Origin of the sequence: Planctopirus limnophila DSM 3776 (assembly GCF_000092105.1) — a bacterium.
Taxonomy (GTDB): Bacteria; Planctomycetota; Planctomycetia; order Planctomycetales; family Planctomycetaceae; genus Planctopirus; species Planctopirus limnophila.
Genome location: NC_014148.1, coordinates 57,672 through 288,357, shown reverse-complemented (window position 1 = coordinate 288,357; position 230,686 = coordinate 57,672). Strand labels below are relative to the sequence as shown.

Below are 230,686 nucleotides of genomic sequence, written 5' to 3'. Positions count from 1 at the left end.
GATCTATCGGGAGTTGAGTTCGAATATCCTGAAGCTGTCCGACAAAGACCACTGGTTGAAAACTACTTCAGCCCGCCTGATCCCACAGGAAGCCGATGGGCAATTCTTTCAGCCAGTGTGAATGACTTTTTGACGATTTTGAATCAGCGTCAGGTAGCGGCTCGTGTGGGGCTCGTGACTTATGCTGGCGACTACACATTCGGTAAGTACAGCTCCGTCAAACTGACTGTGGAAAGTGATCTTACTTCCACCTTCTCAACGATTACATCGAAATTGACAGCTATCGGGCAGGTACCACTCATTGGCGGGACAGATATTGGTGCCGGGATTACAGCCGCTCAGACGATGCTGACGACATCCAGCCAGGCTCGCCTCAAGACGGGCCAGCCGATCATCATTGTCTTCAGCGATGGGATGTTTAATCAGGGGACAGAACCTGTCAGTCTGGCAGCGAGTGCCTATTCGCAATCATCCACAATTATTCATAGCGTGACTTTTGGAGCTACGGCTCAAGGTCGTGCCACGATGAACTCTGTGACGGCCACTGCCGGCAAAGGCTTGAGCCTGCATGCCAATACTGCTGCCGAACTGGCGGAAAGTTTCCGATCGATTGCCAACGCGATTCCTATTGTGGTGACTGAATGAACGCCAACCGAAATAGACAACGCTTTCATCATCATGCCCGTCGAGGTGCCTTGATGGTCGAGTTCTCGCTGGTTTTTCCTGTCTTCATGCTCGTCATGCTTTTCTTCTTCGAAGCCTGGCGTGTGGTGCAGTGCCAGCAGACGGTCGATCAGGCAGCGTTCGAAGCAGCCCGTGTGGCGATTGTGCCTGGCAAAACCGTTGCAGATGCTCGTGCTCGCGCAAATGTCATTCTCGCCAGCACCAATTCCACACAGGCCAGCGTGACCATCTCGCCTGACCCGATCACCGAGAGTACCGAACAGGTTACGGTGCGTGTCACATTACCTTTGAGTGATGTCGGCCTGTTCTTTCAGTACTTTTCACCGAACTACACGATTGAGTCGGTGATGACACTCGATCATGAGAACGCGCGTATTGGCCGCCTGTAGTGTTCTTTGCATGTCTAAGATATCTGGCAGATGGTTGGTCATGACCAGAAGCTGAATCACTTGGCGTGATCACGCAGATCGACAGCCACCAGCTCTTTGTCGTTCCTGGCGTAGATATGGCCGTTGGCAAACGCCGGATGCGACCAGACGACAGGTCTTCCGAAGGCTTCACCCGTGGGTTCGAGAATCCGGGTTCTGCTGATCTCGTCATACTTCTGGGCTGAGAGCTGAGCAATGATCAGTTCACCCGTCTCGCTCATCAGAAAGTAACGGTCCCCATTCTGTACAAGAAACGCTGTGCCGTGCCGCGCACGGCGTTCATTCGTCGTGGGAGCGAACGTCTCCCACAGCCTTTTGCCAGTCGATAGTTCTACGGCTCGAAACTGGCTGGTATTGCAATCGCAGCCGTAAATCACTCCATCGACAATGAGTGGAGTCGCGTTGGCGGCATAGAGGGCGGTCTTATTGGTGCCTCGCCACAAAAGTTTGGCACCTGGTCTGGTGCGGTCAAGTTCATAGACAGCCCCCACATTGCCAATGCCACTGGCGAACAAAAAATCACCCGATTTCTGCGGAGCCATGATCGACATGGCGTAGTCGGGCTGCAGTGGTTCCTTCCAGTAGACATTCCCATTGGAAGGATTGACGGCAGCAATCTCTACGGGTGTCCATATGAGGAGTTGCCGGACACCGCCTGCTTCAATGATGACGGGCGAACCGTAACCTGGCTCAGAAGCGCTGAGTGATCTCCACTTTTCTGTTCCTGTCTTTTTATCGAACGAGATCAGGAGTCCGTCTTTCGCACCGACCACACAGATCAGTTGATCGCCATCGACGAGTGGGTGTCCTGAGAATCCCCAGATGGGGGTTTCGACTCCGAAATCTTTCTTGAAGTTCTTGCTCCAGAGGACTTTGCCATCTTGAACCTGCAAACAGGTGAGTTCTCCTTCTGCACCCAGGGCGTACACCAGATCTCGATCGACTGTGGGGGTACAACGCGGGCCTGATGGATAAGAAATCGAATACGGCGCATCGTAGGCATGCTCCCAGAGCAGCTTTCCGTCGGCCTCATTGAAGCAGCGAATCCGCTCCTGCCCATCGAGGACATTGCGGGCACCGGGGTCGTTTTTGATTTCGCCGGTTTTTTTCACATAGTCTGTCAGAAAGACTTTACCGCCAGCGACAGCCGGGCCGCTGTAGCCCATGCCCACGGGAACCCGCCAGGCGAACTTGGCCCCGTCAGCCGGAAACTCGCGGAGGAGCCCTGTTTCGTGCCAGCGTCCATCCCGATTGAGCCCCATCCATTGCGGCCAGTCTTCAGCGTTAGTCATGCCAGGAAGTGTGAGAAGGAGAGCGGTCGCGAAAACCACGAGCCCACGGAGAAATACTTGCTGCTTCACGATCAATCCTTGCAAAACAAGAGAGCCAGCGTCCGAGCAACCCAAGCGAGAGTACTCAAAACTCGACGGGCATCAATCTTTACATCTTGCACAGGATTTTCTTACAGAACGAGCCGAATCCGATGAATTGATCGCAGGGAGATCTCCCTTTGGGACACCTGTACAAAACAAAAGTTTCCCAGCCAGGGGTCCCACGAGAAACTATTCAAATTCACAGAAATTTGCTGACACAATGATCTTCAGAGTTTGCTCACTCAAGACGCGATTCCCATCGCAGCCGATTGAGTGGCGTCGATCTCGCAACGAATCACGCGTAAACCAGCCTTAGCCAGAGTGATGTGGGCACTTCGAATGGCTTCCTCCAAGGTTTCTGCTTCCCGATGAACCGAAACGTAAGCCTCGCCACAATGCACTCCCGGCGACATATCGTCTCCACCCGCTTCAAAAACCGAGTTCGACCATTCCAGCAGTTCTTGCTCACCAGCATCAATCCACAATGTGAATTCTTTAGTCATCTGTCTCTCCGGAATGCGGACACTTTTCAACAAATCGAATGATATCGCGAGCATGAGCTTCCGGGTCACGGGGAGTTGACCAGACACTTTTCTGGCAACCACTGCGATTATTCTTTGGACAAAAAATTATACAGAAGGCATGACCGCCACCAGAACGGGCTGCCCAGCCGCAACTGAGAGCAAACTCAATCGCAGCCCGGATGTGTTTGTTTGGGTGTCTCATTTCACTTTTTAATTCTCGCGTCGACTGCGTTAAGAATATGCTCTTCGAGTTATGAACTACAACGACGATCACTCATCAAACAAGGTTATTGCCTGTTCATTTTATCTTCATCATTTCAAATTTCCCTTACTACAACGCCGGATTACGTGCAGTTTCTGCCAGACGACTAATGAACCAGCGAAAATACAAAGACTGAAACGGTTCGACTTTTTGCATCTTTATCCGGAGTTCAGGAAATGTGCGAAAGGGGGTGTTCAGAACCGATCTTGAGCAATCAGCCGGTTATCCACAAACTCATGAGGTTCTGACGAAACATGCAGGTGATGGTTTATCCATCAACAGCCATGGATGTGTGCTGATTCGACGGGTCATGTTGATCAATGACCTGGTCGTTCGATAAGGAGAGATCTACTTTGAATCTGCCAGTTGCTCCATCTGAACCATTACCTGGTCAGGAGCCTCCTGCCAACGACATGCCTGTTGCTTCGAATTCTGAAACTCCTCCCAAAAGAAGTGGAAGATATCTGGGCGTGCTGGTCGTCCTGCTACTCACAGCCGGTTGGCTGGCACCCACCATTGTTGGCCAGACATCACTGCGTCAGAAAATTCCGGGCCTGCTCTTTCCGCACTTCACAGGCACCATGACGATTGGCGAAGCCAGTCTGGGCTGGTTGAATGCCATCGAACTTCGCAATGTGCTCGTTAAGGATGCTCAGGGCGAAATCATCGCCACAATTCCCAGGCTGACATCGGATGCGACGTTAGTTTCGATCATTCGACAGCCGGCAGCACCCGGTACAATGACCCTGCATCAACCGGTGATTGAACTCAAGCTGGATGAAGCCAGTTCAAATGTCGAACGCCTGCTGAGTGAATTGCTGACTGGTGAATCCAGTGGCGGGCCTTACTCGTATACCTTCAAAATCGACCAGGGAAAGGTCAACTGGAAGGAAACCACATCGCCCCGCGCGTTCGTGATCGATGGGCTCAACGTGAGTTTCACCACCCTGGGGGATGCGCACTCGAACCGCCTGGCTGCTCAAGTCAAAAGCGAAATCAAAGGTGATCGTTTTCAGACACCATTGTCGATCGATTTTGATTCACTCAGCACCGGGGGCGACACCCCGAATTCTCAAGGCAAACTTGATATTCAGTGCGATGCCCTGCCTCTGGAGATCGGCGAAGTCCTGGCAAAACGGTCGTATCCCGAAGCACGACTGGCTGGCATACTCTCTGCTTCGGGGAAGGCCAACTGGAAATTTCCACCCGAGATCGAAAAGGCCGAGTGGACATGGAATGGACAGATCGGCCTGACAGATCTGGCCATCGCGGGCTTTCCTCAAATGGGAAACGACCTGCCACAATTCAAGGCCATTGTTCTCGCCGGTGAAGCCAGCCAGTCTGGCCCAGTGGCCACGTTTCGCAAACTGCGGCTCTCGACCGATGTGGGCGGAATCGATCTCGATGGGCCCGTGCCAACGGCTGCCCTACTTTCGGCCATGACCGGTGACAGTAACGCGACCACGGCACTCGCTGAACTGGGCGATTTCCGGTTATCGGCGGCTGTTGATCTGGCTCGACTCGCCAAGCTCTTGCCCGCCACCTTGCGCATTCGTGAAGGGATCTCGATTGAAGCGGGCCGACTGGAAGCGATGGCCGTTTCTTCGCGTCCGGCCCAAGGTCAGCAGCAGTGGGTTGTTTCCAGCAAGCTGGAAGGGCTTGAAGCGCGGGAACAGGGTCGAAAACTTTCGTGGCCAGAACCTGTCAGCGCACGACTGGTGATGTTGATTGAACAAGGTGTCGCCGAAGTCGAAAGCCTGAATGTGCAATCGCCGTTCATGGTGGCTACGGGCCGTGGAACAATCGATGCCGGTGAAGTTCGACTGCAGGCCAACCTCGCCAAACTGGCTGAAGAAATGGGTCGCTTTCTCGATCTGGGAGGATTGACTCTTGCCGGTGAATTGAACGGGAATATGGCTCTTGAACGCACCACGACCGAACGAGTGAAGGTGACGGGAGAGTTTCAGGCCAGCCAGTTTGTCCTCAGTCTCCCGACGGCAGAGCAGCCTGCCAAAGAGTTTGTCTGGGCCGAACCCGACCTGCGAATTGGTGGCGAAGCCATACTGTATGCTCCCGCTGGTAAGGCACCTTCACAGGCTTTGAGTGGCACTTTCGTGGTTGCTTCCGCCAGTGACAAACTGACTGCAAACATCCTGCAACCTGTGTTATTCGATGGTTCTACGGGAGGTCTTGATCTGACACTTCAAGGTGGAGCTGGTCGCTGGCTGACGCGGGCGCGGTCATTAAATCTTGTCGGTGCCTACGAAGCCAACGGCCTGGTCGAGCAGTCTGCGACGGTGCTCTGGGACAAATCGACATTGAATCTTCAAGGGGGCAAACTTCGCTGGAGTGATGCTCAATTGCTGGGAAGTGGGATTCAACTGGTCGATCGTGAAATTCGTGTGGATCTCTCTTCCTCCATGGATCGCCAGAGTGGGCAGGTCAAACTCCCGGAACTCCTCGTGCGCAGTTCGGCCATTATTCTTGATGGCAAGAACATTGTGTATGCGGGAAATGCCAATGGTATTCAGGCACTCGCTGGGGATGTCGGGCTTAAAGCTGATCTCGCAACTTTGGCCCGCTGGACGAATTCTTCGGCTGTCCCCATGACGACCGTTCCTGTGGGAATTGTCACGGGGACCGTCAAAGTCGAAGCACAAGGGAGTTCGGTACAGTTGGATACCCAACTCCAATCCGACCGCATCGAAATTCAATCGTTGACCAGTCGGCCGGGAGAGCCTGGAGTCTGGCAGCCCTTATTTTCTGAGACCAACATCACCTCTCAACTCCTGGTGAAAGGAACTCTCGGCCAGAACAACTGGGAACTGGCCAGTTTTTCTCTACAAGGAAGTGGTTTGGGTATGACTTCCCGTGGCCGCTTAAATCTCGATGAGACTCAACCTCGCGTCGAACTCACAGGTGAACTGGCTTACGACTGGGATCGATTAACTCCTCGACTTGCGACCAATACCAGCAATGGAAGTCCCTCTCGCACATTAAGAATCACCGGCAAAGGGCAGCGTAAGTTTCAACTGATCGGGAACCTGCCTTCCAGCGGGATGGCCATGACGACGCCATCCGTCAATGTTTCGACCAGTGGAGTTCCAGCCAGTGATCTCGCCTGGATCAAGTCGTTTACGGGTGAAGCCGGGATTGGCTGGGATGATGCGAGTTATATGAATCTGGAGATTGGTGCCGTCGAACTGGGTGGCCGATTGGAAGATGGCTGGCTGCGAATGACACCGATCAATACGACAGTGAACCAGGGTCGGGTCATGCTCGCACCAGCCGTACATCTGGCAGCACCGGTGCCGGTCATCATTCTCCCCAAAGGTGAAGTCGCTCAGAACGTACAGTTCTCGCAGGAGTTGTGCGAGACATGGCTGAAGTATGCTGTTCCACTTCTGGCCGATGCCACCAGAGTGAGTGGTTCGACCAGCCTCGAATTGGCGGGGGGGCAAATTCCGCTGTCGAACATGAATGGTGCGGATGTGGGTGGTGTGCTCAAGATCCATGGGGCAGAAGTTGCAGCCGGGCCATTAGCCATGCAGATTACGGGGGTCATTCAACAGATTCGTGCGGTCATTGACCGTGGAGCCGGGACTGGGAATGGTGGGACTTTGATGCGTATGCCCGAGCAGCAGACGGAATTCCGGCTGGTCAACGGGCGGCTGCATCATCGCCAGTTGATCTTCGAAACGAGTCTCGCCACGATCCGCACAACAGGTTCGGTAGGCCTCGATGAATCACTTCAGATGGTCGTACAGATTCCTCTGCTGGATGACTGGATTGGTGATCGACCGGTACTGCAGGCTTTGAAAGGGCAGACGATCAATATCCCTGTGGGTGGTACGCTTTCCAGGCCTCAGGTCGATGGTCGAGCGATTGGTGATCTGGCGAAGCGAGTGGCGGGCTCAGCCGTCGAATCACTGATTGACGGGAAGCTCCCTGGTGGCCTTGATCGACTGCTGCGACCTCGATGATCTGCGTATCTTAATATCTGCACCGGTCTCAACTCAGGCTTGAGGGCCAGGGAAGAGATGATAGAGCATGAAGTAGATCAGCACGCCGGTCACACTCACGTAGAGCCAGATGGGGAACGTAATGACCGCCAGTTGGCGATGGCGTTCCCACTGGCCGCGTAAGGCACGGCTGATGGTAATAATCGCCAGTACGGGGACAAGTGCTGCCAACGCCACATGGGTTACGAGTATGGCAAAGTAGACCGGGCGGATGATCCCTGTTCCTTCAAATTTCTTGCCACTGGAACCGGTGTAGGCGTGTAAAGCCCAATGATAGACCAGATAGCAGACTAAAAATACGACAGATGTCATGAAGGTGGAAAGCATCAGCTGGCGATGCATTTCACGCTGACCTCGCCGGATACAGATGTAACCTGTAATTAATAGCAAAGTCGCCAGGCCATTGAGAGCGGCATTGATGGCGGGCAGCGTTTTGACCCAGCGGGGGAGCAGATCCTCAGGTGGAATGGGTCGCACATTACCCGCAAGGACAATCATTTTCTCCTCAGGCAATGGCTCCGGTTCGACACCCGTGGCCAGAGTGATGAGGTGCCTGCGTAAGACCGCCATTTCAGCGGGATTGGTGGAGTTAAACTTCCCGCGAACGACCCCTAGCGCATCAACCAGCATGACGTTGGTGGTATGTTCAAATTCTTTGCCCAGTTCACGCTGCGGCGAAGTATCTTCTCCGACCGGCATCAGAAAGTTGGTGGCAATGAGTTTGTGCACCTCATTTTGCGGCCCGGTAAGAAACTGCCAGCGACTGGTATCTGCGCCATACGTTTTGGCATACTCCTTCAACACTTCGGGAGTATCTCTCGCTGGATCAATGCTCAAAGTGACCAGATTGACATCGTATTTTTGAGTACGATCAGCAAGTTCCCGCATGGCGCCTGTCACCATGGGGCAGGGTCCCCGGCACTGGGTGAACACGAACGAGATGGCGTAGGGCTTACCCTTCAGTGACTCGTTACTGATCTTCTCACCGTCCTGATTGGTGAACTCAAAAGGTTCGACTCCTTCCGCAGGCCAGATCGCATTTTGACCCGTCAGTGGATCCTTCGGGATCAGCTTCCCGTGCTGATCAACGAGCCCCTGGCTGGGTGCTGTTGTGAGTTGAGATGAGTCAATGATGCTCCCTTCACCCGGCTGAACCTTGATCATCGTGCCGGATGATTCCTGAGCCAGTGCCATGGGAGCACCAACTGGCAGGAGAGTCAGGCAACCAATCATCAGAGCCGTCATGCTTCCATACGCCATTAATGTCTTCGAGAGGCGTGACTCAGACTTGATCAGCGATCGGTGCGGATGGGAAATCATCATTTGCATAAGTTCAACCTGTCATCTTCCCAGCAGAATCATCTGTATTGCAGGTTCACCTCGAGACCCCTCGAGGCCAGTGATCATCAGCGAACATTTCTGATCGATCTCTGACTGGTTTGCCAGCAGGCCACAGTCACACAGAAAACAGCAAATAAAACAGTCACGAGCAGGCAGGTATTCCAGGATGGTAAATTGATGGCCGACTCGGGGCGCAACAATAGCCTTAAACCAGCGACTCCATAGGTGAGTGGGTTCACAGCGAGAACCCATTTGAGCCAACCTTCCTGAGCGGGAAAAAAAGCACCACTTAACAACCACATGGGCATGAGAAAGACACTCATAATGGCGTGAAATCCATGCGTGGATGTCATCTGCCAGGCAATCATGTAACCCAGCCCGGTCAGTGCGAAGGCAAGGAGCGTGAGAAAGCCAATCACTGGCAGAATGTTCGAGATGGTCAGGCCCAGCGGGACGGATTCCGTCAGCCCGATGAAAGAGAGTAAAGGCCCAATCAAGAGAAACAACAGAGCCTGAGAGACAGCCAGTATCGAACCACCCAGCAATTTACCAATCACGATGGCCAGACGAGAAACCGGGGCTGCCAGAACTCCCTGCAGAAACCCTTCACGCCGATCTTCGATGATCGAGATGGTCGAGAAAATGGCTGTGAACAGCACAATCATGACCGCCACACCCGGCAGGAAATAGGCCTGAAATGAAGCGCCGTCGTTCGACTGAAACGAACCTCGCAGACCTGCCCCAAAGAGAATCCAGAACAGGATGGGCTGGGCCAGTGCACCAATCAGCCGCGAACGCTGCCTCAAGAAACGAATGACTTCGCGCTGTGCCAGTGTGAAGACAGCCGGCCAGAAAATCGTGCGAGATTGCGGAAGATCCAATGAGGTTGCCATGCCGAAATTGTAGCAACTGGGCGCCGTGTTGACTTTCCTGCAAGGCTTCCAAGATTTGAGAGATTTCCCGACAGGGACTGATTACTCGTAAAGTGGGAAATCACGCCCAGCGAAAAGCTCAGGCCACAGAAGGGATCACTTCTGCGGCCTGAGTATCATCGGAAAATACGTTCAACAGGCTGAAATCGACTCGCTATTTGGCGACGGCAATCATCAGGCCATCGAGGAAACCCTTTAGTTGTTTGCTGCGCACCGGGTGCTGCAATTTGCGAACAGCCTTGGCTTCAATCTGGCGGACACGTTCACGAGTGACTTTGAAAATGCGGCCGACTTCTTCAAGAGTGTAGGTGTAGCCGTCACCAAGACCGTATCGCAGCTTGATAATTTCCCGCTCACGGTAAGTGAGCGTCTTGAGGACGTTATCAATCTTGTCCTTGAGCATCTCCTGTGTGGCGGCCATCACAGGGCTTTCGGTGTTGTCGTCTTCGATGAAATCACCAAAGTAGCTGTCTTCGCTTTCGCCCACCGGACGATCCAGCGAAATCGGATGACGCGAAATCTTCATAACGCGGCGAGTCTCTTCGAGAGAAACACCAGCGGCTTCAGCGGTTTCTTCGAGGGTTGGTTCGCGGCCCATCTCCTGAAGCAGCTTTTTGGCCACTTTACGGAGCTTGGACATCGTTTCGATCATGTGGACAGGAATACGAATCGTGCGGGCCTGATCGGCAATCGCACGGGTAATCGCCTGCCGGATCCACCATGTCGCGTAAGTACTGAATTTGTAGCCCCGGCGATACTCGTACTTATCGACGGCACGCATCAGGCCGGTGTTCCCTTCCTGAATGAGATCGAGGAAGGAGAGACCACGATTGCGGTACTTCTTGGCAATCGAAACAACCAGTCGCAGGTTACCACCCGAGAGATCACGCATTGCCTGTTCGTATTTGGCAAAGCGTTCGCGAACTCGTTCGACACGCTGACGAAGTCCTTCGGGCGTTTCGAGCGTCATCATCATCAGATCGTGCAATTCCTTGTGGATATTGGCACGTTCGTCGCGAGCACTTTTCAGGTGCTTGAGGCTGTCAATCTGACGCTGCAGGTCGCACATCCGGCGGGAGATCTGCTCCAGCCGCTTCATGGTGGGTTGTAGACGCTGAGTTCGCAGGCTGAGTTCTTCAATCAGCTTGACCATCTTGCGGCGACGCTTGAGGTGCTGCTTTTCAGCTTCTTTACGCTCATCGGAAGAGGCATTGGCATCAATCGATTTCTCGAAGTCGCCAATCGCCTGCTTACGGAGGTTTTCAATCGTCTTCAGGTTGTGAGGCATGCGCCCCAGAATCTGGTTCTTCTCTTTGGATTCGGTCACACTGACTTTAATGGTGCGATCGAAAGGCAATTCTCCGCTGTTGACCTTCGAGAGCGTATCGAATGCCATCTTCAGTGCGTAATCGCATTCCAGAAGCTCTTCGCGAAACTGATTGCGAGTCACTTCGATGGTTTTGGCGAGAGAGATTTCCTTCTCACGAGTCAGCAGGGGAATCTCACCCATCTGAGTGAGATACATTCTCACGGGGTCGTCGATCTTCTTCGACTTTTCTTCGACGACAACTTCCTTGCCGTTCTTGGCACGAGTCCGCGGCTTCTTCTTCTCCTCGACAATCATCCCCACCTGGTCATCGGTAACGATCTTGAGACCTTCTTCCCAGATCGATCCCAGCAACTCGTCGAGCTTCTCCGGATTCATCGCTTCATCCGGAAGATAGTCGTTGATCTGTGAATACGTCAGAAAGCCCTGCTTTTTCCCACGAACAATTAACTCATGCAGGCCTTGATCAAGTCGATGCACAGAATTCTCCTCAACTGGTCATGATTCGGGACAAACCCGAATGTTATTTCCAACTTGTGATGCTGAACGACAAACTCTGGAGGTTTTGCCTCCCTCCAGAGAGTTCTCAATTCCACATCATGTGTCATGGATGCCCGACAACCCGTAACCAACACGCTGCATCAACTTGTCCACTGATTTTTGGAACAAGAGCCACATGCCTGCTGCTCAATGTTTGTTTTGCCGAACATCCCCCTCAGACATGACCCATCCCTGGAAAATCGCACCGTGCGTTCATCACACGGTCAAATCAAACGAACTCTCTAAGTAGCAACAGGTTCGATCAACACAAAACACCAGCTTTCGTTATGTTTATATCAGTGAGGATCGAAGCCTGTCCTTAGTGGACTGACAGAATATCTTTGGCGATGCCAACCCGTTCTCTCTATCTATTGCTTGAGAGAGACAGATCGTTTCATGTCAGCGAATTATGAATCCTCCCTTTCGCACTGTCGGATCGAGTTGAATTGAACTTCTGAATTATGATCTTCACTTTTCCGTCTGTTCGGAAGTTGCAAGCAGTTCTGATGTTGCAAGTTCTGCAAATTGGTAATTCCTGTTGCAAAACGGGTTCAAGTGCGGCACTTCCTGATCTCTGATTTTCTTCAAAAAATCTCACGTCTCAAAAATTCTACGCCCCGGAAGGTGATTCGTGGGGATTGTTCTGCATGCCCCCGGCTCGTTTTCGATGAATAAGCATGGCTTGTGCCAAAACATCTTTCGCTGACGGATTCAATTTCGCCCCGGCCTCTCCACGTTCCATACGGCGTGCTTTATGCAAGTTCAGTTCTCTGCGGAGCACCAATCGGTCTGTCAACTGGCTGAGTAAGTGCCGTCGAACTCCTGGGTCGGCTACAGAACCCGCTGAACCTGGCTGACCTGCCCAGTTTTCCAGCTCGCTGGTGGACGCTATCACTCCGGCCGATTCCTGGAGGCTCAGCAGTTCAGCCGCACTCAGGTGGCTTTCTCCCAGCCACGCCAGAAGTCCTTTGAGGGCGGGTGATTCGGTTTGTGCCAACAAAAGTTCAAACGACGGCAACAGTCCATGTTCGACCACATCGAGGCACACACACCACAGGTGCCGGAATGCAGGGTGATGGAAGTCGTCGGAACCAACTCGCTGGCTTACCCATAGAAAATCATCCGGTGATTGGAGCAACAGGCGGAAGAACTCGCTTTCCAGCAGATCGTCTCCGGCGGTCGATCTCTGAAGCGAATTGACCTGCTCCTGAAGCGGTCTTTCGTCGTCAATGATCGATGATTCGGCTGGATCAACTTTTCGGGGAGGCTGAGAAACATTCTTGAAGCGCTGTTCGACGCGCAGGTCGCGTAATCGCTTTTGCAGGAGCGATTCACTCAATCCCAGCCGGGAAGTGAGCCTGGAAAGCAGATTTCTCTCACGGACAGAACCCGCAAGTCCTGGCGAAAGAGCCATGGTTTCCAGCAGTTCATCCGTCACACGCTGACGGGCATCCACACTTCCGGTGCCAAACCTTTCAATTGATCGGCGGAGCTTGAACTCCAATGCCTCGGGAGCTTCCTGAATCGCCTGTTCGAGAGCCGCCAACCCCTTCGCTTCGAGAAATTCGTCAGGGTCGAGACCTTCCGGAAGCGTCAAGATTCGTAAATCGACGTCTTGAGCCAGAAATCGCGGCAACGAACGTTCGGCAGCATTCAATCCGGCAGTATCACCGTCATAAATCAACACAAATTTTCGGGCTAAACGCTTCAATACCTGGACATGGTTTTCAGTGAGTGCTGTGCCTAATGTCGCCACGGCATTTTTCAGCCCATGTTGATGGGCTTTGATGCAATCCATATAGCCTTCTGTCACCACGACAGTCTCCGTGCGGCGAATCGCCTCCCGTGCCTGATCGAGGCCATAACAGAGACGGCTTTTGGAAAACAGCGGGCTCTCCGGGCTGTTCCAATATTTGGGAGCATCTTCCTTTGCGGGCCGACCGGGAATAATCCGGCCGCCGAACGCGACTGGTCGGCTGCGTTCATCACAAATCGGGAAGAGCAGCCTGTCGACAAAAAAGTCATAATGGCCAGGGCCGTTATCTCGAGCCCCCACGAGGCGCACAACGGCGAGAGAATCAACGGAGAAACGGCCACGAGCCCGCTCCTGCAGCCAGTGCCAGTCGTCCGGGTGATAGCCGAGCGCAAACTGCTCGACAATTTCGGGTTTGAGCTGCCTCGAAGCCAGATATTCTCTGGCCGGTGCCCCGAGCGCAGAACTCTTCAAACATTGCTGGAACTCGCGAGAAGCCCACACGAGAACATCAAACAGATCGCTCTTTTTCGGACCTGAGGATTCCCCAAAGCCGGCTTCGTTTCGACTGCGGCGTGGCAGCTCAATCCCTGCTTTTTCAGCCAGTAAAGTCAACGCTTCCGGAAAACTGAGATTGTCGTGCTTCATCACATACGAGAAGCAGTCTCCCCCTTCATTGCACACCCAGCAGCGATAGGTCTGCCGCTCCGGATTCACCTGCATGGAAGGATTGTGGTCATCGTGAAAAGGACAAAGACACTGAAATGTGCGACCACCTCGGGCAGGTTGGAGAGAAACCGTTTCGCCGATGAGCTGGACAATATCTGTCCGAGCACGCACCTGCTCTTTGATTTCATCCCAGGATACTGTTGGCTGGCCCGCAGAACTCACTCAAATCCATCCCGTAAATTTCAAGCAACCTGGCTGCGGAAAAACCTCAACACACGCCACTGACCGCTTGAAGAACCATTCAAAAAACGAAGAGATCCAAGTCATCGTGGGAAATCTCCCAGTGATCAGTTGGAATCTTGTTAAGGCCAAACCACTGAACCAGAGCGTGCAACTCCATCCGGGCGGCGGGTAGGGACTGGATTTTCTTTCGTGCGGATCGGGATAGGGATCATTTGCGGAAACAACTTCCGCCAGAGGTCTGCCAACCAGTCAGAGGTCAGGTGCCTCCAATCGTCTGCGGGACGTTTTCCGATCTGAGGCTGCTGCCGAGAAGCTGTCGAGAAATCAGCACAGCAATTCTGAATCCGTCGGAAGTTGGCCATGCGTTGATGATCCGCTGGAGTCGAGCTTGGTACAAAGATCGACTGAGTTTCATGGCTGACAACCCATCATTCCAGTTTCTGAAATTCTAAATCCAGTTTCAGAACCTGGCAGTCTGGGCATCGTCTTTTCACACTCTTCGCGAGAACTCCATTTCTCTCAAAAATACCTTGGGCCAGATTTCAGGAGATGATCCCTTTTCTTGAGTTCACAAGCACTCATTCAGAATTGAAGAGGAAACAAGTCGCTCAAGCTAAGAAATATTGTCTCAGAACCTGCCCAACCAACTATCATGGATCGGCATCACCTCATGTTCAGCCGGTCCATTTCCAGAACTCTCTTCGAATCGATAATCCTCCATCGAGAGACTGGAATCCCAATACAGGGATCATCGTCGGAAAAACCGTCACGTCAAGTGGACTGCAGTCCATGTTCTTTGCTGATTCTTCGCGTCGCAAGCTCCGTAACAATAACCTCAGGAATGATGTTCATCCCCATAGCAATCCCCCGCAAGCCCTGATATGCAAGACATAAGCTATTTCAAAACAATTACTTGTGACGTTCTTATTGCCTCCGAATAATACGAATAAGCCCATCCCCTTGAGAAGAGGTATGAGCTTCTACTCTCAGGATGTCAAAGCCCCAACCAGACTGGACACCTGGTTTTCAGGAATGCGTTCGGACTGGTGAACTGCTACGAAGTCACTCTTGCTGATTCACTCCTGAGAATACGTTTTTGTTGCTGAAACCGCTGGTTGCCTGTCAGGCGTGGAGCCGTATGATCAGAGTTCAGAGATATAACGGTGCAATACCGCGACCTTGACATGACATCACAGATCGACAGGCTCGTCGTATCAGCAGCTTTGCACCAAGTAAATTTCTAAAGAGGCGACGAATGGCTGCACCACCTTTTCAACATTTGAAAGACAGTGGGTGGTGCCCTGTTGTCCTGAAATGGCTGACAGTTGGCTGCTTTCTCATCACCTCCTTCCCTCAGGCGAATTCAGCCGATGACAAACCGTCCGCCAAGCTGACGGTTCAATCTCGCGAAGTTCAGACAGCGATCAAGCGAGCCAGAACGTTCCTTCAGACAAGTGCTGACGATCAGGCCTCTCTGGCTTTAACGGGCTATGCACTGCTGAAATCAGGTTCGGATCTGAGTGACAAGAAGGTCGCCGACGCCTTGGCCGATGTGCGTAAACGATGCGGAGGTAATCGCTATCTGCCTGCCTCGCACCACATTTATTCGGCTGCAGTCGATGCGATGCTGCTCGAAGCGGCTGGCGATCTCAGCGATAAACCGAGCTTAAACCTGATTGCTGACTATCTGATTGCTCAGCAGAAAGCCCACGGAGGATGGTATTACCCTTCGCAGACTGACATTTATGGCGACACCAGTATTTCGCAATATGGCGTACTAGGACTTTGGGCTGCCTATCGAGCCGGAGTGACGATTCCGACAGACGCCTGGGAAGGCGCCGCCAGATGGCACCAGCAGACACAAAATGCCGATGGCGGCTCGGGTTATCATCCCACAGCCACAGGTGCGACGGAAACCAAGGCCACCATGACAGCAGCGGCTGGCGGGAGCTTGCAGGTTGTTCGACTGATTCTCTTCGGAAAAACTGCCGCTGGTAAAACTCGTCGCCTCGATGCCTCGATTGGCAAGCGTTTTGGAGTTCTCGAACCTGTCAGACCCGAAGCTCCTCCCGAAGAAAATCAGGCTGTGGTGGTCGTAAGGCCGACCCGTCTCGAATTGTCAGTTCTCGATGCCAGCATTGACAAAAACTTTCGCGCACTCGAACGCCTGGCTCAGCGTGGGATGCCGGCTGACTTTCCCTGTTATTACCTCTACGCGATTGAGCGGTACGCAGCTTTGTCTGCGAAAGAAGAAATTGCCGGTGTTGACTGGTACGACGCCGGTGCCCGCTGGCTGATTCAGAATCAGGCGACCGATGGCTCTTGGCGTGATTCTTCCGGACTTTCGCCAGCCACCAGCCTCTCGCTGCTATTTCTGGGCAAGGCGACCGAATCACTCTTCAAACGAGAAGGCGCTGCACCCGGTGTCGGCGGTGGTATTCTGGTTGGTGGACGCGATTTGGCCGCACAACTGGTTGATAAACCCAAAGATCCCAAAACATCAGCCGAGCTGGCAGATCAAGCCCTGAAAAGCCTTTCCAAATCACTTTCTGATCAGGATGTGGCCAAGGCTCAGGCCGCGATTGTGGCGCAGTTTCAACTCGGCAATCGCGACGATCTTGTCGGAAAACTTGACCTGCTGCAGCGACTCGTCAAGGACCCTCGTGATGAGATTCGCCGAACAGCCTGCTGGGCGCTGGGAAAAACAGGGGAACTGGAACCTGTCCCGCTCCTGATCGAGCGACTCTCCGATGAGAACTCGGATGTGGCATTCGAAGCGAGCCGGGCACTTTGTACCATTGCCAGCGAGCCTGCCGGTATTGCAGGACTGGCCATTGATCCCACCCGGCATACTCTCCGAAGGGCGGAGCGTTCGAACGGGACTCGCTATCGCAGCCCCCGGGAAGAATGGCAGGAGCTCTCCACGAAAGCCTGGCTCGATTGGTACTTAACTCATCGCCCCGCGAGCATGCGGAATGATCGGCTCGAAGTCGGGCCACGAGACAGGCTGGTCGTCCCTCCGAACTGAGCAACCCATTTATGCCAGATCAAGTTGACCGAGTTTGATCAAGTCGCCAGTGTTTTGATCAACCCGTGAGGCATCCATCTCAGTTTTCGACGTCGCTCACTTCGGGCTTGCCGAGAAATCGACCGCCACTGATGAACATGCCGTTTTCCACGGGGGTACACCATTCAATGGCCACGCTATAGGTGTATTCGCGTGTTTCACTGGCCATTTTGAGACGGACATCACCGGGATTGAGTGACCCCTTATGCAATAATCCCACGCCATAACGACTGATTTCACGAGTCATGGCGGGAATGAGATTTCCACGCCGGGTGGTAATCTCGGCTGGCACTGCCAGTTCGATCCGCTCAGTGTTGCGAGAGTTCGCACCATCGAGTTTTTCGAAACTCTCAATGACTGTTTTCAAATCGTGCAAGGTCGGTCGACCCCACGGATCCGTGGCCATCTCTTTCACTCCCTGTATTCATCGAGCCACAATCTGATGTCTCGTTACAAGGAACCTAGCCCACAATTCCCGATGAGGCGTTGACGAAAAGAGGCTGGTCTCTGAAAAAGGAATGACATTTCCGCCAGCGGGCCAAAGGACGCAGTCGGCCTCGCCAGATTCATGGCCGGCCGATCATTGGTTTTGTGACCGAACTGATGGCACGGTAATGATTACCGTTCGCTCGGAGCCGACTCACGGGAGGCAGATCCCGAAGTTTCGCTTGATGAGATATGACCGGCAGAGGCGGAATGGCTCGAAACCACCACTTCGACAGATCGGCCTGTGCTGCGTGCCAGACCCCACCCTGCGCCCAGCGCTACGAGAATTCCCAAGACCCAGGGAACCCAGGTCATCAGTTGGTTGCTTCGACTCTGACTCGATGCCAATTCGGCACTGTCGGACTTCACCACCAACTGCTCGAATTCACCAATGGCATCGACATTCAGTTTTGAACGCGCTGGTTGCTTATCATCGTGGCCCCGTACTTCGGGCAGAGTTTCTGTTTTCGAAGCGGCAACAGACTGAACATGTTCACCCCGAGTCCGAATTTCAGTTCCAAGCTGCTCGACTCCCGGAAGATAAAGCGGCTGCAATGTCGCTTCCGGAACATCATGTTGCACCACATGAGCCGTCACGACAGCGTCGCTCGGTATAGACGCTTCTGCCACGAAATCGGATGGACTGTCTTTTGGTATTGCACGTAATGCACGATTGGCACTCACACTTCCCTGCAGTGCAGGAGGCACAGCGGCCATTTCCTCGGAAATGTCACCACTCTTCTCGCTTTCGAGAGCTGCACCTGTTGATGGTTGTGTTGAACTGGTGATCGCATCTGGTGCCGACTCGGCAGTCTTTTGATCTGTCGCCATGTCATTGAGTTTGAGTTCGCCGGCTTCGGGCCTCGAGAGTGCGATCAAATCTTCAATCCGATGCAGCAGATCTTGAGGTCGCTCTTCTGTCGGCGAATATTCCAGACCAGCCCCTTCACTGAGTTCATTGGCCAGGCGGGCAAATCGCTGCGCTGTCTTCAGCTCACCGGCTTCAATCTGACGTCGGGCATGACTGAGTAACGATTCAATCCGTAAGCGGAACTCGTTCAGTTCTGACAAGGATCGTTTGGTGACCGCCTGAGCATCTTCTTCGAGAGTCTCGCGGAGTTGACCGATACGGGAAACTTCCTGTGAGGTGGCCTCTTTGGCTTTTTCGAGCCCGTTGGCGAGCTCAAAAGCCTTCGTCCAATCTCCTGGAGTCGCCGAAAGAGGATCAGGAAGAGCATCCTTGAGTTTTGCTCCCGTGGTTTTGGCGACGGCAGGAGCTTCTGAATCTGATGTTGTTGATGAATCCGTACTGCCAGAACCAGTTGTCATACTTGTCTGGTGAATCGCAGAGTGCTGGCCTTCCGGCAAACCACTACCTGAACCAACCTTGTCGACCGACTTCGTGGATTGACCGGGAGTGATGGCGACTTCGAAGGGGTCTTCGACCGGAGCATCCGCAGCTTGTGCGTCGCGTGCTGAAAGGGTCGCCGCTGAGTTCGCAGCAACTGTCGGCTGCTCTTGTTCAATCTTCCGTTCTGCCGATTTGCCGGCAGTCCAGGGAGCACTGGGAACATGATCCCAGAGTTTGGCGATACTGTCGCGCGGGTTCTTCGCACAACCACTCATCAAGACCACACACAGAATTAATCCCGAGGCGATCAATCGTCCAGAAATCAAACGACCACAGCCCAGCTTGGAAACGATCTGCTCGACGGCGGATTTTCTGTTGAACTGTAAACGGATTGTCTGAATGCGCTCTGTTGCCGCATAGCTCCGATTTGAGCGGTGTGGGAGAATCTGCGGTGTCACACAAGATCCTTCTTGGGACAAGCACTCGGACTTATCGACGTCAGCGAAATCAGCTTAAATCAACGCCTCGATCCGTTTCGATGGAAACCTCAAAAGACATTCAGGCCTCTTTCACCAGCAATTCCGGAATTCAACAGATTGCATCGTCTCTGCAGAAAGAGGTGCTGCATCTTTCCCGCAGCAGTGAACGCGAAAGCATCCAGTTGTTCTGACTTCTCAGCCACAGACCGGCAGACTTTGCCCCTTGAGCACCCATCCTGCATGCATTCCCGTTTCAGGCAGATTCAGCCGAACAAACATTTCTTGACGGTTTGCGGGTTAGAAACGATACCGCTCACTCCCGCTACTTCCTCCTGCCCCTGATTTTCCATCACTCATTTTTCCACCACTCTGGCCATCTTTCCCTCATCTTCAACTGAGAGACAGGAGCCAGTGCTTCGTCTGTGATGTCTATCGATAGACGGCACTGCTCTACCAGCCTGTCCTCAAAACTTCAGGTTCGAATCATGAATAATCTTCACGGATCATCACGGAGTCGCACAGGCTGGCGGGCCGGTCATGCCCTGCTCCTGGGCTGCACATTGCTTGGGTTGACTCTTGTGGGCTGCACGATGACCGAGATGAAGCGAGCACTCTACTACGATCCGGAAGCGAAAGATGAAAACGCGATGAACGGCGTCGAATCTGACAAATGGGGCTTCGTCGGCCAGCAGGGGCGAGGCAGCAAAGCCCTCGAAGATGAGCGTGATCCTCTCAAGAATCTGCTCATGTCCAAAGAAGCCCGCGATATCGAACGCAATCTTGGCTACAAGTAAGCTGGTCGTCCCTAAGTTCAATCAACTCGTGATCCACCAGTGAAGATACCAGTCGAGCAGATCGCCATAGATCGGGCAGAGCCATATCTGCACCTGCAGTGGCACATAAGCACCCAGCCACCAGGCGGATCGCAACTCGAAAATTGCCCCATACCACGACCAGAAAAACGGGCCGAGTGACAGCGCGTAAGGGATGAACGCCCAGACGAGAAAACCTTCCCACGAGCAGAACCATTTCGCCGCTCGACGGAGCTTGTCTGATTCGAATACAGCGTTCATCAGGCAATCTTCCGCTGAGGTGGTTCCACGAAAGTTTCAGCAGGTGCACCACAAAGATCAGCCACGGCGGCTGGCATCGCCTGTTGAAAATCGATCACAGGCTGGTAACCAAGTTCCATCTGAAGACGATGTGAGCTGAAGTCGAGATTCAATCCCAGAAATTTGATTCGCGCGCTCGAGAGCAGCGGAGCTTCCTGCTTACCAAGCAGCTTCCAGATACGCTCCAGCACTTTGGCCAGAACTTTTGCAACAGGCAAAGGAACCACCTTTTTCGGCAAAGGCAGTTTCGCACATCGGGCCACGGTCTCGACAAACTCACGCTTGGTGACGAGCCGACCATCAGTCACATGATAGATTCTTCCCGCGGGTGTCGTGTGTTTCAGCACAGTCGCGACTGCCTGCACCAGATTGTGCACCGAAGTGTTATTCATCAGTTTTTCGGGCGAACCCAGATAAGCGAACTGCTTTGTCTTAAGCCTCTCAATGAGCCTTGGCAGAACTGAGCGATCGCCCGGGCCATAGATAAATCCAGGGCGCAGGATCACTGCCGGAAACTTTTCTTTCTGCGAGTAATCGCTGACGAGCTGTTCAGACTCCCGCTTGGTCAATGTGTAGCCGTCGATCCCGGAAGTGCTGACCGGGACATCCTCATCGGTTCCGTAATGATCTTTTGCCGGGAAGACACCCAAAGAGCTGATGTGCACGAACTTCTCAAACGCCGGCTGTTTCCGTGCCGCTTCGATCAGCAGTCGTGTCCCTTCGACATTCACCTGGCGATACTCTTCCGTCGGGCCCCAGTCGCCCACTTTGGCCGCACAATGGACAATGAAGTTGACATTCTGAACGGCCTTTTCCAGGCTGACGCCGTCCTCCAGATCTCCTTCCACCAATTCAATCACCGGCATCAACTCTTCCGGAAAGAAACCGGCACACGACGACGGCTTACGAACCAGTCCCCGTACGCGATAGCCATTTTTAGCGGCCCACAACACCACATGCCGACCGACCAGTCCAGTTGTCCCTGTCACCAGCAGGAGTGGCAAATCCCGTTGATCCATTACGTCGCTTCCTTGAGATGATTTTTGTCGAGTTGAGCGAGTTCCAGCACTTCAGCAGCGATCCGCCGGGCGGCATCCAGCCGGGCCCAGCTCTTCGCTTCTCGCGACATTGCTTCACGATGACGGTAGTCCGTAACCAGAGCGTTCAGAGCGGCTTCAAGCTGCTTTGATGTTTCCAGAACATCAGCCGCCTGCTCGACAACGAGTGAGGCCTGCCGCTTGGCAAAACTTTCGGCATTGCGCAATTGATGTCCATCCGACGATTCAGGGTAGGGCACTAGAATTGACGGAATCCCTGCACAGGCCAGCTCTGAAAGTGTCGTGGCTCCTGAGCGGGCAATCGCAATCCCGGCTCGGCGATAAACACTCTGCATGTCCTTGATAAACGCGTGCACTTCACAAGGCAACGACCTGCGAGCGTACCGGGCTTTCAGGGCAACTTCCTGCCTCGGCCCCGATTGATGAATCACATCCCAGCCCTCAAGCATTTTGCCATTCTGCTCGAGCATGAGTGCGACCGCTTCATTGAGTCGATCTGCCCCCTGGCTACCACCGAGAATCACCAGTGTCTTCCGTTCGGGTGTATACGCCGTCTCGGCCAGTTGGCAAATTTCGGTGCGGAGTGGATTGCCGGTCACAAGAACTTTGCACGAACGTGGCAGATAAGCTCTGGTTTCATCGAACGTCACGCAGATGCAATGGGCTTTTGTCGCCATGCAGCGAGTCGCACGCCCTGGAATCGTGTTCTGTTCCAGCAGAATATAAGGAATCTTGCGGCGCCGGGCTGCCAGCAGCATCGGCACACTCGCATAACCACCCAACCCCACGACCGTGGTGGGCTTGAATTGATCGACAATTTTCAGGGCTGCCCGCCAGGCTGTAAAACTTCGGCTGAGAAACCGCAGTGGCGATTGCCACAGATTGCGTAATGGCTCGGCTGGTAACGTTGTCTGCTCGTAAGGGCTCGTCGCCAGAATCTCACGTTCCAGCGGTCGCTCTGTCCCGGCAAATAAAAACTTCGCCTTCGGGCAGATCTCTTCGATGGCCGCAGCCGTTGCCAGACCGGGAAACAGGTGCCCGCCGGTACCACCACCTGCAAACAGGATCTTAGGTGTACGGCGGGAAGACTTCATCGGCTGCCCTCAATCCGCAACACATCCGGGCGAGACACCTTCTGCCAGAATCTGCAGACACACCCGGAGCATAGCCTCTCCTCGGCTGCTGATCTCCTGGGAGACGAAACCCATTCGATTTCTCGAATCGTCGTCAATCCGCGATCGAATGTTCGCGAAAACTGGTGCATGGCAAAACCCACTCCTTGAGTGTCATCGTTGTACACCTATCGCGGGAATTCGGCAATCAAACCGCCGGTTATGGCTAGATTCGCTTGTGAACCATAATCAGAGTTCACGTCCTTTCCCGCTGAGAATTGAACTTCCTGGTGATGGCCAGATTTCGGGCGAAAAAGAGTCCATTTGCAGTAGAATGCATGTTCTTCGTGACTAGTCTGACACCCCGCGCCTCAAGGCAAGGAATGATGCATGCTCTTCCATTCGATCGCCCGGAACATGATTTTCATCGGCCTGTGGCTGGCCTGGCCGGCTCTGCTGGCTGCCGGTGAATTCAACACTGTCCTCAGCATTGGCGACAAGGCTCCCGCCTGGAGCAAACTGCCCGGTGCCGATGGTAAGGAGCATTCGCTCGCGGATTTGGCGGAGTGTAAAGCCGTGGTCCTCGTCTTTACCTGCCTCTCCTGTCCGACGGCTGTGGACTACGAAGAACGTATTGAAAAGCTGCGAAAAGATTACGCACCACGGGGAGTCGAGGTGGTCGCTGTCTGTGTGAATCAGGTTCCGCAGGATCGTCTGGAAGCAATTACTCAGCGCGTTCAAAAGAAAGGTTACTCGTTCCCTTACCTGTATGATGAGACGCAGAAAATCGCCAAGGATTACGGGGCGATTTTTACTCCCGAGTTTTATGTGCTCGATGGAGAACGGAAGATTGCTTACATGGGTGCCATGGACGATAAGACCGAAGCCGAAAGTGTCGAAGTCAAGTATGTCTCGGCAGCTCTGGATGCCATCCTGTCAGGTCAACCCGTCCCCAAAGCCGAAGTGATCGCCCGAGGTTGCCGCATTCGCTACGCCCGCGAACGCCGCGAATCGAAGTAATCTTTGATGGCGACAGTGCGGGGTGCACCTTTCACCCACTCAACGGGTGGCACTTTGAAGGGTGGCACGACGCTGGAGGCCCAGAAATGGAAACAGTGCGAAAGGGCGTGGCCTGTCCGGCAAACACCCATAAGAACCAACGGCGACGAATTGATGTCGATGCAAAAACCTTCTGGCAAGACATCCCACCCCGCTTCAGCTAGACTCCAGCCACATTTCTGCACATGATTCTCATCCATCTCTCAAAATCTTGCCCGACGACTTCATCAGGAAATGCCTCATGACTACGGCTCTTTCCAACCAGCCACTGCTGAAAGACAGAGCCTTCTGGGGACTCAACGCCACGCAATTCCTGGGTGCGTTTAACGATAATCTTTTCAAAGAACTCGTGTTGCTCATTTGTGTGGCAGCCCCGCCGATCTTCGGGCCAAATACCCCGGATAACAAAGGGCTGAATCAAGGGTTAGCCACAGTGGCTTTCTCGGTGCCGTTCATCTTTCTTTCAGGCTTCGCTGGTTTTCTTTCTGATCGTTTCAGCAAGCGAACCATTGCCTTCTGGTGCAAGATTGCCGAGATCGGCCTGGTACTCGCGGGTCTCATCGGCTTCTATCTGGGGTCACTTCCGCTCCTGATTCTGATTCTCGGATTGATGGGGGCACACAGTGCGATGTTCGGCCCCCCCAAGTATGGCATCCTGCCCGAACTCTTCCACAAATCCGAGCTGCCCAAAGCCAACGGCCTGCTCCTGATGACCACCTTTCTGGCCATCATTTTCGGCCTGGCACTCGCCGGTTTTCTGGCCGATCTGTTTCATGGACGACTCTGGATTGCCAGTATCGCCTGTTTGTTTGTCGCCATCACAGGCACGATCACCGTGCTACTGCTCCGCGAGCCCGGCGTCGCTGATCCTCATTTGAAATTTACACTGGGATCAATGTTCATTTCTCGCTCGACGTGGCAACTGATTACCAGCAAAAAAGGTTTGCTGCCAGTTCTCATCGCTTCGTCGGTCTTCTGGATGGTCGCCGGGATGGTCTACCCCAATTCGATCAACGCTCTCGGGAAAACCATCCATGGATTTTCGGATACCCAGACAGGCCTGATGGCAGCCACAACGGGCCTGGGAATTGCCGTCGGCTGTGTCTTCGCCGGGATCTGGTGCCGCGATAAAGTTCGCGGGCGACTGGTTACGGTCGGCCTTGTCGGACTGACTGGCTGTCTTATTCTGCTGGGCATGCCCGGTGCTGAAGGCTTCAAGGGCAAACCGTGGTTGAGCCCCATTGGTGCCAGCATCGCTCTTGTTGGTGTGGGGCTGTTTGCCGGGATGTACAGTGTCCCTTTGCAGACATTCCTACAGGCCATGGCCAGTGATGGGCAGAAGGGCCGCATTATTGGTGTGATGAATCTGGTCAACTGGATCGGCATTGCTCTGGCAGGGGTCATCTACATCGTCTCTGTCAAAATTCTGGGGAGTTTTGGACTCTCGGAGCAATTTACGTTCTGGGTGGGTGCGGGCCTGCTCGTGCCACTGCTGATCTTCTTCAGGCCACCCACTGTCAATCTGAGCGAACTGGAAGCCGCTACGACTCCCCTTGATGCTGTGACCACAACTCCACCAGTGATCATTCCGGGAGAGACCGCATGACGATTGATCGTGGCAATCCGGGAGATCAATTGCGGCGGGCACTCAGGCAGGAACTGGAAATCGTGGCTCGCAGTGGCGTGAGCCATTGGAGCCCCGAGATTCTGCAACTGCTGCCTCTATTGACCACTCCCGCAACAGCACCACTCGAACCGTCTCGCGTGCGGGGTGCATCGCATTCAGCAGAAGCGAACACAGCAGCAGCCCGTTTGACAGATTCATCACGACTAATCGCCCCTGAGGAACTTGAAATGGCCAAGCGCAGTGCGCGTTCGCAAATGGCGCCGCCCGCCCCAACGGCAAGCGGAATCGCTCCACAGCCACCCAAGTTGTTGAATCTTCCTCTGGCAGAACGTGTCCATGAGCTTGAGAAACTGAAAAAGTGCGTGGCGAACTGTACCCGCTGCCCGGAATTAGCGAGTACCCGCAAACAGACGGTCTTCGGCGTGGGAAATCCGCAGGCAAAAATCATGTTTCTGGGCGAAGCACCGGGAGCAGACGAGGATGCGACAGGAGTTCCGTTTGTCGGTCGTGCGGGCCAGCTTCTGGATGGCATTATTGCCGCCTGTAAACTCAAGAGAGAGGAAATCTACATCTGCAATATTTTGAGATGCCGGCCGCCAGGCAATCGCCTGCCCTCACCAGAAGAAGCTGGAAATTGCCGCGAATGGCTCGATGGACAGATCTCGATTGTAAATCCCGAATACATCATCTGCTGGGGTTCAACGGCGGCGAAGAATCTTCTGGGAACGACCGAGGCCATTGGCAAACTTCGCGGCAAACTCTTTGAGTATGGCAGAGCGAAAGTCTGCTGCACCTATCACCCCTCGTACCTGCTGCGTAACCCACCTGCAAAAAAAGATGTCTGGCAGGATATGAAATGGTTCTTTGGAACGATGGGCGTCGAGCTAACGTAACGCGATCTTCAGGAGTCCTAGGGAATACGCCGTTTCGCTCCACGCGATGGCGAACCAACTCCAGCAAAAAAACAAGCCCCTGCAATACGATTTGCAGAGGCTTTAACTGGTTCTGGCAATACAGAAGAAGTGCCCCCAGTAGGACTCGAACCTACAACAAACAGATTAAGAGTCTGCTGCTCTACCAATTGAGCTATAGGGGCTTGTGCAAGAAGTTTAGGAACTCATACGACTGCTTTCAAGCGGGCAAGGCCAAGACGATCAAACCACCCAGGCCGATTGTCGTAACCAATTGAAGCATATACTGTTGTGCCTTCTTGATGTTACCAGAGTTCGTTCGGCCCATTTGGGACTTTCAACAGGGCTGTCGGAATACGAGGCGGTTCCTCGCCATGACGTTCACGGATTTCAGCCACAATTTCCTCGAATTCTGAAAGAGACTCGACCCGGCGAAGTCGATCCTCCAGGTCTTGAGGAATTCCTAACCGGGCGCCGTACCACCCGGCGAACTTGCGAAAGAGTCGCGTCGCCTGCTCTCCAAAGAGATCAACCATCTCGCGAAAGTGAGTGACGAGAAACTGGATCTGCTCTTCCGGGCCGGGCTCAGCATATTGACCCGTCATTTCAAAGTCATGAAGTTTGCGAAAGATCCACGGATCGAGCATGGCTCCCCGGCCAATCGCCACAGCCGCACACCCGGTTTCTCGCCGCATGGAAATGGCGTCTTCTACAGTTCGGACATCCCCATTCCCAATAACCGGAATCGATTGCACGGCAGCGACTGTGGCAGCAATCCCTTCACGGCTGACCTTGCCAGAAAATCCCTGAGCTCTCGTCCGACCATGAATTGTGATCGCAGCCGCCCCGACCTCTTCAAACTGCCTGGCCAGAAGTGGGGCACTCAATGATTGAGCATCCCAGCCGAGCCGCATTTTCACCGTGACAGGAATTGAAACAGAGGCCACGACCAGAGCAACCAGCCTGGTTGCCCCCGTTGGGTCACACATCAGCCGTGCCCCGCCACCCTGGCTGTTGACCTTTGCCATCGGGCAACCCATGTTGAGATCAACTCCTTCATAGCCCAGGTCTTCCAGCCAGCGGGCAGCCGTCGCCACATGCGTGGGATCGGCTCCAAAAAGTTGAACGCTGAGCGGTTGATCCAGCAGACTTGTCGCAATGAGTTGTTGAGAAAACGCGTTGTTCGACAGCAGTTTGACCGCATGAACCAGATCGGTCGTGGCCAGCCCCATGCCTCCCAGCTCCCTTAATGCCACGCGGAAAGGCCGCTGGGTGTAACCCGCCAAAGGCGCCAATCCATAACGAGAAGGGATCTGCCGGCGACCAATCCACCACGATAAATCCTGGGATGGCTGAGGATGTTGTCGCCCAAGTGACGACGCCGTTTCGGGCAATTGGTTAGCCGAATTGTTCCCCACAAAACCCGCAGCATCTGGTAATGGTAACGACATCGCGTTGTCGGAGACTTCCTGAAAAAGCTGGGCTTGAACTGTTAACGCTTGCGGAAAGCTTACCGGCGGCAGGCTGTCCATTCGGCAAGCAGTTCGAGCGGCAACCCGATGACATTGCTGAGACTGCCTTCGATCTTGTCCACAAAGATACTTCCCGCACCTTGAATCGCGTAGCCACCAGCCCTCCCGGCAGATTCGTTGAGCGAAAGATACCAGTCGAGCCATTGTTCGACATCGGAGCGGAAAGTGACATTCGTCACAATTGAACCTTGCCGTAATTCGCCGGAAGCCAATCTCAGCACACAAGAGCTGAGAACGCGATGAGTCCGGTTGGCGAGGAATTGCCCCAACCATTTTCGAAGCACCTGATGCTGCGGGTCATCCACCGGTGGTTGTCCGATTGCCAACCAGGAACCCGGCTCTGTTTCGCACAGTACGGTCGTGTCGCCACAAAGAATCAGTGTGTTTTCCAGATTCTCCCGCGCCACCTGTTCCCAGACATCTTCATATTTGGTTTGAGCGATCAAAAGTGAACGCTCAACAATCTCATCCCAGCGATGAAGTCCTTCGAATTCCATCTCATCTGGAGATCGCGGAGGAACTGCACGGATGTCACCTCGAGGGTCAAAAGCCTTCAACAGTTCGAGACGTCTGGGCGACCTGCTTCCGAGAATCCAACGCACCACACAGCCCCCACAAAGATTGGCCCGAAGAAGATTGGCCAGATGATCTGGCATTTCTTATGAAAAGGGCTGAGCCAGAGAAATCAAAAAACGAAAAAGCCCCTGGAGACAGTTCTCACAAGTCCGCGTGGTGTGTTCAAGAAAGATAGCTGAAAAACTTGTGGGTTGGGTCGCTTTTCAGTGGATCGGGAACGCACGGATCTTGTTGAGACTGACAATTCTCCAGGGGCGGCTGGGGTAAAGGAAGTCGACTTTTCGTCGATAGCATAAAGTCATGCAACCACCGTGCCGCAATCTATCGACTTCAGCAAACACGTGTTCTGAAACAAATAACTTCAAAACTTATTTCATTACTATGAATGGCTTTGTGTCTGTTCTGATAAATTTGCAAAAGTCAACATCGGCGCCGATTTATGCTGATGACTTATTGATTGCACTGGCTAATTTGTCATTTCGGCGCTCAGCGGGTCGGTTTCAATTGCAATCGGCGCCGCTGAGGATAGATTGATTTCTACGAATCGGCGCTGAGTTCTTTGACTCTGCCATCTGTTACTTGATCCAGGAGAGGGCAAAATGAGTGCTGCCAGGCGATGGGTGCGGCCGGTGCTGGCAGCTTTGGGAGGTTGCTCTCTTGTCTACTGCATGATCGCTCTCGTCTATGTGGCCACAGCACCTGATGTGAGACTGCGCTGCCTGCTGGTCGACAAACCCCTGCAACCCGGCAAGTTGACGTCGATTATCATCCGCAAGACCCCTGGAATTGAATTCAAGGGGCCCAGGCCGCAACCTGGCGATGAACTTCTCCGCATTGGTGAGCAGAGACTTGGCACGTCACTCGATTTCTTCCGCTACATGGACTGGCTACGGACAGCCCCCACACCACCAGGTGGGCGAATGCTGGCGGGTGGGGATCCTTTAGAGCAGCAATTACCCAAGCTGGTTCAGGAAGAAGGGGGGCCTCGCTGGGTCGAAATCGAGTTTTATCGCCCTGAAGATGACAAAGTCTACGTTGCCTCACTGGCTGTTCAGGGTGTCCCGCTGGATGAGATTGGGCTCACTCTCGTCTGGTTTCTCTTCCAGCTCGCGATTTTTTCTGTGAGCGCCATCGCCTTCTGGCGGCGTCCTTTTGACCACCCCGCTCAACTCTTTTTCTCCATGTGTCTGGTCACGATCTCTGCATTCGTGGGCGGTTTTCACTGGTGGGTGATTGCAGGAAACCCCTGGCTCAATCTGCCATTTGCGATCACAGCCATCATGGTGCCTGTGGTGACGTTTCACTTCTTCCTGATATATCCACGACCGAAACCACCCATTGACCGCTATTCGTTTGAGACGCTGGTCGGCATCTATGCGATCCCCATCGCAGCTCTGGTGCTGTTTCTGCTGGCCGAATGGTCGATCTGGTGGTTGATGGCGACCACGGGAATTTCTGTGGAAGCCCGTGCCTTACAGATGTTTGGCTGGCTCGTGGCCCTGAAAAACGGGGTCTACATCTATGTTTCGATTGCTGCGTTTTACTTCGCCGGGATTATTGCTGCGTTGGTGCACGGTTTCTGGACAACGCGCAATCCGGTTGAACGAAATCAGGTCAAATGGATTCTCTGGGCCGGTCTGATTGCGACACTTTTGATTGGCTACACACTGCTGCTGGCGGGTGTCTCGCGGGCGGATTTTGCCCTGGGTGGCGGCCGCTGGCCAATGTTCTTTGCCAGTCTGGTTTTCATGCTGGCGTATGCCGTTGGCATCAGTCGTTTCAAACTGATGCTGGTTGATCAGGTCGTCAGTCGTGGGATGCTCTATTATGTCTTGAGCTTTGGCACCACTCTGGTGGTCTCAATTGCCATTGCGATGACGGCTGTGGCAGCAGTCTCCTGGCGAGAGCAGTTAACGTCCCCTCAACTTGTGGTCGTCGCGGCAATTCTCGTCGTGACTGTCGGCATGTTTCTCTGGGCACGGGATGTCTGGCAAAGGCTGGTTGATCGAAGATTTTTCCGCGAGAAGTATCAGCTCGATAAAGTGCTGCAACGGATGAATCGAGCCGTCGGACAACTGGCGGATGCCGAATCGTTAGCACAGCGCATGGCAGGTTCTTGTCAGGATGTGATACAGGCCGAACGCGCTGCGATCTATCTGCGGGAAGGCCGCAGCACAAACTTCCGTTTGATTGCCGCCGAAGGCGTGTGGCCCAACGTCTCAATGCAGATTTCGACATCGGCTGATTTTGTGATGACATTGGCGGCAGCGACCACACTCCAGGCTGTCCCGGCGGCTTCACGCGACAGTATGAATCCGGTGCAGTCGTTTTTGCGAGATCTCCAGGCCGAACTGATTCATGCCCTCGAAGTTGAAGGAGAACTTTCGGGCTTCGTGGTGCTGGGGCCGCGGCAAACCAATGGCGTCTACTCCGCAGAAGATATCACATTTCTGACCGCGATGGGGCAGATCACCGGCGTGGCACTCCATTGTGCCAAGGTGCATAAAGATCTCAGTCGACTCAACGAAGAGCTTCGTTTGAAGGTTGATCGAATCGAACAGCAGAAGCAGCAGATCCTTATGTTGCAGGCCGAAATCAACGAATCTCAGGAACCAGAAAGCCCGGCACCAGTCACTGAGTTTAATCGCGGCATGATTCGCGGTTCCAGCCAGGCACTGATGGAAGTGCTGGAAGTCGTTCGCAAAGCCGCTGCCAGCGATTCTTCAGTCCTGATTACTGGTGAGAGTGGCACTGGCAAAGAACTATTGGCACAGGCGATCCATGCCAACAGTCCGCGTCGCGATGGACCTCTGGTCATTGTCCATTGCGCTGCACTTTCGACAGGACTTTTAGAGAGTGAATTGTTTGGCCATGTGAAAGGCTCATTTACTGGCGCTTATGCGGATAAGCCCGGTCGATTTGAACTGGCCAATGGAGGCACACTCTTCCTGGATGAAATTGGGGAAATCCCTCTCGAAACGCAGGTCAAATTGCTTCGCGTTTTGCAGCAGCGAACCTTTGAACGAGTGGGGAGCAGTGAGACCTTACGCTGTGATGTTCGTGTAGTAGCAGCAACCCACAAAAATCTTGAACAGGCGATTCGAGACAGCCGCTTCCGGGAGGATTTATATTATCGCTTGAATGTCGTCCATATTGCCTTGCCTGCCCTGCGCGAACGCAAAGACGATCTGTACGAACTCTTCCGGCATTTTCTCAAACAAGCCGCCAACAAGACGGGGAAGCGCGTCTTTCGCATCGACGAAAGTGCACTCGCAGCCTTGCTGGCCTACCAATGGCCAGGCAACATTCGCGAGCTTGAGAACGTGATTGAACGGGCTGTCGTTCTTTCGGAGTCGAACACGGTCACTCTGGCGGATTTACCTCCGGCACTCCGTCGTCTGGAAACATCCGCGATTCGCCGCATGGAGAGCGCCATGCAACCTCTGGTGGTCGAAAGTGTCAGCGGTACAGAAGTTGTCGCTGCATCCGAGGAGCGGGGGGCTATGCACCATGTGGCCCCATTGGACTCATCGCCCGTTTCTGTACCAGATTCTTCCTCAGGAAAATCTTTCACCAACTCCACAAAAACGATAACAGATCGCACCGAATCCAAACCTCGTGCGACGACCGGTCATGAGAAGAGTTCCGCAAGTCGTTCGAAAGGGCGGGGCCGCAAACCACTTCCCCAGTCACTTTCTGTGAACGAAAGCGTCTGGGAAACTGCATCGAACGAAACTGGACGTTTTGCCAGTGACATGACCGAATCGGAAGAACGACAGTTACTGATAAAGGCCCTCGAACAGTGCCAGGGGAATAAGGCCGAGGCGGCTCGAATGTTGGGCTTGCCACGAAGTACATATTTCAGCAAGTTGAAGAAGTATCGACTGGCCAATTAGAAGTTGATGTGCTCCTGCCCCACCAGAATCTGCTCGGGCCTTCCAGGTTCCGCAGGAATGCCAAGTGAGTGACGAATCATGTTCAAACGTTTTTTGAATACACCGAGTGTCGTAGAGTATGGCCCCCTGTTGATGGGCGGCCTTTTTGCGAGCGTCATGGCTTTGAGCTTCTGGGCCTTCGCAGGATCGCAAACAGTGCATGCACAAGCCGATTCTGGTTCACGCAAGGGCTCTATAGAGAACATTGTGCGGGCCGATGTGTATCTGGAGTACGACCAGTTGCCTGCAGGCCGTACCTGCCGCTTTGCCGTCATTTTTGATGTCCAGGAAGGCTGGCATGTGAATGCCAATCCTCCTCAGCCCGAAAATCTGATTCCCATCAAAGTGACCTTTAAATCCAAAGCCGGTTTACGGATGTTGCCCATCGATTACCCGGAAGGAGAAGAGACCCGTGTCGATTTTTCTCCAGAGCCAGCGATGTGTCATTCCGGACGATTTGCCGTGCGAGGAGTTCTGGAAGTTCCCTGTGATGCAGGAGGCGAAGTTGATGATCTGGAAATTCAAATTCGCTATCAGACCTGTAACGACAAAATCTGCATTGCCCCAAAAACCGTCAAACTGAAAGCCGCACCCAAAATTGCTCTGGCAGGAGCTGCGGTTCGTCCCGTCAATCCCAAGCTGTTCACTCCCCGTGAAGACGAGCAGGTCGAATAGCTTCTGCGGCATTTCTCTTCTAAACACGCGAGCATGGTCAAACGGTCAATTTCAAACGCTCTTGACGCCCCTCACGTTGTGAGTCTGCAAGCAATCCCTTTGAATTTCTCAACGATCTAACGCCACACTGACCTGCCGCGAGGTCTTTTTTCTGGTCATAAGTTTGATGTCTGCTTCTTCATCCGGGTCAGCTTCTGAAAGTTCATCTGCCCGGAATACTCCGCAGACGCCATCAGCCTCGAACGTTCGTGTGAATGAGTTGGCTGCGGAAACAAACCTCGACACCCAGACGATTTCTGCTCATCGGGTTCAGGGAGCTCAGGAGTCCATGGGGAGTTGGCGTCTTGTCAGTCTTTGCACACTCTTGAGCCGGATCTTTGGCTTGATTCGTGATGCAGCCATGGCGGCACTCTTTGGCAGCGGGCCACTTCTCGATGCGTTTACAATAGCCTTTCGATTACCAAATCTGGCACGAGTGCTCTTAGGCGAAGGCGTTCTGGCCACGGCTTTTTTGCCGCAATTGTTAGAGGTCGAGCGCGAGGAGGGGCAGCGATCGGCTTTCCGCTTAGCGACGGCGCTGTGCATCTTACTGTTTGGTGGTTTGAGTCTGGCCGTACTTTTCACTCAGTTGATACTTCTGCTGGGTGTCCTTCCCTGGCTTTCCAATCCCGATAACCAGTTACTCTGCTGGCTGACCATTTATCTCTTGCCTTATGTCGTTTTTGTCTGTGCCGCTGCTCAGCTTTCGACCATCCTGCATGCCTTTCATCGGTTTATGGCCGCAGCACTGATCCCGGTGGTTCTTAACCTGGGTTGGCTCCTGGCTCTGGCACTTGTGGCCTGGCTCATCGAATCTCCACAGATTCAAATCCAGATCCTGGCGCTGCTGATTGTGGTGCTGGGGTTCATTCAATGTCTGGCCTTGGTTCCCTCCCTCTGGCAGGTCGGGTTCCGTTATCAGTCCGACTGGTGGCAGGCTCGATCAAAAATCTTGGCCACGATCAGCCGGATGGGTCCGATTCTGGGAGCATTGCTCGTGCTGCAGTTCAGTGCCGTCTGGGAAAGCGCCATCAGCTGGCTCCTGTCGGCCGATGGAACATCGAGCGGACAAGGTGTTGCCTGGCTCGGAGGGATCGAGGCACCCCTGCCTTCCGGAGCGGCGACATTTCTGTATCTGGGACAAAGGCTCTACCAGTTTCCTTTGGGAATCTTCGGCGTTGCTCTGGGAACAGTGCTCTATCCATTACTCTCTCGTCATGCACAGGCACACGATTGGCAGGCGTTTCGCAGTTCGATCTCTCTGGCAGCAAGGCTGGTCTTAGCGATCGGTGTCCCTGCCAGTGTGGGGTTATTTTCTCTGGCTCTGCCAGTTACAGATCTGCTCTTTGGTCGAGGCGCCTTTAATTGGCCGGCCATTGAACAGACTGCCCGCGTGATTCAGACTTATAGCCTCGGGATCTGGGCCATGTGCGGGCTGGTGATTGCCCAGCGGGCTTTTTACGCACTGGATGATCGCTGGACGCCTTTGAATATCGCATTCATCGGCACAGCCACCGGGATGCTGACAGGACTCTGCTCGTTGTGGTGGCTGGGAACCTCGGGGCTGGCCTGGGGAACAACAGTCTCCGCCATCATGCAGGTTCTCTGGAACTACCGTCGTCTCTATCAGAAAATTCCTGTCATCAACTCCCCCACCGATGGGAATCCCGGTTCATCGCTGGCGGTTTTGTTTATGAAAATCGCGTTCTGTAATGGAGCCATGGCTCTGGTTTGCCAGAGTTTACTCTGGGTGGCCAGCCAGTACTTTGTTTTGCATGGATCGACGTTCGATCGACTCATGCTGGTGATGATCCCGATGACAGGATCGATCCTGGCCTTCGCGCTCACAAGTCGGCTCGTTCGTTACAAAGACCCATGGATCGTACTCCAGCGAAGAGTCTCTATTGAGCCGTGAACTGATTAGCGGATCGCTATTTCTTCAGTGCCGCACCCCAGTCAAGAGCCAGATCCAGCTGTGGGGCACTATGGGTCAATGCACCAATGCTGATGCGATCCACGCCTGTGGCAGCAATGGCCGCCACTGTCGTCAGGTTCACACCTCCCGAAGCTTCCAGCAGGATTTCGGCAGCATGCTGGTCGCGATACGCTACCGCCTCGGTCAATTCGCGAGTGGTCATATTGTCCAGCAGAATGATCTGCGGCTTCGCCCGCATGGCATCGACCATTTGCTCCAACGTATCGACTTCCACCTCGATATCGATGTTTGCTCCCATTTGAGCCCGCACATGCTCAATGGCTTCTGCAATAGAGCCGCTCGATTTCCAGGCCGCAAGATGGTTGTCTTTAATCAGAATGCCATCATAAAGCCCCATGCGGTGGTTGTGCCCACCCCCACAACGCACGGCATATTTCGCTAAACTGCGATACCCGGGCAATGTCTTGCGAGTGTCCAGGATTTTTGCCTTTGTCCCCTGGGCCAACTCCACAAACTGATGTGTGAGCGTAGCAATACCGCTCAAATGTGTCACGAAATTCAGGACGGTTCGCTCGCCGGTCAATAATGTCGAGACGGGGCCTGTCACTTCAGCCACCACCTGGCCAGCCGTCAGTTCATCACCATCGACAGCGAATGCCTCCCACTGGATCGATGCATCCATCTGTTGATAGATCATCTGGGCAATTGGCAGGCCTGCCAGAATTCCCGGCTGACGTGAGACGATTTTCACTGTGGCAACCAAAGTCGGGTCGATCATCCCCTGACAGGTCAAATCCCCTCGCTCGCCAAGATCTTCCTGAAAGGCCCACAGAATCAGTCGCTCGGCGGCTGCCTTTTCGATCGATCCAAAAAAGCTGTGAGCCATACTCTTTCCCTTGATCAGCCATTATCACATGTATCATCCCAGAGCCTGAGATTGTAATCTCAAGCGAACTTTCTCGCTGCCCAATCGACCCGGCCAATGAGCCGCGTCAGAAGCCGGGCCAGAAGTCGAGTCTCCTCACTCCAGAGAACAGAGCACTCCATAGACAAAGGGCATCTCATGGAAACCACACGCGAGTTAACAGCTGAGGAAGTCGGGAATTTGGCGAATCAATTGCAAAATGCTTACGATTCCATCCAAGACTCTTACGAGTATCCCCTTGATGATCTGATTGACTATCTGCAGCAGTCGCAAAGTGAGCCCATTCATGAGGTCGAAGAATCTGACGGTGTCGCTGCCAGATACTTTCTTTATTTCAGCAGTCCCCCCGAGACTTGGGAGGCACTCTGCGGCCGCGAAGGGATTTACACAGTCGATGCCAAAACTCTGCGGGCTAACAATTTTGACATCTCTGTCATGAACTGATGCAGAACCCTGAGGACAAACGTTCGAGCAACATCGTCACGACGAACGAGGCAAAGTCCATTGAACAGCCAGCTTCCAGCGAAAGCCGAGTTCCCCTTGAAATCGACATTGAGTCCTTCATTCCCTCGCCAGCCAGGTCGATTTCTACTTTTTTCGTGGCTATGGGGATTGTTGATTCTCCAACCATTGACAGTGTTGGGCAGTGACGAAATGACTGCCGACCTGCCACCAGTTCTCCCCTGGAGCGGTGCCAGCGAAAAACTCATTGTGGCAACCGACGAGGCGTGGATCACTCCCACCGAAGCTTCTGGATTTGTTGAAACACCCGGCTATCAGGTCACCATGCAATGGCTGGAAAACCTCGCCAAAGCTTCCCCGATGATCAAGCTGGTTCCGTTTGGTTTAACGGCAGAAGGACGCGAACTCCGGGCGGTCATCGCGACCCGAGAAGGGATCGACAATCTTGAACAACTTGGCCAGAGTCCCAAGCCGACTGTCCTGGCGCAGGCCGGCATTCACGCCGGTGAAATCGATGGGAAAGATGCGGGTATGATGCTGCTTCGCGATATCGCTCTTCGAGGCAAAGCTCATCTGCTCGATCACGCAAATCTGCTCTTCATCCCGATACTCAATGCCGATGGTCACGAACGAACATCCCGCTGGAATCGCCCGAACCAGCGCGGCCCACTTCACCAAGGCTGGCGCACCACCGCACAAAACCTGAATCTCAATCGAGACTACATGAAGGCCCAGGCCCCCGAAATGCAGGCTCTCCTGAGGCTCATCACCGTTTCCAAACCTGCGCTCTACCTCGATATACACGTCACGGATGGTGTGGATTACCAGTACGACATCACCTACGGATTTCATGGCTATCGCGAATCATTCGCCTGGTCGCCGCAGATTGCGAAATGGCTCGATCAGATCTATCGCCCGGGCCTCGATCAAAGTTTGCAGGCGGCTGGCCATATCCCGGGGCCTCTGGTTTTTGCTCTCGATAAAAGCGATCTCAACAAAGGAATTGTCGATGTCCCTTACAATCCCCGGTTCTCGACTGGCTACGGTGACTTGATCCATCTCCCGACCATCCTTGTCGAAAACCATTCACTGAAACCTTTCCGTCAGCGTGTACTTGGCACTTACATTCTTCTGGAATCTTCGCTGAAGGTGGCCGGAAAGAATGCCGCTTCGCTTCAATCAGCGATGAAGCAGGATCGTGCTTATCGACCTGAGTTGATCGGCATGAACTGGAGTGAACCTGCCGATACGCAGTTCACCATGGAGTTTCTGGGCATAGCTTACGAAGAGTACTTTTCACCCGCTTCCGGGAAAAACGAAGTTCGCTGGCTGGGAAAACCGATCACCATTCCGCAACTCAAAGTGCATCGCGTCACTAAGCCCGGAGTACAAATCCGTCCTCCCTCGGCTTATTACATCCCGATCACATCCCGAGAAGTGATTGAGGTCATCAAATCGCACGGGATTATCATGGAACCACTTCAGGAATCAGTCACGCTCGAACTGGAATCTTATCGTCTGGTGAATCCGGTCGTCGCCCCCAGGCCCAATGAAGGTCGCCAGACAATGACCACTCAAGTCAAAATTGAGTCTCAAAAGCGTGTTCTTCCTGCAGGCACCTTGAAGATCAGTACTGATCAGCCTCTCGGCAATCTCGCCATCGCACTGCTCGAGCCTGCACACATCGATTCTTTAGCCGCTTGGGGATTCTTCAATGAGATTCTGCAGCGAACGGAGTACATCGAAGGTTATGCCATTGCTCCGCTCGCTGAAAAGCTTCTGAAGGAAAACTCGGCACTGAAAGCCGAGTTCGAGGCGCGCCTTGCCAGTGATCCCGCCTTTGCCAAAGATGCGACAGCCCGCCTGCAGTGGTTCTACGAAAAGAGCCCTTACTTCGATCAGAAGTATTTACAATACCCCGTCTGGATCGAGCGTTAGGAACTTGTGCAATTTCCCAAGCAAGCCTTGTGGATGTCGCTGGTCAATCTGCCTTCCGGCGAATGACTCTCTGGAAATGCAACTCCACTTCACGATCAACCACCCGCCGCACGCCTTCGAGCAGGCATTGTGGCTCATGATCGGTTTCGCCTTGCCGCTTGATATCGGCCAGCGGTGTTCCCGGGGGCACGGTGAACGTGCTCTGGTGAATGATCTGATTCCCGGCATCGAGCTCAGGAACAATAAAGTGGACTGTCGCACCAAAGGTCAGCATCCGCCGTGCATAGGCATCTTCGTACGGATGAAACCCCGGAAAGGGAGGTAGCAGTCCATGATGAAGATTGATTATCCGCCCGGCAAACTGCCAGCAGACATTCGGCGGCAACACCCGCATGTAACGGGCCAGGAGCACATAATCGACATCCGCATCATCGAGCACACGCACAAACTGGCTGTCGTCCGGTTCGCCTTTGGCATTACCGATGTTCACAAACGGAACTTCGAACTGTTCCGCCACGCCCCGGCAAGCCTCGCGGTTTCCCAGCATGATGGCTGCTTCGGCCTTCAACCTGCCATCGCGAATAGCACGCAGAATGGCCAAAGCCGGTTCAGGCCGATACGTCGTGCAGATGGCCAGTCGCGGCAGGCGGGCATGCTCATCCCGGCTCCAGACACGAATGGCTAACGACTTCAATGCCCCGATCTGATCCATCGCCGATCGAAGTTGAGCCACTGAGGAGGGGACACCCGGCCATTCAATCCGCAGGTGCATCGAGAACTGCTTCTCGGCATCGTGGTCGAACATCTGGATCTCATGAATGTTCGCCCCCGCCCCCGTGACGTAATGCACGATGGGATCGGCTAAGCCGACATTATCCGGGCCAACAGCAGTAATCACGACCTGCATGAGAGATTCCAGAGAGTTGATGTTTGGTGTTGGGTTTTCGGTGTTTGATAGGGGAAGTCAGACGATGTTTTTCCGATATCAGGCTTCAAATCTCAAACGACAAACACCGAATGCCAAACACCCAATTACTTTCCTCCAGCACTTTCCCGAGCTTCCCACGCTTCAAAAAAGATGTTCGGTCGCGTGTTCCTCCACAAGGCCAGGGCATTCCCGACATGACTGAAGAAGGTGTACGTTCCCAGAATCTGTTCGGGAGTCTGCGCGGTCGTCGTGCTGATCACCCAATCGGCCGCTTTGAGAATCTGTTCACGCGGTGGGTGCAGTTCTTTCGGAGCAATGGCCAGCCATTCCAGATGATGGCCCGTGGCAATCACCTTCTTATAGAGTTCATCTTCGACCGGGTCTTTCAGAGCCAGTGCCCCATCCGACCAGTTTGATGGCCAGTGCCCATCTTCAAACTGAGAGACCGTAATCTGATCCCGAATAAACTCCAGATGCTTCCACGCGACATCTCGCCCGGCAGGAGAAAGAATGTGATATTCATCATCCAGTCGAATCAGGAGCATCAGTGAATAGACACGATGAGTTCCGGTACAGACGCCAAACCGCTGATGTCCGCGAACCAGTCGCTCGGCCAGAAGATCAAAATTGATCTGCCGACCCTGATTGTTCACCCACTCACGCTGCGGAGCGAGCCACAGGCCAAACGCCATGGCCGACCACTCGACTTCAATTTCATCGACGCGGAAATCGAGCATCGATTGCCGCAGGACATCACCAATGTTTCGCTGCTTCCCACCAGGCAAAAAGACAGGTTCGTGGAGCGAAACACCCGCTTCCGTCAGCGAGGCCAGCCAATGATCATGATGGACCGAGGCACATTGCTCCTTCCCCCAGCGAATGGCGACACCCGTCTGGCGATCCTCCAGAATCGGCTCAATTTTCTCACCCCACGAAGCCAGAAACTGCCCATGATTGGTGAGAAACTCCTTCATCTGTTCGCCACTCATCACTTCGGGATCTTTGAATTTCGCGTGGATTGTCCAGGCGCGGAGTGCATGCTCGACATAGTTGGGCTTCAGAGCCTTTTGCGGGAACCGTGGCTGAACCTTCTTCAGCACCAAAGCCAGTTCTTCATCGCTGACCACTTCGGGGTCGTTGTACAGCGGAGCGATAAACAGTGGTTCGGTACGCGGCGGTACAGGCACTTCCGGTGCTGTCAGCACAGGGTTGAGTGCTTGCCGTAATGGTGCGACTGGCGAATAGGCCCACGCCAGTGAAGTCAGCAATAAGACGGCCGAAGCCAGTTGAGTCAAGACCAGCGATCTCCAGAAGCGAGACTTGACTGTTGATGGACGAGACATGTTCCAGATCCTGGAAGGTTCAAAGGGATAAATCTTGATCGATAGAAAACCGTACAAACCACAGGCAATCGCCAGCCGTCACACTTAGCGAGTAATAGGTAACTTCCGTGTGAAGACCGCCCCCCGGCCATCTTCATAAACCAGCTTCCAGGCTGTCTCTTCTTTCATCCGGCGGATCACACCCTCACGGAACTGCTTATCCAGCACCACGGTGTTGATGCTGTAGCGATCGAGAATCTCACTCCATCCCGATCCCAGATCGACAATCGTGAGGTAGTCGCGCCAGACTTCTCGAGGGAGTCTCTGCACCTGCGAATTGGCAAAGATCTTGAGATTTTCCGGCCCATGCACCAGTAGATAGTCACCCCATTCGACGGGATTGAAAATCTGTCCTTCGGGTGGTTTCTTCACGAGGTACTGAGTGAGTTCGACAGGTGCAAATGCGACATTCAAGCGGCTTGCTGTGGGTTGCTTGCCATGCAGCACGCGCATACCCAGCGGGCTGAAACCAAAACAGATCCAGACCAGTCCCACCATGACCACAGACCACTTGCCGGCTCGTGGCGAGGCATGCTTTGACCAGCCGTTTTTCGAGAGGATGGCACTGGCATGCATGGCCAGAGTCCACAGTGCGACGGGATAGAACCATACGAGCTGCCGGGTGTTCCAACAGCCCAGAGCCGCCAGACTGACCAGCAATATCATCTCGCCAGTTCCCAATCGTCGGGGGGAACTGCGGACGACACCCAAAAGTATCAAAATGGTCGCTGCAAAGAACTGCCCTTCGGTTGATCGCAATGTCAGCGGGCTCCAGTCAACCATCGCACTCAGATTTGGATTCTGAGAGAACGTTAGAACTTCCCACCACATCCGCCCCTGATATGGATTCAGCAGCGTTGCCAAAAGGCAGAGTTGAGTCACCAGCAGCAGTTTGCCCAGATGCTGATCGCGAAGAATCGATTTCCACTGGCCCGTCTTCACCCATCGATCGACCATGCGTCCAGCCATCATCGCCACGGGAACGATCAATCCCACCATGAACGAACTGTCCAGATTGGCCCATACGGCAAACAGCAGCGGAAGTTGCCACCAGGCATGAGCATTCCTGATCGCTCCTTGCCAGAGAATCCACGCCGTCAGAAAACATACGATTCCAGCCAGCTGTGACCGGAGGATCGAGAGATCATGGCCAATCAGAAACAGCAGCGCCATGCCCATACCGCAGGCCAGTAACGTGCGTCCCGTGGTGTAGGCGAGCGAACTCACAAAGATCGCCACAATCAACCCGGCAAAGATCCCGGTGGCTCCCTGCAGACCAGCCCCGCCCAGCGTACGATCGACATTTCGCAGCAGCACATCGAACAACCACGATGAGTTCCAGTAAGCCATACCGCGAGCCAGAGGCAACAGTTGCTCAGTGGCTGGCAGGCCCTCACTGACAATCAGTTTTCCATAGGCAATATGCGACCAGGGATCGGCATGCCACACCGGCTTGATCGAATAAAACCAGAAGGCCACGCCCACCAGCAGCGTGATGATTGCCATTCGCCGCGAGGCACGCAGCCAGGGAGGTGTTTTATCAGTCAGCATCGAAACATCGGCACCCACACTGGGATGTGCGTCCGATGATGCCTCATCCTGAGCGACAAACTCGCCCTGTGTTGACGTAACGATTTGAGAACCTGCCGTACCCGGCTCATCCGCAGGAACAAGCGATTTCTGAGGTGTCGTTTTCAGATCGACAGGCATGGTCAACAGTCCTTGGACGAAATCCAGCTCCCGGGGACAAGCCTCACTCCCCGGAAAAGAAAACAATTCAACACTCCTAACCTACGTTCTGGCGGAACCTCTCTGGGAAACTTGTTGCCAGAATGCCACGTTTGACCTGTCCGGTTATGACGATTGCATCAGTCAATCAGGCCGTAACGCTGGGGCCTACTCTCCGGGGAGTGAGTAACCAATCGCCGGGAAGTCTGATATCCTCTTCTTGTGGCAGGTTCTCACCTGTTGAGACACTGCGGAGTGAGTGCCGATTCTTCTGGAGCAAGGTCAAGCGTGGAGCTGACGGCTGAAAATGTCCTGGGCCAGGAGGGCCTGCTGGCTCGTCGCTTGCCGCACTATGAAGTGCGTGGTGAGCAACTCGAGATGGCCCGGGCGGTCACCGCTGCGATTGCCGCTGGTGAGCATCTTGTCGTCGAAGCCGGCACGGGGACAGGTAAGAGCTACGCCTATCTGGTTCCCGCCATCCTCGCAGCCACCGCCAATCAGGGTTCAACTGTCGATGGTGGCGCCAAAAGGCGCGTGATCATTTCCACGCATACCATCAGCCTCCAGGAACAGCTCATCAGCCGGGATCTTCCGCTGCTCAATTCGATCCTGCCTGTCGAGTTTTCGGCTGTGCTTGTCAAAGGGCGGTCCAATTATGTGAGTCTGCGTCGTCTCAAAGGAGCTCTCGAAAAGTCGCGATCCCTCTTTCCGACCAGTGAGGCCGAAGATCAGGTGCGTTCGCTGGCAGGCTGGGCCCGCGAAACGAACGATGGCAGCCTCGCCAGTCTCGACTTTAAGCCACTGCCTCAGGTCTGGGATGAAGTCCGCAGCGAGCATGGCAACTGCCTCGGGAAGAACTGCCCCACTTATAGCGACTGCCATTACTACAAAGCGCGCAGGCGTGTCTGGAATGCCGATGTTCTGATTGTCAATCACGCGCTTTTTTGTGCTGATCTCGCACTCCGCCGGGAAGGAGCGAGCGTCCTCCCCGATTATCAGACAGTCGTCTTCGATGAAGCCCACACACTCGAACAGGTTGCCGCCGACCACCTGGGCTTGGGGATCAGCAGTGGCCAGATCGAGTATATGCTCAATCGGCTGTTCAACGAAAAGACGCAAAAGGGCCTGATTGCAGGCTATCCACTCGAACCCCAAAGGGCGCTAATCACCCGGCTCAAGCATGATGTCTACGAATTTTTTGATGAGATCCGGCATCGCGTTCACGATCATGGCCCGGCCAATGGTCGAGTTCGTGAGCCTTTAGCGATTGAAAACACACTTTCAGGAGATCTACGCAAGCTGGCCACGTCGTTGGCCGAGTACGCTGCCAAACTGAAGCAGGAAGAGGAAAAGATCGAACTTGTCAGTGCCAGTGAACGACTCATTTCGCTGGCAGGGAGTATTTCGCAATGGGTCGAACAGGGACGCGGCGACAGCGTTTACTGGGTCGAAACCACAGGTGCCCAGCGGAACCTCAAAGTGAAGCTCTGCTGTTCACCCATTGAAGTGGGATCGGTCCTGCGCGAAGAACTCTTCAATAAAGTTCCCACAGTGATCCTGACGAGTGCCACTCTGGCTGTGGGACAGCAAAGTTTTGACTTCATTCGCTCTCGTCTCGGCTTAACTCGCTCGCAAAGTTTAAGGCTCGGCAGCCCCTTCAATTACCGCGAGCAGATGAAGCTCGTCCTCCCGGATGGGATGCCCGATCCGACTGATTCTCCTGCCGACTTCGAGTTCGCTGTCTGTGAGAAAATCCAGGAGTACGTCAGCCAGACATCGGGCCGGGCCTTTGTGCTCTTTACCAGCTACAAAATGCTCCAAAGCTGTGAGCGACGCTTAACGAACTGGCTGATTCGCAAGAACTTTTCGCTCTACTCGCAAAGTGGCGAATTGCCGCGTTCGCAGATGTTAGAGCGATTTCGTAAAGACCCGGCGGCAGTCCTCTTTGGGACCGATAGCTTCTGGCAAGGGGTCGATGTTCCGGGCGACGCTCTGCAGAACGTGATCATTACGAAGCTCCCTTTCAGTGTGCCCGATCATCCACTGCTGGAAGCACGTGTGGAAGCGATTCGTGCTCGTGGCGGCAATCCCTTTATGGAGTATCAGGTTCCCGAAGCCGCCATCAAATTGAAGCAAGGCTTCGGTCGCCTCATTCGCACGAAGACAGATCGCGGCATGGTCGTCATCCTCGACCCCCGCATCCGCACAAAACCTTATGGCCGCGTCTTCCTGGAAAGCCTGCCCGAGTGCCGCATTGTGCATTCGTGAAATGTTCAGTAACACTCCACCCATTTTGTTTGTCTCGACGCGAAGACCATCGCAAATTAACTCGTTAAAACAACGAACACAAATCTGCTTCTGAAGTAAACAGCCTTGAATGACTTGCCACCAACACACTGATTGACAATTCAGTACCAAATCGTCATGAATACTAATTAACTGCTCTTCTGGAAGCTCATAAATAATACCATCCAAGGGTAATCGAAATGAAAAAGTACGCTTTTTGGAACAATAAAGGTGGAACAGGAAAGACAAGCCTACTCTTTCAGAGTGCTTGTCGTTATGCGGAGCAGAACACAAAAGAAAGACTTCTAGTCCTAGACCTTTGCCCCCAAGCGAACCTATCAGAATTGTTTCTCGGTGGATTGATGGGAGACGGAAGCAGTGAATTAACAAGATTACAGGAACAATCTCCGCGAAGAACTGTGGGTGGCTATTTTGAGTCAAGGCTTCCATCACCTTACACTATACCATCGATAAATTCTAAGGCTTTTCTCAGCAACCCAAGTGCAGTTAACTCAAGTATTCCAAGAAATATTACTCTCCTCGCGGGAGATCCCCTGCTAGAGCTTCAGTCAAATGCAATAGCAACTTTAGCAAATGCCCAGATTCCCGGGCAAAATCCTTGGCTGGCAGTTGCAGACTGGATATCTGACTTTATTCAATCCGTAGCTAATGACTTCGATACTGTTTTTATTGATACGAACCCAAGTTTTTCAATGTACACGCAAATTGCAATTTCGGCTGCGAGCAGACTCGTACTGCCTATAATGGCGGATGACTCATCTCGAAGAGCGATTCAGAACGCCTTTACTTTAGTTCATGGCCTTCAACTACAGTCTTCGATTTACTCAGATTATTCCTTCACAACGAAGCTTAAACAAGCCAATCGCGAATTACCTAAGGTTCACTTGATTCCTCAGAATCGATTGACTCAATACATGGGTCCCGCAAGCGCCTATGGATCAGTGATGAATAAGATAGAAGAGTTTGTAGGAAATGTACTGGCTATTTCTCCTGAAGTGTTCACATTTTCAAATAGAGCAGATGGCTTCGTTGAAGTTCGCGACTTCCAAACTACCGGGGTGGTCGCATTTGCGAAAGGCGTCCCCTTTAGTCGTCTTGCTGTAGGTCGACACGATATTGGGGGCCGTGAAACACAAGTGAACAGGGATTATCTGCAAAGTTGCCAACAGGCAATTGACGCGGTAGTACAACGACTGTAAAGCCACCAGAGAAAAGCGTGGTCGTGCCGTAGCCTGGGACAACCTAAAAGAACTTACATTTGTGAGACAACGTTTGAATGGACATGTTTTTTCTACGCCAACCAGTGTAAAGCATCTTTAAGTGTTATAATAAGTCAATTTGTAAAGATATTTTTTTCATATTGTAATTAAACACTCAGAACAGTCACACACTGCACACTGCATAACCATTTTCTACGCTGAGTTGTTGAACTACGGCTTCCGAAACGGTGTGCGAATCTGCAGGTCGTCGATCGTTAAGTCGCCTGTCGCTCCTTGAAGGCTCATAAAAATGATGGCTTCCCGGGCTTTGGTGGGAATGGCAAAGCTCTTGCGAAACTCCTGCCATTCGTAAGTTCCCGTCGAGATCGGCACGCTGACCTCGGCCACTGTCCGGCGGAGGTCATCAAAGAAAATCACCGATAGCTCGGGCCGCTCGTTCCCATCCCGGCTCGACCGCAAGCCTTTGGCCTTGGCCCATAAGCTGACATCCATCGTCCCCAGACGAATCCCGTCGACAGGCATCCCTTGCACCAGTTGCGCCATACGACCGGGCTCGCTGTTACTGAGCGTCACGGCCACTTTGCCACCATGTACGTCGGCCGTTTCGAGCTTCACCTGTCGCTGGTAATACCAGTGATCGACCATGCCGTCATTGTTTTCATCCGTTTCAAAGTCGCCATTCACCAGTTGAGGATGCATGGGATCAGGCTTGACCTTGCGCTCATCTTCGGCGGCACCGGTCATCGGGACAAACAGCACAGGAATCAGCTTCTGGCTGATCATCTGGCCGTCTTTCTTCTCCATGAGATGAAAGACCTGCTGGTATCGTTCTCCTAAGGGGATGATCATTTTGCCACCTTCCTTGAGTTGATCAACCAGCGGCTTGGGTACATCCTCGGGGGAGCAGGTCACCAGAATTTTGTCGAACGGGGCATGCTCGGCCCACCCCTGGTAGCCATCGCCCACCTTCACCTTCACATTGTTATAGCCCAGCCTTTTCAGACGTTCGGCGGCGGTCTTTCCTAGTGGCTCCACAATCTCGATCGTGTAGACCTCCTGCACCAGATTTGAAAGCACAGCCGCCTGATAGCCACTTCCCGTCCCGATTTCGAGCACCTTATCGGTCGGCTGTGGATCAATGGCTTCGGTCTCATAGGCCACAATGTAAGGGGGAGAAATCGTCTGCTTATGGCCAATCGGCATGGCCTGGTCGAAATAGGCCTGCTGCTTTTGAGTCGGCAACACGAACTCATGACGAGGCACTTGACGCATCGACGAGAGCACACGCGGATTCTTGACCCCTTCGCGTTCAATGAACTCGGTGACCATCTGATGCCGGGGTGCCAGGTACGGGTCACGCGGCTGTGCGAAAACCGGCGGCAGTTCCAAACCCAGCCACAACGTCACCATCGCCAAGAAAACGGCTGGCAAATCCGTCTTCTGGAGCCGAGTTGATATCGAAGGAAGTTTGCATTCCCGATGTTGAACGTGAGGCATACGCATGCAACTCCTCGGATGAAATTACGGGGCGGATGTAACTACCAAATCAACCAGCAGTTCGGTCGAAACCAGCCATTCAGGCCACCCACTGGATTTTGTGATGAAACCATTCAAAACCTATCATCGGGCAGAAGTTGGAGGCGAGGCAAGAGCAGGTCGGTTATCCTGAAGGAAAGTTTGTTTCCGGTCGTCCTGATCGAAGAGCCAGCCCGCACCCTTTTGCAGAGAGAATGACTTCGATGCGTTTCACTAAAATGCATGGAATCGGCAATGATTACGTCTATGTGAATCTGTTCGCAGAGAAACTTCCGCTCGCTGCGCCCGATTTGGCCCGAATCGTTTCGAACCGCTACAAGGGAATTGGTGGCGACGGGCTGATCCTCATTGGCCCATCCGAACGCGGCGATGCCCGCATGCAGATGTTCAATGCCGACGGCAGCGAATCGGAAATGTGCGGCAACGGCGTTCGCTGTGTGGCCAAGTATGTCTATGATCACGGCATTGCCAAAAAGCCTGAACTCAGAATTGAGACTGGCCGAGGTGTGTTGACTCTCCAGATGTTTGCGGGCTCTTCTGGTAAGGCGGAACGTGTCCGCGTCAACATGGGGACACCGATTCTCAAAAGTGCTGATATCCCCACAGCATTGCCCGGGGATCCGCCTGTGAATCAACCGCTGGTTGTGGGCGACAAAACCATCTCCGTCACCTGTGTTTCGATGGGGAATCCGCATTGCGTGACATTTGTGGATGAGCTGACGGATGCCTGGGTGCTGGGCCTTGGGCCGCAAGTCGAAGTGCATGCCGCTTTTCCACGCCGGGTGAATGCCGAGTTCGCACAGGTCCTTTCGCGGACCGAAATTCAATTGCGTGTCTGGGAACGTGGCAGTGGTGAAACTCAGGCGTGTGGAACGGGAGCTTGTGCCACACTCGTGGCAGGTGTGCTCTCTGGTCGGACTGACCATCAGGCACTGATTCATCTTCCTGGTGGTGATCTCGAGATTGAATGGCCCGATGAAAAGGAAGTCTTTATGACGGGCCCCGCGACCGAAGTTTTTACTGGTGAGTGGTTCCCTGAGGTTTGATCTCGATGGGAAATCGCTGCCTTCAATCTGCCTGCTGAACACATGAGGAGATTCTCGATGCCCACTGCGACGACGAAAAGCATAGCCAGTGGGTTAGCCCCTTTAGTCGAGCAACCTCCCCGCCATCTGTTCTTTACGGGGCAGGGGGGTGTGGGCAAGACATCGATTGCGAGTGCCGTGGCTATTGCACTTGCTGAGTCGGGCCGTCGCGTGCTGATTGTTTCCACCGATCCTGCTTCAAATCTCGATGAGGTTTTTGAAACACAACTCGGCAATCGCCCGACGCCGGTGCACAATATTCCGGGCTTGTGGGGTTTGAATCTGGATCCTCATCAGGCTGCAGCCGAGTATCGAGAGAAGATGGTGGGGCCTTATCGCGGGGTTTTACCTGAGTCAGCGATCGCTAGCATTGAAGAACAGTTTTCAGGAGCCTGTACCGTCGAGATTGCCGCCTTTGATCAGTTCGCTCAATTATTGGGAGACGAGCGCACGACAAAAGATTTCGACCATGTGATTTTTGATGCCGCTCCGACGGGGCACACTCTCAGGCTCCTGGCGTTACCTTCTTCCTGGGCCAGCTATCTCGATGCCAATACTACAGGAACCACTTGTATTGGCCCACTGGCAGGGCTGGCGGCTCAACAAAAGCTGTATCACGCAACGGCTCATGCGCTATGCGATGGCGAACTGACGACGTTAGTGCTCGTGACGCGGCCCGAAAGCTCGGCCATACGGGAAGCAGCGCGTACCAGTCATGAACTCCAGGCTTTAGGTGTTGAGCAGCAATGGCTGGTGATCAATGGACTCTTTGAAGCCACATCGACCGACCCGCTGGCCATGGCGATGGAACAGCGTATGCAAGCGGCTCTGGCTGCCTTGCCTGATGAACTGAAAAAACTTCCGTCAATCACAGTCCCTTTCCAACCCGGTGGCCTCATTGGAAAAGCCGCTCTCCAACATCTCGGCCATTCCGTCGAGACTGTGACGAATTCACAAGCAGCATCTGCTCAGGGGACACCAACATCCGAAGAAGAATTCCCCCCCTGGAAGAGTCTGCAGGAATTGACGAGCGAACTGGCCCAGAGGGAGCACGGCGTCATCATGACGATGGGCAAAGGAGGGGTGGGCAAAACGACCATTGCCGCTGCTATTGCGATCCGGCTGGCCCAACTGGGGCGGAATGTTCTGCTCACGACGACGGACCCAGCGGGTCATATTGTCGGATTGGTCGAAACTGGCGAGTTGCCGCTGCTTTCAGTGGAGCGCATTGATGCACACGCAGAAACAGAACGTTATCGCGAAGAAGTGAGACAAACTGCCGGGGCTCAACTGGATGATGCCGGCAGAGCCCTCTTAGAGGAAGATCTCAGGTCACCCTGCACTGAAGAAATTGCAGTGTTCCGGGCTTTTGCACGCACTGTTGCTCGGGGAAAACAGCAGATTGTGGTGCTCGATACCGCACCCACAGGACACACAATTCTCCTGCTTGATGCGGCCATGGCCTTTCATCAAGAAGCTCAGAGGCTTACCAATCAGGTCTCTGAGGAAGTTGCCCAACTGCTCCCGGTGCTCAGGGACCATCAGCAGACACGCATTCTGCTGATTACGCTTCCCGAAGCGACTCCGGTGCATGAAGCGAGACTACTGCAGGCCGATCTTCAGCGGGCAGGTATGGAACCGATGGGCTGGGTCGTGAATCAATCACTTTCGCTGCTGGATATGTATGATCCGGGCCTCGTGACCCGCAAGAGCTTTGAGCGGAAGTATATTGTCGAAGTGGCCCAAGCTCATCCATCAATGATGACCATCGTTCCCTGGCAAGCTACCATCCCTACGGGTGCTGCCGGTTTACTTTCGATGACGGAATAATGAATGAAAAGAGGCTTTTGCTCGCCCCGCGTGAGTCAAAGCGTGAATTGCGACAAAGCTCAGGGCTGTTTTGTTATCTCCGCTTCCTGGCGCGAAATCGATTTTAATTGAATCGCGTAATTCGCCAGCGAGAGTAGCGGGACAATCAAGATCCCGTAGGCAAAGAATCCGATGGTCAGATTGTGCCAGTGCATCCGCGAGAGGATTTTCCGGGCATCAGCCGGGGTGGCCCAGAAGAGATGCTCGTACTGCAGAACGTAGATCATGATTCCCGAATAGGTGTGGAATTTGACCATGACCAGTTGCTGAGGCGCTGCTTCGAGTTCAGACGGCGGACAGACATAAGCCGTCACATCCTGAAAGAACCGAGCCTGTGAGTTGGTTGCCGACCGTTCGAACCATCGCAGCCCCTTGATGATGGCGATGACCACCACGATGAAGACGCCGATGAAGACTACGGAGAGAAATGCGATCCACAAGTTGACCAACCACGGGAGCGGCTGCTGGGCCAACACCATTCCGCTATCCCCAGCGAGGATCGAATGGATCATGGCGAACTCCTGGCGTGACGAAAACCACCCGCACGTTTATGATCAAAACGCCTACAGTTCGTCTTTTGCCCATGATCTAATGGCGAACTGGCAACAGCGATTCAATCGTCTGCAATAATTCCGCCATCTGGTAGGGCTTGGAAATCAGCCTCGTTTCCGGGTTAAGGTTTATGGAGACAGTTCCAATAACCACATGCCGCATGGCTGGCGTTTCTGTCTTCTCTGCCGATTCAGCATCCGTCGAGTGCGGCATGGCATCCGCATCCAGCACAACAATGTCGAAAGGGTCAGCCGTCGTGTGTCTGGTTTCGAGGTCGCTGTAGCGCCTTAAGCGAGTCACTTCATATCCCTGCGGCGAAAGCACGGCATCCAGTACGGCATGGGTATCCGTTTGGTCGGCCACCACAGCCAGTCGACATCCCTGTCTCATGAAGTGCTCCCCGCAAAAGGCCTGAATGAGCCATCTTCATCCTTGAAGATTGGCCATCACGCCAGCGGGAAGTTAGTTCACTCGCCAGACTCTGTCAAAATCAGTTTCCGGGTGGTAAATCGAACCAGTCATATGAGTGATCGTTGATAAGATTGTTTTATGGCAGTCTGGCAGAAATTTGCTTTCTGCGAGATGAATCCAAAAACAGATTCAATTTGCCACTTGGCTCAAAAAACTGAACAAAAAACCACTCCCTTGCGGTGGCTTGTCAGCGATCAAAGCACTTTATATTCTTTCACATGGAAGTTTTACCCCGGCTCCTGGGCACGTTGTTGCCTGGATCGTCGCTGAGGCGACGCCGCACGGCAGATACTGTGCGCTCCGGAATTGATGAACCCGAGTGATGATCAATGTTTGAATCGATTACCCAAGGCCTGCAAGGGGCTCTCACGGGCATTTTCCGTTCTGGGAAATTGACCGAAGCCAATATCCGCGAAGGACTTAAGCAAGTCCGGCAGGCGCTCCTCGAAGCCGACGTTGAATACAACGTGGCCACGCAGTTTATTGAAAAAGTGACTGCCGAGGCTGTGGGTGAAAAGGTTCTCAAATCACTTCGACCCGACGAACAACTCATCGGGATTGTTCATCAGCAGCTCATTGCCCTCATGGGGCCGACTGATCACTCGCTGCATCTCCGGCGGGATGGCATCAACAAGATTATGATGTGCGGCCTCCAGGGGGCCGGTAAAACGACCACTTGCGGCAAACTGGCCCGCAAGTTGAAGGCCGAAGGCTGGAAACCTCTGATGGTGGCTGCCGACATGCAGCGACCTGCGGCTATTGAACAGCTCAAAACTCTGGGCCAGCAACTGGATGTTCCCGTGTATGCCGAAGCCCCTGGCGGCAACCCGGTGGCTGTCTGTAAAAATGGTCTGGCTCATGCCAAGACGGCCGGCGCGAATGTCGTCATCTTCGATACGGCGGGGCGCCTTCACGTTGACGACCGCTTGATGTTCGAGCTGGAGCAGATCGATTCGCGCGTCCAGCCTGATCAGGTCTATCTCGTCTGCGATGCCATGACTGGCCAGGATGCGGTTCGCTCGGCCAAGGCTTTCAACGATGCCCTTGAACTCGACGGCGTGATTCTCACCAAGCTCGATGGCGATACGCGCGGCGGGGCTGCCATCAGCGTCAAGCAGGTTACGGGTGTCCCGATCAAGTTCGTCGGGATGGGTGAGCAACTCGACCGGCTCGAGCCCTTCCATCCGGATCGTATGGCCGGTCGAATTCTGGGAATGGGTGATATTGTCACCTTGTTCGAAAGAGCCCAGGAAGAGTTCGATGCGGAGGAAATGGAGCGGCAGCAGCAGCGAATGCTCAAGGGCCGCTTCACGCTGGAAGACTTCCGTAATCAGATGAAGCAGGTGCGTCGGCTGGGCTCACTGGGCGATATCATGAAAATGATCCCCGGTATGGGTGGGCTGCTCGATCAGTTTCAAAACATTGATGCCGAAAAAGATATGGGTCGGATTGACGCGATCATCAGCTCGATGACTCTCGATGAACGGCAAAATCCAGATCGGATTGATCGTTCCCGCCGCACGCGTATTGCCCGCGGAAGTGGTACCGATCCTGCCGATGTGAATCGTTTGCTCAAAGACTTCGACAATATGTCGAGCATGATGCAGAAGATGTCCGGGCTGGGTGTTAAGGATCGTTTCCGTGCCGTGCAGGACCTGGCCAAAGTGGGCGGGATGAATCCTGCAGCGGGTTTGCAGGCACAGAAACAACGCAGCAAACGTGGCCCGGCTGATGCGGACCTTGCTGCGGAAAAGAAGAAAAAAGCTCGAAAAGAAGCGAAGAAACAGCGGAAAAAGAACCGCTGATCTGTCGCCAGGCATTGCCGGGCAGAACTCCCGGGGATTTTCCGGTGGCTCGAAACTTTGTGGTTTCAATCGCAAGTCTTCGAGTGATGTTTTGAGTGGAATTGAGAAGGTTGCATCTCTACAGGTTCATAACGCGTGTGTGTTGCAGGCGATTGAATCTGCAGACAATTGTCGGTCGGTGTTTCGCCCGGTCGAGTGAGGAGGATTGAGTGGCAGTTCGGATTCGCATGAAGAAGATTGGGCGTAAGCACCGTCCATTTTACCGCATCTGTGTGATGGACTCACGAGTTCACCGTGAAGGGAAAGCGATCGAAGAAATTGGCTGGTACGACACCGCCATCGATGACAAATCGAAGCGTGTCAAGATCAACCTGGAACGTGTTGATTACTGGGTCAGTGTCGGCGCCAGCCTCTCTGATCGTGTGGCTACACTCGTCAAGAAGATCAAGACCAACAAGTTCGGTGTGAAGGCTGCTCCTCCCGCGCTGATTGCTCCCAAGGTCAAGGAAGCTGCTCCCGCCGAAGGTGGTGAAGCTCCTGCTGAAGGTGGCGAAAGCACAGAAGGTTAAATCGTCGGCCAGTTGAATCATCGGCCCTAAACTGCCGGTGGATTCGAGAGTTTTCGATCACAATCCATTGTTCAATATGACGTAAGTCGATTGAAAGCTGAGGCCATGAGGTTCGATGTCCTGACGCTGTTTCCAGGGATCTTCGCTGGCTATCTGCAGCAAAGCCTTCTCAATAAGGCGATTGAAGCAGGTAAGGTCGGCGTGCATCTGTGGAACTTCCGCGAATGGACGACCGATAATCATCACTCGGTTGACGATAAGCCTTATGGCGGTGGGCCAGGCATGCTCATCATGTGCCCGCCGGTTTTTGATTGTGTCGAGCATGTGCAGGCTCAGGGAGATGCTCCCGGCCAACTGATCATGCTCACGCCAGCGGGTCGAAAGCTCGATCAGCGTCTGGTGGAAGAACTCTCGACTCACAAACGTCTGGTTTTGTTATGTGGTCGTTATGAAGGTTTTGATGAACGGATCGCTGAAGGATTGAAGCCGATGGAAGTTTCGGTGGGTGACTTTATTGCCAATGGTGGTGAAGTGCCGGCCATGCTTCTGATCGACACTGTCATTCGGTTGATTCCCGGAGTGCTGGGTGACGAAACCAGCCATAAGTATGAATCATTCGCCCAGAGTGGACAGCTTGAATATCCGCAGTACACCCGTCCCAGGGAGTATCGCGGGATGAAAGTTCCCGATGTCCTGCTGGAGGGAAACCATCAGGCCATTGCGGCCTGGAGAGAACAGCAAAGTCAGGAAAGGACAGCCACCCGTCGCCCGGCTGTGGAGCTTCAAAGAGCTTCCGTACAGGCGATGAGATCTTCCTCCGAGATTTTGCCTTTGCCGAAGTGATTGTCGTTGTTTCGCACGTTTAACACAGTTTTTTCACCGGAGATGCCAGGCAACTCCGGCAGACAAGCAGCCAGAGGATTTTGAATCATGCAACACAAACTATTGCAGGCGGCGGAAGCATCCAGCCTGCGTACCGATGCTCTCGAATTCGAGATTGGTGACACCGTCGACGTGCACCAGCGTATTCTCGAAGGGGACAAAGAGCGTATCCAGATCTTCAATGGCGTGGTCATTGCCCGTCGTCATGGGGGAACCCGCGAGAACTTCACCGTCCGTCGCATTGTGGCGGGTGAAGGTGTCGAGCGTACCTTCCCGATCCACTCACCAAAGGTCGCGAAGATCGTCGTCAAGCGTCACGGTAAGGTCCGCCGAGCCAAGTTGTTCTTCCTCCGCGATCGCGTTGGTAAGGCCACTCGCCTCACCGAACGACTCACGAAGAAGGGCGACGAGTGATCATCACCTTCAGCAAGTTGACCGGTTGAACTTCACCAGTTCCGCTCCGGATAGGCTTGCTGGAAACTCTGGAGTGGACTCTTCTTCATCCAGGGAATGTCGATCCAAAAATCAGAAAGCCCGATGCACTTAAGCATCGGGCTTTTCTTCTTGTTGCAACAGTGGATTTGTAGTGCTCGATTTGAAGTCTGGTGATTGGAAACCTACTGATCAGCCAGAGCCAGCATGCGACGTGCTCGATTCTGCTCCTTCTGGCGTTGGCTGACTTCGTTATCAGAGGTTGCCTTTTTGGTAAGAGCCGCATCGAGAACCTTGCTGGCCTCGTCACGGGTCAGGCTCGCCAGAGGACGACACGAAGATGTCAGAATCGTGACGACGTTCTGAGCGATCTGCACAAAACCACCATCCACGAAGTATCGCGACTCACCACTGTCGTCGATGAAAACCAGCTCGTCATACCCCAGACGGCCAATCAATGGGGCGCGACCGGGAAGTACACCCGTCATACCATCAGCCAGCGGGAACTGAACGCTCCGCACCACCTGGTCAATCACCGGTTTTTCAGGCGTTACAACGGTCAGTCGCAAACTGTCACCAAGAGCCATAATCGGCCATCCCAATCAAATGCTTCGGAGGGCGTGGAAAGTCAAAGTTCCGCTAAGTTATTAGCAATCCGGGATCGTTCACCTGGCCCAGAGGTCATCGCGATACCAACTGGGCCAAGTTCAAACCATCGTCAGCAAGGTGATTAAGCCTTAGCCATCTTCTCAGCCTGAGCCACGGCTTCTTCAATGGCACCCACATACATGAAGGCACTTTCAGGCAGGTCGTCCCACTTGCCATCGCAGATTTCTTCAAAGCTGCGAATCGTATCAGCCAGTGTCGTGAAGCTTCCCTTTTTCCCGGTAAAGGCTTCGGCCACGAAGAAGGGCTGCGACAGGAATCGCTCAATACGGCGGGCTCGCTTCACGACCAACTTGTCGTCTTCGCTCAATTCGTCCACACCGAGAATCGCGATGATGTCCTGAAGCTCGCGATATCGCTGCAGAATCTTCTGCACGCGGCGGGCACAGGCATAATGCCGCTCGCCCACAATCTGTGGGTCGAGAATACGGCTCGAAGAAGCGAGAGGATCGATCGCGGGGTAAAGACCCTTTTCGGCAATCTTACGCTCGAGGTAAATGAACGCATCGAGGTGCGAGAAGGCAGTGGCTGGTGCGGGGTCGGTGGGATCATCCGCAGGAACATACACAGCCTGCACAGACGTAATCGCCCCACGTTTCGTCGAAGTGATGCGTTCCTGCAGAGCACCCAGTTCGGTTGAGAGAGTTGGCTGATAACCCACTGCTGATGGCATACGTCCCAGAAGTGCCGACACTTCGGAACCGGCCTGTGAGAATCGGAAAATGTTATCCACGAACAGCAGCGTATCGGCACCGGTGGTGTCGCGGAACCATTCAGCCATGGTCAGTGCGGAAAGTGCCACGCGGAGACGGGCGCCCGGCGGCTCGTTCATCTGGCCAAAGACCATACAGGTCTGCTCGATGACCGCACGACCCGTTGAGCCAATCTGTGTTTCCTGCATTTCGAGCCAGAGATCGTTTCCTTCGCGGGTTCGTTCACCCACGCCGGCAAAGACCGAGTAACCCCCGTGGGTACTGGCGATACGAGCGATGAGTTCCTGCAGAATCACAGTCTTACCCAGACCGGCACCACCGAAGAGACCGGCTTTACCACCGCGGACGAAGGGGATTAGCAGATCCACCACCTTGATCCCGGTTTCGAAGATTTCGGTCTTGGAGCTGAGATCTTCGAGCTTGGGCGGATCGCGGTGGATGGGCCAGTGGTCTTCGGCTGCGACCTCGCCACGGCCATCAATCGGCTCACCCAGCACGTTGAAGACGCGGCCCAGAGTCCCTTTACCGACGGGAACCGAGAGTGGTGCACCAGTATCGATCACTTCGACACCACGGGCCAGACCATCGGTTGAACCCAGTGCGACGCAGCGAACTCGGCCACCACCCAGATGCTGCTGGATTTCGCCCACGACCTTGACTCGTGTCCCCTTAATTTCCACATCGACCTTAACGGCGTTGTAGATCGGAGGGAGCGAGCCCTCGGCAAACTCCGCATCGAACGTCGAACCGATGACCTGCGTAACGCGGCCAACGTGATTTGCAACAGCGGTGGACATAATGGCTCCAGATTCTGCAACGGCTTGGCTTGATTGTCTGTTGATCTGTATGACTTAACGATCAGGTTGAAGAACACTGATCGGATGATAATCGGTAAAAACTCTGTTCGGGGTGCGGTCGGATTCAAAGACTGACTGCCACTACTCCAGAGCGGCGGCTCCTCCAATGATTTCGCTGAGTTCGGAAGTAATCTGTGACTGGCGGGCTCGGTTGTAACGCTGTTTGAGTGACTTGATCATGTCGTTGGCACTCTCTGTCGCACCCTTCATCGCCACCATGCGGAAAACCTGCTCACTGACGGCAGCATCCAGGAAGCACTTGAACAATCGTGCCTTGAACGATGCCGGCACAATCTCACCCAGAATCTCTTCGGGGGAGGGCAGGAATTCATAATCAGTGGTTGCATCAGCCTCAGTCGCAGTAGATTCTGATTCCAGGTTTCCAATAGGAAGCAAGGTTTCGACCACCGGCTTTTGCTTGGCAATTCCCTGAAACTGCATGAAGGCCACATCAAACTGGTCGATTTCACCAGCGATGTACTGATCCATAATGCGATTGGCGATTTCTTCAATCTGGGCAAATGTCGGCTTGTCTTCAAACTGGGTGTAAGTCCTCACAACGGGCTGACGCTGGAACTTGTAAAAGTTGATGCCCCGCTTACCCGAAACTTCCATGTCGAGAGAGACAGCCAGGTCACGACTTCTCAGGAGCTGGCCAGCCACACGCAGCACACCTGCGTTGTAGCCACCACACAAACCTCGATTCGACGTGATGACCAGCAGAAGCCGTTTCTTGACCTGCGGCCTGACTGCCAGGAGCGGATGCGAGACCGCACTCTCCTCGCCACTTTCCCCCAATGAGGCGGAAACGTCAGCGACGATTTCTGCCAGCTTACGGGTGTAAGCGGTCGCTTCGAGAGCACGCTCCATCGCCTTCTTGAACTTGGCAGTAGCCACCAGTTCCATAGTCCGCGTGATCTTTTTGATATTGCGGACGGCTTTGAGCCGCTTGACGATTGCTCGTGCTTTGGCCATGTAACGACCTGACCTCTCCATCCAGAAAAAACACAAGAGACAACGTTTGCCAGATACCTCAGCTCATGATCAAGCGATTCCGTGTTCGACTGAGATCATGATTGGCATGTCTCAGTCGATGGGCGGAATCCTTTGATCTACTTTGGCTGCCAGCGTTTCTTGAATCCTTCCAGAATGGTCTTGAGTTGAGCTTCCTGGGCATCATCGAGCGTCTTGCTGCTGATGAGATTTTCACGGAATGCCGCGTGTTCCAGACGAACGTATTCCAGCAGCTGCTTTTCAGCTTCTGCCACCTGGTTGACTGGTACAGAATCGAAATAACCGCGAGTCCCTGCGTAAATACTCACGATCTGATCAGCGGCAGCGAGTGGCACATACTGTGGCTGCTTGAGCAGTTCGACCATGCGGTAGCCGCGATCCACCTGCTTCTGAGTGGCGGCATCGAGTTCGGTGCCCAACTGAGCAAACGCTTCGAGCTCTCGGAAGGCTGCCAAATCCAGTCGCAAGCTACCGGCGACCTTTTTCATTCCCTTTGTCTGAGCATTACCACCCACGCGAGAGACCGAAATACCAACGTTGATGGCAGGGCGAACCCCCGCGAAGAACAGGTCGGGTTCCAGGTAAATCTGACCGTCGGTGATCGAAATCACGTTTGTCGGAATATAGGCCGAAACTTCCCCTTCGAGAGTTTCGATGATCGGGAGCGCTGTCATCGAACCGCCACCAAGTTCATCACTCAGCTTGGCAGCTCGTTCGAGCAGACGACTGTGACAGTAAAATACGTCACCGGGATAAGCTTCACGACCAGGAGGACGACGCATCAGCAGTGACAGCTGACGGTAGGCGACTGCCTGCTTGGAAAGATCGTCATACACCACCAGGGTGTGCTTGCCCTGATACATGAAGTATTCAGCAATTGCAGCACCTGCATAAGGGGCGATGTATTGCAGAGGGGCAGGGTCGGAAGCACCCGCGGCCACCACAATCGTGTAGTCCATGGCGCCGGCGGCTTTCAGAGCTTCGACCACGCCGCCAATCGAACTGGCCCGCTGACCACAGGCGACGTAAATGCAGATGACGTCGCCACCTTTTTGATTGATGATGGCGTCGATTGCAACAGCGGTCTTGCCCGTCTTGCGGTCACCGATGATGAGCTGGCGCTGACCACGACCCACAGGGGTCATGGCATCAACAGCCTTGATTCCTGTCTGCATGGGCTGCTTCACAGGTTGACGGGCAGCCACGCCTGGCGCGGTTGTTTCGAGGGGGCGGGATGATTCAGCGATAATCGGGCCGCGACCATCGAGGGCATTTCCCAGAGGATCAACCACGCGACCAATCAGGGCATCACCCACGGGAATGGAGAGCAACTGGCCAGTTGCCCGGACTTCATCCCCTTCGGAGATCTTCAGGTAGCTACCCAGAATGATCACACCGACAGAGTTTTCTTCCAGGTTGAAGACCTGACCGCGCACGCCACTGGAGAACTCCACCATTTCGCCAGACATGGCGTTGGTGAGCCCATAGACGCGCGCAATACCGTCGCCCACTTCCACAACCGTACCAACTTCGTTGGTCTGGATTTGTCCGCGGAAATCCTGGATTTCACGCTGAATAACAGAAGCGATCTCGTCCGCGTTGAATTTCATTCAGACACCTTTCGCGCAACTGAGCGCGGAGTTGTTCAAGCCGTGTTCGCAGCGAACCGTCGTAGACCATGTCACCGACACGGACCACGAGACCGCCTACCAATTCCGGATCGACCTTGACTTCCACCTGAGGTTCAAGGCCTAAAGTCTCTTTCAGGCGATTGACAACCGCCTCATATTCTTGAGGGCTCAGCGGTGCCGCACTGGTCACCTGCACCTGCTTACGCCCCAATTTCTTCTGCAATTCCAATGCGGCCACATGGCTCACTGCTCGCACGAGGTCGAGCCGGTCATGTTGGGCCAGAACCTGTAAAAATCTCACCAGGACTTCACTGGCTCGTCCTGTAAAGGTCTTTTCAACAAACGCCAGTTTCTCATCTCGACCCAAAGCCTGATTCGCAAAAACCTCTTCAAGCCCCGTCGAACCATTCAGCAAGGTCTTCGTGAACAGCTCGAGTTCTTCGACAACTTCGCTGGCCTGATCACCGGCAGCCCCAAGCAATGCTTCTGCGTAAACACGAGCCACGCCCAGAGACGAAGGATCGTCCAGAACTGAGGGGATTCTTGTTACGAGTGGCTCTTGCACGAGAACGCTCCAACTTCAAGGCCGAACATCAAAACTGCAGTCCGTTCAACAAACTTTCGAAGCCATCCAGAAGATAACCATCAATTTCTGCGTACATTCAGTTCAGCCAGAGCTTCCTGAACCAGACGCTGATGATCATCACTATTCAAACTGCGCCCCACAATGCGGCTGGTCGCATCCATGACGTGTGTCGAAAGTGTGTCGAAGAGTTGCTGCAAGGCGACATCGCGAGCCTGCTCGATTTCAGAAACTGCCCGTTTCTTCATCGTTTGAACATCCGCTTCAGCAGCAGCTGTCAAATCGACTCGAACCTTTTCGGCATCGCGCTTGGCTTCTGCAATCAACTCACGCACTGTCTCTTCCGTCTTTGCCAGCCGGGCTTCATGCTCAGCCAGAAGTTGCTGGGCTTTCAGCCGAGCGGATTCGGCTTCTTGAATATCGTTGCGAATGCGTGCTTCGCGTTGATCAAGACCAGCTGCCAAGGGCTTCCAGGCAAACTTACTGAGCAGAAAGACAAAGGCCACAAACGTGATCAGCGACCAGACCATCAAGTCAGGTTTTGGAATCATACCTGAGGGGATGGTCGATCCCTGTGAACTGTGAGCGTCTTCTGAGTGACCATGTCCGGTCGTTGAAGCCGTTTCCGAGCCGTGATCTGGCTTGGCTTTTTCATCAGCAACCGAAATCGATCCCTGAAGCAAAAGCCCAGCCATCGCACAAAAACAAAGGCTCCACAACCAGCCAGAACGACGGGCTGTCGAGGACTGGAATGTCACTTGGCAAGCTTGAGCGTACATAGTGGAAAACAATCCTTCACAGACTGCTCATCACGAGAAATCTGCCTGTTGTCGAACTGAGATCTCAGCAAACAGGAACGCCAGCGATCATAATCGTCAGGAAGGACAATCTGTGACCAGATCACCCTTCCCGCGTATACGGTGAAGTTCCAAACCAGCAGGTTCACCATCCCAGATGAGCGGCCACGATATGGCGTCCATCGTCTCAAAAGTCAGGTTCAGATCATTGATCTGCCGATCCTTAATCCCACTGGCTGAAGACAGTTAAAGGCCTTCGCAAATGAGGTAGCAAGGACACCCGCATTAGAGCATACAGATAATGAGACCGAAGAGGGTGGCACCTTCGATCAGAGCACCAGCAATAATCATGGCTGTCTGAATAGCACCGGCAGCTTCGGGCTGGCGAGCAATGCTTTCGACAGCCGAAGAACCAATCTTACCAATTCCCAGGCCAGCGCCCAGAATCACAATCCCGACGCCAATCGCCTTGACAACGATAGGGCCGGATGCAGCACCACCGTCTTGAGCCATTGCTGGAACGGCAAGAACACAGAAGGCACCCAGGATGCGAGTCATCAGAGAAAGAACCTGCACGTTAACACTCTCCTGCCAAAAATGCGCACCCATCACAGGGATGCTTTAGTTTCTGCAACCGGGATACACACCCAGCTTAATTAGTCAAAATGAACTCATTATTGAGTTCAGCAAAATCCCATTTCGAACATTCAGCACATAGCGACAACAAACATTAGTGAGGATTGACGGCCGCCCCAATGAATAACGACGCCAGCAAAGAGAACACGTAAGCCTGCAAAAAGGCTACAAACAATTCCAGAGCACCAATCGCCAACTGCCCAAAAATACTGGCGGGAGTGACTGCATACCATAAAATCCCGGAGTTCGCCGTCGCTGCAATAAAGCTCAGAAAGACAGCGATCACCACATGGCCCGCGAGCATGTTGGCAAACAATCGAATCGCCAACACGGTGTGCTTGATAAACAGCCCAGCAAGCTCAATGACGAAGATCAGTGCTTTCAGCGGTGGCCCAATGATGCCGGGAATATCCATTGAGGGAACCAGCGATTTCCAGAAACCAACAGCCCCCGATTGTTTAATCCCAGCGCCAATCGTGACCACCAGCACGCTTAACGCCAGCACGCCAGTGACACTAGTACTGGCTGTGGCCGTGCCGAAGAGAGGGAAGGCTCCCAGGAGGTTACAGAACAGAATGTAGAAAAACAGCGACCAGATGAACGGCAGAAAGCGATCTGCGTAATGAGTTCCGGTCGAAGCCAGATCCTTGGATTCATCAATGCTCGTCGCCATCACGTGACCGCCAACAGCAGCTAACTGAGGTTGCACATGGCCGTGAACATGCGTCTGCCCTGCATCGACATAAGCCTGAGCATGATAGTTCGCCTGGGCGTGAGTCTGACCGTGACCATGATCGTCGTGGTGTGCGTGAGGCTCGCTGATCGAAGATCGGACGACTTCATCCCGTACGAAAACCGCAAGAGTTTCCCAGAAATTCCACCATCTCCCTCGGGCAGGTTCGCCATTGGCAACCTGTTTCGCAAGCCCGCGGAAAATCAGGTAAACCAGCACTGCCGCCAGGACCTGCATCACCATGAATTTGGTGATCTGAAAACTGAAGATCTTGGGCAGGTGAAAGTACCCTCGGTCGATGAACGAGTACACAAACTCGGGCATCTCGAATTCGAGTGCATCACTGATATGGTGAAAGTAATCGTTGTGGTCCGCTGACATAGGATTCCGTCATTAGCTGCTAAACACAGATCTCAACGAACGAATCAATCTTCAAAATAACCGGCAATGCAAAATTAACTATCGAGAACGAGACACCCTCAAAGGTTCTCTGAACTCGCCCTGGGCAGAGATGCGAAATGCTTGAGTCCATAAAGCAGAAAGGATGTTTCAATCACCAACAGAAGAACGTAAACGACCAGTACGCTATAGAAGAACGGTTTCGTTTGCCAGTCAGAAAAGATCTTTGGCAACAAGACAATTCCAATAGCAACCGCCCCCATCCGCAAACCCATACCACCCAGTGCCGACATCGCCTGCACAGAACTTGCTGCCCCTGATGGAGCAGCTTTTACATTCTGCGAATGACGCCCCACCACCAGCCACTCATTCCAAACAACCGAAACCAGTGAAGGCACCAGACAAATAAGGCCGGCAATCAGAACTTCACGCCAGTTTTGCGAACCTTGCGACTGCAGCAGCCCCCCAACCAGTCCTCCTCCGACAAGGGCGGCGAACAAAAGCAAGCCGACCTGAAGCCCAACCAACACACCTCGACTCAAATTCACCACCATCTATTCTCTCAATCCCCAGAACCGACTCCTCGGGAGATCACCGCAAGAACACTTCGTTTCACTTGGACGTCTTACAGAACTTTCTCCAACAACATCAGTATCAGCTATCGACAGACCCTATGAGATGAGTTCCGAAGGACTGAACCTAACTTGAGACTGAGCTCCCGGACTTGGCACAACAAAGTTCTACTTAAATCGAATTTCGAGGCCCTGCCTTTTGTTGAGAATCTGACTTCGAAGATGAGGATGCGCCTAACCCCGCTTGAGAACTCGACTTGGACAACTCCTTAGCGAGCGCCAGGAGTTTCAGCATGAACAGTGCAAATCCGAGAACAGCTCCTGAAATTGTGAATACCGGTCGAGTGAGCCATTGCAAGTCAATCCAGTAACCAGCAAGGGCAGGGAGAGCCATCTGCAATCCCATGTTCCCCACGCGACTTGCCCACAAATAACCGACCGCCAGTGGACTCAACCCTCGTTGACTGGATGCATTTGTCGAGCCAGTTTTCGGCATAAAACACCTTGACAGGCTCGTTACGCATACAGCAGCGATTGGGCAGAATGTCATCTGTCGAAAATGTAATGCGTTTTCTCAGACAAAGCAATTTGGCGAGAATGATGGACTTTTTTTTCTCAGTTTTGGCCAGAATGAACTCCTTTGGCGGCGATGAATTTTCCAGTCTGAGAATTCCCCTCCATTTCTTCTTCATCAAGAATTACCCAACTGGTGTAATCGCTCCCGGGTGCAAATCTCCGTCGGCTTGTCATTCAATTGATCGAAAAATGTTCACAATATCGCAAGGATCAATTGCGACTCTCCCTGCCACTCGGGTATGACATATAGGTGCTTGTTGAAGTTAATTTTTCGAAAACAACTCGTTCTTAATCTTCCTGGATCATGGAGGGTCACATCGGCTGCAAGAAAGTAGCGACCACGCTGCTTTCTGATCGCTCGGTGTTTCGGAAGTCTCAGATTGTCAACATGTTCGGAAGTTTTGTGGCTTTTTCAGCCACTTAACCTCGATCTTCCTGGAATCTGACTCCATGCCAGCCTCCGCCAAGTCCAACCGCACTCCACCTGCCACTTCCACGTCGAAATCTGGCAAACCGAAATCTGGCCAAACGACAGCCGGGAAAGCCATGAAGGGCAAGTCCTCAGGTATCAGGGCTGGCTCGAGAACAGGGACAAAAGGCGCGCCGGCGGCTGCCAAGTCTTCTCAAGAAGTGCGGAACGGCACAAAACCGGGTAGCCGTCAATCAACTGCAAAGCAAGTCAGCCGCTCGACGACAGTTAAGTCGTCCACTGCATCGAAGCCCAAAGCTGTGACAAACACTGGCGCGTCACTTCAGGCCACCGGGACAACTCAGAAGGTGAAAACCACCCCTTCCAGAAGTTCAGCAAAGCTCATCCCGGCATCGAAATCCAAACGCTCCCCGGCAGCGATGTCCTCCGAGGCAGATTCCCGCGAGAGTTCGAAGCAGGTGAATTCAAAACGAGTGGCTGCAGCCTCCCGTCGAACAGCAAACCCGGCCTCTTCGAAGACAGCACCATCCAGTGCCAGCAAATCCACCACACAGAATTCCACCCTGGCAGTTGGTTCCTCGAAATCCAGCCTTCAATCAACGGCCACCAGTTCGATGGCGAAGAACAAGCCGACTCCTGTCGTCGCACGTGAGCCCAAGAAGCTTTCTGGAACCACAAATTCGAAGCTGAAATCCGCCAGCCCAATACACTCAGAGGTTGGAAATGGGGAGCACGAATGTCTCAATTCTCCTCATGATATGATCGAGGCCCGCCCATTGAATCCTCAATGGCTGCAGATTCGCTGGAGTCTTTCGAAGGCGACGCTGCATCGAGCCATGTCCGCCATGGCGGAAAGCTGGCATACAGCCAAGCCGACACTCAGACTCCTCGATGTGACCGACAACGATTCTGTGGTCTGCTCGAACAGTATCGTGCGAGATATTGTGGTCGGCTCGCGCGATCATCTCTGGTTCACGCATGTCGATGGCCCCGGGCGTTCGTATCGGATTGTCATTGGCTTCAGCAGTGGAGCAAAATTTCATCCGCTGGCCAAATCCAGCACGGTGCACATGGATGAAGCCATTGCCCAGCATGGGAAAGCCAGCGAAAGTAATGGAAATTCTCTGCTCGACTGGCCTGTCACAACTGCCGAAGGTCGTCTGAATCAAAACGAACTGACAGATTCTCAACTTGCCAGTCTGGCAGCACATCACTCGCGTGAGAACAGTGCCGGAGCGTTGCTTTCCAGCTTTCAGTTGAACCTGGAATCTGAGTTGATCGTTCACGGCACAACACATCCGCTGGCGATTTTAACGCTGATGGGTAAGCCAACGCCGGTCTCTCCTGAAGGCCGCTTTCAGTTGCGGATGAAACTGCTTCCCGGCCGTCAGGTGATACCGGCTGTGGCCATCGATCCCAATGGGGGAGAGGAACGCACGGTCGTGCTGGCCATTGACATCAGTTCGCGCGAACTCGAACCCCGCAACTATGACGACCCGAATAACGCCAGTTGATCGTCTCAATTTCAACCAACGGTATGCTCAATGACCTGGCGAACGTCCCCTCAGTTTGCCAGGTTTTTTGTTTCTTCTGATCGACAGTTCGGTTCACAATTTCACCCGATCCGACAACTGCGCATTTACGCCGTGGCGAGAAGGCTTACAATGCTTGAGCAACTTCCATTAACTCGTAGGCCCGGGTTTTCTGCGGATGGAGCCTGTGTTGGAGTTTGCTGTTTGTGTTGATCTCCCAATGATCATGGATGGCAGATTGCTGAAGGAGTGACGATGGCACGCAGAATCAAGTCAGCAATCCGCAAACCTATCCTTTGGATCAATACGTTCAAAGCTGTTGAGCACCGATGGTGCTCTCGATTATTGATAGCGGGCGTCTTCTGTTGGCAGGTCGATTCAGCCTGGGGGCAATTGCCAGCACTTTCAGTGATCCCGGGACTGACACAAGCTAAAGTGGTGGTCACACAAAATGGTGCTCCTTTCAGCGCAACTCCTGACGAAGAAGACGATCTGCCAGAATTTCAACCCGAGCCACCAGTCTCGGCTTTAGCACCCGTTTATGCCCGACCACTGACCGCCCCAGAACGCGAAGCTCTTCAGCAGCAGGTGACGCAGTTATTCTCGCAACTGGATCATCCCGATTTTGTGACAAGAGAACGGGCCGAAGAGAGTTTGGCTGCACTCACTCCCCGGGCGGTGAGCACTCTCCCGGAGACATGGAACACAGCCTCACTCGAAGCCAAGGTTCGACTGGCTAACGTCCTGAAGACCTGGATGGCCACTGCCGATGATCATTCCCTCGAGCAGATTTGCGATCTGTTGGAAAATCTTGAGCAGGTCTCCAACAGTACGCTCGCGATTTCCAAAGCCGCCATGCGGCAGCATGAACAGCGCACATCGGAACTGGCCATCAGACAGTTCGAGAAACTCGGCGGAGTCATTGAAAAGCAAGTGGGAGTCTTTGGTCTGAGAGGCCGTATTCAAGCAAACGAAGCTGATGAGGAAGACTTCAAAAGGTACGCCGTCATTGGTCGTGGCTATAAAGGTGGAGATGCCGGACTGCATTATCTCACCCGAATCCCTCGACTGGATCTGGTTTACTACGTCAAGAGTGCGGCTATAACCCCGAGAGCTTTGGCCGAATTGCAGGGAGATCTCCCTGGCTTACAGATTCAGGAACGAGGGCTGGCTTACCTGGGAGTCACATCGAACCAGGGTGAGACACCCATGCGACTGAGTATCGTAAAGGCAGGTAGCCCGGCTGATAAAGCCGGACTCAAGGAGGAAGATCTTGTGCTCCGCTTCGGAGGCCAGGAAGTTTCGACGTTCGACCATCTGGTCAAGCTGATTGGGGAGAAAAGCCCAGGCGATAAAGTCGAAGTGGATATTCTCCGCGATGGTCAGAGAAAACAACTGATCGTCGAACTGGGTGAGTGGAGCAAGTAGAGAGATCAGCCTGGAATTTCAGGACATCCCCAGTACTGGCCAAGTAAAAGCGTCCTGTCGATCTCCCCCGTCAATACTCACTGGGTGATGGACACCGGCCGCCTGAAGCTCCCTGGAGCAAAGAGTGCCGGGCATAAAAAAATCTCAGCGGCCAAGATGCACTCGTGGCCGCTGAGAACACTCATCATCGAAGCATTGATCCGCAAAACCTTACGGGAATGCGACTGACTCATTCCCAAGAAATTAGTTACCTTCGGAGTATCCGACGCTGTTGGCACCGCAAACCAATTCGCAGCTGCCGTTCACATCGCAGTCATCAATACTGTCTTTGTACGACGAGCCGGAGACATGGCTCTTCAGCTTGCCATAACTGTAAGCCTTAAAACCCGTAAAGCAGTACGACTGATCCAGACGGCCGATCGCGTTCGAGAGATCATTCAATTCGGTATTCACAGCCACAGCCACTTCGCTGAGGCCGACAATCACGCCCAGCACAAGAACTGTCAGCACGAGTACCAGTTCTGCCGAAATGATCGCCCCGTTTTCATCGCCATAAAGTGTCTTCAACATTCACAGAACTCCCAGTGCATGGGACGAGCAATTGACAGTGAATCGCAACACCTTGTCGCAATTGTTGGCTACTCGTCAGGTGCCACTCCCTAAGGCAGCCTTTGTGCCAAATCGCGAGGTGGTGATTTGGCAACATCCTCCTGAGAGGATCCCCACGAGAAATCGAGGTGATTTCTTTCAAATGGTGAGAATTGGCAACGCACGGAAGAATGTTGTGGGCGCGCTGCAACCCACAAGTTGAAACGGTTTGCACTTAGAAAACTGTCAATTCCGTCGATGGGTTTGAACAGGACGTTGCCCGAAGTCTTCATCTGGAAAAATCGTTTCAGCCCATAAACAAAGAAGACCGCAAGAGCGGTCTTCTGAGCAGGTAGCGATAAAGAACCAGTGATCATTCCCATTCAATCGTGCTGGGTGGCTTCGAGCTGATATCGTAAACCACTCGATTCACGCCGCGCACCTCATTGATGATCCGTGTCGAGATGATTCGCATCAGGTCGTAAGGGAGTGGATACCAGTCGGCGGTCATAAAGTCGTCAGTCGTCACAGCACGAACAGCAATCGTTTCTTCGTAGGTGCGTCCATCGCCCATCACCCCAACAGATTGAACCGGGAGAATCACGGCAAAGGCCTGCTGAATCGTTCGATAGAGACCGGCTTTACGAAGTTCTTCGAGAACAATGGCGTCGGCTTCACGCAATGCATGCAGCCGCTCAGAGGTGATTCCACCCAGGCAGCGCACACCGAGCCCTGGCCCAGGGAAGGGATGTCGCCAGATCAGTTCTTCGGATAATCCCAGCGCCAGACCCATCCGGCGAACTTCATCTTTGAACAGATCGCGGAGAGGTTCAATCAGCTCAAAGCCCAGTTGTTCGGGTAAACCACCCACATTGTGATGGTACTTAATCGTGGCGGCAGGCCCGTCGGGTGAACCACCGGATTCAATCACATCCGGGTAAAGTGTTCCCTGGGCCAGAAAACGGGCATCAGTGATCGATTCCGCTTCTTTACGGAAAACTTCGATAAAAACTCGACCAATGATCTTTCTCTTCTGCTGCGGATCGACCACTCCCGCCAGTTCCGATAAGAAGCGATGGCTGGCATCGACCACATGCAGATCGGTTTTGAAGTGATTCTGAAATCGTTCGCGAACCTTTTCGCACTCGCCTTTTCGCAGCAGGCCATTGTCCACGAAGATACACGAAAGTTGCGAACCAATCGCCTTGTAAAGCAGTGCAGCCACGACAGAAGAATCAACGCCGCCCGATAAACCACAGATGACCCGGCTGTTGCCGACCCTGGCACGAATGGCAGTCACCTGTTGCTCAATCAGCGATTCGATCTGCCAGGTTCCGGCACAGCCGCAGCACTTTCGCAGAAAGTTTTCGAGAAGCTGTTTCCCGTATTCTGAATGCGTGACTTCGGGGTGAAACTGCAGACCAAAGATCTGCCGGGATCGGTGCCGCACAGCCGCCATAGGGCAGGAGTGTGTGCTGGCAATCGGGATAAATTCATCACCGGCCTGTTGTACCTGATCGCCATGGCTCATCCAGACCGTACTGGTGGCTGGCAACCCGGCGACAAGCGGATGGTCTTCCAAAGTCGTGAGTTCAGTCCGGCCAAACTCGCGTGTCGTTCCGGCCCGAACCACGCCTCCTAAAGCCTGGCAAGTCAGTTGCATGCCGTAGCAGATGCCGAGAACGGGGATTCCGAGATTGAAAATCTCCGGGTCGCATTTGGGTGCTTTTTCTCCGTAAACGCTGGCCGGGCCACCTGAGAGAATGATTCCGCGAGGCGCCAGCTCTTTGACACGCTCGGCGGAAATGTCGTGCCGGACAAGCTGGCAGAAGACGTTCAAATCGCGGATACGACGTGCAATGAGCTGGGCTGTCTGTGAGCCAAAGTCAAGCACCAGAACAAGTTCGGATTGCAACGAAGTGGCGGCATCAGGCTGGACGGTCGCTGTCATGACGAAAGAATTTCCGCAGTCAGTAAGTTCATCCCGCAACCCATCGAGTCGGATTGTCGCCAGTAGCGCGGGAGCAAACCGTTATTGTGGCAAGGAATGTCTCGAACGGCAAACGATTCCTGCCTGTCAATAAAAACATCAACCTCTGGCTTTGAGGAAGCCAGAGGTTGGAAGAGTCATATGATGCAGTCAGGAGTCTGAGAAACTCGCTACCAGTCGTTTAGAAGTCACCTGTCGATTCACCACCAGCACGTGTCCCCAAAGCACCCCAGATTCCGTAGGGGCTGGGACCACCAATCGTTGAACCCGTTGCGAGGTCTCCTGAATTGATATTCTCATTGATGAAGCGGACAGCCCCATCAGCCATCAGTGCGTGAACGCCGCCGGTGTGTCGGCTGGTGGGAGTGACCACGCTTACTGGGGAGTCGGCATTCGTATTTGTCCCTTCAGCACAGGCAGGCGAGTTGGGTGGCAGTACCGTGTGGAAGCCGCAACGTTCAATCTGGCCGTCAGTCCAGCGAGTCCCTGAACGACCTTTAGAATTCCCGGTGGGGTAGCGGCCGTTAGTGGCTAAAGTCCGGCACTGCAAGGGGTTTGTGCGGAGAGTACCGGCAGGAACATCCATCGCCATGCCTTCCACAACCAGGCGATTACTATTGGCCGTGTAGCCAAAGTCTGCCCGGCAACGTTCGCTCATGGCAATGGTGTTGCTGGTCCCATCGGTGACGTCCCGAACTCCAAAACAACGACGGTTTGCAAAGAGACCATTCACGTTTTGCAGGTCATGATTTGATGTTCCGGTGTTGTTCGGGTCTTGAATGGTATCTCCAACACAGAACATGTAGTTGTGCGAACTCAAGGGAGTCGGATACGGATCCGAGGGACACTGCAGGCCAGCCAGCGAAACATTCCACGGCCCCCAGCCTTCCCAACCGGCGACTCCTCCGGGTGCTACAGGATTCCCGCCGAAACTCGTGCCTGAAGGGTCGCCCGCTTCAATGAGGTTGTAGAGCGGTGCCTGGTCAAAGTAAGGCAACAGGCTGACAAACCCACTGCGGCGATTCTGATTCTGGCGAGGTGCAGGATTTGTCGAGCCGCCGGTTCCCCCTTTGCGATAGACGAACATGCCAAACACGTCGTGGTAGTTGTGTAAAGACAAACCGAGTTGTTTGAGATTGTTACGGCACTGGGTGCGTCGAGCCGCTTCGCGTGCCTGTTGGACGGCGGGCAAAAGCAGGGCGATCAGAATGGCGATAATGGCAATGACAACAAGCAGTTCAATCAGTGTGAAACCTCGGCGCAGACGTACCATGATTTTCTCCAGAGATGCTTTCCGAACGGACAAAGACAGGAAATGGTGAAGAGAATGTGAGCGAATGCTCGATGTCGCATCAGGACTTATACAATCCTACATATAAACGCCCACCTCTGCGATGCTAGACGGTTTATTGAAATCCGCAAGATTGAATGAGCTTTTTTGCCGCCGACCTAAGAAATTTTGTCATGCAAGCTCCTCGCAGTTGACTCGGAGTAAACTCTGGGGCCTTTACCGCATTCAGGCTTTTGCAATGAGAGACGGATTGGATGCCTCACTCCCCCCACTGATTTGCTTGGAAAGTTGAGTGCCTGCAGAAGAGCGTTGTGCGGTGTTCTTCCAATCTCGAAAGACAAGAAGCAGTCAGGAATGGTGGCCAATCTGGTCACTGGCACTTCGCATTCTGAAAAATGAAACAGGCACTCCCGCAATGCGAGAGCGCCTGAATGTTGGTTTCGAGACCAATATCGGAAATGTTGACGAGCGGATCAGGCTGTGAGTGCATCACCTCCCGAAGAATTCATCGCTACACATCGATAGCCATCACCTGCTGACACCTTAGAAATTACCAGTTGTTTCGCCGCCGGCGCGTGTTCCCAAGGCACCCCAGACGCCATAAGGACTGGGGCCGCCGATTGTCGATCCGGTTGCCAGATTCCCTGTGTCGATGTTGTCACTGATAAAGCGAACAGCACCGTCTGCCATCAGAGCATGGACACCGCCGGTATGTCGGCTGGTGGGAGTAATGACACTCACGGGAGAATCAGCGTTGCCATTGTTCCCTTCGGCACAAGAGGGAGAGTTGGGTGGCAATACTGTATGAAAGCCGCATCGTTCGATCTGGCCGTCAGTCCAACGAGTTCCCGAATATCCTTTAACCTCTTCAGCAGCATTGTAACGGCCATTGGTCGCGATGCTGCGGCACTGCAAAGGATTGGCCTGCAAGCCGGTTTTGTTCATTGCCTGACCCTCGACGACCAGACGGTTGCTGTTGGTGGCCAACCCGAAGTTCGCCCGGCAACGCTCGCTCATGGCAATGGTGTTGCTGGTACCATCGGTAATATCACGCACACCCAGGCAGCGACGGTTAGCGAACAGGCCATTGACGTTCTGCAGATCATGGTTCGATGTGCCCGTGTTGTTGGGATCCTGAATCGTGTCGCCCACAGAAAACATGTAGTTGTGAGTGCTCACAGGAGTTGCGTAGGCATCGGAGGGGCATTGGAAACCGGGAATCGAAACATTCCAGGTTGACCAGCTAGCCCAGCCATGAGGGCCGCCAGGAGCGACAGCAGTGCCACCGTAACTGGTGCCAGCCAGGTCACCCGCCTCAATACGGTTGTAAAGCGGTGACTGATCGATGTAGGGCAACAGGCTGACCAACCCACTCCGGCGACCAGAATTCTGCTGTGGGGTTGCTCCATAGGCACCTGTCCCACCCTTGCGGTAGACAAATGTGCCAAAGACATCATGGTAATTGTGAAGCGCTAACCCTAATTGCTTCAGATTGTTGCGGCATTGAGTTCTGCGAGCGGCCTCGCGCGCCTGTTGAACTGCCGGGAGCAGCAAGGCAATCAAAATGGCAATAATGGCAATAACAACCAGCAATTCAATGAGCGTAAAGCCCCGACGTCGACGTGACATAGTCACCTCCTGAGAAAAAGTTCAGAACGAACCAAGATGGGAAATGGAAGATGGGACGAGCGAATGGCTTGTATAGACGGTTGAAGACACGCGTCTCTATTGGTGCATTCACCTACAAATCAGAGTACACTGATCTGTCAATTCCACAAGTCGAGATGAGAATTTTTTTGGTTTTTCCGAAATTTTCGCGAAACACGATTCGTCTGTTCAGTTTTTTGGTGCAAAAAAATAAGAGCTGGCCTTTCGGCACAGCTCTTACAGGAATTGAGAGATCAGATTTCTGTTGGCAATGTTCTGTTAGAACTCGTTGGTGACTTCGCCACCAGCGCGTGTTCCCAGAGCACCCCAGACACCATAAGGGCTGGGACCGCTGGGATTCCCCGTCGCAGGGCCGGTCGCCAGGTTACCGGTATCGATGTTCTCGCTGATAAAGCGAACAGCGCCATCAGCCATCAGGGCATGCACACCACCTGTGTGGAAACTGGTGGGAGTGATAATGGCTGTGGCGGAATCGGCATTGGTATCTCCACCTTCGGCACAGGATGTTCCGTTGGGTGGCAACACTGTCTGAAAACCGGAACGTTCGAGACGACCATCGGTCCAGCATGTCGCAGCGCGTTCTTTGACATTCTCCGCAGCGGCATACACACCATTGACTGCCAGATTACGACACTGCAGAGGATTGGCAGCAATGCCTGTCTTATTCATCGCAGTACCAGTAATTGCGCGGCGATTACTATTCGTTGCAGGAGCCTGATTTCCCTTGCATCGCTCGGCCATCGCAATCGTATTGCTGGTGCCATCAGTGCAATCGCGGACTCCAAAGGTGCTGGCATAACCGAACAGGCCGCGAACATCTCGCAGATTCTCCGCATTGTTGACTGAATCACCCAGTGAGAACATGTAGTTGTTGCAACCAACACTCCCCGAGAAGGAATCCGACGGGCACTGCAGGCCATTCACAGCCACGTTCCAAACCGACCAGCCACCACCTGGGCCGGAAGTCCATGCCTGATTACCGCCAGGCCCCACGGCTGTGCCACCATTGGTGGTTCCCGTCAGGTCGCCAGCTTCGATTCGATTATAGAGTGGTGCCTGATCCATGTAAGGCAGCAGGCTGATCACGCCACTGCGGCGTTCGTTGTTGTTGCGGGGCACTGCATCCCACTGGCCACCTGTGCCACCACGGCGGAAGACAAACGTGCCAAAAACATCGTGATAATTGTGCAGCGAAAGCCCCAACTGCTTGAGGTTGTTGCGGCACTGTGTTCGACGGGCCGCTTCCCGCGCCTGCTGCACAGCCGGCAAAAGCAGTGCAATCAAAATGGCGATGATCGCAATCACAACCAGGAGTTCAATCAACGTAAATCCGCGGTTTTTCTTCATGCTGCAGCCTCCATAAAAACAATGATTGAAGTACGAACAACTACTGATACGTTTTGCCGAGCCTCTTTGATTGGTTACTTTAAAAAAGCATCAACGATCAAAAGGTCATTGATGTGAAGTTTACTTCTCAATCTGCCATTCGGCAAGTGGCGGAAAAAAGAGAATCCGCTGTAAACGTTTACATTAAAGAATGTTAAGGATATCTGATCGCATAAATTGAATATGGGATTTCGAATCTCTGCACCAAGAGCTGGGCATGATCAAAATAAACATACGAACACATTCTCCGTGATTCTGATCGCATTTCGAATATCAGTACGTGGCCAGTAGTTCATATTATTTGAATAAGTATCTCCACCATGCTGAACTTGAATCGTACTCGCCGCTCTGAGTGCCGTTCAGCTAGGCTTTGAGTGCCTGCCTGATCACGAGTCGATTGCCAAAATTCCGCACTTGATAGTCGTCGCCACAATGGTCAATCTGTTCGTTTGAACAATCAGGGCGTAGTGCCGAGAATCATGGTGGCTCGATGAAGATTCTGGTTGAGGAAAGGCTCTGCACATGTTGGCACGGCTGATGACTTACTCCCTCCTGGGGATTGATGCCGTTGCTATTGATGTCGAAGTCGATATTTCTCCGGGGGCCCTTCCCAAAACGACTCTGGTTGGTCTGGCGGAGGCGGCGGTTCGCGAGAGCACCCATCGGATTGAGCGGGCACTGGTCAACAGTGGATACCAGCGGCCTGTCGACCATACTGTGATCAATCTTTCGCCGGCTGATCTCCCGAAAGATGCGGCTTCGTTTGATCTTCCTATTGCTTTAGGAATGCTTGTCGCTAGTGGGCAATTGGAGTCTGACCTGCTGCAAGAGTTTGACGCTGTGGGCGAACTGGCGCTGGATGGATCGTTACGTCCCGTCAAAGGTGTGCTGTCAATGGCACTTAGCTGTCGCCAGAAAGGGCGCCGAGGTTTGATTGTCCCAGCCGCCAATGTTCAGGAAGCGGCTGTAGTCGAAGGGATCCAGGTGATTCCTGCGGGATCACTGACAGAAGCTGCGGGATTTCTCACGGGACATCTGACGATCGAACCAGCCCCATTTTCATGGACGAAGGCCCAGCAGGAATATGGCCAATACACGGTTGATTACGCGGATGTCAAAGGGCAGGAAAGTGCCAAGCGAGCGGTCGTGGTCGCTGCTGCCGGCGGGCACCATCTGCTCATGATTGGCAGCCCAGGAACAGGTAAAACTCTTCTGGCATCGCGGCTGGCGACGATTTTGCCACCACTATCCCCCGATGAAAGTCTTGAAACAACAAGGGTTTACAGTTCGGTCGGCCGCCTGCAACCCGGACAACCTCTCTTGATGAATCGCCCCTTTCGCACGCCGCACCACACCATCAGTGAAGCGGGGTTGGTGGGTGGCGGGAGCGTGCCGACTCCGGGTGAACTCTCGTTATCACATCATGGAGTGCTCTTCCTCGATGAACTTCCAGAGTTCAATCGAAAGACACTCGAGGTCCTCCGTCAGCCACTGGAAGAAGGGCGGGTGACAATCTCGCGTGCCTTAGCCAGCCTGACGTTCCCAGCCAGCATTATGCTGGTGGCGGCCATGAATCCCTGCCCGTGTGGTTATCGGGGCGACCCTCGGAAGCAGTGCAATTGCACTCCCATTCAGGTCGAACGATATCTCGGAAAGATCAGCGGCCCACTTCTCGATCGGCTCGATATCCATATTGAAGTGCCCCCCGTTCCCTTTCGCGATCTTTCGGATGCTCAGCCCGGAACATCCAGCGACCAGATGCGCTCGCAGGTCATTTCTGCCAGAGAAATTCAGCAGGAAAGGGCAAAACAAGGGGGGCAGCCCCTGAATGCCCGGCTCGCACCTCAACAGCTCAGGAAGTTCTGCAAGCTCAAAAAAGATGCCGAGCAACTACTGCAACATGCCATGGAATCGATGGGCCTCTCGGCCAGAGCCCACGATAAACTGCTGCGCATCAGCCGGACCATTGCCGATCTGGAAGGGACTGCACAAATCGAAGCTCATCATCTTTCCGAAGCCATTAACTACCGCGCGTTGGATCGCACCTACTGGCGATAAGTTCAAAAAACTGTCTGTCTCGCTGAATGGATCTCAGTTCATCGACAGATTTATGGCTTTGCCATGTGGTACACTCCACCTGGAGTTGTGCCGCTTGTTGACGACCGGCATTGAAGCATCAATTTCTGCTGCGGATTCTCGATGAGGTTGAAGAGACTATTGGCCGGAGGCCTGAGGAATGATTGAGGGAGCATGAATCTGTCGTGGATCCATGGTGTGCAATCGGGAGCAGATCGCTCTTTGCGAGCGAGGTTGCTGCGTAGCTGCTTGTGGGTTCTGAGCCTCGGTTATGGGTTTGTCGTGCTGTGCCGCAATGTGGCTTATCAGACGGGCTGGCTGCGGAGCCGGCGATTACCGGCCTTTGTGGTGAGTGTGGGGAACATTACGACGGGAGGAACGGGAAAAACGCCTCTCGTGGGCTGGGTGGTGCAGGCCCTGCATGAACTTCTGCTGAGTGAAAAACCCGACAACCAGGCGCAAATCGCGATTTTGAGTCGAGGTTACGGAGCCACCCAAGCAGGATCGAATGACGAAAAAGCTGTGCTTGACCGGATCTGCCCCGGTGTCCCTCACCTGCAGAATCGGCAGCGGGCGAGAATTGCCGCCGAATGGTTGGCCTCGCTTCTTCCGGCTCAAACTCTGAAGAGGCCCGCCATTGTAGTCGATGATGGCATGCAGCATCGTCAACTGGCCCGTGATGTCGAACTGGTCGTCATCGACGCCACTCACCCGTTTGGATACGGCTATCTGTTGCCGCGAGGGATGTTGCGTGAACCACTTTCTCAATTGATGCGTGCCGACTGGTTTCTGGTCACTCGCAGCGAGATGGTGAGTCAACAACAATTGAGCAGCCTGCGGGAAAAGCTTCTGAAGTTTGTGCCCGAGGATCGCATTCTGGAGGTCGAATTTCGCCCCTCGCGATTGATCAATATCCAAGGCGAGACGAGATCGCTTTCGGATTTGGAATCGGTGGCTTATCTGCCATTCTGCGGCATCGGCAATCCGACAGGCTTTGTGCAGTTGCTCAAGCATTGGTTGCCTGCAGCCAGTGCGCAAATGAAGGGCACACTTCAGATTTTTGATGACCACCATCACTATACTCCACCAGATCTCGATGAACTGGGACTGCTCGCCAATGCCCATGGGGCCCGGTGGCTGCTGACAACCATGAAAGACCTTGTGAAAATTCCACAAGCTTCGAGCCATGGTGTGGAGTTCTGGGCCGTCGAGATTGCGCCACACTTCCGGGAAGGTGACGAACGATTACGGCAATATCTCAAAGATCGTTATGAGTCTCTCAATCGATCGCTGGTGGATTGATCGAACATGCTGAAATGGATTTTCTTCGACATTGGAAATGTCCTTTTCAATGACGATCAGCAGGCTTTTTTTGGCTATTTGTCATTGTTTGAGGCCTTGCGGGAAACCAATCCTCAGCAGACATTCAGCGAGTTAATGTCGGCCCGTGAAGCCGAAGCGAAGCGTGGCCAGCAATGGATCATCTCACGTCTCGCAAAGTCCCGCCTCACTCCTGAGCGCTACTCGACCTGGAGTCAGTATGTTTCGAACGAGCTGAGAAATCGCTACGACGAATTTCATCTGCTCAACCCGCATGCCTTCGAGATGTTGCAGGAATTGCGTGCTCAGTACAGGCTGGGAATCATTGCGAACCAGACGACAGCCTGCCGGCCCTCTCTCGAACGGCGCGAATTGATGGAGTATTTCGATCTGATTGGTATCAGTGATGAACTGGGATGCTCCAAGCCTGATCGCCAGATCTTTGAGTGGGCATTAAATGAAGCTGGTTGTCATCCGGGCGAATCTCTCATGATTGGTGATCGAGTCGATAACGACATGCTTCCTGCCAGTGAACTGGGGATGCAGGGACTCCTGGTTCACTGGAGTTCATTCGAGCGAAAGCTCTGGCAGCCACAGGATCGACTCGCCCGGGAGTTTCTGGCATCATGCACAAATGTGCCATTGTTCCCGCATGGACTGGTTGATTTTGATCGATACCCTTGTGTGAACAATCTCGGCGAGATTCCCGAGAAGATCGCTGAAATGGAGCAATCTGTCTGAAAAGCAGCTGAATTCCACAGTTTTTCAGAGCCAGTTTGAATCCTGAAGGGTTAAGCTCTTGAGGCTACGACATCTGTGCAGGCCAGAAAACTCGACAAACATGTGGGATCGTCGCTGAGCGTGGTTGTTCGATTCAATTGGTGATGAACCAAAAATCGATGGCTTCAAAATCGTTACCCCTATCAGACTTGAGTGATTGAGACGGACGAGTTGAACGATGCCTGAGTTTCAGTATGTGGCCCGCGAACTTTCCGGTCGGCAGATCGTGGGAACGCTCTCAGCACAGAGCGAACGCGAAGCACTTCAGTCTCTGGCAGCCAAGAGCCTGTTCACAGTCAAGATTGCTCCCGTGCAATCGACTCAGGTCGAGCAGCGGTTGGCTTCTCGCCGGGTTCCTCCCCGCATGCTGGCGACGTTGTTCTCGCAGATGAGTGACCTGCTTCGAGCGGGTGTTCCACTCCTGAGATCGATCGAACTGCTGGAGCGGCAAACGAAAAATCAGGCACTCAAGCGCGTTCTCGAAGATGTGCGCAGTCGGGTCGCCGACGGTGGTCGTTTAGCCGACTCGATGAAAGAGCACCCGAACGCCTTCAATAAGCTCACTGTCAGCATTGTGCATGCTGGTGAAGAAGGGGGCTTTCTGGAAGATTCGCTTTCGCGAGTGGCGGTTTTCACCGAGCATCAGGAAGAATTGAAATCCAAAGTCGTCGCTGCGATGTCTTATCCGCTGGTTCTCATGGTGCTGGGAACAATTGTGGTCGTCGGGATGATTGTCTTCTTCGTTCCCGGCTTTGAGCCCATGTTCGATTCGATGAAGCAGACAGGCTCTTTGCCTTGGGCAACCACAGTTCTCCTGGCGATCAGTAACATCCTGCAGAGATGGTGGTGGGCTGTCCTGCTGGCGATTGGTGCCGCCATTGCCGGTGTGCAGTATGGTCTGGCCACACCCGAAGGACAGATCCTGCTCGATAAAGTGAAGCTGAGAGCTCCCGGCATTGGGTATGTCACCCGCAGTTTAGGGATTTCCCGCTTTTGCCGTGTCCTGGGAACATTGCTCCACAATGGTGTCCCCCTGCTTCAGGCGTTGAACATTGCCAAAGACGCTACTGGAAATCGAGTGCTGAGTGATGCCATCGCCAAGGCGGCTGAGAATGTCTCCAGTGGGAAAACACTGGCTCAGCCACTGGCCGCTTCGAAGCAGTTTCCCACGGATGTGCTGGAAATGATTGCCGTCGGCGAAGAAGCCAACAATCTGGAGAATGTGTTAATCGGCGTCGCAGACAAGATGGAAAAAGCCACGAACCGCCAACTGGATCTGGTCGTTCGGCTGCTGGAACCTCTGATGCTCGTGGTCATGGCTGGTGCGATTCTCTTCCTGTTGATCGCCCTTATGCTCCCCATCTTCCAGAGTTCTGGAGTGGTTTAACTTTTGTGATGAAGTTGAGCTCTTACACGGATTCCCGGATTTAACAGCGCTCTGTGTGCCATGCTTGCGGCTTGGAGCAATCATGCTCGACTGACCCTGCACTCACTATTGATTTCTGGGATACGCAATACAAGGGTTTCTTGATCTCTCTCGCAATCTGCGAGTGGTGCTGGTCAGCACTTTGAGTACGAGTTTTCACAAGCTGAACTGTGAGAATGGGTTCGTTGAGTTCTCATTTCTGCGAAATTATGCCATTAACCAGGTTTTATGGACCGAAGGGCCAAGACCCCGTCTTGACCGTTTTTCCACCTCATGCGAAAAATCGGCTCGGGCCATCTCACTGGGACTCCGTGTCATGGAGCAGTCTGAGCTGGCACGAAGAGTAAATGGCTGATCTTTCGAGCGAAGAACTTTCAAAACCTGTTATGGGCCTGAGGAGTTCAGGCAGAGATCGGCTCGATCAATTTCCGTTCGCAGGGAAGGAACCCGCGATGGCCAAGCGACTGGCAATCGGTTTCATGTCCGTCTACTTCTCGATGCTCTCGCTGGGCGTTCTCGCCCACACCTTTGGCGTCGGGAATGTTTCCAGCCCGCTGATGTACTATTTCGTGTGGGATATGTTCTGCGGCTGGTCAGCACATGAATATCGGTACCACTTCATCGCTGAAGGAGAAAGCGGTACCTATTACGACGTGACTCATGGCCCCTGGGGCGATGTCCAGCTTTTTGGCAGCCCGACCCGGGCAACTTATGACTCAGTGGGCAATGCCTTTGGCCCGATTGCCATGAATGTTCTCAAGCATACCCAGCACGAGCCCATTCAATGTGTGCATATCATCGAAGAGGCCTGGCCTAAAAAATACAACATTCCCGATTATCTCTGGGCCTCTCGCTTTGAAGAACCCAAAGAAAAGTTCAGCTATCACACCCGCCGCATGATCGTGAATCCGGATTCAACGGTCATTGTTGATCAACCCAATTATCCTTCGTGGTTGTATGCTCAGACAGTGCATGCCAATCCCAGACTGCAGGCTGATTCAAGACGTGGCAAGCCGTTCTATGCGGTGAATCCCGAACTCAGGCAATCAGCCTTTTCTTATTCGCAGGGGACATCCGATTCCGGCATTCAGCGGACGGGATATTCCACGAGCGAATAAACGTGCTGGTAGGGCGGTATTTGCCCGTGATGACTGCGATCTGTGCACGATGACAACAACTCGCAATCAGTTCCTTCTCTCCCTGCCTTTCCTGATGGACCGTTCTGTTAACTACTCACGGTTTTTGATCACAGAAATTTGATCGACCACACCCGGATCGAGGTGTCCATAATGTCCCAGCTTTCCCATGACAGTGCGATCGTTAACAGCACACGTTCGATCAGTGAACTTCTTCGGCAACAGAAGGAGCAGTTGAATGAGTTCTTCTTTGCCAAAGAATCGCCAATTGGCGTGGCACTGACGAGAATCGTCATCTGTGCCACAGTTTTCATCGTCATGCTCGATCGATGGAAGTACGTTCGCGAGATCTACTCAACGGATGGTGCTCCTGCGCAGATCAGTGTGAACTTCGGATTTGGAGAACTCTTTCCTGTTTTTTCAGGGAGTGTGGTTGCAGCGCTCTTTGCCATCATGCTCTTTGCCCTGCTGACGGCCATGGTGGGATGGAAGACCCGCCTGTCGCTGATTGTCGCCAATCTGCTGTTCATCTATTTCTGCAATATCGACTACGTCACAACCTTGACCAAGTATTCGGTCATTGCAACCCATATCCTGCTGCTACTCACGCTTTCCCGTTGTGGTGATGTTTTCTCTGTCGATGCGTGGCTCAAACGCACTGCACCAGCGAACCCCTGGCTGGGCCGGACCATTGAAGATCTCCCTCAAGGTTACGCCTGGCCCAGACGCTGCATCCAAATCATGATTGGTACGGTCTACTTTGGTGCCGCCATTACCAAAATTCACACGCCGACATTTTTCTCTGGTGATCAACTCCAGTGGTGGATGTTGACCGAACTCAATTATGAGCATCCGGTCGGTGCCTTCATCAGCATGTATCCGGCTGTCATTGTCGTGATGTGCTACATTGCGGTGATCTGGGAAATCATGTTCATCGTGCTGGCGTGGCGTGGTGTCCCGCGGATGATTTTCCTGACGCTGGGCGTAATCTTCCATGCGGCCACATTCTTCACGCTGGGACTGCTTTCCTTCCCGCCGGTCTGCTTTGCCTGTTATCTGGCCTTCATGAACGATAACGATGCACGATGGCTCGCCTCGCATGGCCGCTGGATCATGCGCAAATTCCACCTGCGAAACTGGATAGCTCCGCTAAATGCCACTGCGGCCATCAAGGCGTTTTCGATTCAATCACCACAAGTCCAAACATCTCCAGCAACGGGTTATGCCCGGGTTGTTCGTCAGACAGGTCTTTGGGGAGCCTGCTGTGCCTGCCTCGCACTGATGGGGGTTGCCACGGAATATCAGGTCGATCGTTATGGCGTTCGTCGTCCTGAGGGGCCGATGGTTCTGGAGCCTATGGATCAGGCTGTGGCCAAGAAGTTTCTATCTCCGGCACCTAAGTTTCGCGAAGTGGATAAGTTTTTTGCGATCGACGTCGGCACTCTTCTGGTGGCCGATCAGCTTGCGATCCGCAAGCAGTACTATCAGATTGGCGAAACCATGATCGTCCAGTGCCAGCTTCTGCCACCCCACGAAGATATGTATCTCGAATGCCTGATCCTTAATGAAGAGGGGCAGATCGAAGGGGTGCAGGAACTGGTGGCCACTCGTGAAATGAACCGTGCGAACTTCAACTGGCCGCTCTGTGAAAATGTCCAGAGTGGTCGCCATCAGATCGTGATTCGCTCGGCAGGCCAGGAGATTGCCCGCCGAACATTCTTCGTCAATGGCGAGACTTGTGACGTGAAAAAGTAATCTCTCGCAGCATCAGCTTTTCTCCAATCACAAAGCCGGGCTCGAGGTTTCCTCAAGCCCGGCTTTCGATTTGGCACATACTCGTTGATCGCGTTGACTATGAAACTCGTCGATACTCCGGATCCATGCCTAGTTATCGACAGCCTTAAGGGCGGCTTCCTTGGAATCGTAGATCGCCCAGACAGTATCGAGAGCCGTGATTTTGAGGAGTTCGCGAGCCGTCTCCGAAAGGCCGCAGAGCACCAGTTCACCACCGCGGCTGCGCACATTCTTATGGCAACGCAGCAGCAGTGCCAGAAACACACTGCCAAAGTAGTTCATCTGTGCCAGATCGAAAACCACCATCGGAGCAGCGTGCTGCTCGCGAATCGGGCCAAGAACAACCTCGGCGGCCTGCTCAATCAATTCCCAGTTCATGCCCTCGACATTACCTGTCGGGGTGATGACAACCGTGTTGCCATGCCATTCCAGACGAAAGTCGTCATTGGGGTGGGTCATGCGTGCGAGATCCTCATTCATCGTGGTGTCCATCCCTGCAGCCACTCTGGCCGAAAGAATCCTTCGACCTTTGCCTTTGTTACATCATGAACAACACAAGTCTCCCTGAAAAGTGATGAAACAGAAATCTGGCGATCTGTTCATGGTTTTCTGAACGAAACAAAGTTGTTCCGCCCGATTGCCGCTTTCGCCTGTTCATCATTTGCCCGTTGACAGGGGCTGATCAGAAATCACAACCCCGACATCTTCCCACCATCCGGCAGAGGGCCTCGAAAGACAATACCATTCACGGAATCGTGCGAAACGTTGAAACACAAAAGCCACAGCCGAGCCCAAGAGATTTCGGCGTTCCATGATTTTATCTCAAAGTCAGCATGACGCCATTCGAACGTGTGCAGATTAACTTCCCGATGAAGTGTCAATAAGCCACTCGGAGCTTCAATATGCAATTCCAACTACTCGCGGACTGAATCAGCCAGATTGTTCTCTGATCCAAGCGCCCATGATTCTAATTCTAGGCGGAATGTGTACGATTGAAGGCCAAGTGCAGTATTGCATGAGACTCAGACCGGTGATCCGTCGCAACTCGTTTACCGGTATGAGACATTAAAGTTGACAACTCCATGCTGCACGGCGAAATTACAATGATCTTCGATCGTACTTTCGCGGTCGAATGCGAGTTCGGCCATCTAGGTGCAGACGTCAATGAAGTGGGCCAAGCGACTTGCGATTTTGTCGATAGTCGTTGTTCTCTCAGGCATTGCCTACTATCGATACCAATATCCGCTTGGCTTGAAGAAGTACTACTATCCGTATGGCTGGAGCCACTGCTGCGATAAGGCACTGATGCTTGCATTGTTTCAGTATGCGGAGCGCAATGAAGGTTGGTACCCGAGAGGTGAGGATAGCGCTGAGGCTTCCCTTAGCCTCTTGCACCTAGATGATCCCAAGTCGGCCGACGCAAACCTCCTTCGAGGCAAGACCGTCGACGAGTCATTGGTTCAGGCTCGACTCGCGGCAGGGCAGTTGCTGACGCCGAACACATGCGGCTGGCACTATATTCCTGGGCTGCGAAAGGACGACAACCACCGAATAGCGCTGTTTTGGGACAAGGTAGGGTTGGGTCATAATGGAGAACGGTTGCCCGAGGGCGGACACTGGGTGTGCTTTGTGGGAACGGCAATTGAATACATCCCCGGTACCCAGTGGCCTGATTTTCTTGCAGAGCAAGAACGCCTTAGGTCAGCACTACGTCGAACGGACGTAAAGCCCGAACCAAGCGATGCAGCAGAATCGCGATAACGTCCTGCAGTATGAATAATCCTTTGGCCGCGGTCTGCCGATCGCCGTCTTTCACCTAATTGTCATCATTCGAGTTGCTTCATGTCTGATATAGCCGACACCCTATGAGTGAAAATCGGCCCGCAGATGCGTTTAAGCTTATCAGGCATCACGGTCTCAACTGCAGCTTTAATTGATGTGAAACAAAAACCTACTGGGGCTGGTCGTTCACGGGTCGCCACCATGATTCTCCTGGTCTGGCACCGCGTGCGACACGCAGAGAATCGAGATCGTGGGCTTCGATTCCTCGTGAATTCAGGGTTTCACAAAGCCAGCCTGTTTCTCCATGAGTGGCGAACACTCGGCGGGCACAGGTCTCTTCCACAGTCCGGAGAATTTCCAGATGATCCGGATGGTCAGAAATCACAAACCCGGCATCCACCTGTCGCCGCTGTTGTTCCTCGGGATCGAGCATCCAACCTGAAGCAAACGCGGTCGCCGATGATCCGGCTGTGGGAATCATTAGCGGTCGCTTCGAAGAAGGGGGCAAAATGATGAGTGCCCGCGACCAGAGTTCCGGCGTCATCTCGACAAACGGATCTCGCTCGCAGGGCAAAGCCACTCCGGCATCCCGATAAATCTGGCTGATATCACGCACGACTTTCGGGGCGAAAATCGGCCCGCAATCCGGGTTCAGTGCCGCCAGTATCCGTTGGGCCTTACCGAGTGCATATACATACAGAAAACTGGCAAAACCCCGCTGTTGATTCCCTTGCCACCATTGCTCCAGTCGATCCAACTGCGACTGAGTTGTCGGCCAGACAAATTGCGGACGGGCAAAGGTCGCCTCAGTAATCAACGTATCGCAGCGGATCACTTCAAAAGGTTCACACGTGGGATCAGGTTCCCGCCGGTAATCCCCGGTCACCACCCAGACCTCTGTGCCTCGTGTGCTACGCCATTCAATGCGAACCTGTGCCGAGCCCAGGATATGCCCGGCGGGATGCAGCGAAACGAGGACATCGTTCATGCGATAAGTTTCACCGTACTCCCAACTCGTGATCTTGGCGTGTGCCCCGACACGGTGCCTGACCAGTGCGGCTCCACGACTGCTGGAGATGTAGCTGGCATGACCGCGAGTGGCGTGATCGCCATGAGCATGGGTAATGATCGCTTTGGCAACCGGGGCCACAGGATCGATGTAGAATCCACCCTTTTCGCAATACAGACCCGCTGCCGTGGGTCGCAAAAGATATTCGTTGTGGGATCTGCCTGCCATGCCGCTCTCCACTGACAACGAACCGGAACGACTTCGATACTCACTCGATCAGTATCCAAGAAGCGTATCGCTGCCGGTCAGGCGGGAGAAGTCTGGCGACATTCAAAGAGGCTCGTCATGAAAAATGAGCTGGCAGAATAGTGCGAACGATACTGAGAGAATTGCTTGCAGTTCACCCGCTCACGCATCGTTAAAACGATCTTTCCACTGAGAAGCGTGCGATCTCGCAGAGCCAGTGGCGTGCCTGACTCTCAGGCAACACGTTCAAATGCTCACAAGCCTCTTCCACCAGCTTGTGTGCCGTTTGTGAGGTGTATTCGAGAGCATCGCTCTTGTGCAGATATTCCCGCAATTGCCCGGCTGTATCGTCTTCTGGATGGGCAAGCAGTTCACGAATAATCGTCGCATCGGCAGATGTGGCGGTTGCCAGCAAACGAATGATGGGCAGCGTCAACTTCTGTTTTTTGAGGTCTGATCCCAACGTTTTGCCGGTCTTCTTTTCGACTCCGAGAATGTCGAGCAGATCGTCGGCAATCTGAAATGCTAGACCCAGCTTCCGACCATAGGCTTCAACAGCATTCACGACTTCCGCGGGCTGGTCGGCGTAATGAGCCCCCAGATAGGCACTGACAGCCGTCAGTTCTGCCGTTTTCCCATTGATGATTTTGAAGTACGTCTCTTCATTCAAATCGAGATTACCACGCTCATGGATCTGGGTGAGTTCTCCTTCACAGACCTTATTCGTTGCTCGCCCGATGATCCTACAGGCGTGTGAAGTCGGAAGTTCACTCGCCAGATGGAACGCATGTGTGAAAAGATAATCGCCAAACAGCACACTCGTTTCGTTGTTCCACCGCGCATTAACTGTTGCGACATGTCGGCGTGTCGAAGCTTCGTCGAGGACGTCATCGTGAACTAACGTGGCGATGTGGATCATCTCAACGACAGCCGCCAGCAGGCGATGGGTTTCATTCACTTCGCCGCAAGCCCTGGCAGAGAGCAGAACCAGAATTGGTCGTAATCGCTTGCCACGAAAACGCGTTGCATGCTGAAGAATATCCTTCACGCAGGGTTGATCGCTTTCGAGTTCGTTCCAGAGAATGCGCTCGACGGCAGCAAGATCGTCAGCCAGCAAACTGTCCAAAGCTGCCAGCAGACTTCCTCCCTGGATGGGTTGATCCAGCACAGGAGGCTTGGACATGGTCATGATGGCAGTTCCTTATTCCAGCAAACAGTCGCACGGAAGTTGATCACTTCAAAAAGTTTCGTGAATTGGCATTGAACCTAAGTGTTATCGAACAAAACTCAATTCCAGGGTCATCACGATCTTCAACAAATCCCACGTAGGACTCTCGATACCGTTGATCTGCCAAACAAACTCTCAGGACAATCAACGTTCTCTAAGAGATCTTGCACACAATGAGTGCATACCCGGTTAGAATCGTAGGCAGACGAAGTCGCAGAGACCTCATCATAGGTTGTGAACCGCAGCCAGGCGTGAAAGTTAACGACGCTTGTGCGCGATCTTTCCTGCATGATCTGCCGATCAATACGGAGTGCAGCAGACACCGTAACTCAATGGTGGGCATGTGCTTGTAGAAAAGACTGGTGGCTCAGGCCGGTGTTGTCACAGGAATGGCCCGCTCTTTGTTGTTTGTTGTCAAAGCCATGATCGCTTCGATCAGCATCAGCAATGCCAGCACAATCAGCAGTGACGAAACCGTGATGATCACATAACTGACCGGCGCAACCTTCTCCGCTTTCTGGATCTGCTGCCATGTGCCACTCGTCATCACACCGAGAGCCCAGAGACTCATCGTGTACATCAGCACGGTGGGGAGGCCAGTGACAATCCACACCCAGGCGGCTCGGCGAGTTTGCCACAACCATACCGTCACCCCGAGTAATGTGAGAGCAGCGAGCAATTGATTACTGGCACCAAACAGGGGCCAGAAGACTTCCCACGAAGGAACCACTTTGCCTTGCAGGTTGGTGACTTGCTGAGTCACAAAAAAGGCGGGTGCTGCAGCGGAAATGATGGTGCCAAACCAGCGGCCACCCCAGCCTTGCCAGCCCGTCAGTTCCTGAATGATGTACCGGCCCAGTCGCGTACAGACATCAAGAGTGTCGTAAACAAAGGTGGTAAAGGCCATCAAAGCGAACGAAACCGCCAGGCTTGCCGGGATACCAAACGTCTGCAGAAAACTCCCCAGTCCCGTGGCATAGATCACGTTGGGCTCCAATTTACCACTCGTTAAGAGTGGGTCGGTTTGTGAAAGCCGCATCACGCACGCCAGCGACAAAATTGCCACCATCGCTTCCAGGAGCATCGCGCCATAACCCACGACACGGGCATCAGATTCGACACGCAGCTGCTTGGAAGTTGTGCCAGAGGCAATGAGTGCATGAAAACCTGAACAGGCTCCACAGGCAATGAGAATGAACAGCATCGGGAAGACAAAATTCCCTGCTTCCGGTGGTTGCCAACCCCGGAACATCGGGTATTGAATCGGCTGCTGATTCAACAGGCTGCCAACGATTAAGCCCGCAGCTCCACCAATCAAAGCGACATACAGGAAGTATCCGCCCAGATGACCCCGTGGCTGTAATAGCAGCCACATCGGGGCAATCGAAGCCAGGCAGCAATAGAACAGCAGCAGCAGATCCCACGTGATAATCGCTGCCCACTTGGCTTCGTCGGCTGTCGTGGCCCAGCCGAAGCGAAGCATCAGACTTTCCATATCGAGCGGAATCAACTGGCCCACATAGACCGAAAGTCCTACCAGCGGCAGAAAGATAATGGTGGCCCAGCCCAGCGACAATTTCGTGTATCGCATGGTCACACCCATGATGATGGGGATCAGCAGATAGATCAGCGATGACGAGGCAATCCCGCCGCCACTCACCACTTCGCCATTCCCCAGATCGAGCTGCCCGACGAAAGCTCTCGCGGTGATATCCGTAAAAGCGACCACAATGTAGACCAGTGCCAGCCAGACAAACGAAAGAAAGAGCAGAAACGCCCGACGGCTCATGTGCTCGCGGACAACTTCGGCAATCGAACGGGCTTTGTGCCGGATCGAAGCGACCAGAGCTGTAATATCATGCACACCCCCGACAAAGATGGCGCCGACAAGAATCCATAAAATGGCGGGCAACCAGCCAAACGCGATGCCAGCGACAATGGGGCCCACAATCGGCCCGGCAGCGGCAATCGCCGAAAAATGCTGTGAAAGCAGTGCATTGGGTTCAATCGGCTCGTAGTCGAGATGATCGCACTGCGTGACGGCTGGTGTGGGGCGGTTGTTATCCAGTTCCAGAAGACGTGCCAGCACCGGCCCATAGAGCCGCCAGGCGGCATACAGGAGGATTGCCGCACCGATGAGAATTCCTAACATTCCCACAGCCAGACCTCACCATCGAAAAATGGATCATGAGTTGAGGTGAATCACAAGTTGACGTGAATCACCAACAAGAGTGCATCATTGATTGTTGATAAGTCTATGTGTACCAGATTTGCTCATTGTGAGAAACTCTGGATCTTTCGGGAAAACCTTGATCGAGTTGGCATCCTGAAGTTCGATCCGGGATAATCCAATTAAGTCAGAGTTTGAAATCGAACAGTCCTCACGGATTGATCATCAGTCAGGGAAGTGAAGCGAGGAAATCCGATGAGCACACTGCAGATTTTCGACAAGGCACTTTGTTGTTCGACAGGGATCTGTGGTCCGCAGGTGGATCCTGTGCTCCCTCAGTTTGCGGCAGATCTTGACTGGCTGAAAAGTCGCGGCGTCGCGGTCGAACGCTTCAACCTGGCCCAGCAGCCCATGGCCTTCGCGGCTAACGAAGTGATTCGGGAACTGCTGGCGACCGAAGGCCCCGAGGTGCTGCCAGTGACGGTGATCGATGGGGAAATCAAATCCCGCTCGCGCTACCCCTCACGCAGAGAACTCGGCACCTGGGCCGGCATCTCCTCGCCACTCTTGACACCGCTCCCGATGCTCTCACCCGAGTGAGAGCATTGGTTGATTGATTGAGCACCGCTGGCGAGCCAGCAGCTGCACACGACGCCCTTGTGTGTTGTCGTGTACCTAAATACCTCCGATTAAGACCGGAGTTTACTTTGTCTCGTTCTCTGCGATGGATGAGACAACCTCAACAACCTTCGTTGCATTACATGCGTAAAGGTCAGCACCGCCAAAAGGATTTAATTCGAGGAGTCGCAGTTCACCATTACACTCGCAGATATCGAGTATGTAGACGATTTCTGGTTCCGGGATCGATGAGGCTACGATGGTTGCGAATTCGGCTGGTGCGGAGTTTAGTGCCGCGATCACCGGATTTCGCGTTTTCGGATCATAGGCCGAACCTGCAATCACCGAGCGATCCGCAATGACAAAACGCCATTCGTTTCCAATCGACTGCACTGGTGCCACGACGACCGGAATGGTTTCGTCATCGTAGTAGAAACCATAATCGAGCTTTGCCAACGTCAGGGAAGCGACATCAACGACCCGTCCACTAAAGGGTTTCAGTGGGCTATCCGGGCGTACAAACACGCGATCGGTAGCCCCGAGCTTGTCGGCAAGTTTTCGAGCGTTAGCGACCAACTCACTCGCAGGACAGATCGTCCAGTCTCTATGGACAAGCCATTGACGGGCTGACTCGTACCATGCAGAGCATCGAAATGCTTCGACTGAGCAGAACGCACCCGGCGTCCATTGCAACTCACTCGTAATTCTTGCGGCGTTACCAAGCGAGCCATGAAACACGACAGACGAATTTGGCACATTCGAAGGCACACCATCCGTCCACCAGGCATCTGACCACTCAATGAGACAATGCCCGCCATCGCGGACAGCTTTTCGGATTGGCTGATGGGTTTCAGGAAAGATGTTCGGCTCAAAAACCCATGTTACGATTGCCATGTTCTCTTCCGGCAGAACGCCAGCCTGCTCTCAAGCATCAACTTCAAAAACGTACCATTCCGGGACAGATCAACAACTCATTGTTCGATATACCAATCTCATACAATCATCCCAATGGCCTCGAAACCTCCAATAAGTCAACGGCGGGTTGGTGGTCGCAGAAGAGGGTGGCGAGGCGGCCATAGGTGGTGGTACCGGCGGGAACCTCCATCAGGGCCGCCAGTTCTTCACCCAGGCTCAATTCGAGGATCGCATTGAGATCGACATGCCGCAAAAGGTTGTGGTTGATGAGAATGCGGCCCAATGGTATCTCTTCGGCCATAATCTCATCACGCACCTGCTGCGAAACAGTGCGCAGGTCGAAGCGCACCAGCCCGAACTGCACCACCACGCCGCTGGTGCTGCAACGCAGAATGATCTTGCGATAGAGAATCGGCCCTTCGAGATGCCGGTCGAGCACCTCGACATCAACTCGATCTTTGTGAAAATTCTCCATGGCGACTGTCATGTGCTCGTGATGCACCAAGAGCCCGGCATAAGGCTCCGGAGTCACCGCTTGCGGCAGATGCACCGCTTTGATGAAAAGCGGCGCAGCCGATCGAAACGGATTCATGAGAGCATCGAGAGAGTGCAGTGCATTCATCGTGAAGGCCAATCACTCGGGAACAGATCGTACCAGGAGAACGGAATTCTGACTTTACGATGGTCACTCAGGTGTAACGAACAGCACGGTGTTCGGGTTCGAAGTATTCCGGGAGCAGACTATCAACCTGCAGGAGACCTTTTCTCGTCAGCCGCACGCGATCTTCTTCGACGACGAGGTAACCCCGGGCCGCCTGATTGGCTAGTGGTGTGCGGAACTCCTCCAGCGGATTGATGCCAAACTTATCGATGAATGGTGCGGCACTCACCTGACCTTCTTTCATCTGCAGCACCCATTCGCGAATCAGCCGCTGATGTGGCGTGGGTTCGAGGGCTCGGTTCACAGGCAACTCACCCCGCTCGACCGTTGCCAGATAATCCTCAATGCGATCGAGATTCTGATAATGGACACCCTGCAGATGGCCAAACGAAGAAACTCCAATCGCCAGCAGATCGCAGCCTCGCCAGACGTTATCGCGATAGACAAACTGGTCGGTCGTGGGGTTCTTGACAAGTTCGTTGCCACTGGAGATGTGGTAGCCATCTTCACCGAGGGCATCCATCGCTTCACTCACCCAGCGGCGTTTGGTGGCCCAATCGGCCACAGGTGAAGCGGTGCCCAGCTCTTTCATCTCTTTCGAGATGATCGTATTGAAGGGGAGTTCCATCTGATAAATGGTCACGTTCTGAGCAGCGAGCTTTCGAGCTTCGCGAATGTTCATGGCCCAGTTCTCATCGGTCTCGCCAATCATCCCGGCAATGAGATCAATGTTCACCTGAGGGAAGCCCGCTTTCTGAATCCACTCGTAAGCGCGGTAGACTTCCGGCGTCTTATGGGCTCGGCCATTTTCTTCGAGGATCTGGTCATTAAAGTTCTCGACGCCCAAGGAGACGCGCGTGATGCCGATGTCTTTCAGCGTGGCGACTTTCTCTTCGTGCAACGTGCCGGGCTCGCACTCGAAGGTCACTTCTTCGGCGTCATCCCAACTGATATGGGCACTTAACTTCTCGCGAAGAAAGCGGAGTTGTTTAGAACTCAGATAGGAGGGAGTTCCCCCACCAAAGTAGACAAACTTGAGCTTGCGGCCCTGGATGGCGGGCAACTGGCTGACCAGTTCCACTTCGCGAGCCAGGGCTTCAACGTACTGTTCAATCGCCTTGGCATTCTGATTGGTATAGACCCGGAAGTAACAGAATTTGCAGCGTTTACGGCAGAAGGGAATGTGCAGATACAGCCCGAGTGGAGCCTTCGATGCAGGAGGTGCAGCCATCACCTCTTTCAAGCGGGGCAGGTTGCTCGATTGCCAGAGCGAAAACGGCGGATAGTTTGAGATGAAGTAACTGCCCACCTCAGTGGTCTGAGCCTTGGGTGGGTCGAGCTGGATGTCGTCACAACCGCCGGTGGCAGGACTTTCGGGATTCAGAACCGGGAGTGTTTCGGCTGGAAGGACAGTGTTGGTCGTCATGCAAAACTCACCGAAGTCGAAGTGGCGGCGGGCGGGAGAGTGAACGAGGAATAACTGACTGTGCAGATCTTGTCGCGATGCAGTTCTTCTTGATGCCATGCAAAAGTCTGTAATGAAAAGTCTAACCGCTTTTGCAGTGATCCCTTACAGAAAAGTTGCCTGACGAGGCCGACTTTCGGGAACTCGAAGGTGTTGTCGTGTTCATCGCGCGATGTTTTCGAGCATAAAAGGTCGACCAGTCAGAATTCACACAACCACCCTGTCTGCTGCAAATGGCACGGGATTGCAGGCGTTTCGACGGTTCGAATGGATTCAAAAATCATGGGAGTTCACGACGAGATCGGAAAATGATCCCTAAAGGTACGGGTCATTGATTGCAGAGAGTGACGCATTCGTCTAGGTTCATTCGTTGATGGATTCCTGGCCCGGCTCAGCCTCTAAAGGTACCGGGGCATTGGGCTCTCGAAATCCATGCACAAAGGATGTAAACGCCTGGCGTGATGTTTCATATCTGCTTTGATTATAAGAAGTTAGGCCGGAGAACTGGTGAATGACAGCGACACCCCCAGAGGAGACGATCCGGGCTGCCACGACTTCCAGTGAGCCTGTGACCGAACTGGCACCCCACCCGGGTGTGGCCTCCATGCCTCGCTGGGATCTGGGAGATTTGCCCGCTCCGCCGGTGTTTAAGTTGCGGAATGTCGCCGGATTTATCGGGCCGGGAATTGTCCTGGGGGCTTCGGCCATCGGTGGCGGCGAGTGGCTGACTGGCCCGCTCAATACGGCTCGCTTTGGCGGTGCTCTGTTGTGGCTGTCGACGATCAGTATTCTTTGCCAGACACTCTATAACATCGAAATCAGCCGCTACACTCTCTATACCGGCGAGCCGATTTTTACCGGGAAGTTTCGGCTCTTCCCCGGGCCATTGTTCTGGCTGTCGTTCTACCTGCTACTCGATTTTGGCTCGTTTTTGCCCTACCTGGCTTCGAATGCCGCCATTCCTCTGTTGGGGCTGTATCTGGGGTATGTGCCCGATTCCAAAGAGTATGAATGGTATCTGAAGCTTCTGGGTTGCCTGATTCTCGTGGGTGTCATGCTCCCCATGAGTGTGGGCGGAAAAGTCTATCATTCGCTGAAAGCGGTCATGGTTTTCAAGCTGATCTTTGTGGTCAGCTTTCTGCTGATCCTCGCTGTCTGGTTTTCGACATTCGAAACGTGGCGTGAGATTGGTACAGGCTTTTTCCAGTTTGGCAACATTCCTGTGGTGGCCGAGAATGATCTCAATGGAAATGGCATTCAGGATGCTGATGAGCAGCCACTGGGTCCGAATGTCAAAAACGTGTTTATCGAATTCTTTGGCGGTCGCGGATTTCCAGTGATTGATCTGAGTGTGATCGGCATTCTCGCGACGATGGCTGCGATCTCGGGGAATGGCGGGCTCACTAACACTCCCATGAGTAACTACACCCGCGATCAGGGTTGGGGCATGGGCCGCCACGTGGGAGCAATCCCCAGTTTTGTCGGTGGCCACGAAATTGCCCTCTCGCACGTCGGGATGGTTTTCCGGCAAACGAAAGAAAATCTGGCTCACTGGAAGGGCTGGCTCAAGCACGTGAGGCGTGAACAACTCATGATCTGGATGCCCGCCTGCTTTATTGGCCTGGCACTCCCGAGCATGCTCTCGGTGCAGTTTTTGCCGCGTGGAACTGTGCTAGTTGATAAATGGGCTTCAGCCGGTATGACCGCCAATGGTGTGGCTGAAGCAGTAAGTGGTGTCCCAGCCGCCAGGCTGTTTCCTCAGGCGGCTGTGATTTCCAAAGGTGGCACACAAACCCCGGAGGCTGCCCCTTCGAGTGAAACTCAGGCAGCCGAAGATGCCAAGCTGCCACCCATTACCGGCAGCCAGCGCGCCTGGGGAAAAACGTTCTGGGCGCTGACTCTCTTCTGCGGATTTCTGGTGCTGGCCACCAGTTGTGCATCGACAGCGGAGGGGACTTTACGCCGGTGGGTCGATGTCACCTGGACAGCCAGTTCACACATGCGGAAGATCGATCCCAAGCATATCGGCACGCTCTACTTTATTGTGCTCTGGGTCTATACCGGAGTCGGGATTTTTATGCTGCTGACAATCAAGGGAGACAGCCTGCTCACCTTTGCCGGGATGCTTTATAATTACGCGCTGGGAGTGAGTTGCTTTCACACCTTGTTCGTGAATGCCTTCCTGCTGCCCAAGGCAATACGGCCCGGCATTGCTGTCCTCACAGGGCTCTTTTTGGGTGGAACGTTCTTTATGTTTATTGCCATTCTGGCCACCTATGCCGAGTGGGGGAACATCATGAAACTCTTCTCTCCCGTGAAAGCAACTGTCGCCTTCTGGTTTTCGTGAAATGACGCGTTGCGGAGAAATCAGTCGCTGCTGTTCCTTGCTGACGATGAACTTTTCCTCACATCGAATGGAACGCCAAGCTGCCAGTTGCCTTTCAGCGATTTCTCCATCAGACTTAAAAGAATACGGCAGGCTCCATCCTGTCGTATTCCACAAGAGTGATGGCGTGATTGCAGGGTAGGTTTTGCCTGCGGAGTGTCGTTATGGCATGGCTTATCGAACAGGCTGGTTCAACAAATCCCACTGATTCCGCCGCACGAGTTGCGAACGGCTGGCAAGGAATCAGGCTGTGCGCCCTCCTGTGGCTGGCCCCCTGGTTGCTGTCAGGTTGTGGTGGTGGCACAAAACCACCAGCACCAGCAGCTCCGGTGGCTCCACCACCTGTCGCCATCAAAACGGTGAAGCCCGCTGCTCCTGAACCCGCTGAGAATCCGCCGGGCGAAGCCGCACCCGTCGAAGGCGAAGCCACAGCCGGCCCGGCCATGGCTCCACCGGGAGAACATCCCGCAAATGTGTTTGACTTCGTCGCACCTGGCTCTGTCAACAGCGTGACATCATCAACACCACTTCCGCATGAAATCGATCAGTTTGTGATTGCACAGGTGGCAGATCAGGCAGGTGCAACCAGCTTTGTCGTGACCGAAATTCCCGCCACCACCGAGACGGGAAGCTCGATCGATGCTTCGGGAAACCCTGCGAACCTCCAGGGAAATCGTTTACCAATTGGGTTCATGTCCGTTCCGGGGACAGGGTTATCGCCGGATGGCTGGCCTAAGCGAATCATCTGCCAGTACGACGGCAGCCTGATGGCCTACATCCCACCCGGGCCTGCCAGGCTCGGCTCCAATGACGGCCCCGCCAATGCCCGGCCTGAAGCCACGGTTCTACTGGATGGCTATTACATCAATGTGTTTGAAACAACGGTCGCTGAGTACAAACGCTATCGCGATGAGATGAAGGCCAAGAACAAGAACAGCTTCGCTGCGATCAATGAGACGGCTGATCCACGCCAGCCCGTACTGGGGATTCCGTGGGGTGTGGCCAGTGCCTACGCCAAGTGGTCTGGTCGGGAACTTCCCACAGAGGCGGAATTTGAAAAAGCCGCCCGTGGCCCGGACGGATTTCGAGCTCCCTGGGGCAATACCCGGGCGATCTGGCCCGAGCCGCGAACGACCAAAACATTGGCCAACGTCGGCAAGTTCAGCAGCGATCAGAGCATTTACGGCATCTACGACCTGGCGGGAAATGCTCATGAATGGGTCGCCGACTGGCACGACGACAACAGCCACGCCGAAGCGGCCAAGTCGCGAGACGGCGTGAAGAACTGGACAGGTGCCAAGAAGCCAAAAATTACCAGCCAGCACACCGTGAAAGGCTGTTTAAGCGATTGGGATGTCACAGCCCGGGAAGGTCGATTGATGACCGACAAATTCCCCGATGTCGGTTTCCGCACAGTCCTGCGCGTTGGAGGGGGAAATCCCGGACAACCTGCAGCCACTCCTCCCAACACACCCAACACGAAGCCCGCAAACCCCAACCGCCCCCCCAATCCACCACGCAACAACGCATTTTAGGGCGATCTCGAAGCGACCTGCCGATGATCAACTTCACCACGCGTTGCCGGATACCGGCTCACGATAATCATCTACGTGCCATGCTCACGGCTCGGAGTGAGCATGCGGGATTTGCGTGTGGTATTGATCGTTGAAAGACCAAAACACATGCTTGCTCAGAGCCGCAAGCATGGCACAAATGCGTATAACTGGCGTGCCGATTTCGCGGGTGGAATCAGGCTGGAGGAATCCAAAAGGGCGTTTATTGAAATGTTTCTTGTGACTTTGTCACCCAGCCCGGTAGGGTGGGTTAAGGCTCTGCGCAACCCACCTATGATTCTCCCTTTCGACGAAGACGCTGAACAGTACTATAGAATGCATCAATAACTATAAAAGATACCCTCGCCTCGTGGTTGACTCTTGATGTGCTCATTAAGTGGGTCTTCGCCAGCTTGCACGGAGTGAAAAGAAACGATCAGGGGCGATTTCGAGTTGGTGGGTTGCGCAAAGCCTTAACCCACCCTACTCGTTGAATCAGCACGTAGCCGCCATCCGACGAATCAGGTTCATCGCCAAATCCATCAGCGATGTGTCTGATTTGTGTTGTCGGCATGGCCATTCACAAACCACATTTCATCGTGATCGCCCAAAGTCATGGATTATATAACACTGGGGATAATTGCCAGCGTGGCAATATTTCTTTATCTTGCCTTCCGTGAGTATTTCTCGGCGGGCCGAGGCGGCTTCCACGACTGGGTCACGAACCCGGACTATAGAAAGGCAGCAAGCGACTATTTCGCTGCGCGGGCCGCGCTGGTCATCCCTGACGATATCTCCGAATCTGAAATCCGAGGAATGGTCGAAAGGCTGTTCGTCGAGAAGGATCAGGATTTCAACAAGGAACGCCTGAAGCTTGTGGGAATCAAAGCTTTGCCCTTTCTCATCGAGGCTCTCGAAGATCCTCAAACCGCAGTGAAGATGTTCTCCAAAGATGGCCACGCATTCGCTGAAAAGTCGCCTTTCGAACGAATATGCAATATACTTGAACCTTTAGCCCCACCTTCCGCAGTGGGAGCGTTATCACGATACATCGTGCATGACAACGAGCACTTCCGTGTTTATGCGGCCCTAGCCATGGCAAACATCGGCACTGCGGAATGCATTCCGCATACCCTGAAATCCCTGACCGATCAGAACCCTCAGGTTTGCACATTCGGAATGTATGGCATCCACAGGGGAATCACCGCCCAGCGAAGCGAGAAAGCGTTTCTCGACGCCGTTTTCCCTACACTGATTGAGTTGTTGACCCGTGATGATCTCAGCACCACCCGGACGGCTCCCGAACTATTGCTTGCCATCGACCGGGAGCGGGCCACCGAAATCCTGATTTCCTCGGCGAACCTTGCCGTCGATAACAATAGGTCGGAATATAATTTGTTGGCATTGAACAATGCGAAAGTCAAGATTCCGCACGAACGTCTTCTGCCCTTCCTCAACACTGTGAAGCCGCTCATTGGTAAGTATCCACATAGCTACGAGTACTCAGCGGCATTAGTCTCATACGCAATCAATCCGGATTCGAAAGCCCAAGAGGTGATTCAGTCGGAATTGAATTCCACCGAGGAGGTGGTGAGAAGGGGTGCTGGGGAGGCCATCGCAATTCTCCATGGTGTGCTCGACGCCTATGGTTACGCCCTCAACCGTATGGACGACCTCGGCTTTGATGATCTGTCTTCTCCGCTAAAACTCTACCTTGCCGTACGAATCTACGACTCGGAGGTCAACAATGGCGGGCACACTCAGTTCTTCTCCAATTCTTCCGGCGGTCATTGGATGGAAGCACTGAAAGGACTGAAGGAGATGGGCGCTCATGAACGTGCGAAAGTTCTCGAAGAAGCAATAAAGCTCTTTGGAGCATCCGGTCCTTCGCGGAACGACGAGAATCGTCACAAAGAGCTCGCGAAGTTGGTTTCTCGCCACAGAAAGCTCTTTGAATCTCTGGACGATCGGTACTATTCATGCACCGAAGACGTAAATGTGCTTCTGGCGAAGTTTGCGGTTCAGAACAAACAGCACTTCATGAAGAACGGAACGACCTGAGGATTCACCGTTACATATTGTATGACTTTTTGCAATGGGTTCGACACCAGCCCGGCAGGGTGGGCTAAAGCCCTCGGCAACCCACCTTCGACTTTCCCTTTCAATTAAAGTGATGATAGTAGAAACAGTGGGTTGACACCCACTGCTCGCCTTGGAAAAGAAAAGGCCCCGGCGTTCACGGGGCACGCCGGGGCTTTGTTGTTTATTACGTGGTCGATGCGGGCTAGTTACCGATGCCGTAGCGTTTCATTTTGTTGTAGAGCGTCACCCGGCTGATACCTAAATCCTTGGCGGTTCGCGTCCGGCTAAAACTGTTCTTGAAGAGGGCTTGTTCGATAATCTCTTTCTCTGTCAGCGCAATCTGCCCTTCCAGGCTCTGCTTGGGTGTCGCTGTTGTGACGAACTGATGGCCCAGATCGACCGAAGGATCATTCGTCGGCCCGGCATAACCTCCCACAATATGGGAAGGAAGATGCTCAGCCCGCAGTACGCCATCGCGGCAATAGATCACCGCCCGCTGAATAACATGCTCCAGCTCGCGAACGTTCCCAGGCCAGGGATATCCCAACAGAGCTTCGAACAGACCTGGGTCGATCTCGCGAATCGTCACTCCATGCTTCTGCACAAACTGCCTGACAAAACGCCGGGCCAGAGGAACAATATCGACCTTGCGATGACGCAGTGGCGGGATGTTGAACTTGAGCATGTTAAGGCGGTAATAGAGATCGGGGCGGAAGCGGCCCTGTTCGACCAGCGGCTGCAATTCGAGGTTACTCGCGACGATCAGCCGGGCCTGCGAGCGAAGTGTCTGGTTCGAACCGACAGGTTCAAACTCACCGGTTTCAATGACTCTCAGCAGCTTTACCTGCTGTTCGAGGCCGAGGACATCGATTTCGTCGAGCAGTAGTGACCCGCGTTTGGCAGCAATGAACTTCCCCTCTTTATCGGCATGGGCACTGGTGAACGAGCCTTTCATGTGGCCGAAGAGTTCACTTTCGATGAGGTCATCAGGGAGAGCACCGCAGGCGACAGGCAGGAATGGATCGGTACGCCGGGGTGAGGCTTCGTGAATGAGTCTCGAAAGATAGGTCTTTCCCGCACCGGTCTCGCCAATGAGCATGATGGTGACATCGTGCCGGGCTGCAATTTCGAGGTCAGCCAGCATTTGCTGGAGCTGTGGTGAACTCGTTTCAAACCGGCGGCTGATACTCCCTGCTGCCGTATCGAGCATGGCACTCTCGTGGGCAGGAACTGCACTTCGCGTTGATGAGGTGCTCGTGATGGCGGCCCGTGGTGTACTCACAGGCGTATTTCGTGCAGCCGGATACTGAGGATCTGCGTTGGTGCTCGTCTGGCCTCTGGATAATGTCGAGGGTTCAGCCGGGGCGACTCGATCGGCCAGTTCCCGGAATGTCTGGGCCAGAATTTGTGAATCGACACGGCCCTTGAAGTGTGTCAGATCGGTTTCGTTGACTCGGGCCTGCAATGGTTCCGGGCAGCGATCGGGAGTCACGAGAGCAATTCGCAGAGCAGGGAATCGTTCCTGAAGAAGTGACAGCAACCGGGCTTCGGCCATCCCGCTATGAGATGTCCGACGGAAGTCAGCCACAAAACCTTGAGGTGTGACGGTCCGGAGCAGATCCTGCACTTCTTCGGTCGTATCGCAGGCACGAACATCGACCCGGCCCTGCAGTGCGGAGGGGAGTTCGACGGCCAGTTGCTGATCGCACGAAAGGACAACGATGACAGGTTTGTTCATGGCGAGAGACCCAGGGTTGAGTGTGCCGTCAATTGCTTGATGAAAAATCGATGGAAACGCAGCGGTTTGATTGCACCACTTGACGGTGCGTCAAGGAGAGAGAACAAACTCCGCGCCACAATCCTGAACAGAGTGTTTCCCTGAGATTTTGTATGCTCACAACATGCTTGATTCCAACAACTTGTGACAATCTGCGAGGACGCTTAAAAACAGAATCAAGTGGGCTACATGTTGCCGGAACACCACAGGGAAGCGTGGCATGTGGTGAATCAGAGACAGATGTTGCCAAAGACCGACACGTCCAGCGCAACTGGAATTTCCTTGAACCGGCGAGAGGCGAGGTGTGTCCCGCTGGAGTGATCAGAGAAGGGCTGCGGCAAGAGACCAGTCCCTGTGATTTTCTGGCGGGATCGAGAGAAAGCTCTTGTCAGGTGTTAGAACCGAGCCTTGATCGCGGTACTTGCTGATAACCCGGGGAGAGTTGCCGCCAGACAACATGTTCCACGTGGTAAGGCGTCTGGCTGGGTTGGCTGTTAACTGATGGACAGTTGGCAGTTGAGAGAATGAGTTCACTTTTCGATTGATGCTGTTATGCCGTCCGTTTTAATACCTGGTCAGCGCAGGGATGCTGCTGGTCGCTCGATGATTTCCATCGCTGATGAGGAACAAGTCGAAACACGTTCGGCCCCGATGTTGAGGCGGATTGAAACCCGCTCGATCTCGCTGCTGACGATTGGGCATGCCACGGTGGATCTCTGCCAGGGGCTTGTCCCGGCGATGGTTTCGTACCTGGTGCTCAAAGAAAACTACACATACTTCATGAGTGCCTCGCTGGTCTTTGCCACTGCAGCGATGTCGTCGATTGTGCAGCCTGTTTTTGGGCAGATGGCCGACCGTTTGAAGCTTCATTGGCTGCTTCCTGCGAGTGTGTTGCTGGCCGGAATTCCTTTGGGAATAGGGGCACAAAGCCCCAGTTATGGATTGTTGCTCTTTGCACTGGCACTGAGTGGTTTCGGAATTGCGGCCTTTCATCCGGAAGCAGCGAGGCAAGCTCATCTGGCGGCGGGCGATTATCGCACCACCGCGATGAGTTACTTTTCGCTGGGTGGTAGTGTGGGGTTTGCCATGGCTCCGGCCCTCGGCTGGTGGCTGCTCGAATCGAGTGGAAGGCTGGGGATGCTGTGGGTCATACTCCCTGCAGCTATTGTGGCAGCACTGTTGGCCCGGCAGTTCTCGATGTCTGCTTCGCCGTCGAGACAACGGCCACATATAGCGATTGCCCCAGCGAAAGACGATTGGTACGGCTTTGGCGTACTGACCATCAGTGTCGTAGCGCGTTCGATTGTGTTCTTTGCGATCAATACCTTTCTGGCACTTTACTGGCGGCAGCGCTGGGCGGATTCAGCCGACGTGGGGAGCACAGGGGCGTTCGATCTCAATGTGATCCTGGCTTCGGGCACAACGATCTTATCGGTCTTTCTGGCAGCTGGAATTGGTGGCACAATTCTCGGAGGCTGGTTTGCCGACCGGTTCAGCCGCAGAGCCACGTTGATCACCGGCTTCGGGTTGTCGATGCTGACATTTCCCCTGATGGTCTGGTCGCCATCGATGGAGGTAGGAGCTGCGATGGTCGCTTTGACGGCGATCCTGTTTTTCGCACCGGCCAGTCCCGCCGTGGTGCTGGGTCAGGAGTATCTGCCGAACCGGGTGGGCATGGCTTCCGGAGTGACCATTGGCCTGGCGGTAAGTGTGGGTGGCATGGTTGTCCCTCTCTTAGGTTGGCTGGGCGACGTTTATGGGCTGGGTGTGGTGTTTCTGCTGATGGAAGTGATGCTTGGTTTCTGCGTAGTTTCGTCGATCGCACTGCCAAATCCACATTTCAGCACACGACTCGCGAAGTCGTAATGGATGGGCATGTGCCAGTCATCGCCCCTTAAAAAGCTAGAAGCCAGCAGATCACAAGGAAATGCCGGCTTCTCTGCTTTGTTGTTTCATGAACGGGGCCAATCGCGAGAGTGTCGGAGTGGCGAGCAAATGCTTCGTTGCAAGTGAGTGCTAAGCACTAGCTGGCAGCAGGTGTCTTGGGGGCAGCTGGCTTGGCAGCCTTAGGTGCCTTGGCAGGCTTTGCTGCGGCGGGCTTGGCGGCTGGAGCAGCCTTGGGCTTGGTGGACTTGGCTGGCTTTGCAGCGGGAGCAGCCTTGGTGGCCTTGGCAGGCTTAGCGGCTGGTGCAGCCTTGGCAGGCTTTTCAGCCTTAGGCTTGGTCGACTTCGCTGGCTTTGCTGCGGCGGGCTTGGCGGCTGGAGCAGCCTTCTTTTCAACTGGCTTTTTCGCTGGAGCAGCCTTCGTCGTCGTTTTTGTCGCCATGCTCAATAACTCCTGTAGTGTCTGGACGCACTTAATACTCCCACGGTGAGATCATCTCGAGGGGAGTTCGCTCTAGCGTCCTTGGAGCGAGTTTTGCGCCTAACAGTCACACTCTCCAAATAGAGTGAGGTTCATCCTTGAAACTTAGAACAGACCCGACAGATTCAGTTTTAGGATGCTTCGCGAAACAGGTCAATCGGAATCTGTTTTATTGCAACGGTTTATTGTCACTCTGTGCAACGCAACTTTTGACTTCGGGGAATCACGGCTCGACGTAACTCTTTCGAGAACTGATTACGGCAAATTTTATCGGCCAATCTGGCTGGTAGGTTTGGGGGTTCTGTAACAAAATCAGCGATTTCGTGGAAAAAACCGGCTGTATCAGTTGCGTGATCCAGGCCTGCTGGCGGTGAAGTCGTCGATTTGGATCAAACGAACTGCCAGGAGGTATCGAAACGCTGAGCAAACCATCGCGAACCTCCCATCGATTCCAGACGTCACAAACCGGTTGACGATCATTTGCAAATGTTCGACTGTCGTTTCTAAATGCGGCCGCAAGGGGTCGTTCCTTGACGCTGGAGTCAACTCACCTGACAATCTCAGTATGAGATATTTTTCAGTGTGCGATATTTTGATGTGGAACTCAGTTGAACGTCAGCACACTGCCCACAAACTTCTGACCCACCCATGAATCCTGAAGCCCGGCTTCGAGATTCTTCTCCCGCTACTGTAACGATAGAAAACTGCCTGCCATGCCCGCCATGACTTTGTCTCCGCTCGTGGAAGCTCTCAAGCCTTCAGCCACTTTAGCCGCTGCTGCTAAAGCACGAGAGCTGAAAAACAAAGGCGTTAAGGTTCTCGACTTCACGCTGGGTGAACCCGACTTCAATACTCCTGAGCACATCCAGGCGGCGGCGATTGAGGCGATGAAAGCCGGCAAAACGCATTACACACCTTCTGGTGGTATTGCCGAACTGAAGGAAGCAGTCTGCCGGGCTTACAAGCGCGATTACAATCTCGACTACGCTCCCAATCAGGTGCTGATCTCGAACGGCGCCAAGCACTCGATTCATAATGTATTGGCGACACTTTGCGGCCCAGGTGATGAAGTCATCATCCCCACACCTTACTGGGTCAGTTATGGGGCACTGGTCGAACTGACAGGTGCCGTTCCTGTGCTCGTCGAAACCACAGAAGCCAGTGGCTTTGTGATGACGGCCGAGCAGTTTGAAGCAGCCATTACTCCTCGAACCAAGCTGCTGTTACTCAATAATCCCAGCAATCCGACCGGTGCTGCTTACACTCCCGCACAGTTGGAAGCTCTGGCCAAGGTTGCAGTGGCTCGCAATATTCCAGTGCTCTCGGATGAAATCTACGAGAAACTCATTTATCCCGGCAGTGAGTTCCGCTCATTCGCCAGCTTCGGCCCCGAAGTCAAGGCCCTGACGATCATTGTCAGTGGTGTCAGTAAAGCCTATGCAATGACAGGCTGGCGTATTGGCTGGACAATCGGGCCTGCCGCCATCATCAAGGCCATGGATAACCTCCAAAGCCAGGAAACATCGAATCCTTGCAGCATCAGCCAGTATGCGGCTGTCACGGCACTCGATGGACCTCAGGAATCTGTCGAAGCCATGCGTGTGGTCTTTGAACGCCGACGGGAGTATTCACTCAGCCGACTGCGACCCTGGCAGGAACGGTTTGGCGTGACCTGCCCGCCCCCCGGTGGTGCGTTCTATATGTTCTTCAACATTTCATCGATGCTCAATAAGCCATTGGCGAGTGGGAAAGTCGCGAAGGACGCCAGCGAGTTCTGCACCATCCTGCTCGAAGAAGCTCATGTCGCTTTGGTGACAGGCGATGCCTTTGGTGCTCCTGGTTTTGTGAGGCTTTCCTTTGCGACGGACGACGAGACACTCAAACAAGGTTTTGATGCCATCGAGAAGTTCCTCGCCAGTGCAGGATCGGCAGGTTAGTAAATACGAATCCTGAGATGAAGCAACACGAAATGACCCGTGGGGAAATCGATTGACGAGCACCAGAGCTCTCTTTTCACTGGCAAACTCATCTGAAAACCAGCTCTGCGACTGTTCCGTGGCCTGGCTCTCACCTAAAATCCTAGAAACGAGACTTTCCTCAGGGTGCCTGAAATTTGTCGACTTCATACGGCCTTGAAACCATGCCAGATGAATTCCACCCTTGAGTCGTTAATGAAGTTTCAGCATTCAAGCAATCAGGCCTCCCTGAGTTCTTTCACAGAATGTCGACTGTTATGCAACCGCTCCAAAACGTGAATGTTCGGGATACCGTGCCACTGATTGCCCCCCGATACCTGAAGTCGGAAGAAACGATTTCCGATTCCGCCATGCGAACTGTTGTCGAAGGACGCGAAGCGATCAAGCGGATTCTCAGTGGTGAAGATTCCCGTCTCTTTGTGACTGTCGGCCCCTGTTCGATTCACGATCATGTGGCGGCCCTCGAATATGCCCGCAAGCTGCGGGATCTGGCTGAAAAAGTCAAAAGCCACATGCTGATTGTGATGCGCGTCTACTTCGAAAAGCCACGCACAACCGTTGGTTGGAAAGGACTGATTAACGACCCGCACCTCAATGAGACCTTCGATATCGCCACAGGTTTGCGGGCGGCCCGCCGCATTCTGCTGGAAGTGAACGATATGGGATTACCAGCAGCGACCGAACTGCTCGAATCCATTACGCCTCAATATATTTCCGATCTGCTGGCCTTTGCAGCTATTGGGGCCCGCACGACAGAATCGCCCACTCATCGGCAGATGGCCAGCGGTCTTTCCATGCCCGTCGGTTACAAAAACGGGACGGACGGCACCTTGCAGGTCGCTCTCGATGCCATGCAGGCGGCTCGAACATCGCACAGTTTCCTGGGCATCGACCCTGAAGGAAAGACCTGCATCATCAACACCAAAGGGAACCCCTGGGGCATGCTCGTGTTGCGTGGCGGACGAACAGCTCCCAACTATGCACCAGAAAACGTGCAGGAAGCGGTTTCCAAGCTCCGGGCACTCAATCTTTGTGATCGAATCATGGTGGATTGCAGCCATGCGAATTCCAACAAGGATTACACCAAGCAGCACATTGTCTGGAACGATGTTATTCAGCGACGTCTTGACGGAGAGACTGCACTGGCAGGGGTGATGGTGGAAAGTAACCTCTTCCCTGGCAATCAGCCTCTCAAAAACCCTGCCGATCTGAAGTACGGCGTCTCCATTACCGATGGCTGTATTGGCTGGGAAGAAACCGAAGAACTCATTCTCTCGGCGTATGAAAAAATGAATCCCACACCGGCTGAAGTCACCGCCTGAGGACAGACGAGTCAATCAGCAGTAAACAATTCTCATCGAACAGCTTGTCAGATCGCTTAAGGCATTCGTAAAGGGGCGAACTGATCGGGTGTGATGGTGCCTGTCATCAGCGCTGTGGCCACGAGCACACCACTCACGCCCTGTGTCTGCAATTGCAGAACATCCTGGGCCGTCCGCATGCCTCCACCAGCCAGAATGGTGGGGGTTCTTTCTGTTGGAACTACCTGTGTGCCATGCTGGCAGCTTTGGGCAAGCCTGCTTTGATAGCTTTCGGCAGGGTGTTTCCAGTTGCGACTCGATTTCTCCAATGTTTCTCGGAGCAGTCGAATCTGCTCTGCCGTTGAACCTCCGGTGCCCTGACCCACATCTGCCAGATCCAGCACGATCCAATGCGTCATTGACCAGTTGGAGAGTTGGCTGATGAAATCCGTGAGGCCCAGTTGCTGGAACTCGGCAGGTGCCTGCCATTGGCCCTGGCGAAAATCGAGCGAAATCCACAATCGTTGTGAGTCTTCCAGTCGAACGATCAGTTCCTGCAGCCATGCCATCGACGGTAACGACTCCGTTCCCAGAATGACCTCGTAGCCGAGGTTCACGGCCGTTAGAACATCATCGATTTCTCGAAAACCGGCATCCATCAGAATTCGCGGACCATCTCCCGGCAAACAAGGCCAGCTGCTTGTTTGCGGTTGGCCATCGATGATCCCATCGAGATCAGCGACATAGAGCCAACGTGGTTGCCAGACCCTGGAAAACTCTTCGGCCAACTGTTGAGGCTTGCGTGGCTGCTGAAAAGAATCTGTCCAAGGTCGATAAAGGGCTCGATTTCCAGCAATCGCATGCACTGCCCAGCCATTACGAGTATCAATAACCGGCACAACGACTGAGGCGTGGCCAGGCATCGAATTGTGCTGGTGATGACGAGTTGTTTCGGCTGGGAGCTCCATCAACTTCACTCTTTCAGGCAGGCAGATTCAGCCAAACATAGTTAATCTGAATTATGACTAAGTGCTGGCTTCATTCCAGAAATTTGGATCCTCGATCATGACAGATTTGACCCATTTCGACAGCGAAGGGCACTCACGTATGGTGAATGTGGGCCATAAACCTGTCACTGAGAGAACTGCCACAGCCGAAGGATTTGTTACAGCTCACCCAGAGACGATCACTCGCATGGCTGGTGGAGGAACCGCGAAAGGTAATGTACTCGAAGTCGCCCGTCTGGCGGGGATCATGGCGGCTAAAAAAACTGCCGATCTGATTCCACTCTGTCATCCTCTAGGGCTTGATTCCGTCGAGATAGAATTTTCTTTCACATCACCCGATGAACTTCGCATTGTGGCCACAGCCAGCCTGACGGCGAAAACAGGTGTCGAAATGGAAGCTCTCACGGCGGTTTCGATTGCTGCTCTCACTGTCTATGACATGTGCAAAAGCATCGATAAAGCTATGACGATCGGCCCGATTCGGCTCCTTTCCAAAACCGGTGGGAAATCCGGAAGCTGGTCGGCACCCTCATGAATCAACTTTCTGAACTCTGGCAGTCGAGTCTCATCGCCAATGTGACCTGCGATGTCTTCACACCTCCTGCGGTCAAAGCAATCATTGTGTTCCTCCACGGGATGGATGGCAACACGCTGGTAGCCAGCGAAGCGTGGTCACAAGAGGCACTGAAGGCGAGTGTGTCAATCATTGCGCCGCATGGCTTGGGCAAGGTCTTCGCTGATCAGCCACTTGATCACACCACGGCTCCTTATTGCTGGTGGCTCGATGCGGGGGAAATGCCAATCCATGAAAGTTCTTCCACAGCCCAGGCTCCCATCAGTCCCGAGGCCTGGCTGACAGATCAACTTCAGCCTTACCTGCAGGAAACTGGCCTGCCTTATGTACTGGCAGGTTACGAGGTGGGAGGACAAGGTGCCTTGAGAGTGGCTTATCGACATCCCCGAAAGTTTCCAATCGTTGCCGCGATTGCTCCCAAGGTCGATTTGCACAATATCCATGGATTGGGAACCTCTCTCGATCGATTGTTCCCGACTGCAGAAGCGGTTCGCCAACAGGAAGCGACAGTCTGGCTCAATCCACTGCTGCGTCCCAATCATCAACTCATTCTCTGCGACCCTGGCAACGACTTCTGCTATCCGGGTTGTCAAACATTGCAGACCAAATTGAGTTCGACAGGTTGTCCGCACGAGATCAGCCTGGAAACGACTCCAGGGACCCTGTGGAATTCCGAGCCGGATGCTGCCGCACCGAGGATGGTTGCCTTTTTGAGCCGGTTCGCTTGAGCTGAGCACCCCATCGAAGCCCATCTTTTGCTGATTCTTCCCTAAGCCATTTCCCGTCGGAGCGGGAGCAGAGGTGAAAAACCCTCGCCCATTCCTTAAATACTGCAGCCCGCTACTGGATCATCGCTCAGGCGTCGCTATCGAAGAGTGTGCCACGTTCACCGTCAGCATCGAGGGGATGCAGCGGCGGTTTGTGGATCGGCTGTTGGCTTTCGCTGGCCTCGGGCTGCTCCACTGGTGGTTCTTCGTTGGCTGTCCACGGCATGCGACCATCGGCATCGCGATCGTCGACCCCGTGATTTTCGGCCAGATCGCCAATCGATTTCTCGTTGAGTTGTGCAATCGAGAGATCGCGATTGGCATCGCTACTGGCTGTAGCCCTTTGATTCTGTGAGCCCTGCGGCTGGGCCGCTGGAATACCGGCAGCACCCGACACAAATGGCGAACCGTAACCTCCAAAACCAATGGAACTCATGGCTGGTCTCCTTGCCTGTGCTGTATCTAAAAAGGCATTCCGTTCAATACCCATCATCCGTGACAAGTGTCTGGAGAGATTACGGAAAGAGCCAGTGGCATCCGTCATAAGCATTCGACTCTCATTGTCTCAGGTTTTGATGACTTTGGCCAAGTTTTTTTGAGAGATCGCACAGCAATGTTCCACCCAACAGCACACCCCAGATCTCTCGAAATAGAGGAGGCAAGTAAACAACATTGCAAATGCAGACTGTGGAGCCTAAACTTCATAAGCATCAACAACGATTGATGAAAGACCTGCCTGATCTCCCGCCGACGGAATCCTGCCTTCCTCACGATTGATCAACTGCCATGCGCTGTCTTGATTTCGACCATTGCTGCATGAGCCGAATGCTGATGATTTTCAGCCAGGGTTGGTCACGTCGAGATGTTGTTTCTTTTCGGTGCCGTCTGCAGTTGTTAATGCTCATCGTATGTTTTGGGCTTTTCACTTCGATAGTTCATGGTGCCGATCCCGTGGCCTTTGATCGCGATGCCAAGCCTTATCTCAAGAAGTATTGCTTCAGTTGCCACGACGATAAAAAAATGGAAGGCGAGCTGAATCTCGCTGTCTATAAAGAACCGCAGCGAGTGCTGGAATCGCTTCCGAAATGGGAGACGATTATCCAGCGCGTCAAAGCCAAAGAGATGCCTCCCGAAGGGAGCCCTCAGCCATCCGAGGAAGAGTTCCAACGATTCTTGAGTTGGTATGGCACACTCCCCCGGCCTGAGAACGAATGCCGCAATCTGGCGACCGATGCCACCCAGAATTTTTATCAAGGCTATGTGATGAGCCGCCGGCTCACACGGGCCGAGTACGCCAACAGCGTGCGGGATCTGTTCAATTACGACTTTCAGATTCTCTCTCGCATCCCGGCTGATGGGGCAGGTGGTGAAGGTTTTGATACCAATGGCTCGTCGCTCTTCACCTCAGCTATTCTTGCAGAAAAGTATCTCGACGTCGCCACCGATGTGGCCAGTCAGCTTCTTCCTGAAAGCTTGCGAGAACAACCTGCTGCCATACAACAACGCGAGTCCAGTCAATCCATCGACCCACTGGAAACCGCGAGGCGGAAGCTGCTGGCACATTGGCCGGGGGCTGCCTTAACGCCGCGAGAAGCCGCACGATTGAACCTTGAGCCATTCGTCAAAAGAGCCTACCGGCGACCCATCCACAAGGAAGATCTAGAGCCGCTGTTGGCACTATTCGATCAGGCATATCAGAGGGGCGATCCTTTCCCACAGGCCATGCGATTGCCCTTGATGGCGATTCTCATTTCGCCTCATTTTCTGTTTCTGGCGGAGCCTGAGCCAAGTCAGGAAGGGGTGCATGCACTGCCCCCATATCCACTGGCATCGCGGCTCTCTTACTTTCTCTGGTCGAGTCTGCCTGATGATGAACTTCTGCAACTGGCCGAATCGGGCCAACTGCTTCAGGACGACGTGCTGAAGGCGCAAGTCCGACGCATGCTCGCCGATCCACGCGTACGTGGTCTGGGTGAAAACTTTGGCATGCAATGGCTGGGGCTATCTCAGTTCGGAGAAACCACCCGGCCTGATGCGAAGCTGTTTCCCGAGTTTGACAGTGATCTACTCCAGGCCATGAGACAGGAAAGTATCGAGACTTTGACTGCGGTCTTCCGGCAGAATCGCAGTCTCCGCGAACTCCTGGTGGCCGACTATGTCTTTGTGAATGATCGACTGGCAGAACATTATGGCCTGCCCAAGCCCGGCTCAAATGCCATGGTTCAGGTATCGCTCACCGATGATCAGAAGTACCGGGGCGGCATTGTGACGCAAGGGGCTGTCATGGTGCACACTTCGTATCCATTTCGAACGAGTCCTGTCCTGCGGGGACGATGGGTACTTGAAGAAGTGCTCGGTAGTAAAGTCCCGCCGCCACCTCCCGGCGTGCCACCATTGCCAGAGCACGATCCGAATGCTCCACCATTGTCTTTGCGAGAGCGATTGGAAAAGCATCGGCAGGATCCGGCCTGTTCGGCCTGCCATAACCGCATGGATCCATTAGGGTTCGGCCTCGAAAACTTCGATGTCCTTGGTCGATTTCGAACGGCTGAAGCAGGCCTTGCCATCGATGCTTCTGGCAAACTTCCCAGTGGCGAAAACTTCAGCGGCCCGGCCGAAATGAAGCAGATTCTGCTCAAGCGGAAAGGGGAGTTTCTGCGGAATCTGACCAAGAAAATGCTCGGTTATGCCCTGGGACGTGGTCTCAACAAGTTCGACCAATGTGTGATCAAGGAAACGCTCGAAGCCCTGAAATCCCATGATGATAAGTCAGAGGTGCTTGTTGAGCAGATTGTCCTGAGTTATCCGTTTCGCCACCGCTACACCAAGAAGTAAACGATAAATCGATCATTTTGTGAACCACAACGGTTAAATCGGTAAGCGATTGCCGATCCCACTGGCATAGAATATCAAGAACCTGAAGTCTGTACCGCCAGAGGGTCTGGAGTTCTCGCCACTTCCCAACAACCAGCAAATTGTCCGTAAAATAATACCAGTACCTTAGTTACCTGCCCGATGGAAGCACCCGTTTGTTCTGATCAAACGTAATCTCCATCGTCTACCCGCCGGAGTAAATCCCATGCCTCATACCTCCCGTTGGTCAATTCCTCGTCGCACGTTTTTGCGAGGTGCCGGTGTGGCTGTGGCTTTGCCGTGGCTGGAAGCGATGGGTTCGCCTGTCAAAGCGGCTGAGTTGACGACCCCGGCAGATGCACTTGAGGCGGGAAAGTATGCTCCTGTTCGATTTGGCTGCCTGTTCTTCCCCAATGGTGTCTGGAAGGATGCCTGGATTCCTAAACAATCTGGGAAAGATTTCGAACTGCCCGATTCGTTGCAGCCGCTGACAAACCTCAAAGAGCACGTCACAATTCTCTCTCAACTCGACAAGCGGCACAGCCATGAAGGGGATGGCCATTACGCGAAAACAGCCAACTTCCTCACAGGCCTGCGGGTCGAAAAAACCACCGGCAAAAACATCAGCACAGGTGGAGTTTCACTCGATCAGTACATGGCCAAGCAGGTGGGGCATTTGACCCCACTTCCGTCACTTGAATTAGGCATTGATCCCGTCATTTCCGGGATCGATTCGAATGTCGGTTACACCCGACTTTATGGTTCGCACATTTCGTGGCAGACAGCCGAACGACCCGTCGCCAAGGAAATCAATCCCAGAACAGTGTTTGATCGGCTGATGAATGTCCAGCAGGCAGGGAAGAATCGCGGCCAGGCGGCTTCATCACGTGATGCAGACCGCAAAAGCCTGCTCGATTTCGCGATGTCCGATGCCCGGCGATTGCGGCAACAGCTGGGCCGCGACGACCAGTTCAAACTCGATGAATATCTTGATTCTGTTCGTGCTGTCGAAAAGCGGATCGAGTTTTTTACACAGCCTGATCCTCGAGTCTGGCATCCAGAAACACCTCAGGCCGAAATGGAAGCCCCCGGGGCACCTCGAGATTATCAGGAGCATGTCCGCCTGATGATCGACCTGATGATTCTGGCCTTCCAGACCGATTCCACGCGGGTTTCGAGCTTTATGTTCGCCAATGATGTTTCGGGTCATAACTTCTCGTTTGTCGACGGTGTCCGCGGTTCGCACCATGAACTATCGCATCACGAAGGCAAGCCCGAAAAGATCGAGCAGTACCAGAAGATCAATCGCTGGCATGTTTCGCAGTTCAGCCGGATGCTGGAGCGGATGTCACAGATTCGGGAAGGAGAATCGACGTTGCTCGATAACTCCATGATTCTTTTGGGATGCGGCATGGCCGATGGCAATGCGCACCAGCCTGATAACCTGCCGATTGTCGTGGGTGGCCATGCCGGTGGACGATTTGCCGGCGGGCAGCATATTGCCAGTGCACCACGCACTCCGCTGTGCAATCTGTATGTTTCGATGCTCGATGGCATGGGCTGCCCCGTGAATCAGTTCGGCGACAGCACCGGCCCCATCAAGGAAGTTTTTTCGGCTTAGCATTTAATGCAATAGCACTGGATAGAGCGAGCTTCAATCAATCATCACCGACATTCGGGTAACCTTGGCCTCATGTTTTTTAATACGATCCGCGCTGTTCGTCTGGCACTTAAGAGCCTGCTGCTGCATAAGCTGCGGTCGGGCCTGACGATGCTCGGTATTGTCTTTGGGGTCTTTTCTGTGATTGCCATGCTCGCCATTGGCGAAGGGGCCAGTGCTCAGGCGCAGGCTCAGGTGCGTCAACTGGGGGCGACAAACATCATTGTGGTGAGCGTCAAGCCCCCCGCCGATTCTTCGTCGAACTCATCGAGATCGTCAGGTCGCGGTCCTTCAGTATTAGCCTACGGGCTTTTGCGAGCCGACTATCGACTGCTGTCGGAGACGATTCCCACAATCACCAGCACCATTGCGATTCGGGAAATCCAATCCGAAGTACGTTATCTGCAGAATACGATCAACGCCCGCGTGGTCGCGACGACCACAGGCTACAAAGATATGAATCATCTGGAGATGGCTGAAGGTCGCTTTCTCACCGATCAGGATGAACGCGAGATGGCCAATGTCGCTGTCATCGGGAGTGAAGTCGCCGCCAGACTCTTCCCCTATGAAAGCCCCGTTGGCAAAACTATTCTGATGCGTTCGTTTCGGTTCACCGTCGTGGGCGTTACGCGCTCACGAACAGCTTCCGCTGCGATCGGTGGCAGTATGTCCGGGCAGGAATTCAACAAAGACGTCTACATCCCGCTCAAGACATTCCAGACACGAATTGGTGACCGCGTGATTACGGCACTCAGTGGTTCATTCTCTGCTGAAGAAGTGCAACTCAACCAGATCACGCTGCAGGTGGCAGAAACACAGGATGTCGTCCGCACCGCCGACGTCGTGCGGGAATCACTCATGCGCAATCATCGTGGCAAAAACGACTACGATGTGATTGTCCCTCTCGAACTTCTGAAGCAGGCCGAGCAGATCAAGCAGATCTTCAACATTGTGCTGGGCTCGATTGCCGCCATCAGTCTGGTCGTGGGCGGAATTGGGATCATGAATATCATGCTCGCCACCGTCACCGAGCGAACACGCGAAATTGGCATCCGGCGGGCACTGGGCGCCAGGCAATCCGATATCATCAGCCAGTTCCTGACAGAGACGATAGTTCTTTCCGGGACTGGTGGGTTATTGGGTGTCGGCCTGGGCCTGTGCACACCACTGGCTTTTATGGGGATCCAGTGGATTGTGGAAAATGCGGTGCTTTCGGGAAGTTCAGGAACGTCCGAAATCAGCCAGCTCTTTGGAAATATGCGGCCACAGATCGCTTTCTGGAGTCTGCCGATTGCCTTTGGAATCTCCGTCGGGATTGGTGTAATCTTCGGCATCTACCCCGCACGTTCGGCAGCACGCATGGATCCGATCGAAGCACTCCGGCACGAATAGCAACTCCTCGAAACCCAACAAAGATATTTCTCGAAATTCGCAGCCTCCACATCACTCAAATATCCGCCTTCAGGGCGGCGCATCATGCCGACACGGCGATTTTCATCAGAGGATGATCCCGGAATCCTGCGAGCCGAACTGGCTCGCGAAGCCGCTCGATTACTCGTCCGCGGAAAGGTGCAGAATTTCTCAACTGCACGGAAACGGGCTGCGCGATCCCTCTCGACACAGCGATTGACAGCCGCCCACCAGCCATCCAATCAGGAAATTCAGCAGGAAATCGACCTGCTGCTGAAGCCACTCCAGCTCGATAGTGCCGGGCACCCCTCATTCGCCGAACAGGCAACGACCAGTTCCAAAATCTGCCCGGAGGATTTCACTTCGCCACCTGCAGAAAACTCCATCCAGCCAGATGGCGTCGCCGCTGCCACTCACGTTGATCCTGAACCATCGACTGCCGATTTCTACATCCGGCTCGCGAACGTGCTCTATCGATTGGAGTCCGTCAGGCTCGATTCGATCGAGCATCCGGAAGGGGATGCCCTTTATCATTCGCTGCAGGTCTTTGAAATTGGGCGCTCCATCGAGCCTTACGATGAAGAGTTTCTGATAGCCTGCCTGCTCCATGACGTGGGACTGACGATCAATCCCAGGCAACCGATTCTTTCCACCTTTGATGTGCTGGGCGAATGGCTTTCCGAACGAACGCGCTGGTTCATCGAACAACGGCCCGTGGCAACGGCCGGCTTAAGGCAAGGCCGCTTCCCGCAATCGCTTCGTAAACATCCCGATTTCGACCTGCTCGTCGAACTGGCCCGTGCCGATCGCGAGGGACGGGTGGCCGGTGCTCAGGTGCCAGAAGTCGAAGAAGTGATCGCGTACCTCATGGCCCTCGATGAAATGTGCCAGGGTGAATGATCGTGCGGCTCTCTATCTCATGCAGCGATTGCGTTATTCGCTCTCACTGTGTGGCACGGCCCTGCAGGCTTTGCGAAAGGGCGTGGCCTTCACAGGGTGGCCAGGCTGGATGTCTTGAACAGCATCAAGCGGCAAGCTTGTCACAACCAGTTCATACTCATCATGCCAGTGGCTTACCCAGAAGTGCTCTCTTTTGCAGAGCGAACTTCAGATGATGCTCCAGATGGTGAATGTACTTGATGACCTGATCTGCCAGCGACACCTTGCCTACTTCGGTATGAATCCCCGTCCGGGCAAACATTTCGGGAGAGAATCGCCGCAGATGTTCGGCCATGAACTGCCGATTGTTCGCAACAGCTTTGCAGGCTGCCAGAGCATCAATCGCTTCCATGCCTGGCAAGGTATTGAAGGCCGATTCATCGTACGCACAGATCAGCGGGTTGGGCATGGCCGCTATCCGCTTCATGCGATCTGTTCCGATCAGATCACTATCGTAAATGTGTGTCGCAATCTGTTGCAGGCTCCAGGTTCCTGGGACTGGGACCGCCTGCAGATCGGCCTTGGTTAAACCATCGAAGGCAGCGATCAGCTTCGCACCACCAGCCACATAGGCGTCAATCTGGGCAGAGGTAATCATTGTTTCCATAGTTGATTTTCCACTCATGAATGAGCATGCCAGAACAAACAATTCGCAGGTCAGGTTAAGGCTGGAGGACGGCTCAAGGTTTAGTTTTTCAGGCGAACGGGGAGGAAGATTTTGGCTTCGCCGGGGGAATTAAGATCGTGCCGTTCGAAGAGCGGCCCTTCGCGCCAGGTCAGTGATTCCTGCTGAGCGAGCCATTGTGGAAACATACCTGCATGCTGCAGGCAGACGGGTTTAACTTCGATGGCCGAACTGGAGACGGCCGGCTCGACAGGTTCTGCACCAGCTTGTTGTGACATGACGACTGAGGTCCCCCTCGAGAAGGCCCACTTGGCCATTCCCTGAGGGATCGGCGTCTCAGCATCGACCTCGGCACCAATCAGGATTTTTTTCTCGAGGAGAGCTTCTGACTCGCTGGCCCTGGCTGTCCAGGCAAGGCAGATCACGCGATCCGTCTGCTGGCCGGGAATTCGCCGGAGCAGTTGTTTCGAGAGAAATTCACGCAGGGCACTTTGAAGCTGAGTTTCGAGCGCCAAGGGTTCGTCCGCGGCCGAGATTTCATAGCCCATCAGCCAGACTGTCGGCAGCCGCACCAACTGCCATTGAAAGTGCTGGTCGCTCCCTTCAGGAAGCGTCACTTCCCCGTAAAGTTCCGGCAGAGGAGTGGCTTCCAGGAGTTCTTCTTCGAGCAGTTCACCTTCCGCCTGCTCAGCGGCAGAGGAATCGGCAGAGGCAGGGGATTGAGTTCGCGCAGGTCGCTTCATAAGGGCTCTTCCAGAAAATCAATGTCTGGTGGAGCGTATCCAAGTTGGCATGATTTGGCGACTGAGCGACTTGATCTGAGGCTCTTGTTTGGAAGATACCTCAGCGATCAATCAGTCATTCCTGCTCGATCGTATGGCTTTGGCAGAGTTTGACCGCCTCAAATGATTCTTCTGCCATCTGAACACAAAAGTGTTCCTCAGCACCTCGTGTATGCCCAGTGCTGAAATGGCAAATCACGGTTCGATGACGACTTCTGAGCCCTTGACGAGGAAGTCGTAGACTTCGATCGCGTCGTCGTTTTGCAGGCGAATGCAGCCTCTCGAAGCGGCTTTACCAATGCTTTCGGGCTCAATGGTGCCGTGAATTCCGTAGCTGTTGCCCAGATCAAGCCAGCGGGGGCCTAAGGGATTTCGTGGGTCTTTCCCTTCAATCACCCGGCCTTCAGGATCTGTGTACTGCGGATCCGCAATCTTTTCGAGAACAGCCAGTTTCCCTTGTGGTGACGATCGATCCTTCCCGATGCCGACGCTGTACTTCTTGACGAAATAGCTCTGCAGGTGAATGGTAAGCTCAAATCGCGATAACGAGACATGAGCCGAGAAGGGGCCACGAATGACCTTCAGCTTCTTACCGGCTTGCAGTCGCCTGGGGTCGATGCGATTGAGCCGGGCGAGGTACTCCCACGAGAGCTTGTGCTCGCCGGCAATTTTTCGAAGCTGGTCACCAGGCTGAATGGTGTAGGCCGGGACAAAATGCGGCTCGGCTTGCTCAAAGATCACCTGCGCTGTGGCTTCGATGCGCTGCTGAAAAACAGGTCGGCTGGCCGGTTCACTCCAGTAAAGCTGTGAGAGCTTTTTGTGGGCCTTGAGTGTCTCACCCGCCTTCAGCAAACCATCAACCTCTGCCAGAGACGTTGTGAGGCTGTCGGAGATCTGTGCCGTGAGATCTTCGGCTGGCGGTTGAAAACTGACCTGCTGCACCAACGAGCTGGAAAGCTGGTCGCGACTGAGAGGTTTTCGCTGGTACCGTCTGGGAATCTCATGGAGATTGCCCGGCATTGCCTCCTGGGTCCCAGACATCCTCTCAGAGGCCAGACCAAGTTGCGAATGCTGCAGATGCTCTTGTTCACCGACCGCCGTCATGAGGGCAGTGCCTTCAGGCGTCGCCTCAGCAGCACCGGGAACGTGGGGTAAGCTCGCGAAAGGAGCCGTCGCTTCAGCCTGAGGAAGTGGTTTGTACGGGACGGGTGTCTCAGGTGGAGTTTCGGCACCGATTAACTCGCCCGTGGGCACGAAGCCCCATTCGACGAGTGTGCCGGGCTTTGCAAACTGCCAGGCGGCCCAGCCACTGGTAAGGATGAATCCGCAACTCAGCCCCCAGAAGGCCAGTGCCTGGATCAAACGGACATGTTTCCATGGGCTCACAAACCGACCTCCATGTCAGTTCCCGGGATTTTCTCTTCGGCCCCGCACTGAATCAAACTGGCACAGAAATAGCCGAAAAGGCGATCCACCTCCAGACGAATTCTCAACGGAGAAAATGCTGGCGCCCGGTTAACCCACCTTTTCCTGGCGGTATGGCCCGTAATGATAATACTTAGGACGCGAATCGACGCGGACATGCAGCCAGGCGATGCCCGCACCGGCCGTATTCAACCAGACGGGGGCTGCCCCCACCTTTCGCAATTGGGTTTCACCGACCCTTTGCCACAGTTCATTCTGCTGGTTTTCGGGTGCCAGCCGCACGAACGAAGCCAGATGACCATAGGCATTCGTGTCCGTCGCCATTGTGGGCACAACGAGCGTTGCGTCACCTCCCAGATTGTCGAAGACAGCCACCTGTGTCTGGCACTGCTTCAAGTAACTCGCAAAGGGCGAATTGTCCGGCGTTCGATGCAGGCTCCGATCTTCCAGAATCACACACTCGAAAGGTTGATCAAATCTGTTGCGGGTCAGTGCCGGGCACTCCCAACGAAACGCCACGCAGGGAATTTCTGCCAAGGTGTGATTGAGCAATCGACGACAACCGAGATCACAGGCCAGTGCCGTCGCAACCTCTCTCCAGGTGCCCACTGCACCCGCCTTGCTAAGTGAACAGCGAAACCCCGCTTCACCTTTCAGCGGTTCTACAACAGCAGTCCACATGACCGGCACCCCTACGACCCACTCGGAACTGTACTCACTGGCTTTCTTCCCAGCTCGGTCAGCTTTTTCAGTTCTGCTTCACTCAGTGCCCGGTCGAAGACGGCGACGCCGCCAATCCAGCCCGTAAAGCCGACACTCCTTGAACTATGGATCACCCGGCCAATGGTGAAGGGCCCACCACTGCCATCGTTAGCCGGTGTGTACAGATCATGGGGATACCACCACGGATTGAGTCTCAAAGCGACCAGCTCACGTTCCGCCAGTTTCCACTCATCACCAGCTTTACGCAGCGTGACCTTCATTTTGGTGTAGCCATATTCCCGAAGTTCGATTCGCTCGACATCGTTTTCACTCAAAACCTTGGGAGCAACAGGTGTCTCTTCGGGCGGGTTGTAAAACTGGTCAGCGGGGAAGTTCGGGTCTTCGCCTGGTTGAAGGCCTTCTTCACGCCGCAAGTGCCCCTGCTTCCACGCGTTGGCTGCATAAGAGAGCAGGTTGTCCTTCTGCGGATTCTCCAGCCAGCGATCACCGGCATGCCCATTGAGCCAGCCCGTCAGTTGATCCTTCTCGTGGTCGAAGGTCATGGCAAAACATTGCCAGGCGGCGTCCAGCTTTTCTGGGGGAGCGTTGGCCGGAACTTTGGGCGAGACCTCTGCCGAGTTGCACTTGTGCAGGGCGTAACGATTCAGGAACGAACTCGCCCCATTCTCGGAAACATGCCCACAGGCAGAGCCTTCCTTATTGAGACCGGCAAAAAGGGCATACTGCCTTTGCCCACGCTGCACCTTCTGAATGCCAGCCGTACTTTCCTGCTTGAGGTCGGTTCCCTCGTGCCAGATCCCGGCCAGGGCATGGTTACCACTTTCACGAATGGCCCAGACAACGACGGTCACCGATTTTCCGGCACCTTTGATATCGAGAGGCGTATCGTGCAGCCGTTCGCGGGGAACGAACAACAGGGGGCGAAAATCGGGATCGGTCTCCTGTCGAATCTGGATCGCATTGCCGAAAGGCCCCCGGCCCAAAAGTGGAAAGTCCGCATAAGTGGCTTCCCGCCCGCTTCCCCAGAAATCCCGCACATAGTTCCCGGCATCCAGCGGATACTCGTTCGGCACTGCATCTCCCGCCGCCGCTACCTTCTCCGTATTCCCGCCACCCGTCTTTCCCCCCGCAGGCCTGCCGAAGGCAGGCACATGCGCCAGAAACCGCCGCTCACCCCCCGGTTCCCGCTTCACAAAATCCCAAACCGCCACACACCCCGGCACCGCCACCACATCCGCCACGCGGTCAGAAGTTTTGTCCTCCGCGAGAACCGGGGCAACCACCAACCACAGATAGCCAATCAACGGAAAAACACGCATAGCACGACCTGACACAAGAAAGGAAGAGAGCCACACTCTTCCACAGTTCTCCGCCTTAAAATGAAGAAAGTCAATCGGGTGGTTTAACAGCATGGGAGGGGTCTGTCGTCTCAATGACTGCAAAAGAGGCTTTCAGATCGAGAAGCCACACTCCGAGGGATTTTGAACCGAACTACGGCCTGCCGGCCGAAATCACACTCCTTACCGAAGCCTATTATCATCTGGGCAAATGGGTAAAACTCATGCCTCCTATGGCGATACCACCCCGGTAGAAATCAGAAGTTCAACCTGGGCCACCCTGTGGTGGATCGCCGAATGGACCTTCGCCTGGTTGGGTCGCTACCGTCGACTTTCCAAAGACCATAAACGCACCACCACCTCCGGCGATACCCTCTTCCAAATCGCCATGATCGACCTCATGGCACGACGCCTCGCCAAAACCTGGGCCTTTTTGGACAGGCTATTGACGAAATGGGTGGCGCATCGGAGAGTCGGCGATCCCCAGCTTGCAAGCTGAGATAAACCTTGAAGTGTTTTCTGCATCTGTGAAGATTACATTGTCTACGTTATTGATTCCCGTCATTGGGATTTTGAGCCCAGGTCGTACTTGCAACCGAGGTCTTTTCCACTGATGACTGCGAACTTAGATCGCGAGGACGTTCGGAATTCAGCCCCCTCGCTGCCACTACTCGATTTGCTGGCCGCCGTAAGCGAAGCGTCGCTGGATGCACTGTTTGTGAAAGACAGCTCCGGCCGGTACTTGTTTTGCAATGCCGCTGGAACAAAGCTCACGAATCGGACACGCGAGCAAATCCTCGATCAGGATGATACCGCCGTATTCGGTAGTGACACGGCGCGCATCATGCGGGCGCAGGACCAGCGAGTCATGCAATCGGGTCTTCCGGCAGCGGAGACGCATGTCGTCCAAATCGGAGATAATCTTCGCTCAATCCAGATGACGACTAAGCCGTACCAGGATCAACACGGTACGGTACAAGGCGTGATCGTGATTGCACGGGACTTTGCGGATGCAGCGATGGGGAATCGTTCGCATACCGTTGGTGTCGCGGCAGCGAACCATCTCGAGCGAAGCGGGGCGGAACAGGCATTACGGGAGAGCGAACGCCAATTAGCGGACGCGCAGCGCATCGCGCGCATCGGTAGTTGGGTGTGGGAGCCCTCGTCAGGCAAAGTCTGGTGGTCGCGCGGCGTATTCGCGTTGTTTGGTGTCGATCCACAAGTCGTTCAGCCCAGCTTTCAAGCGTTCCTGCAACTGCTGCATCCCGATGACCTTCCGACGGCTGTCGCGCGGGTTGACGCGATGCTCGCGGGTGCCGATCGCTTTGAAGATGATTTGCGCATCATCCGTCCTGACGGGCAAATGATCTGGCTGCACAGTCGGGCTGTCGCCACGCGCGATGCTGACGGCAACATTCTCCGTGTGGAAGGGACGGATCAGGACATCACTGCCAGAAAACTCGCCGCGGCGGAAGTCCAGGCCAGCCAGAAATTCGTGAAAGCCGTCGCTGAGACATCCCCCCTGACAATTTACGTGTTCGACCTACAGCAGCAGAGTATCACTTATTCGAACTATTATCTCATGCGGGATCTGGGTTTCACCCCAGAAGCGATCCAAGGCCGGAGTTGGGCTGAACTGGCGGAACTGGTACATCCGATTGATTTCGCCAACGTGACGACGCTTCTCCAACGCTGGGACACCGTCGACGATCAACAAGTCCTGCTCGCGGAATATCGCCTGCAGGATGTCCATGGCAACTGGCGTTGGTTCGTCAGCCGGGATCGGGTTTTTGAGAGAACGCCTGACGGTCGGGTCAGCCAGATCATCGGCACGGCCGAGGATATCACTGAGCGCAAGCGGGTCGAACAATCGCTCCGGGAGAGCGAACAACGATTCCGCGAATTGGCCGATGCCATCCCGCAAATCGTTTGGGTCGCGGCGTTGGATGGCGGCTTGACGTACCTGAACGCCAAGGCGACGGAGTACACCGGCGTCGGGATGGATCAGCTGACGGGGTGGTCCTGGGAGCAGGTCATTCATCCGGAGGACGTGCCGAACGCGATTGAGCGTTGGACCGCGACTTTGGAGCAAGAACTTCCCAGAGACATCGAGCTCCGGATCCGCCAGACGGACGGAGCTTACCGCTGGCATATCAGTCGCCAGGTTCCCATCCGAGATGCGTCGGGAGCCATCGTGAGGTGGTACGGCACCTGCACCGATATCGATGATTTGAAGCGGACTCAAGCTGCGCTGCAGCAGAGCGAGTCGACTCTCGAAGAGGCCATGCGGATCGGCGACATGGGGAGCTGGATCATCGACCTGGTGCAGAATCGGGCCACCTGGTCTGATGAAGGCTTCCGACTGCTGGGATATGTTCCGGGAGTGGACCAACCTTCCCAGGAGCTCTTTTTAAACGGGGTCTACCCAGCAGACCGTGATACCGTGCGTCATGATCTGGCGAATGCGATCGCCACGCAGACTTCGCTCAATTCGGAGTTTCGCTTTGTCCGACCCGACGGCCAGCTACGCTGGCTCCATTCCAGGGCCCGCGCCACCTCTGATCAGCATGGGCGACCCATCCAATTTGTGGGTGTTACTCAGGACATCACCGCCCGCAAACAAGCCGAACTGGCGCGACTCGAAGTCGAAGAACGCTACCGCCTGGCCATCCTCGCGACAAATGATCTGATCTGGGATCTCGACCCGGTCGCAGGGACCGTTGCCTGGAGCGAGCAATACGCGGCCACCTTAGGACGAACGCCAGAGTCCAGCGATTCCTTGCAGTGGTGGATCGACAGGATCCATCCGGCAGACCGGGAACGTACTGCCAGGTCGTTGAGTGCTGCGGTGGACGGGACCGCTACTTATTGGACTGCCGATTACGAGTTCCTGCGCGCGGACGGCGTCTGGGCCTCAATTCATGATCGAGCGTACATTGCGCGTGATGCAGCGGGACATGCGCGCCGAGTCGTGGGGGCGATGCAGGATGTCACCGATCGCAAACGGGCTGAAACGGAGGTGCGGAGAACAGCGGAATTGCTGCGAGCGGTCGCGGAAGGCACATCGGATGCGGTCTTCGTCAAGGACCGGGATGGCAAATATCTCCTCGCGAACCAGGCGGCTTGCCAATTCATGGGCAAGCCGCTCGAGCAGGTTTTAGGAAGAGACGATAGCGAGTGGTTTGACGCCGAAGGTGCCCGTCTGGTGTTGGAAGTGGATCGCGAAGTCATGCGGTCGGGCCTTGTTAGAACATCGGAAGAAACGCTGACGGCGAATTATGTGACACGGACCTATCTTGCGTCGAAGGCTCCGTATCGCGACGAACTTGGAAATGTCATTGGAATAATCGGCATTTCTCGCGACATCACGGCCCGCAAGGAAGCCGAGCGGATGTTGCGTTTAAATCAATTCAGCGTCGATCACGCCGTGGATTCCATCTTTTGGATCAACGCTTCGAGTGAGATTCTGTACGTCAACAATGCCGCCTGCCGCACCTTGGGCTACACGCGCGACGAGATGCTCGGAAAGACAGTACCGGACATCGATCCGAATTTTCTGCCAGAAGCCTGGCCGGCCCATTGGGAAGAACTGCGGTGCCGCGGGTCATTCACGTTCGAGTCCGACCATGTGACCAAGGACGGCCGCACTTTGAAAACCGAAGTCACCGTCAACTATCTGCAATATGAAGGCCAGGAATACAACTGTGCCATCATGCGTGACATCTCGGAACGCAAGCAGGCCGAGTTGGAGATGCGGCAGTCTCTGTCGCGGATGCGGGCCACCTTGGAATCGACGGCGGACGGCATTCTCGTGGTTGACTTGGAAGGCCGCGTGCTGGATTACAATCGCCGCTTCATCTCAATCTGGAGATTTCCTGAGGAGATGATCGCCGAGGCGAACAAGTCGGACATCATCGCATCATCCGACCAACATCAGGCCGTTCAGAAGATGCTCGCTCAATTGAAGGACCCGGAGGGCTTTGTCCGCCGGGTACAGGAGATGTACCAGAACCGGGAGGAATCCTCCTTCGATGTGCTGGAATTCAAGGACGGCCGCATCGTCGAACGGTTTTCTCAGCCCCAATGGATGGATGGACAACCGGTGGGACGCGTGTTGAGCTTTCGCGACGTCTCGGAACAGCGAAAGCTGGAAGAGCAGTTGCGGCAGTCGCAGAAAATGGAAGCCGTGGGGCAGTTCGCGGGAGGCATCGCCCACGATTTCAATAACCTCCTCACGGTCATAAACTGCTATTGTGAGCTACTACTGGATCAGAAATCGCAGCCGCAGAATTGGCGGGAGTCCGTGCAGCACATCCGCGACGAAGGACTTCGGGCCGCACAATTGACCAAGCAATTGCTGGACTTCAGTCGCCGCTCGCATTTCCAGCCGAGAGTCATTCACTTGAATGATGTGATCGAGGGATCGCAGAAACTGCTGCGGCGATTGATCGGCGAACGAATCCAATTGATCCTGCATCTCGATCCTCTCTTGCCTGCGATCAAGGCCGATACTACTCATCTAGACCAGGTGCTGATGAACCTCGTCGTCAATGCACGGGATGCCATGCCCGCCGGCGGCCGGCTGACGATTCGCACGAGCAGACTTTCACCACAGGACGCTCGACAATTCTTAACGAACATTTCATTGGAGACGCCCTACGTTCAACTCGAAGTTGCTGACACTGGCATCGGGATGAGCGCAGACGTCCAAGCCCGGATCTTTGAACCCTTTTTTACAACGAAGGAGATCGGAAGTGGTTCCGGACTGGGGCTCGCCGTCGTCCACGGCATCATGCAACAGCACGATGGCCAGATCCATGTGACCACAGAGCCAGGCGTCGGGACGACTTTTCGATTACTGTTTCCCGGTGTCGCTGAGGAACCTCCGTCGGTGACAGCCAGCAAACAACCAACCATCCGCCATGGGGCGGAAACGATTCTGCTCGTTGAGGACGAACCGGCAGTGAGAAAAGCGACGCGGCTGATGCTCGAATTACAGGGTTATCGCGTCTTGGAAGCTGCGAATGGTCGAGAGGCGTTAGATCTGGTACGAACGCTGCCTGATCCAATCGACTTATTAATAACCGATGTCGTCATGCCGGGAATCGGTGGGCGAGAATTAGCGGGAGAATTGCGATCGATGCATGCCGATCTCCCGGTGGTTTATATCAGCGGATATTCAGAGAGTTTCGGTGCCCGCGGAGCATCATTACAGCCTCATGAGGCCTTTCTCCAAAAGCCGTTTACTCAAGCGGATCTACTCCAACAAGTCTATACATCCATCGTACGGGCCTTGTGATTGGCGCGATCCAAGACTCCCCTTGTACAAGAAACAGATCGCAGAGTGGCATAGGTTGCTCGTCGTCGAGCTACCTGTATTCCTTATTCAGTAGAGGTCTGTATCCTCTCCGCTGGCCGTTTATGTGAGTGGGCAATTTGAAGCGTTCAGGATGCGTATTGACGCGACCTCGGCGATGAGTTGGAACATGAACGATCTGGCGCGGAGGCGCTGTGCCTGTCCGCCGCCCTCTTCGGCAATGTCGAAGACGAATCCTTGAATGCCTGAGTTGTCGCCGAGAATGATCATGGAATACTCATCACCTTTCCAGAAGAGTAAGGTGACAAATGTTCTTATTGTAATCAAGTGTTGCGTTGTGTTCGGAAGGGATTTTCGTATTCACCATCGCTGGAGCCGATCTTCACTCCAGAACGGTCGCTTCTCCAATCGTGCGGGATTTTTGGATGGCGGCTTGAGTGGTGGGAAAGGGGATATCTTGCGGGAGTTGCTTTGTTTCTGCCGCGAGAGCTGCGACTGTGCCGGCGGCTTCGCCCATTGCGACGGCGTTCCCCGTCACGCGGTAACTGGCATGTGAAATGAAATCGCCACTGATACAGCGGCCAGCCATCAAGAGACCATCGACATCGCGGGCAATGAGAGCCCTGATGGGGATATCGTAGGGCTTCGCTTTCACCCCCGCATTGCTGTAAGCCGACTTGCGATTTTCTTCGAGCGATAGTGCATGAATATCGACCGGGAATTTCGCCCTGACAACGGCATCGTCCTGTGTGGCACCGCGAATGAGGTCATCGGCAGTCATGATGTAGCGGCCGCGAATCCGGCGGCCATCGCGAATGCCAATCTGTTCGGGTGTCGCGACGATTTCTGTCCCTTGCCAGGGGCCACCAAGTTTGGCCAGAGCCTTCACAATCTGGTGAAGTTCTGCCCGGGCGTGAAGTGTGGCCGTCGTGACTTGAGCGGCATTCGTGGCGTTGATGCCGTATTCATGATTCGCCATCAGGAGAACAAGCTGGCCCGAGATCGGGAACAGGCTGGCTTTGCCATAGCTGGGCTGCACCCCGGCCGATTTGAGCAGTTCCTGAAAGGCTTTCGGCCCGACATGCTGGCCATCATTTCCGACGCCGTGAAGATACGGGGCGATCTCTGCCAGATTTCTCACGACGAGCAGGGCGTACATCGTCATCGGTTGGCAGGGGCAGGCTTGATCGCGACCAATCTCGAATTCACAGCCCGCCTGAGCACCCAGATCACCATCACCTGTCGAATCGATAAAGATGGGAGCCTGCCAGGCTTCCCGGCCCGACTTGGATTCTGTGATGATTGTTGAGAGCCGGATTCCTTCGCGATAAGCAGCGGTCACGCGGGTATGAAGTTGCAGATTGACGCCGGCACGCGTGCAAAGTTCTTCGAGAATCAGCTTCATTTCTTCGGGGTGATAGGTGAGACCATTCATCCCTTCACCACGAATGGCACCGCGCTGCCGCAGGTGGCGAACAAGTTCCACGTTGAAGCCGGGCTTATCAAAATCGAGGAGATAGCCCAGGAGTGAACTTGTCCAGACTCCACCGAGTGACCCATGCGCTTCGAAAAGTCGCACACGCGCACCAAGTCGGGCGGCTGTGATGGCTGCGGTGACGCCAGCCGGTCCTGCACCACACACGATGACATCCGCATCGCGTTGAACCGGGAGCGTACGGGCTGGTTCGACGAATTCGCCGGGGTTTGCTACGACGCTCTGAGCAGTGGCGCTCTGAGCAGTGGCGCTCTGAGCAGTGGCCAGCAGCCAGCCTGCGGATGTCGTTGTGACGGCCGCTGTCAGGAAGCTGCGACGCGTGGGGATGTGATGCGACATCGTTCACTCTGCCAGGTTATGCGTATGTGAGCTCGCTCTCAAGTCGTCTGAGAGGGGCATGGCTCAAGGAAGTTCAATCCACTGATTGAACCACAACCAGGATCAACCCATCAACCACCACAGATATTTTCCCCGGCAGTGGGAAGCAAGTGATATCAGCAATCAACGACGTTGACTGCAAGTCCTCCAATGGAGGTTTCCTTGTATTTGACCTGCATATCGACACCTGTCTGGCGCATGGTTTCGATGACGCGGTCGAGCGAGACGCGGTGGGTGCCATCTCCATGCAGCACAGCGAGCCGGGCGGCATTAATGGCTTTGGCAGCCCCCATCGTGTTGCGTTCGATGCACGGAACCTGCACGAGACCTTTGATGGGATCGCAGGTCAGGCCCAGGTTATGCTCCATGCCAATTTCCGCAGCGTTCTCGATCTGTTCGTTCGAGCCACCCATGACGGCAGCCAGGCCACCGGCAGCCATTGAACAGGCGACGCCCACTTCACCCTGACAACCCATCTCGGCAGCAGAGAGTGAGGCATTACGCTTATAGAGCATACCAATGGCACCTGCCGTCAACAGGAAGGTGCGAACACCTTCCTGTGTGGCACCTGCCAATAAACGTTTGTAATAAGCAATCACAGCAGGAATGACTCCGGCTGCTCCATTTGTGGGTGCTGTCACCACCTGACCACCGGCAGCGTTTTCTTCATTGACGGCGAGTGCAAACAGACTCACCCAATCGAGGCTTTGCAGCGGATCAATCGGACGAGGACCAGAGGTCATGAGTGTGCGGCACATGCTCGCGGCACGGCGTTTGACGTTCAGGCCACCAGGAAGAATCCCTTCGGTGCGGCAACCTCGATCGATGGAACTTTGCATGACCTCCCAGATGCGGTCGAGGCCGGCATCGATCTCAGCATCCGTGCGGAAGGCTCGTTCATTCTCGCGGACAATGGCAGCAATCGACTTTTTCTCACGGATACCGATTTCGAGAAGTTCGGCAGCCGTCGTGAAGGGGAAGAGGATTTCGACTTGTGGTGAGGTTGATGTCTGTGCCTGGTCTTCCCCTTCAAAAATGACGAATCCGCCGCCGACGGAGAACGCACTCTCCATCGCCAGTGGGAGGCCATTTTTGTCGAGTGCGACGAACTTCATGCCGTTGGGGTGTTGTGGCAACACCTCATTATAATGGAAGAAGATGTCCCGATCGGGGAGGAACTCGATCTCGTGATCTGTCCCTCCGATGGGAAGGCGATGTTCCTTCTGGACTCGATCAAGAATTCTGGCGAGATTCTCGGACTGGGCTGTCGCCGGCATTTCACCAGCCAGTCCCCAGATGACTGCCGAATCTGTCGCGTGGCCTTTGCCGGTGAGTGCCAGCGAACCAAACAGGTGAGCCTGCACCATCCCCAGCTTTTCCAGGTGGCCCTGGTCAACCAGTCGCTGAGCAAAGATTTGAGCCGCCTTCATAGGGCCGACGGTGTGAGAACTGGACGGTCCAATCCCTACTTTGAACAGATCAAACACGCTGACATACATGGAAGTTGGCATCTATTGCTTTAGAGAGGAATCTGATCGAGCAGCGCAGACAAGGCTGTTTTTCAATGGCTGCGGGATCGTGCGAAGTGCCACCAGAAATTCAGGCGGCTTCGTCGACGCGCTTAATGATGAGCAACGTCATGTCGTCTGGAAAGGGATGTTCTGTGGAGAAATCGAAAACTTCACGTTTCAGAATCTGAGATAACGTTTCAACGGACTCATGTGCATGTTTTGCTATGAGTTCTTCGAGGCGTTGCATGCCAAAAATCTTGCCTTTCTCGTCATGAACTTCAATGAGTCCATCCGTACCGAGAATGAGAAGATCGCCAGGCTGCATGACGGGATAGATGGGCAATCGCAAGGATTGATTGACGGGAAATCCCAGTGGCGTGCGAGTGGCTTCGAGTCGTCTGCAGGAGCGTTTCGACGATTGATAGTAGATCGCAGGTGCATGACCCGCATTGGCAAATTCTACGCAATGAGTCACGGGATCGATGGTCAGAAGTAAAAGTGTCAGAAATCGACCATCGACGAGATCGGCCTGCACGACATCCTGCAAAAGTTCCATCATATCGGCTGGTGTGGTTGCCAATCTTCCCAGCGCATGAATCATGGCCCGCACCGACGCCATGATCAGACTGGCAGCCATGCCATGACCGCTGACATCCCCTACAGCGATGCCCAGGCGACCATCGGGAGCCACGAGCCAGTCGTAATAGTCACCACTCACATACTCGGCAGGTTCCCACCAGGCAGTCACTTCGTATTGCGGGAAGCGTGGGCGTTCTTTCGGCAAAAACCCCATTTGAATCTGTCGGGCCATTTCCATCGAGCGGCGGTAATCCTCCGCTTGCCTGGCAGCCGATTGCAGCCACTGCCTTTCGATGGCGGCTCCCGCATGCACGGCAAAGGCCTGCATCAATTGAACATCGAAGTCTTCGAAACAGTCTGCATGCTTGTTGAGCAGTTGGAGAACACCGAGAAGTCGATTCTCCGATTTGGAGACCACGGGCACAGCCAGAATGTTTCGAGTTCGATAGCCCGTCTGCTGGTCAAACACGGGTGACCATCGCGAATCGTCATGAGGTTGTGCGACAACCAGCGGCACGCGCTCCCGGGCAACGTGTCCAATGATGCCGCTATCAATGGGAAGGCGAATCTCGCGGATTTCCAATTCGGTCGTCGAGTGAGAGTAGAGTTCGTCCGCTTGAGAATCGTAGAGAAAAAGACTGGCTCGATCACATTCCACGGCCTGGCAGGCACCATGGGTAATCGCGTTCAGGACGGCAGCGAGGTCGTTGACATCATTGAGCTTGAGTACCAGTTCCAGCATGCGGCTCAAGGCAAGAATGCGATGCTGGCTGGCGTGGTCGTGAGTGATGTCGTGCATGGTGAGGCCTCTGTTTGATGACGAGCATCGTATCAGGCATTGACTGGTTTTCCGATGTGGAGTGGAACCAAAATGCGTATCGGATTCATTAGATACGACTTACGGCAATCATTCGCAGGCAATTGAACTCATTGAGTCAGTACCAGCCCACAATATTGAGCATCGTAGAGCAAGGGCCAAAAAGTTCTGGCGGAGCCAACTTGAGTGGAAAAACTTACCCGAAGGGTGAAATGCAAAAGCAGCCTGAAATCCGCCCGCAAATTCGGTGCATTCTTCACATTCTCGCCAGCAGTGTGAGTCATGCAGATTTTGGGCAAACTTCGTAGACCTCCAGGTCTCTTCAGTCCGAAAAGTAGGGTGTGATGTCCGTTGTGACACGCAGGGTTGGGCCAGGGGTTCAGATGGCGGGACAAGGTGTCCTGTTTCGCTCCTGGTTCCTCACGTTCCCTTGGATTTGTTTAGGAGAGATTGAGATGAAGTTTGCATGGATTTCCGCTGTGCTGCTGTGTATCGCCGGTTTGAACTCGGCTGACGCCGGTTTCCACTGGCTCAAGAAGAGCGACTGCGGTTGCGCTCCTGAGCCTACCTGCGCTGCACCTGCTGCATGTGCCCCATCGTGTGCCGCTCCTGCGGCTTGTGCCCCGAGCTGCGCTGCTCCTGTTGCCTGTGCACCTGCTCCTGCAGCCTGTGCTCCTACTTGCGCTGCTCCTGTTGCTTGTGCTCCAGCTCCAGCCGCTTGTGCTCCTACATGTGCAGCTCCTGCTGCCTGTGCACCAGCTCCTGCCGCTTGTGCTCCTAGCTGTGCTGCTCCTGTTGCCTGTGCTCCAGCCACCTGTGCACCAACATGTGCTCCAGCTTGCGATCCTTGCGCCAAGAAGCGCTGCCACCTCAAGGAAAAGTTTGCTGCCATGAAGTGCAAGCTCCGTAAGGCCTGCAGCCGCAAGACCTCTTGCTGCTCAGTGGCCCCAAGCTGCGCTGCTCCAGCTGCCTGTGCTCCCACATGTGCTGCTCCAGCCGCTTGTGCTCCAACATGTGCCGCTCCTATGGCCACACCTTGCCACTAAGTTGAAAACGACTGGTTCGTGAAACAAAACGTGTCGATTGGGCGGATTTCAGCCGCAACTGGTTTCCGCCTGATCACATGATAAGTCGAACATACTGGTCACACCCGATCAAAAATCGACATAGCCGACTCTGGCTGTTGTTAACTGAGTACGAGACAACTCCATCAAATGCACATGCCAGGCAATTGATGGAATCAGGTCTAAGCGATGTCAGGGGCAACGAAAGATTTGGTTGCTGATCGAGATGGAAACAGACACTCACTTCAGAGTCTGTTGTCGTCCAAAAGCCTGGTTAGAATGAATCCAGCTTGAAGCCCGGCGGATCCGGGAACGTGAGGCCAAACCTGGGGAGAGCTACGGCTCTCCTCAGGGGCTCCTCTCGCGAAAGACTTCCGGCTCGAGAGGACACACAACTCTCCAACATGACGAGTCGTCCTGGATAGGCCTGCTGATTAAAGCTCTCCTGTCCCCAGCTCTTAAAGCCACGTCGAACCAAACATACAACAGGCAATCCGGCCATGATCGGATTGCCTGTTTTGTTTTATGCACATCGCCAATCTCAAGACCTACGCCGCTATCAAGGCTTGTCAGGTGGTGGAGTTTTGCCGTGAGTTATGGGATCCTTTCGGATGGATCTCTTTCGAGAGTCATCTCACAAACTCACATGTTCTATTGCTTGCCGCACTGAAGGCCACCTCGTATGCAGCCTTATTGGAAATACTGGCGAATCTCGATCCTGCTGTTGCCCCTGCTGTTTCTGGCACTTCTAGTGGGACTCGATTTCTCGCAGTACCTGCAGAGAGAAGCTCGTCAATTGGCGGTAGTGATCGTCGATATTGAACGAGAATGGAAAGTGGCCAGTGAGGCGAAAAATCTTCCTGAGCTGAAGGCGCTCAATGATCGTCTGGAAAAAGTGATGGAGGAATTTCGACGGTTGCGTGCTCAGGGATTGGCCTGCAACTGGGTGCTGTTTGCGCTCACCATTCCACTCGCCTGGGTCACGTGGCAACTGACGCGCGAACGGCTCAGTCAACTCGAGATGGCCGGTCGTTTTGCCTCGATCCTGTTACCTCTATTGAGTGTGATCCTGATGCTCATGCCAGATCCCGGCCAACGGTGGCTGGTCGTGCAGGTTCTGGCCATGTTGCTCTGGCTGGGCGTGACAGCCGCCCTGCAGAAAGTGGCTGTCTACCGAATGGATCAATCACTGTTGGAGGCCTACGCGAAAATGGCCAAGATCATCAATATCCTCGTGATTGCGATGCTGGCTGTCCGGTTTTTTCCACAAATGATTCCTCCAGCAGCGGTTCCCACTGTGATCTGGGGATTCTGGGTCGCGCAATACGTAATTGTGTTTGTTCTGGCACAATTTTGCTGGAAACTCGCCCAGGCACTCAAGCCCGTCGAATCTGGTCAACTCCCGCTGCTCTCACCAGCCGAACAGACATTGCTCATCCGGGAATTCGAGCGGCAGTCTGCTGACAGAGAACACGAAACAGACCCTGGCTATGAAGAAGACGACGCAGAGCCATCGCAAATCCCACGCGAGGGCCGGAATTCTCGTATCAATGACTTGTGATACGAACCTGGAGGAGGTTAGCCTAGTTACAGGGTCACCTGCTCAAGTATCTCAGCTTAATGACATCCAGCCCGTTCTCAGTTCCTGTTTTTAGGATCCCTCCTGATGAATCCTGCGAATTCACCATCCGCTAATCATGCTTCCGGCACATCACAACCGCCCCGTTCGAATTCAGTGGTCAGTCGCCGCGATGTCCTGAGAGCCACGGGAGCATTGGCGACGACATCGATGATTGCGAGCATGGCGATCCCGCAGACGGTTTATGCTGGTGAAGACAATACGATCAAGGTGGCGCTGGTGGGCTGCGGTGGACGTGGAACCGGTGCGGCAGCCAATGCTCTTTCAGTGAAGAATCAAGGGCCTATCAAGCTCGTCGCAATGGCCGATGTCTTCCCCAATCGACTGAACAGCAGTTACGAGGGACTCAAAGGTCAGTTCAAAGATCAGGTCGATGTGCCGGAAGATCGAAGATTCGTGGGCTTTGAGGCTTACAAGCAGGCCATCGATTGCCTCTCGCCCGGCGATGTCGTGATTATGGCCACGCCTCCCGCCTTTCGCTGGGTACAGTTCACCTACGCAATTGCCAAGGACGTGAACACGTTCATGGAAAAGCCCGTGACCGTGGATGGCCCTTCCACGAAGCGTATGCTGCAACTGGCCGATGAATCCGAAAAGAAGAATCTCAAGGTTGGTGTCGGCCTGATGTGCCGGCACTGCGATGCCCGCGGCGAGCTGTTCAAGCGGATTCAGGATGGTGAGATTGGTGACCTGCTGCTGCTGCGGGCTTATCGTATGGCCGGTCCTACCGCGACTGCCTTTGCGAAAAAGAAGCCGGAAAATCAGAAGGAACTGATGTACCAGATCCAGAATTTCCATGCCTTCCTCTGGGCCTCTGGGGGCGGCTTCAGCGACTTCCTCATTCACAACATTGACGAGTGCTGCTGGATGAAGAATGCCTGGCCAGTGAAAGCCCAGGCAACGGGTGGACGTCACTTCCGCGGCGATTATGTCGATCAGAACTTCGATCAGTATGCCGTGGAGTACACCTTTGCTGATGGCACGAAACTGTTGATGGAAGGCCGCACTATGCCCGGCTGCCATCAGGAGTTCGCCAGCTATGCCCATGGCTCGAAGGGTTCTGCTGTGATTTCGCAATCAGGCCATGCTCCTTCGCGTGCCCGCACATACAAGAGCCAGGATATGTCCAGCAAGGATAACATTCTCTGGCAATTCGGGGCGAAAGAGCCGAGCCCTTACCAGCTCGAATGGGATCATCTGGTGGAAGCCATTCGTAAAGATCGACCTTACAATGAGGTTCGACGTGGTGCGGAAGCCAGTCTGGTGACCTCGATGGGGCGTATGGCAGCTCACACCGGGCAGGTCATCACCTACGATGCCATGCTCAACTGTGATCACGAATTCGCACCGAACGTCGACTCTCTCACAGAAGATGGCCCAGCTCCCGTAGTGGCCGACGCCGAAGGCAAGTATCCAGTTCCGATGCCAGGTCTGAAGACAACTCGCGAGTATTAAGCCGAAATGTGACTGGTGGGCTGTGCAGCTTTTCTAACAGCCTGTCATGACAGCTTGGCTTGTGCATGAATTGTGAACCGGGGTTAGACGATGAGTCTGATCCCGGTTCATCGTTTGTTGGGAGTTGTTTGTTGGGAGTTGAGCAGAAGAAATGCAGACAAACCACGAAGGGCTGTGTGCCATGCTTGCAGCTTTGGGCTGTCTATTACACGCATCTTCGCTGGAGTGCTCATGGGATGCGTGGCTGGGGTCAAACGTCCTCGTTTGCCCCCAGGTCATGGGAAGGAACGTAACAGGTGAAATCGTGCTTGCGAACGTTGATTACCAGGGGGCGGATGCAGACATCCGACCCCTGCCACCCGGTCAAGAGCCATCCCCTTGAGCGCTGTGTTTTATTTTATGGGGCCTCTAGGGTCATGCCACCCATGGTTGGGTGATAAAGATGTGTGTCATGGACAGCCCAAAGCTACAAGCATGGCACGAAGCCAGATGTGTGTGGCCATAAATGATTTACTGCTCCAACGCTCGACATAGTAACGAAAACAGCCTTGGTGAAGATTTCACCAAGGCTGAGTCTATTAAGACTGTTCATCGAACTTTGAGGCAGTTTACTGCTGAGCTGCTGCCCGTTTGATGTGTCCACTGGCAGCCGAATCGAGCATGGGTGCGGGTGGGACTTCTGATCCAGGAACTTGTGGCACCATGGGTGCTGGAACTGGCTGCAGGCCGTTTCCATCGATAGGTGTGGGCTGGGCACCATTGGTCGCCGGGGCTGTGGTGGAATCGAGAACTTGCACTTCCTGCCAACCCTGGCTGCCAGCACCGGCATGCATGCGATGGAAATCCGTCGCATAAACCACAGGAGCGTGGATATGCCACTGTGACGGTACTGGACGTGGTGGCAGCATATTGGGATTGGGCCGCCAGAACGGCACATGCTGGTAGTAGAAGCCAAGCTGTGTGGTATCAGTCGGCATGTAGACCATAGGGTAGTTCTGTTGGTAAGTCAGGCCAGCACCATACCACTGTGGCGGGAAATAGTTTTCGTACTCGACACCACGACGCTGAAGTGGGAACTTCGCAGGAACAGAGTAGCCATGATCTGGTGGCAGATGCATCCGCCAGGCATTGCCACCGTGTCCGCCGCGGCGGTCGCAATTATCGCAGTACTGACCAGAACCATCAGCAGGAATGGTGGTCGTCATGACCGGACCGTGAGCATAGTGCTTGTGCCCCACAGGTGTGGTCTGCACGCTGGAAGGTGAACGGTCAGAAATTCGCACAAGGCCAACTTCCTGAGCACTGGCGATGGTGGGTTCAACAAGACCACCGCACAAGCTCGTTGCAGCCGAAACGGCCGCGAGTGCCAGCCATCGAGTATCCTGGGAAGTCATAAGAGAATCCTCTTTACGCAGGCCGGATTAAGGCGCTGTTGTTCCTTGTGAAAATCGACTTATTACAGACTCACGGACACGACCCGGTAACCATCCTGTGGTCACCGTGCCGCCACCTTCTCACATCAGTTCGCAGGATGAGAAATCGGTGTTAAGCGGCTGGAAGGAATTCCCCAACCGTAGTTGTACTGGTGACCCACAACTGGCGCCAGAGGGACAGAAACTGGCACTCCGTAGCCTTGAGCGGAATAAAGCTGGCCATCCCGCTGATCAAAGTAGCCAGGATCCTGTGGGTAGACACGATGATATTTGCCAAACAGTGGAGTCCCTGTCCCACCATTGCCGGTCGGAATGAAGTAGCCAAACTTGTATTTGAGCCACTCGTGAAATCGTTCTTTGCAGTACCCGTGACGATCACATTCGCCGTTCGGGCAATCGGTATAGACTGTTTCGACAGGATAGCTGTGAGCCTGACCATGCATAGCGACGGGCTGTGCCGCATAGCCCTGAGAGGAGTAAGGCTGAGCATAAGCCTGTGTCATCGTCACAGGGCGGGCTGGTGTCTGAAAGGATTCAAACCCTTCCGAGATCGCATCACGGAAACCGACAGGAGCCACCGGCCCGCTGACGGGAGCTTGTGACTGCAAGGCCTGAGTTCGCTCTTTGCGAATTCGAACGACACCGGCAGATTGGCTGGATACTGCCGCTGGCGCCGTTACAGCCGGTGCTGTATCGGTTGGCATTGGTGCAGGTTCGGCAGCCTGGGCCATGGGCCACTCACAGGCACCGCACAAAGCAAGTGCGAAAACCAACCTTGTTGTCGGGTGTGTGAATGCATTCATGACAAATCACTTCCTGTGTACTGGTCGAGCATCAACCAGGCGATCAAAGTTCAGAGAGCTGTAATAAGTGCCAGAATTCAGGATTCATTCTCAGGCCGAACGGTGGCCTGTTCGCAGGCAGGCCGCCAACCTTTTTATGCCGTCGTTGGTTAGCGCCAAGGGCCATGGTTTTGCGAAGTATGTGGCTTTGTAAACTTCGGGAGCAGTGGATAGTGGCTGTGATAATTCACTTCGACCATCGTCCCCTGCAGTTCCCATCGCTCGTGCGATTTAACACCAAATGGGGTTAGTAACCAGTGGCCTTTCACCTTGTGATAGTAAGGTGGATAAAGAGCCTTGTACTTATGGGCATACAGCATTTCGTGAGGTGCAAAGGCCTGATTGGTAATCATGCTTCCACCCGTCCAGACTGGCACGTGTGGTGAGGGTGATGGATAGAGCGGTGCACCCAGGCGAACATATCCGCTTTGTGGAGCTTCCGAAACAACTGCCCCCTGTGGGATCGTGGTCGTCGCAGCAGGAGGTGGAGTCACCTGGCGAGAGATGACCGGTGTATGGATCGATGGGGCTTTGGGAATCGGAGCGAACTCCGATTCAGCAGCTGTGGGGTATGCATACAGTGGAGAAGGTGGAACCTGTTCGGCTGGTGCAGTCACCACAGGCATGTTACCAAAGGATGCTGCCTGAGGTGCGGGTGCAACCACTTCGGCCGGCAGGTAAATCGGATCATTGGCAATTGCCGAATGACAGATGACTGCAGGCAGGATCAAGACAGACAATTTCAGGAATTGCATTTCATCCCCTCCGTGGGACGGATTCAACAGCAACAATTGAATTGAGGCCCATACGCAACGGGATTTGCCTTCGTGGCCAGTCGTCGCGGAGACTACAAATCAGACTCGCTTCTCTTTTCGGAATTTGGCCCGTCGAGAAATGAACGATTCCCGGGCTGGAACGTCCAAGTTCTCCAAGCCAACAAGCTGTTGGCAATTCATGCCTTACGTCGAGTTGCAAATCTCGTAAGAGTGGTGTATTCCCGCTTATCGGCAAAAACCCGCTGAACGGAAAAGTTTGCCAAAGAAGCGAAATCCGTCATGATCCCCGGCAAAAGCAACCCGCTTTTCCCAGCCGATAAGAGCGTCAAGCTCTCCCAGGAAGGTTGATTGAGTGCCAAAACGAAACAGTTCGACACCAGGATCCTCCGTGACAGAAAATCAGGAAGACCGTATTCAGTTTCGGGAAATCTCCTCTGAGACCCGGCGGAGATACCTTAACTACGCGATGTCTGTCATTCAGTCGCGTGCTTTGCCCGATGTTCGAGATGGTCTCAAACCCGTCCAGCGCCGCATCCTCTACGTCATGTACGAAGAATTGCGGCTGATGGCCGATGCGAAGACGCGCAAGTGCGCGAAGATCTCCGGCGATACCACCGGCAATTATCACCCTCACGGCAATCAATCGGTCTACGACACACTCGTTCGCCTCGCTCAAGATTTCACTTTGAGATACCCGCTCGTCGACGGGCAGGGAAATTTTGGCTCCATCATGGGCCTGCCCGCTGCCGCCGAGCGATACACCGAAGCCAGGCTGACGGGCATTGCCGAACAACTCATGAACGAGTTGCGGTTCGACACTGTCGAAATGCGGCCCAATTATGACGGCACCCGCAAAGAACCGGTCGTCTTGCCCACCAGGTTTCCGAATCTGCTGGTCAATGGGACTGCCGGCATTGCCGTGGGGATGGCGACGAATATGCCGCCCCATAACTTAAAAGAAGTGCTCGAAGCCTGTATTCACCTCATTACAAATCCTGAGGCGTCTACCAAGGAACTGCTCAAGTTCATCAAGGGCCCCGATTTTCCGTTGGGTGGGAGAATGATTACCGATCGGAAAGCGATGCTCCCCATTTATGAGGAAGGGCGTGGGGCTTTCAAGGTGCGGGCCGAATGGCGGATGGATAAAGAGAAGCGGGCGGAAGTGGAAGACCGGGTGGTGATCTATTCAGTACCTTATGGCGTCGAAACAGGGCCGCTGCTGGCAGAGATTGGCAATGTGATCGCAAGCCGCAAGCTGCCTCAACTGATTAACGCGGCTGATGAAACCGACGATAAACACGGCTTGCGTGTGGTTCTGGAACTGAAGAAAGGGAGTGACCCGGAATCGGTGATGGCGTTCCTCTATAAAAAGACGCCACTGGAGCAGAACTTCAACTACAACAGCACGGTCTTGATTCCGGATGATCAGGGGCTGTTAACTCCAGCACGATTGCCGCTCCATCGTTTGCTGGGTGAGTTTCTCAAGTTCCGTTTGAAGGTCGTCAAGAAACGCTTCCAGTTTCAACTTGATCAACTGCAGGCGCGGATTCATATCCTGCGCGGCCTGGAGATCATCTTTAACGGGATCGACAAGGCCATCAAGATCATTCGCAACAGCAACGGCAAGCGAGATGCCTGCGACAAGTTGATGGCGGCCTTTCCGCTCGATGAACCGCAGACCATGGCGATTCTCGAAATGCAGTTGTACCGCATTTCCCAGCTGGAAATTGATACCGTCCTCGCGGAACTGAATACCAAACAGAAAGAGGCCGACCGGATCACACGCATTCTTGCCAAAGACGATCGCATCTGGAATGTCATCGAAGGCGAACTGCGCGAGCTGAGTGAGCAGTTTGGCGATAAGCGGCGAACGACTTTGGGCTCTTCCGACGAAGTCACTGAGTTTGATGAATCGCACTATATCGTTCGTGAGAATACGAATGTGGTGCTCAGCAAAGATGGGTGGATCAAACGTGTCGGCCGGCTGCAAAGTGTGGAATCGACGCGCGTCCGCGAAGGCGACCAGGTGCTCGATGTCCTCCCAGGGAGCACGGTCGATCATGTGATCTTCTTTGCCAGCGACGGAATTGCCTACACGATGCCCATTTCTCAGGTGCCGGTTTCTTCTGGGTACGGCGAACCACTCACCAAGCATTACAAGTTCAAAGATGGTGTGCAGGTGATTGCCGCCGTCACGACAGACCCTCGCTTTACCGCGGTTGCCGAAGAGACAGCCGAAGGAGCCGAACCCGCACCGCCACATCTCTTTGTCACCACAGCCCAGGGGCAGGTGATGCGTGTGCCGCTTCAGCCATTTCGCACAGCGAGCACGAGATCGGGCCGCAAGTTCTGTAAGCTGCAGGAAGGTGACGTGGTGGCCAAGGTCGAATTGATCGTTGATCAGACATCGGTCTTTCTCGTCACTCGCGAAGCGCGGCTCATTCACTTCTCACTCGAAGAGATTCCTGTCCTTTCTGGAGCAGGGAAAGGTGTGCGCGGCATTCGCCTGGAAGAGAAAGAGAAGGATCTCGTCCTGGGTGCGGCACTGATGTCGCGACCCAGCGATGTGTTGAGGCTCAAGCTGGCTAACGAAAAGGAACTGACCTGCGGGCAGATGAAATATGCATTGACGACACGTGGAGGCAAAGGGGTCAAGGTCAGCCATCGCAGTCAGGTGGGCGAAATTGTGCGACCCGAGATTGCACTGGTGGATTGGAACAGCATTGAAGGTTGATCGATTGGAAGGAAGACCCTGACTAGCCCGTGTTGATCATCTCGAAGACATGCTTGCCCAGAGCGGCAATCATGGCACAAAGCAGTAGTATTCAGGCGAGAAATTCAGTCGATCAGGAAGTGACATGGCGACAGCCTATACCGCATCAGATATTGAAGTGATCGAAGGTCTGGAGGCCGTGCGCCGCCGACCCAGCATGTATATCGGCGGTGTCGATGCCCGCGGGCTGCATCACCTCTTATGGGAAATCGTCGATAACAGTGTCGATGAATGCCTGGCGGGTGAAGCGACTGAGATCACGGTCACTCTGCATAAAGATGGCGAGTCCTGTTCCGTGAGTGATAACGGTCGCGGCATTCCTGTCGATCTACATCCCAAAACGAAAAAGTCGGCGCTCGAAACGATCCTCACCACGCTCCACTCGGGTGGGAAATTCAGCAAAAATGCCTATGCACGCAGCGGTGGTCTGCATGGTGTGGGCTCATCGGTGGTGAATGCCCTTTCGGAAGAAATGGTCGCCACTATCCATCGCGATGGCTTCGAATGGCAGCAGCGCTTCAAACGCGGTAAACCCACGACTGCTCTCAAGCAGGTACGTCCTTTTCGAGGTCGCGGAACCGATGTTTTCTTCCGGCCCGATAAAGAGATCTTCGCACGAACTGTCTTCAGCATCGAGACGATCAAGGCTCATCTGGAAGACATTTCGTACATTCATGCCGGGCTCAAGATTACATTGATCGATGAAGCCAAGAAAGAAACTGTCGTCCTGCATCATCCCGATGGACTGCAGACTTACCTCGCCCGCCTGATGACCGAAGGGCAGCGTAAACCTGTCCATGAAAATCTGTTTCAGTTCTCGAAAGATGATGGCAGTTATAAAGTCGAAGCGGTCTTTCGCTGGTCAGAATCGACGGATGAGCACCTGCGAAGTTATGTGAACGGCATCCGCACCCACGCTGGCGGCACTCACGAAAGCGGACTTAAAAGTGCCATCGGCAAAGCCGTTCGCAATTACATGGAAGTGCACGATATCAAGGTCAAAGGTCTCACGATCCAGAACGATGACATTCGCGAAGGAATTGTGGGGCTGCTTTCGGTCTTTCTGGCAGAGCCCATGTTCCAGGGCCAGACCAAAGAAAAACTCAATAACCCTGAGATGTCGAGTGTCGTCGAAGGGCAGATCCGGCCTGCGCTCGAGAACTGGTTGTCGAGTAATAAGACAACGGCCGATGCGATCGTCGGGCGGATCGTGCTGGCCGCGAGAGCTCGGGCTGCCAGTCGTGAGGCGGCCAGTGAAGTCCGCCGGAAATCGCCCGCGGCCCGCAGGTTGAGTCTGCCTGGTAAACTCCTCGATTGTCGATCCACCAATGCGGATGAATCCGAGCTGTTCATCGTCGAAGGTCTTTCGGCTGGTGGAACTGCCGGTATGGGACGCGACAGCCGGACTCAGGCCGTCCTGCCACTTCGAGGCAAGGTGCTCAACACCCAGAACATGACGACGGCAAAGATCCTCGATAATCAGGAAATCAAGGATCTGGTGGAGACATTAGGGACAGGGATCGGGCCAAACTTTGATCTGCATCGCTTGCGCTACGGCAAGATCATTCTGATGATGGATGCCGATTCGGACGGGTATCACATCAGTACGCTGTTGCTGACCTTCTTCTTTGGGCACATGCCCGTGTTGATTACACAGGGCAAGTTGTTTCTGGCACAGCCCCCGTTGTATCGCATCCAGTCAGGCAACCAAATCTTCTATGCCCGCGACGATCTGCATAAAGAAGAGTTTCTCGATTCACTTCCAGCAAATCGAAACCCGGATGTGCTGCGATTTAAAGGTCTGGGTGAGATGACTCCTTCCCAGTTGAAAGAGACGACACTCGACCCGAAGACGCGCATCCTGCTCCGTATCGATATCGACAATCAGCTCGAAGCCGACCAGACGTTTGAAAAATTGCTGGGGAAGGAACCTGCCGAGCGCTACAAACTGATCATGGAACAGGCGAATCAGGTGGATGATCTGGATGTGTGAGCAGTGATGCTGAGTCGTCGATGGTTCTGCAACTAGTCGTAAAACCCTCCCTCACGATGATGGGAAGCGATCGATTACAAGAGTTTCCCACCCAAATACGCGGGAAAGTTTGTGGCAGATCATGCGATTGGCGTGGTCTCTATACACCGCATTTGTAGGGTGCATGCCAATGCACCAATCGGGAACGATATGCACATGTGACGTCTTCACTGGTGCAATCCGTCGGAACTCCTTGCACCCTACAGCACAATCATCACTGAACGGCTGAGCCTACTCAGGAATCGTTTCGTAAATGCGTTGAGCAAAGATCAACGTGGTGATGACCAGCCCGCCCAGAATGGTGACGAAGCTGGCTGCGAAACAAAGCGCTTCGGTCTGATGGGTCACTTCGGTGAGTGGCGTGCGTTTTTCATGAGGGCGGTGAGCCAACAGTGCCAGTCGGCGAATTGCCTGGCTGAGGAGTTCCACAGTCAACACGATCATCAGAGTGGCCGTCAGGGCCACCCATTGCCACAAATGCAGACCGAGCACAGCCCCGCTGGCCATAATGATCGAATCGAAAAACAGATGCATGAACAGCGTGCTGTCTGTGCGCAGGGCAGTGGCTAATCCCTTCTCAATTTCCACCAGACGCTGACGCCATTCGGGACGATCAACGGCCGACTGATGAATCCGAATCTTCAAAGGATCGATGGGAACTGTCTCTGTGGCCTGGTCTCGAATTGCAGACGATCCTGGAGCGAGTTTCGGTAACGATCCTGGCATCGGAGATGCGCTCAACCGGGCGATCACCGGGCTGTCCTCTCGTGGATGAGAATCAACAGCGAAAGCGTGATTTTCTTCCGGCCTGCCGCCAGACGAATTGGCCAGTGCTTTCAAGGATGCTGGGTTCATGGATTCCGTTCCTCGCAGCCCGCTCAGTTAGAAGCCTGCCCCCATCAAAGGGCTGATCATGGTCGGGGATGTCTTGCGATTGCCCAGCTTGGGTTCAATCGAAATGGCAATCCCGGGGTTGTTTTTACTGGCGTCGTAGCTGGCTCCCAGATGAACCAGGAACGATTCGCCCACACGAGTAATTGTGAGCGACTGGCCGCGATTCTGACCTTCACCCACGTCATAAGCTGTTCCCGCCGTGGAGATCCACTTGGGACTCATCTGGTAGCTGTAGCTGGCCGTCAGAATCTGGCTGAGCAGCGCGCCGCCATCGACCTGTCGGAAGCCCACGTAAGCACTGCCGCGAACGCTGCGCTGAGTCAGCACTCCGACGTTGAAGATCTTCTGGCCATCATCAAAGAAGTCGAGCAATGTACTGGCATGAATGCTGGTACGGTCACCCACATACCAGGCATAGCGGGCATTGAAGAGGCCGAACGATTCGCCAAAGTTATCCCGACTTGCATCGGGATAGTAGTTGACCCCCAGATCGAGTGTCATCCAGTCCTTAATTCGCAATCGTTCCGGAGGGCCGACCTTCGTCTGCAGTCGATGTGTCCACGCGAGTGCCAGCACCTGCTGATCATCCACCAGCTCGTGGTAAGGGTCAGCGACACCTGTGGCTGCACCCGATCGAACAGCATAATTTCGCGGCTCGAAGACATTTGGAAGGATGCCACCGAAAGTATTCACGACCAAACGTTCGCGGAATCGCTCCTGAGAGTTGTCGTCAAATTCATTCCACTGGGGGATCTCACTGAGACTTGTACTGCTGGCCGCATAACCATAGTCGGCTCCGAAGTTCATGCGGTGAGCCAGGCCATTCAGGTTGTAGAGATCGCTCTGCACATAGGGGTAGACCCGCCACATCTGCAGATTAGCCCTTAAGCCCGCCCGGCCATAGAACCGGTCAACCGAATCATTCGTAAAGCCATCACTCCAGAAAGCCGCTTCGCCCATGGCATAAGGGGCGAGCATCAGCTCTCCCAGCTGGAATGGTGCTTCAATCGCATGCCTGGTCATAGCCACCAGACCATTGGCATCGGTATAATAAGGAAGTGGTGTGAAGAGATCGTTGGGGTCTGGTGGTGGTGCCGCATTATCGAGCTGCGCATAACCGACGGAACTGTGCGAACTGTAGCTCAGGATGTTGGAGAGCAGGGGAGTCCCCAGCACGAACAGATCGCCTCGAGGTAACCACTGGGTGGTGTATTCGAAATCATTCACACTCGGCCGACCCCAGATTGACCATGCGAGCTGATCGTATCTTTGAGTCATCCCCAGATACATTTCGAGATCTTTGCCCGTGTCGAACTGCTGCTCGTAATACTGTTCGCGGAAGTTACGGTCGCTGGCATAGCCGGCTTCCGCCTGGAGTTCGATCCCGTTGAGAAACTGATGCCGATGCTGGGCATCAACAATCCCGCGGTTGGCATTCGGGAAGGCGAGATCGCGCCGGTTAAGACCCAGGTTATCGACACCGCCATCATTCACATAAGCCGCCAGGCCCTGGCCAAAGAAGCTGTTGCCGTAATTATCAAGTCCACGGTATTTGCCATCGGTGGCCAGGAATGGGCCGCGATCCGACAGGTAATCTGCTTCCAAAGTCCAGCGAGTATCGGCTGGTTTTTGCAGGCCAAAGATCTGGAACGCATCCCATCGGGTGCGAATCTGCGAGCCGAAAATATTGTCCTGGCCGAAGGTGAAGCCTTGAATCGGGATGTTCGGATCTTCAGCCGGCCCTGAGATCACCGGAGCATAGAGCAGCGGCACACTTCCAAAAACAAAGGCATTGTTCTGAGCTGTGACCCACGGGATCGTATTTGGCTTCAGTAAACCTGTCTCTGGATCGACCGTGGGCTGTGACCAGGGAGACCATGTCCGTTGATCGATGAAAATATCGCTCGATTGAATCCGGTAAACCGGTTCCCCCAACTGACTCGTCGTGACATAAGCATTGCGAGCCTGGAACGTATCGCGTGAAAGCTGGCGAATGGATTCGGCCCGGACTCGTACCGTCAGCCCCTGCTGATCAGGAATGATGCTCTTCAGTTCGGCATCGAGAATGAGAGCGCGGTCTTCGCGGGCATCGTAGAAGGCTCGCGTGGCGCGAACAATATTCTCACCTTGCCGGATGACAATGTTCCCTTCGAGATAGACCTGATAAGGCGTATCGCCTGTCTGGAGAGATTCTGTCGAGAACTCTTCTTTGCCGAGGGCAGTTGTCCAGATGACTGCGTTATCCGCGGAAAGGTCGATCACCCCCACCCGTTCAATCCCATCGACGATGATCGTGACACCACCGGTCAACTGCACAACCTGCTCGGGCGGCAATGTGTTCTCATTGCGGAAGCTGCGAACATCGAAAGGAACGGCACTGCGTGGGAAGATCCTCACTCGCCGCATGGCGGCTGGAGCGGGCGAATTGTTCATCGAGGGAGCAGGCTGACCAAGCTGTGGTGTCATGACCCCCGGGTTGGCAAACCCGGAATTCCCCGACCCCGGCGGTATCGTGAGGGCCGGAGGATCGACCGTCAGTTGTGTCTGCAGGAGTTCACTGCGTGCCAGGGCCGCTTCAGGAGTCCCGGCGAACCGCTGCTTGAGCGCCCTTATATATAGTGCGTCATCAATCGCGGGCTGATCACTGACTCGACCTCGAACCGAGAGGTCAACCCCCGCAATCGTCCTCAGCTTCAGCAGCCTGGAAGAATCGCTTCGATGACCAGTGGCCGAGATTTCCTGGACGTTCCCTTCCAGCCAGATCACCAGTCGATCTTCGACGACCGTGCTATCGACATCGGCACTTTCGACCCAGACGACCATTTTGTCGGCCTGCCACGTGGTCGCCCCTTGAGTGATCTGGCAGTGACCACGGAACAGCCCAATATGCTCGCGTCCCTGTTCCCATTCCTGGAGCCAGTCCGCCGAGAGACTGATGGATTCTTGAGGAGCTGTTGTGCGTGCCCAGAGGTGCGCACCGCCACCGATCCCCGTGATTGCCAGCAGCAATCCCACGAGTCCAATGAAGACCCAGATCGATAGTCTGAGATAGCCCTTCACGGGCACTCCTGTCTTGTCACATCCGTCCTTGGATGTGTCACCGAAAGACCCCGGCGAAAATTGGCAAGAACTGCCAAACGATGACCTTCCCTGGCAACTTGTTGGAAGACTGCGGCCATCTTCAGGTTGTCAGCCCGCAGATTGTGCAGTATTCCAACGTCCGGGAGTATATGTCTGGGCCGGAAAATGGGTCAATCTGGCTTCCAGAACCAGACAAGCGACTTCACGAAGAGTCCTAAACCTGCGTAAACTGATGTCGAAATGCATGTTACGCCAGCTCGACAGAGGTTTTTCTCCGCTGGATCACCCCTGAAAATCAACCCCCTATTTTGCCTGGATCACTTGATGCCACAGGATCCCCCAATCTCTGGTGAGCAGCCGGAAGAAGGCCAGTCGGCGAGTGAGCAGGCATTTCCTCGCGAAGGGTGTCTCCTGGGAGTTGATTATGGCCAGAAGCGGGTGGGTCTGGCGATCTCGACATTCGAGCAGACTTTGGCGATGCCCATGGAGATCTATCAGAGGAAGTCTGAGTCGGTCGATCGGGAATGGTTTAAGGCGACTTGCCTCGACTACCGCGTCGCAGGTTTAGTTGTGGGTCTGCCACTTCACACGAGTGGTGAAGAAAGTGAGCTCTCGCGGGAAGTCCGACAATTCGGTGAATGGCTGGCTCGCTGCACGAACTTGCCACTTCGATTCTGGGATGAGCGATACACCTCGGTCTCGGCAGAATTGCTGATGTGGCAGGACGGAGTTTTTCCACGCTCTGGCAACAAGCCAGCCAGTGGGCGAACCTCTAAAAAATCCCCAGGTGCTGGTCACTCCTCACCTCAGAATCGTGCGAAGAAAAAAACTCCCGTCAGCCCGGTGGATAAGCTCGCTGCTCACATGATTCTGACCGCGTTTCTGGCAGCCGAAAATCGGGAACTGTGGTCGAACTCGCGGTGAGCCGTTGGAGACTGACGCCATTGTGCGATGGATGCCACTCTCCATATTAATGGTCACCAAGAGTTTGATGGGCTGAAGTCGTCAGTCGTGATCGCGACTGCATCATGGCATCAGTTTCCCCTTCTCCAGTTCCGACGGGAAAAGGCCGGGATGAGGGTGAGCCCGAACGTATTGGATATTCTATCAACGAGGTACTTTGACCCCGAGTCGTCATTAATAAGTTCTTCCCCGAAAGCATCGTGGGATGAGCACTGCTGGCAAGCCAGCAGTGGCACCAAGCGGAAGTGTAAGTGGCTGCTCCACGTCGCCAGGAAAAAACCTCACCCGGCACTCCGTACCACCCTCTCACACGCAGACGTGGGCGAGGGTCTCGCAGCTACACCAGTGCTGGTTTCGTACTGGCATCGGCTGGAGTCGCATCCTGAGTGATTGCTTCTCCGAGCACACGGGCCACATGTTGTTCGCTCACACCCATCGAGAGAGTCATGCCATTCCCACCGATGCCGGTCAGGATTTCGACGTGTGGTTCGGCCGCGGCTTCAAACCACAGCTTGCCGGGGTGCTTCAGATAAACTCCGAACCAGCGCTCGGCAATCTCCAGATCGGGTGCGACCATGATGGTTTTCAGATAGCTCATGATCAGGTCGTCGATCTGCCGGGTATTGAATGGCGAGACGGTGCCGAAGGGTTCTTCGGGCGGGTTGTATTCGTGCGAATCACCAATCGTGAGTTCGCCACGCCCATTCTGCGAAGCCATCACATGAATTCCAAAGTGATCCATCAGAGGCATTTCTCGGGCCACTCGCGCTTTGAGTTCGGCGAGTGTCGGGCAGGCTGCAAACGATGTGTAGTGCCGGAGTGTCAGTCCACCAGCCAGGTGTGGCCCGATTTTCCAATCGCCCGTTTGAGCCGCGGTGCGGAGCATCTGCAGTTTGCAGGGGAACATCCCTTGCCGGGTCAAAATCTCAGGGTACAGAATCTGTGTTTCATCACCCGTGCAGAGCCAGACGCGCCGGGCCGACCATTGGCCTGCAGACGTCTTGACCTTCTGTCCATCAATGGAACGCACCATCTGGCCATACTCAAATCGCACGCCGTAGTGGGCTCGCAGATAGCCTGGCAGTTTCGCAATGACCTCGCGCGGATCGACAGCAATCTCATGCCGGCTGTAAAGCGAAAGTTTGAGTCCCTCTGGATTGACGGCCCGTGAGCAGGCGGTCGTCGCCCGCGCATCCAGCAGTTCTAGTTCATAGCCAGCCTGCGTCGCTAGTTCGTAAAACTCGCGCAATACCTGAGCTTCATCATCGTGATGAGCCACATGCAGCGAGCCCCCCTGGTGATGCCAGATCCCCGATCGTTCCAGCACTCCGGCCCAGATCTGGCGACTGTCGAGGGCCAGGTTCATGTTCGTGCCTAAGGTCTGGCCAATCGGCCAGATCATTCCAAAGTTGCGAACTGAGGCGCCCAAGGCCCGGGCATGCCGCTCGATGACCAGCACCTTGCGGCCGCGACGTGCCAGAGCGTAGGCATGTGCCAGACCAATCACACCAGCCCCGACGACAATGTCATCAAAGGTGGGCCCGGAGGTGTCGGCTGACTTCGGGCTGAAGTCGGTGTGGTCGGCAGATGGCATGGTCGTGGTCAGATCAAGAGTCACGGATTCGTCCAGATTACGAGGCTCTGAGAGTAGCTCATACAGGCGGGCATGATCAATCGGTCAATTATGCTAATTTGGTCATGAAGATTGATCATTGACGAAACGCGCAGTTTTATTGACCGCCCCATCATTTCTTGGAAAGTTCACAGAATCGTGGACTCGCAACACATTTTGAACCGGTGGGATCTTTCAGGATGCGGCGCAACTGGTCACTGATTTTCGTAGGATGAGCCGTTGCCGGATTGACCTCGCTATCGGCAGATCGATTCGAACACGAGCCTTCGACGCACCACCATTCCAAACTGAGCTGACAATGTCACGTTCTGGAGCAGCCTCGCTTCGCCATTCACTGTTGATCAAGGCCAGTCTCCGTTACTACTGGCGAACCTCGTTGGCCGTCTGGCTGGGCGTCATTGCGGCGACAGCCGTCGTGACGGGTGCACTGCTGGTGGGTGACTCGATGCGTGGCAGTCTGCGGGCCATGACGTTGCGCCGGCTGGGTGAAGTCGATGCTGTCATCACTGGGCCCCGGTTTGTTCGAGAAGATCTCGCCTCCCGATTGCAGGCGAAACTCAAAGATCAGGGCATCGAGATCGCCCCAGGACTGATCCTGCGCGGAGGTGTTGAACATCAACAATCGTCGAAATCCGGAACTGACTCGCTCGTTCGCCGGGCAGGGCAGGTGATGGCTTATGGCGTCGATGAACGGCTCTGGCCCTGGCTGGATCGATCTGCACCCGGCACCAGCATTTCGTCAGCAGCTTCGCGAGTGGCACCTCCTGCTGGGCGAGAAGCTCTCATCACCACGGCACTGGCTGAAGCACTTCAGGCGAGGGCGGGAGACACAATCACACTCTGGGTTGAACTTCCGTCGGCGGTTCCCCGCGATACTCTGCTGGGACAGAAAGACAACGATTCGCAGGAGGTCACGCTCACCGTTCGCGAGATTCTTCCTCAGGAGGTGACCCCAGCTCACTTTGGACTGGCACCCAGCCAGCTCGATCCCGTCAACCTGTTCATGAATCTCAAGACATTACAAGCGGATCTGGGGTTGGGTGAAGTTCGGCCCAGCCGCCGGGATCCTCAAGGCTCGCCGGCCCGAGTCAATGCGATCTTTTTTCATGACTCCAAAGCGACTTCTCCAGAGAGTGCCTTGGCCTCACAAGAAGACCGAGCCGCCGTTGAAGAGGCTTTGCGAAGTGTCATTTCCTTCAGCGATCTGCAACTTCGGGTCATCGATGATTCTGCGATTGGGGGGCTGAGTGTTGACAGCGAGCGGATGCTGCTCGAAGACCCGCTGGCCCAGGCCATTCAGTCAGCAGCCGACAAGCTGAAGCTGGCCAGTTCGCCAGTCATGGTTTACCTGGCGAACTCGATTCGAAAAGTGGGTGGGGAACCCCGGCAGTACTCCATGTACTCGACTGTCGCCGGGATCAATGCGAAAGCGCTGGAACCACCTTTTGGCCCATTCCCTCTTGTCGAGCCTATGGCAGTCGTCGGTGGTCAACCCGTGACAGCGCTCAAGCTCTCCGGGCGTGGGGTGATGATCAACACTTATCTTGCAGAAGACCTGGGCGCAAAAGTCGGCGACGAGCTAGAACTGAAATGGCATCAGGTTGGGGCACATGGCGAGCTTCCCGAAGAATCGGGACTGTTCACGGTCGAAGCCATCACAAAGATCGAGGGGCCAGCCGCTGACCGTCATCTGACTCCTGAGGTCAAGGGGATTACCGATGTCGATTCGCTGTCGGATTGGGATCAGCCTTTTCCGATGAAGCTCGATCTGGTGACGACCCGTGATGATGAGTACTGGGATCAGTACAAGGCCCTGCCGAAACTCTTCCTGTCGCTCCAGACCGCCCAGGAACTCTGGCCCAGCCGGTACGGGACGCTGACATCGATTCGTCTGGCCTTGCCAACAGGCACTTCCCGCGAAGCGATCGAAACAGAACTTGTTTCACAAATGGTTGAGCAGCTCGATATGTCGGCGGCGGGCTTATCGCTCCAGCCACTCAAAGCCTACGGTCTGAAAACGGCAGCAGGAGCCACAGATTTTACCGGACTGTTTATTGGCTTCAGCTTCTTCCTGATTGTGGCCGCCTTGATACTCATCAGCCTGCTCTTCCGCCTCGGTGTCGAGCAGCGCACCCGCGAACTGGGTCTGCTGGCAGCCACGGGATTCACACCCACATCGATCCGCTGGCTGCTGTTGTGCGAAGGCTTCTGGCTGGCATGCCTGGGTTCACTCATGGGCCTTGTGCTGGGAACCGCGTATGCCCGGCTCATGATTTACGGTCTCACCAACTGGTGGAAGGGGGCGATTCGCACCAGTGCCATTGACCTGTATGTCCTCCCCGGCAGTCTCGTCATGGGAGCCGCGATTGCCATCGCCGGTGCGATGTTCAGCGTCTGGTGGGCACTGCGCGATCTCTCCCGGATCGAGATCCGGGACCTCCTTGCCGGACAGAGCAACCTCTTCGAAGATCAACCATCGAGGTATTCTCAGGCACGCTGGAAGGCCCTGACCAGTGGTGGAATCTCGGCTGTGATGATCGTCATGCTGGTTGCCGGGGTGGTTCCCGCCAGTGAAGCCTTTGGCGGATTATCGTGGCAGATCGTGGGATTCTTCGTTTCCGGGATGTTACTACTGGCGACCTCTCTCTGGACGCTCAGTGCGTGGCTGGATCGGCCTGTGATCAGTGTCCTCCAAGGGAGTGGCTTGGCGGGGGTCACCAGACTGGCAGAGCGAAATGTCACTCGAGCGAGGCAGCGCAGTCTGCTCACTGTCGGCATGATCTCCGCGGCGACCTTTGTGATTGTGACGGTGGCTGCGGGGCAGAGAAACCCTGCTGCCGACCGACCGATGAAGTCGAGTGGGAATGGCGGCTTCGCTCTCGTGGGAGAATCGGCCAGTCCGATCCTGTACGACTTGAATACACCCGCAGGGAGGCAATCGCTCCAGCTCAAGTTCCCCGCAGGATCGAAAGAAGCCAGCCTGCTCGATGCGATGCGGGCTTATCAGTTCCGCGTGAAGCCGGGAGAAGATGCCAGTTGCATCAACCTGTTCCAGGCGACAGCCCCCACGATTCTGGGTGTGCCGCGATCATTCATCGAACGCGGGGGTTTTAAGTTTGTCGGTGCGAGAGAAGCGAATCCGTGGGAGCTACTGCTGGGCACCAGTACCGAAACGATCCCTGTGATTGGCGATATCAACACTTTGCTCTATAGCCTCAAGAAAGGCCCCGGAGCCACGCTTCCTGCACCAGAAGCACCTTCTGGTGCGCCCCCTTTGAAGATCGCCGGGATGCTCGATGGATCTGTGCTGCAAGGTGTGCTACTGATGTCCGAGGAGAACTTCCTGAGGCTCTATCCCGAGCAGAAGGGATTTGGGTACTTTCTCATCGAACTACCACCAGCCGACGAACAACCCGCGATCGATCTGCTGGAATCCCGTCTGGTAGAATACGGTCTCGACCTCGAACCGGTGGGTGTGCGGATCGCCCGGTTTCTGGCTGTGCAGAATACTTATCTGGCCGCCTTCCAGGCTCTGGGTGGCTTAGGACTGCTGCTGGGAACCATCGGGCTGGCGACCGTCATGCTGAGAAATGTCTGGGAGCGGCAAGCCGAGCTTTCGCTGATGAGAGCAATTGGTTTTGGCAACGGCCTGATCACCCGCATGATTCTGTGCGAGAATGCTCTGCTGCTGATCTGGGGGTTGTGCTTTGGAACGGTCGCGGCTCTGGTCTCGATGCTGCCTCAACTGCTCTCCGCCGGGGCAGATGTCCCATGGGTCACAGGTGGCGTCTGGCTCCTGCTGGTCTTCGTGGTCGGAATGCTTTCGGCCCTGGCTGCCGTGCGACTGGCTGTACGCCTTCCTCTCCTCGTGAGAGCCTGAATCGGGATTCGGTGCACCGGCCCACGACTTCATCTCCGCACTGAAGGGGTTTCGACACCTCACGCCAGGTGGTAGGCTGAGAGCGAGTGAATCTTCAATCGAGGAGGCATAACGATGTCGATTGCCGAACTTCCCCTGAGCCCAGTGACAAGGCGCATGACGGCCGCTGAGTTCCTGGCACTTCCGGACGAGCAACCGTGTGAACTGGTCAAGGGAGTCATTGTCGAGATGAATCCGCCATCCCCGCGTCATGCCATTGTAATTTCCAATTTGAACTATCTCTTGACGACCTGGGCTCGGACTCATAACAGCGGCCTGGCTGGTGGGCACGAGACGGCTCTACAAACCAAGTCTGAGCCAGACACCGTTCGCGGCGTTGACGGCTTCTACATTTCGTTTGCACGCCTCAAAGGGAACGTGCTTCCCGAAGGTCCGTTGCTCCCGGCTCCCGAGCTATGCATCGAGGTCAGGTCACCTTCAAACCGCTGGACTGACCTGTTGGAGAAGGCGGTTGAGTACCTGAAGATTGGCGTCGAAGAAGTCTGGCTGGTCGAACCCACTTTGGCCCCTGCCGACCGGTTCATCGAATCGCACCGGCTCGATCGCGATCCCATCCGCTTCCGCATGGGTGAGACACTCACATCGCCATCGCTCCAAGAGTTTCAAATGGAAGTCGGACAGGCCTTCTCTGGAATCTGACTCGCAGTTTCACGTGGAACACAGCGTTCTTCGCGATCCCCCCGACATCTAATTCCGTGTGGCACGTCCCTGGAGGCTTTGCGAAAGGGCGTGGTCTTCGCAGCGTTCAGCATCATGTTTTGAGTCCCACCCAACTCCCAAGATCACAACACCTCGACCATCATCAGTCCATTCGCCCATCCTTAGCTCCACCGAGATTCCGCCACATCGACAGGAAATCCTCACGACAGATGACGGGACGTGTGCCGCCTGCCTAGAATCCTGAAACGATTCAAAACAGGTAAGGGAACACGTCATGGTCAGTCAGCAACAGCAGGCGATAGCCCGTCCGGATGATCCACGATTTCTGGAGATCGCTCGCAGAGTCCGTCAAGGTGAGCGACTGACTCTGGAAGATGGTCTCTTTCTGGATCGTGAGGCCGACCTCATGGCGATGGGTCGCCTGGCCAATGAAGTGCGTGAAAAGCGTCACGGCAACATCACTTTCTACAACACCAACATCCATCTCAATCCCACCAACGTCTGTGTTTATCGCTGTCGATTCTGTGCCTTCCGGGCTGACCTTCGCGATGAGAAAGCCTACGCCTTTACTGACGACCAGGCCCGCGAGCGCATTCTGGAAGCACAGTCCCGAGGAGCCACAGAGATTCATGTGGTCGGTGGGTTGCATCACCAGAAGAAGTTTGACTGGTATGTGAACCTGATCCGTGTCCTGCACGAGACTTGTCCCGAGATCCATATCAAGGCATGGACTGCGGTGGAAATCGCGTGGTTCTCATTCCTGACCAAGAAGCCCGTGGACTGGGTCCTTTCCGAGATGAAGGCCGCTGGCCTGGGGAGTCTCCCCGGAGGTGGTGCCGAGATCTTCCACGACGAAGTTCGCCCACAAATCTGCGAGCACAAGGCTGATGGCGAGAACTGGATTCGCATTCACAGAGCCGCCCATCAACTCGGGCTCCGTTCGAATGCCACCATGCTCTACGGGCATGTCGAACGGGCTGAGCACCGGCTTGATCATCTCATGAGGCTCAGGTCATTGCAGGATGAAACCGGTGGTTTCCAGACCTTCATCCCACTCGCCTTTCATCCCGACAACACCAAGCTGGCACACATTCCCAAGCCGACGGCCCGGATGGATCTCCGCATGGTCTCTCTGGCCCGACTCATGCTCGACAACTTCGACCACATCAAAGCGTACTGGATCATGCTGGGGGAAGAGACGGCCCAGGTCGCTCAAAGCTTTGGAGCCGACGATCTCGACGGGACGGTGGTACACGAGTTGATCTATCACGATGCAGGTGCGAAAACGCCCGAAGGTTTGACCGTCAGCAAACTGCACCGCTTGATCCAGGAAGCCGGGCGAGTGCCAGTGGAACGCGATACGCTCTACCGCCGGGTCGTTCGAGAGGGGGCGAAGTGGTCCATCGAAAGTGACGGGAAGACGATTGGTGTTTGAGAGTTGGTATTTGGCGTTTGGTATTGGATGTTGGGAAAGGTGTTTGGAACTCAAATTGTGTATTGTTAGGGTGATGGTCTAGGGAGAGAACTCTTTCTCAAATACCCAATTCCAAACACCAAACACTGAATTCCTCATGTCCACTCCCCGACCATTCCACGTGAAACAGATTGACCACGTGACCATCGTGGTGAAGGATCTGGTGCGTAGCCGCTGGTTCTATCACGAGATGCTTGGGATGGCCGAAGTCTCTCGCCCGGCCTTTTCTTTTCAAGGCCAGTGGTTTCAGGCAGGCTCCACACTGATTCATACCATCCTCGAGTTTGAGGGCTCTGGCCCGGCTGGTCAGAGTGGTGGGAGATCTTCCCGTGGGCACCATATCGCTTTCGCAGTGCCAGATGTTCGCATCGCGGAAAAGTTCCTGCAGCAAGAGGGGGTGCCAATTGTCGTCCCTTGCAAGCTCAGACCCGATGGTGCCTTGCAGACCTTTCTACATGACCCCGACGGCCACCTGATTGAACTGACCTCGCCACCTGAGAGTCTGTTTCGACCCGGGGCGTCACTGGCAGTCGATGTGAGCAGTCAGGTCATGCTGGATGGTGTCTTCTCACTTTTGACCTGACGAACGCGCAGGTGAATCTTGCACGAATCAAACTTTTCATGCCCCTGATTTAAGGAACGACAACCAGTGACAACACCAACTGATGCTCCTGGTAAAGGTGTGATGAACTTCGTCGTCTACGGGCTCATCATCATTCTGCTGGTCGCTGTATTCGCTCAGGTGGTCTTTACGATCACGGCCATGCTCGGTAACCAGATCGATCCCCGTTATCTGGCTCTTCTACAACTACTAGCGCCTGTGGTTGTGGGTACCTGTGTCATTACCTCGCTACTCACTCTGCTCTTGCCACCTTCAAAGCTCAGGTCGAATGTCCCCAAAATCTGTTCATTGCTGGTGGTCATTCAGGTCATCCTCTGGGCAGCCGGTTAGCAGGATCTCTGCCTTCAGCAAGTGACAAGAAATCCTCCAAGATTCGACTCCGAGAAAACACCATGATCGACAGTACTCGCTGGACGTTCGCCGCTTGCCTGCTCTCGCTATGGGCTCTGACAAGTGATGCGAAGGCTCAAGGACCGCAGGTCGCACCCCCGATCTCGGGGATCTATCCGCACCTGGCGATGTTCAACGACGAAGGAGAATGTGGTACTGGAGCCGTCGTGCCGTTTGGTGGCAAGCTCTGGGTCATTACCTATGGCCCGCATCTGCCATTAAGATCATCCGACAAACTGTATGAAGTCACGCCTGAACTGCAGCAGATCGTTCGGCCCGAAAGCGTGGGTGGCACCAATGCCAATCGGATGATCCATGCAGCCACCAATCAACTCGTCATTGGCAGCCATGTGATCGACGCTGATGGAAAAGTACGGACGATCCCCCGCAACAAGATGCCGGGCCGCCTGACCGGGAATGCGACGCACCTGTCGAGTCCACAAACCAAAGTCTATTTCGCGACGATGGAAGAAGGGCTCTACGAAGTCGATCTGAAGACGCTCGACATTAACTGCCTGATCCGGGATGGCAACAACTTCAAGCCCGAGCAGTTGGACATTGATCTCTCGAAAGCCATCTCATCCAAACTGCCTGGATATCACGGCAAAGGTTTATTCACTTCGCAGGGGATTGTCGTTTACGCCAACAACGGCGATCACGATCCGCGCGTCGTCAAAGATCCCACGGTTCCCAGTGGAGCATTGGGGTATTTTGATGGTGTGGCCGGTACTGACTGGCAGTTGATTCGGCGTAATCAATTCACCGAAGTTACCGGCCCCTCGGGGGTCGTTTCCAATGATCCGAATTCGACACAACCCATCTGGAGTCTTGGCTGGGATGCTAAGTCACTTCTGCTCATGGTCTGTGAGAAAGGTCAGTGGCACACCTATCGCTTGCCTAAAGCTTCGCACAGCTATGATGGAGCCCATGGCTGGAATACCGAGTGGCCGCGTATTCGCGATATTGGTGAAGAGAGTCTGCTCGCCACGATGCATGGAAATTTCTGGAAGTTCCCCAGAACATTCTCGCCGGGTAACTCGGCTGGCATTGCTCCGCGCAGCAATTATCTCAAGGTCGTGGGCGACTTCTGCCCATGGAACGACAAGATCGTTCTGGGATGCGACGACACGGCAAAGAGTGAGTTTCTCAATAAGCGCAAGGCCAAGGGAGAAATTGCCGGACCCGGTCAGTCGCACTCCAACCTGTGGTTTCTTGATCGAGAGCAGCTTGATCAATTGGGGCCCGTTATTGGTCGAGGCTCGGTCTGGCTCAATGAAAGCGTCGTGGCCAATCAACCCAGCGACCCCTATCTGATCGATGGTTATACCCATCGGCAACTGGTCATTCACAGCCCGCAGCCTCTGCAGGCGAGCATTCGACTGGAAGTCGACAAAGCGGGAACTGGTGAATGGACGACTTACAAAACCTTGACGTCCAATGGTCGCTCGACGATCTGGGAGAGCCTGCCGCGCGATCTCCAGGGAGTTTGGATCCGACTGGTTTCCGATCAGCCCATCGAAAATGTGACAGCAACTTTTGGCTCATCGAACCCTCCCGCAGAGTCTCGAAAAAACGTGAGTGATCTTGCTCAAGGGTTATCGCTGGCTGGTTCAGAGAAGCGGTCGGGTGGTGTGATTCATTCACGCGGCGGGAACTTTCGCTCTTTGCGGTATGTGGCCAGGACCTCGAACGGCCAGACGGGCTGCTACGATCTGACAACAGATCTAAAGACTGGTGCACTCACACTGGCCAAAGTCGATGATGCCGACGGTATGGCCTGGACATCAAAAAACGTCGCCATTCCGCAGAATGTCATCAGCCGGGATGAAGCATCGATTGTGTATGAGGATGCATCGGGCCGCTGGCGATTGCCTGTGGGAGATTGGCAGGCACCTCTGGCTTCGGGTAGCTATGGCCCGCAGCGCGTGTGCCGGGAAGTCTGTACGGAGCGTGACTTGTTCCATGCCGGGCAGACGTTCTTTGAACTGCCGGCTGAAAACGCGAGTGGAATGGCGAAGATTCGGCCCGTGACCACGCACCCTTACAGTATTGATGACTACGCAAGTCATCGAGGTTTGCTGGTGCTTTCGGGTGTCGCAGATGACGCAGCGGCCGGTCCACATGTCGTTCGCTCGACGGATGGAGCTTGTGCTCTGTGGGTGGGTGCTGTTGATGATCTCTGGTCTTTGGGGCAACCGAAAGGAAGTGGCGGCCCATGGAAAAACAGCCAGGTGACGGCGAACGTTCCCAGTGATCCCTATCTGCTGACGGGCTATCGCCACCGGCGTGTTGAGCTCTCGCATGATCAGGCGGAGGCTGTGAATGTGACAATTGAAATCGATGTGACGGGAACAGGTCTCTGGACCGAGTGGAAGACCATCGCTGTTCCTGCGGGCAAAGCCGTCGAGGAGCAGATCCCGGATGACACAGTGGGTTACTGGATTCGCGCCCGTGCGACACAAAATGGCAAGTTCACCACCTGGCTGGTGTATGGGGAATGAGAGAGGTGGGTGTTGGGTATTTGATGTTCGGTATTTGAATCAGACCAACGGGCAGTCGCCCAACAGTTTTCAAGATGGGACTGTCATTGGTTGAGCTGCGGTCAATGGAATGTCAGTTCCCCGAACCCAGACTCAACCTCCCGTGTCCATCCCAACACCCAACACCCAACACCCAACACCCAACACCCAACACCCAACACCCAACACCCAACACCCAACACCCAACCCTTGACTTCCGTCCGGTGAGTCTCTAGCGTTATGGCATAAGGACAAAGCCCTATGCATCCAGAAAACTTCAATCTACTACGATTTTCCAGCCTGCTACTACGCAGGACGGGGGAGAATCTGTAGTCGATTGATGACCAGAATTTTGACCCCGTTGCCTGCTGGCACCGGGGTTTTTTTATACCCGGACTCTTTCCTCGCAGTGAGGTACAGGTGCCAGCAGGTGATACCAGTTCTGGTTTCCCGCAACCTGTCTTCAACTGTTCGATGAATGGTGAATGCCTGTGGAACGCTGGATCGACTCCAGCTCTCTCAGCTTCATCCCTGAGTTTGGAATACTAAATCGAGGATTATGAAAATGACTTCTGCCACAAAGACTTCACCTGCTGACCAGATCATTATCTTTGATACGACACTTCGCGATGGTGAGCAGTCGCCTGGCTGCAGTATGAACACCGATGAAAAGCTCGAAGTGGCGAAAGCTCTGGTCGATCTCGGCGTCGATGTCATTGAAGCGGGCTTCCCGATTGCCAGTCCGGGTGATTTCGAAGCCGTACGTAAGGTCGCCGAAAGATTCGGCGAGCAGGCCACGATCTGCGGCCTCGCTCGTTGCCGGAATGAAGATATTGATCGAGCTGCGGATGCGGTCTCAGCGGCCCGCCGCAAGCGGATTCATCTCTTCCTCGCCACCAGTGCCATTCATCGAGAATTCAAACTCAAAATGGCAACGGAAGAGATCCTCAAGCGTACCGCCGAGATGGTCAGTCGCGCCAAAGAGCGCTGCGAAGATATTGAGTTCTCGCCCGAAGATGCTTCGCGAACGGAACTCGAATTTCTCGCACAGGTGGTCGAGACGGCTATTCGTCACGGCGCGACCACGGTCAATATTCCCGATACCGTGGGCTACGCCACGCCATCGCACTACTTCAACGTGATCAGCTATCTCAAGAAAAACGTGCCCAATATCCAGCAGGCTGTCATCAGTGCACATTGCCACAACGATCTTGGACTGGCAGTGGCTAACAGTCTCTCGGCCATTGAAGCCGGTGCGCGACAGGTCGAATGTACGATCAATGGGCTCGGTGAGCGGGCCGGAAATGCGGCTCTCGAAGAGATCGTTATGGCTCTCCGCACGCGGCAGGATTACTACAAAGTCGGTACGAAGATCAACACTCAAAAGCTCTGCCAGGCGAGCCGACTGGTGAGCAACGTGACGGGCATGATCGTCCAGCGCAATAAAGCGATTGTCGGCCAGAACGCCTTCGCTCACGAATCGGGTATCCATCAGCATGGCATGCTGCAGAACCGTGAGACTTACGAAATCATGCGTCCTGAAGACGTAGGCTTCGTGGGCCAGAATCTGGTGTTGGGCAAACACTCAGGCCGACATGCTTTTCGCAGTCGAGTGGCCGAGTTGGGCTACACTCTCGACGATGAAACGTTCCAGCGTGTCTTTGATGAATTCATCATTCTCGCCGACAAAAAGAAATCGGTCTACGACGCGGACATCATTGCGATTATCGAGCATCAGGATCGAAATGCCTCGGATCGCTGGAAATTGCAGAGGTTTCATATTGCTGCCGGGACGGGCACAATCCCGACAGCGACAGTCGAGCTGCATGATGACCAGCATCAGGTGCATTGCGATGCGGCTATTGGCGATGGCCCGGTGGATGCCGTCTGCAAAGCGATTGAACGCATTATGGGAGTCTCGGGAACACTTGACAATTATCAGGTGCGCAGTGTCTCCGAAGGGAAAGATGCCCAGGGTGAAGTGATGATCGAGCTCATTACCGGCGGCCGTAAGTACCATGGTAAAGCGGTCAGCACCGATATTCTCGAAGCCAGCGCTCAGGCGTATTTGAAGGCTCTGAACAAAGCGGCGATTGGCCAGCCGAGCGAGCAAAGAGAGCCTGGGGTTTGAGAGGAGTTGATGTTTGGTGTTGGGTATTTGGTATTTGATATTCGAGAAGTCATACCGTTGACGTCAAATGCCAAACGCCGAAAACCCAATACCAAACTCCAAACACCAAGTCTCACGACACTCCGGTCGCGGAGATGGCCGTTGGTTCCTGAGCACAGCAGACTCGATTTCGGCCAGCCGACTTGGCCTCATACAAGGCAGCGTCGGCCGCCGAGATCAAGGCTTCTGGTGAAGAGGCATGGAGCGGACAGGTGGCGACACCCACGCTGATCGTGACCGTGAGTAATGCCGATTCGACGGCAAAGGGGTGAGAGTCGATGGCTGCGCGAATCCCTTCGGCTATGCGTAATGCTCCCGTGATTCCCACGCCGGGAAGCAGAATAGCCATTTCTTCGCCGCCATATCGCGCCAGGAGAGCCCGGTCTCCCGAGCGAATCTTGCCCATTTGCTCGCGCAGAATTTGTGCCGTTTCACGGAGAACGAGATCACCCGCCTGATGCCCATACTGATCATTGATTGATTTGAAGCGGTCGAGATCGCATAACAGCAGAGAGCATTCGAGCCCCAGTCCCTGTTGCACACTGTCAATCTCACGAGCCAGTTGCAGATCGAATGTCCGGCGGTTGGCCAGATCGGTCAGTCCATCCTGCCTGGCCTGACGTTCCATCTGCAGGAAATTGATCGACTTCTGGATCGTTTCGGAAAGCACATCTGCCGCCCAGGTAATCAATTCCAGATCGACTGGGAGTGGTGCTGCTGACTGTCGGCGCGTGAGGCAAAGCAATCCCGCGTAGCGATGTTTGTGACGAATCGGCGCTGTCACAGCCGATTGCATGAGCGTATCGACACCGACTCGCTTGAGATGGAGTTGATCGAAGACCGTGACCTGGCCATACAACTGACCCATACTCGATAGTGTATCTTCGTGCTGAAACCAGCGTGTTTCGACGCCTGGCGGTAATTGTACGCCACAACGAATCAATGCTTTGCAGGTGGCAGCACCCTCTTTGGGCAGCACGTACAGACTGGCTCGCTCCGAGCCTGTAATCTGCGCCAGTCGAACCATGAACCGTTCAATCATGCGCAGTGGCTGCTCGCTCTGGCTGTCTGCGATCGACCGCAATTCGAGCATCTCGCGGGTGGATCGCAACTGATGGGTATGATGTTCGAGCGTAAAGAGCTGCTTGAGTGAACCTGCCACACAGGACATGAGGCGAGTACTCAGATCCAACTGCTCGGCTTGTGGAGCTGCTGTGGGTAATAGCTGTGTCGTTGCCAGAACAGCGCAGAGTTCTTGTCCGACGCCTACGGGAATCAGGAAAATCCGACTGGCCTTGCGTTTGTCGGAAGGTGTCAACGACGCATAGATCTGGCTTTTCCGCAGAGGCTGGTCTTCCAGGACCAAAGGCGAACCACTGGCCAGTGTCGCCAGATGATGTGTATCGATATGAAATGCTTCGAGCGATTCGTCACTCAGACCACGGGCCTCAAAGACTGTTCCGCTGCTGCGATCCAGACGAATGATGGCTGCAAAACCAGAATCTGTATCGGGAATGAATCGCTTGAGAAGAACGGCGTACCCTCGCTCGGGATCGTTCTGTGTGAGAATTTCGCGGAGAACCACGTTCTCCAGCCGGGTGATCATCTTGTCACGAGTCAGGTGCATGACCTCGCGTTCAAGGCTCTTGACTTCACCAAGAATTCGAGCGGAATTCCGGTCAGATCGTTGTCGCTGCAGCACATGAATTCCATGCTGGAACAGGCAGACAGTTGCTAAAGCCAACAGGCCGGCAGTCCCGGAAAGGACTCCTTCAAGTTGTGCAAGAATCGATACCAGGCCGTGCATGAATGGAAATGCCCCTCATTGGCCACCAGCAAATCACCAGAGAAAATTTTCCTGATGGCATTGATACGATGCGCGAAGGCAGCGTCAGCCACAGGCTTCTCTTGAGAGCTTCACCGGAAAAAGGAATTCCGAATAACCAATGCTGCTAACTTAGCACGGGTTTGAAAGTCGCGCAGAAGTTTTGAATCGAACTTTGCTGAAAGAGCAAACGTCAGCTTGGTTAGCTCACTGAAGATGAGGACAACTGGTTCGGCATCAAACAACGCCTGCCTGCCGAATCACAAGTTCGAGCTGTTCTTCCGGATATGAACAACTTCTCTGGTTGTAGTGAGTTTACCGGCTTGAACGATTTTTCCGATTCCAACAGTTCGTGGTGACATCTCGCGATATCGCAATCCTGGGGACGGCAGGTACTGCCGATTGCCTGTCGTTCTGAAAAGTTACCCAAAGCCTGCCGTCCGGCGTGCCGATCACTCACGATGACGGAACATCACGCGGTCATTTTCTGCGCAGAGAATGCCTGATCACAGATCGCGACAAGCAAACGAACAAGAGTCATTGAAGACTTCATGGAGACCGGCAAGGATGTGGTCGCGTGAGCGGATTCTCCGCTGGCGATGGTTGAGCGTAGTGGTGGCCATCATCACTTTGCCTGGCCCAGGCTGCGCCCGCTACCAGCCCACTCCCGCTGCGAACATTGGTATTGATACCTCGCATTACGAGGCGATGGGCCGCAAGATCGAGTATCCGAAAATCGAAAAGGTTTCGGACGAACAGATTCTCGAAGCGACCAGTGCACCGATCTCGCTCAGCAGCGAAACACCGACAGAGTACCTTGATCTTTCTCTTGAAGAAGTTATGCGACTGGGTCTGGCACAATCCAAGGCTTTCCGCGATCTGGGCGGATTGGTGCTAAGATCTCCCGAAATTGTGCGTACCAAGAATGATCCTGCCATTGCACAGACGGATCCCAGGTTCGGCATCGAAGCCGCACTCAGTGCATTTGATGCGCAGGTGGCAGCCAGTGCCATGTGGGAGAAGAACGACCGCGCATTGAACAACCAGTTCTTTGGTGGTGGGACGCGGCTGCTTACTCAGGATTTCAACGTCTATCAGGCTCAGATCTCGAAAACAGCCGCGACGGGTTCGAATTTTGCCATTCGTAACTACACCCAATACGATGCCAACAATGCACCCGGGAACTTCTTCCCCAGCGCGTGGACAACCTGGTACGAAGGTGAAGTTCGTCAGCCATTGCTGCAAGGCGCCGGGGTCGATTTCAATCGTATTGCCGGGCCGAATGCCCAGCCTGGCCTGATCAATGGTGTGGTGATTGCCCGGATCAATTCGGATATCTCACTGGCTGATTTTGAAGTTGGTGTCCGTAACTATGTGAGTGATGTTGAGAACTGCTACTGGGATCTGTCATTTGCCTGGCGTGATCTGGAATCGAAGATCGCCGCCCGTGATGCGGCTCTCGAAACCTGGCGTCGCATTCGGGCTTTATACGAGCAAGGTCGACGAGGTGGCGAAGCCGAAAAGGAAGCTCAGGCCCGTGAGCAGTACTTCCGCTTTCAGGAGGAAGCCCAGAACGCACTGCATGGCCGCTTGCTCGATGGCACACGGACCAACAACGGCAGTACCGGGGGGACCTTCCGCGGGACAGGCGGGGTTTTTGTCTGCGAACGCCGACTGCGTCTGCTGATTGGTATGCCCATTAACGATGGTCGACTCATTCGAACTGCCGACGAACCGTCGGCTGCCAAGCTTTCTTACTCGTGGGAATCAACTCTCGGTGAAGCTCTTTCACGACGAGTTGAACTCCGCCGCCAGAAGTGGCAGGTTCGCAAACGTGAACTCGAACTTCAGGCCAACAAGAACTTTCTCAAACCACAACTCGATGCCATGGCCCGCTACCGCTTCCGTGGATTCGGCAAAGATCTGTTGCCAGACGGAACAGGTGGTGAGTTTGGTGATGCCTATTCAAACCTGACTTCGGGGAACTTCCAGGAGTGGCAGTTAGGCCTCGAGTTCTCCATGCCTTTAGGATTTCGTCAAGCTTATACCGCCGTTCGTAATGCGGAATTGCAACTGGCCCGAGATCGTGCGTTACTTTTCGAGCAGGAACGATCAGTCATCCACGACTTGAGCAACGCCATTGCCGACGTGGATCGTTCCTACCAGATCGTCGAAACTGCACTGAACCGCCGCATGGCTGCACGAGAGCAGGTTGAAGCGGTTCAAGCGGCCTTTGACGCCGACAACGCGACGGTTGACCTGCTGCTCGAAGCTCAGCGTCGGATGGCTGATGCCGACATTTCCTACTTCCGGGCCGTCATCGAATACTCGCTGTCGATCAAGAACGTCCAGCTCGAAAAAGGAACCTTGTTCGATTACAACGAAATCTCGCTCGAAGAAGGGCCATGGCCAGAACAAGCTTATTGCGATGCTCTCGAGCGGCAACTGCGTACTCACCCGGCCAGCCGGTTCGATCATCCTAAACAGTTGGCGCCACAGGTCAGCGAAGGCCCGATGATTCAGACTCTGGCACCGGCTCTGAATGAACCGCAGGGGATGACCTATCCACCGGTTGAGGGAGGCTCTGTCCTCTATGATGACCAGGCCATTGATGCCCCCGGTTCACCAGAAGCCACACAGCTCTTTGACAAAGTTCTCTCATCTCCGCCTCAGCCGGCAGGGAACTTGCCTGCGTTCATCCCACCGGCCCCAGGGGCCAACGAGAACGAATCCAATCCAGAATTCGATCCCGCATTCAAATAGCAGCGAGCGATCTCAATCTGTGCCGAACTTGCGGTTCTTGGCGAGAATGCGATTCCCATCTGGAACAGTCCGTGCAGATCGAAATTCTCTGGACGGACGGAGATTTCATCATGAGTGACATCACGAAGTGAGATCGCTGATTGACGGCTATTTCATGGGAGAATAATCGGTGGCATTCAGATAAACCGATTCCACCTTCTCGACAATCTTGCCGTCTGCCTCAGAGGCTTCGCGTGCCGCTTTCCACGCAGGATCTTCGCGAAAGGCCTTCCATGAGGCTGCCGCAGCCGCTTCGTTCTCATGGGCAATCAGATAAATGAGTTTATTGTCACCATTGGCCGGTGTGAGATAGATCACATTCGTCATCCCATGCTTAGCGAAAAGCTGAGTGGTGTGATCGCGAAAGCGCTTGTTCAGCGCATCCAACCGCCCGGGTAGTGCCGTGTAAGTCCGCAGTTCATAGAGCTTTTTCGTCTCTGCCCGGTTCGCTTCGGCCTGCGAAATTTTTAATGTGTAACCATATCCCAGCCCGCCACCGATCAGTGAGGCCAAGGCCCACAGCAACAGGGTCTTCCCGAAAGTGGAAGGGCTCGTATGTGATGACTGCGAGGCCTGAATCGTACGGTCATCCTGAGCCGATGCATGATTGCTATCGGACTTGGAAGCGTTAGGTGTCGGCGCGTGAGAGATGAGTCGACTCATTGATGTGGCTCCAGTTCCATTCGGGTCACTTGAAAGCATCTTATCTGTGTGATGCTTTGCATAATGATACCAAACTTCAGCGATCAGCCGCACAAGTGAATTCTTGATCGACGTGCATTTTCAGGAGTCAAACGGGCCCGCGAAAGCCATCTGTTCCAGGAGAGCATTCACGTGGAGAGCACTCACGTGGAATACCCACTAGTTTGGCAGCAGCTGTGCAGGAGCCATGGCTGTGGCTGGATATCCACCGAATGGCTGAGATGTCGCCACTGTGGAGGTTCCCAGGTTCATGCCAGAAGCATCTGCACCCTGAAAGAATTGCCCACCGCCGCCACCGGCAGGAGGATAGAAGCTGGGCGAGCAGTTACCTGTCGAGCAAGGTGATGGAGCTGCAGCACCACAAGGGCCACAAGGATTGCAGCGATTGGCAGAGCAGCAGCAGCCAGAAGCCGAAATTGCAATCGCGAGACCAGCCAGTGCCAAGGCCATACGAGTGAACATGAACAGATTCCTTCAGGAACGGGAGAGAGGGGGGAAATCGGTTAGCCGATGAGCAAAACGCTCGGGCTTGAGAGGGGTTTTCAATTGTCTGGTGGCCGCCGGACAGTGACCACGCGAAGTGTCTTTTCTTGAAGAATTCTGGCAGGACGGCTCACTCACATTCGTGACTGCAGCGAATCGAGACAAAACCCGGCAATGCCAATGCGGGGAACATTTTCATTGCTGAGGCGGGGTGTATCGGAAGATTCCGCCGCTGCAAAGAGCAGTTTTCTATTTTTTTTGAAGTTTTTCGGAGCGACGAAAAATTCGACTCAAGTGCCCCGACTGCAAAAATATGAATTCATCGTAGGGAAGATGGCGAAACCTGCTGGCATCGACAATCGAAGATCTGCCGGCGACAGTGGTGAAGTCCACAAGCTTTGCGAGAACTTTTTGCCACAACAACGGGCGATTGGGGATCACCACTCGTAAGCTGCCTGAGCGAAACCTTTATCACTTCCAGAGATCATCGGTACGATTGATACGATGGATGGGTGCTCAATGTCTTGACACGCACGCTCTCTGCTCTCAGGCCCTCTGATCCTTTGCTGAAGACCTGCATCATGCCTGTGCCACCTTCCAGACCATCCTCTCTGCTGACCATTCTAGAACCGCATCGAGAAACAGATCCGGTGTGTGGGATGTCTGTCGATCCAGCCCATGCTTCAGGTTCCCTGGTACATGCCGGCACCACCTATTACTTCTGCGCGCGCTCCTGCCTGATCAGGTTCCGTGCAAATCCGGAAGTCTATTTATCCCCCGATGCGATTCGTCACGATTGTGCACAGTCCACACCCGCTGCCCCGGGTCAAACATACATCTGCCCCATGGATCCCGAAGTTGTCCAATCCGCACCAGGTAGCTGCCCCATTTGCGGCATGGCTCTGGAACCGTCACAACCCACATTTCAAGCAGGGCCCGATCCCGAATGGATGCTGCTTTCATCCCGCTTGCGCTGGGCCGTTGTTCTGGGTCTCCCTGTCTTTGTCATTGCCATGTTGGGCATGCTCCCTTCGAGTGCCACCATGCAGTGGCTGCATGCCAATATGTCATGGCTGAACTGGATCCAGTTGCTTCTGACCACGCCGATCGTCTTCTATTGCGGCTGGCCCTTCTTTGAGCGCGCCTGGAAGTCGATCCTCAGTCGCAACCCGAATATGTTCACGCTCATTGCCTTGGGTGTCGGTACGGCTTACCTCTACAGCCTGCTGGCCACGATCATTCCCGGCCAGTTTCCGACTTCATTTCACATGCAGGCCATGAACACCTCGCCTGAAGCCCCTGTCGTTGAACCTCATTTTGCTCCTGTCGTGGAGCCGTATTTCGATAGTGCCGCAGTGATCATCATGCTGGTACTCATCGGGCAGTTGATGGAACTGAGGGCTCGCCAGGCGACAGGCGAAGCGATTCGCTCGCTCCTTTCGCTCACTCCACCAAAAGCCAGATTATGGCATCCATCAGGGAGAGAAGAGGAGATTGCCCTCGAACATGTGCTGGTGGGTGATCAATTACTGGTTCGACCTGGTGAGACCATCCCTGTCGATGGATTTGTTCTCGAAGGAACCAGCGACGTTGATGAATCGATGATGACGGGGGAATCGTTGCCTGTGGAAAAACATCCCGGGTGCTCGTTACTGGGTGGCACAACCAATGGCTCAAGCCCACTGCTCTTTGAAGCACAGCATGTGGGAACAGAGACGATGCTGGCCCGCATTATTGCTTCAGTCTCTGAAGCCCAGCGGACCAGAGCACCCATCGAACAACTCGTCAATCACGTCTCCCGATACTTTGTGGGAACTGTGGTGCTGGTGGCTCTGGCAGCATGGGCTGGCCATAGCATGCTGGGTGGCCCGGAAGGCTGGCAACGAGGGTTGATTCATGCGGTTTCTGTTCTGGTGATTGCCTGCCCGTGTGCTCTGGGCCTGGCGACGCCTATGGCGGTGACGGTGGGGATGGGGCGTGGTGCCCGTATGGGGATCCTCTTTCGAAATGCCGAAGCGATTGAAACCTTGCGTGCGATCGATACGCTCGTCATCGACAAAACCGGCACGCTCACACTGGGCCAACCCGAACTGACAGCCATCTTCCCAGAGACCGGTTTCGATGAGTCCACTGTGCTGCAGTGGGCTGCAGCTGTCGAACTGGGAAGTGAGCATCCGTTATCGAAAGCGATCGTGGCCGGTGCTCGTGCGAAGAACCTGACCATCGAAATGGCCCATGAGATCCAGACAGCCCCGGGCCTGGGCATTGCAGGGCAGGTGCAGGGTCATGGGATTCAGATTGGCAATGCCCGATTCCTGGAACAAGCTGGGCTCAAGACTGACCAGTGGCAAAAGGCCAGTTCGCAGCAGCAGGATGGGCAGATTGTCATCCACATGGCGATCGATCAGCAACCCGCAGCCACGTTCCTGCTGGCCGATCAAGTGCGGCCATCGGCAGCCGAAATGCTGAGCAAACTCCGTGGACAAGGTCTCCGCATCGTCATGCTGACGGGCGATCGACGAAGCACGGCAGCACATCTCGCCAATAAGCTGGGAATCACGGAAGTGATTGCGGAAGTTCTACCCGATGAAAAAGCGGCAGCGATCGCAGAGCTTCAGCAGCAAGGGCGATTCGTGGCAATGGCGGGAGACGGCATCAACGATGCACCAGCTCTGGCTCGGGCCAATGTCGGTATTGCGATGGGAACAGGGACAGATGTCGCCATCCAGAGTGCGGCCGTCACGCTGGTCAAAGGCGATCTGTCGGGGATCGTCCGGGCCATGGAACTGAGCCAGGCCACCTCGCGAACAATCCGTCAGAACCTCATCCTGGCCTTTGGCTACAACGCCATCTGCATCCCGGTGGCGGCCTTGGGCTGGATTACTCCCATGTGGGCCAGTGCCGCCATGAGCCTCAGTTCCGTCAGCGTGATTCTGAATTCGTTACGCCTGCGAAGATGAGCGGTTGACGAAAACATCAGCACGGACGTGCAGCTGATGAACAACAGGGGCCAACCATTCTTCGCGATGCTCAAGAGACCGCATCGAACGGAAGTTCGATCCCCAGGTCGGCAATGACCTGCCACTGGCGATTCCTCCCACCGACAACAGAAAACCCCACAAAACAAGGCGTTTTGCGGGGTCGTGATGCTTAGTGATGAGGCAGGCAAATCTGGTGGATTGGACGATACTGGACTCGAACCAGTGACCTCCACGATGTCAACGTGGCGCTCTAACCAACTGAGCCAATCGTCCGGCTAACTTAAAATTAGTCGCCAGCCCTCGGAGATGCAAGCGAGGCGTGGATTGCCGGGTGGTTCTCCGGGGCGAATTTCTGGTCGCGGCGTGCCGGGGAACCTGCTTTTCGTCGCATGCGCACGGCGTTTTGTCGGGAAATGATCAGGATTACCACTAATTCGCGACTCCTGCAGAAAAGAATGGGCACCGAATCAATCTTATGATCGAACTCCCGTAATCCTACCTGTCATTTCGTGCATATCACCTACGCGTTTGTCGATAAAACACTCAACAAATCAAAATCTGTTGTTGTATTCTGTCTACCGGACTGATAACAATTTGGGCACACCTCTGCCCAGACTTCTGGCATATTTCTGATTTTTTCAGTGTTTATGTCGATCAAAAGATGGGCGATTAATTTTCTGCTTTAGAGTTCTGAGAAGACTTGGCTTTTTTACAGCTTGTTTCTCCCCATAATCCAGTTTGTCGCCGTATGATAACTCGGCTATTCGCAAAATGCCTGTCTCATTGATCGATGGGTGGAATGTTTGTTGCTGCAAACTATAACTTTTAAGTGTTTTCACTCATTTGCCATTTCGGGCCGTTGTTTCGGTTTTTTTCAAATTCTTGGGAGGATGTCGATGCCTAAACGTTCAGGGTTCACACTGATTGAGTTACTGGTGGTCATTGCGATCATTGCGATTTTGATTGCTCTGTTGTTGCCGGCGGTGCAGCAGGCTCGGGAAGCGGCTCGTCGCACCCAGTGCCGCAACAATCTCAAGCAGATTGGTCTCGCTCTACACAACTATCACGACGTTCACCGCCAGTTCCCGTTCGGAACATTCCCGCAGGTTGGAACGGGCACGACACGCACGAAGTCGGCCTCTTGGCTGGTTCGTATTCTGCCCATGATGGATCAAGGTCCCGCGTTCAATGCACTGGACTTTAGTGGCAACGATTTCACGGGTCAGGACGGTGTTGCCAAGAATTGGCTCCAAATGTCTACACTTAGAATTGGCGGGATCAATTGTCCCTCCAGTCCACTCCCGACTACTCGCACCCAGACTCCGAACAGTGCAACACAAACTGCACTCGGAATCCCTGCCACAGCCACTGGTATTCAGATCTGCGATTATATTGGAAATTCAGGTTCCTATAACGATCCTGCTAATAACAACAACTGTTGCCCTAATCCTAGCCATTGGGGTGGTCAAGGCCGCAGTAATTGGAATGGTGTGATCATTTCCGCAACAGCGTTTGATGGAAGTGGCAATCCATTGGGGATTCCTTCGGTCGACGTGGCGAAAATCACCGACGGAACAACGAACACAGTCATGGTAGCGGAGCAGAGTGCGATCGATCCTACCTGTGCCAATTTCAATGGTGGCCAACGCGACTGCCGCGGTTTTGGTCATGCTGGCGGGATGTGGGGTGCAGGTAATGGGGGGACAGATTGGTGGGGTGGATTAACAGTCGTCCGTGGGACTATCAACCAGGCGAGTGACATTGTTTCCAACTATCCATACCGACGTCACACAAAAGTCAACTCTACACACACCGGTGGAGCCCACGCCTTACTGGCAGATGGATCTGTGCGTTTCTTTTCTGAGAATATGAACGAGCCGACTTGGGCGAATCTCAACTCGAAGGCTGATGGTGTACCCGTCGGTGAGTTTTAGAGACTAGTTCTAGTGCTTCCGGCCACGCCTGTCTCGGAATGTGAGTGCCCCAACTTCTTTCCGTCAGACAGCGTGGCCTCACTTTTTACATCAGCCAACTCGTCCTTATTCAGTCAATCGAGTTTTGTGTCTTCGTGGCGATATCCGCCTCAACGTCAAGAGTTCAGACTTTGAACTCGCTCCGAACAATATCTATATGACTGATTGCAATATAGAACATTTTCTAATGAGACCTCTAGCCATGTTGTATCGCTTGAGTCCTGCACTTCTCATGTTGATTTTGACAAACGTGGGCTGTCAAAATTCGGGTGAATCATTTGTACTTGCACCTGTTGAAGGTCGTGTTGTACTCGATTCCACCCCAGTCCCTGATGCTCTCGTGCAGTTTAGCCCTACCAAGGGGCCATCTTCACAGGGTTACACAGATTCAAACGGTCAGTTCACTCTGATGGCGACCGCTGGTAAAGGTGCAGTTGTAGGGCCTCATAGCGTCAAAGTGACAACTGGACTTCCAAAACCTGCTGAAGTAAGTTCTTCGGAGGCCAACGAGCCACCTAAAGAAGTTTCGCTGGGGAATTCACCTCCGACAGACTACATATTTGAATCGACAATGAGCATTGAGAATAACAACAATGTGATAGAGCTGGATTTGAATAAAGCTAAGAAACGAAGAGGCTAATTTTCTAGCCGTGCGTATGTTTTGCGTGCAACTTACTTATCTGATTCTGAGCACTTTATTAACCCCAAACGAATGGCCCGATGAAGATGCTTGTGGTGGCGGCTAGTATCAGGAGGGCGGCTGTCGCCAGTTGAATGTCTGTGGATTGCCTGGCGGCGTGGTCTCCATGAGGCCCGGCACTGTAAAGATACCGCCTTTCGGCTTCGGTCATGGCGAGGCAGGCACAGAACAGGCCGCCGAACCCGAAGATTGTCGCCGGGAGCTCCCACCATAAGCTCTCCCACTGCGCCAGTGGTGAGAACAGAAATGCGGCCAAAGTCGATGTGGCTCCCCGGCCGATCCACGTCCAGGCAGAGGTTACGGGAGTCAGTCGCTCGTAGAGGAGTTCAGCTTCCAACTCTGTGGTATGTATTGGCGCAATGACGTCCAAACCGGTCTGCATATCATCAGCGGGAGAGGTGACTGATGTTCCTCGACGAACGACATGTGGATATCGCCTGGCGACTCTCGGGCGGGACGCACGAAACTGCATGCCTGCGGTATACCAGCGGGCTTGACGGACTTTTTCTGCCGTTGCCGGGGGAGCCGCTTGTTGACCGTCTGCCAAAGGAGCAGAATCTGAGTTGATGGCTGGGGCAGGCTTGCGCTGGAGTGATCGAAATGCAGGGACGGCGGGAAGCCGCTGGGGCTGCTTCTGCTCCCGCATGACATGCCAGAGGCCACGGAGGGACGGAGCACCACGGGCTGTGGGAATCATCTTCTCAGTATCGAGAGCAGTTTCCGTTGCCTGAGGCTGTAAAGCGTCGGGATCTATTGCCTGGGTTTCGACAGGGTGAGAAAGAGAATCTGATGCAGGTTCTCCCCGCATGATCTGCCAGAGACTTTTGGGCCGATGTGGCGGGTCAGGCTGATCTGGCGGGGCGGGAGTGTCCTGAGTTTCAGCCATCCGTCGGGTTCCTGAGGACGCACCGTCCCTCATGCAAAATGCCACTTTTGATCAGCAGCGTGCTCCGTCGAGATGCAGGCTGTTAATCGCCAAGCGAGCTCCTTCATGCACATGTATTTGAGCGGGTTTCAACTCGCCATTTCAAGTTGAGATCTGTTTCTCAGGAAACGACAGTGCGTTATGGGCTGCGAAGACATGCTTGCCCAGAGCTGCAAGCATGACACGAAGAGCGCTGTTTCTCATGGAAATTGCATCCGATGAGCTGCGAGTTCGCCACGAAGGCCTCGAAGAGCACAAAGGTTGGGGAAGAGTCTGGAAAGTCGGGAGATGAGCGACCTAGAACCCTGGGTTGGTGGTGACGGGTGCGCCGGGTGTCGTGACAGGTTGTGCGGGTGCGGCAGCAGCGCCCATCCCGGTGGAAAATCGTTCGCGGCGGGTGGCATAACGAATGGGGAATGAGGACCACTCGCTGTTGGGATAGCTGGCGACTTTCATGCGGGCCGTATCGAACGAATGGCCGTCGCCGCGTGCGAGGGCGTGTTCGGAAACGAACTGCGTCAAACCCAGCCATTGGCGATCAGGAGCGGCCAGGCCCAGGAAGTTGGGACGCTCGGCGCGAAATCCTAAAAACTCGCGGGGTAAAGGGGCAGTGTGCAGAGCTGTCAGCAGGAAGGCCATGCTCACATAGCCTGTAAAAAACGCAAAGGCCCAGCGAATGGGTTCATGAGCCATGGGGGCGACTTCGACGTGTAGCTTCACCAGTTGTTCAAAGCCGACACGCAAAGCGAATAATGCCGCGATAAAGAGTCCCAGCAGTGCAATCATGTCGGCACGATTGGCAAAAAAGGGTGAGATTCCTTCCAGCAGAATCGCTACGGGCTCGAAGAAATTCATGGCAATCAGGCCGGCGATCAACGTGCATAGAAAAGTGATCACTGCCGACCAGGCACCGTCACTGGCGACACACCAGGTGACAACCCCCAGAATGGCCAGAAGCAGAATATCAATCATGGCTGTTCGCCCTGTAGTTCACGAAATGAAGCAGATCAACATCAATCAACAGAATCGAGGGAGGCAGATCGTCAGGTTCGAGGAAGATTACTTCACCACGCGGAGAAGTTCTTCGAGGCTTGTTGTTCCTTTGAGAACCAGTCGCAGGCCTTCTTCTCGCATGTAAAGCATGCCCTGTTTACGGGCTTCGGCCCGGACAGATGTCATGTTCGGCGATTCCCGCAGCAGGTCTCGGATGCGATCGTTGATCACCAGCAATTCAAAAACGCCGATTCGTCCCATGTATCCCATGCCACTGCAAGTCGGGCAGGCATCGGTACCATCCTTGGGCGGGCGGTAGAACACACCGGCTTTCTCGGCGGGGAGACCGATCTTTTCCAGTTGATCGGCGGAGGGCTTGTACGACTCTTTGCAGTCGTCGCACAATTTGCGACAGAGCCGCTGGCCGAGAATGGCTGAGAGCGAATCGGAGAGGAGGAACGGTTCGACACCCAGATCGATCAGACGCGAGAGGGCTGTAATCGTGTCGTTGGCGTGAACTGTCGAGAAGACCATGTGTCCGGTGTTGGCTGCCTGACAGGCGATCTTGGCGGTTTCTCCATCACGAATTTCGCCCAGCATCACCACATCGGGATCCTGGCGAAGAATACTGCGCAAAGAGGCCGCAAAGGTCTGCCCCGCTTTTTGATTGATTTCGATCTGGGTCACACCATCCATCTTGTATTCGACGGGATCTTCGACAGTGATGATGTTGTTTTCGTAGCGGTTGATTTCCTGGAGAGCCGCATAAAGTGTGGTCGATTTACCGGCACCAGTTGGCCCGCAGGAGAGGAACAATCCGTGGGGTTGTTGGACAATTCCTACGATCTGCTCGATCAACTGCTTGCGCATGCCTAGATCTGCCAGGCGGCGGACTGTTGAACCACCATCGAGAATACGCAGCGACATCTTCTCGCCGAACTGTGTACCCTGCGTGGCGACGCGAAAGTCAATTTCGCGACCTTCGGTCTCGGCACGGAAGCTGCCGTCCTGTGGCTTGCGGCGTTCGGTGATATCCATCGCTCCGAGCACTTTGAAAATATTCACGACCGATTCGCCGGTGGGTCGATCGAATGGTTCGGCGGGGAACATCACTCCGTCGACGCGCAGCCGGACGGCGAATTCGTCGTCTTTGGGCTCGAGGTGAATATCGGTCGCCCGGCGAAGAATGGCGTCGTAGACAAGTTCCCGAGCGGAAGTGTAGCCTCGGCTGCTTTCGACTTGCCTCGATCGATCGACCTCGCCAGCCCCTTTATTCGACTTCCCGATAAACGTGATGGGTGGCCCCATGGCGGCATGGACCGCTTTCTTGCCACCCACTTCAATCCCGAGGCGTGCCAGGCCGCGTATGGCGATGGTCTGGAGATGATAGGGCGTAAGGATCTTCGAGTTCTCAGGAACCTTGCGGTTACGTTCGGGAGCATAGCCTCCCAGTAAACCGGCATAGCAGATCAGAAATCCGAGGACGGCCACCAGCGGTGTCGGCCCGAGATACAAAATCAGCACAGCGGCGGCGGCGACGAGTAAACCCAGCGTATTCCAGAACTCGGGGCGGACCTTCAGACTGCGCGCATCATCAGCAATCCAGCCCAAGGTCCAGACCATCAGCGTGACCAGCGACAGTGAGAAGATGAGCATCGGGAGGCTGAAGTAATATCCCGCAGAACCCGGCTGGGTGGGGTTATTACCGCGGTAGAAAAGGCCTCCTGGGACAGGTGGATAAGTCGAGGGAGCGGCTGTGGTGACAGCGCCACCTTGTGCCAGAGCTTCGCCCTGAAACAGGCACATGCTGCCAGAGACCAGGATGCCCCAAAGCAGCGAGTACTGAAGGAGAGACAGTAAGCGTTGCATTCCATTTCTCGGAAAGAAAAGTCTCAATCTGCCCGAACTGGTGAAGCATTCGACTTGTTGAGATGAAGGCCCTATGCCGACAACTCGCCGAGTGAAGAAACCAGTGGCATTCACCGCACTGCTGAAGGGTAATCAAATTGCCAGGCGAAACAAAGAGGGCAAGCCCTTCTCGACACGATTTGCCTGCTTCGGAACAGGCTTAAGCGACAAAAACAGCAGCAGCGTCACTTCATCAATGAGCGATTCGAAGCTTCGTCGCGTTTTCAGCTCCGATAGCAGTGATTGGCCTCGATGTAGGCTTCGACGGCGCGAGGCACGAGAAATCGAATGCTCTGCCGCTGAGCGACGTTCTCACGCAAAGTGGTGGCACTGAGATCCATCCCGGGCATGCGAACATGGAGTATTTTCGCGAGAGCCGCTTCGCCCACGAGAGATTTGAGCTCGCCAAGATCCTCAACTCCCGGAGCGGGTTCCTTCCCTCGATTTACCACCGCGATTGTGGCTAGATCGAATAACGCCTGGGGCTCTTTCCAGGTATGGAGCATGGCCAGCGAATCCGCACCCATGAGGAGGAAAAACTCATGCTGCGGGTGAAGCTGCTGTAGCTGACGCAAAGTGTCGACTGTGTAAGAGATTTCTCCACGCTGGATTTCAACCGGCTCGACTTTGAAACAAGGCATGCCCACAACGGCCAGCTTGAGCATCTGAATGCGGTGCTTCGGCTCCAGGATGACGCGCCCCGGCTTATGCGGAGGTTGATAGGCCGGTATGAACCAGACTTGATCCAGTTGCAATTTTTCCCGGCAGGTCTCCGCCAGCACCAGATGTGCCAGATGAACGGGGTCGAACGTCCCTCCGTACAGGCCAATCCTCATCGCATGTTCCAGTGTTGGTCCTTGTGGGAAATGACGGCCTGCTCATCATGAGGCAAGTTCAGCGATCAGGCTGGTTTCGATTCTCTGAGGGATTGCGAGGAGGGCGCTGCGGGCGAGGTGGTCGGGAAGATTCGGACTGCATGAATTCCTCCGCCTCCTCCTCTTCGATTTCCCGCTCGACAGCCGCCGGCAGCCCCTTTTTCCCGACCACGGTGATGATCTCTTTCTGATCGGTCAGCACTGTCCGCTGGCCTTCGTAAGCCACCATCAGCTTCTTAGCCAGCAGTTCCTGAGCGACGACTCTACCCTGGCCCAGTTTGGTCACGACTGTCGCACCAATGGGAGGGAGTTCTTTGCGATGTTCTTCGTAAGTATCGTATTCGTATCGCAGGCAGCATTTGAGCCGACCGCAGCGCCCGGAGATTTTCGAGGGATCGAGAGTGGCCTTCTGCAGCTTGGCCATCTTCATCGAAACTGGGGGCATTTCCTTGAGGTGCGTATTACAACAGACGGGCTTGCCGCAATCGCCGTAATCGGCGAGCAGGCGAGCTTCATCCCGAATTCCAATCTGCCGCATTTCAATGCGCGATTGATGCCTTTTGGCCAGGACTTTGACCAGTTCACGGAAGTCAATCCGCTGCTCCGAGACATAGTAAAAAACGATTCGTTCACCGCCAAAGACGTGCTCGGTATCGACGAGCTGCATCTGCAGAGACATTTCACCGATCAATTGCTTGCAACTGTTGAATTCTTCGACTTCCAGTTGAGCCACACGGTCTTTATGCCGCTCATCATCGAGGGTCGGCAGTCTTAAGATTCGACCAGTTTCCTTATCGATTCCCAGCCACTCTCGAGTACTCTCGGACGCAGCACAGAGCACTTCGCCCCATTCCGTCCCGCGATCTGAGCGTACAATCACCTGGGTGCCGCGAGAGACAGGAATGTGCGGCCCGCGAATGACGAACTCTCCCAGCAGACGCGTCACGCCATAGCGAACAACCCATGCCTGGCTGGGGGGAGCTGACATATCCATAAACAGTGCTACTTTCCACAGAAAGTGCTCAGCCAGCAGTTATCCACCAGCAAATCACTTTCTCTCTTGCCAGAAGGGAAATCATGCCCTCGAGGCCAGAGATAACCTTTCAAATTTCGGATGAACGCCGTACCAGAAGTTGACTGCCTCCGGGCCTTCAAGCGACCTGTACTCAACAGTTCAAATCTCGTCGACGATGCTCTCGAAAGCGCCGGGATCCAACGCGATTGTTGAATCCCGGTTCATTTCATTCTCAAGCGTTCTCTAAAGTTTCTGGTTGCCAGGATAGAGAACGCTGCATCACTACAGCGACTGAACTTTACGGCAGATTGCGTCAGCCATCTGCTGTGTGCCGACAGCCGTGGGATCATTGCGGTTGGCTTTCATGTCATAAGTGACATCTTTGCCTTCTTCGATGACAGCGGCCACGGCCTTTTCGAGTCGCTCGGCAGCAGACTTTTCTCCCAGATGTTCGAGCATCAGCTTGGCCGACAGAATGAGTGCCACGGGGTTGACCTTGTTCTGGCCTTTGTACTTGGGGGCACTTCCGTGCGTGGCTTCGAAGATCGCCGAATCGGGGCCGATGTTGGCTCCCGGTGCGACACCCAGGCCACCGACGAGGCCTGCACACAGGTCACTGAGGATATCGCCATAGAGGTTGGGCAGGAGAATGACATCGTAGAGTTCGGGCTTCTGCACCAGTTGCATGCACATGTTGTCAATGAGACGTTCCATGTAATGCAGATGGCTGCCATCAGCCACTTTTCCGGCGAGAACAGGATCAGCATCCTTGGCGAGTTCTGGCTGCTCGAACTTGGCATTGTATGCCTTGGCGACAGCCCGTGATTCGTCGTACCACAGACCATCGGTAAACTTCATGATATTCGCCTTGCAGACCGAAGTGACCGATTTACGGCCATTATCGACGGCGTACTGGAAGGCGTAGTTGGCGATGTCTCGAGTCCCCTCGTAGGACATGGGCTTGATGCTCACGCCGGTGGTATCGAGGCCAGTCCCGATTTTTTTGCCAGTCGCCAGACGATTGATCACTTCGATCAGTTCTTTGGTTGCGGGCAGACCTGCCTGGAATTCGACACCGGCGTAAAGGTCTTCGGTGTTCTCACGAACCACCACCAGATCGACGGGTGTATTCGAGAAGTAGCTGCGAACGCCCTTATAGGTCTTACAGGGGCGTACGCAGGCGTAAAGGCCAAGTTCCTGTCGCAGGAAGACGTTGACACTGCGGAAGCCTTTGCCGATGGGTGTGGTGATCGGTGCTTTGAGAGCCACTTTGTTTTTGCGGATCGAAGTCAGTACCGATTCGGGAACCTTGCCGACCTTTTCGATCACTTCAATGCCACATTCCTGGACGTCCCAATTGATTTTGACGCCGGTGGATTCCACACAGCGACGCGTGGCTTCTGCGATTTCGGGACCGACACCATCTCCGGGAATCAGCGTGACATCGTACATGGCGGAGGACTTTCCAGACGCAAAGGAAGTAAGGGAATATTGTGGAGTGACTGCGAAGAGAACTGGCACCTCAAAGGCGAAGTCGCATCCCCGCAGATCATCAATTTCCCGATCAGTAAGTTCAGAATCAGCACCAGCCGGGAAATTCGTTGTTCCAGAGCATAACGAACGGAACGCCCCCGCTCCAAGTGTTACCGATCCGCATTCCCGGAGAGATCGGGAAGTTCATGGACCAGGCAGGGATACGCCGGTTCAACCTATCCAGAAAATTGGCCCAGCTCATGGGATCTACACCATGAGCCGGGCCATAAGGTCTTTATTCATCTAGGATTTATAATCGCGAGTCACACTGTGTGTGTTCATGGGGCGGGTGGGCTCGATCCCATGCCCGGCTGGCCCTTGCGATTCGTGCGAATCTTCTTGGAACTCACTTTTCGCGCCGTCGGATCTCCCATACCTGGCGGAACATAACTACTCTCCTCGCCACCACCCGGGCCCAGAAGTGGGTCAGCTACTTCGGGCGGCTTGAATTTCTCATACTCTTTTTTCTCGCCCTCATACCTGCGCTTCAGCTCGTCTTCCTGTTTCTGGTTGGTCTTGGAATCAATAAATTCCATTTGACCCGCTTCATTGACAACGACAGCTTCAGGCAGCAAGCCAAAATTGAGTTTGCCACTGACGGGAGTCAGTCCCAGTTCAGCCATGTGGACAGGCAGCTTGGACTGTAAGGTCACGTTGACTTCGACATCCGCGGCGACGTCCAGCAGCAGGTCTGTGGTGCCGATCACGATGTCGGCATCTTCATACGTGCCATTCCCCAGATCGGCCCTCTTCACCTTCTTGGTCTCTTTGATGACCTGGCCGACCGAGGTGAGATCGAGCGTGGAATTCAGGAGTGATCCGAGTTTGGCATCCCACTGGTAGACACTCATATTGGCCACGGCTTTACGAATCGAGCGGGTCACGTCGCGGACGGGATCACGTTCACTTCCAGCCAGGAAGTATTTGACATCCCCAGGAACCACTGCTGGATTCGAAATCGTGCTCCAGGGTGATTCCCGCTCGGCTCCCGCAGCGACCGAAGGATCCACGATCTGTTCAATTGGCAGATTGTAGTTCGGATTCGTAAAGAGCAGCTTCACGCGGTAGCGATAGGCGCGGCCCGGCTTCACCTGCAGGTCCAGATATCGGAACAGCAGCAACCGGCCACCCGCCGTGTCGAGCATCTTTTTGAGCTGTTGAGATGTCATCGCAGGGCTGCCAGGCACTGCCATCATCGTCGACATTGTTCCCAGAATCTGGTCAGAACTGCTCGACGACATAATCGCCCCTTGCAAGGCTCGCAAATCCCGCTGCACGACGGCAAACCCGCGCCTTTGTGGCTTCTGGGATTGTTCCAGCAGGGCCCGCTCTTTTGTCGCAGTTTCGACAACCTTATCGAGGAATCGCTCCTGCTTGGCACGCTCTTCCGGGCTTAAAGTGAAATTTCGGACTTTCGGATGTGTCGCATGTTCGCCCCAGTACCCCATCAGCCTCAACGGGAGTGGGGCGGTGATCGTCGCATCTGAGATGCGGGCATCGAAGGGATCAATATCGAAGTTGGGCGATTCCGCCAGAATCTGTGAGTCGGCCACCATATCGACCGCTTCCCACTTCCCGACCCACGGGTTGTCGCCAGCGACGGCCTCCTGACGTTCCAGCTTGAAGTCGAGGAGTTCAAGATACTGCTCGGCTTCCGTGAGGCTCTGCAGGTTCAGTGCTTTCTGAAGCTTGGCCACCTGCTGCTGCAAAGGAACAATGCCGCGCACAGCGACATAGCGCACGCCGCGAGCTTCGACGCTCGAAACTGTGCCGCCGACGCTGCCATCCAAACCATATGGAGACGAACTGCCAAAGGTCGATTCGGAAACGGGTGGCGGACTGTAGCTGCCGACAGGAGTTTCCGCGCCCGATGCACCCGGGCCGCCGGCTGCTGTTCCGCCGACGCCAGAACGAATCGCGAATTCCGTGTTGACTTCTTCTTCACTGGCCTTGGTCAAATCCCCGGTTTCTGTTTCCGCGAGAGTGACATCGAGGCCTTTGTTAATCGCGATGATCGCTGTCCCGGCATCGGCAATCAGGTCGGCCACAGGCAACCATTCTGGTTCCTTAATCTGCTCCTGCTTGCGATAAAGCGGATGGTAGAGAGGTGTCGAAAACTCGTAAGCGGCGACCGACTCCATCGGCTTCAACAGCTGAGAGGCACGATCCTGGTAAGCCACAATCGCAAACTCGTTGGCTTTCTCCACAGGCCACACACCCGCATCGATATTCGTTTTCGAATTGGTGGCCTTCTTGATGATCTCATCCGGCGATTTCTCTGTCCGGCTCCAGGAGGTGGTTCCCCACACACCCAGCACCAGCAGGCCAATACCGGCCAGTACGATTTTCTCGCCATGATCGACCAGCAGCGATTTGAAATTCAAACCTTTGATACCTGCCATGGGATATCCCCTTGATCTTCAAAACAATGTTCGCTGAAAAGTTGTCTGCTCGATAGTTGCTGGCGATGTTCTATCAAAGTTCAAAAACGAACTGAGGGACAGGCTTAAGTTCCACCGGCTGGTGGAGTAGCCGGCGCTGCTTCACCAGTTGGCGCAGCCGGTTCACCAGCTGGTGCTGCTGGTGTCGTTGCTGGAGCTGTTGGTGCTGCCGGGGGAGTGTTCGCAGGCGGAGTCGCTGCTGGATCTGTCGGCGCGGGATTAACAGGTGCTGCGGGTGCAGCCGGTGTGGCACCATCCACCGGGGGATTTTCCGCCGGTGCTGGGTTCGTCATTTCCGGCGTGGTCGGTTCGGTACCTGCTGGTGTTTCAGAAGTTGCTGGTGCTGCTGGTGTCGCTGGTGCTGCTGTGGAATCTGCCGATGTCGCTGCTGCTGCCTCTGGCGCTGTCTGGGGCGGATTGTAAAGCGTGAAATAACCGGCAATCACAACTTCGGCGATATTCGGATCAGTCAGTGCCGTTTGCAGAGCTGCATTCGCCGCCTGAATCTTGTTCATCAGCATCGGATTGTTGGCATCCTGTGGATTGATGCCCTGGGATTGTGTCAGGAATTCCGGAGGAACACTGTTCGCTCCTCCGCCGGTAAACCCTTCCGATGCTGTTCCAAACGTAGGCGAAGAGCCGCCAAAACTCCCGGCTTCTGCGCCATAATTCGGCATGCCTGAGGCCCCGCCGCGGGCAAAGTTGCCATCCTCATTCTTGCGAATCATCTGCACACGAACGACTTCCACCGGCCAGACCGAGCGTTCGTTACTTGTCAACTCCGCGATGAAATCGGGAATGCGGCGGTGATCCATCAGCACGGAGAGATAAAATCCTCGCGTGCGAAATGGTGCACCTTCGTCGTCATCAATGTAACGTCGAGCGGCTGCCATTTGCGGAGCCCCATCACCCAGCGCGGAGGGATCGGCAGCAAATGAATCAGCCGAAGATGAGCTGCCATTCAGGCCCCCTTCGCCACCGGCTGAGCCAAACTCTTCCTTAATGGGGAAATCGGCACTGGCTGGTGGGGCAATCTTGCCACCACGCCCACCACCGCCACTGGAAAAAGCATCGCCACCACTTGCCATAGGTGGGGAATAACCTTCTCCACCACCTCCTGATGGATCGCCACCAGCGGCAGGGGCATCGATGGGCTCACCACGCTTACCACCCATCAACTGGAGTTTCAGAATCTGATGAATGGAAGCATCCAGCCGATTGTTAGTGGTTTCACCCCCATTGAGTTGAGTAATCGTGCTCAGGAGAGAATCGAGGAGCCAGAGGTCTTCCTGAGCATCCCACATTTCCTTGGAGGTTGGAGGGAGATCACGCCAGTATTTCACCGGCATCGCCTGCAGTGGAAAGACGACGACGCCTTCACCAGTCTGAGCATTGAAAGGGCGAACCTTTTGCCAGACGGAGGCAATATCTGATGGTGAACTGGTGCGATAGATATCCCGGGCGAGAGGTGCGAACTCGCCGCGATAACCCGCTTCATCAGCATAGGGCTGAATATTTTTGGGCCATGCCATTTTGGCCCGCTGTTGATCCCAGAGCATCGTCCGCGCAAGTTCGACCTGCCGCTCCTGATACGTGTTGATTGTCGAGAGTTTGTTCGAGTAATCCGCACTGGGTACATTTCCCTTGGGGATCTTGTCCTCAGCAGCTTTGATTTCTTTTGTCCGTGTATCAATCGTCGTCGCCAGTGAAGACGAAGCCATCCACCAGCCAGCGAGACTCAAAATCACGACCAGTCCACTGAGGATCCAGAAGCGATTGCGAATGATGGGTTCCAGTTTTTCCATAACGATCTCCGCACTATTCATGGTCACAAGAAGTGACTTGGCGATGTTCTTTGTTCGATCAATCCGCGTTCAGGCAATTCGTTCTATTCGATAGCCAGTTTCAATTTGTGTTCAAGTTAAACTGCGGGTGGTGTCTGTGGTGTGGCAACTGGTGCTGCCTGGCCATCCTGCGGTGCTGCAGCGGGATCGACTGGCGGAAGGGCTGGATCTTCTTTAGGTCGATCTTTTTCCGGAGTCGGCTTCCAGACAAACTGCACGACAAAGTTCGTCATATGAATCTTACGAGGCGTATTGACCTGCTCAGGTGGCAACTGGGTATCGATCACACGGCCTGTTCCTGTCCCGGGAATGCCAGGACTGGGAATTCCCGGACTGGAAATTCCACCAGGTGTCGGCGGGGAATAGCTCGACTCAGCACCTGAGCCGCCGGGATTGAAACCAGGCTGGAAGCCAGGCCTCAGGCCGCGAGCCGCACTGCTCGCACTGGCCATATCGGGACGACCCATCGGGTAGTAATCGATGAGCACAAATGGATCCGCTTTGACGGTCGCGTAACTGATCCCAAGTTGACCAACAGGTGTCTCAATCACCTGACCAGTGACCGAGTCTTTGCGAGTCACCTTAAAGCTCTGCAGATTTTTGAGCAGAGTATTCACGACATACCCTGTTCCCTGGCCTTTGACAGGATCTTCCGGAGCATGGTGGAAATGCACCCCGTGCAGAGTGAAGACATAGCCTGGGCCGGTGGGCCCGGTCTTGCGTGCCTCAGCTTTATCGAAGGCTGAAAAGTATTGAGGTGAGACCTTCGCTAATTGAGCGTTATCGTTGTACCAGGTTGCCAGGTCATCGTATTTCTTGGATGTCACCGACTTCAGTGAAATGCGATTCATCAGTTCGATGCGAGTCTCATCGAGTTGTTCGGCACTTTCATCGCGGGGCAGGCTCTCATCAATCGCCTTGTAGAGTTCCAGCCAGTTGGCACGGGAATCGAGGGCTTTGACCAGTTTCTCCCCGCGCTCTTTGGCGGCCGCATTACGCCCTTCCTGAGCCTTGTAATCGCTGTCGAGTTTGGAGGCGTATTTGGCAACTTCATCGGCCTGAGTTTCAGCATTACCAAAGCGGCTCTTACTCACCGATTGGGCGACGCTGCCATAACCCGCCACCGATGTGGCCAGTCCGAAGAGCAGCACGGCGGCGGTAGCGACTGCCCACGGCTTTTTGCGGCGAATCTTCCTGGCCACCACAATTTCGGGTGGCAACAGAGAAGTATGAATCTGCGTCTGCCCGAGAAGCTGGAGGGCCAGTCCATAGGGGCCAGTGAACGTCAGAATGTTGTCATGGAACAGTGGCGCTGTCAGGACACTGTCGCCCACGGAACTCGGGAACGTGTCGATCTTCTCGACTTCGTAGTTGAGGTTCTGCTGGAGAAACTTGGCCAGACCAGCCAGTTTGAAGCCATTTCCCAGACCGACCAGTTTCGTGATTTGAGCCGAGCGATTGACACTCGAGAAGAAGCCAATCGATCGCTGGATCTCATTCACATAGTCGTTGAAGACAGGCCGCATGGCCTGAAAGACAGCCTTGGGATCAGGCGATTTTGTGGCATTGCATTTGAGATGTTCCGCCTTGGCAAACGTGAGCTTCATTTCCCGCGTCAATGCCCGCGTAAAATGATTGCCACCAATCGGCACGTTACGCGTCCAGATCTTCTTGCCATTAGTGACGATCAATGTCGTCTGGTCGCAGCCCATATCAAGCGCAACGACATACTGGTCATCGGCCAGTGTATTCAGCGATTGCTCAGGGTCTTTCCGCTGTCCCAGCCGGTCGAACCAGAGAAAGTTGTAGACGGCCAAAGGTGCGATCTGCACCAGTTCCAGTTCCAGCTTCCGCTGATTGAACGGATACATCTGGTGTTCAATGTCGTCCCGCTTCATGGCGAAGAGGCCGACTTCGGCATCCAGCATGAATCCACCTTCGACGGAAGATGATCCCATGGGCTGGAAATCCCAGATCACATCTTCCAGTGGGAAAGGAATCTGCTGGCGGGCTTCATAGCGCACAATCTCGGCCACCTTCGATTCTTCGACAGGTGGCAATTGAATGAATTTCAGCAGCGATTTTGATCCCGGGAGCGAAATTCCCAGCAGATCTCCCTGAATCTGATTGCGGCTCAAAAAGGTTTTGAGAGCTTCGGAAATCAGTTCATCCGGATCTGCATCGGGCTGGCTCAACAGTTTGGGATGCGGCACATAATCAAACGCGACAGCAAAGACCTGATTCGAGGCCTCGGCATAGCGCAGCTTGATGGCCTTGAGACCAGCCTGTCCAATCTCGATCCCCCAGGCAGATTTCAATTCGGCCATAACGAAAACCCCTCTTGTCCGTTCATCAAGGCGTTGTTTCAGCGTGTGGACTGATTGCGTATTTCACAGATTGCGTATGTCTCGCCGCGAAGCGGGAAGTCACCCTTCCTGCATCACGATCTTTTCAAACCGAATATCCCGGGCAACTGGTTCACCCAACCGACCAGACTCAATCATCTCTTTCTATCGCACCACTACATTACGTTGAATTTCAGCTTTTCGCTGGGTTTCTGACCAGACAGATAGACTACCACTCTCTCAGGAAACCGTCATTTCATTCCTGTGACTTTCATTTTGCCACGACTTTCCATCCACAGAGATCGCTTTGAACATCGTGAATCAAATGCAGTTTTTGGGCGCCGGCTGGGACTTAACCAGAGCCGGCATACCAGTCGAAAAACCGAATTCAAATGCGTCGGGAAAGTTGTGGGCAATTGTCACGTTCTGCAAGAATATGCTCAAAAGAGAGGCGTTCGCGAGAATTCGCTGGGTCAGAATTGAAAAACACGCAAGGAAATTACGAATAAACAATCAAGTATTCAGACTACAGCCACGACCCGAGAAAAGTCAATAAGTAGCGACAGTCCCGAGAGTTAGGTGATAGAAACAGCCATTTTTCACAAACCCGAGTGAACTGATGTTCCGTTTTATCGTTCAAAGGATGTGTGTGGCATCCTGCATGAACCTGCCCGTAACGCATCAGGATTCCCTGTTATTTGGACTCGTTCTCCGCATTCCAGGTTCCAAAAGTTTTCGAATATCGACCGGGAGATGCGAACATCGTATCGAGTGAAATTCCGCCGGACGGCCACTCTTCTGGGACAAAGATTTGAGCGAACACGCAGGTTCAAGCGAATTCAGCGGTTATGCAAGCAGCAGGTTTTGATTTTGCCGCCAGTAGATTCACACGTCTGGTGAATTGTCGCCTTGTGGCTTGATCTCGCCCGCTAACGCCAGCAATGTGGCTGATGTGATTCGACTCGATCAAGCCCGAAGACGTTCCTGATCTATAAGATCAATCCGCTTCGGTCAGTCAAACAGCCTGTAGAAACCTCCTGGTATGACGAAAACCTGCTCTGAAGTTTATGTGCTGATTCCATCGCATAGCCTCGAAGACTTTCCACAGGATCTGGGAGAAGAGGCCGCAGGAAGCCTGCTGGAAGCTTTTGCCATCGCCTGGCATCCGGCTCTATTGGCGACAGCTGGTCGAATTCCTCAGTGGTACCGTGCTGATGCTCCTCCCGAACCCGCACCCGGGCAGCTGCTGATTCTTCCTCAACCCTCCGAAGACTGGTTTCCTTACGACTGGCATGAGCGATTGGAGCAAGCGGGGGCTGGCTTACTGAAAACAGTCGCCCGGCGAGAAGACAATCTGCAGCAGCTCCAGGCGTGGCTCGAATCCGATGCCGACGATTCAGCCCAGCCGAGCCTGTTCTTTCAGCCGGAAGCCAAAACCTCGATCGACGATTTTCTGGCCTTCGGAACCACAGTTCTGCAGTTGGAACTCCTCTCCCGACAGATGCGGCACTTTAGCAGTCTGGATGAAATCATTCTGCAACAGCGAACTGTGGGAGCAGCCCGCTCGCTGGCTGCTGGTGAGTTCTTGCCATGCCGACAGCAACTGGCCACTGCCTACGAAAACCTGCTCGAAACACGCGAGCGATTCTACCCCGGCGAAATCTCGCTCTTCGACTTGTGCCTGGCACCTTCCGAGCTCGATATGCCCCGGCTGAAAGCGGCTCTGAACGGCTTCACATGGCCGGTCAACGAACCTTTAGGAAACCAGCCAGCCGTCAACTTTCTGGCGGGTTCACTCGAAACCTCTCCACTGCTGAAGCTGGCTGACGAACAATTGCCACTTGCGGCACCTCAGGAACTCACAGCACCCTCAAACACTGCTCCCACCACCACTCTGAAGGAGTTATTGGCCCAGGGTGCTGTCGATGTTCTCGGTGGAGAGGCTATCGAACTTTGTACGCCGCTAATTTCGCCACAGATGTGGATCAGAAACTTTCAACAAGGCCATCTACTCGCAAAAACTCAACTGGGAATAGTTCCCCGGGTGTTTGCCCGGCGGCTCTTTGGGCTGGTGTCGCAACTTCCCGGTCTCCTCTCACAGACGGGTTATGCGGGAGCGTTACATCTGCTGCTCGATGAAGGAACCTACCCGGATGAAGAGTTCAGCAGCTTCCGTTGGGAAGGTACCAGTGGCGAGGCGGTAACGGCTTTCTCACGAATTCCACTCCCGGCACAATCCGCAGGGACTTTTTTGAGGCTGGCAACCCGACTGGGAGAGGCTCTTGATAGCGATGGAAACCCGGCTCTCGGTTTTGCTCGCTGGCCCGAAGTCGCGACTCCCTGGTTTCATGATCTTCAGCGCGCTGCCACTTTTGCCCCCGTCCTGGGCAAGTTTGTCACCTGCAAAGAATTTCTCGAGCGCGTGGAATACCCCGACCATGTGCGGCAATACCACGCGGGCGAATATCTTTCGTCGAGCTTGGTTTATGCAGTCGCCGCTCGCGAGAAAAACGCCATTTCGAGAGTCGCGAGTGCCTGGAAGCTGCAAGGTCAACAGGCAGCCTGGCAGTTCTGCGAAGTGCAGCGTGCACTGCTTTCTCCAAGTGAAAACCGCCAACAGCCTGTGCAGGGGATCAAAAGTGGGGGTCAACGCTGGGAAGATGAACTTCTCGCCCACTTCCGCGTGATTGGTGCCAGTGACAATCGTGCGACCACGGATCATGCCGCAAATGCCGACGAGGAGTGGTCGGCAGAAACCGCACTGCAGCAGACCGCCCAGCAGTTCGCGAATCTGCTCGGGTCAAAAATTCAAAATCACGAGGCTGCCGCAAGTCCTGCGGGAACTTTATTGATCAATCCGCTTCCCTGGGCACGCCCAGTTCCCGAAGAGATGGAAGATGGGACCTTCCCCACCATTCCACCGTGCGGCTATCTCTGGCTCGCCCAAAACACTCCAAATGGCAAAAGTCCCGCACGCAAGAGCAAGCCTGTCGTCAAATTTACCGAAGGTGTCCTCTCAAACGATCTCTTCGAGGTCGTTTTTCACCCACAAACAGGAGGGATCGCCCGGATTCGTCGGCATGAGCAGCGCGAGAACCGACTGAGCCTGCAGCTGGCCCGCCGCTTTCCGCGTGAACGGGCCATTCGCCTCGGGCCAGATCCTGACGACGAAGTGATCAAGACGGCTTACTCGGAGATGCGCGCTGGTGAGTTATCGATTATCGCCCTGACGAGTCATTCCCTCACGGTTCGATCACTGGGAGACCTCATTGATCAGGCCAAAGGGGAACGCATCTGCTACTACAAACTCGATGTCACGATTCGTGCCGGTTCACTGAAGGTGGAGATCGATCTGCAGTTTCTCGAACTGGCGGCCTTCGATGGCGACCCCTGGAACAACTACATCGGCGCCCGCTTTGCGTTCGGCAGCGAGATGGCGGCCATATCCCGCTCGGTGCTGGGAAGCGTCCATGTGGCGGGGAGCGAACGGTTTGAAGCTCCCGAGTTTGTCGAAATCTGTGATGGTTCCCTGCGGGCGACGATTTTGCCGCATGGCCGACCTTACTTTCGCAAAACGGGCCCCCGCATGCTCGATGGCCTCATGGTCGTTTCGGGCGAAACTTCCCGCCGCTTCCGCTGGACCATTGCCATTGATGATCCGCATCCCGCACGGCTCGCGCACGAGGCGATGGTTCCTCTCGTGCGGCTGGAAAACGTCACCAGGCCCGCAACAGGCGAGACGTCTTTCTTCGTCCAATGCCCAGCCAAACAAGTGAGCATTCTGTCGTGGGAAGCGGGGATGACCGACTGGCCCATCGAAGCTCCAGCCGATCCTTCAGACACTGAAAGCGTCGATAGAGCAGCGAAGGCAACCGTATCGAAGAAGTCGTGCCGGGTGCGGCTGATGGAGACCGAGGGGCAGGCCAAGACCTTTTCGATGGTCTGGTATGCACCACTGGCCGGGGCTCACAAGTTGACACTTGGTGGAGCCCATGCCGCGTGGTTGAAAACAACGGGAAATGAATCCCGCGTGGCACTCAGTGCCTATGAAGTCGCCGATATTGAGTTTGTGTTTGAATGACGGTCAAAAAGATGACGACGGGTGGCTGGGGTTGAGTCTTCGAACCCCCAGCGCTAACCAGCATGAACGGTGGGTTAGCGACGGGTGGCTGGGGTCAAACGTCCTCGTTTGCCCCCAGGTCATTGCACTCGAGTTGTCTATGATCAATAGGCGCTCAAGTCGTGAAGCATATCTTCAGCGGCAATTGTGCGGATGAACTCTATGGACCAGATGACGGCGGGTGGCTGGGGTTGAGCGTCTTCGCGAACCCCCAGTTGGTTATGAAGATTGCTGGGGGTTCGAAGACTCAACCCCAGCCACCCCATATCAACGAGCGTAGTTGATTATTGGAATCCGTATTACTTCTTCTCAGGTTCGAGGGCAAAATCTGCGGTGTTCGCCCCTTCCTTGAGAGTGACCTTGAGTGGGCTGGTCTTGGCATTGCCGTAGCGCGGTGGAATCTGTTCCATCTCTTTGGGCTTCTGCACAGGGGGGCTGTTGGGGTTCGAGTTGTCTTCGATCGTGGGTGGCACAATCAGCACCAGATATTCACCCGGCGGGAGTGGATCGACCAGCACGACGGAAAAGCTGCCGTCAGCCGAGATGTTCGCCGAGGCCCCTGCCCCGCCACCCACTTTGGATAGCTGCACAACACCTTCGGGAACTGGCTGACCACTGAAAGTGACTTTGCCTGTCAGTTGGGCCTGCGGTCCGCGATCGGCGGAACCACACCCGGCATTCATCAACAAAGCACTGCAGACAAAGGCGACAAACATCGAGCGGAACATGCTGTTCATCCTCGGAAATGGAAGAGTCAATGGAGCTTTGCTCATCGAATGAGATCAACAAAGTTGGAAAGAAGAGGGGCCACCAGCAGTACTGGCAGCCCCCGATGTTCATGCCGTTGCGGCGGCGATTAGAACTCACCGACTACGTTGCCATCAGCACGATCTGCCAAGAACCGGAGCGTGTCGAAGTTCATATTTTCGGACAGGAACTTAACGGTCCCATCACCGATGAGCACATGGGCTCCGCCGGTATGGGCCGACTGGATCGGTGTATTGCAACTCTGTGATCCTGAACCACTCAGAGCATTACTGCGAGTGTTGATCGCATACCGCACAGTGGTCGTGTTAAAACAACGGTTTCCATAATCTGTCCCCATCCAGACAGAGTCACCACCATCGGATCGATACTCGACATTGTTGGTATTGGCAGCATCTCGCCCCCAATTCGACTGCTCAGCCACCATCACAATATTCGAGCTGCCATCGGTCATGTCGCGGAAGTTGAAATTTCGGTCGCGGGTAAACATACCTCCGTTTGACCGAATTCCATTGCCGTTGTTTGCGACTTCATTCAGACCAACAGCACCTTCAATCAGCGTGTAGCTGGCACGTTGCCAGACGTTCTGGCCGCCATTGTAGGAGTTTCTCGAAACAAGTGGTGACGAAGGACAGATGAATCCGTTGACAATAAAACCATTCCACGTCGCGCCGTGCGGGCCGCCAACGGGTGGTCCAGCTGTTCCGCCCCACCATGTGCCTGGAGTCGAAAAGTTGACTCTGTTGTACTGCGGAGCCTGATCAACATAAGGCAGGATGTGTACCCAGGCGGTCGGTCCGTGACCAACGTTGAGGGCTCCACGAATATTCCCCGGTGGGAACGTGTTGTGGGTGTCGTGGTAGTTGTGCATCGCCAACCCCACCTGCTTGAGATTGTTTTTGCACTGGGTGCGGCGGGCCGCTTCCCGTGCCTGCTGAACTGCCGGCAACAGCAGTGCAATCAGGATGGCGATGATCGCAATCACCACCAGGAGTTCAATCAGAGTAAATCCAGAGCGACGGGTGGAACCGCCAGAAACTTGTGCCATGAGGATGGCCTCCTTGAGAAGAAGTGAAAAACGGAAAAAAGGCCCGAGACGAGACATATCAGTATATGCTCTTGCGAAGATCTTTGGCAAGGAGCTTGACTATTCACACGCTGTAGATTCTGCACGCAAAGTGCTTCCGAACCCTGAAAACCAGGAAAACACAGAACGCCACCCTGTTCTTACAGCACTCAAAAACACTTATAGATTCAAGTTGTCATTGTATTTGACTATTTACACATACACTATGGAAATGCCTGCTGTGGTCTGCAGTCATTAGAGGCCGAAGCACAGGTAGAACCCCGTATCTGCCGAGCGTCGAGTGGTTTGTCGGTCGGCTGGCCGGTGAACGATCGCCGGTGGTAGCCGGGCGATAATTCAGACAGCATCACGAAGCCTCATGCCACGAACATTTTTCCTGCAGCCATCCCCGCGTTGTTGACCCAATGCATGCCTTCAGCATTAGCCCTCTTCATTTTCAACCCAGGATTGTTATGGCAGAACTCATGTCGCTGGCATGTTTTTCGCTCTCAGCTTTTGCTCTCAGATGGGTTCGGTCTGGTCAGTGATTTCGAACATCTCTGGAACGATTCGAGTCGTACGACAACGTCTTCTCTGTCGGCAATGACGGATGATGGTCTGACTGGGCAGTACGTCAGGCATCGTGATCGGTGCAGAAGCATCACAGTTCACTGTGAGTGATTGCCGATAAGACGTTGTTGGAACTCGGGAGATGAGTCCGTTCGCAATTTTGCCGCGAGAAATGGAAGTTTGACGAGTCGGGATGGAGCCGGGTCATCAGTGAGTCATTAGACATTGATGCGGAACTTGAATCCGCAGTTAGGCAACCCATGGGTACCCAGACCTCGGAAAAACCGGCACCAGCGATCGATCTCCCCCAACCTCGGCGGAAGGCCTTTCATTTCCAGCCCGCGCTGCATGAAGAAAGTCCACAGCGTAAAATTCACTGGCATGTCGCCATTCCCGACCGTCTCTCCAATGAGACACTTGCCATCATTCCGAGGACAGATCTCACCAGCCCTGTTGATCCGTACGTCCCCATTTTCTGCCATCGCAGCCTGAGTACGCAGGAATTCCGCCGCCGGCTATGGCACATGACACCGGGACTGCTACCCCTGCTATTGTGGGTGATTCCCCATACCGACCCGTGGGGTTGGATTGTATGGAGTGTAGTGCTTGGTCTGACTTTATCGACGGCAACGATCATGCTGAGGTGGTTCTCGAGAATTGCCCGTCCCGGTGAAGATCACGGTTACGACGCCGTCCTCGCGTATGCCGTGGTGGTTCTGGCGACATTATGGCTCTTCCCTGGTCGGGAAGAGATCGGCATGATGACACTGGCGATTCTGGCGTTTGGGGATGGATCGGCCACACTCCTCGGGCTCAAGTTCGGCGAGCGCAAATTGCCGTGGAATGGCTGCAAATCGTGGGTGGGCCTGTGGGCCTTTATCGCGATGGGGACTCTGGCTGGTGCCATCATGTTCTGGGGAGAATTCCGGCCCGGAATAGATTTTCGCCTGGCACTGGGTGTGAGCTTTCTGGCCAGCCTGACCGCAGGTCTGGTGGAATCTTTTCCATCGTTACGCAATGACAATCTTCGCGTGGGGATCGCAGCGGCCGGCACCGGAGCAATCGCGCATCTGCTCCTGATTCCTTCGTGATTTCGACGAATCTACCAGATCCCTAGTTGTGACCGGCCCCCCGGCTTGTGTTACGCTGCAGATCCGCCCTTTGGTGGGTTTCTGCTGGTTCGGTCATTGATGACGGCAACCAGTCCATCATCGCTCAACCAGACGACTGACATCCTGCTGACCGACTCTCGAAGGAATTCCCTTGTCCACTCCCTTTCTGGAAGCCCGGGGACTGAAAAAAACATTCGGTTCTCATCAGGCCGTCAAGAATGTCAGCTTCTCGATCATGCATGGAGAAGCGTTTGGTTTGCTGGGGCCCAACGGAGCCGGAAAATCAACCACCATCCGGATGCTGGCGGGATTGATGGCCCCGGACGCCGGTGAGGTTCTACTGGAAGGAGAACCCGCCTGGAAGCATCCCGAAAAATGGAAGCGGCAACTGGGTCTGGCGCCTCAGCAACTCGCTCTGTACCCGGAGCTTTCAGCGATCGAAAACATTCGCTTCTTCGGTGGATTGTACGGTCTGAAAGGGGCAGCTCTTTCCCAGCGGACCGATGAACTGCTCGAACTCGTGGGGCTGGAAGATGCAGCTCACCGGATTGCTGCCAATTATTCAGGCGGTATGCAGCGCCGGCTCAACCTGGCAATTACGCTGGTTCATAAACCTCGTCTGGTCATTCTCGATGAACCGACAGTGGGTGTCGATCCGCAATCCCGGGCTCACCTGCTGGAATCTGTCCGGCAACTGGCACGAGATGGGACATCCATCATTTATGTCAGCCACTACATGGAAGAGGTCGAAGCACTATGCCGGCGTGTGGCGATTATCGATCATGGCGTGGTTCTGGAATGCGGTGTTCTCGATCAGCTTTTAGGATCAGTCCCCACGCAACTGGTGCTCCATGTCCGGCCTGCCAACAGCGTCGATTCGGTGGGTGCTGGCCATGACCCCAGTTCGTCATTCTCAGCCCGGTTGCAGCACATTGCCCAGCGTGTGGATCCTGAAGCTACAGGCGTCAAAGTGTCTGTCGGCGAAAATGTCGAGTCTTTACCCACCGTATTGATTGAAACCAGCTTTACCGAATGGCCTGATCGATTGCATCAGCTCTCGCAGGCGTTCCATGCCGAATCGATCGTGATCGACCGGGTGGAATCGAGACAGCAGAATCTCGAACGCTTGTTCCTGCAATTGACTGGAAGAGCCCTGCGTGCCTGAAAATCCTCATTTCTAACGCAAGAATCCTGAACCTAAACATCAGCATGACAGGCAGCGTGGAGAGTCCCGAATGGCGGAAGGGGATGAAATTGATAGCGGCTGGGCCGGTCGATTGGGTTTATGGCTGGGCCCTCTGCTTGGCTTAGTGGTGCTGGTCGTTCCCGGCCCTGCTGACTTGCCACATGCCGCCCAAAGGCTGGCTGCAGTCGTCGTGCTGATGGCTGTCTGGTGGGCCACGCAATGCGTGCCTATGGCTGTGACCAGTCTGGTGCCGCTGATTGCCTTCCCGCTGCTAGGGATAGACTCAGCCAAGAATGTGGCCGGCACCTATCTGACCGACAGCTCAATGCTCTATCTGGGTGGCTTCATTATTGCCTTGGCGATTGAACGCTGGGGCCTGCATCGCCGGGTGGCCTTGCATGTCGTCAAAGCGACGGGGACCAGCCCGCATGGGATTGTCTGGGGATTCATGCTGGCGACATTCCTCATTTCGATGTGGATCAGCAATACCGCCACCACACTGATGATGCTGCCGATTGCGATGGCTTTGATGACTTCGCTCGAAGAATTGCTGTGTACTTTCGATGAGAAAGAGCCAGATTTTCTGACAACTCAGGCACTGGGAAGACTCTCTTGCCAGACCTATCTGGGTGTGGCTTATGCAGCCAGCATTGGCGGGGTGGCCACACTCGTGGGAACCCCCACGAACATGGCGTTTGTGGGGATCTGGGAGAAACAGTTTCCCCAGGCACCTCCGATTTCTGCCGGTCAGTGGATGGCGACCTGGTTGCCCTTTGGATTGGTTTTCCTGGGTCTGGCCTGGTTTGTGCTGACTCGAAAGCTAACGACACCCGCCGGGTTTTCTCGTTTGAATCGAGATTTTTTTCGCGAGAGGCTGCATGATCTGGGGCCGATGAGCCGCCCCGAATGGCGTGTTCTCATCGTCTTCTCGCTGACAGCGATCCTCTGGCTAACAAGAACTGATCTTCCTCTTTCGTCTAACCTGATCATTCCCGGCTGGGGAGGACAGGCCGAAGCTTTTCTCAGCTGGCTGACCGCTGACGCTAAGCCAGCCAGTTCTCACAAAGACTGGATCAATGATTCCACTGTGGGTCTACTTTTTGCGGTACTGCTGTTTGTCGTCCCGGCGGGTGAGCAGGATGTGAAGCGAGGTTCGCCACGTCTGATGGACTGGCCCACAGCCAATCGATTGCCATGGGGCATTCTGCTGTTGTTCGGCGGTGGATTTGCCATTGCCGAAGGCTTTCGGATTACTGGTCTTTCCCGCTGGAGTGGCGACCTGTTTGCCTACTTTTTCATTGGCCAGTCACCGGTTGTTACTGTGTTGGGTATCTGTGCGCTGATGATCTTCCTCACGGAATTCACCAGCAATGTGGCTACGGTGAATGCTGTTTTGCCGGTCTTTGCTGGAGCTGCGATTGCTTTGGGACTCGATCCGAGGCTGGTCATGATCCCTGCCACGATTGCCACAAGCTGCGGCTTCATGCTGCCAGCCGGGACTCCGCCCAATGCGATCGCTTTTGGAACCGGGCGGATTCCGATTGGTCAGATGCTCAAATATGGCCTCTGGTTGAATCTCATGGGGATTGTTTTGTGTACAGCAGCCACCTGGGTGCTGCTGATCCCGCAAATGGGAATTCGCCTCGGAGAAGTTCCCGCCTGGGCCGTCCCCATAGAGAAAGCCTCTTCACCAATTGAACCCGTTGCGCCCACATTGTCGAATGCTCCGAAATCCAAACTCAGCCCGGCAGACGAGGGGAAAAAATAAGTTCAGACGGTTCAGAGAGTGGTCTGTATTCATGCCATGAATCACTCTTTTGGGCCTCAGATCATGAAGACTGATGAAATGCCTCAGGAAAGACGTTAGATTCGAATCAAGGTTGTCTTGTGAACAAAGCTCTGCTGGCACATGAGAACCCACTTCGATTGTCAAAATCTCGAATTCCAATCCCGTCGTGATTCCACTCTTTGATTACCACCCGCTGATCACCCGGTATTCAACGAGCATGACTTGCGTCGGGCTCAACAGCTTTATTGCAGAGATTCGTACTGCAGGGATTAGCACCTTATGCCGCTGAAAGTTCGTTGCAAGGCTTGTGGGACAGTCGTCACGGCACCGGATGCGGCCCGTGGCAAGGCGATTCGCTGCCCCGACTGTGAATCGAAGATTCCTGTCCCCGCGGGCGATTCGAAAGCCACAGCCAGCAAAAAGGGAGCATCTGCCAAGTCGTCAAAATCGGCTTCCGGCGAGGACGGACTGGCCAATCTCGATTTGAGTGATCTGGAAGATTCCGGAGCCAGCATCTGTCGCAAATGCGGGACAGAAGTTGATCCTGAAGCGACCGAATGCCCGAATTGTGGGATCGATCTGGCAACCGGTGGTTTGGGAGAAACGGCTCGCAAGAAGCAGATGAAAGGGCCAGACCCGGACAAATTTTACGAAAATCTCTGGTCGGAGAGCTGGAAGTTTGCGCTCAAATACAAGCTGTTTGCCTTCCGGACGATGATGTACCTGCTGGTTTCGTCGACCATCATGTTTGGCAGCGCCTTCATGCTGCTCTGGGTTTCTTCGCCACCCCCTCGATACTTCTGGGGATTGATTGCCGTCGTTTCGGTCATGGCCATTCCGGGATGGTTCTGGTTTCTGGATACCGAAATCATCAAGGCGACGATGGAGCGGAAAGATAAGCTGCCGCGCATCAACTTCGACTTCTTTTTGTGCAGTTCCTTAGGCTTGCAGGCCGTGGCCTGGCAACTGGCTTTTGCACTCCCTTTGCTGGCGGTTCCTTACCTGTTGGGGTGGTTTGTGATTGTGCCGATGGAGGGTTTACCGCTCTCTGTTAAAATCGCCTATTTTCTCGCATGGCAGATTCCTATTGCCTCGCTATTGCCAGCCGTCATGTCTCACATGTCGATGCCGGTCTCTTATCCCGGGTGGATGTTCTGGAAGCTCTTGCCAGGTTACTTCAAGACAATTAAAGCTTCGTGGACGTGGACAGGGATGTTCCTGCTCACGAATCTCCTCCCGATGATCTTTCTCGGATTGATCATCGGGCTGTCGGCTGAACCACTGGTCGATCTGGCGAAAACGATGGATAACAACGGCCAGATTGTCTACGCCAAGTGGCAGGTCGAAAACAATCCGATCAAGGCTGATAAACCGGGTGGTGTGGCTCCGGCCAATCCGTTCGAAGCCAAGTCGAAAGAAGAGATCAAGCCACCGAACTATTTCTCATTGATCCTTCCTTCCGTCTTCTGGGTACTGGCCTGTTTGAGTGCGAGTTGGACTGCCGTGTTTAACATGCGGACCAATGGTCAGTTTGCTTACTTCAACAAGAATCGATTGGGGCTCATTGGCCGGGCCAAAGAGTACAAGTATGTTGCTAAAGAAAAGACCGATGAAGACGAGGTCGCCAAGCCGAAGGGTGTGGTCGATGCGGTGGCCGTTGTTATGGTCTGCGGCATTCTGGGAGCTGTCGGCGGCCTCGTCACTTCTTCATTCGCAGACCTGCCATTTCCTATGTTGCCCACTATGGCGTTTGGGGCTGCCTCTGGTTTTGCCCTGGCCAGCTTTATTGGCTGGTGTGTGATGCTGGCCCCTGCCTTCCGGGCCAGTATGGCGATTGGCCTCTTGATGATTTTCTTTCCGTTGATTGGTGCGATCCTCCTCTACAACAAAGAGCCCGAAGAAACCAAGTTTGGTTTGACCGCCTTCCTGGGTGGAGCTTTGCTGGAAGGTATCGCCTTTGGTGTCTTCTTTGTGACTGCCATCAAAGCCGTCGTCGATGCACTCCCGCCACCCGATCCAGCGGCTGGAGCAGCCCCTGCCCTCTGGCTGATGAATCTGTCGAGCCTGGGCCACTGGTTCGGGTGCTAAGCTCGATTCGAGTTAGCTTTGGGCAGAATTTTTGAAGCTTCCCGCAATTTCTCCACAGGACGCGAAATCAAGGACTCGGTTTGACCCTTGGCAGGCTGCACCCTAAAGTTCATAGAGCGAGTTTATGGTTGCCATCCTGCTGAAATGGCTGGTGGTTAGTTCATAAACTTTCAATGTCGTGAAGAACTCAATCAATATCGTTCAACCGGATTCCTGTTGTCCAGGAGTTCCCGTTGACTAGACCCGTTGTCCAGACCTGTGCGGAAAGTACTCGAGCGATATGACGGAACTAGAATCCTCCGAGAACCAGCCCACTCAGTCTTCAACGACGCCAGCGCCAGTGAAGTCAGAGATCGTGAAATCAGAACCCGTAAAGCCGGATCCTGTGAAGACCGAGCCAGCGAAACCTCTTGGCACAAAGCGAAAAGCTGAAAAACCAGGCTCTTCCAACCTGGTCTGGTATCTGCTGATCGCCATTGTCATTTCGATTGGTGTCTTCACACTGGGTGGCAGTGGTAAACGCACCACCGTCGAATTCAGCGACTTCAAACAGCGATTGAAACAAGGCTCGTTGACTGCCACGAATGTCTTCGAAGTGGAAATTGGGCCGACATCGATTCGCTATCAGGATCAGCCCGGCAACAAAGGTCGTGAAGCGACCTCGTCGAAGCGGGTGACTCCGGCTTACTTTGTGGTGCCGGTCGTTGGGATGCGAGATGGTGCCCAGACCAGCATTATTGAATTGCTGGATAAAAACGGCATCAACTACGGCTTCAGTGCCGAGCCCCCCGAATGGCAGATGATGCTCTATTATCTGGGAGTTCCCCTGATTCTGCTGGCAGTCTTTTTGTATGTCTTCCGGAAAATGGCAGGCCCCGGGGCTGCGATGTCCTTTGGCCGGAGCCGGGGTAAGCTTTACGCTCAGGAAGAGATTGGAGTCACCTTTCAGGATGTGGCAGGGATCGATGAAGCCGTTGAAGAACTGCGTGAAGTCGTCGAGTTTCTGAAGACACCCGAGAAGTACCAGGCTCTGGGTGGCCGCATTCCTCGCGGAGTTCTGCTCGTTGGGCCGCCGGGGACGGGTAAAACCTTGCTGGCAAAAGCCGTAGCGGGTGAAGCAGGTGTTCCATTTTACGGATTGTCAGGTTCTGACTTTGTCGAAATGTTTGTCGGTGTGGGAGCCGCCCGAGTTCGCGACATGTTCCAGCAGGCTGGTGAAAGATCGCCAGCGATTATCTTTATCGATGAACTGGATGCGCTCGGCAAAGTTCGCGGAAGTGGCATGCCCGGCGGACACGACGAGCGCGAGCAGACACTGAATGCACTGCTGGTTGAGATGGATGGTTTTTCCTCCGATCAGAGTGTGATCGTCATGGGTGCCACCAATCGACCAGAAACGCTGGACCCCGCCTTAATGCGACCTGGTCGATTTGACCGCCATGTGCTGGTGGATCGGCCCGATGTCAAAGGGCGTGAAGCGATACTTAAAGTGCATGCCAGCAAGGTCAAAGTTGACGATCACGTCAACCTGAAATACCTGGCACGACTAACTCCTGGTTTTGTTGGTGCCGACCTGGCGAACCTGGTCAATGAAGCCGCACTTCTGGCGGCACGCGCCAATAAACCCAAAGTGACCAATATTGAGTTTGAAGAGGCTGTCGAGCGGATTGTGGCGGGGTTGGAAAAATCGACCCGGATCATGCCCGAGGAAGAGAAGAATCGCGTGGCGTGGCATGAAATCGGCCATGCACTGGTTGCCTGTTCGCTGCCGCATGTTGATCCCGTCCATAAAGTCTCGATCATTCCCCGTGGTCTGGGAGCTCTGGGGTACACACTCCAAAGGCCGGAAGAAGACCGCCAGTTGATTACCAAGACCGAACTTCAGAACCGGATCTGTGTATTACTGGGTGGTATTGCTGCTGAAGACATCGTATTCAACGAGAACTCCACAGGGGGTTCCAATGATCTGCAGCGGGCGACTGATCTTGCCCGCCGCATGGTGACTGAGTTTGGCATGAGCCCCAAACTGGGACGCGTGCATTACAGCGATACATCCCGCTCGGCTTTTCTCGCGAATGCCGCCACTGTTTCTGAGAGTGCTCACAGTGAAGAAACCATTCGGGAGATCGATCTCGAAGTCAGGCGCATCATCGATGCGGCCTATGAGACAGCTCACGAGATTCTCGTGACTCGTCGGGCAGCGATGGATCACCTCACGAGAGAGCTGCTGGAGATCGAGGTGATGGATGCAGAAAAACTGCAGCAGATCCTTTCTCAATACCAGACCGGGCCACAGATTATGCCGGGAACGTCTGCACAGATTTCGCCGAACCCGACATCTTTGCCCACTCCTGCGGTTGCCCCTTATCGACCGGGCGAGAGCGATGGCAGCAGCGAAGGTGGAAACCCAGTGAATGTCGGCTGATTGCGGGGTTCGTTTTTCGCTTCAGCGACTGGTTAGTTCCCCGTGTGAATTGACCCTCACTTCAACAAGGGCTAATTTCATCGTTTGCACTGATGGAAATTGTCTGAAAGTTTGCACAGTCTAACAGTTGGAATGACAACAGGTTAAGTACGAGCGGAATTTCAGAATCGACTGCGGGTCACACATCAACATGATTCACACCTCGGCTTAATGATCGAGACCGGCGATATGTTTCAAAGTCTCGGAAATTGGATCACACATCGCTGGTACCTGGTGATTGCGGGTTGGCTCTCACTCGTCATTACCATGGCGATCGTGGCGCCCCCTCTCGATGATGTGATCACCACCGGTGAGTTTGCTTTTCTACCTGCGAACTTTCCCAGCCGGGTGGCTGAGGATCTGTTTGCCAAGGCATTCCCGGCAGATACTCAGCGCAGTGCCATCGTGCTGGTTGTCCGCCGTGTGGGCGAGAATCGTGAGCTGACGGATCGAGATCTGCAGTTTGTCGACGATGGGGTCGATTCCGATGACCCGGATCGGGACAACGAACTGCGGGAACTATTGCTGAAAATTGCCGATCAGTTTGGTGGTCTGGTCGGTCAACCTGATGATGAGTCTGCTGAGTCAGGTTCCACCGAAGAATCCTCGACCGACGCCAGCAAGACTGCGGCCAAAGGAAACGATGCGAACGTTCCTCGGTCTTCCGAGAAGGCCGCTGTACCTGCCAAGCCCGCTGCGCCACTGGCACCTCTCGGGTTGGGCAATTCGCAGATTACGGCTATCCGTACCTACAAAGACCCAAAGATCGGCAGGCTCTTGCGCAGTGAAGACCAGAAGGCCACTCTGGTGATGGTGGAACTGACAAAAGACTTCATGGATGCCGCGAACAAAAAAATTGTTCGTGCCGTGGAAGAACTTCTCTCCAGCCGGGACTTCATGAAAATTGTCCCGCTAGGCCTGGATATCTCTTTAAGTGGTAACGCTGTTGTAGGCCGCGACATGTTGGTGACAGCCGATGCCAGCGCGAAGGCGACAGAGCTTTTAACCGTCGTGCTGGTGATCTTCCTGCTGATTGCGATCTACCGGGCGCCACTCCTGGCAATCATTCCGCTCTTGACGGTGTTTGTTTCTGTCGAGCTTTCGCTGTGCCTGTTGAGGCTTTTGGCTGATTATCGGTTCGTGGTGCTGTTTCAGGAAATCAAGCCTTATGTCACCGTGCTGGTCTATGGTGCCGGTGTCGATTACTGCCTCTTCCTGATTGCCCGCTATAAAGAAGAGCTGGATGCAGGAGTCAATTACGAAGATGCGATTGCGAATTCTCTTGGTAAAGTCGGGGCGGCCATCACCGCCAGTGCCGGGACCGTGATCTGCGGCATTGCCATGATGATCTTTGCTCAGTTCGTGAAGTTCCACGAAGCTGGCATCGCGATTTCCACAGGGCTGATTATCGTCCTGATGGCGTCATTAACATTCACACCCGCGTTGTTGCGTGCTGCGGGCGCCTGGGCTTTCTGGCCGCAAATGAAAAGAGAACGTCCCTCCAGCACGACGGGATGGTTACCGGCAGCCAGCCCGTTGAAAGCCTTTACTGAAGCTCTAGGCGTCAACCGCTTCTGGACCAGACTGGCCGACACCATTCTTGAGAGGCCACTGACCACACTGCTGGTCAGCATTGCCGCGATGACTCCTTTTGCAATTGTGGGTCTATTGTTCTTCTCGCATCTGAGTTACGGACTGCTCTCTGATCTCCCGGCGAATTCGCCCAGTGTGCTGGGGACCAAGGCTGTACAGGAACATTTTCCCGCCGGTGCGACTGGGCCGGTCACTGTTCTGCTGAGAAACAACAACATCGACTTCTCTCAACGAACAGGAGATACCCCAGGCGGGATCGATGCCATCAAAGAACTGACGCTAGAACTTCGCAAGCATCTGGCTGATGCACAACTGGCCGATATCCGCAGTGTCTCCCATCCCTTTGGTGGTGAAGAAGATCTGGATTCGATCAAGCAGGTGGCTCGCCGCAAAATCACGACCGATCGGTCGGTAAAATTCTATGTGAGTAAAGAGCCAGGGTTTGACGGGCATTTGACGAGGCTCGACATTACGACGACAAACGATCCGTTTGCCCGAGACAGTATTGAGCAGTTGAGCAAGGTCGAACATCTCATTCAACAAAGTCTGCCGGCGATCCTGAAGGATGGCACGACGATCTATATTTCCGGTTCGACCGCCAGTATTCGCGATCTGAAAACTGTGACTGACAGCGATCAGATCCGCATTGATGTGCTGGTGATTTCGGGAGTCTTCCTCATTCTCGTCATCCTGCTCAGGCAACCGGCGATCTGCCTGTATCTGGTCATCACGGTGCTGTTCAGTTATCTGGCGACACTCGGATTCACCTATGCATTCTTCTGGGCGATTGAACCTGATTTTGCAGGACTCGACTGGAAGGTGCCCATGTTCCTGTTCACGATCCTGATTGCCGTAGGTGAAGACTACAACATCTTTCTCATGACTCGAATTGAGGAAGAGCAGCACGAACATGGGCCTGTGGGTGGAGTGGTGCATGCCCTCTCTCGCACTGGCCGTATCATTTCCAGTTGCGGCATTATTATGGCAGGAACCTTTGCCTCGCTGATGGCTGGTTCACTCAAAGGGATGACACAGTTGGGCTTTGCCCTCGCCTTTGGCGTATTGCTCGATACCTTCGTGGTGCGAACAATTCTGGTTCCGGCCTATCTGGTGATGCTGCATGGCGGACGTTTTGGTCGTCTGGGGCCGTGGATGGGAGCAAAGCCAGCGACTGACAAATTCCCTGCACAAGCGAAAGGCGAAAATTATGCAAATCCAGCAGAGTCGCCATCCAATAGTGCTTAGCGCGGTTTCGCTGCAAAATGATGAACCGCCTAAAAAACTCCCTATGTTCAGCATGGGGCCATGTGATCATCGAGTTCAATAATTGAGGCGTTGTGAATGGCAACAGAACGGCAGAAGCAGGAGCGTTCCGTGATTGATCAAGGAGCTACCGAGAAAGTCATGGCAGGGAAACCCCCGGAGAAATCGGCGACTGATCGTCCTGCACTGCGTCGCAGCAAACTGCTGTCACTCATCAAGAAAGCCGGTCTGCGCGGACTGCTGGTCACCAACCCTAAAAACGTGACCTACTTAACGGGCTTTTCCGGTGATGACAGCTACCTGGTCGTGACCCCTGAAAAGACGGTTCTGCTGACAGATAGTCGCTTTACGACACAAATTGAACAGGAATGCCCGGGTTTACCCTACGAAACAAGAACTGCCCGTAAGCCAATGGCAGAACTGGTGGGGGCGTTTTTCAAATCGAGCGGAAGTTTGTCGCTCGGGTTTGAATCTCAGCATGTCTCGTTCGCACTCCACCAGGATTGGGCCAATCGCCTGAAATCAATCACGCTGGTGCCCACCACAGATCTGGTTGAACAACTGCGCTGCATCAAAGATCCCTCCGAGATCGCTGAGACCCGCGAAGCTGTGCAGATGGCTCAGCGCGGGTTTGAAGTTGTGAAGTCACTCTTTGTTCCCGAGATGACCGAAGCGGCGATTGCAGCCGATCTGGAACATGCGATGCGGCGATTTGGTGCTGCCAAGGTCGCATTTGATCCCATTATTGCCGTGGGGCCTCGAGCTGCCCTACCCCACGCACGGGCAGGTAACAGCCAACTTTCCGAAGCGGGCTTCGTATTGCTCGACTGGGGTGCCAGCACTCCCAAAGGATACAAAAGTGATATCACTCGCGTGGTCGCCACTGGTAAAGTTCCAGCACAGATTGAAAAGGCTTATCGAGTGGTGCTAGCCGCGCAACTGGCAGCGATTGCACTCATCCGGCCCGGTGCCAGTTGTCAGGAAATCGATACGGCCGCCCGCAAAGTCATCGAAGACGCCGGTTATGGAAAATACTTTGGTCATGGTCTGGGCCACGGAATCGGCCTGGATGTGCATGAGAATCCTCGCTTCAGCCCGATCTCAACCGACGAGCTGAAAGTCGGCCAGATTGTGACTGTGGAGCCAGGCATCTACTTCCCGGAACTGGGCGGAATCCGGATTGAGGACGACGTACTGGTCACAAAAGATGGCCACGAAGTTTTAACGAGCCTGCCGAAATCCTTTGAAGAGTTTCAGGCAAGGCGATAAAACCGCAGTTTAACCATACATGCGTATATTATTCTTGTGTTGTTTTGGCACTTGAACCCTCCGAATTGCCATCGCTGAGGTGTGAAACAGAGGGGAGTGAGTTGCGAAGATGGGCACGATTGACGAAGGTAAAGCGGGTTTTGGCAGGTGATCTCCGGCGCAATTCGTCCGGTCTTATCACTCATTATTGATATGTCCTAACTCTTCGAGGAATTTTCGGGATGTCCGAAGCATCACCAGCGAGCGGCGAGCCGTTCGATCTGCAGAAGCTCCAGCAGTTATTTGAACTCATGGAGAAGCATGATCTGAGTGAAGTCAATTTGAAGAACGGGCCAGAGCATATTCGTCTGCGCCGCGGCTCAAGCACGGTGACCGTGGCGGCTCCAGCCCCCACCTATCTCCCTGCTCCAGCAGCGCCTGTGGCCTCGGCTCCGGCAGCCGCTGCACCTGCTGTTGCCACTTCAGCAGCACCTGCTGCGGAAGCCGGTCTGATTGATATCAAGAGCCCGACAGTGGGGACCTTCTATACGTCACCAACACCAGAAGACCCAGCCTTCGTGAATGTGGGTTCGACAGTGGGCCCGCAAACTGTGGTGTGCATTATTGAGGCGATGAAGGTCTTCAACCAGATTCCAGCGGAAGTCAGCGGCACAATTGCGGCAGTGCTTGTGAAGAATGGCGATCCCGTGGAATACGGTCAGCCACTGTTCCGTGTTCGACCATAGTTTCGGTCCGCAGGATGGATCGCCCGGAGTACGTTGCCTGTTTGTGAGCGAACAGCTGTGCAACACGGAAGTTTCGACGCATTCAGGCAACTGGCTCTTACGCGGTCTATCTTCATATCGAGAGTTCAACCCGGCTCAATTGGTCAGCTGAATCGATCAAGAATCGTTGTGTTGAGCGGGTTGTCAGAGAGCAGTTCTCAGTCAGAACGACTGAGGGCCACTCGAAACGAAGTAATCGCATCAGGTTTCGACACCTAAGTTTTTGCTGATGGACACGACCAGCCATGTTTCAACGGATTTTAGTAGCCAACCGTGGCGAGATTGCTCTTCGAATCATTCGTGCCTGCCGCGAAATGGGGATTCAGACAGTCGCTGTTTTCAGTGAGGCTGATCGTCACGCGGATTACATTCGCCTGGCAGACGAAGCGTATTGCATCGGGCCGGCACAATCGGCGAACAGCTATCTGCTGATCAATCGCATCATCAGTGCGGCAGAAGTGGGCAATGTCCAGGCGATTCATCCCGGGTATGGTTTTCTTTCCGAGAACGAACACTTTGCCGAAGTCTGCCGCAGTTGCAACATTGAGTTTATCGGCCCTCCGCATGAGGCCATGGCGAAGCTGGGTGATAAAGTCACTGCCAAAGAAATCGCCAAATCGGCTAAGGTGAATCTCGTTCCAGGCAGTGATGGACTGATTACCGACGAAGAAACCGCCATTGGTATTGCCAACAAGATTGGCTATCCGGTTCTGATCAAAGCGACCGCCGGTGGTGGTGGCAAAGGGATGCGTGTCGCACGTAACGACATCACTTTGAAGGCAGGCCTTAAGCAGGCAGCTCTCGAAGCGGAAAAGGCCTTCAACAACGCAGGCGTCTACCTCGAAAAGTACATCGAGAATCCGCGCCACGTGGAAGTGCAGATTCTGGCGGATCAGCATGGCGAAGTGCTGCATTTGTGGGAACGCGATTGTTCGACACAGCGCCGCCATCAGAAGATGATTGAAGAATCACCTGCACCCAACTTGCCCAACAACGTTCGAGAAGAACTTTGCAAAGCAGCGGTTCGTCTCGTGAAAACGGCAGGTTACACCAATGCCGGTACTTGTGAGTTTATTGTCGATAAAGATAACAACTTCTACTTTATTGAAGTGAATGCCCGTATTCAGGTCGAGCACCCAGTCACTGAGCAGGTTACGGGAATCGACCTCATTCGGCAGCAGATCCGGGTGGCTGCCAATGAACCACTGGGGATCAAGCAGAAGCAGGTTCCCTGCAATGGTCACGCAATTGAAGTGCGTATCAATGCTGAAGATCCGGATAATGATTTCCGCGGATCACCGGGGAAAATCACGAAGCTCCGTATTCCCGGTGGATTGGGCGTGCGCTGGGATTCCCATGTCCATGAAGGCTATGTCATCCCTCCGTACTACGATTCGATGATCGGCAAGCTGATTGTGCACAAGCCTACCAGGCTCGAAGCCATTGCCTGCATGAAGCGCTGCCTCGATGAACTGGTGCTCGAAGGTGTCAAAACCACAATTCCGCTGCTGAAGCGTATCTTCAATCACTCGGCATTTGTCGAAGGCAAGATGTACACCACGTTCGTCGAGCAGGAACTGGTTGGCAGATAACCAACGCTTTTGATCTGATAGACATCGCTGTAAGCCAACGACAAGTGACAGCTGATTGAGCCTTTGTTCCAGAGTTTGCAGCAGGCCATAGAGACAGCAACAGTAGAGGCAAATCGTATGAAAGTTGGAATTCTCACTGGCGGTGGAGATTGCCCCGGCTTGAATGCCGTCATTCGTGGTGCAGTCCGGGTGATTGGCAATGCAGGTGGCGAAGTCATTGGCCTGCAGCGCGGCTGGCGCGGTGCTATCGACGGGATTGGCACGCCACTGACGCTGGAGAATACCGCGGACATTCTCTGGAAGGGTGGCACCATTCTGGGTTCTTCCCGTACCAACCCTTACAAGAACCCAGAAGATGTCAAAAAGCTGCTGGCCAGTTACGAGCGGTTGGGCCTCGATGCTCTGATTGCCATTGGTGGTGACGACACGTTGGGCGTGGCCAATAAACTCTATAACGACCACAAGCTCAATACGATTGGCTGCCCCAAGACGATCGACAACGATCTCTCCTGCACCGATGTGACCTTCGGTTTTGACACTTCGATTAACATCTGTATGGAGTCGATTGATCGTTTGCGGACGACGGCCGAATCGCACCAGCGGATCATCGTCGTGGAAACGATGGGACGCCACGCGGGCTGGATTGCCTGCGAAGCCGGGATGGCTGGCTCTGCAGACTACATTCTTGTTCCGGAAATGAAGGTCGATATCGAGGCCATGTGCAACGTCCTCAAGAAACGTCGCGAAGCCGGCAAAATGTGGGGCATCGTGGTCGCCAGTGAAGGAGCTGTGATTGCACCAGAAGAAGGCTATGTCACATCGAATGCCAAGGTCGACGACTTCGGGCATGTCAGCCTGGGTGGTGTCGGCGAACTGGTGGCCTCGATCATTGAAAAGCGGACAGGAATCGAAACCCGCCATGTGATTCTCGGACACCTCCAGCGTGGTGGCACACCATCAGCTTATGATCGTGTTCTCGGAACACGTCTGGGTGTGGGAGCCGGGCGACTGGTCATCGCGAAGAAGTTTGGCCGGATGGTGGCTCTGCAGGGAACATCGATTGTGGACGTCGCACTGCAGGATGCCGTCGGCAAGCTGAAGACACTCGACCCGTCATTTTATCAGGATGCTGCCGAGTTCTTCACAGTCTAGTTTCGTGTGTAGGGTGCATGCACATGTAGGGTGCATGAGAATGCACCAGTTGGGGTAAAGTACGACAACCATCGATTGGCAAAGTCGAGGTACATCCTGCAACTCGGCTAACGTCTTTTTTGCCATTCATCTTCGAACAAATGGTTGAGTAACGATTGAACGAGGTGAATAACCATGCACAATTCGCCTCGGAATCCATCCGCAGATTCTGATCCATTAGAAGTATCTGTTCATCAAAGCCAGTCGTCGCTTCTTCCCCAGGAAAAAAGTCTGTGGGAGCTGTTATCCACGTGGCGAAATGGTGACTTGAGTGATGATGATCTCAAAGCGCAATTGCCACTCCTCGATGCCTGGCGATTACATACCGGCGGTGAACTGAGGCTCGATCTGGGCCGATATTCGCGCTGCGGTGTTCCCGAGGTGATCTATGGGCCAGGCAAGCGGCCTGATCAGATCGTCGAAGCTTTTGAGCTTTTGGCCAGATCCCAGCAGCCGGCATTGGCGACTCGATTGACGCCGGATCAGGCCGAAGCATTGCTGATGGCATTTCCTGCGGCGACTGTCAACAGCCTGGCCCGCACGGTTTCACTGGGAAGCCTGCCACGGCATGAGCGAACCGTCTGTGTGGTCACTGCCGGGACGAGCGACCGCCCGGTCGCGGAAGAAGCTGCTGAAACGGCTCGCTGGCTCGGGGCGCCGGTGGAGTTAATCTGCGATGTGGGAGTCGCAGGACCGCAGCGATTGCTGGCGGAATTGCCCCGCTTGCGACAGGCTGCTGTGGTGGTGGTGGTCGCTGGGATGGAGGCCGCTTTGCCTTCGGCAGTGGCTGGCTGGGTGGCAGTCCCTGTGATTGCTGTCCCGACGAGTGTCGGCTACGGAGCCAATTTTGGAGGTCTGGCAGCCGTGCTCTCGATGCTCAACAGTTGTGCTGCCAACGTCACCGTGGTCAATATCGACGCCGGGTTCAAGGGAGGGTACGTGGCCGGCTTGATTGCCCGGCCGCATGAACCCATGAGGGCAGGAAACTGATGGATCCCACTTCTGCCGATTCCAACAGTTCTCGACTCTCAACCGGTGATTGGCTGATTTGTCTTTTCTGCCAACTGGGTGGAATTTTGATTGGTGCCTCGCGCTGTGCCCTGGGACAATGGAAAAGTGGCCTGTCGATGATCGGCTTAAGCTTGGGAATGGCTCTGGTATGGAATCTCACCTACCTGTTCATGCAGATACTTCCGGACATACTCCGGAAACTGGTGTAGAGCATCGCCATACCGAGCACGCCGATCAGAAGAATTCACAAGGCTCACTTTCTCTCAAATCGAACGAGACTTCGCGGCATCATAATCACCAGTTTTCGCCAGTGAGGCGACACCGCCGACTTTCCGACTGGATACTGCTGATCCTGGCTGTGGGGGCGCTGCTCCTCGCCCCGTGGTTGATTGCCAGCGAAGATCTCGCGCTGCAAAATCCCCAACCACACCTGCAGGATCGATTGCTTGTCTGGATTCCTGCAGGGTTGAGTACGATCGTACCCGATGTCGTCAACACGACGGACGGCCAGTTTTACTGGCCATTTCCGCACGCCTGCATGTCCCGGCGATTATTCGATATAGATTGTCCTGGTTGTGGTCTGACTCGCTCCACAATCAAAACTTTGCAAGGCCAGTGGTTGGCGGGATTTAAACGGCATCACTGGGGCTGGCTCGCGGCTTTCGTGCTGATCCTGCAGATTCCGTATCGCATCCTCTCGCTGAGCGGGAGTTCTTTGGTGAGACAGCCCTGGCAGGAGCCATGGCTCGCGCGGTGTATAAGTTGGGGAATCCCGCTCCTGGCACTGGTCATCACTGGGGAATGGATCTTGCAGAAGACGATTTCTGCATTTCACACATGAACATGCGTCAATATGCGGGCTTTTGTGTTTGGCATTTTTTTCGGAAAACGACGGCAAAGGGAACCTGGAAACGCATTTGTTAAGGTCTTTTCTTACGGCAGACCAGCATTCAGTCACTGGCTGTCGTATCATGTGTAGCTGTAGTTCCTTGTTCCTGTGATTTCCCGTTACAGAAGGGTCATGGCGATCTGCTCGAAAGTTCTCCCTTTGATCGGGTAGGATCTCGAGGTCGTCCTTGGCTGAGTTGTGATTCCGATAGATTTCAGCGGTTGATATTCGAGGATTCTCATGGTGTTAATGGCCGCTTCAAGCATCGAGCTGGCAAACCAGTTGGGTAACTGGGCGCTGTTTGGCATTGGAACCCTGATTGTTATCGGGGGGCTGCTGGCTTATTCGTATGGCACGAAAGGCGGGATCATTGCCCGTGCCACGACAAAGGAAGCCGTGCGGCAACCCGTCTTCTGGCTTTCGGTCACAGCGACAATTGTGTTTCTATTGATCAACACCTGGCTGCCGTTCTTTTCGCTGGGTGAAGATCTCAAGATGCTCAAGGAATGCGGGCTCACCACCATTCTGATTTGCGGCCTGCTCATTGCGACGTGGACAGCCAGCACCAGTATTGCTGACGAAATTGAAGGCAAAACCGCGATGACACTGCTTTCCAAGCCGATCACTCGCAGGCAGTTCATCCTCGGCAAATACATTGGCATTCTGCAGACCGTGCTGCTCTACATGATTCCAGTTTCGATCGTCTTCGGGCTGCTGATTTTCTACAAAGTTGGGTATGATGCCCGTGAATCGAGCAAAGAGATTCCAACAGCACTCCAGCGTCTGCCAGATGTCATTCAGATGTTCCCTGGACTGGTACTGACCTTCCTGGAAGTTGCCATTCTGGGGGCAATCAGCGTGGCGATCTCGACCCGGTTGCCCTTTGTGGTCAACATGGCGATCTGCTTCCCGATCTATGTGATCGGCAACCTGACCCCGCAGCTCGTCCAGGCCGGAGCAATCAAGTTTGAGTTTGTGGCCTTCATGGCCAAGTTGATTTCAATTGTGCTCCCAGGACTCGAATGGTTCAACATGAGCACAGCGATTTCTACGGGAACGATGGTGCCACCGATTTACCTGGCAACTGCCACGCTCTACGCCCTGTGCTACATTGCTGCCAGTATTCTGCTCGCATTCATCTTGTTTGAAGATCGCGACCTGGCCTGATTTTGATTAAGCAGAGCCTCTTCGTCAGATATTGACTGGTTGTTTCCCGGTAAAGGGAGCTGGATCATGCCACTTTATGTGTATGAAGAAGTGCTGCCGGATGGCTCGGGTGGTGACCGCTTTGAGATTCTGCAGTCGATTTCAGCACCAGTTTTGGAAGTGCATCCCGAGACAGGTGTCCCCGTGCGCCGCTGCCTGACATCGGCTGCCATCTCGCGACCCTGGAGTGCTCAGTCCGATTCGACAAAGCTCTCCGACCGAAATCTCGACAAGATGGGTTTCACCAAGTACGTCAAAGGGAAAAACGGCTACGAAAAGACCTGTGGGGATGGCCCGGATATCATTCGCAAGTGATGTGGGCCTGCAGCCCATCCCGTTCAATTTCCTGCCTGCGGTTCGTCATTTTCAACTCCCGAGTCTTCATCCGTCTGGTTCTCAGGAAGCGGCGTCGCGTAAGCTTTGCGGATGAGTGCCAGTTCCATACTCCCCACTTTCATATTCCGTTCAATCTGCCAGCAGTCGGGAAGCGTGTACTCTGCACCTTCTGGCCCGCGTAAGACCACGAGCACATCCTCGGTGGTGATATCTGGTCGAGCCAGTCGCAGAAACATGCGGTAGAGTGGTTCGCCAGGGCGAACATCCTTGAGCATGACGTACGGAGGGTCAAAAAATACCAACCCGTAAGGGTACCAATCCGTCCCTCTCGGTTTCAGTGACGACTTGAGCGCACTCACACGCCAGGGGACAGCGATCTCTGTCGCACCGACATGGGCAATATTGGCCTTGAGCAGTTCAAATGCCCGGTGATCCTGCTCGATGAAAACACAGGTATCCGCTCCTCGGCTCAGTGCTTCCAGACCCAGAGAACCCGTGCCACAGAAGATATCCAGGACACGCTGGCCCTTGAAAAACCTCTCGATGTTGTCGAAAAGAATGACCTTGGCACGATCGGTAATGGGTCGCGTCGTGTTTCCCGGATTGGCCTGCAATGTTCGCCGACGAAATCGACCAGAGATAATTCGCATGAACGCCTGAAATTCCTACAGAATCGAATGTGAATCGACGAGCCAGAGAACCTGTGATCAGCCCATGAGTCGCATCGTTAAGAGATCCTCAACAATACACTGCTCATTTCAAATAATGCCTGCTCAAGAGCCAGGAGTGGTGTTTTTCCAATACTGCTGAATGATTCTTGCCGCCTGCGATGTCCATTCTTTGGGCGGCAGAGCGGCCTCGCCTGAGAGTGCAGCAGGAACCAGTTGTGGCGAGTCATCACTGGCTGGTGCGGTGGTGACGGAAGAAATCTCTGCATCATCCCGTAATGAGGAGGATGACTTCGCTTCGAGACTTTTTCGAACCGCATCAAGAACTTCAAAACCAATCTCGGCGGTATCCTGACCCGAAAGATCTTTTCCCGAAGGATCCTGCCCGTGAAGATCAAGACCGGGAAGATCAAGACCGTAACGATTCGACGAGGCTCCGAACTCGCCCTGCTTTTGTCCGGCTGGTAGAGACAGCCAGTCTGTAATATCAGATTCCGAAGGGGCAGCAGTCGCTGGAGGACGAGCAAACCCTGTGCGTGCAGCGACAGGATCAGTGGTCGAAGCTCGTGAACCTGTCGAGTCAGCACCAGCAAGCTCGAAGATCATGGCACCAATCCGCAGTCGGTCGCCGGGTTCTAATGTTGTCGGTGTAGAAATCGGAACTTCATTGACGAAAGTGCCATTCTGACTCTTGAGGTCTTCGACAATCACGGTTTCAACGCCGGGCCTGAGGATGGTTCCGGGGAGAATGCGGCAATGCCTGCGGCTGACCAGCGAAGAATTAAGGCGAATATCCGCTTTATCATCACGGCCAACAATCAATTCCCGGGCAGGAAGACTCAGCTTGCGGCCGGTCGATGAGCCTGTGCGGATCAGAAAGTCGGCCATCCGTTAGTTCTCTTCATTCAGTGGAATTAGGGCCATCCCTGAAGATTGTTTGCGGACGAATCTTCAATGGCAAAGGTGGGAATCGGAGGAATCGAGCGAGCCTTTTCTTGGGGAAAATGGCCTCATGAGCAGAGCATAACGGAATTTTCGTCGCTCGCACAGAGGATGAAACTGGGGAGTTTCCGGGGTTTGAATTCAGGTTTTCTGCGGTCAAATGGGGGCTGAACGGGCGTCATCAGCCCCGAAATCCAGAAAACTCCTGAAAAACAGGGGTTTTTGAGTCGGGGCGTCATTGACATTCAATTTTCACAGCAGTTAGATACCTTTCGTTCGAGGATATGGTTTATCCTCTCATCACAGCCAATTGCTCGCCAAAAATCTGGTCTGACCAAAACGTCAGTATCAATTGCGGAGTTCGACTGGCATTTTCAGATCTGACTGCCATCAGGAGAATCGAATGACAACCGAAGACAAAAAGCCCCTGTCCAAGACCGATATTTTCGCAGCGATTGCGGAATCGACTTCGCTCTCCAAGAAGGATGTACAGGCTGTCTTCACCGCCCTGAACGATCTCATCAGCAAGCAGGTCGGCAAGAAGGGCCCTGGCGTCTTCGCAGTTCCTGGCCTGCTCAAGATTCAGGTGGTTCGTAAGCCAGCCACGAAGGCCACACAGCGTGCTAACCCCTTCAAGCCTGGCGAAATGATGGTCGTGAAGGCCAAGCCAGCCCGCAACACCGTCAAGATTCGTGCTCTCAAGAGCCTGAAGGACATGGTCTAATTCAGACCGTCCAAAGCTTGGCTTTCGCAGGTCGCAAGCCTCGGCCATGAATCCCTGTCCATTGATGGATGAGATTCTGAGAGACTAAGACCAACTCGACGATCTTTGCCGCTGCCGATCGATAGATCGAGCAGCGGCTTGTCTTTGTACTGACCGTACCCTGTTTTTGGTGGACTCTATGGGCATGCTCACCTGCTGTGTGCCATGCTTGCAGCTCTGGGCAAGCCTGTCTTAGCGACCTATAACGCAGTATTTCAACGTGCAATTCGCGTTAAGCTCCGAGGGGAGGCAAAGCCCCAGAACCTTCAGGAACTTCGGCCCGCTCGCCATTCCATTCGACAACATCGCCCACCCGCATTTTGCGACCGCGGCGGAGATCGACCTCGCCATTCACGATCACTTCCCCTTCCTGAATCACGAGCTTGGCATGGCCACCTGTCGCGACCCAGCCCTGCTGTTTCAGGAATTGATCTAAAGTGAGAATGGGCATAGGCATGATGATCGATTCTGCTGATCAAAAATTGATGACCGAAACAAAGGATGGTGATCGGCACGCGATTTCCAAAGAACCCGAGTGTGCCGACTTGTGTCCCTAGATTGCTCTCAAGAACGGGACGTTCCAGACAGTACCCGTCTTGAAACTCCCTCGCTACAGTAACAGAGCCTTGTTTTTGACGATTGTTGGGCAGGCCGTGGAGATTTCAGACCGGTACCAGCCAGAGGAATGTGCATGCTCTTTGTCCTCGATAACTACGATTCATTCACCTACAACCTGGTACAACGGTTTGGCGAAATTGATCCCCAGATTGATCTGCAGGTGGTGCGGAACAATGAGATTACAGTCGCGCAGGTGGCTGATCTCAAACCCCGGGCCATTGTCGTTTCGCCGGGCCCCTGCTCGCCGACTGAAGCCGGTATCTCGATGGAATTGATTCGAACGTTAGGGCCGATCATTCCCACTCTGGGAGTGTGCCTGGGACATCAATCGATTGCCCAGGTGTTCGATTCCGAGGTGGTTCGCGCTCCTCGATTGATGCATGGCAAACTTTCGCATGTGCATCACAAAGGGGAGGGATTGTTCGCGGGCTTACCCACTCCAATGACCTGCACGCGCTACCACAGCCTGATTGTGCCAGAAGCGACGTTAAGTACCGATCTGGAAGTGACTGCCTGGGTGGAAGACCCAGGTCATCCACGCGAGGTCATGGGCCTAAGACACAAAACCTACCCAATTCATGGTGTGCAGTTTCACCCCGAAAGTTTTCTCACACAGGGTGGGATCGACCTGCTCAAGAATTTTTTGAAGCTGGCTGGCGTGATTGACGCGTGAATCTCTCGATCACGACAACCAGGCCACAAGTTGGCCCGGCCACCCTTGATGGGCTATGCCGCCAAGTTGTTTGAAATACGGATTCTAATAAACAACTGCGAGGCGGGTGACTGGGGTTGAGTCTTCGAACCCCCAGCGATTCTCGGTGAACTGGGGGTTCGAAGACGCTCAACCCCAGCCACCCTTTACCAAGGAGCGCAGTTGAATATTGGCGTTCGTATTACAGCTTCGGCAACACGGGTTTGGGCGGTGGTGGTGGTGCAGGTTTCTGAGGCTTTGGTTCCGGTGCAAACTTGGGTGCAAGTTTGGGCTGGGCCGGCGGCTGTGGCCTGGCGGTCACGGGCGGCGGTGGAGGAATAAACCGTTCCACCACGCGGATGCCAAAACCATCCTGCAGCTCGCGTTGAGCCAGAAGCGCCCAGGGTGTTCCCGGGGCTTCGTCAATGACCATCTGCAGGAGTTTATTGGCCTGATCGGCCGTCTTTTTGAAGATGGGCGCATACTGCAATTCAGGCTCGGGGCGGAAGATCCAGTGGTTGCTCTTTTTGGCAACGTCTTCATCGCCCATTTTGGTCTTCAGTTGAGCACAGGCCGAGTTGTATTCGTAGGCTCTCGCCTTCTGTGCCAGTAAGCGGCCATAACCCAGCATAAACGCCACGCGCCAGCGAGGATGCTTTTCCTGGGCCAGGAACTTGTCGGCTCCCTGCCGCTCCATCCCCTGAGGATAGTTGGCAAGGATCCGTTCAATGGCTGCCGAAGTAATCGCGACCGACTCCTGAGCCCGCGTGAGTTGCTGGCGGAAATTCCCCGGCTGCACGCGAAACTCCATGGGCGGTGTTCCGAGTGAACGAATCTTCGTGGCCTGGCTGAACTCGGCCGCCGTCACCACACTGGCTCGCAACGGGTTTTTCGAGAGGACCCGCAGCAGGTCTTGAGGTGTGCCGTAGCGATACTCAGGCTCGAAAGGTTTCATCTTCTGGCTGTCAAACTCACCGGTGATCGACAACGACTGAGTCGTGGTCAGGTTCGTCATGAAGTAGATGCCACCTGTTTCATGAACCAGCCTGGTGAGCGCATAAGGGCCAAAGCCGCTGCTCAGATAGGTGTACTGCGGCCCGTCATACCAGAAGGGAAGATCGACCCCTTCGGCAACCACTGTCTCCGGGCCGAGGTCGACTGGCAGGCGATAAGTCTTTCCATCTTCCGGAGCGACATAATCGACGAAGCCCTGCCGGCGCCCGAAAGGTGCCGCCGGGCCGACGACATAGGCCTTCGCTCCAAAGTTCCGGCATCGGCTGATCGCCAGCTCGAGCGGCGGGCCATGATCATCGCCCGCTTCGTCGGTGATGACCAGAATCATCAGCCGCCGGTTTTGTGTGTGGCGATAGTCTCCCCACTGTGAAAGAACTTGAGAGACGGCTGTAAATGTATTCTCAACACCACTGGGGTCTGTCGGTGCTTCAGCGATGGCCCGCGTCACATCATCGGCATTGTCGGTGGGCTGAGGTGTGATGAAGTTCGTCGAAGCTCCGAAGGTCACGACGCCACTGATCAGTGGTTGTGTCGCCCGGCCAAATTCACCTTTCTCATCAAGTGCATCCAGCTCGCTGTAGATGCGTTTCAAGCGATTGGCAATCTGTTGCCTCTGCTTGACGATACTGGCCGAAGCATCAAGCACCCAGACGACGAGGACTTTCTTCTCTTTGAGATTTTGAGCGATCTCCCAGGTGATCCGATCGAGTGCGGCATCCAACTGAACCATGGCCTGGCCGGTTGTTCCAGGTACGACAATTGTGTCACTCAGTTCAACACCTTCGGGAATATCAATAATCGGTGGAGCCGGTGGTGCGAGTTCAAACCGCTGGCGGAATTCGGCAGGGACGGCCAGCTCGGGGCGATCGGCAATGGCTCTTCCGACAGCCGTACTGTTCATGGCCATGACTTGAGGCAACTCACGATCGTCCGGGTTGGCGAGCTCGAAGACAGGTGTCTCTTCCAGCACGATGGGGGGTTCGACCTCGGCAGAAAACCGGGTTTCAATCGAACTGTAGATCATTTCGAATGGTGAAATCACCTCGAGTCGAAACAACGTCATGAGCAGCCAGGCATGAAAAGCCACACTCAGGACAAAACCTGCCGCGTGACTGGGGCGGACTCCCAGCCAGGAAAGGGATTCACTGCCAGCCGGCGTGGAACTTTGAGCTGGCGAAAATGCGACCGCGACCGACTTTTCGCTCGGCGCTTGTGATGCGGCAGCATTCGTCGCAGGAAACGTTGTGTCGAGCGTGTTCATCTCGCCTCCCGCCTTCAGCCGACCAACAGCATCTGGGCCGATTATTCAGCAATAGCTTTCAATTCAGTATGCCATCAATCTTACTGCAGCACCATTTTTAATCGGCAACTCGTGAAGTATTTCTTCCACGGAAAACGGGATTGAAGATGAGGGTTTTACCCCTTCTCCGGTTCCGACGGGAGAAGGTCGGGATGAGGGCGAGTCCGAACGTATTTGGCGAACAATCGACGAACGACCCCATCGCGGGATGTTCTGGATGCTCGACCCACTCTCACCTGGACATGCGAAGGTTGCGATAAGCACTTAGGTTGGGGGTGAGCATCAGAATGGAAGCCTTAGTGGGTTGAGGCCAGCAAAGAGGTTCGATGTTGAGTCAACAGCAGGAGAGCCACTGCTGGCAATCCAGCAATGGCTCTCGGAGGAGTGTCTGGTTGGCTAACTCCTGTTCGGCAACATGGGTTGGCGACTAAAAATCACCACCGCCACCGAAGTCACCGCCGCCAAAATCACCACCACTAAAGCCGCTGGAATCACCGAAGTCGCCACCCGAACCCCAGTCGTTGCGATTCGGGTCATCCATGCCGCTGGTCGCATCATTACCAAAGGCACTGCCGTGGCTATGGTTGTTGAAAAATGTGTCATACAGGTAGTGGCCAGCCATGGCACCGAACAGGCCCGTAAGTAATGAACCGCCAAAGCCCATGCCACCGCCTCCACCCATCCCGGCACCAGCACCCGCTCCGCCACCAAACAGAGCCCGCAGCAATGACATCCCAATCATGACGATCAGCACCACGGCTCCGATCCCGAGCACCCATCCCCAACCACCCAGATCACCCTCACCAGCTGGCTTAGCTGGTAAAGTATTGGCAGGGGCAGCCGCTGATTCTTTGGCCTGCACTGGTGCTGCCGAGGGTGAACGAAGAGTTCCGAACTCTTTCTCGATCAAAGTGACGGTGGCGAGCAGGCCGTCGTCATAATCTTTCGCTCGAAAGCCATTGAGCAAAGTTTCGGCCACAGCATTCCGCTGACTGGTCGTAAACCCTGCATTTCTTAACCGACGATCAGCAGCCACTTCGAGATGAGCCGGATCTTTCACCACGAGAATGAACAGACCTTTCGCCTTAGCCAGTTGGCCGCGATCTTTGGTGAAATCGACAAACACCCCCTGCTTCGGCTGACCGCTGGCGAGTTGACCTTTCCACGGTTCTGGGAGTGTTGCGACCGTCTGCAGCTGAACTTCATGACCCGTCTTGGCTTCGAGGGCCTTCAGCCGGCTGAGGGCGGTCTCTTTCGCAGCAGGTGAAAAGAAACTGGCTTCATCCTGAATTGATGTCTCTGCCTGGGCAGCGTTTGAAAAGCCTGTGAGGGAAATTAGCCCCAGGAGCAAGGGGGTGAAAAACAGTGAGCGCTGGATTCTGTGCATGGCTCTCGAATTCACTTCCTGAGTTTTTGAGTTTGTGGGCATAAGTAAGGACTCCCTTGCGTTGCATGCTGCCACGTTGTGTCGTTCAGTGAACGGATTGACGAACAATTCACTCGCGATCATCACGAATGCGGTGATGAGAACGTTTGGAATTCACTGTGCGCGTCAGTTGTCAGTAACGAAGAATTGAGTCCGGAAGATCAAAAACTGGCACAAAGCGTTTCGACAGTCTATAAAATGTGATCATTTGTGCGGTATTATTGATCTGGAAATGTTATGTTTTTGTGGTGGATGGTCAAAATCACGAGGGTCCGGGGTCTTGGCGACGATCAGGAGAGAGTGATTCGGGATGACAGATGCTGCCCTTGTCGATGCCTTGCAACTGATGCTGATTCCCAAAATCGGCCCGGCCACCTACGAACGGCTCATTCAACATCTGGGGAGCCCGACGGCTGTACTGGAGGCCAGTGCGGCTGTGCTGGAACAGGCAGGATTATCATCCACTCTGGCAAGCAGAGTCTCTTTAGGACGCGATCGGGCCGAAGCACGACAGACACTTCAGCAATGTGAGGCGCTGAACATTCGAGCCACTTGTCTCAACCGGGACGACTATCCGGTACGCCTCAAGGAAATTGATCGACCGCCCCCGGTCCTCTTCATTCAAGGATCCGTGACTGCTGCAGACCAGTTGTCCGTCGCGATTGTTGGATCCCGCAGCCCAAGTGTGTATGGCGAGCAGATGGCGAAAAACTTTGCTGGCGGATTGGCTCGCGCAGGGGTCACTATTGTCAGCGGACTGGCGCGTGGAGTGGATGGTTTAGCCCATCGGGCCGCATTAGAAGCTGGTGGGCGAACTCTGGCTGTGCTGGGAGGCGGGATCAATCAACTTTACCCGCGAGAACATATCGAACTGGCTAGGCAAGTTGTCGAGCAGGGAGCCTTGATCAGCGAATATGCTCCTGATGTCCCGGCGATTGCACCACAGTTTCCTCAAAGAAATCGCATTATCAGTGGTCTCTCACTGGCGACGCTGGTGATCGAAGCCTCTGAAAAGAGTGGCTCACTCCATACCGCCCGGCACGCCATGGAGCAGCACCGCGATGTGCTGGCAGTACCCGGACGAGTCGATTCCGATGCCTCAAAAGGTTGCCTCAAGCTGATTCGAGATGGTGCCATCCTCGTGCGGCATGTCGAAGATGTGCTGGAAGCTTTGGGACATCTTTCCGCTCCGGTGCAAAAACCCGGCGGGCAAGTGGTGCAGCAGCCTCGGGAGCTTTTACTGAATGATCAGGAGCAGAAACTGCTGCAACTGGTCGGGATTGAAGCCACGCCTGTCGATACTGTGCTGACACAGTGCGGTCTGGAGTATTCGCGCGCTTTGTCGACATTGACCGTACTGGAGATCAAAAAGCTGGTGCGACGCTTGCCCGGGAATTTTGTCGTGCGGATCAGTTGAGCCAGGTCTCGTTTTGCGAGCCAAGTCTCATAGGGTCAAACTGAAGATGTTGGCTCGACAGGATTCTGCTCAGTGCCAGCGGTTTCTTCAGGGCCAGCAGTCCGGGCAGAGTCTGGTGCCAGGCCCAGCCAGGGTCGATCCACCAGTTGCAGGAGTGGAGGCAAGAGGAGCAGATTCACCAACAATCCACCAGCGATGGCCGTACTGACCAGAACTCCAAAGGTGATCAACGGGACAAAGTGACTGGTTGTCAGCACTAAAAACCCGAGGATTAAGGCCACATTCGAATAGATGAGCGGCTTGCGGACTTCGGTCTGTACTTCTCCTAAGGCCCCCTGAAAATTGAGGCCTGATCGTCTGGCCCGCAAGTAGGCCGACATATAGAAAATGCTGTCGTGAATGGTGAGCCCCATGGTATCGCTGGAAATCATGGCGGTACCAATATTCACGCGTAGCCCGAGCCAGCCCATGGTTCCCAGAAGGAGCATGATGGGCAGAACATTGGGTACAAGCGAGACAAAGCCCATGACAATCGAGCGATAGGCAATAGACATAATGGCAATCAGGCCGAGTGCTCCCACCATGAGATCGGTGCGTTGATCCTGCAGCAGGCTGTCGATCAGGTAATTCAGGAGAACAAAGAGTCCGGTCACTTTGGCATCAGGGAACTGTTCTTTGGCGAGTGTTTCGACGCGATCAATCAGTGCCTGTTTTTCTCGGGCCGATTGTCTCTCCAGCCCGCGGAGCATGATGCGCATCCGGCCTTGTTCGGCATTGTAAAGACTGGGAACAAATTCAGGCTGGAGAGAGTTCAGCCAGCGTGATTGGGCCTGTGCATCAGGGATTAAAAACGGGAGCAAAGGGACAAGATCAAGCCCATCGGTCATCGCGACGACTTTCGTCAGACCTTGACCTTCGGCTGTGCCGATCAAGCCACGCAGATTTTCGGCCAGCTGCCGGACTTTATCGAGATGTTCGTCGGTCAGTCGATGGGGAGCCGGAAAATTAACTTCCCAAAGGCCAGCTCCCCCGAGGCGGGTTTCGAGAAAATCGAGTGATTTCACCACAGGGCTGGACGAGCGGAAGTTCTTGGTGAAATCGGTTTCCACCTGCAATTGCATCAGGCCCGCCATCCCATAGATCACAGCCGCCAGAGTAACGATCCCCATCCAGAAGCGGTGCGCCAGCACGAACTGGGTGAGTGAAGCGAGCCACTGACTGACCTGCTGATCGCCGCGTGGCTTTTGAGCACCGGCTCGATCCGGGCCGAGTAACATCCCTCCGGGAAGGACAAGTGTCATTGCGACCAGCACCAGCAGTGACCCAAGGACCATGGTGATGCCAAACGACTGCACGGGATGCAGGTGGCTCGAAAGCTGAGCCGCAAAGCCGGCTGCAGTGGTTAGGCAGACGAAAATGATATCGATGCCAATAACCTGCAGCATGCGACGGAAGGCAGTTTCTCGATCCAGCGACTGTCGCAATTCGTGATAATAGAGCGACATATAAACGACAGTAGAGACACCAATAATCGTCAGCAGTGAACCGAGGACAGAACTGACCATGGTCAGTTCCAGATGGGAGGCCCACAGGCCGGCTTTCGTCCAAAGAATCGTCATCTGCACAATGACAAACGGCAGAATGACCGAACGAAGATCGCGCAGAAAGAAAAGCACCACGCCAATCAAGAGAGCCGAAGCGGCCCAGCCCATGAACTCGCCATCTTCCTGGGCATAGCGGAACATATCGTGAACGAGAATCGGCTCGCCAATCACGAACGTGGGAAAGGACTGCTTCTCGGCCAAAGCCCGTAGTTTGGCAATCGTCTGACCACGCGAGATGGGTTGACCAGCGGAATCAACGGCCCGTTCACTTTCTTGCAGGCGGACAGCAATGCAGGTTGTCTGATTATCACTCCCGAGAAGGACACCCCGCGAAAAATCGAGCAACTCCTCTCGGCGCGAGCGAAAAGCGGGGTGCCGGGTCATGCGCAAGTAAGTGGCCAGACACTGCACGCTGGTGGGGATCACACCGGGTACGGCACTCACTTCGTCGGCCAGTTGTGACAGGCGGTTTTCACCAGCTTCTTCAAAGAGTTCGGGATCGTGATAGGCAATGAAGATAAACTCGTCACCACCAAACCACTTTTTGCTTTCGAGATAATCCCTGAGATGAGGATTGCCCGGCGCGTACATCGATTCGATCGACTCGTCAAACTTCAACTGGCCGGCAGGCCAGATGGAAATAGCCGTCATCAGGCAGGCCAGTAACAGCCACCAGACGCGGTATTTGATCAATCCGTCAATGACCCAGTCGCGCCAGGGATTGGGCAGAATCACCGGCCCCTGATGGGTCGTCTGTGATGGGGCTGGTGATTGTCCGGATGAATCGCTGTCGGACACCGAAATCGACTCCCTCGTGGCTAAGCTGTCAGAACCTCCGTGAAGCTGACACTCGACAACGGACATCATGACTTGACGTGTGGAAATTGTCGCCTGAAACAAGACCGATTCTTAACAAATCCTCTTGAGATGCCGGATATTCTGTTGACCCGACTCTTTTTATGATTCAAGACGAACCTGAGCCCCTGAATCACCAGAGTCTGTTGTTCGATCAGTCATCCTCGTGAATGCCGGGCGATCACTGGAGTCGCATGATTGCCCAAGCTTGAGGCCGGGCGATACCATTTCCAGAGATCCTTATCGAATTCCCATCGAGTCATTTCTCGAAAAGAGAGGTCGCAAGGTGGTCACCTCGTGACAATTCAGCGATCCAGAAAGTTCAGCATGCAGGACACTGATCGACCTTCTGCCTCCAGGCCAAAGATATCCGTGGTGCCAGTCAACCTGGGGCCACGCAGCTATCAGGTGCGGATTGGTGCGGGGTTGTCGAAGCAAGTGGCCATTGAGTTGGGCAATCCTGGATCGGCTCTGGTGGTTTCCGATACGAATGTGGCTCCATTGGCTGCTGAGAACTTGACTCAACAACTGGCTGAGGCTGGCTGGAATGTCCGGCTGGCTGTGCAACCAGCGGGTGAGACAGCCAAGTCCTTGCGTGAAATCGAAAAGCTCTATGATCAGTTGATCGCCATGCAGGCTGATCGATCGACTCATGTGATTGCCGTCGGTGGTGGTGTGGTGGGTGATGCAGCGGGCTTTGCTGCTGCGACTTATGCCCGTGGGCTCCCTTTCATTCAGGTACCCACCACACTTCTGGCGGCTGTCGATAGCTCAGTGGGTGGCAAGGTGGGTGTGAATCTGCCAGCTGCTAAGAACATTGTGGGGGCTTTTCATCAGCCCAAAGCTGTCTTTATCGACACCGATCTGCTGGCAACCTTGCCGCCGCGAGAGTTTGCCGCCGGTATGGCTGAAGTCGTGAAGTACGGCATGATTCTCGATGAAAGTTTCTTTGACTGGCTCGAAGCCGAACAGCCTAAGATTCAATCGCATGACCCCACCTTCCTGGCCCGGATTATTCAGCGCAGTTGCGAACTGAAGGCCCAAGTGGTGGAAGCGGATGAGTTTGAAACGACTGGTCTTCGAGCCGTGTTGAATTTTGGTCATACGTTCGGGCACGCTTACGAAGCACTCGCGAAGTACGGCACACTGCTGCATGGCGAAGCGGTTTCGATCGGTATGATCGATGCTGCCACACTCGCCTGTCAGTTGGGTCGTATTCCGGAAGAAGTCGTCTCGCGACTGACGAAACTGCTGCAATCGTTTCAACTCCCGGTCTCACTTCCATCGGGAATGAAACTCGATCCACAACAGATCATTGCTACCATGCGGCTCGACAAGAAATCGGTCGGTGGCAAACTGCGGTTGATTCTGCCGACGAGAATTGGCCATGTCGAAAGCGTGCGCGATGTATCTGAAGAACTGGTTCTCAAGACAGTGGCCCGTCATGGCTGATGATCAATGCTCACCAGGAATGCATCAGAACTAGCGAACCCCCATAAAGCCTCTCAAGACGCTTCGCGAAACACTTTTGAATTCATTGCAAAAGCTCTCCGGCAGCAGGAAGGTCTTGCCTTCTTAAAGAAGTCACTCCTGCACTTGCCTCCAAAACGCACATGGCCTTCTCCCCTTACTGAAAGAAGGCGAGAAGGCCATGCGGTTGTCAATATGTTGTCACGAGGCTGTGCCTAATCAGCAAGTGGCTTGATCGAGAGGTTGCGGAACTCGACGGCATCGCCATGGCCTGCAAAGCCAAAGTGTCCCTTGACCAGATCTTTACCAGGATGTGGTGAATTCGCCATGTATTCAGAGACCTTCGAAAGGTCGGTATCCAGAATGATGGTGCCATTGAGTTCGACTGTAATCTTGCTGCCATTGATGGTCACTTCCTGGAAGTTCCATTCCCCTGTGGGTCGCAAATAGCCACGCGTTGCAGCGGCCATACCATAAGCCGAGCCGTGGTACTGACGCACATCGAGCTTGGCATACTGGGGAGCATCGTTATCGAGAACCTGCAGTTCAGTCATGCCGGAATAAGCGGGATTCCCTTTGCCGGGATACCGAATGGCGAGGCCATTATTGCCACCGGGTGGCAGGCGGAATTCGAGCCGGGCCACGAAGTTGGCGTATTCTTTCTCAGTGTAAAGGTTGCCCCCTTTGCCCTTTTGGCAACGAATGGCACCGTTGGCAACTTCGTACTGATCGGCCGCACCCGCCCAGCCCGCCAGTGATTGGCCATCGAAAATCGATTCAAAGCCACTCTCTGACTTGCTGGCCAGAATTTTATTGGCTTCTTCGCTGCCGATTTCTCTGACGAAGATATTCCGCCAGCTGATCTCACCGCCGTGAGTTTGCAGTTGGATGTAACCATTCTTGCGAAGAGGAGCCGCTTTATCCCAGTAGTTGTCCATGATGGCGTGATCGACCACGAGTTGATCGTTGAGATAAATCGTGGTGCGGGCACCCACTTGAATGATGCGGAAGCGATTCCACTCTCCAAACGGTTTATCAGCTTTGGCGAGCGGATCTTTACCAGGATGGTTGGGAAGATTGTTCCATAAACCACCTGAGCCTTTGTCGGCACCAATCGAGAACTTGGCCGTCTCTGTGCTGTCCCAGATCTGAACCTGAGGCGTGGTGCGCAAGTAAATGCCACTGTCGGCCTTGGGAACTGTCTTGTAATCGATCAGCAGTTCGATATCGCCAAAGGTCTTGTCGGTTGTGAGATAAAGTCCATGCCCATCATTGATCAGAATGCCATCTTTGACGGACCAGTGGCGAGCAATATCTTCGAGGCTTTTGGCCTTGAAAGCGGCAAAGTCGGCTTCACTCATGGCATCGAGCTTGCGGGGGTCATACGTGCCCAGACCCCACCAGCCGGTCAGATCTTTTCCGTTGAACAATGCCGTAAATCCCGGAGGTGGATTGTTATCTTCCTGAGCCTGTGCAGGAGCAACGACAAAGAGCGAAAGCAGGCAGCCTGCGATCGAAAGCATGAGAAACTCAGGAGAAAAGCAGGCAAGACGTGGTAAAGCATGCAGCATAGGTGTGTTCCTCAGGCAGAGATCTGGCGGGTCATTCTGGCGACCACTGGTACTCGCCCAGCGGTACGTTTCGTCAGCCTAATAGCCTTTTTGCGAAAATGCCAATGGAATTCCTGATGTTGGCCACGGCCGTTCCCAATCCTGTGAAATGATCACGAATTCACCGGAAACAGCGCACCGTGAGGGGGGAACATCTGGTCTGATGCGGTGCAGCGGTCCCAGGGCAGAAAACTCACCTTGCGTCATTCTTGTGCAGTGACGAAGATGATTTGTTATTCCCGGCTGTCATCCCGCGAATTCATTCGCTGGAAACAGTCTGAGTCAGCGACAGTTGTGACACAACGGCACCACTAGATAAGTTAAAGATCGAGCATGGACGCTCATACAAAGACCAGCCAACTGGTTTCTGAATCAAATACTAGTACGGCAAAAGTGCCTTCGCTGGCGTATGGAGTCGATCCGACTCGGCCAGAAAAGTACAGCTTGAGACAGGCGCGGTATCATGCCGTCAGTGAAGAAATTGCCCGGCTGATTCCCGAATTCCAGGCTCGCGGTCGTCGTCTCAAGATTCTCGACGTGGGGATCTGGAATGGCGTGCTCATGCGTTATGTCGAAGCGCTGCCAGGTTCAGAAATTGTCGATCTGCATGGGGTCGATCTCACTCTGCAACCGACCATTTACAAGCCGGAAAACTGGGCCAGTCTCAATGCCGGCGATCTCATGGGAGGCCTCAATTTTCTGGAATCGAATCAGTTCGATCTGGTCGTCTGCGAGCAGGTACTGGAGCATCTTCCCACTGTTGATGATGCCATTTCGACTCTGGGTCGGGTGCTGGCTCCGGGGGGATTGCTGATTGTCGGAGTGCCGATCTTCCCGGAAGGAATTCATCTCGTTCGCAAACATCTGGTTCCTGCTGTGGATAAACTCGTGGGCAAAAAGAAACCACGCGGCCACCTGCAGGCTTTCAGCAAGCGGACATTTATTGGCGCCGTGACTCAGCATGCCCCGGTCAAAGTTGTCGCAGCCCGAGGTTTTCGTATTTTTTCGGGCGGATTGCTCCGGCCGCTGGAAAACCAGAAGTGGTGGTGGCAATTGAATCGCACTGCCGGCGAGACGTTGCCTTCGCTCTGCACCGAGATTCAGGTTCTGGCTCGCAAAGCCGCCTGATGTTCAAAGCGGCTCTCAAAAATCGTGAGAAAAGTTCGATTTGAGAGAGAGATTCGCGGAACTTTCACCAGAGATTCATCGCGAAACCATGTTGTTTTGGATGATATATGAAGCTGGGGAAGTTGATTTTGCTGCTCCCAAAGCGTGGATCGTGGCAATGCTGCCAATGTCGGCAGGCTCCTCCGGTGACAGGTAGCCAGAAGTTCTGGTCAGAGGTTTTCGTTCTGGGAGACAATCACCTCTGGCACAGTTTCGGGCTGAATCATCTGGCGGGTGATCCTGCAGGGGGCCACGAAAATGCTTGTGAATTCCATGGCTGTCGGGCGAGAGTTTGCCAATGGCGAGCACCCCGGCAGCACGCTTGATGAAGGAAATCAAGGTCGATTTCTGTCATCCAGTCCCGAAGTTTCGGCAACTTTGCCTGACGTTCATTCGGTACGAAATACGCACTTTCTACCCGGTCGAGAAGCCCTTGAGCAACTCGAATGGAACTGGCGGCCAGCAGGATCTCAGCGTCCCGCGCCCAGACATCCTGGTGAGGATCAAAAACGGGGAAAGGATCTGCTCGGCGAATTTCCGGCTCCTCGAGAGCGTGGTGTTTCGGTTGAAAGCCGACTTTCGCCCATCGAAGATCGACAGGAACGAGCAATCCGGACGGTCTTTGTCAGCGATACTCATCTCGGTTGCCGACATGCCCACGCAGTCGAACTTCTCGATTTTCTACGGAGTGTCGAGCCCGAATCGCTCTATCTCGTGGGTGACATTATCGATGGCTGGAAGCTGAAAAAATCGTTCGCCTGGAAGCAGGTGTACAACGATATTCTCTCGCGACTGCACGATCTGGCCGCCTCCGGCACAAAAATCTATCTCACTCCTGGAAATCACGATGCGTTCTTACGCCGGTTCCAATGGGGGTTTGATTTCGTCACGATTGAAGATGAATTTGTCTTTGAAGCGGCCGATGGCCGGAAGTATCTGGTCATTCACGGCGATAAATTCGATGTCGTCGAACAAAGCGCGCAGTGGGTCTCAGGCGTTGCCTCGATTGGTTACGACTTGCTGCTTTCGGCCAACTGGCTCTTCAGCCGATGGTTTAAAGCCCCGGCCAGTGGCAGTTATTCATTCAGCGGTCGCGTCAAACGGAGCGTCAAACAGGCTGTTCGATACATCAGCTCCTTCGAGCAACGTCTGGCCAGGTATGCCCTTGAACAAGGTTGCGAAGGGGTGATCTGCGGCCACATCCATACCCCCGCACATGACCACCGTCACGGAATCGTGTACTGCAACACCGGGGACTGGGTTGAGAATTGCACCGCGTTTGTGGAATATGCCCATGGAGAGATGGAATTGATCCATTACTTTGAAACTTTCTCCACGCGGAAAACGAGTGCTGCAGATTGCAGCCATGAAACTTCGGTGACGAACAACAGCTTGCCTCTGCCCATTCCTGCCCTGGCCTGTGCCTGCAGTGAATTGGCACCTCAGGATCTGGCTGCTGTCCCGTGCTGAAGCTTGCTCCGATTCCCGTGTGGCCACTATCAGCAACCGGGAATCGACGGATGGTTGTCGAAAAGCTCAGCAAGACATGGTTTAACCTCGTCCATGGCCGAAATCTGGTCTACAACCAGTGCTGGGAAGACCCTCGCTTAGACCGGGTAGCCCTCGAACTGACTTCAAATGACCGTGTGGTGGTCATCACTTCCGCCGGTTGCAACGCTTTGGATTATGCACTGGCCGGTGCAGGCCACGTCCATGCGGTCGATATGAATCTGCGGCAGAATGCACTGCTGGAACTCAAGCAGGCTGGCATTCGCAAGCTCGATTACGAAGACTTCTTTCAAATTTTTGGTAATGGTGGTCATCCCCAGTGGAGCACCATTTACACACAAAAGCTGCGACCGGAACTGAGTGATACCACCCGCAAGTTCTGGGATCGCAAAAAGGCTTTCTTCACGGGCGATACCCGCCGCAAGTCGTTCTATTTTCACTGCACTTCGGGCACATTTGCCTACATTATCAATGTTTACATCGACCGGATCGCCAAGCTGCGTGACGGGGTCAATGCCATCCTGGCAGCCAGCAGCCTCGAACAGCAACGCGATATTTTCAAGCAGTACAAGCTGGCCGAATCACTCTGGCGGCCCTTTATCCGCTGGGCCATGCGGCGGGATATGACTCTGGCACTGCTGGGGGTTCCCAGAGCTCAGCGTAAGCAGATTGATGAGCAGTATCCCGGTGGGATTCTGCAGTTCGTGATGGATCGCGTCGAAGCCGTCTTCACCAAGCTGCCGATCAAGGATAA

The 230,686-nt window shown here is 54.3% G+C and carries 168 protein-coding genes and 2 tRNA genes (2 of these 170 only partly in view); 85 read left to right on the top strand and 85 right to left on the bottom strand.

All coding sequences use genetic code 11. The features are described 5' to 3' along the window. Together PLIM_RS01130 and PLIM_RS01125 are read left to right on the top strand one after the other, a co-directional pair. Positions 1 to 645 carry the 3' portion of a vWA domain-containing protein gene (locus PLIM_RS01130; RefSeq protein WP_041400885.1) on the top strand. 549 nt of this gene lie to the left of the window's left edge, so the window shows 645 of its 1,194 coding nt (coding positions 550-1,194); its start codon lies beyond the left edge, outside the window; its stop codon occupies positions 643 to 645. After that, positions 642 to 1,073, top strand: coding sequence for a TadE/TadG family type IV pilus assembly protein (locus PLIM_RS01125; RefSeq protein ID WP_081440166.1), 432 nt, complete (start codon positions 642 to 644; stop codon positions 1,071 to 1,073). The genes PLIM_RS01130 and PLIM_RS01125 overlap by 4 nt, the downstream gene beginning before the upstream one ends. Positions 1,074 to 1,129: 56 nt before the next feature. Here PLIM_RS01125 and PLIM_RS01120 read toward each other — a convergent pair whose 3' ends face one another. Both PLIM_RS01120 and PLIM_RS01115 read right to left on the bottom strand, forming a co-directional pair. Beyond that, positions 1,130 to 2,473, bottom strand: coding sequence for an outer membrane protein assembly factor BamB family protein (locus PLIM_RS01120; protein WP_013108504.1), 1,344 nt, complete (start codon positions 2,471 to 2,473; stop codon positions 1,130 to 1,132). A 254-nt stretch (positions 2,474 to 2,727) separates the two neighbouring features. Further along, the gene (locus PLIM_RS01115) at positions 2,728 to 2,988 is read right to left on the bottom strand and encodes a hypothetical protein (RefSeq protein ID WP_013108503.1); all 261 of its coding nucleotides are present in this window, start codon (positions 2,986 to 2,988) and stop codon (positions 2,728 to 2,730) included. Positions 2,989 to 3,624: 636 nt separating this feature from the next. On the opposite strand from PLIM_RS01115, the gene PLIM_RS01110 reads away from it, so the two are divergent. After that, entirely contained in the window at positions 3,625 to 7,254 is a 3,630-nt protein-coding gene (locus PLIM_RS01110) for a hypothetical protein (protein WP_013108500.1), read from the top strand. A 33-nt stretch (positions 7,255 to 7,287) separates the two neighbouring features. Here PLIM_RS01110 and PLIM_RS23500 read toward each other — a convergent pair whose 3' ends face one another. The 4 genes from PLIM_RS23500 to dnaG form a co-directional block, all read right to left on the bottom strand. Next, positions 7,288 to 8,622 (bottom strand): DUF420 domain-containing protein, encoded by a 1,335-nt coding sequence (locus tag PLIM_RS23500; protein ID WP_013108499.1) that lies wholly within the window; start codon positions 8,620 to 8,622, stop codon positions 7,288 to 7,290. A 77-nt stretch (positions 8,623 to 8,699) separates the two neighbouring features. Beyond that, a complete protein-coding gene (locus tag PLIM_RS01100; protein ID WP_013108498.1) occupies positions 8,700 to 9,527 on the bottom strand; it encodes an ABC transporter permease in 828 nt (275 codons plus the stop codon). A gap of 193 nt (positions 9,528 to 9,720) precedes the next feature. Continuing rightward, complete coding sequence (rpoD, locus tag PLIM_RS24920; RefSeq protein WP_013108497.1) at positions 9,721 to 11,373, bottom strand: RNA polymerase sigma factor RpoD; 1,653 nt, start codon at positions 11,371 to 11,373, stop codon at positions 9,721 to 9,723. Positions 11,374 to 12,043: 670 nt separating this feature from the next. After that, positions 12,044 to 14,077 carry a DNA primase gene (gene dnaG / locus PLIM_RS22205; protein ID WP_013108496.1) on the bottom strand — a complete coding sequence of 678 codons (2,034 nt, stop codon included), beginning with the start codon at positions 14,075 to 14,077 and terminating at the stop codon, positions 12,044 to 12,046. A gap of 1,276 nt (positions 14,078 to 15,353) precedes the next feature. On the opposite strand from dnaG, the gene PLIM_RS01075 reads away from it, so the two are divergent. Further along, positions 15,354 to 17,126 (top strand): HEAT repeat domain-containing protein, encoded by a 1,773-nt coding sequence (locus tag PLIM_RS01075; RefSeq protein WP_013108494.1) that lies wholly within the window; start codon positions 15,354 to 15,356, stop codon positions 17,124 to 17,126. A 79-nt stretch (positions 17,127 to 17,205) separates the two neighbouring features. Here PLIM_RS01075 and PLIM_RS01070 read toward each other — a convergent pair whose 3' ends face one another. Together PLIM_RS01070 and PLIM_RS01065 are read right to left on the bottom strand one after the other, a co-directional pair. Further along, a complete protein-coding gene (locus tag PLIM_RS01070) occupies positions 17,206 to 17,571 on the bottom strand; it encodes a PilZ domain-containing protein (protein WP_013108493.1) in 366 nt (121 codons plus the stop codon). Positions 17,572 to 17,783: 212 nt separating this feature from the next. Next, entirely contained in the window at positions 17,784 to 19,460 is a 1,677-nt protein-coding gene (locus tag PLIM_RS01065; protein WP_013108492.1) for a hypothetical protein, read from the bottom strand. 506 nt (positions 19,461 to 19,966) lie between these two features. Here PLIM_RS01065 and PLIM_RS01060 point away from each other — a divergent pair. Continuing rightward, on the top strand, positions 19,967 to 20,275 hold the full coding sequence (locus PLIM_RS01060; RefSeq protein WP_013108491.1) for a hypothetical protein: 309 nt from the start codon (positions 19,967 to 19,969) through the stop codon (positions 20,273 to 20,275). Positions 20,276 to 20,296: 21 nt separating this feature from the next. Here PLIM_RS01060 and PLIM_RS01055 read toward each other — a convergent pair whose 3' ends face one another. The 3 genes from PLIM_RS01055 to murG are packed head-to-tail and all read right to left on the bottom strand — an operon-like array spanning position 20,297 to position 22,745. After that, positions 20,297 to 20,554: a hypothetical protein gene (locus tag PLIM_RS01055; protein WP_013108490.1), complete on the bottom strand. Its 258-nt coding sequence runs from the start codon at positions 20,552 to 20,554 to the stop codon at positions 20,297 to 20,299. Further along, positions 20,554 to 21,612: an NAD-dependent epimerase/dehydratase family protein gene (locus tag PLIM_RS01050; protein ID WP_013108489.1), complete on the bottom strand. Its 1,059-nt coding sequence runs from the start codon at positions 21,610 to 21,612 to the stop codon at positions 20,554 to 20,556. Before PLIM_RS01050 ends, PLIM_RS01055 begins: the two co-directional genes overlap by 1 nt. Beyond that, the gene (gene murG, locus PLIM_RS01045) at positions 21,612 to 22,745 is read right to left on the bottom strand and encodes an undecaprenyldiphospho-muramoylpentapeptide beta-N-acetylglucosaminyltransferase (RefSeq protein WP_013108488.1); all 1,134 of its coding nucleotides are present in this window, start codon (positions 22,743 to 22,745) and stop codon (positions 21,612 to 21,614) included. The genes PLIM_RS01050 and murG overlap by 1 nt, the downstream gene beginning before the upstream one ends. Before the next feature lie 408 nt (positions 22,746 to 23,153). Between murG and PLIM_RS01040 the strand changes: the two genes are divergently transcribed. The 3 genes from PLIM_RS01040 (at position 23,154) to PLIM_RS01025 (ending at position 26,342) form a co-directional block, all read left to right on the top strand. Beyond that, the gene (locus tag PLIM_RS01040) at positions 23,154 to 23,783 is read left to right on the top strand and encodes a thioredoxin family protein (RefSeq protein ID WP_013108486.1); all 630 of its coding nucleotides are present in this window, start codon (positions 23,154 to 23,156) and stop codon (positions 23,781 to 23,783) included. Between the two features lie 280 nt (positions 23,784 to 24,063). Further along, positions 24,064 to 25,428 carry an MFS transporter gene (locus tag PLIM_RS01030; protein WP_013108484.1) on the top strand — a complete coding sequence of 455 codons (1,365 nt, stop codon included), beginning with the start codon at positions 24,064 to 24,066 and terminating at the stop codon, positions 25,426 to 25,428. Beyond that, on the top strand, positions 25,425 to 26,342 hold the full coding sequence (locus PLIM_RS01025; protein ID WP_013108483.1) for a uracil-DNA glycosylase: 918 nt from the start codon (positions 25,425 to 25,427) through the stop codon (positions 26,340 to 26,342). The genes PLIM_RS01030 and PLIM_RS01025 overlap by 4 nt, the downstream gene beginning before the upstream one ends. A 130-nt stretch (positions 26,343 to 26,472) precedes the next feature. Here the strand turns inward: PLIM_RS01025 and PLIM_RS01020 are convergent. The 3 genes from PLIM_RS01020 to PLIM_RS22200 all read right to left on the bottom strand — a co-directional run bounded on the left by PLIM_RS01020 (position 26,473) and on the right by PLIM_RS22200 (position 28,494). Next, positions 26,473 to 26,545, bottom strand: a tRNA-Lys gene (locus tag PLIM_RS01020). A gap of 120 nt (positions 26,546 to 26,665) precedes the next feature. Further along, entirely contained in the window at positions 26,666 to 27,892 is a 1,227-nt protein-coding gene (locus tag PLIM_RS01015; RefSeq protein WP_230849368.1) for a tRNA dihydrouridine synthase, read from the bottom strand. Then, positions 27,871 to 28,494, bottom strand: a complete 624-nt coding sequence (locus PLIM_RS22200) for a Maf family protein (protein WP_196349506.1) — start codon at positions 28,492 to 28,494, stop codon at positions 27,871 to 27,873. The genes PLIM_RS01015 and PLIM_RS22200 overlap by 22 nt, the downstream gene beginning before the upstream one ends. Before the next feature lie 573 nt (positions 28,495 to 29,067). On the opposite strand from PLIM_RS22200, the gene PLIM_RS22195 reads away from it, so the two are divergent. From PLIM_RS22195 to murJ, 3 genes are all read left to right on the top strand, one after another. Next, positions 29,068 to 32,364 carry a sigma-54-dependent Fis family transcriptional regulator gene (locus tag PLIM_RS22195; RefSeq protein ID WP_013108480.1) on the top strand — a complete coding sequence of 1,099 codons (3,297 nt, stop codon included), beginning with the start codon at positions 29,068 to 29,070 and terminating at the stop codon, positions 32,362 to 32,364. Between the two features lie 78 nt (positions 32,365 to 32,442). Continuing rightward, positions 32,443 to 33,078 (top strand): protein-disulfide reductase DsbD domain-containing protein, encoded by a 636-nt coding sequence (locus PLIM_RS01000; protein ID WP_013108479.1) that lies wholly within the window; start codon positions 32,443 to 32,445, stop codon positions 33,076 to 33,078. 166 nt (positions 33,079 to 33,244) lie between these two features. After that, the gene (gene murJ, locus PLIM_RS00995; protein WP_013108478.1) at positions 33,245 to 35,032 is read left to right on the top strand and encodes a murein biosynthesis integral membrane protein MurJ; all 1,788 of its coding nucleotides are present in this window, start codon (positions 33,245 to 33,247) and stop codon (positions 35,030 to 35,032) included. Positions 35,033 to 35,048: 16 nt separating this feature from the next. Here murJ and nadC read toward each other — a convergent pair whose 3' ends face one another. Beyond that, a complete protein-coding gene (nadC, locus tag PLIM_RS00990) occupies positions 35,049 to 35,939 on the bottom strand; it encodes a carboxylating nicotinate-nucleotide diphosphorylase (RefSeq protein WP_013108477.1) in 891 nt (296 codons plus the stop codon). Positions 35,940 to 36,116: 177 nt separating this feature from the next. Between nadC and PLIM_RS00985 the strand changes: the two genes are divergently transcribed. Both PLIM_RS00985 and PLIM_RS00975 read left to right on the top strand, forming a co-directional pair. After that, complete coding sequence (locus PLIM_RS00985) at positions 36,117 to 36,422, top strand: hypothetical protein (RefSeq protein WP_013108476.1); 306 nt, start codon at positions 36,117 to 36,119, stop codon at positions 36,420 to 36,422. Between the two features lie 60 nt (positions 36,423 to 36,482). Then, entirely contained in the window at positions 36,483 to 38,378 is a 1,896-nt protein-coding gene (locus tag PLIM_RS00975) for a M14 family metallopeptidase (protein ID WP_013108475.1), read from the top strand. A gap of 43 nt (positions 38,379 to 38,421) precedes the next feature. Here the strand turns inward: PLIM_RS00975 and PLIM_RS00970 are convergent, their stop codons facing one another. The 3 genes from PLIM_RS00970 to PLIM_RS00960 form a co-directional block, all read right to left on the bottom strand. Then, entirely contained in the window at positions 38,422 to 39,285 is an 864-nt protein-coding gene (locus tag PLIM_RS00970) for a formyltetrahydrofolate deformylase (RefSeq protein ID WP_013108474.1), read from the bottom strand. Positions 39,286 to 39,410: 125 nt separating this feature from the next. Then, positions 39,411 to 40,649 carry a hypothetical protein gene (locus tag PLIM_RS00965; protein WP_013108473.1) on the bottom strand — a complete coding sequence of 413 codons (1,239 nt, stop codon included), beginning with the start codon at positions 40,647 to 40,649 and terminating at the stop codon, positions 39,411 to 39,413. 84 nt (positions 40,650 to 40,733) lie between these two features. Next, a complete protein-coding gene (locus PLIM_RS00960; protein WP_013108472.1) occupies positions 40,734 to 42,398 on the bottom strand; it encodes a hypothetical protein in 1,665 nt (554 codons plus the stop codon). 306 nt (positions 42,399 to 42,704) lie between these two features. On the opposite strand from PLIM_RS00960, the gene PLIM_RS00955 reads away from it, so the two are divergent. Together PLIM_RS00955 and PLIM_RS00950 are read left to right on the top strand one after the other, a co-directional pair. Next, positions 42,705 to 44,684, top strand: coding sequence for an ATP-dependent DNA helicase (locus tag PLIM_RS00955; RefSeq protein WP_013108471.1), 1,980 nt, complete (start codon positions 42,705 to 42,707; stop codon positions 44,682 to 44,684). 218 nt (positions 44,685 to 44,902) lie between these two features. Continuing rightward, positions 44,903 to 45,922 carry a ParA family protein gene (locus tag PLIM_RS00950; RefSeq protein ID WP_013108470.1) on the top strand — a complete coding sequence of 340 codons (1,020 nt, stop codon included), beginning with the start codon at positions 44,903 to 44,905 and terminating at the stop codon, positions 45,920 to 45,922. A gap of 231 nt (positions 45,923 to 46,153) precedes the next feature. On the opposite strand, the gene PLIM_RS00945 is transcribed toward PLIM_RS00950, so the two are convergent. After that, a complete protein-coding gene (locus PLIM_RS00945) occupies positions 46,154 to 47,440 on the bottom strand; it encodes a protein-L-isoaspartate(D-aspartate) O-methyltransferase (RefSeq protein WP_013108469.1) in 1,287 nt (428 codons plus the stop codon). Positions 47,441 to 47,682: 242 nt separating this feature from the next. Here PLIM_RS00945 and dapF point away from each other — a divergent pair, with 242 nt between their 5' ends. Both dapF and arsA read left to right on the top strand, forming a co-directional pair. Continuing rightward, a complete protein-coding gene (gene dapF / locus PLIM_RS00940; RefSeq protein WP_013108468.1) occupies positions 47,683 to 48,525 on the top strand; it encodes a diaminopimelate epimerase in 843 nt (280 codons plus the stop codon). A gap of 57 nt (positions 48,526 to 48,582) precedes the next feature. Further along, positions 48,583 to 50,394: an arsenical pump-driving ATPase gene (arsA, locus tag PLIM_RS00935; protein ID WP_013108467.1), complete on the top strand. Its 1,812-nt coding sequence runs from the start codon at positions 48,583 to 48,585 to the stop codon at positions 50,392 to 50,394. A gap of 59 nt (positions 50,395 to 50,453) precedes the next feature. On the opposite strand, the gene PLIM_RS00930 is transcribed toward arsA, so the two are convergent. Together PLIM_RS00930 and PLIM_RS00925 are read right to left on the bottom strand one after the other, a co-directional pair. Continuing rightward, positions 50,454 to 50,945 (bottom strand): hypothetical protein, encoded by a 492-nt coding sequence (locus PLIM_RS00930; RefSeq protein WP_013108466.1) that lies wholly within the window; start codon positions 50,943 to 50,945, stop codon positions 50,454 to 50,456. 76 nt (positions 50,946 to 51,021) lie between these two features. Continuing rightward, positions 51,022 to 51,375 (bottom strand): response regulator, encoded by a 354-nt coding sequence (locus tag PLIM_RS00925; protein ID WP_013108465.1) that lies wholly within the window; start codon positions 51,373 to 51,375, stop codon positions 51,022 to 51,024. Between the two features lie 410 nt (positions 51,376 to 51,785). Between PLIM_RS00925 and ffh the strand changes: the two genes are divergently transcribed. From ffh to rplS, 4 genes are all read left to right on the top strand, one after another. Then, the gene (ffh, locus tag PLIM_RS00915) at positions 51,786 to 53,261 is read left to right on the top strand and encodes a signal recognition particle protein (RefSeq protein ID WP_013108464.1); all 1,476 of its coding nucleotides are present in this window, start codon (positions 51,786 to 51,788) and stop codon (positions 53,259 to 53,261) included. A gap of 209 nt (positions 53,262 to 53,470) precedes the next feature. Continuing rightward, a complete protein-coding gene (gene rpsP / locus PLIM_RS00910; RefSeq protein WP_013108463.1) occupies positions 53,471 to 53,830 on the top strand; it encodes a 30S ribosomal protein S16 in 360 nt (119 codons plus the stop codon). Positions 53,831 to 53,935: 105 nt separating this feature from the next. Further along, positions 53,936 to 54,673, top strand: coding sequence for a tRNA (guanosine(37)-N1)-methyltransferase TrmD (gene trmD / locus PLIM_RS00905; protein WP_013108462.1), 738 nt, complete (start codon positions 53,936 to 53,938; stop codon positions 54,671 to 54,673). Between the two features lie 87 nt (positions 54,674 to 54,760). Continuing rightward, positions 54,761 to 55,126: a 50S ribosomal protein L19 gene (gene rplS / locus PLIM_RS00900; protein WP_013108461.1), complete on the top strand. Its 366-nt coding sequence runs from the start codon at positions 54,761 to 54,763 to the stop codon at positions 55,124 to 55,126. A gap of 203 nt (positions 55,127 to 55,329) precedes the next feature. Here the strand turns inward: rplS and PLIM_RS00895 are convergent, their stop codons facing one another. From PLIM_RS00895 to PLIM_RS24500, 10 genes are all read right to left on the bottom strand, one after another. Further along, entirely contained in the window at positions 55,330 to 55,731 is a 402-nt protein-coding gene (locus tag PLIM_RS00895; RefSeq protein WP_013108460.1) for a FoF1 ATP synthase subunit delta/epsilon, read from the bottom strand. Between the two features lie 143 nt (positions 55,732 to 55,874). Next, positions 55,875 to 57,320 (bottom strand): F0F1 ATP synthase subunit beta, encoded by a 1,446-nt coding sequence (gene atpD, locus PLIM_RS00890; protein ID WP_013108459.1) that lies wholly within the window; start codon positions 57,318 to 57,320, stop codon positions 55,875 to 55,877. Between the two features lie 141 nt (positions 57,321 to 57,461). After that, positions 57,462 to 58,355 (bottom strand): ATP synthase F1 subunit gamma, encoded by an 894-nt coding sequence (gene atpG, locus PLIM_RS00885; RefSeq protein ID WP_013108458.1) that lies wholly within the window; start codon positions 58,353 to 58,355, stop codon positions 57,462 to 57,464. 137 nt (positions 58,356 to 58,492) lie between these two features. Next, entirely contained in the window at positions 58,493 to 60,004 is a 1,512-nt protein-coding gene (gene atpA, locus PLIM_RS00880) for a F0F1 ATP synthase subunit alpha (RefSeq protein ID WP_013108457.1), read from the bottom strand. Next, a complete protein-coding gene (gene atpH / locus PLIM_RS22190; RefSeq protein WP_013108456.1) occupies positions 59,961 to 60,590 on the bottom strand; it encodes an ATP synthase F1 subunit delta in 630 nt (209 codons plus the stop codon). Before atpH ends, atpA begins: the two co-directional genes overlap by 44 nt. 80 nt (positions 60,591 to 60,670) lie before the next feature. Continuing rightward, positions 60,671 to 61,387 (bottom strand): F0F1 ATP synthase subunit B, encoded by a 717-nt coding sequence (atpF, locus tag PLIM_RS00870; RefSeq protein ID WP_013108455.1) that lies wholly within the window; start codon positions 61,385 to 61,387, stop codon positions 60,671 to 60,673. Between the two features lie 303 nt (positions 61,388 to 61,690). Next, on the bottom strand, positions 61,691 to 61,981 hold the full coding sequence (gene atpE / locus PLIM_RS00865; protein WP_013108454.1) for an ATP synthase F0 subunit C: 291 nt from the start codon (positions 61,979 to 61,981) through the stop codon (positions 61,691 to 61,693). A gap of 154 nt (positions 61,982 to 62,135) precedes the next feature. Next, positions 62,136 to 63,155 (bottom strand): F0F1 ATP synthase subunit A, encoded by a 1,020-nt coding sequence (gene atpB / locus PLIM_RS00860; RefSeq protein ID WP_013108453.1) that lies wholly within the window; start codon positions 63,153 to 63,155, stop codon positions 62,136 to 62,138. A gap of 98 nt (positions 63,156 to 63,253) precedes the next feature. Continuing rightward, positions 63,254 to 63,727: a hypothetical protein gene (locus PLIM_RS00855; protein ID WP_013108452.1), complete on the bottom strand. Its 474-nt coding sequence runs from the start codon at positions 63,725 to 63,727 to the stop codon at positions 63,254 to 63,256. A 1,364-nt stretch (positions 63,728 to 65,091) separates the two neighbouring features. Continuing rightward, positions 65,092 to 65,301 (bottom strand): hypothetical protein, encoded by a 210-nt coding sequence (locus tag PLIM_RS24500; protein WP_196349505.1) that lies wholly within the window; start codon positions 65,299 to 65,301, stop codon positions 65,092 to 65,094. Between the two features lie 208 nt (positions 65,302 to 65,509). Here PLIM_RS24500 and PLIM_RS24495 point away from each other — a divergent pair, with 208 nt between their 5' ends. Next, the gene (locus PLIM_RS24495) at positions 65,510 to 66,265 is read left to right on the top strand and encodes a DUF4912 domain-containing protein (protein WP_196349504.1); all 756 of its coding nucleotides are present in this window, start codon (positions 65,510 to 65,512) and stop codon (positions 66,263 to 66,265) included. A 273-nt stretch (positions 66,266 to 66,538) separates the two neighbouring features. Beyond that, positions 66,539 to 67,711, top strand: a complete 1,173-nt coding sequence (locus PLIM_RS00840; RefSeq protein WP_013108449.1) for a S1C family serine protease — start codon at positions 66,539 to 66,541, stop codon at positions 67,709 to 67,711. Positions 67,712 to 67,954: 243 nt separating this feature from the next. Here the strand turns inward: PLIM_RS00840 and PLIM_RS00835 are convergent, their stop codons facing one another. The 5 genes from PLIM_RS00835 to PLIM_RS00805 form a co-directional block, all read right to left on the bottom strand. Next, complete coding sequence (locus PLIM_RS00835; protein ID WP_013108448.1) at positions 67,955 to 68,281, bottom strand: hypothetical protein; 327 nt, start codon at positions 68,279 to 68,281, stop codon at positions 67,955 to 67,957. 391 nt (positions 68,282 to 68,672) lie between these two features. Beyond that, positions 68,673 to 70,250 (bottom strand): glutamine-hydrolyzing GMP synthase, encoded by a 1,578-nt coding sequence (guaA, locus tag PLIM_RS00825; protein ID WP_013108446.1) that lies wholly within the window; start codon positions 70,248 to 70,250, stop codon positions 68,673 to 68,675. A 220-nt stretch (positions 70,251 to 70,470) separates the two neighbouring features. Further along, a complete protein-coding gene (locus tag PLIM_RS00820; protein WP_013108445.1) occupies positions 70,471 to 71,562 on the bottom strand; it encodes a DUF1559 domain-containing protein in 1,092 nt (363 codons plus the stop codon). Between the two features lie 561 nt (positions 71,563 to 72,123). Continuing rightward, positions 72,124 to 73,209, bottom strand: coding sequence for a DUF1559 domain-containing protein (locus tag PLIM_RS00810; protein ID WP_013108444.1), 1,086 nt, complete (start codon positions 73,207 to 73,209; stop codon positions 72,124 to 72,126). A 297-nt stretch (positions 73,210 to 73,506) separates the two neighbouring features. Next, the gene (locus PLIM_RS00805; protein ID WP_013108443.1) at positions 73,507 to 74,595 is read right to left on the bottom strand and encodes a DUF1559 domain-containing protein; all 1,089 of its coding nucleotides are present in this window, start codon (positions 74,593 to 74,595) and stop codon (positions 73,507 to 73,509) included. 561 nt (positions 74,596 to 75,156) lie between these two features. On the opposite strand from PLIM_RS00805, the gene PLIM_RS00800 reads away from it, so the two are divergent. The 6 genes from PLIM_RS00800 (at position 75,157) to PLIM_RS00770 (ending at position 83,127) form a co-directional block, all read left to right on the top strand. Then, a complete protein-coding gene (locus tag PLIM_RS00800) occupies positions 75,157 to 76,692 on the top strand; it encodes a YifB family Mg chelatase-like AAA ATPase (protein ID WP_013108442.1) in 1,536 nt (511 codons plus the stop codon). A 192-nt stretch (positions 76,693 to 76,884) separates the two neighbouring features. Further along, positions 76,885 to 78,012, top strand: a complete 1,128-nt coding sequence (gene lpxK / locus PLIM_RS22185) for a tetraacyldisaccharide 4'-kinase (RefSeq protein ID WP_013108441.1) — start codon at positions 76,885 to 76,887, stop codon at positions 78,010 to 78,012. Positions 78,013 to 78,018: 6 nt separating this feature from the next. Further along, positions 78,019 to 78,771, top strand: coding sequence for an HAD family hydrolase (locus tag PLIM_RS22180; RefSeq protein WP_013108440.1), 753 nt, complete (start codon positions 78,019 to 78,021; stop codon positions 78,769 to 78,771). Between the two features lie 217 nt (positions 78,772 to 78,988). Beyond that, positions 78,989 to 80,197, top strand: coding sequence for a type II secretion system F family protein (locus tag PLIM_RS00785; RefSeq protein WP_013108439.1), 1,209 nt, complete (start codon positions 78,989 to 78,991; stop codon positions 80,195 to 80,197). A gap of 386 nt (positions 80,198 to 80,583) precedes the next feature. Continuing rightward, positions 80,584 to 81,354, top strand: coding sequence for a hypothetical protein (locus tag PLIM_RS00775; RefSeq protein WP_041400875.1), 771 nt, complete (start codon positions 80,584 to 80,586; stop codon positions 81,352 to 81,354). 171 nt (positions 81,355 to 81,525) lie between these two features. Then, entirely contained in the window at positions 81,526 to 83,127 is a 1,602-nt protein-coding gene (locus PLIM_RS00770; protein ID WP_013108437.1) for an HTTM domain-containing protein, read from the top strand. 129 nt (positions 83,128 to 83,256) lie between these two features. On the opposite strand, the gene PLIM_RS00765 is transcribed toward PLIM_RS00770, so the two are convergent. Then, positions 83,257 to 83,646 (bottom strand): STAS domain-containing protein, encoded by a 390-nt coding sequence (locus tag PLIM_RS00765; RefSeq protein ID WP_013108436.1) that lies wholly within the window; start codon positions 83,644 to 83,646, stop codon positions 83,257 to 83,259. 684 nt (positions 83,647 to 84,330) lie between these two features. On the opposite strand from PLIM_RS00765, the gene PLIM_RS00760 reads away from it, so the two are divergent. Continuing rightward, positions 84,331 to 84,927: a hypothetical protein gene (locus PLIM_RS00760; protein WP_013108434.1), complete on the top strand. Its 597-nt coding sequence runs from the start codon at positions 84,331 to 84,333 to the stop codon at positions 84,925 to 84,927. A 190-nt stretch (positions 84,928 to 85,117) separates the two neighbouring features. Here PLIM_RS00760 and PLIM_RS00755 read toward each other — a convergent pair whose 3' ends face one another. The 3 genes from PLIM_RS00755 to PLIM_RS00745 form a co-directional block, all read right to left on the bottom strand. Then, positions 85,118 to 86,185, bottom strand: a complete 1,068-nt coding sequence (locus PLIM_RS00755) for a ligase-associated DNA damage response exonuclease (protein ID WP_013108433.1) — start codon at positions 86,183 to 86,185, stop codon at positions 85,118 to 85,120. A 190-nt stretch (positions 86,186 to 86,375) separates the two neighbouring features. Beyond that, on the bottom strand, positions 86,376 to 87,392 hold the full coding sequence (locus tag PLIM_RS00750; RefSeq protein ID WP_013108432.1) for a polyprenyl synthetase family protein: 1,017 nt from the start codon (positions 87,390 to 87,392) through the stop codon (positions 86,376 to 86,378). Between the two features lie 406 nt (positions 87,393 to 87,798). Next, a complete protein-coding gene (locus PLIM_RS00745) occupies positions 87,799 to 89,583 on the bottom strand; it encodes a carbon starvation CstA family protein (protein ID WP_041400874.1) in 1,785 nt (594 codons plus the stop codon). A 273-nt stretch (positions 89,584 to 89,856) separates the two neighbouring features. Between PLIM_RS00745 and arsD the strand changes: the two genes are divergently transcribed. Further along, positions 89,857 to 90,201 carry an arsenite efflux transporter metallochaperone ArsD gene (gene arsD, locus PLIM_RS00740; RefSeq protein ID WP_013108430.1) on the top strand — a complete coding sequence of 115 codons (345 nt, stop codon included), beginning with the start codon at positions 89,857 to 89,859 and terminating at the stop codon, positions 90,199 to 90,201. 102 nt (positions 90,202 to 90,303) lie between these two features. Here arsD and PLIM_RS00735 read toward each other — a convergent pair whose 3' ends face one another. The 3 genes from PLIM_RS00735 to PLIM_RS00725 all read right to left on the bottom strand — a co-directional run bounded on the left by PLIM_RS00735 (position 90,304) and on the right by PLIM_RS00725 (position 93,221). Then, positions 90,304 to 91,113: an ATP-grasp domain-containing protein gene (locus PLIM_RS00735; RefSeq protein ID WP_013108429.1), complete on the bottom strand. Its 810-nt coding sequence runs from the start codon at positions 91,111 to 91,113 to the stop codon at positions 90,304 to 90,306. 106 nt (positions 91,114 to 91,219) lie between these two features. Further along, complete coding sequence (locus PLIM_RS00730) at positions 91,220 to 91,756, bottom strand: hypothetical protein (protein ID WP_013108428.1); 537 nt, start codon at positions 91,754 to 91,756, stop codon at positions 91,220 to 91,222. A 67-nt stretch (positions 91,757 to 91,823) separates the two neighbouring features. After that, the gene (locus tag PLIM_RS00725) at positions 91,824 to 93,221 is read right to left on the bottom strand and encodes a coproporphyrinogen-III oxidase family protein (protein WP_013108427.1); all 1,398 of its coding nucleotides are present in this window, start codon (positions 93,219 to 93,221) and stop codon (positions 91,824 to 91,826) included. Positions 93,222 to 93,771: 550 nt separating this feature from the next. Between PLIM_RS00725 and PLIM_RS00720 the strand changes: the two genes are divergently transcribed. The 3 genes from PLIM_RS00720 (at position 93,772) to PLIM_RS22170 (ending at position 99,260) form a co-directional block, all read left to right on the top strand. Further along, positions 93,772 to 95,607: an Nramp family divalent metal transporter gene (locus PLIM_RS00720; protein WP_013108426.1), complete on the top strand. Its 1,836-nt coding sequence runs from the start codon at positions 93,772 to 93,774 to the stop codon at positions 95,605 to 95,607. Positions 95,608 to 95,810: 203 nt separating this feature from the next. Beyond that, positions 95,811 to 97,181 (top strand): formylglycine-generating enzyme family protein, encoded by a 1,371-nt coding sequence (locus tag PLIM_RS22175; RefSeq protein WP_013108425.1) that lies wholly within the window; start codon positions 95,811 to 95,813, stop codon positions 97,179 to 97,181. Between the two features lie 633 nt (positions 97,182 to 97,814). Further along, positions 97,815 to 99,260 (top strand): DMP19 family protein, encoded by a 1,446-nt coding sequence (locus tag PLIM_RS22170; protein ID WP_013108423.1) that lies wholly within the window; start codon positions 97,815 to 97,817, stop codon positions 99,258 to 99,260. Between the two features lie 223 nt (positions 99,261 to 99,483). Here PLIM_RS22170 and PLIM_RS00695 read toward each other — a convergent pair whose 3' ends face one another. Beyond that, entirely contained in the window at positions 99,484 to 101,019 is a 1,536-nt protein-coding gene (locus PLIM_RS00695) for a sigma-54-dependent transcriptional regulator (protein ID WP_013108422.1), read from the bottom strand. Between the two features lie 591 nt (positions 101,020 to 101,610). On the opposite strand from PLIM_RS00695, the gene PLIM_RS00690 reads away from it, so the two are divergent. Continuing rightward, positions 101,611 to 102,924 carry an MFS transporter gene (locus tag PLIM_RS00690; RefSeq protein WP_052301457.1) on the top strand — a complete coding sequence of 438 codons (1,314 nt, stop codon included), beginning with the start codon at positions 101,611 to 101,613 and terminating at the stop codon, positions 102,922 to 102,924. Positions 102,925 to 103,081: 157 nt separating this feature from the next. Here the strand turns inward: PLIM_RS00690 and PLIM_RS23940 are convergent, their stop codons facing one another. Beyond that, complete coding sequence (locus tag PLIM_RS23940; protein ID WP_013108419.1) at positions 103,082 to 103,384, bottom strand: hypothetical protein; 303 nt, start codon at positions 103,382 to 103,384, stop codon at positions 103,082 to 103,084. Positions 103,385 to 104,136: 752 nt separating this feature from the next. Here PLIM_RS23940 and PLIM_RS00680 point away from each other — a divergent pair. Next, on the top strand, positions 104,137 to 105,360 hold the full coding sequence (locus PLIM_RS00680; RefSeq protein ID WP_013108418.1) for a pyridoxal phosphate-dependent aminotransferase: 1,224 nt from the start codon (positions 104,137 to 104,139) through the stop codon (positions 105,358 to 105,360). A 296-nt stretch (positions 105,361 to 105,656) separates the two neighbouring features. After that, positions 105,657 to 106,721: a 3-deoxy-7-phosphoheptulonate synthase gene (locus PLIM_RS00675; RefSeq protein ID WP_041402600.1), complete on the top strand. Its 1,065-nt coding sequence runs from the start codon at positions 105,657 to 105,659 to the stop codon at positions 106,719 to 106,721. 56 nt (positions 106,722 to 106,777) lie between these two features. On the opposite strand, the gene PLIM_RS00670 is transcribed toward PLIM_RS00675, so the two are convergent. Continuing rightward, on the bottom strand, positions 106,778 to 107,668 hold the full coding sequence (locus tag PLIM_RS00670; protein ID WP_041400871.1) for a HisA/HisF-related TIM barrel protein: 891 nt from the start codon (positions 107,666 to 107,668) through the stop codon (positions 106,778 to 106,780). A gap of 97 nt (positions 107,669 to 107,765) precedes the next feature. Between PLIM_RS00670 and moaC the strand changes: the two genes are divergently transcribed. Continuing rightward, entirely contained in the window at positions 107,766 to 108,242 is a 477-nt protein-coding gene (gene moaC, locus PLIM_RS00665) for a cyclic pyranopterin monophosphate synthase MoaC (RefSeq protein ID WP_013108415.1), read from the top strand. Beyond that, the gene (locus tag PLIM_RS00660) at positions 108,239 to 109,009 is read left to right on the top strand and encodes a hypothetical protein (RefSeq protein ID WP_013108414.1); all 771 of its coding nucleotides are present in this window, start codon (positions 108,239 to 108,241) and stop codon (positions 109,007 to 109,009) included. The genes moaC and PLIM_RS00660 overlap by 4 nt, the downstream gene beginning before the upstream one ends. A gap of 127 nt (positions 109,010 to 109,136) precedes the next feature. Here PLIM_RS00660 and PLIM_RS00655 read toward each other — a convergent pair whose 3' ends face one another. Further along, a complete protein-coding gene (locus PLIM_RS00655; protein ID WP_013108413.1) occupies positions 109,137 to 109,484 on the bottom strand; it encodes a hypothetical protein in 348 nt (115 codons plus the stop codon). A gap of 515 nt (positions 109,485 to 109,999) precedes the next feature. Between PLIM_RS00655 and PLIM_RS00650 the strand changes: the two genes are divergently transcribed. From PLIM_RS00650 to PLIM_RS22165, 4 genes are all read left to right on the top strand, one after another. After that, positions 110,000 to 111,883, top strand: a complete 1,884-nt coding sequence (locus PLIM_RS00650; protein WP_196349503.1) for a DUF1592 domain-containing protein — start codon at positions 110,000 to 110,002, stop codon at positions 111,881 to 111,883. 244 nt (positions 111,884 to 112,127) lie between these two features. Then, positions 112,128 to 113,522, top strand: a complete 1,395-nt coding sequence (locus PLIM_RS00645; RefSeq protein ID WP_013108411.1) for a DUF1552 domain-containing protein — start codon at positions 112,128 to 112,130, stop codon at positions 113,520 to 113,522. 72 nt (positions 113,523 to 113,594) lie between these two features. Further along, on the top strand, positions 113,595 to 114,953 hold the full coding sequence (locus PLIM_RS00640) for an ABC transporter permease (RefSeq protein ID WP_013108410.1): 1,359 nt from the start codon (positions 113,595 to 113,597) through the stop codon (positions 114,951 to 114,953). An 84-nt stretch (positions 114,954 to 115,037) separates the two neighbouring features. Beyond that, on the top strand, positions 115,038 to 115,871 hold the full coding sequence (locus tag PLIM_RS22165) for a hypothetical protein (RefSeq protein WP_013108409.1): 834 nt from the start codon (positions 115,038 to 115,040) through the stop codon (positions 115,869 to 115,871). Positions 115,872 to 116,031: 160 nt separating this feature from the next. On the opposite strand, the gene PLIM_RS00630 is transcribed toward PLIM_RS22165, so the two are convergent. From PLIM_RS00630 to PLIM_RS00610, 5 genes are all read right to left on the bottom strand, one after another. Further along, the gene (locus PLIM_RS00630) at positions 116,032 to 116,517 is read right to left on the bottom strand and encodes a DinB family protein (protein ID WP_013108408.1); all 486 of its coding nucleotides are present in this window, start codon (positions 116,515 to 116,517) and stop codon (positions 116,032 to 116,034) included. Between the two features lie 80 nt (positions 116,518 to 116,597). After that, on the bottom strand, positions 116,598 to 117,278 hold the full coding sequence (locus PLIM_RS00625; RefSeq protein WP_013108407.1) for a hypothetical protein: 681 nt from the start codon (positions 117,276 to 117,278) through the stop codon (positions 116,598 to 116,600). 234 nt (positions 117,279 to 117,512) lie between these two features. Next, positions 117,513 to 118,703 carry a L,D-transpeptidase family protein gene (locus tag PLIM_RS22160; RefSeq protein ID WP_013108406.1) on the bottom strand — a complete coding sequence of 397 codons (1,191 nt, stop codon included), beginning with the start codon at positions 118,701 to 118,703 and terminating at the stop codon, positions 117,513 to 117,515. Between the two features lie 129 nt (positions 118,704 to 118,832). Next, the gene (locus PLIM_RS00615) at positions 118,833 to 119,423 is read right to left on the bottom strand and encodes a DUF6940 family protein (protein ID WP_013108405.1); all 591 of its coding nucleotides are present in this window, start codon (positions 119,421 to 119,423) and stop codon (positions 118,833 to 118,835) included. Between the two features lie 11 nt (positions 119,424 to 119,434). Beyond that, positions 119,435 to 120,784: a LamG domain-containing protein gene (locus PLIM_RS00610; RefSeq protein ID WP_013108404.1), complete on the bottom strand. Its 1,350-nt coding sequence runs from the start codon at positions 120,782 to 120,784 to the stop codon at positions 119,435 to 119,437. Positions 120,785 to 121,013: 229 nt separating this feature from the next. On the opposite strand from PLIM_RS00610, the gene PLIM_RS22155 reads away from it, so the two are divergent. Beyond that, on the top strand, positions 121,014 to 121,301 hold the full coding sequence (locus PLIM_RS22155) for a hypothetical protein (RefSeq protein WP_052301455.1): 288 nt from the start codon (positions 121,014 to 121,016) through the stop codon (positions 121,299 to 121,301). A gap of 114 nt (positions 121,302 to 121,415) precedes the next feature. Continuing rightward, positions 121,416 to 126,101 (top strand): PAS domain-containing hybrid sensor histidine kinase/response regulator, encoded by a 4,686-nt coding sequence (locus tag PLIM_RS22150; RefSeq protein WP_013108403.1) that lies wholly within the window; start codon positions 121,416 to 121,418, stop codon positions 126,099 to 126,101. 120 nt (positions 126,102 to 126,221) lie between these two features. On the opposite strand, the gene PLIM_RS24320 is transcribed toward PLIM_RS22150, so the two are convergent. From PLIM_RS24320 to PLIM_RS00585, 4 genes are all read right to left on the bottom strand, one after another. After that, complete coding sequence (locus tag PLIM_RS24320; RefSeq protein ID WP_013108402.1) at positions 126,222 to 126,389, bottom strand: CRISPR-associated Csm1 family protein; 168 nt, start codon at positions 126,387 to 126,389, stop codon at positions 126,222 to 126,224. Between the two features lie 112 nt (positions 126,390 to 126,501). After that, positions 126,502 to 127,953 (bottom strand): FAD-dependent oxidoreductase, encoded by a 1,452-nt coding sequence (locus PLIM_RS00595; protein WP_013108401.1) that lies wholly within the window; start codon positions 127,951 to 127,953, stop codon positions 126,502 to 126,504. A 155-nt stretch (positions 127,954 to 128,108) separates the two neighbouring features. Beyond that, a complete protein-coding gene (locus PLIM_RS00590) occupies positions 128,109 to 129,491 on the bottom strand; it encodes an L-serine ammonia-lyase (protein ID WP_013108400.1) in 1,383 nt (460 codons plus the stop codon). 100 nt (positions 129,492 to 129,591) lie between these two features. Beyond that, positions 129,592 to 130,881, bottom strand: coding sequence for a PP2C family protein-serine/threonine phosphatase (locus PLIM_RS00585; RefSeq protein WP_013108399.1), 1,290 nt, complete (start codon positions 130,879 to 130,881; stop codon positions 129,592 to 129,594). A 473-nt stretch (positions 130,882 to 131,354) separates the two neighbouring features. Here PLIM_RS00585 and PLIM_RS23935 point away from each other — a divergent pair, with 473 nt between their 5' ends. The 3 genes from PLIM_RS23935 to PLIM_RS00570 all read left to right on the top strand — a co-directional run bounded on the left by PLIM_RS23935 (position 131,355) and on the right by PLIM_RS00570 (position 135,057). Beyond that, complete coding sequence (locus tag PLIM_RS23935; RefSeq protein WP_013108398.1) at positions 131,355 to 131,945, top strand: hypothetical protein; 591 nt, start codon at positions 131,355 to 131,357, stop codon at positions 131,943 to 131,945. Positions 131,946 to 132,645: 700 nt separating this feature from the next. Then, entirely contained in the window at positions 132,646 to 133,524 is an 879-nt protein-coding gene (locus PLIM_RS00575; RefSeq protein WP_013108396.1) for a hypothetical protein, read from the top strand. A 105-nt stretch (positions 133,525 to 133,629) separates the two neighbouring features. After that, the gene (locus PLIM_RS00570) at positions 133,630 to 135,057 is read left to right on the top strand and encodes a Gfo/Idh/MocA family protein (protein WP_013108395.1); all 1,428 of its coding nucleotides are present in this window, start codon (positions 133,630 to 133,632) and stop codon (positions 135,055 to 135,057) included. Between the two features lie 608 nt (positions 135,058 to 135,665). Here the strand turns inward: PLIM_RS00570 and PLIM_RS00565 are convergent. The 3 genes from PLIM_RS00565 to PLIM_RS00555 all read right to left on the bottom strand — a co-directional run bounded on the left by PLIM_RS00565 (position 135,666) and on the right by PLIM_RS00555 (position 138,087). Beyond that, positions 135,666 to 136,451, bottom strand: coding sequence for a hypothetical protein (locus tag PLIM_RS00565; protein ID WP_013108393.1), 786 nt, complete (start codon positions 136,449 to 136,451; stop codon positions 135,666 to 135,668). A gap of 125 nt (positions 136,452 to 136,576) precedes the next feature. Beyond that, positions 136,577 to 137,293, bottom strand: coding sequence for a hypothetical protein (locus PLIM_RS00560; protein ID WP_148226929.1), 717 nt, complete (start codon positions 137,291 to 137,293; stop codon positions 136,577 to 136,579). A 149-nt stretch (positions 137,294 to 137,442) separates the two neighbouring features. Continuing rightward, on the bottom strand, positions 137,443 to 138,087 hold the full coding sequence (locus tag PLIM_RS00555) for a hypothetical protein (protein WP_013108391.1): 645 nt from the start codon (positions 138,085 to 138,087) through the stop codon (positions 137,443 to 137,445). A 409-nt stretch (positions 138,088 to 138,496) separates the two neighbouring features. Here PLIM_RS00555 and PLIM_RS00550 point away from each other — a divergent pair, with 409 nt between their 5' ends. Together PLIM_RS00550 and PLIM_RS00545 are read left to right on the top strand one after the other, a co-directional pair. After that, the gene (locus PLIM_RS00550) at positions 138,497 to 140,842 is read left to right on the top strand and encodes a DNA gyrase/topoisomerase IV subunit A (RefSeq protein WP_013108390.1); all 2,346 of its coding nucleotides are present in this window, start codon (positions 138,497 to 138,499) and stop codon (positions 140,840 to 140,842) included. Between the two features lie 124 nt (positions 140,843 to 140,966). After that, on the top strand, positions 140,967 to 142,874 hold the full coding sequence (locus PLIM_RS00545; protein ID WP_013108389.1) for a DNA gyrase/topoisomerase IV subunit B: 1,908 nt from the start codon (positions 140,967 to 140,969) through the stop codon (positions 142,872 to 142,874). Between the two features lie 270 nt (positions 142,875 to 143,144). Here the strand turns inward: PLIM_RS00545 and PLIM_RS00540 are convergent, their stop codons facing one another. Then, positions 143,145 to 143,768, bottom strand: coding sequence for a diacylglycerol kinase (locus tag PLIM_RS00540; protein ID WP_013108388.1), 624 nt, complete (start codon positions 143,766 to 143,768; stop codon positions 143,145 to 143,147). A 27-nt stretch (positions 143,769 to 143,795) separates the two neighbouring features. Beyond that, complete coding sequence (locus PLIM_RS00535; RefSeq protein WP_013108387.1) at positions 143,796 to 146,867, bottom strand: LPS-assembly protein LptD; 3,072 nt, start codon at positions 146,865 to 146,867, stop codon at positions 143,796 to 143,798. 345 nt (positions 146,868 to 147,212) lie between these two features. Between PLIM_RS00535 and ruvX the strand changes: the two genes are divergently transcribed. Next, positions 147,213 to 147,812 (top strand): Holliday junction resolvase RuvX, encoded by a 600-nt coding sequence (ruvX, locus tag PLIM_RS22140; RefSeq protein ID WP_013108386.1) that lies wholly within the window; start codon positions 147,213 to 147,215, stop codon positions 147,810 to 147,812. Between the two features lie 376 nt (positions 147,813 to 148,188). On the opposite strand, the gene PLIM_RS00525 is transcribed toward ruvX, so the two are convergent. After that, positions 148,189 to 149,469 carry a TIGR03364 family FAD-dependent oxidoreductase gene (locus tag PLIM_RS00525; RefSeq protein ID WP_013108385.1) on the bottom strand — a complete coding sequence of 427 codons (1,281 nt, stop codon included), beginning with the start codon at positions 149,467 to 149,469 and terminating at the stop codon, positions 148,189 to 148,191. Between the two features lie 313 nt (positions 149,470 to 149,782). Here PLIM_RS00525 and PLIM_RS00520 point away from each other — a divergent pair, with 313 nt between their 5' ends. The 7 genes from PLIM_RS00520 to PLIM_RS00490 all read left to right on the top strand — a co-directional run bounded on the left by PLIM_RS00520 (position 149,783) and on the right by PLIM_RS00490 (position 161,220). Further along, positions 149,783 to 153,364: an ABC transporter permease gene (locus PLIM_RS00520; RefSeq protein ID WP_013108384.1), complete on the top strand. Its 3,582-nt coding sequence runs from the start codon at positions 149,783 to 149,785 to the stop codon at positions 153,362 to 153,364. 114 nt (positions 153,365 to 153,478) lie between these two features. Continuing rightward, on the top strand, positions 153,479 to 154,063 hold the full coding sequence (locus tag PLIM_RS00515) for a Uma2 family endonuclease (RefSeq protein WP_013108383.1): 585 nt from the start codon (positions 153,479 to 153,481) through the stop codon (positions 154,061 to 154,063). Positions 154,064 to 154,358: 295 nt separating this feature from the next. Further along, positions 154,359 to 155,519: an aminofutalosine synthase MqnE gene (gene mqnE, locus PLIM_RS00510; protein WP_013108381.1), complete on the top strand. Its 1,161-nt coding sequence runs from the start codon at positions 154,359 to 154,361 to the stop codon at positions 155,517 to 155,519. Positions 155,520 to 155,655: 136 nt separating this feature from the next. After that, the gene (locus PLIM_RS00505; RefSeq protein ID WP_013108380.1) at positions 155,656 to 156,141 is read left to right on the top strand and encodes a VOC family protein; all 486 of its coding nucleotides are present in this window, start codon (positions 155,656 to 155,658) and stop codon (positions 156,139 to 156,141) included. Between the two features lie 66 nt (positions 156,142 to 156,207). Beyond that, on the top strand, positions 156,208 to 156,510 hold the full coding sequence (locus tag PLIM_RS00500) for a hypothetical protein (RefSeq protein WP_013108379.1): 303 nt from the start codon (positions 156,208 to 156,210) through the stop codon (positions 156,508 to 156,510). A gap of 62 nt (positions 156,511 to 156,572) precedes the next feature. Then, complete coding sequence (locus PLIM_RS00495) at positions 156,573 to 159,071, top strand: hypothetical protein (RefSeq protein WP_013108378.1); 2,499 nt, start codon at positions 156,573 to 156,575, stop codon at positions 159,069 to 159,071. Positions 159,072 to 159,654: 583 nt separating this feature from the next. Beyond that, positions 159,655 to 161,220 carry a 2-isopropylmalate synthase gene (locus PLIM_RS00490; protein ID WP_013108377.1) on the top strand — a complete coding sequence of 522 codons (1,566 nt, stop codon included), beginning with the start codon at positions 159,655 to 159,657 and terminating at the stop codon, positions 161,218 to 161,220. A gap of 112 nt (positions 161,221 to 161,332) precedes the next feature. Here PLIM_RS00490 and PLIM_RS22135 read toward each other — a convergent pair whose 3' ends face one another. After that, positions 161,333 to 163,066: a GGDEF domain-containing protein gene (locus tag PLIM_RS22135; RefSeq protein ID WP_013108376.1), complete on the bottom strand. Its 1,734-nt coding sequence runs from the start codon at positions 163,064 to 163,066 to the stop codon at positions 161,333 to 161,335. Between the two features lie 585 nt (positions 163,067 to 163,651). On the opposite strand from PLIM_RS22135, the gene PLIM_RS00480 reads away from it, so the two are divergent. Further along, positions 163,652 to 165,847, top strand: a complete 2,196-nt coding sequence (locus PLIM_RS00480; protein ID WP_013108374.1) for a TolC family protein — start codon at positions 163,652 to 163,654, stop codon at positions 165,845 to 165,847. A gap of 147 nt (positions 165,848 to 165,994) precedes the next feature. On the opposite strand, the gene PLIM_RS00475 is transcribed toward PLIM_RS00480, so the two are convergent. Together PLIM_RS00475 and PLIM_RS00470 are read right to left on the bottom strand one after the other, a co-directional pair. Beyond that, the gene (locus PLIM_RS00475) at positions 165,995 to 166,549 is read right to left on the bottom strand and encodes an NIPSNAP family protein (RefSeq protein ID WP_013108373.1); all 555 of its coding nucleotides are present in this window, start codon (positions 166,547 to 166,549) and stop codon (positions 165,995 to 165,997) included. A gap of 198 nt (positions 166,550 to 166,747) precedes the next feature. Beyond that, positions 166,748 to 167,050, bottom strand: coding sequence for a hypothetical protein (locus PLIM_RS00470; protein ID WP_013108372.1), 303 nt, complete (start codon positions 167,048 to 167,050; stop codon positions 166,748 to 166,750). Positions 167,051 to 167,652: 602 nt separating this feature from the next. Between PLIM_RS00470 and PLIM_RS00460 the strand changes: the two genes are divergently transcribed. Continuing rightward, on the top strand, positions 167,653 to 170,031 hold the full coding sequence (locus PLIM_RS00460) for a heavy metal translocating P-type ATPase (RefSeq protein WP_013108371.1): 2,379 nt from the start codon (positions 167,653 to 167,655) through the stop codon (positions 170,029 to 170,031). Positions 170,032 to 170,251: 220 nt separating this feature from the next. On the opposite strand, the gene PLIM_RS00450 is transcribed toward PLIM_RS00460, so the two are convergent. Next, positions 170,252 to 170,325 (bottom strand) — tRNA-Val (locus PLIM_RS00450). Between the two features lie 623 nt (positions 170,326 to 170,948). Between PLIM_RS00450 and PLIM_RS00445 the strand changes: the two genes are divergently transcribed. Together PLIM_RS00445 and PLIM_RS22130 are read left to right on the top strand one after the other, a co-directional pair. After that, the gene (locus PLIM_RS00445; RefSeq protein ID WP_013108370.1) at positions 170,949 to 171,986 is read left to right on the top strand and encodes a DUF1559 domain-containing protein; all 1,038 of its coding nucleotides are present in this window, start codon (positions 170,949 to 170,951) and stop codon (positions 171,984 to 171,986) included. Positions 171,987 to 172,227: 241 nt separating this feature from the next. Next, complete coding sequence (locus PLIM_RS22130) at positions 172,228 to 172,665, top strand: transthyretin-like family protein (protein WP_013108369.1); 438 nt, start codon at positions 172,228 to 172,230, stop codon at positions 172,663 to 172,665. A 58-nt stretch (positions 172,666 to 172,723) separates the two neighbouring features. On the opposite strand, the gene PLIM_RS00435 is transcribed toward PLIM_RS22130, so the two are convergent. The 9 genes from PLIM_RS00435 to pilM all read right to left on the bottom strand — a co-directional run bounded on the left by PLIM_RS00435 (position 172,724) and on the right by pilM (position 186,586). Next, positions 172,724 to 173,611 carry a hypothetical protein gene (locus tag PLIM_RS00435; RefSeq protein WP_013108368.1) on the bottom strand — a complete coding sequence of 296 codons (888 nt, stop codon included), beginning with the start codon at positions 173,609 to 173,611 and terminating at the stop codon, positions 172,724 to 172,726. Positions 173,612 to 173,947: 336 nt separating this feature from the next. Beyond that, positions 173,948 to 174,622: a CvpA family protein gene (locus tag PLIM_RS00430; RefSeq protein ID WP_013108367.1), complete on the bottom strand. Its 675-nt coding sequence runs from the start codon at positions 174,620 to 174,622 to the stop codon at positions 173,948 to 173,950. A gap of 87 nt (positions 174,623 to 174,709) precedes the next feature. Further along, the gene (locus tag PLIM_RS00425) at positions 174,710 to 176,512 is read right to left on the bottom strand and encodes a GspE/PulE family protein (protein ID WP_013108366.1); all 1,803 of its coding nucleotides are present in this window, start codon (positions 176,510 to 176,512) and stop codon (positions 174,710 to 174,712) included. A 263-nt stretch (positions 176,513 to 176,775) separates the two neighbouring features. Continuing rightward, entirely contained in the window at positions 176,776 to 177,387 is a 612-nt protein-coding gene (gene nadD / locus PLIM_RS00420) for a nicotinate-nucleotide adenylyltransferase (protein WP_013108365.1), read from the bottom strand. A 58-nt stretch (positions 177,388 to 177,445) separates the two neighbouring features. Next, a complete protein-coding gene (locus PLIM_RS00415; protein WP_230849366.1) occupies positions 177,446 to 178,414 on the bottom strand; it encodes a PSP1 domain-containing protein in 969 nt (322 codons plus the stop codon). A 309-nt stretch (positions 178,415 to 178,723) separates the two neighbouring features. Beyond that, positions 178,724 to 179,893, bottom strand: a complete 1,170-nt coding sequence (locus tag PLIM_RS00410; RefSeq protein WP_013108363.1) for an isocitrate/isopropylmalate dehydrogenase family protein — start codon at positions 179,891 to 179,893, stop codon at positions 178,724 to 178,726. A gap of 359 nt (positions 179,894 to 180,252) precedes the next feature. Continuing rightward, entirely contained in the window at positions 180,253 to 182,376 is a 2,124-nt protein-coding gene (locus PLIM_RS00405) for a hypothetical protein (RefSeq protein WP_013108362.1), read from the bottom strand. A gap of 104 nt (positions 182,377 to 182,480) precedes the next feature. After that, positions 182,481 to 184,220 carry a hypothetical protein gene (locus PLIM_RS22125; RefSeq protein ID WP_013108361.1) on the bottom strand — a complete coding sequence of 580 codons (1,740 nt, stop codon included), beginning with the start codon at positions 184,218 to 184,220 and terminating at the stop codon, positions 182,481 to 182,483. A 116-nt stretch (positions 184,221 to 184,336) separates the two neighbouring features. Continuing rightward, the gene (gene pilM / locus PLIM_RS00395) at positions 184,337 to 186,586 is read right to left on the bottom strand and encodes a type IV pilus assembly protein PilM (RefSeq protein ID WP_013108360.1); all 2,250 of its coding nucleotides are present in this window, start codon (positions 186,584 to 186,586) and stop codon (positions 184,337 to 184,339) included. A gap of 1,060 nt (positions 186,587 to 187,646) precedes the next feature. Between pilM and PLIM_RS00385 the strand changes: the two genes are divergently transcribed. Further along, entirely contained in the window at positions 187,647 to 190,685 is a 3,039-nt protein-coding gene (locus PLIM_RS00385) for a polysaccharide deacetylase family protein (RefSeq protein ID WP_013108359.1), read from the top strand. Between the two features lie 143 nt (positions 190,686 to 190,828). On the opposite strand, the gene PLIM_RS24315 is transcribed toward PLIM_RS00385, so the two are convergent. The 3 genes from PLIM_RS24315 to PLIM_RS00375 form a co-directional block, all read right to left on the bottom strand. Beyond that, the gene (locus PLIM_RS24315; protein ID WP_155523238.1) at positions 190,829 to 190,975 is read right to left on the bottom strand and encodes a hypothetical protein; all 147 of its coding nucleotides are present in this window, start codon (positions 190,973 to 190,975) and stop codon (positions 190,829 to 190,831) included. A gap of 48 nt (positions 190,976 to 191,023) precedes the next feature. Then, positions 191,024 to 191,452 carry a carboxypeptidase-like regulatory domain-containing protein gene (locus tag PLIM_RS00380; RefSeq protein ID WP_013108357.1) on the bottom strand — a complete coding sequence of 143 codons (429 nt, stop codon included), beginning with the start codon at positions 191,450 to 191,452 and terminating at the stop codon, positions 191,024 to 191,026. Between the two features lie 128 nt (positions 191,453 to 191,580). Beyond that, a complete protein-coding gene (locus PLIM_RS00375; RefSeq protein ID WP_013108356.1) occupies positions 191,581 to 192,537 on the bottom strand; it encodes a DUF1559 domain-containing protein in 957 nt (318 codons plus the stop codon). 848 nt (positions 192,538 to 193,385) lie between these two features. Here PLIM_RS00375 and PLIM_RS00365 point away from each other — a divergent pair. The 15 genes from PLIM_RS00365 to PLIM_RS00300 all read left to right on the top strand — a co-directional run bounded on the left by PLIM_RS00365 (position 193,386) and on the right by PLIM_RS00300 (position 212,857). Further along, positions 193,386 to 194,216 (top strand): diacylglycerol/polyprenol kinase family protein, encoded by an 831-nt coding sequence (locus tag PLIM_RS00365; RefSeq protein WP_013108355.1) that lies wholly within the window; start codon positions 193,386 to 193,388, stop codon positions 194,214 to 194,216. Positions 194,217 to 194,388: 172 nt separating this feature from the next. After that, entirely contained in the window at positions 194,389 to 195,402 is a 1,014-nt protein-coding gene (locus PLIM_RS00360; protein ID WP_013108354.1) for an ABC transporter ATP-binding protein, read from the top strand. Positions 195,403 to 195,472: 70 nt separating this feature from the next. Further along, positions 195,473 to 197,191 carry an SLC13 family permease gene (locus PLIM_RS00355; RefSeq protein ID WP_013108353.1) on the top strand — a complete coding sequence of 573 codons (1,719 nt, stop codon included), beginning with the start codon at positions 195,473 to 195,475 and terminating at the stop codon, positions 197,189 to 197,191. 300 nt (positions 197,192 to 197,491) lie between these two features. Beyond that, entirely contained in the window at positions 197,492 to 199,300 is a 1,809-nt protein-coding gene (locus tag PLIM_RS00350; RefSeq protein ID WP_013108352.1) for a zinc ribbon domain-containing protein, read from the top strand. 280 nt (positions 199,301 to 199,580) lie between these two features. Then, positions 199,581 to 201,725, top strand: a complete 2,145-nt coding sequence (gene ftsH / locus PLIM_RS00345) for an ATP-dependent zinc metalloprotease FtsH (RefSeq protein WP_013108351.1) — start codon at positions 199,581 to 199,583, stop codon at positions 201,723 to 201,725. A gap of 228 nt (positions 201,726 to 201,953) precedes the next feature. Continuing rightward, the gene (locus tag PLIM_RS00340) at positions 201,954 to 204,602 is read left to right on the top strand and encodes an MMPL family transporter (protein ID WP_013108350.1); all 2,649 of its coding nucleotides are present in this window, start codon (positions 201,954 to 201,956) and stop codon (positions 204,600 to 204,602) included. 96 nt (positions 204,603 to 204,698) lie between these two features. Then, complete coding sequence (locus PLIM_RS00335; protein ID WP_013108349.1) at positions 204,699 to 205,889, top strand: M24 family metallopeptidase; 1,191 nt, start codon at positions 204,699 to 204,701, stop codon at positions 205,887 to 205,889. A gap of 221 nt (positions 205,890 to 206,110) precedes the next feature. Beyond that, positions 206,111 to 206,614: an acetyl-CoA carboxylase biotin carboxyl carrier protein gene (accB, locus tag PLIM_RS00330; protein WP_013108348.1), complete on the top strand. Its 504-nt coding sequence runs from the start codon at positions 206,111 to 206,113 to the stop codon at positions 206,612 to 206,614. Positions 206,615 to 206,898: 284 nt separating this feature from the next. Then, the gene (gene accC / locus PLIM_RS00325) at positions 206,899 to 208,245 is read left to right on the top strand and encodes an acetyl-CoA carboxylase biotin carboxylase subunit (protein WP_013108347.1); all 1,347 of its coding nucleotides are present in this window, start codon (positions 206,899 to 206,901) and stop codon (positions 208,243 to 208,245) included. Positions 208,246 to 208,362: 117 nt separating this feature from the next. Then, on the top strand, positions 208,363 to 209,397 hold the full coding sequence (locus tag PLIM_RS00320; protein ID WP_013108346.1) for a 6-phosphofructokinase: 1,035 nt from the start codon (positions 208,363 to 208,365) through the stop codon (positions 209,395 to 209,397). A gap of 174 nt (positions 209,398 to 209,571) precedes the next feature. Beyond that, the gene (larB, locus tag PLIM_RS00315) at positions 209,572 to 210,426 is read left to right on the top strand and encodes a nickel pincer cofactor biosynthesis protein LarB (RefSeq protein ID WP_013108345.1); all 855 of its coding nucleotides are present in this window, start codon (positions 209,572 to 209,574) and stop codon (positions 210,424 to 210,426) included. Continuing rightward, the gene (locus tag PLIM_RS24490) at positions 210,426 to 210,656 is read left to right on the top strand and encodes a hypothetical protein (protein ID WP_013108344.1); all 231 of its coding nucleotides are present in this window, start codon (positions 210,426 to 210,428) and stop codon (positions 210,654 to 210,656) included. Before larB ends, PLIM_RS24490 begins: the two co-directional genes overlap by 1 nt. Beyond that, positions 210,596 to 211,288 (top strand): DUF2752 domain-containing protein, encoded by a 693-nt coding sequence (locus PLIM_RS00310; protein ID WP_196349502.1) that lies wholly within the window; start codon positions 210,596 to 210,598, stop codon positions 211,286 to 211,288. Before PLIM_RS24490 ends, PLIM_RS00310 begins: the two co-directional genes overlap by 61 nt. Positions 211,289 to 211,576: 288 nt before the next feature. After that, positions 211,577 to 212,503, top strand: coding sequence for an ABC transporter permease subunit (locus PLIM_RS00305; protein WP_013108342.1), 927 nt, complete (start codon positions 211,577 to 211,579; stop codon positions 212,501 to 212,503). A gap of 66 nt (positions 212,504 to 212,569) precedes the next feature. Further along, positions 212,570 to 212,857 (top strand): FmdB family zinc ribbon protein, encoded by a 288-nt coding sequence (locus PLIM_RS00300; RefSeq protein ID WP_013108341.1) that lies wholly within the window; start codon positions 212,570 to 212,572, stop codon positions 212,855 to 212,857. A gap of 23 nt (positions 212,858 to 212,880) precedes the next feature. Here the strand turns inward: PLIM_RS00300 and PLIM_RS22120 are convergent, their stop codons facing one another. Both PLIM_RS22120 and PLIM_RS22115 read right to left on the bottom strand, forming a co-directional pair. Then, on the bottom strand, positions 212,881 to 213,528 hold the full coding sequence (locus tag PLIM_RS22120) for an RsmD family RNA methyltransferase (RefSeq protein ID WP_013108340.1): 648 nt from the start codon (positions 213,526 to 213,528) through the stop codon (positions 212,881 to 212,883). A gap of 123 nt (positions 213,529 to 213,651) precedes the next feature. Next, on the bottom strand, positions 213,652 to 214,434 hold the full coding sequence (locus PLIM_RS22115) for an FHA domain-containing protein (protein WP_013108339.1): 783 nt from the start codon (positions 214,432 to 214,434) through the stop codon (positions 213,652 to 213,654). Positions 214,435 to 214,891: 457 nt separating this feature from the next. On the opposite strand from PLIM_RS22115, the gene PLIM_RS00285 reads away from it, so the two are divergent. Further along, positions 214,892 to 215,212, top strand: coding sequence for an HU family DNA-binding protein (locus PLIM_RS00285; protein WP_013108338.1), 321 nt, complete (start codon positions 214,892 to 214,894; stop codon positions 215,210 to 215,212). A 271-nt stretch (positions 215,213 to 215,483) separates the two neighbouring features. Here PLIM_RS00285 and PLIM_RS00280 read toward each other — a convergent pair whose 3' ends face one another. Next, on the bottom strand, positions 215,484 to 215,708 hold the full coding sequence (locus tag PLIM_RS00280) for an RNA-binding S4 domain-containing protein (RefSeq protein WP_013108337.1): 225 nt from the start codon (positions 215,706 to 215,708) through the stop codon (positions 215,484 to 215,486). A gap of 234 nt (positions 215,709 to 215,942) precedes the next feature. Here PLIM_RS00280 and PLIM_RS00275 point away from each other — a divergent pair, with 234 nt between their 5' ends. After that, a complete protein-coding gene (locus PLIM_RS00275; protein WP_013108336.1) occupies positions 215,943 to 216,542 on the top strand; it encodes an anthranilate synthase component II in 600 nt (199 codons plus the stop codon). 220 nt (positions 216,543 to 216,762) lie between these two features. Here PLIM_RS00275 and PLIM_RS00270 read toward each other — a convergent pair whose 3' ends face one another. After that, positions 216,763 to 218,835 carry a vWA domain-containing protein gene (locus tag PLIM_RS00270; protein ID WP_013108335.1) on the bottom strand — a complete coding sequence of 691 codons (2,073 nt, stop codon included), beginning with the start codon at positions 218,833 to 218,835 and terminating at the stop codon, positions 216,763 to 216,765. 466 nt (positions 218,836 to 219,301) lie between these two features. Then, entirely contained in the window at positions 219,302 to 220,303 is a 1,002-nt protein-coding gene (locus PLIM_RS22110) for a TPM domain-containing protein (protein ID WP_013108334.1), read from the bottom strand. A gap of 307 nt (positions 220,304 to 220,610) precedes the next feature. Between PLIM_RS22110 and dprA the strand changes: the two genes are divergently transcribed. Next, entirely contained in the window at positions 220,611 to 221,717 is a 1,107-nt protein-coding gene (gene dprA / locus PLIM_RS00260) for a DNA-processing protein DprA (RefSeq protein WP_013108333.1), read from the top strand. A 35-nt stretch (positions 221,718 to 221,752) separates the two neighbouring features. Here dprA and PLIM_RS00255 read toward each other — a convergent pair whose 3' ends face one another. Further along, positions 221,753 to 224,119, bottom strand: a complete 2,367-nt coding sequence (locus PLIM_RS00255) for an efflux RND transporter permease subunit (protein ID WP_013108332.1) — start codon at positions 224,117 to 224,119, stop codon at positions 221,753 to 221,755. A 384-nt stretch (positions 224,120 to 224,503) separates the two neighbouring features. On the opposite strand from PLIM_RS00255, the gene aroB reads away from it, so the two are divergent. Then, the gene (gene aroB, locus PLIM_RS00250; protein WP_052301451.1) at positions 224,504 to 225,628 is read left to right on the top strand and encodes a 3-dehydroquinate synthase; all 1,125 of its coding nucleotides are present in this window, start codon (positions 224,504 to 224,506) and stop codon (positions 225,626 to 225,628) included. Between the two features lie 233 nt (positions 225,629 to 225,861). On the opposite strand, the gene PLIM_RS00245 is transcribed toward aroB, so the two are convergent. After that, positions 225,862 to 227,217: a 3-keto-disaccharide hydrolase gene (locus PLIM_RS00245; protein WP_013108330.1), complete on the bottom strand. Its 1,356-nt coding sequence runs from the start codon at positions 227,215 to 227,217 to the stop codon at positions 225,862 to 225,864. 372 nt (positions 227,218 to 227,589) lie between these two features. Here PLIM_RS00245 and PLIM_RS00240 point away from each other — a divergent pair, with 372 nt between their 5' ends. The 3 genes from PLIM_RS00240 to PLIM_RS00230 all read left to right on the top strand — a co-directional run. Then, positions 227,590 to 228,384, top strand: a complete 795-nt coding sequence (locus tag PLIM_RS00240) for a class I SAM-dependent methyltransferase (protein WP_013108329.1) — start codon at positions 227,590 to 227,592, stop codon at positions 228,382 to 228,384. Between the two features lie 297 nt (positions 228,385 to 228,681). Continuing rightward, positions 228,682 to 229,893, top strand: coding sequence for a UDP-2,3-diacylglucosamine diphosphatase (locus PLIM_RS22105; protein ID WP_148226927.1), 1,212 nt, complete (start codon positions 228,682 to 228,684; stop codon positions 229,891 to 229,893). A 50-nt stretch (positions 229,894 to 229,943) separates the two neighbouring features. Further along, a protein-coding gene (locus tag PLIM_RS00230) for a DUF3419 family protein (protein WP_013108327.1) crosses the window boundary here: on the top strand, positions 229,944 to 230,686 show its 5' portion. It continues 460 nt past the right edge of the window; 743 of the gene's 1,203 nt are visible here — the first part of the coding sequence; it begins with the start codon at positions 229,944 to 229,946; the stop codon falls past the right edge of the window.

Excerpts from the sequence above, each read along its gene's own strand:
- PLIM_RS00775 (WP_041400875.1), top strand. The coding sequence starts at position 80,584 with ATGGCTGATCTTTCGAGCGAAGAACTTTCAAAACCTGTTATGGGCCTG.
- PLIM_RS22175 (WP_013108425.1), top strand. The coding sequence starts at position 95,811 with ATGGCATGGCTTATCGAACAGGCTGGTTCAACAAATCCCACTGATTCC.
- atpA (WP_013108457.1), bottom strand. The coding sequence starts at position 60,004 with ATGAAATTCAACGCGGACGAGATCGCTTCTGTTATTCAGCGTGAAATC.
- PLIM_RS00760 (WP_013108434.1), top strand. The coding sequence starts at position 84,331 with ATGAAGTGGGCCAAGCGACTTGCGATTTTGTCGATAGTCGTTGTTCTC.
- PLIM_RS00660 (WP_013108414.1), top strand. The coding sequence starts at position 108,239 with ATGAATCAACTTTCTGAACTCTGGCAGTCGAGTCTCATCGCCAATGTG.
- PLIM_RS22170 (WP_013108423.1), top strand. The coding sequence starts at position 97,815 with ATGGATTATATAACACTGGGGATAATTGCCAGCGTGGCAATATTTCTT.
- PLIM_RS23935 (WP_013108398.1), top strand. The coding sequence starts at position 131,355 with ATGAAGTTTGCATGGATTTCCGCTGTGCTGCTGTGTATCGCCGGTTTG.
- PLIM_RS00340 (WP_013108350.1), top strand. The coding sequence starts at position 201,954 with ATGTTTCAAAGTCTCGGAAATTGGATCACACATCGCTGGTACCTGGTG.
- PLIM_RS00300 (WP_013108341.1), top strand. The coding sequence starts at position 212,570 with ATGCCACTTTATGTGTATGAAGAAGTGCTGCCGGATGGCTCGGGTGGT.
- PLIM_RS22165 (WP_013108409.1), top strand. The coding sequence starts at position 115,038 with ATGCCGACACGGCGATTTTCATCAGAGGATGATCCCGGAATCCTGCGA.
- PLIM_RS01030 (WP_013108484.1), top strand. The coding sequence starts at position 24,064 with ATGACTACGGCTCTTTCCAACCAGCCACTGCTGAAAGACAGAGCCTTC.
- PLIM_RS00270 (WP_013108335.1), bottom strand. The coding sequence starts at position 218,835 with ATGAACACGCTCGACACAACGTTTCCTGCGACGAATGCTGCCGCATCA.
- PLIM_RS00320 (WP_013108346.1), top strand. The coding sequence starts at position 208,363 with ATGAAAGTTGGAATTCTCACTGGCGGTGGAGATTGCCCCGGCTTGAAT.
- PLIM_RS00625 (WP_013108407.1), bottom strand. The coding sequence starts at position 117,278 with ATGAAGCGACCTGCGCGAACTCAATCCCCTGCCTCTGCCGATTCCTCT.
- PLIM_RS00895 (WP_013108460.1), bottom strand. The coding sequence starts at position 55,731 with ATGGCTCTTGGTGACAGTTTGCGACTGACCGTTGTAACGCCTGAAAAA.
- PLIM_RS00735 (WP_013108429.1), bottom strand. The coding sequence starts at position 91,113 with ATGGCAATCGTAACATGGGTTTTTGAGCCGAACATCTTTCCTGAAACC.
- PLIM_RS00585 (WP_013108399.1), bottom strand. The coding sequence starts at position 130,881 with ATGCACGACATCACTCACGACCACGCCAGCCAGCATCGCATTCTTGCC.
- ruvX (WP_013108386.1), top strand. The coding sequence starts at position 147,213 with ATGCCACAGGATCCCCCAATCTCTGGTGAGCAGCCGGAAGAAGGCCAG.
- dapF (WP_013108468.1), top strand. The coding sequence starts at position 47,683 with ATGCGTTTCACTAAAATGCATGGAATCGGCAATGATTACGTCTATGTG.
- PLIM_RS22125 (WP_013108361.1), bottom strand. The coding sequence starts at position 184,220 with ATGGAAAAACTGGAACCCATCATTCGCAATCGCTTCTGGATCCTCAGT.
- aroB (WP_052301451.1), top strand. The coding sequence starts at position 224,504 with ATGCAGGACACTGATCGACCTTCTGCCTCCAGGCCAAAGATATCCGTG.
- atpD (WP_013108459.1), bottom strand. The coding sequence starts at position 57,320 with ATGTCCACCGCTGTTGCAAATCACGTTGGCCGCGTTACGCAGGTCATC.
- PLIM_RS01125 (WP_081440166.1), top strand. The coding sequence starts at position 642 with ATGAACGCCAACCGAAATAGACAACGCTTTCATCATCATGCCCGTCGA.
- PLIM_RS01075 (WP_013108494.1), top strand. The coding sequence starts at position 15,354 with ATGGCTGCACCACCTTTTCAACATTTGAAAGACAGTGGGTGGTGCCCT.
- moaC (WP_013108415.1), top strand. The coding sequence starts at position 107,766 with ATGACAGATTTGACCCATTTCGACAGCGAAGGGCACTCACGTATGGTG.
- PLIM_RS00730 (WP_013108428.1), bottom strand. The coding sequence starts at position 91,756 with ATGAATGCACTGCACTCTCTCGATGCTCTCATGAATCCGTTTCGATCG.
- PLIM_RS22150 (WP_013108403.1), top strand. The coding sequence starts at position 121,416 with ATGACTGCGAACTTAGATCGCGAGGACGTTCGGAATTCAGCCCCCTCG.
- PLIM_RS00245 (WP_013108330.1), bottom strand. The coding sequence starts at position 227,217 with ATGCTGCATGCTTTACCACGTCTTGCCTGCTTTTCTCCTGAGTTTCTC.
- PLIM_RS01050 (WP_013108489.1), bottom strand. The coding sequence starts at position 21,612 with ATGGATCAACGGGATTTGCCACTCCTGCTGGTGACAGGGACAACTGGA.
- PLIM_RS22120 (WP_013108340.1), bottom strand. The coding sequence starts at position 213,528 with ATGCGAATTATCTCTGGTCGATTTCGTCGGCGAACATTGCAGGCCAAT.
- PLIM_RS01115 (WP_013108503.1), bottom strand. The coding sequence starts at position 2,988 with ATGACTAAAGAATTCACATTGTGGATTGATGCTGGTGAGCAAGAACTG.
- murG (WP_013108488.1), bottom strand. The coding sequence starts at position 22,745 with ATGAAGTCTTCCCGCCGTACACCTAAGATCCTGTTTGCAGGTGGTGGT.
- PLIM_RS00560 (WP_148226929.1), bottom strand. The coding sequence starts at position 137,293 with ATGAATGCATTCACACACCCGACAACAAGGTTGGTTTTCGCACTTGCT.
- PLIM_RS00695 (WP_013108422.1), bottom strand. The coding sequence starts at position 101,019 with ATGAACAAACCTGTCATCGTTGTCCTTTCGTGCGATCAGCAACTGGCC.
- PLIM_RS00405 (WP_013108362.1), bottom strand. The coding sequence starts at position 182,376 with ATGGCAGGTATCAAAGGTTTGAATTTCAAATCGCTGCTGGTCGATCAT.
- PLIM_RS00470 (WP_013108372.1), bottom strand. The coding sequence starts at position 167,050 with ATGTTCACTCGTATGGCCTTGGCACTGGCTGGTCTCGCGATTGCAATT.
- PLIM_RS00770 (WP_013108437.1), top strand. The coding sequence starts at position 81,526 with ATGTCCCAGCTTTCCCATGACAGTGCGATCGTTAACAGCACACGTTCG.
- PLIM_RS00275 (WP_013108336.1), top strand. The coding sequence starts at position 215,943 with ATGCTCTTTGTCCTCGATAACTACGATTCATTCACCTACAACCTGGTA.
- accC (WP_013108347.1), top strand. The coding sequence starts at position 206,899 with ATGTTTCAACGGATTTTAGTAGCCAACCGTGGCGAGATTGCTCTTCGA.
- PLIM_RS00655 (WP_013108413.1), bottom strand. The coding sequence starts at position 109,484 with ATGAGTTCCATTGGTTTTGGAGGTTACGGTTCGCCATTTGTGTCGGGT.
- PLIM_RS00965 (WP_013108473.1), bottom strand. The coding sequence starts at position 40,649 with ATGTCTCGTCCATCAACAGTCAAGTCTCGCTTCTGGAGATCGCTGGTC.
- PLIM_RS00460 (WP_013108371.1), top strand. The coding sequence starts at position 167,653 with ATGCCTGTGCCACCTTCCAGACCATCCTCTCTGCTGACCATTCTAGAA.
- trmD (WP_013108462.1), top strand. The coding sequence starts at position 53,936 with ATGAGGTTCGATGTCCTGACGCTGTTTCCAGGGATCTTCGCTGGCTAT.
- PLIM_RS00335 (WP_013108349.1), top strand. The coding sequence starts at position 204,699 with ATGGCAACAGAACGGCAGAAGCAGGAGCGTTCCGTGATTGATCAAGGA.
- PLIM_RS00515 (WP_013108383.1), top strand. The coding sequence starts at position 153,479 with ATGTCGATTGCCGAACTTCCCCTGAGCCCAGTGACAAGGCGCATGACG.
- larB (WP_013108345.1), top strand. The coding sequence starts at position 209,572 with ATGCACAATTCGCCTCGGAATCCATCCGCAGATTCTGATCCATTAGAA.
- PLIM_RS00590 (WP_013108400.1), bottom strand. The coding sequence starts at position 129,491 with ATGTATGTCAGCGTGTTTGATCTGTTCAAAGTAGGGATTGGACCGTCC.
- PLIM_RS00435 (WP_013108368.1), bottom strand. The coding sequence starts at position 173,611 with ATGGCTGAAACTCAGGACACTCCCGCCCCGCCAGATCAGCCTGACCCG.
- PLIM_RS00835 (WP_013108448.1), bottom strand. The coding sequence starts at position 68,281 with ATGTTGAAGACACTTTATGGCGATGAAAACGGGGCGATCATTTCGGCA.
- PLIM_RS24490 (WP_013108344.1), top strand. The coding sequence starts at position 210,426 with ATGGATCCCACTTCTGCCGATTCCAACAGTTCTCGACTCTCAACCGGT.
- PLIM_RS23940 (WP_013108419.1), bottom strand. The coding sequence starts at position 103,384 with ATGGCGACAAAAACGACGACGAAGGCTGCTCCAGCGAAAAAGCCAGTT.
- PLIM_RS00765 (WP_013108436.1), bottom strand. The coding sequence starts at position 83,646 with ATGAATGAGGATCTCGCACGCATGACCCACCCCAATGACGACTTTCGT.
- PLIM_RS00355 (WP_013108353.1), top strand. The coding sequence starts at position 195,473 with ATGGCGGAAGGGGATGAAATTGATAGCGGCTGGGCCGGTCGATTGGGT.
- PLIM_RS00840 (WP_013108449.1), top strand. The coding sequence starts at position 66,539 with ATGGCACGCAGAATCAAGTCAGCAATCCGCAAACCTATCCTTTGGATC.
- PLIM_RS00350 (WP_013108352.1), top strand. The coding sequence starts at position 197,492 with ATGCCGCTGAAAGTTCGTTGCAAGGCTTGTGGGACAGTCGTCACGGCA.
- PLIM_RS01055 (WP_013108490.1), bottom strand. The coding sequence starts at position 20,554 with ATGAACGCTGTATTCGAATCAGACAAGCTCCGTCGAGCGGCGAAATGG.
- PLIM_RS00445 (WP_013108370.1), top strand. The coding sequence starts at position 170,949 with ATGCCTAAACGTTCAGGGTTCACACTGATTGAGTTACTGGTGGTCATT.
- PLIM_RS22195 (WP_013108480.1), top strand. The coding sequence starts at position 29,068 with ATGAGTGCTGCCAGGCGATGGGTGCGGCCGGTGCTGGCAGCTTTGGGA.
- atpF (WP_013108455.1), bottom strand. The coding sequence starts at position 61,387 with ATGTACGCTCAAGCTTGCCAAGTGACATTCCAGTCCTCGACAGCCCGT.
- PLIM_RS00475 (WP_013108373.1), bottom strand. The coding sequence starts at position 166,549 with ATGAGTCGACTCATCTCTCACGCGCCGACACCTAACGCTTCCAAGTCC.
- PLIM_RS00720 (WP_013108426.1), top strand. The coding sequence starts at position 93,772 with ATGACAGCGACACCCCCAGAGGAGACGATCCGGGCTGCCACGACTTCC.
- PLIM_RS22110 (WP_013108334.1), bottom strand. The coding sequence starts at position 220,303 with ATGCCCACAAACTCAAAAACTCAGGAAGTGAATTCGAGAGCCATGCAC.
- PLIM_RS00725 (WP_013108427.1), bottom strand. The coding sequence starts at position 93,221 with ATGACGACCAACACTGTCCTTCCAGCCGAAACACTCCCGGTTCTGAAT.
- PLIM_RS00785 (WP_013108439.1), top strand. The coding sequence starts at position 78,989 with ATGCCTGAGTTTCAGTATGTGGCCCGCGAACTTTCCGGTCGGCAGATC.
- PLIM_RS00820 (WP_013108445.1), bottom strand. The coding sequence starts at position 71,562 with ATGGTACGTCTGCGCCGAGGTTTCACACTGATTGAACTGCTTGTTGTC.
- PLIM_RS00805 (WP_013108443.1), bottom strand. The coding sequence starts at position 74,595 with ATGAAGAAAAACCGCGGATTTACGTTGATTGAACTCCTGGTTGTGATT.
- PLIM_RS01100 (WP_013108498.1), bottom strand. The coding sequence starts at position 9,527 with ATGGCAACCTCATTGGATCTTCCGCAATCTCGCACGATTTTCTGGCCG.
- PLIM_RS00430 (WP_013108367.1), bottom strand. The coding sequence starts at position 174,622 with ATGATTGATATTCTGCTTCTGGCCATTCTGGGGGTTGTCACCTGGTGT.
- PLIM_RS22130 (WP_013108369.1), top strand. The coding sequence starts at position 172,228 with ATGTTGTATCGCTTGAGTCCTGCACTTCTCATGTTGATTTTGACAAAC.
- nadD (WP_013108365.1), bottom strand. The coding sequence starts at position 177,387 with ATGAGGATTGGCCTGTACGGAGGGACGTTCGACCCCGTTCATCTGGCA.
- rplS (WP_013108461.1), top strand. The coding sequence starts at position 54,761 with ATGCAACACAAACTATTGCAGGCGGCGGAAGCATCCAGCCTGCGTACC.
- PLIM_RS00745 (WP_041400874.1), bottom strand. The coding sequence starts at position 89,583 with ATGTTAGGAATTCTCATCGGTGCGGCAATCCTCCTGTATGCCGCCTGG.
- PLIM_RS00480 (WP_013108374.1), top strand. The coding sequence starts at position 163,652 with ATGTGGTCGCGTGAGCGGATTCTCCGCTGGCGATGGTTGAGCGTAGTG.
- PLIM_RS22115 (WP_013108339.1), bottom strand. The coding sequence starts at position 214,434 with ATGGCCGACTTTCTGATCCGCACAGGCTCATCGACCGGCCGCAAGCTG.
- pilM (WP_013108360.1), bottom strand. The coding sequence starts at position 186,586 with ATGGCCGAATTGAAATCTGCCTGGGGGATCGAGATTGGACAGGCTGGT.
- atpB (WP_013108453.1), bottom strand. The coding sequence starts at position 63,155 with ATGTCAGCGGACCACAACGATTACTTTCACCATATCAGTGATGCACTC.
- PLIM_RS00575 (WP_013108396.1), top strand. The coding sequence starts at position 132,646 with ATGCAGCCTTATTGGAAATACTGGCGAATCTCGATCCTGCTGTTGCCC.
- arsD (WP_013108430.1), top strand. The coding sequence starts at position 89,857 with ATGAGCACACTGCAGATTTTCGACAAGGCACTTTGTTGTTCGACAGGG.
- PLIM_RS00280 (WP_013108337.1), bottom strand. The coding sequence starts at position 215,708 with ATGCCTATGCCCATTCTCACTTTAGATCAATTCCTGAAACAGCAGGGC.
- PLIM_RS00755 (WP_013108433.1), bottom strand. The coding sequence starts at position 86,185 with ATGGCAGGCAGATCCCACAACGAATATCTTTTGCGACCCACGGCAGCG.
- PLIM_RS00570 (WP_013108395.1), top strand. The coding sequence starts at position 133,630 with ATGAATCCTGCGAATTCACCATCCGCTAATCATGCTTCCGGCACATCA.
- PLIM_RS24320 (WP_013108402.1), bottom strand. The coding sequence starts at position 126,389 with ATGATCATTCTCGGCGACAACTCAGGCATTCAAGGATTCGTCTTCGAC.
- PLIM_RS01025 (WP_013108483.1), top strand. The coding sequence starts at position 25,425 with ATGACGATTGATCGTGGCAATCCGGGAGATCAATTGCGGCGGGCACTC.
- PLIM_RS00365 (WP_013108355.1), top strand. The coding sequence starts at position 193,386 with ATGGGTACCCAGACCTCGGAAAAACCGGCACCAGCGATCGATCTCCCC.
- PLIM_RS00640 (WP_013108410.1), top strand. The coding sequence starts at position 113,595 with ATGTTTTTTAATACGATCCGCGCTGTTCGTCTGGCACTTAAGAGCCTG.
- atpG (WP_013108458.1), bottom strand. The coding sequence starts at position 58,355 with ATGGCCAAAGCACGAGCAATCGTCAAGCGGCTCAAAGCCGTCCGCAAT.
- murJ (WP_013108478.1), top strand. The coding sequence starts at position 33,245 with ATGTCTGCTTCTTCATCCGGGTCAGCTTCTGAAAGTTCATCTGCCCGG.
- PLIM_RS00520 (WP_013108384.1), top strand. The coding sequence starts at position 149,783 with ATGTCACGTTCTGGAGCAGCCTCGCTTCGCCATTCACTGTTGATCAAG.
- PLIM_RS00615 (WP_013108405.1), bottom strand. The coding sequence starts at position 119,423 with ATGTGGACTGCTGTTGTAGAACCGCTGAAAGGTGAAGCGGGGTTTCGC.
- PLIM_RS00690 (WP_052301457.1), top strand. The coding sequence starts at position 101,611 with ATGCCGTCCGTTTTAATACCTGGTCAGCGCAGGGATGCTGCTGGTCGC.
- PLIM_RS24495 (WP_196349504.1), top strand. The coding sequence starts at position 65,510 with ATGATCGAGGCCCGCCCATTGAATCCTCAATGGCTGCAGATTCGCTGG.
- PLIM_RS00945 (WP_013108469.1), bottom strand. The coding sequence starts at position 47,440 with ATGCCTCACGTTCAACATCGGGAATGCAAACTTCCTTCGATATCAACT.
- ftsH (WP_013108351.1), top strand. The coding sequence starts at position 199,581 with ATGACGGAACTAGAATCCTCCGAGAACCAGCCCACTCAGTCTTCAACG.
- PLIM_RS00925 (WP_013108465.1), bottom strand. The coding sequence starts at position 51,375 with ATGAGACAGGGATGTCGACTGGCTGTGGTGGCCGACCAAACGGATACC.
- guaA (WP_013108446.1), bottom strand. The coding sequence starts at position 70,250 with ATGACAGCGACCGTCCAGCCTGATGCCGCCACTTCGTTGCAATCCGAA.
- PLIM_RS22105 (WP_148226927.1), top strand. The coding sequence starts at position 228,682 with ATGCTTGTGAATTCCATGGCTGTCGGGCGAGAGTTTGCCAATGGCGAG.
- PLIM_RS00415 (WP_230849366.1), bottom strand. The coding sequence starts at position 178,414 with ATGTCAGCTCCCCCCAGCCAGGCATGGGTTGTTCGCTATGGCGTGACG.
- PLIM_RS00800 (WP_013108442.1), top strand. The coding sequence starts at position 75,157 with ATGTTGGCACGGCTGATGACTTACTCCCTCCTGGGGATTGATGCCGTT.
- lpxK (WP_013108441.1), top strand. The coding sequence starts at position 76,885 with ATGAATCTGTCGTGGATCCATGGTGTGCAATCGGGAGCAGATCGCTCT.
- PLIM_RS22180 (WP_013108440.1), top strand. The coding sequence starts at position 78,019 with ATGCTGAAATGGATTTTCTTCGACATTGGAAATGTCCTTTTCAATGAC.
- PLIM_RS00680 (WP_013108418.1), top strand. The coding sequence starts at position 104,137 with ATGCCCGCCATGACTTTGTCTCCGCTCGTGGAAGCTCTCAAGCCTTCA.
- PLIM_RS00285 (WP_013108338.1), top strand. The coding sequence starts at position 214,892 with ATGACAACCGAAGACAAAAAGCCCCTGTCCAAGACCGATATTTTCGCA.
- dprA (WP_013108333.1), top strand. The coding sequence starts at position 220,611 with ATGACAGATGCTGCCCTTGTCGATGCCTTGCAACTGATGCTGATTCCC.
- PLIM_RS00380 (WP_013108357.1), bottom strand. The coding sequence starts at position 191,452 with ATGTTCCGCTCGATGTTTGTCGCCTTTGTCTGCAGTGCTTTGTTGATG.
- PLIM_RS01060 (WP_013108491.1), top strand. The coding sequence starts at position 19,967 with ATGAATAATCTTCACGGATCATCACGGAGTCGCACAGGCTGGCGGGCC.
- PLIM_RS00630 (WP_013108408.1), bottom strand. The coding sequence starts at position 116,517 with ATGGAAACAATGATTACCTCTGCCCAGATTGACGCCTATGTGGCTGGT.
- PLIM_RS00565 (WP_013108393.1), bottom strand. The coding sequence starts at position 136,451 with ATGACTTCCCAGGATACTCGATGGCTGGCACTCGCGGCCGTTTCGGCT.
- PLIM_RS00240 (WP_013108329.1), top strand. The coding sequence starts at position 227,590 with ATGGACGCTCATACAAAGACCAGCCAACTGGTTTCTGAATCAAATACT.
- PLIM_RS00555 (WP_013108391.1), bottom strand. The coding sequence starts at position 138,087 with ATGCAATTCCTGAAATTGTCTGTCTTGATCCTGCCTGCAGTCATCTGT.
- PLIM_RS01015 (WP_230849368.1), bottom strand. The coding sequence starts at position 27,892 with ATGGACAGCCTGCCGCCGGTAAGCTTTCCGCAAGCGTTAACAGTTCAA.
- PLIM_RS00930 (WP_013108466.1), bottom strand. The coding sequence starts at position 50,945 with ATGATCCATTCGATCCTCGCTGGGGATAGCGGAATGGTGTTGGCCCAG.
- PLIM_RS22135 (WP_013108376.1), bottom strand. The coding sequence starts at position 163,066 with ATGCACGGCCTGGTATCGATTCTTGCACAACTTGAAGGAGTCCTTTCC.
- PLIM_RS23500 (WP_013108499.1), bottom strand. The coding sequence starts at position 8,622 with ATGCAAATGATGATTTCCCATCCGCACCGATCGCTGATCAAGTCTGAG.
- PLIM_RS00505 (WP_013108380.1), top strand. The coding sequence starts at position 155,656 with ATGTCCACTCCCCGACCATTCCACGTGAAACAGATTGACCACGTGACC.
- PLIM_RS00950 (WP_013108470.1), top strand. The coding sequence starts at position 44,903 with ATGAAAAAGTACGCTTTTTGGAACAATAAAGGTGGAACAGGAAAGACA.
- PLIM_RS00960 (WP_013108472.1), bottom strand. The coding sequence starts at position 42,398 with ATGCCTGTCGATCTGAAAACGACACCTCAGAAATCGCTTGTTCCTGCG.
- PLIM_RS00670 (WP_041400871.1), bottom strand. The coding sequence starts at position 107,668 with ATGGAGCTCCCAGCCGAAACAACTCGTCATCACCAGCACAATTCGATG.
- PLIM_RS00545 (WP_013108389.1), top strand. The coding sequence starts at position 140,967 with ATGGCGACAGCCTATACCGCATCAGATATTGAAGTGATCGAAGGTCTG.
- PLIM_RS00750 (WP_013108432.1), bottom strand. The coding sequence starts at position 87,392 with ATGACCATGTCCAAGCCTCCTGTGCTGGATCAACCCATCCAGGGAGGA.
- PLIM_RS00675 (WP_041402600.1), top strand. The coding sequence starts at position 105,657 with ATGCAACCGCTCCAAAACGTGAATGTTCGGGATACCGTGCCACTGATT.
- PLIM_RS01000 (WP_013108479.1), top strand. The coding sequence starts at position 32,443 with ATGTTCAAACGTTTTTTGAATACACCGAGTGTCGTAGAGTATGGCCCC.
- mqnE (WP_013108381.1), top strand. The coding sequence starts at position 154,359 with ATGGTCAGTCAGCAACAGCAGGCGATAGCCCGTCCGGATGATCCACGA.
- arsA (WP_013108467.1), top strand. The coding sequence starts at position 48,583 with ATGCCCACTGCGACGACGAAAAGCATAGCCAGTGGGTTAGCCCCTTTA.
- PLIM_RS00540 (WP_013108388.1), bottom strand. The coding sequence starts at position 143,768 with ATGAACCCAGCATCCTTGAAAGCACTGGCCAATTCGTCTGGCGGCAGG.
- PLIM_RS00810 (WP_013108444.1), bottom strand. The coding sequence starts at position 73,209 with ATGTCACGTCGACGTCGGGGCTTTACGCTCATTGAATTGCTGGTTGTT.
- PLIM_RS00495 (WP_013108378.1), top strand. The coding sequence starts at position 156,573 with ATGATCGACAGTACTCGCTGGACGTTCGCCGCTTGCCTGCTCTCGCTA.
- PLIM_RS00970 (WP_013108474.1), bottom strand. The coding sequence starts at position 39,285 with ATGCAGGTCGTGATTACTGCTGTTGGCCCGGATAATGTCGGCTTAGCC.
- PLIM_RS00385 (WP_013108359.1), top strand. The coding sequence starts at position 187,647 with ATGACGAAAACCTGCTCTGAAGTTTATGTGCTGATTCCATCGCATAGC.
- PLIM_RS00855 (WP_013108452.1), bottom strand. The coding sequence starts at position 63,727 with ATGGTGGTGAATTTGAGTCGAGGTGTGTTGGTTGGGCTTCAGGTCGGC.
- PLIM_RS00375 (WP_013108356.1), bottom strand. The coding sequence starts at position 192,537 with ATGGCACAAGTTTCTGGCGGTTCCACCCGTCGCTCTGGATTTACTCTG.
- accB (WP_013108348.1), top strand. The coding sequence starts at position 206,111 with ATGTCCGAAGCATCACCAGCGAGCGGCGAGCCGTTCGATCTGCAGAAG.
- PLIM_RS01070 (WP_013108493.1), bottom strand. The coding sequence starts at position 17,571 with ATGGCCACGGATCCGTGGGGTCGACCGACCTTGCACGATTTGAAAACA.
- PLIM_RS00595 (WP_013108401.1), bottom strand. The coding sequence starts at position 127,953 with ATGTCGCATCACATCCCCACGCGTCGCAGCTTCCTGACAGCGGCCGTC.
- PLIM_RS00610 (WP_013108404.1), bottom strand. The coding sequence starts at position 120,784 with ATGCGTGTTTTTCCGTTGATTGGCTATCTGTGGTTGGTGGTTGCCCCG.
- PLIM_RS00410 (WP_013108363.1), bottom strand. The coding sequence starts at position 179,893 with ATGTACGATGTCACGCTGATTCCCGGAGATGGTGTCGGTCCCGAAATC.
- PLIM_RS00310 (WP_196349502.1), top strand. The coding sequence starts at position 210,596 with ATGGAATCTCACCTACCTGTTCATGCAGATACTTCCGGACATACTCCG.
- PLIM_RS00490 (WP_013108377.1), top strand. The coding sequence starts at position 159,655 with ATGACTTCTGCCACAAAGACTTCACCTGCTGACCAGATCATTATCTTT.
- PLIM_RS00305 (WP_013108342.1), top strand. The coding sequence starts at position 211,577 with ATGGTGTTAATGGCCGCTTCAAGCATCGAGCTGGCAAACCAGTTGGGT.
- PLIM_RS00645 (WP_013108411.1), top strand. The coding sequence starts at position 112,128 with ATGCCTCATACCTCCCGTTGGTCAATTCCTCGTCGCACGTTTTTGCGA.
- PLIM_RS01040 (WP_013108486.1), top strand. The coding sequence starts at position 23,154 with ATGCTCTTCCATTCGATCGCCCGGAACATGATTTTCATCGGCCTGTGG.
- ffh (WP_013108464.1), top strand. The coding sequence starts at position 51,786 with ATGTTTGAATCGATTACCCAAGGCCTGCAAGGGGCTCTCACGGGCATT.
- PLIM_RS22155 (WP_052301455.1), top strand. The coding sequence starts at position 121,014 with ATGGGTAAAACTCATGCCTCCTATGGCGATACCACCCCGGTAGAAATC.
- nadC (WP_013108477.1), bottom strand. The coding sequence starts at position 35,939 with ATGGCTCACAGCTTTTTTGGATCGATCGAAAAGGCAGCCGCCGAGCGA.
- PLIM_RS00985 (WP_013108476.1), top strand. The coding sequence starts at position 36,117 with ATGGAAACCACACGCGAGTTAACAGCTGAGGAAGTCGGGAATTTGGCG.
- PLIM_RS00425 (WP_013108366.1), bottom strand. The coding sequence starts at position 176,512 with ATGCAACGCTTACTGTCTCTCCTTCAGTACTCGCTGCTTTGGGGCATC.